The organism is Colwellia sp. SU-HH00943 (assembly GCF_057546125.1).
Map to the genome: position 1 here is coordinate 115,344 of NZ_BAAJLW010000004.1, position 230,686 is coordinate 346,029.

192 protein-coding genes, 1 tRNA gene, 1 other RNA gene and 2 pseudogenes (2 of these 196 only partly in view) are annotated in these 230,686 nt (G+C 38.5%); 81 read left to right on the top strand and 115 right to left on the bottom strand.

The window, feature by feature from the left end; genetic code table 11:
• Window positions 1-585: the 5' portion of a YqiA/YcfP family alpha/beta fold hydrolase gene (locus AC27GZ_RS12150; protein ID WP_487095416.1), read on the bottom strand. Its footprint begins 33 nt before the window's first position; 585 of the gene's 618 nt are visible here — the first part of the coding sequence; its start codon is at window positions 583-585; its stop codon lies beyond the left edge, outside the window.
• Between the two features lie 119 nt (window positions 586-704).
• Here AC27GZ_RS12150 and AC27GZ_RS12155 point away from each other — a divergent pair, with 119 nt between their 5' ends.
• Window positions 705-1,676, top strand: coding sequence for a helix-turn-helix domain-containing protein (locus AC27GZ_RS12155; RefSeq protein WP_487095417.1), 972 nt, complete (start codon window positions 705-707; stop codon window positions 1,674-1,676).
• Window positions 1,677-1,693: 17 nt separating this feature from the next.
• Entirely contained in the window at window positions 1,694-2,047 is a 354-nt protein-coding gene (locus tag AC27GZ_RS12160; RefSeq protein ID WP_487095419.1) for a DnaJ domain-containing protein, read from the top strand.
• Window positions 2,048-2,063: 16 nt separating this feature from the next.
• On the opposite strand, the gene AC27GZ_RS12165 is transcribed toward AC27GZ_RS12160, so the two are convergent.
• Genes AC27GZ_RS12165 through AC27GZ_RS12175 form a run of 3 tightly spaced genes read right to left on the bottom strand, consistent with a single transcriptional unit; the run spans window position 2,064 to window position 4,028 of the window.
• Window positions 2,064-2,843 (bottom strand): metallophosphoesterase, encoded by a 780-nt coding sequence (locus AC27GZ_RS12165; protein ID WP_487095420.1) that lies wholly within the window; start codon window positions 2,841-2,843, stop codon window positions 2,064-2,066.
• Between the two features lie 39 nt (window positions 2,844-2,882).
• A complete protein-coding gene (locus AC27GZ_RS12170; protein WP_487095422.1) occupies window positions 2,883-3,374 on the bottom strand; it encodes a DUF1249 domain-containing protein in 492 nt (163 codons plus the stop codon).
• Window positions 3,375-3,407: 33 nt separating this feature from the next.
• Entirely contained in the window at window positions 3,408-4,028 is a 621-nt protein-coding gene (locus AC27GZ_RS12175) for an NUDIX domain-containing protein (protein WP_487095423.1), read from the bottom strand.
• A gap of 172 nt (window positions 4,029-4,200) precedes the next feature.
• Here AC27GZ_RS12175 and tolC point away from each other — a divergent pair, with 172 nt between their 5' ends.
• Window positions 4,201-5,538: an outer membrane channel protein TolC gene (gene tolC, locus AC27GZ_RS12180; RefSeq protein ID WP_487095425.1), complete on the top strand. Its 1,338-nt coding sequence runs from the start codon at window positions 4,201-4,203 to the stop codon at window positions 5,536-5,538.
• Between the two features lie 92 nt (window positions 5,539-5,630).
• Here tolC and AC27GZ_RS12185 read toward each other — a convergent pair whose 3' ends face one another.
• On the bottom strand, window positions 5,631-6,725 hold the full coding sequence (locus AC27GZ_RS12185) for a glycosyltransferase family 4 protein (protein WP_487095427.1): 1,095 nt from the start codon (window positions 6,723-6,725) through the stop codon (window positions 5,631-5,633).
• Window positions 6,726-6,863: 138 nt separating this feature from the next.
• Here AC27GZ_RS12185 and lpxL point away from each other — a divergent pair, with 138 nt between their 5' ends.
• Window positions 6,864-7,802: an LpxL/LpxP family Kdo(2)-lipid IV(A) lauroyl/palmitoleoyl acyltransferase gene (gene lpxL, locus AC27GZ_RS12190; protein WP_487095429.1), complete on the top strand. Its 939-nt coding sequence runs from the start codon at window positions 6,864-6,866 to the stop codon at window positions 7,800-7,802.
• A 65-nt stretch (window positions 7,803-7,867) separates the two neighbouring features.
• Window positions 7,868-8,536, top strand: coding sequence for a TcpQ domain-containing protein (locus AC27GZ_RS12195; RefSeq protein ID WP_487095431.1), 669 nt, complete (start codon window positions 7,868-7,870; stop codon window positions 8,534-8,536).
• Between the two features lie 31 nt (window positions 8,537-8,567).
• Here the strand turns inward: AC27GZ_RS12195 and glnE are convergent, their stop codons facing one another.
• On the bottom strand, window positions 8,568-11,453 hold the full coding sequence (gene glnE, locus AC27GZ_RS12200) for a bifunctional [glutamate--ammonia ligase]-adenylyl-L-tyrosine phosphorylase/[glutamate--ammonia-ligase] adenylyltransferase (protein WP_487095432.1): 2,886 nt from the start codon (window positions 11,451-11,453) through the stop codon (window positions 8,568-8,570).
• A 192-nt stretch (window positions 11,454-11,645) separates the two neighbouring features.
• Here glnE and AC27GZ_RS12205 point away from each other — a divergent pair, with 192 nt between their 5' ends.
• The 11 genes from AC27GZ_RS12205 (at window position 11,646) to AC27GZ_RS12255 (ending at window position 23,234) form a co-directional block, all read left to right on the top strand.
• A complete protein-coding gene (locus tag AC27GZ_RS12205) occupies window positions 11,646-12,638 on the top strand; it encodes a hypothetical protein (protein WP_487095434.1) in 993 nt (330 codons plus the stop codon).
• Window positions 12,639-12,661: 23 nt separating this feature from the next.
• Window positions 12,662-13,564, top strand: coding sequence for a DUF350 domain-containing protein (locus tag AC27GZ_RS12210; protein ID WP_487095435.1), 903 nt, complete (start codon window positions 12,662-12,664; stop codon window positions 13,562-13,564).
• A 100-nt stretch (window positions 13,565-13,664) separates the two neighbouring features.
• Complete coding sequence (locus tag AC27GZ_RS12215; protein WP_487095437.1) at window positions 13,665-15,377, top strand: polyamine aminopropyltransferase; 1,713 nt, start codon at window positions 13,665-13,667, stop codon at window positions 15,375-15,377.
• Between the two features lie 129 nt (window positions 15,378-15,506).
• Window positions 15,507-15,920 (top strand): YjfI family protein, encoded by a 414-nt coding sequence (locus AC27GZ_RS12220; protein ID WP_487095439.1) that lies wholly within the window; start codon window positions 15,507-15,509, stop codon window positions 15,918-15,920.
• Window positions 15,921-15,962: 42 nt separating this feature from the next.
• Window positions 15,963-16,652, top strand: a complete 690-nt coding sequence (locus AC27GZ_RS12225) for a PspA/IM30 family protein (RefSeq protein WP_487095441.1) — start codon at window positions 15,963-15,965, stop codon at window positions 16,650-16,652.
• A gap of 60 nt (window positions 16,653-16,712) precedes the next feature.
• On the top strand, window positions 16,713-17,354 hold the full coding sequence (locus tag AC27GZ_RS12230) for a hypothetical protein (RefSeq protein ID WP_487095442.1): 642 nt from the start codon (window positions 16,713-16,715) through the stop codon (window positions 17,352-17,354).
• A gap of 24 nt (window positions 17,355-17,378) precedes the next feature.
• Entirely contained in the window at window positions 17,379-17,696 is a 318-nt protein-coding gene (locus tag AC27GZ_RS12235; RefSeq protein ID WP_487095444.1) for a hypothetical protein, read from the top strand.
• A 124-nt stretch (window positions 17,697-17,820) separates the two neighbouring features.
• On the top strand, window positions 17,821-18,114 hold the full coding sequence (locus tag AC27GZ_RS12240) for an Lpp/OprI family alanine-zipper lipoprotein (RefSeq protein ID WP_487095446.1): 294 nt from the start codon (window positions 17,821-17,823) through the stop codon (window positions 18,112-18,114).
• Window positions 18,115-18,412: 298 nt separating this feature from the next.
• Window positions 18,413-20,179, top strand: coding sequence for an NAD(P)/FAD-dependent oxidoreductase (locus AC27GZ_RS12245; RefSeq protein WP_487095448.1), 1,767 nt, complete (start codon window positions 18,413-18,415; stop codon window positions 20,177-20,179).
• 135 nt (window positions 20,180-20,314) lie between these two features.
• Window positions 20,315-20,860 (top strand): PEP-CTERM sorting domain-containing protein, encoded by a 546-nt coding sequence (locus AC27GZ_RS12250; protein WP_487095449.1) that lies wholly within the window; start codon window positions 20,315-20,317, stop codon window positions 20,858-20,860.
• A 271-nt stretch (window positions 20,861-21,131) separates the two neighbouring features.
• Window positions 21,132-23,234, top strand: coding sequence for a protein kinase domain-containing protein (locus tag AC27GZ_RS12255; RefSeq protein WP_487095451.1), 2,103 nt, complete (start codon window positions 21,132-21,134; stop codon window positions 23,232-23,234).
• A gap of 231 nt (window positions 23,235-23,465) precedes the next feature.
• Here the strand turns inward: AC27GZ_RS12255 and AC27GZ_RS12260 are convergent.
• The 6 genes from AC27GZ_RS12260 to rpsU form a co-directional block, all read right to left on the bottom strand.
• Window positions 23,466-23,542: transfer RNA gene (locus tag AC27GZ_RS12260), tRNA-Ile, on the bottom strand.
• Window positions 23,543-23,743: 201 nt separating this feature from the next.
• The gene (locus AC27GZ_RS12265) at window positions 23,744-24,385 is read right to left on the bottom strand and encodes an outer membrane beta-barrel protein (protein WP_487095452.1); all 642 of its coding nucleotides are present in this window, start codon (window positions 24,383-24,385) and stop codon (window positions 23,744-23,746) included.
• A 96-nt stretch (window positions 24,386-24,481) separates the two neighbouring features.
• Window positions 24,482-26,323: an RNA polymerase sigma factor RpoD gene (gene rpoD, locus AC27GZ_RS12270; protein WP_487095454.1), complete on the bottom strand. Its 1,842-nt coding sequence runs from the start codon at window positions 26,321-26,323 to the stop codon at window positions 24,482-24,484.
• A gap of 171 nt (window positions 26,324-26,494) precedes the next feature.
• On the bottom strand, window positions 26,495-28,255 hold the full coding sequence (dnaG, locus tag AC27GZ_RS12275; RefSeq protein ID WP_487095455.1) for a DNA primase: 1,761 nt from the start codon (window positions 28,253-28,255) through the stop codon (window positions 26,495-26,497).
• 146 nt (window positions 28,256-28,401) lie between these two features.
• Window positions 28,402-28,848 carry a GatB/YqeY domain-containing protein gene (locus AC27GZ_RS12280; RefSeq protein ID WP_487095456.1) on the bottom strand — a complete coding sequence of 149 codons (447 nt, stop codon included), beginning with the start codon at window positions 28,846-28,848 and terminating at the stop codon, window positions 28,402-28,404.
• Window positions 28,849-28,891: 43 nt separating this feature from the next.
• Window positions 28,892-29,107 (bottom strand): 30S ribosomal protein S21, encoded by a 216-nt coding sequence (gene rpsU, locus AC27GZ_RS12285; protein WP_487052425.1) that lies wholly within the window; start codon window positions 29,105-29,107, stop codon window positions 28,892-28,894.
• 234 nt (window positions 29,108-29,341) lie between these two features.
• Here rpsU and tsaD point away from each other — a divergent pair, with 234 nt between their 5' ends.
• Window positions 29,342-30,403, top strand: coding sequence for a tRNA (adenosine(37)-N6)-threonylcarbamoyltransferase complex transferase subunit TsaD (gene tsaD, locus AC27GZ_RS12290; RefSeq protein WP_487095458.1), 1,062 nt, complete (start codon window positions 29,342-29,344; stop codon window positions 30,401-30,403).
• 118 nt (window positions 30,404-30,521) lie between these two features.
• Here the strand turns inward: tsaD and AC27GZ_RS12295 are convergent, their stop codons facing one another.
• From AC27GZ_RS12295 to plsY, 3 genes are read right to left on the bottom strand one after another with little or no spacing between them, the layout of a single operon-like run.
• Window positions 30,522-33,587 carry an efflux RND transporter permease subunit gene (locus AC27GZ_RS12295; protein ID WP_487095459.1) on the bottom strand — a complete coding sequence of 1,022 codons (3,066 nt, stop codon included), beginning with the start codon at window positions 33,585-33,587 and terminating at the stop codon, window positions 30,522-30,524.
• Window positions 33,587-34,714, bottom strand: coding sequence for an efflux RND transporter periplasmic adaptor subunit (locus AC27GZ_RS12300; protein ID WP_487095460.1), 1,128 nt, complete (start codon window positions 34,712-34,714; stop codon window positions 33,587-33,589). Before AC27GZ_RS12300 ends, AC27GZ_RS12295 begins: the two co-directional genes overlap by 1 nt.
• Window positions 34,715-34,734: 20 nt before the next feature.
• On the bottom strand, window positions 34,735-35,352 hold the full coding sequence (plsY, locus tag AC27GZ_RS12305; protein ID WP_487095846.1) for a glycerol-3-phosphate 1-O-acyltransferase PlsY: 618 nt from the start codon (window positions 35,350-35,352) through the stop codon (window positions 34,735-34,737).
• Window positions 35,353-35,476: 124 nt separating this feature from the next.
• On the opposite strand from plsY, the gene folB reads away from it, so the two are divergent.
• From folB to AC27GZ_RS12325, 4 genes are all read left to right on the top strand, one after another.
• Window positions 35,477-35,848 carry a dihydroneopterin aldolase gene (gene folB, locus AC27GZ_RS12310; RefSeq protein WP_487095462.1) on the top strand — a complete coding sequence of 124 codons (372 nt, stop codon included), beginning with the start codon at window positions 35,477-35,479 and terminating at the stop codon, window positions 35,846-35,848.
• Window positions 35,848-36,345: a 2-amino-4-hydroxy-6-hydroxymethyldihydropteridine diphosphokinase gene (gene folK, locus AC27GZ_RS12315; RefSeq protein WP_487095464.1), complete on the top strand. Its 498-nt coding sequence runs from the start codon at window positions 35,848-35,850 to the stop codon at window positions 36,343-36,345. The genes folB and folK (AC27GZ_RS12315) overlap by 1 nt, the downstream gene beginning before the upstream one ends.
• A gap of 64 nt (window positions 36,346-36,409) precedes the next feature.
• Window positions 36,410-37,243 carry an undecaprenyl-diphosphate phosphatase gene (locus tag AC27GZ_RS12320; protein ID WP_487095466.1) on the top strand — a complete coding sequence of 278 codons (834 nt, stop codon included), beginning with the start codon at window positions 36,410-36,412 and terminating at the stop codon, window positions 37,241-37,243.
• A 35-nt stretch (window positions 37,244-37,278) separates the two neighbouring features.
• Window positions 37,279-38,121 carry a tetratricopeptide repeat protein gene (locus AC27GZ_RS12325; RefSeq protein WP_487095468.1) on the top strand — a complete coding sequence of 281 codons (843 nt, stop codon included), beginning with the start codon at window positions 37,279-37,281 and terminating at the stop codon, window positions 38,119-38,121.
• 103 nt (window positions 38,122-38,224) lie between these two features.
• On the opposite strand, the gene zapE is transcribed toward AC27GZ_RS12325, so the two are convergent.
• On the bottom strand, window positions 38,225-39,340 hold the full coding sequence (gene zapE / locus AC27GZ_RS12330) for a cell division protein ZapE (protein WP_487095469.1): 1,116 nt from the start codon (window positions 39,338-39,340) through the stop codon (window positions 38,225-38,227).
• A gap of 168 nt (window positions 39,341-39,508) precedes the next feature.
• Between zapE and AC27GZ_RS12335 the strand changes: the two genes are divergently transcribed.
• The 3 genes from AC27GZ_RS12335 to AC27GZ_RS12345 all read left to right on the top strand — a co-directional run bounded on the left by AC27GZ_RS12335 (window position 39,509) and on the right by AC27GZ_RS12345 (window position 42,767).
• A complete protein-coding gene (locus AC27GZ_RS12335) occupies window positions 39,509-39,961 on the top strand; it encodes a Z-ring associated ZapG family protein (RefSeq protein ID WP_487095470.1) in 453 nt (150 codons plus the stop codon).
• Window positions 39,962-40,155: 194 nt separating this feature from the next.
• Window positions 40,156-41,511: a Do family serine endopeptidase gene (locus AC27GZ_RS12340; protein WP_487095471.1), complete on the top strand. Its 1,356-nt coding sequence runs from the start codon at window positions 40,156-40,158 to the stop codon at window positions 41,509-41,511.
• A gap of 371 nt (window positions 41,512-41,882) precedes the next feature.
• Window positions 41,883-42,767 carry a trypsin-like peptidase domain-containing protein gene (locus AC27GZ_RS12345; RefSeq protein WP_487095472.1) on the top strand — a complete coding sequence of 295 codons (885 nt, stop codon included), beginning with the start codon at window positions 41,883-41,885 and terminating at the stop codon, window positions 42,765-42,767.
• A gap of 22 nt (window positions 42,768-42,789) precedes the next feature.
• On the opposite strand, the gene AC27GZ_RS12350 is transcribed toward AC27GZ_RS12345, so the two are convergent.
• Together AC27GZ_RS12350 and AC27GZ_RS12355 are read right to left on the bottom strand one after the other, a co-directional pair.
• A complete protein-coding gene (locus AC27GZ_RS12350; protein ID WP_487095473.1) occupies window positions 42,790-45,351 on the bottom strand; it encodes a sensor domain-containing phosphodiesterase in 2,562 nt (853 codons plus the stop codon).
• 165 nt (window positions 45,352-45,516) lie between these two features.
• Window positions 45,517-45,819: a hypothetical protein gene (locus AC27GZ_RS12355; RefSeq protein WP_487095475.1), complete on the bottom strand. Its 303-nt coding sequence runs from the start codon at window positions 45,817-45,819 to the stop codon at window positions 45,517-45,519.
• 128 nt (window positions 45,820-45,947) lie between these two features.
• On the opposite strand from AC27GZ_RS12355, the gene AC27GZ_RS12360 reads away from it, so the two are divergent.
• Window positions 45,948-46,787 (top strand): isopenicillin N synthase family dioxygenase, encoded by an 840-nt coding sequence (locus AC27GZ_RS12360; RefSeq protein ID WP_487095476.1) that lies wholly within the window; start codon window positions 45,948-45,950, stop codon window positions 46,785-46,787.
• A gap of 11 nt (window positions 46,788-46,798) precedes the next feature.
• On the opposite strand, the gene AC27GZ_RS12365 is transcribed toward AC27GZ_RS12360, so the two are convergent.
• Together AC27GZ_RS12365 and AC27GZ_RS12370 are read right to left on the bottom strand one after the other, a co-directional pair.
• Entirely contained in the window at window positions 46,799-47,515 is a 717-nt protein-coding gene (locus tag AC27GZ_RS12365) for a pseudouridine synthase (protein WP_487095478.1), read from the bottom strand.
• 12 nt (window positions 47,516-47,527) lie between these two features.
• On the bottom strand, window positions 47,528-48,028 hold the full coding sequence (locus tag AC27GZ_RS12370; RefSeq protein WP_487095479.1) for a hypothetical protein: 501 nt from the start codon (window positions 48,026-48,028) through the stop codon (window positions 47,528-47,530).
• Window positions 48,029-48,159: 131 nt separating this feature from the next.
• Between AC27GZ_RS12370 and AC27GZ_RS12375 the strand changes: the two genes are divergently transcribed.
• The 3 genes from AC27GZ_RS12375 to AC27GZ_RS12385 are packed head-to-tail and all read left to right on the top strand — an operon-like array spanning window position 48,160 to window position 51,038.
• Window positions 48,160-48,558: a hypothetical protein gene (locus tag AC27GZ_RS12375; RefSeq protein WP_487095480.1), complete on the top strand. Its 399-nt coding sequence runs from the start codon at window positions 48,160-48,162 to the stop codon at window positions 48,556-48,558.
• Window positions 48,559-48,569: 11 nt separating this feature from the next.
• A complete protein-coding gene (locus tag AC27GZ_RS12380; RefSeq protein ID WP_487095481.1) occupies window positions 48,570-49,445 on the top strand; it encodes a hypothetical protein in 876 nt (291 codons plus the stop codon).
• 48 nt (window positions 49,446-49,493) lie between these two features.
• Window positions 49,494-51,038: a caspase family protein gene (locus tag AC27GZ_RS12385; protein ID WP_487095483.1), complete on the top strand. Its 1,545-nt coding sequence runs from the start codon at window positions 49,494-49,496 to the stop codon at window positions 51,036-51,038.
• A gap of 24 nt (window positions 51,039-51,062) precedes the next feature.
• Here the strand turns inward: AC27GZ_RS12385 and AC27GZ_RS12390 are convergent, their stop codons facing one another.
• From AC27GZ_RS12390 to AC27GZ_RS12400, 3 genes are all read right to left on the bottom strand, one after another.
• Complete coding sequence (locus AC27GZ_RS12390) at window positions 51,063-52,148, bottom strand: efflux RND transporter periplasmic adaptor subunit (RefSeq protein WP_487095484.1); 1,086 nt, start codon at window positions 52,146-52,148, stop codon at window positions 51,063-51,065.
• 29 nt (window positions 52,149-52,177) lie between these two features.
• Complete coding sequence (locus AC27GZ_RS12395) at window positions 52,178-55,306, bottom strand: efflux RND transporter permease subunit (RefSeq protein WP_487095486.1); 3,129 nt, start codon at window positions 55,304-55,306, stop codon at window positions 52,178-52,180.
• A 256-nt stretch (window positions 55,307-55,562) separates the two neighbouring features.
• Window positions 55,563-56,570, bottom strand: a complete 1,008-nt coding sequence (locus tag AC27GZ_RS12400) for a LacI family DNA-binding transcriptional regulator (protein ID WP_487095487.1) — start codon at window positions 56,568-56,570, stop codon at window positions 55,563-55,565.
• A gap of 204 nt (window positions 56,571-56,774) precedes the next feature.
• On the opposite strand from AC27GZ_RS12400, the gene manD reads away from it, so the two are divergent.
• The 4 genes from manD to AC27GZ_RS12420 all read left to right on the top strand — a co-directional run bounded on the left by manD (window position 56,775) and on the right by AC27GZ_RS12420 (window position 61,875).
• Window positions 56,775-57,992, top strand: coding sequence for a D-mannonate dehydratase ManD (manD, locus tag AC27GZ_RS12405; protein ID WP_487095489.1), 1,218 nt, complete (start codon window positions 56,775-56,777; stop codon window positions 57,990-57,992).
• A 66-nt stretch (window positions 57,993-58,058) separates the two neighbouring features.
• Entirely contained in the window at window positions 58,059-59,198 is a 1,140-nt protein-coding gene (locus AC27GZ_RS12410) for a Gfo/Idh/MocA family protein (RefSeq protein ID WP_487095490.1), read from the top strand.
• Window positions 59,199-59,221: 23 nt separating this feature from the next.
• Complete coding sequence (locus tag AC27GZ_RS12415) at window positions 59,222-60,979, top strand: sodium:solute symporter family transporter (RefSeq protein ID WP_487095491.1); 1,758 nt, start codon at window positions 59,222-59,224, stop codon at window positions 60,977-60,979.
• Window positions 60,979-61,875: a hypothetical protein gene (locus tag AC27GZ_RS12420; RefSeq protein WP_487095493.1), complete on the top strand. Its 897-nt coding sequence runs from the start codon at window positions 60,979-60,981 to the stop codon at window positions 61,873-61,875. The genes AC27GZ_RS12415 and AC27GZ_RS12420 overlap by 1 nt, the downstream gene beginning before the upstream one ends.
• Here the strand turns inward: AC27GZ_RS12420 and AC27GZ_RS12425 are convergent.
• From AC27GZ_RS12425 to rsmI, 6 genes are all read right to left on the bottom strand, one after another.
• Entirely contained in the window at window positions 61,868-63,223 is a 1,356-nt protein-coding gene (locus AC27GZ_RS12425; RefSeq protein ID WP_487095494.1) for an MATE family efflux transporter, read from the bottom strand. The two genes, AC27GZ_RS12420 and AC27GZ_RS12425, sit on opposite strands and share 8 nt — an antisense overlap.
• A 232-nt stretch (window positions 63,224-63,455) precedes the next feature.
• An RNA gene (gene rnpB, locus AC27GZ_RS12430) (RNase P RNA component class A) lies at window positions 63,456-63,868 on the bottom strand.
• 79 nt (window positions 63,869-63,947) lie between these two features.
• Window positions 63,948-64,847: a hypothetical protein gene (locus AC27GZ_RS12435; RefSeq protein ID WP_487095495.1), complete on the bottom strand. Its 900-nt coding sequence runs from the start codon at window positions 64,845-64,847 to the stop codon at window positions 63,948-63,950.
• Window positions 64,837-65,364, bottom strand: coding sequence for a sigma-70 family RNA polymerase sigma factor (locus AC27GZ_RS12440; RefSeq protein ID WP_487095496.1), 528 nt, complete (start codon window positions 65,362-65,364; stop codon window positions 64,837-64,839). The genes AC27GZ_RS12435 and AC27GZ_RS12440 overlap by 11 nt, the downstream gene beginning before the upstream one ends.
• A gap of 84 nt (window positions 65,365-65,448) precedes the next feature.
• Window positions 65,449-67,143, bottom strand: coding sequence for a vWA domain-containing protein (locus AC27GZ_RS12445; RefSeq protein WP_487095497.1), 1,695 nt, complete (start codon window positions 67,141-67,143; stop codon window positions 65,449-65,451).
• Window positions 67,144-67,278: 135 nt separating this feature from the next.
• Window positions 67,279-68,127: a 16S rRNA (cytidine(1402)-2'-O)-methyltransferase gene (rsmI, locus tag AC27GZ_RS12450; RefSeq protein ID WP_487095498.1), complete on the bottom strand. Its 849-nt coding sequence runs from the start codon at window positions 68,125-68,127 to the stop codon at window positions 67,279-67,281.
• A gap of 91 nt (window positions 68,128-68,218) precedes the next feature.
• Between rsmI and AC27GZ_RS12455 the strand changes: the two genes are divergently transcribed.
• From AC27GZ_RS12455 to dolP, 4 genes are read left to right on the top strand one after another with little or no spacing between them, the layout of a single operon-like run.
• Window positions 68,219-70,183, top strand: a complete 1,965-nt coding sequence (locus AC27GZ_RS12455; protein WP_487095500.1) for a penicillin-binding protein activator — start codon at window positions 68,219-68,221, stop codon at window positions 70,181-70,183.
• Window positions 70,170-70,544 carry a YraN family protein gene (locus tag AC27GZ_RS12460; protein ID WP_487095501.1) on the top strand — a complete coding sequence of 125 codons (375 nt, stop codon included), beginning with the start codon at window positions 70,170-70,172 and terminating at the stop codon, window positions 70,542-70,544. Before AC27GZ_RS12455 ends, AC27GZ_RS12460 begins: the two co-directional genes overlap by 14 nt.
• A 40-nt stretch (window positions 70,545-70,584) precedes the next feature.
• Window positions 70,585-71,175, top strand: coding sequence for a D-sedoheptulose-7-phosphate isomerase (locus AC27GZ_RS12465; protein WP_487095502.1), 591 nt, complete (start codon window positions 70,585-70,587; stop codon window positions 71,173-71,175).
• A gap of 5 nt (window positions 71,176-71,180) precedes the next feature.
• Window positions 71,181-71,786, top strand: coding sequence for a division/outer membrane stress-associated lipid-binding lipoprotein (gene dolP, locus AC27GZ_RS12470; RefSeq protein ID WP_487095503.1), 606 nt, complete (start codon window positions 71,181-71,183; stop codon window positions 71,784-71,786).
• Window positions 71,787-71,873: 87 nt separating this feature from the next.
• On the opposite strand, the gene AC27GZ_RS12475 is transcribed toward dolP, so the two are convergent.
• From AC27GZ_RS12475 to rplM, 7 genes are all read right to left on the bottom strand, one after another.
• The gene (locus AC27GZ_RS12475) at window positions 71,874-72,347 is read right to left on the bottom strand and encodes a ClpXP protease specificity-enhancing factor (RefSeq protein ID WP_487095505.1); all 474 of its coding nucleotides are present in this window, start codon (window positions 72,345-72,347) and stop codon (window positions 71,874-71,876) included.
• Window positions 72,347-72,988, bottom strand: coding sequence for a stringent starvation protein SspA (gene sspA, locus AC27GZ_RS12480; protein WP_487095507.1), 642 nt, complete (start codon window positions 72,986-72,988; stop codon window positions 72,347-72,349). The genes AC27GZ_RS12475 and sspA overlap by 1 nt, the downstream gene beginning before the upstream one ends.
• Before the next feature lie 115 nt (window positions 72,989-73,103).
• Window positions 73,104-73,802: a cytochrome c1 gene (locus tag AC27GZ_RS12485; RefSeq protein ID WP_487095509.1), complete on the bottom strand. Its 699-nt coding sequence runs from the start codon at window positions 73,800-73,802 to the stop codon at window positions 73,104-73,106.
• The gene (locus AC27GZ_RS12490) at window positions 73,802-75,067 is read right to left on the bottom strand and encodes a cytochrome b (protein ID WP_487095510.1); all 1,266 of its coding nucleotides are present in this window, start codon (window positions 75,065-75,067) and stop codon (window positions 73,802-73,804) included. Before AC27GZ_RS12490 ends, AC27GZ_RS12485 begins: the two co-directional genes overlap by 1 nt.
• Window positions 75,067-75,669: a ubiquinol-cytochrome c reductase iron-sulfur subunit gene (gene petA, locus AC27GZ_RS12495; RefSeq protein ID WP_487095511.1), complete on the bottom strand. Its 603-nt coding sequence runs from the start codon at window positions 75,667-75,669 to the stop codon at window positions 75,067-75,069. Before petA ends, AC27GZ_RS12490 begins: the two co-directional genes overlap by 1 nt.
• Window positions 75,670-76,194: 525 nt before the next feature.
• Window positions 76,195-76,587 carry a 30S ribosomal protein S9 gene (gene rpsI / locus AC27GZ_RS12500; protein ID WP_487095512.1) on the bottom strand — a complete coding sequence of 131 codons (393 nt, stop codon included), beginning with the start codon at window positions 76,585-76,587 and terminating at the stop codon, window positions 76,195-76,197.
• A 3-nt stretch (window positions 76,588-76,590) separates the two neighbouring features.
• Window positions 76,591-77,019, bottom strand: a complete 429-nt coding sequence (gene rplM / locus AC27GZ_RS12505; protein ID WP_487095513.1) for a 50S ribosomal protein L13 — start codon at window positions 77,017-77,019, stop codon at window positions 76,591-76,593.
• 879 nt (window positions 77,020-77,898) lie between these two features.
• Between rplM and AC27GZ_RS12510 the strand changes: the two genes are divergently transcribed.
• The 7 genes from AC27GZ_RS12510 to yacG all read left to right on the top strand — a co-directional run bounded on the left by AC27GZ_RS12510 (window position 77,899) and on the right by yacG (window position 84,703).
• On the top strand, window positions 77,899-78,309 hold the full coding sequence (locus tag AC27GZ_RS12510; protein WP_487095847.1) for a pilin: 411 nt from the start codon (window positions 77,899-77,901) through the stop codon (window positions 78,307-78,309).
• Window positions 78,310-78,478: 169 nt separating this feature from the next.
• The gene (gene pilB / locus AC27GZ_RS12515; protein ID WP_487095514.1) at window positions 78,479-80,182 is read left to right on the top strand and encodes a type IV-A pilus assembly ATPase PilB; all 1,704 of its coding nucleotides are present in this window, start codon (window positions 78,479-78,481) and stop codon (window positions 80,180-80,182) included.
• Between the two features lie 214 nt (window positions 80,183-80,396).
• The gene (locus tag AC27GZ_RS12520) at window positions 80,397-81,644 is read left to right on the top strand and encodes a type II secretion system F family protein (protein ID WP_487095516.1); all 1,248 of its coding nucleotides are present in this window, start codon (window positions 80,397-80,399) and stop codon (window positions 81,642-81,644) included.
• 217 nt (window positions 81,645-81,861) lie between these two features.
• Window positions 81,862-82,746 carry a prepilin peptidase gene (locus tag AC27GZ_RS12525; protein WP_487095517.1) on the top strand — a complete coding sequence of 295 codons (885 nt, stop codon included), beginning with the start codon at window positions 81,862-81,864 and terminating at the stop codon, window positions 82,744-82,746.
• Between the two features lie 101 nt (window positions 82,747-82,847).
• Window positions 82,848-83,468: a dephospho-CoA kinase gene (coaE, locus tag AC27GZ_RS12530; RefSeq protein ID WP_487095518.1), complete on the top strand. Its 621-nt coding sequence runs from the start codon at window positions 82,848-82,850 to the stop codon at window positions 83,466-83,468.
• Window positions 83,469-83,557: 89 nt separating this feature from the next.
• Window positions 83,558-84,319 carry a cell division protein ZapD gene (zapD, locus tag AC27GZ_RS12535; protein WP_487095519.1) on the top strand — a complete coding sequence of 254 codons (762 nt, stop codon included), beginning with the start codon at window positions 83,558-83,560 and terminating at the stop codon, window positions 84,317-84,319.
• Window positions 84,320-84,466: 147 nt separating this feature from the next.
• A complete protein-coding gene (gene yacG / locus AC27GZ_RS12540) occupies window positions 84,467-84,703 on the top strand; it encodes a DNA gyrase inhibitor YacG (RefSeq protein WP_487095520.1) in 237 nt (78 codons plus the stop codon).
• Window positions 84,704-84,723: 20 nt separating this feature from the next.
• Here yacG and mutT read toward each other — a convergent pair whose 3' ends face one another.
• From mutT to AC27GZ_RS12555, 3 genes are all read right to left on the bottom strand, one after another.
• Entirely contained in the window at window positions 84,724-85,131 is a 408-nt protein-coding gene (mutT, locus tag AC27GZ_RS12545; RefSeq protein ID WP_487095521.1) for an 8-oxo-dGTP diphosphatase MutT, read from the bottom strand.
• Window positions 85,132-85,224: 93 nt separating this feature from the next.
• Window positions 85,225-87,921, bottom strand: a complete 2,697-nt coding sequence (secA, locus tag AC27GZ_RS12550; RefSeq protein ID WP_487095522.1) for a preprotein translocase subunit SecA — start codon at window positions 87,919-87,921, stop codon at window positions 85,225-85,227.
• Between the two features lie 58 nt (window positions 87,922-87,979).
• The gene (locus AC27GZ_RS12555) at window positions 87,980-88,915 is read right to left on the bottom strand and encodes a peptidoglycan DD-metalloendopeptidase family protein (protein ID WP_487095523.1); all 936 of its coding nucleotides are present in this window, start codon (window positions 88,913-88,915) and stop codon (window positions 87,980-87,982) included.
• Between the two features lie 78 nt (window positions 88,916-88,993).
• Between AC27GZ_RS12555 and AC27GZ_RS12560 the strand changes: the two genes are divergently transcribed.
• Window positions 88,994-89,473: a DUF721 domain-containing protein gene (locus AC27GZ_RS12560; protein WP_487095524.1), complete on the top strand. Its 480-nt coding sequence runs from the start codon at window positions 88,994-88,996 to the stop codon at window positions 89,471-89,473.
• A 137-nt stretch (window positions 89,474-89,610) separates the two neighbouring features.
• On the opposite strand, the gene lpxC is transcribed toward AC27GZ_RS12560, so the two are convergent.
• The 17 genes from lpxC to AC27GZ_RS12645 all read right to left on the bottom strand — a co-directional run bounded on the left by lpxC (window position 89,611) and on the right by AC27GZ_RS12645 (window position 110,601).
• Window positions 89,611-90,531 (bottom strand): UDP-3-O-acyl-N-acetylglucosamine deacetylase, encoded by a 921-nt coding sequence (gene lpxC / locus AC27GZ_RS12565; RefSeq protein ID WP_487095526.1) that lies wholly within the window; start codon window positions 90,529-90,531, stop codon window positions 89,611-89,613.
• A gap of 263 nt (window positions 90,532-90,794) precedes the next feature.
• The gene (gene ftsZ / locus AC27GZ_RS12570) at window positions 90,795-91,958 is read right to left on the bottom strand and encodes a cell division protein FtsZ (RefSeq protein WP_487095527.1); all 1,164 of its coding nucleotides are present in this window, start codon (window positions 91,956-91,958) and stop codon (window positions 90,795-90,797) included.
• A 93-nt stretch (window positions 91,959-92,051) separates the two neighbouring features.
• Entirely contained in the window at window positions 92,052-93,287 is a 1,236-nt protein-coding gene (gene ftsA / locus AC27GZ_RS12575) for a cell division protein FtsA (RefSeq protein ID WP_487095529.1), read from the bottom strand.
• Window positions 93,280-94,167, bottom strand: a complete 888-nt coding sequence (locus AC27GZ_RS12580; RefSeq protein ID WP_487095530.1) for a cell division protein FtsQ/DivIB — start codon at window positions 94,165-94,167, stop codon at window positions 93,280-93,282. The genes ftsA and AC27GZ_RS12580 overlap by 8 nt, the downstream gene beginning before the upstream one ends.
• Before the next feature lie 9 nt (window positions 94,168-94,176).
• Window positions 94,177-95,115 carry a D-alanine--D-alanine ligase gene (locus tag AC27GZ_RS12585; RefSeq protein WP_487095531.1) on the bottom strand — a complete coding sequence of 313 codons (939 nt, stop codon included), beginning with the start codon at window positions 95,113-95,115 and terminating at the stop codon, window positions 94,177-94,179.
• 2 nt (window positions 95,116-95,117) lie between these two features.
• Window positions 95,118-96,563 (bottom strand): UDP-N-acetylmuramate--L-alanine ligase, encoded by a 1,446-nt coding sequence (gene murC, locus AC27GZ_RS12590; RefSeq protein WP_487095533.1) that lies wholly within the window; start codon window positions 96,561-96,563, stop codon window positions 95,118-95,120.
• 14 nt (window positions 96,564-96,577) lie between these two features.
• Entirely contained in the window at window positions 96,578-97,726 is a 1,149-nt protein-coding gene (gene murG, locus AC27GZ_RS12595; protein ID WP_487095535.1) for an undecaprenyldiphospho-muramoylpentapeptide beta-N-acetylglucosaminyltransferase, read from the bottom strand.
• Window positions 97,723-98,925: a cell division protein FtsW gene (ftsW, locus tag AC27GZ_RS12600; RefSeq protein ID WP_487095848.1), complete on the bottom strand. Its 1,203-nt coding sequence runs from the start codon at window positions 98,923-98,925 to the stop codon at window positions 97,723-97,725. Before ftsW ends, murG begins: the two co-directional genes overlap by 4 nt.
• 37 nt (window positions 98,926-98,962) lie before the next feature.
• Window positions 98,963-100,423 carry a UDP-N-acetylmuramoyl-L-alanine--D-glutamate ligase gene (murD, locus tag AC27GZ_RS12605; protein WP_487095536.1) on the bottom strand — a complete coding sequence of 487 codons (1,461 nt, stop codon included), beginning with the start codon at window positions 100,421-100,423 and terminating at the stop codon, window positions 98,963-98,965.
• A 36-nt stretch (window positions 100,424-100,459) separates the two neighbouring features.
• Window positions 100,460-101,539: a phospho-N-acetylmuramoyl-pentapeptide-transferase gene (gene mraY, locus AC27GZ_RS12610; protein ID WP_487095538.1), complete on the bottom strand. Its 1,080-nt coding sequence runs from the start codon at window positions 101,537-101,539 to the stop codon at window positions 100,460-100,462.
• On the bottom strand, window positions 101,539-103,044 hold the full coding sequence (locus tag AC27GZ_RS12615) for a UDP-N-acetylmuramoyl-tripeptide--D-alanyl-D-alanine ligase (RefSeq protein ID WP_487095540.1): 1,506 nt from the start codon (window positions 103,042-103,044) through the stop codon (window positions 101,539-101,541). Before AC27GZ_RS12615 ends, mraY begins: the two co-directional genes overlap by 1 nt.
• Window positions 103,041-104,636, bottom strand: coding sequence for a UDP-N-acetylmuramoyl-L-alanyl-D-glutamate--2,6-diaminopimelate ligase (locus AC27GZ_RS12620; RefSeq protein WP_487095542.1), 1,596 nt, complete (start codon window positions 104,634-104,636; stop codon window positions 103,041-103,043). The genes AC27GZ_RS12615 and AC27GZ_RS12620 overlap by 4 nt, the downstream gene beginning before the upstream one ends.
• Entirely contained in the window at window positions 104,629-106,392 is a 1,764-nt protein-coding gene (locus tag AC27GZ_RS12625) for a peptidoglycan D,D-transpeptidase FtsI family protein (RefSeq protein WP_487095543.1), read from the bottom strand. The genes AC27GZ_RS12620 and AC27GZ_RS12625 overlap by 8 nt, the downstream gene beginning before the upstream one ends.
• 61 nt (window positions 106,393-106,453) lie before the next feature.
• The gene (gene ftsL, locus AC27GZ_RS12630; RefSeq protein WP_487095544.1) at window positions 106,454-106,783 is read right to left on the bottom strand and encodes a cell division protein FtsL; all 330 of its coding nucleotides are present in this window, start codon (window positions 106,781-106,783) and stop codon (window positions 106,454-106,456) included.
• A 2-nt stretch (window positions 106,784-106,785) separates the two neighbouring features.
• Window positions 106,786-107,736 carry a 16S rRNA (cytosine(1402)-N(4))-methyltransferase RsmH gene (rsmH, locus tag AC27GZ_RS12635; protein WP_487095546.1) on the bottom strand — a complete coding sequence of 317 codons (951 nt, stop codon included), beginning with the start codon at window positions 107,734-107,736 and terminating at the stop codon, window positions 106,786-106,788.
• Window positions 107,737-107,779: 43 nt separating this feature from the next.
• Entirely contained in the window at window positions 107,780-108,238 is a 459-nt protein-coding gene (gene mraZ / locus AC27GZ_RS12640; protein WP_487095547.1) for a division/cell wall cluster transcriptional repressor MraZ, read from the bottom strand.
• 566 nt (window positions 108,239-108,804) lie between these two features.
• Entirely contained in the window at window positions 108,805-110,601 is a 1,797-nt protein-coding gene (locus AC27GZ_RS12645) for an acyl-CoA dehydrogenase C-terminal domain-containing protein (RefSeq protein ID WP_487095548.1), read from the bottom strand.
• 278 nt (window positions 110,602-110,879) lie between these two features.
• Between AC27GZ_RS12645 and AC27GZ_RS12650 the strand changes: the two genes are divergently transcribed.
• Entirely contained in the window at window positions 110,880-111,842 is a 963-nt protein-coding gene (locus AC27GZ_RS12650; RefSeq protein WP_487095549.1) for a hypothetical protein, read from the top strand.
• A 31-nt stretch (window positions 111,843-111,873) separates the two neighbouring features.
• On the opposite strand, the gene AC27GZ_RS12655 is transcribed toward AC27GZ_RS12650, so the two are convergent.
• From AC27GZ_RS12655 to AC27GZ_RS12665, 3 genes are all read right to left on the bottom strand, one after another.
• Entirely contained in the window at window positions 111,874-112,809 is a 936-nt protein-coding gene (locus tag AC27GZ_RS12655; protein WP_487095550.1) for a Dyp-type peroxidase, read from the bottom strand.
• Between the two features lie 79 nt (window positions 112,810-112,888).
• Window positions 112,889-113,602, bottom strand: a complete 714-nt coding sequence (locus AC27GZ_RS12660) for a 2OG-Fe(II) oxygenase (protein WP_487095551.1) — start codon at window positions 113,600-113,602, stop codon at window positions 112,889-112,891.
• A gap of 130 nt (window positions 113,603-113,732) precedes the next feature.
• Window positions 113,733-116,567 (bottom strand): response regulator, encoded by a 2,835-nt coding sequence (locus AC27GZ_RS12665; protein WP_487095553.1) that lies wholly within the window; start codon window positions 116,565-116,567, stop codon window positions 113,733-113,735.
• 150 nt (window positions 116,568-116,717) lie between these two features.
• Here AC27GZ_RS12665 and AC27GZ_RS12670 point away from each other — a divergent pair, with 150 nt between their 5' ends.
• Entirely contained in the window at window positions 116,718-117,602 is an 885-nt protein-coding gene (locus AC27GZ_RS12670; RefSeq protein ID WP_487095555.1) for a glucosaminidase domain-containing protein, read from the top strand.
• A 143-nt stretch (window positions 117,603-117,745) separates the two neighbouring features.
• Complete coding sequence (locus AC27GZ_RS12675) at window positions 117,746-118,525, top strand: peptidylprolyl isomerase (RefSeq protein WP_487095556.1); 780 nt, start codon at window positions 117,746-117,748, stop codon at window positions 118,523-118,525.
• 96 nt (window positions 118,526-118,621) lie between these two features.
• Here AC27GZ_RS12675 and AC27GZ_RS12680 read toward each other — a convergent pair whose 3' ends face one another.
• The 15 genes from AC27GZ_RS12680 to AC27GZ_RS12750 all read right to left on the bottom strand — a co-directional run bounded on the left by AC27GZ_RS12680 (window position 118,622) and on the right by AC27GZ_RS12750 (window position 141,036).
• The gene (locus AC27GZ_RS12680) at window positions 118,622-119,902 is read right to left on the bottom strand and encodes an ammonium transporter (protein ID WP_487095558.1); all 1,281 of its coding nucleotides are present in this window, start codon (window positions 119,900-119,902) and stop codon (window positions 118,622-118,624) included.
• Between the two features lie 12 nt (window positions 119,903-119,914).
• A complete protein-coding gene (locus tag AC27GZ_RS12685) occupies window positions 119,915-120,253 on the bottom strand; it encodes a P-II family nitrogen regulator (protein ID WP_487095560.1) in 339 nt (112 codons plus the stop codon).
• A 544-nt stretch (window positions 120,254-120,797) separates the two neighbouring features.
• Window positions 120,798-124,259, bottom strand: a complete 3,462-nt coding sequence (locus AC27GZ_RS12690; RefSeq protein WP_487095561.1) for a CHAT domain-containing protein — start codon at window positions 124,257-124,259, stop codon at window positions 120,798-120,800.
• Between the two features lie 98 nt (window positions 124,260-124,357).
• Entirely contained in the window at window positions 124,358-126,505 is a 2,148-nt protein-coding gene (gene ovoA, locus AC27GZ_RS12695; protein WP_487095562.1) for a 5-histidylcysteine sulfoxide synthase, read from the bottom strand.
• Window positions 126,506-126,532: 27 nt separating this feature from the next.
• Window positions 126,533-127,720 (bottom strand): hypothetical protein, encoded by a 1,188-nt coding sequence (locus tag AC27GZ_RS12700; RefSeq protein ID WP_487095563.1) that lies wholly within the window; start codon window positions 127,718-127,720, stop codon window positions 126,533-126,535.
• A 38-nt stretch (window positions 127,721-127,758) separates the two neighbouring features.
• Entirely contained in the window at window positions 127,759-129,642 is a 1,884-nt protein-coding gene (locus tag AC27GZ_RS12705) for a tetratricopeptide repeat-containing diguanylate cyclase (protein ID WP_487095565.1), read from the bottom strand.
• 109 nt (window positions 129,643-129,751) lie between these two features.
• Window positions 129,752-129,979, bottom strand: a complete 228-nt coding sequence (locus tag AC27GZ_RS12710) for a glutaredoxin family protein (RefSeq protein ID WP_487095566.1) — start codon at window positions 129,977-129,979, stop codon at window positions 129,752-129,754.
• A gap of 72 nt (window positions 129,980-130,051) precedes the next feature.
• Complete coding sequence (locus tag AC27GZ_RS12715; RefSeq protein ID WP_487095567.1) at window positions 130,052-131,569, bottom strand: S10 family peptidase; 1,518 nt, start codon at window positions 131,567-131,569, stop codon at window positions 130,052-130,054.
• A gap of 154 nt (window positions 131,570-131,723) precedes the next feature.
• Complete coding sequence (locus tag AC27GZ_RS12720; protein ID WP_487095568.1) at window positions 131,724-133,763, bottom strand: methyl-accepting chemotaxis protein; 2,040 nt, start codon at window positions 133,761-133,763, stop codon at window positions 131,724-131,726.
• 223 nt (window positions 133,764-133,986) lie between these two features.
• Window positions 133,987-135,375: a cbb3-type cytochrome c oxidase subunit I gene (locus tag AC27GZ_RS12725; RefSeq protein ID WP_487095569.1), complete on the bottom strand. Its 1,389-nt coding sequence runs from the start codon at window positions 135,373-135,375 to the stop codon at window positions 133,987-133,989.
• Window positions 135,376-135,379: 4 nt separating this feature from the next.
• The gene (locus AC27GZ_RS12730; protein WP_487095571.1) at window positions 135,380-135,820 is read right to left on the bottom strand and encodes a c-type cytochrome; all 441 of its coding nucleotides are present in this window, start codon (window positions 135,818-135,820) and stop codon (window positions 135,380-135,382) included.
• Window positions 135,821-136,116: 296 nt separating this feature from the next.
• Window positions 136,117-136,437, bottom strand: coding sequence for a cupredoxin domain-containing protein (locus AC27GZ_RS12735; RefSeq protein ID WP_487095572.1), 321 nt, complete (start codon window positions 136,435-136,437; stop codon window positions 136,117-136,119).
• 54 nt (window positions 136,438-136,491) lie between these two features.
• On the bottom strand, window positions 136,492-137,415 hold the full coding sequence (locus tag AC27GZ_RS12740) for a 4Fe-4S binding protein (RefSeq protein WP_487095573.1): 924 nt from the start codon (window positions 137,413-137,415) through the stop codon (window positions 136,492-136,494).
• A gap of 96 nt (window positions 137,416-137,511) precedes the next feature.
• Window positions 137,512-138,861 carry a BamA/TamA family outer membrane protein gene (locus tag AC27GZ_RS12745; protein ID WP_487095574.1) on the bottom strand — a complete coding sequence of 450 codons (1,350 nt, stop codon included), beginning with the start codon at window positions 138,859-138,861 and terminating at the stop codon, window positions 137,512-137,514.
• A gap of 24 nt (window positions 138,862-138,885) precedes the next feature.
• Window positions 138,886-141,036: a carbohydrate-binding family V/XII gene (locus tag AC27GZ_RS12750; RefSeq protein ID WP_487095576.1), complete on the bottom strand. Its 2,151-nt coding sequence runs from the start codon at window positions 141,034-141,036 to the stop codon at window positions 138,886-138,888.
• Window positions 141,037-141,517: 481 nt separating this feature from the next.
• On the opposite strand from AC27GZ_RS12750, the gene AC27GZ_RS12755 reads away from it, so the two are divergent.
• Window positions 141,518-143,446: a TonB-dependent receptor plug domain-containing protein gene (locus AC27GZ_RS12755; RefSeq protein ID WP_487095578.1), complete on the top strand. Its 1,929-nt coding sequence runs from the start codon at window positions 141,518-141,520 to the stop codon at window positions 143,444-143,446.
• Window positions 143,447-143,477: 31 nt separating this feature from the next.
• Here AC27GZ_RS12755 and AC27GZ_RS12760 read toward each other — a convergent pair whose 3' ends face one another.
• A complete protein-coding gene (locus AC27GZ_RS12760) occupies window positions 143,478-144,086 on the bottom strand; it encodes an alpha-ketoglutarate-dependent dioxygenase AlkB family protein (RefSeq protein ID WP_487095579.1) in 609 nt (202 codons plus the stop codon).
• A 201-nt stretch (window positions 144,087-144,287) separates the two neighbouring features.
• Here AC27GZ_RS12760 and AC27GZ_RS12765 point away from each other — a divergent pair, with 201 nt between their 5' ends.
• The gene (locus AC27GZ_RS12765) at window positions 144,288-145,505 is read left to right on the top strand and encodes a M24 family metallopeptidase (protein ID WP_487095580.1); all 1,218 of its coding nucleotides are present in this window, start codon (window positions 144,288-144,290) and stop codon (window positions 145,503-145,505) included.
• Window positions 145,506-145,563: 58 nt separating this feature from the next.
• Here AC27GZ_RS12765 and AC27GZ_RS12770 read toward each other — a convergent pair whose 3' ends face one another.
• Complete coding sequence (locus AC27GZ_RS12770) at window positions 145,564-146,949, bottom strand: NAD(P)/FAD-dependent oxidoreductase (protein ID WP_487095582.1); 1,386 nt, start codon at window positions 146,947-146,949, stop codon at window positions 145,564-145,566.
• 219 nt (window positions 146,950-147,168) lie between these two features.
• Between AC27GZ_RS12770 and AC27GZ_RS12775 the strand changes: the two genes are divergently transcribed.
• The gene (locus AC27GZ_RS12775) at window positions 147,169-148,197 is read left to right on the top strand and encodes a 4-hydroxyproline epimerase (protein WP_487095583.1); all 1,029 of its coding nucleotides are present in this window, start codon (window positions 147,169-147,171) and stop codon (window positions 148,195-148,197) included.
• A gap of 43 nt (window positions 148,198-148,240) precedes the next feature.
• Window positions 148,241-149,779 carry an aldehyde dehydrogenase (NADP(+)) gene (locus AC27GZ_RS12780; protein ID WP_487095585.1) on the top strand — a complete coding sequence of 513 codons (1,539 nt, stop codon included), beginning with the start codon at window positions 148,241-148,243 and terminating at the stop codon, window positions 149,777-149,779.
• 198 nt (window positions 149,780-149,977) lie between these two features.
• Here AC27GZ_RS12780 and AC27GZ_RS12785 read toward each other — a convergent pair whose 3' ends face one another.
• Window positions 149,978-150,946 (bottom strand): dihydrodipicolinate synthase family protein, encoded by a 969-nt coding sequence (locus tag AC27GZ_RS12785; RefSeq protein ID WP_487095586.1) that lies wholly within the window; start codon window positions 150,944-150,946, stop codon window positions 149,978-149,980.
• 284 nt (window positions 150,947-151,230) lie between these two features.
• Between AC27GZ_RS12785 and AC27GZ_RS12790 the strand changes: the two genes are divergently transcribed.
• Window positions 151,231-151,899, top strand: a complete 669-nt coding sequence (locus AC27GZ_RS12790) for a GntR family transcriptional regulator (RefSeq protein ID WP_487095587.1) — start codon at window positions 151,231-151,233, stop codon at window positions 151,897-151,899.
• 130 nt (window positions 151,900-152,029) lie between these two features.
• Here the strand turns inward: AC27GZ_RS12790 and AC27GZ_RS12795 are convergent, their stop codons facing one another.
• The 3 genes and pseudogenes from AC27GZ_RS12795 to AC27GZ_RS12805 form a co-directional block, all read right to left on the bottom strand.
• Window positions 152,030-153,070: an ethylbenzene dehydrogenase-related protein gene (locus AC27GZ_RS12795; protein WP_487095849.1), complete on the bottom strand. Its 1,041-nt coding sequence runs from the start codon at window positions 153,068-153,070 to the stop codon at window positions 152,030-152,032.
• A gap of 207 nt (window positions 153,071-153,277) precedes the next feature.
• Window positions 153,278-153,829 (bottom strand): annotated as a pseudogene (locus tag AC27GZ_RS12800) (NapC/NirT family cytochrome c); the annotation flags it as partial.
• A 196-nt stretch (window positions 153,830-154,025) separates the two neighbouring features.
• Window positions 154,026-155,654, bottom strand: coding sequence for a cytochrome D1 domain-containing protein (locus AC27GZ_RS12805; RefSeq protein WP_487095588.1), 1,629 nt, complete (start codon window positions 155,652-155,654; stop codon window positions 154,026-154,028).
• 301 nt (window positions 155,655-155,955) lie between these two features.
• Here AC27GZ_RS12805 and AC27GZ_RS12810 point away from each other — a divergent pair, with 301 nt between their 5' ends.
• Entirely contained in the window at window positions 155,956-156,522 is a 567-nt protein-coding gene (locus tag AC27GZ_RS12810) for a bacteriohemerythrin (RefSeq protein ID WP_487095589.1), read from the top strand.
• 48 nt (window positions 156,523-156,570) lie between these two features.
• On the opposite strand, the gene AC27GZ_RS12815 is transcribed toward AC27GZ_RS12810, so the two are convergent.
• Window positions 156,571-157,443: a hypothetical protein gene (locus AC27GZ_RS12815; protein ID WP_487095590.1), complete on the bottom strand. Its 873-nt coding sequence runs from the start codon at window positions 157,441-157,443 to the stop codon at window positions 156,571-156,573.
• 276 nt (window positions 157,444-157,719) lie between these two features.
• On the opposite strand from AC27GZ_RS12815, the gene AC27GZ_RS12820 reads away from it, so the two are divergent.
• The 9 genes from AC27GZ_RS12820 to AC27GZ_RS12860 all read left to right on the top strand — a co-directional run bounded on the left by AC27GZ_RS12820 (window position 157,720) and on the right by AC27GZ_RS12860 (window position 166,068).
• Window positions 157,720-158,109 (top strand): c-type cytochrome, encoded by a 390-nt coding sequence (locus AC27GZ_RS12820; protein ID WP_487095592.1) that lies wholly within the window; start codon window positions 157,720-157,722, stop codon window positions 158,107-158,109.
• Between the two features lie 13 nt (window positions 158,110-158,122).
• Complete coding sequence (locus AC27GZ_RS12825; protein WP_487095593.1) at window positions 158,123-159,370, top strand: cytochrome D1 domain-containing protein; 1,248 nt, start codon at window positions 158,123-158,125, stop codon at window positions 159,368-159,370.
• Between the two features lie 2 nt (window positions 159,371-159,372).
• The gene (gene ahbB / locus AC27GZ_RS12830) at window positions 159,373-160,413 is read left to right on the top strand and encodes a siroheme decarboxylase subunit beta (protein ID WP_487095594.1); all 1,041 of its coding nucleotides are present in this window, start codon (window positions 159,373-159,375) and stop codon (window positions 160,411-160,413) included.
• Entirely contained in the window at window positions 160,406-160,897 is a 492-nt protein-coding gene (locus AC27GZ_RS12835) for an Lrp/AsnC family transcriptional regulator (RefSeq protein WP_487095596.1), read from the top strand. The genes ahbB (AC27GZ_RS12830) and AC27GZ_RS12835 overlap by 8 nt, the downstream gene beginning before the upstream one ends.
• Window positions 160,872-161,414: a siroheme decarboxylase subunit beta gene (ahbB, locus tag AC27GZ_RS12840; protein ID WP_487095597.1), complete on the top strand. Its 543-nt coding sequence runs from the start codon at window positions 160,872-160,874 to the stop codon at window positions 161,412-161,414. The genes AC27GZ_RS12835 and ahbB (AC27GZ_RS12840) overlap by 26 nt, the downstream gene beginning before the upstream one ends.
• A 31-nt stretch (window positions 161,415-161,445) precedes the next feature.
• Entirely contained in the window at window positions 161,446-162,651 is a 1,206-nt protein-coding gene (gene nirJ / locus AC27GZ_RS12845) for a heme d1 biosynthesis radical SAM protein NirJ (protein ID WP_487095599.1), read from the top strand.
• A gap of 50 nt (window positions 162,652-162,701) precedes the next feature.
• Window positions 162,702-163,577: a uroporphyrinogen-III C-methyltransferase gene (gene cobA, locus AC27GZ_RS12850; RefSeq protein ID WP_487095601.1), complete on the top strand. Its 876-nt coding sequence runs from the start codon at window positions 162,702-162,704 to the stop codon at window positions 163,575-163,577.
• Between the two features lie 17 nt (window positions 163,578-163,594).
• A complete protein-coding gene (locus AC27GZ_RS12855) occupies window positions 163,595-165,199 on the top strand; it encodes a cytochrome D1 domain-containing protein (RefSeq protein ID WP_487095602.1) in 1,605 nt (534 codons plus the stop codon).
• A gap of 80 nt (window positions 165,200-165,279) precedes the next feature.
• Window positions 165,280-166,068, top strand: a complete 789-nt coding sequence (locus AC27GZ_RS12860; protein ID WP_487095603.1) for a substrate-binding periplasmic protein — start codon at window positions 165,280-165,282, stop codon at window positions 166,066-166,068.
• A 10-nt stretch (window positions 166,069-166,078) separates the two neighbouring features.
• Here the strand turns inward: AC27GZ_RS12860 and AC27GZ_RS12865 are convergent.
• From AC27GZ_RS12865 to AC27GZ_RS12895, 7 genes and pseudogenes are all read right to left on the bottom strand, one after another.
• Window positions 166,079-168,030 (bottom strand): annotated as a pseudogene (locus AC27GZ_RS12865) (RecQ family ATP-dependent DNA helicase).
• 45 nt (window positions 168,031-168,075) lie between these two features.
• Window positions 168,076-168,426 (bottom strand): RidA family protein, encoded by a 351-nt coding sequence (locus AC27GZ_RS12870; RefSeq protein WP_487095605.1) that lies wholly within the window; start codon window positions 168,424-168,426, stop codon window positions 168,076-168,078.
• A 456-nt stretch (window positions 168,427-168,882) separates the two neighbouring features.
• Window positions 168,883-170,460: a glutamine-hydrolyzing GMP synthase gene (gene guaA, locus AC27GZ_RS12875; RefSeq protein WP_487095606.1), complete on the bottom strand. Its 1,578-nt coding sequence runs from the start codon at window positions 170,458-170,460 to the stop codon at window positions 168,883-168,885.
• A 251-nt stretch (window positions 170,461-170,711) separates the two neighbouring features.
• Window positions 170,712-172,184, bottom strand: coding sequence for an IMP dehydrogenase (gene guaB / locus AC27GZ_RS12880; protein WP_487095607.1), 1,473 nt, complete (start codon window positions 172,182-172,184; stop codon window positions 170,712-170,714).
• Between the two features lie 182 nt (window positions 172,185-172,366).
• Window positions 172,367-173,350 (bottom strand): HupE/UreJ family protein, encoded by a 984-nt coding sequence (locus AC27GZ_RS12885; RefSeq protein ID WP_487095608.1) that lies wholly within the window; start codon window positions 173,348-173,350, stop codon window positions 172,367-172,369.
• Window positions 173,350-174,210: a peptidyl-prolyl cis-trans isomerase gene (locus AC27GZ_RS12890; protein ID WP_487095609.1), complete on the bottom strand. Its 861-nt coding sequence runs from the start codon at window positions 174,208-174,210 to the stop codon at window positions 173,350-173,352. Before AC27GZ_RS12890 ends, AC27GZ_RS12885 begins: the two co-directional genes overlap by 1 nt.
• A gap of 95 nt (window positions 174,211-174,305) precedes the next feature.
• The gene (locus AC27GZ_RS12895) at window positions 174,306-176,210 is read right to left on the bottom strand and encodes a DUF3604 domain-containing protein (protein ID WP_487095610.1); all 1,905 of its coding nucleotides are present in this window, start codon (window positions 176,208-176,210) and stop codon (window positions 174,306-174,308) included.
• 230 nt (window positions 176,211-176,440) lie between these two features.
• On the opposite strand from AC27GZ_RS12895, the gene xseA reads away from it, so the two are divergent.
• Window positions 176,441-177,784: an exodeoxyribonuclease VII large subunit gene (xseA, locus tag AC27GZ_RS12900; protein WP_487095611.1), complete on the top strand. Its 1,344-nt coding sequence runs from the start codon at window positions 176,441-176,443 to the stop codon at window positions 177,782-177,784.
• Here the strand turns inward: xseA and AC27GZ_RS12905 are convergent.
• From AC27GZ_RS12905 to AC27GZ_RS12975, 15 genes are all read right to left on the bottom strand, one after another.
• Complete coding sequence (locus tag AC27GZ_RS12905; protein ID WP_487095612.1) at window positions 177,781-178,464, bottom strand: PilZ domain-containing protein; 684 nt, start codon at window positions 178,462-178,464, stop codon at window positions 177,781-177,783. The genes xseA and AC27GZ_RS12905 overlap by 4 nt on opposite strands.
• A gap of 156 nt (window positions 178,465-178,620) precedes the next feature.
• Entirely contained in the window at window positions 178,621-180,102 is a 1,482-nt protein-coding gene (der, locus tag AC27GZ_RS12910; RefSeq protein ID WP_487095850.1) for a ribosome biogenesis GTPase Der, read from the bottom strand.
• A 150-nt stretch (window positions 180,103-180,252) separates the two neighbouring features.
• Entirely contained in the window at window positions 180,253-181,503 is a 1,251-nt protein-coding gene (gene bamB / locus AC27GZ_RS12915) for an outer membrane protein assembly factor BamB (protein ID WP_487095613.1), read from the bottom strand.
• Window positions 181,504-181,512: 9 nt separating this feature from the next.
• Window positions 181,513-182,178, bottom strand: coding sequence for a YfgM family protein (locus AC27GZ_RS12920; protein WP_487095614.1), 666 nt, complete (start codon window positions 182,176-182,178; stop codon window positions 181,513-181,515).
• 23 nt (window positions 182,179-182,201) lie between these two features.
• Window positions 182,202-183,482 carry a histidine--tRNA ligase gene (gene hisS / locus AC27GZ_RS12925; RefSeq protein ID WP_487095615.1) on the bottom strand — a complete coding sequence of 427 codons (1,281 nt, stop codon included), beginning with the start codon at window positions 183,480-183,482 and terminating at the stop codon, window positions 182,202-182,204.
• Window positions 183,483-183,596: 114 nt separating this feature from the next.
• Window positions 183,597-184,730, bottom strand: a complete 1,134-nt coding sequence (ispG, locus tag AC27GZ_RS12930; protein ID WP_487095616.1) for a flavodoxin-dependent (E)-4-hydroxy-3-methylbut-2-enyl-diphosphate synthase — start codon at window positions 184,728-184,730, stop codon at window positions 183,597-183,599.
• 45 nt (window positions 184,731-184,775) lie between these two features.
• Entirely contained in the window at window positions 184,776-185,747 is a 972-nt protein-coding gene (locus AC27GZ_RS12935) for a RodZ domain-containing protein (RefSeq protein WP_487095617.1), read from the bottom strand.
• Entirely contained in the window at window positions 185,747-187,810 is a 2,064-nt protein-coding gene (pilW, locus tag AC27GZ_RS12940; protein ID WP_487095618.1) for a type IV pilus biogenesis/stability protein PilW, read from the bottom strand. The genes AC27GZ_RS12935 and pilW overlap by 1 nt, the downstream gene beginning before the upstream one ends.
• 65 nt (window positions 187,811-187,875) lie before the next feature.
• On the bottom strand, window positions 187,876-189,048 hold the full coding sequence (gene rlmN / locus AC27GZ_RS12945) for a dual-specificity RNA methyltransferase RlmN (protein ID WP_487095851.1): 1,173 nt from the start codon (window positions 189,046-189,048) through the stop codon (window positions 187,876-187,878).
• Between the two features lie 269 nt (window positions 189,049-189,317).
• Entirely contained in the window at window positions 189,318-189,749 is a 432-nt protein-coding gene (gene ndk, locus AC27GZ_RS12950; RefSeq protein WP_487095620.1) for a nucleoside-diphosphate kinase, read from the bottom strand.
• 158 nt (window positions 189,750-189,907) lie between these two features.
• A complete protein-coding gene (locus tag AC27GZ_RS12955) occupies window positions 189,908-190,150 on the bottom strand; it encodes a hypothetical protein (protein WP_487095621.1) in 243 nt (80 codons plus the stop codon).
• 28 nt (window positions 190,151-190,178) lie between these two features.
• Entirely contained in the window at window positions 190,179-191,867 is a 1,689-nt protein-coding gene (locus tag AC27GZ_RS12960; protein WP_487095622.1) for an NAD-dependent malic enzyme, read from the bottom strand.
• Between the two features lie 238 nt (window positions 191,868-192,105).
• Window positions 192,106-192,309: a Fe-S cluster assembly protein IscX gene (iscX, locus tag AC27GZ_RS12965; RefSeq protein ID WP_487095623.1), complete on the bottom strand. Its 204-nt coding sequence runs from the start codon at window positions 192,307-192,309 to the stop codon at window positions 192,106-192,108.
• Window positions 192,310-192,470: 161 nt separating this feature from the next.
• Window positions 192,471-194,018 (bottom strand): aminotransferase class V-fold PLP-dependent enzyme, encoded by a 1,548-nt coding sequence (locus AC27GZ_RS12970; protein ID WP_487095624.1) that lies wholly within the window; start codon window positions 194,016-194,018, stop codon window positions 192,471-192,473.
• 50 nt (window positions 194,019-194,068) lie between these two features.
• The gene (locus tag AC27GZ_RS12975; RefSeq protein WP_487095625.1) at window positions 194,069-194,554 is read right to left on the bottom strand and encodes an Lrp/AsnC family transcriptional regulator; all 486 of its coding nucleotides are present in this window, start codon (window positions 194,552-194,554) and stop codon (window positions 194,069-194,071) included.
• A 262-nt stretch (window positions 194,555-194,816) separates the two neighbouring features.
• On the opposite strand from AC27GZ_RS12975, the gene AC27GZ_RS12980 reads away from it, so the two are divergent.
• On the top strand, window positions 194,817-196,865 hold the full coding sequence (locus AC27GZ_RS12980) for a caspase family protein (RefSeq protein ID WP_487095626.1): 2,049 nt from the start codon (window positions 194,817-194,819) through the stop codon (window positions 196,863-196,865).
• Between the two features lie 69 nt (window positions 196,866-196,934).
• On the opposite strand, the gene AC27GZ_RS12985 is transcribed toward AC27GZ_RS12980, so the two are convergent.
• Window positions 196,935-199,133 (bottom strand): M3 family metallopeptidase, encoded by a 2,199-nt coding sequence (locus tag AC27GZ_RS12985; protein ID WP_487095627.1) that lies wholly within the window; start codon window positions 199,131-199,133, stop codon window positions 196,935-196,937.
• Between the two features lie 191 nt (window positions 199,134-199,324).
• Window positions 199,325-200,248, bottom strand: a complete 924-nt coding sequence (locus tag AC27GZ_RS12990; protein WP_487095629.1) for a tetratricopeptide repeat protein — start codon at window positions 200,246-200,248, stop codon at window positions 199,325-199,327.
• A gap of 229 nt (window positions 200,249-200,477) precedes the next feature.
• On the opposite strand from AC27GZ_RS12990, the gene AC27GZ_RS12995 reads away from it, so the two are divergent.
• Window positions 200,478-201,683 (top strand): NnrS family protein, encoded by a 1,206-nt coding sequence (locus AC27GZ_RS12995; protein ID WP_487095630.1) that lies wholly within the window; start codon window positions 200,478-200,480, stop codon window positions 201,681-201,683.
• Between the two features lie 4 nt (window positions 201,684-201,687).
• A complete protein-coding gene (locus tag AC27GZ_RS13000; protein ID WP_487095631.1) occupies window positions 201,688-202,650 on the top strand; it encodes a D-2-hydroxyacid dehydrogenase in 963 nt (320 codons plus the stop codon).
• A gap of 49 nt (window positions 202,651-202,699) precedes the next feature.
• On the opposite strand, the gene AC27GZ_RS13005 is transcribed toward AC27GZ_RS13000, so the two are convergent.
• Window positions 202,700-204,064: an NAD(P)/FAD-dependent oxidoreductase gene (locus tag AC27GZ_RS13005; RefSeq protein WP_487095632.1), complete on the bottom strand. Its 1,365-nt coding sequence runs from the start codon at window positions 204,062-204,064 to the stop codon at window positions 202,700-202,702.
• Between the two features lie 95 nt (window positions 204,065-204,159).
• Between AC27GZ_RS13005 and AC27GZ_RS13010 the strand changes: the two genes are divergently transcribed.
• Window positions 204,160-204,747 (top strand): GNAT family N-acetyltransferase, encoded by a 588-nt coding sequence (locus tag AC27GZ_RS13010; RefSeq protein WP_487095633.1) that lies wholly within the window; start codon window positions 204,160-204,162, stop codon window positions 204,745-204,747.
• 11 nt (window positions 204,748-204,758) lie between these two features.
• Here the strand turns inward: AC27GZ_RS13010 and AC27GZ_RS13015 are convergent, their stop codons facing one another.
• The 7 genes from AC27GZ_RS13015 to AC27GZ_RS13045 form a co-directional block, all read right to left on the bottom strand.
• The gene (locus AC27GZ_RS13015) at window positions 204,759-205,178 is read right to left on the bottom strand and encodes a hypothetical protein (protein ID WP_487095634.1); all 420 of its coding nucleotides are present in this window, start codon (window positions 205,176-205,178) and stop codon (window positions 204,759-204,761) included.
• Window positions 205,172-205,843 (bottom strand): uracil-DNA glycosylase, encoded by a 672-nt coding sequence (gene ung, locus AC27GZ_RS13020; protein ID WP_487095636.1) that lies wholly within the window; start codon window positions 205,841-205,843, stop codon window positions 205,172-205,174. Before ung ends, AC27GZ_RS13015 begins: the two co-directional genes overlap by 7 nt.
• Before the next feature lie 13 nt (window positions 205,844-205,856).
• Window positions 205,857-207,161 (bottom strand): threonine synthase, encoded by a 1,305-nt coding sequence (thrC, locus tag AC27GZ_RS13025; RefSeq protein ID WP_487095638.1) that lies wholly within the window; start codon window positions 207,159-207,161, stop codon window positions 205,857-205,859.
• A gap of 60 nt (window positions 207,162-207,221) precedes the next feature.
• Complete coding sequence (thrB, locus tag AC27GZ_RS13030) at window positions 207,222-208,199, bottom strand: homoserine kinase (RefSeq protein ID WP_487095639.1); 978 nt, start codon at window positions 208,197-208,199, stop codon at window positions 207,222-207,224.
• Entirely contained in the window at window positions 208,199-210,685 is a 2,487-nt protein-coding gene (thrA, locus tag AC27GZ_RS13035) for a bifunctional aspartate kinase/homoserine dehydrogenase I (RefSeq protein WP_487095640.1), read from the bottom strand. The genes thrB and thrA overlap by 1 nt, the downstream gene beginning before the upstream one ends.
• Window positions 210,686-211,313: 628 nt before the next feature.
• Entirely contained in the window at window positions 211,314-212,036 is a 723-nt protein-coding gene (locus tag AC27GZ_RS13040) for a M48 family metallopeptidase (RefSeq protein WP_487095641.1), read from the bottom strand.
• A gap of 25 nt (window positions 212,037-212,061) precedes the next feature.
• A complete protein-coding gene (locus tag AC27GZ_RS13045; protein ID WP_487095642.1) occupies window positions 212,062-212,409 on the bottom strand; it encodes a YebG family protein in 348 nt (115 codons plus the stop codon).
• Between the two features lie 402 nt (window positions 212,410-212,811).
• Here AC27GZ_RS13045 and AC27GZ_RS13050 point away from each other — a divergent pair, with 402 nt between their 5' ends.
• A complete protein-coding gene (locus AC27GZ_RS13050) occupies window positions 212,812-213,162 on the top strand; it encodes a DUF3718 domain-containing protein (RefSeq protein ID WP_487095643.1) in 351 nt (116 codons plus the stop codon).
• Between the two features lie 119 nt (window positions 213,163-213,281).
• Here the strand turns inward: AC27GZ_RS13050 and mrcB are convergent, their stop codons facing one another.
• Together mrcB and hrpB are read right to left on the bottom strand one after the other, a co-directional pair.
• Window positions 213,282-215,603 carry a penicillin-binding protein 1B gene (gene mrcB / locus AC27GZ_RS13055; protein ID WP_487095644.1) on the bottom strand — a complete coding sequence of 774 codons (2,322 nt, stop codon included), beginning with the start codon at window positions 215,601-215,603 and terminating at the stop codon, window positions 213,282-213,284.
• Window positions 215,604-215,623: 20 nt separating this feature from the next.
• A complete protein-coding gene (gene hrpB / locus AC27GZ_RS13060; protein ID WP_487095645.1) occupies window positions 215,624-218,173 on the bottom strand; it encodes an ATP-dependent helicase HrpB in 2,550 nt (849 codons plus the stop codon).
• A 196-nt stretch (window positions 218,174-218,369) separates the two neighbouring features.
• Here hrpB and AC27GZ_RS13065 point away from each other — a divergent pair, with 196 nt between their 5' ends.
• From AC27GZ_RS13065 to AC27GZ_RS13125, 13 genes are all read left to right on the top strand, one after another.
• Entirely contained in the window at window positions 218,370-218,855 is a 486-nt protein-coding gene (locus tag AC27GZ_RS13065; RefSeq protein ID WP_487095646.1) for an acyl-CoA thioesterase, read from the top strand.
• 76 nt (window positions 218,856-218,931) lie between these two features.
• On the top strand, window positions 218,932-219,426 hold the full coding sequence (locus tag AC27GZ_RS13070; RefSeq protein WP_487095648.1) for a hypothetical protein: 495 nt from the start codon (window positions 218,932-218,934) through the stop codon (window positions 219,424-219,426).
• Window positions 219,427-219,503: 77 nt separating this feature from the next.
• Window positions 219,504-220,220: a DNA/RNA nuclease SfsA gene (gene sfsA / locus AC27GZ_RS13075; RefSeq protein ID WP_487095649.1), complete on the top strand. Its 717-nt coding sequence runs from the start codon at window positions 219,504-219,506 to the stop codon at window positions 220,218-220,220.
• Between the two features lie 304 nt (window positions 220,221-220,524).
• Window positions 220,525-220,971, top strand: a complete 447-nt coding sequence (gene dksA / locus AC27GZ_RS13080; RefSeq protein WP_487095650.1) for an RNA polymerase-binding protein DksA — start codon at window positions 220,525-220,527, stop codon at window positions 220,969-220,971.
• 4 nt (window positions 220,972-220,975) lie between these two features.
• The gene (gene gluQRS, locus AC27GZ_RS13085; protein WP_487095652.1) at window positions 220,976-221,932 is read left to right on the top strand and encodes a tRNA glutamyl-Q(34) synthetase GluQRS; all 957 of its coding nucleotides are present in this window, start codon (window positions 220,976-220,978) and stop codon (window positions 221,930-221,932) included.
• Window positions 221,933-222,004: 72 nt separating this feature from the next.
• Window positions 222,005-222,619, top strand: a complete 615-nt coding sequence (locus AC27GZ_RS13090) for a flavin reductase family protein (RefSeq protein ID WP_487095653.1) — start codon at window positions 222,005-222,007, stop codon at window positions 222,617-222,619.
• Between the two features lie 41 nt (window positions 222,620-222,660).
• A complete protein-coding gene (locus AC27GZ_RS13095) occupies window positions 222,661-223,341 on the top strand; it encodes an SDR family oxidoreductase (protein WP_487095654.1) in 681 nt (226 codons plus the stop codon).
• A 226-nt stretch (window positions 223,342-223,567) separates the two neighbouring features.
• Complete coding sequence (gene pcnB, locus AC27GZ_RS13100) at window positions 223,568-224,875, top strand: polynucleotide adenylyltransferase PcnB (protein ID WP_487095655.1); 1,308 nt, start codon at window positions 223,568-223,570, stop codon at window positions 224,873-224,875.
• An 18-nt stretch (window positions 224,876-224,893) separates the two neighbouring features.
• Entirely contained in the window at window positions 224,894-225,388 is a 495-nt protein-coding gene (gene folK, locus AC27GZ_RS13105; protein ID WP_487095657.1) for a 2-amino-4-hydroxy-6-hydroxymethyldihydropteridine diphosphokinase, read from the top strand.
• 77 nt (window positions 225,389-225,465) lie between these two features.
• Window positions 225,466-226,260 (top strand): 3-methyl-2-oxobutanoate hydroxymethyltransferase, encoded by a 795-nt coding sequence (panB, locus tag AC27GZ_RS13110; protein WP_487095658.1) that lies wholly within the window; start codon window positions 225,466-225,468, stop codon window positions 226,258-226,260.
• 76 nt (window positions 226,261-226,336) lie between these two features.
• Window positions 226,337-227,191 carry a pantoate--beta-alanine ligase gene (panC, locus tag AC27GZ_RS13115; protein WP_487095659.1) on the top strand — a complete coding sequence of 285 codons (855 nt, stop codon included), beginning with the start codon at window positions 226,337-226,339 and terminating at the stop codon, window positions 227,189-227,191.
• Window positions 227,192-227,387: 196 nt separating this feature from the next.
• On the top strand, window positions 227,388-229,280 hold the full coding sequence (locus tag AC27GZ_RS13120; RefSeq protein WP_487095660.1) for a sensor histidine kinase: 1,893 nt from the start codon (window positions 227,388-227,390) through the stop codon (window positions 229,278-229,280).
• A gap of 199 nt (window positions 229,281-229,479) precedes the next feature.
• A protein-coding gene (locus tag AC27GZ_RS13125; protein ID WP_487095661.1) for a DUF885 domain-containing protein crosses the window boundary here: on the top strand, window positions 229,480-230,686 show its 5' portion. It continues 611 nt past the right edge of the window; 1,207 of the gene's 1,818 nt are visible here — the first part of the coding sequence; it begins with the start codon at window positions 229,480-229,482; its stop codon lies beyond the right edge, outside the window.

Genomic DNA, 230,686 nt, shown 5'->3' on the forward strand with positions numbered 1-230,686 from the left:
TTGGAAAAATTCAGCAATTATGGGTAGTTTACTGTCGAAGTCGATAAAACTATGATCGCCTCCCTGCTCTACAACAAGCTGACAGTGCTGGTACTTTTCAACAGCTTGTTGATAATCTAACACTTCATCACCTGTTTGTACCATAACTAGGTAATTATTTTTTTCTCTGCTATCAATTTTTGGTGCCTTGACCTCAATCTCCCTTAGATCATCCATGTAACTTGAGGTGACTTGATACGTAATTCCAGTGTAAGGGTTTTCCTGTTGGCCAATATAATCTTCTAGCAATTCATAAGGCTTAACAGCAGGGTTTACCAACACCGCCAAAGCTTGATATTTATTGGCAAGATAATGCGAAAAATAGCCACCTAGTGATGACCCTATTAACAACCAAATGCTGTCAGCGCTTTTACTTTCAATAATAGCTTCTAATTGTGAAATAGCCGCTTTAGGGGAGTTCTCAAGCTGCGGGCAATAAAAATTTATTTCAGGGTATTTTGATGCGATAAATGCTTTTGTTTGCTCTGCTTTAACAGATAAAGGAGATGAGTTAAATCCATGAATATATAATATATTTACTGACATTTTACCGAGAATAATTGTGATAGCACTTAGCTAGAGTTTATCACTATTGAGACAAAAACAACCATTAAAATATTTAGGTCAGGTCTTGTATTCAATGTTAAAGCTGATATGGTTAATTTATGAGCAGACCATTAAGAATTGAAGAAGCTGATAATTATTACTACGTAAGAAATTACGGTAGGAAAGGCGTTAATGTCTTTAAGGATACTTCAGATAAAACACTGTTTCTCCAGTTATTAATAGAGAACTGCCAAAGATATTCTATTGATTGTCATAGCTACACTTTGTTATCGGGTGAATTTCACCTCTTACTACATATTAGCCAAACAAATTTAGCGCGTTTTATGCGACAGCTCAGTGGCATTTACACCCAAAGCTATAACAAAAAATATCAACTTAACGGCTCGTTATTTAAAGGGCGTTATCAATCAAGTTTGCTTGAGCCAACAAACATTCCCTTGTGGGTGTCTTTATTTATTCATCAGTTATTTAAACTTAACTCGCTTGAACACCAACCAATTGTCAGTTCAAGTTACGAACATTATTGCCAACACACTGATGAAAAATTTCCAGTAACTCATCAGCTATATCAACAATTAGACATTTTACACCCCAATATATCTTACCCAGAATTTCTACAAACACGGATTCCAAGTTCAGTTGCAACATTAGTAAACAAACAACACTTACCCGCCATTATTGGTAGCTATGCTTTTAGGCGACAATATCAACATTTACTTGAAAATAGTTCAGTGGAATGCTGTGCGTTTTCTAGGTTAAAGCTCAACGAAAGTATCAACGAAATTGTTAACTGCACCGCCAAAGCTTTTCAGCTACCTAAATCACGAATACTAAAAGCGCAATACGGGCACGCCAACGATAGCAATGCTAGAAACATGGCAATGTTTTTATGTCAGCTGCATACCAATATGACCTTAAAGGAAATCGCTAAAGCTTTCAGTATTGGTCATTATGCCTCTGTTTCTAATAGAATTTCTCACTTTAAAAAAACGCTAAAAAGACAAGTATCACTTCAACAAAGTGTGGAACAAGTGAGCAAAACAATACTAGATAAACTAACAACACAATAAATAGCTAAGGGGTCATTATGAACAGCTTAACCAACGCTAAAACTGTCGCAGAACTTAAAGGGAATTACCGTAAACTTGCTAATCGCTATCACCCTGATAGAGGGGGAAATACTATGATTATGCAAAAAATCAACACCCTCTATAAAGAGTTACTGTCATCTTTAAAAGCAACTCATTATGATGATTTTACTGATGTGAAAGTTGGTATGACTGTCTATGTTAACGGGACAGAATGTGAGGTGTTAGCAACCTATAAAGATACCTTCAGAGTGATTGCCGTGGGAAGAACACGACAAGCTCAATTTTACAAAGACACAGGTATTGGTCGTTTTAACCCTAAGTTTGTGGCGAGATATAACAAACCGCATTAATTGTTTAGGTTATCAGTTAAATTGTCACTATTTCACTATCAAGTTTACCGTCAGCAAACAGCTGAAATAACCGGTAGCTAGGTGGCACATTTAATGAGCTAACAGTGGATTTACTTGGGTCAAAAGCGATAGAAGTGGCTGGACAAGTATATAAATCAACACTTTGCTCTGCTCGTGAAGAAAATTTAGCAATAAATTTACCTTGATGAACATGACCGCATGCAAGTGCATTAATGTGAAAATCAGCTTGTTGTAATTCGTTGATAGCTTGCCAAAATTCGTCTTGATTTGTTAAACCATGCCTATCAATAAAATAACCGACATCAATAGGGTGATGATGCATCATCAGCAGTTGATATTTGTTTTTATCCATAGTGTTTTTGAGCGTTGCAAGCTCCTCAGCCCTCACCTGCCCCGCTGGCGTGTCACTTTTGCTATTGAGTAAATGTATTTGCCATTCGGTAGTATCAATCACTTTAGCAGAGTTAAATAAAGGAGACGTTAAGTACTTGGTCAGTAATTGCGGCTCATCATGGTTTCCCGCTAAAAAGAAAACTGCTTTTTTCAGCTTTGCTTGTTGAATAAGCTGAGCAAAATGACGATAAGACTGTTCAGAATGATCTTGGCTTAAGTCACCAGTAAAAATAACAACATCTATCTCTGGTTTGCCAGCTATGCTAGTTAATACCTGTTGTAAGTGCTGATAAACATTCGCACCATGATGCAAGCCATCTACATCAGAAAACAAGTGGCAGTCACTGAATTGAGCTACCACTAATGGCTTAGCAATATTCATGGTTTTCTTCATTTGGTTTTTATTTAAGTCTTGTTTTAGTTAATTATTTATGGATAAAGGCACTTTTACTTGCCCCATATCCAAACATAAGTGTAGCCACTCGTTAAGAAACTGATTTATTTGCTGCTTTTCGTCTTGTTGGTGCATTTTTTTATTCGGGTAATCGTAACGGGGTTTTACTTGGTGGATATCTTGACTGCTGATAACTTCCGCCATTCGTGCATCATGATACAAGCGAATAATCATACGAGGATGGAATACGCTAGATAACCTAGCCGTATTTGAGCACGTTGTTTTAACAGACTCCTGCTCAAAGGTAATCAGTGATGTGTATCGGGTCACTTCATTCACTGTTACTTTATAAGCTAAATGTTCATTGATAAAAAATCGACGCTGTTCGCCTAATTGAGTTTGCTCTGCCTGTACTTTTAGTAGTAAAAAGTAATTATTCGCACACAAAGACATCAAACTAACCAGGTTAGGTTGATAGCCTTTTTTACGCTTTACTTTACTATCAGGAAAAAAGCTCACTATTTAACGGCCTTATATGGTTGATTAAACAAACTACAAATGTTGATAATTTAATGCTAACCATTGTAAGCCAATTATCGTTGAAGCGTTACTAATTTTACCTTCCGCTAATAATGCCAACGCCTCTTTACGTGAAACCAAGTGTAACAAAATATCTTCATTTTCCTCTACTAAACCAAAGACACTACCGCTAACAACCTGATTACTATCAAATTTAGCCAAATACAAATGAATGCACTCACTCATACCGCCAGGGCTAGAAAGGTACTTCATCACAGGCGATAAAGATTCTGCCGTAATATCAATATTGGCTTCTTCTTTCGTTTCACGAATAGCAACCTCTATTGGGGTTTCATCTTCATCAAACATACCTGCAACAAACTCTAACATCCAAGGAGTGTCACCTGCTCTAATAGCGCCTGCTCTAAATTGCTCCAATAATAAAACTTTATCTTTTTCGGCATCATAAAGGATCACAACCACAGCATCGCCCCGCTCAAAAACTTCGCGAGTAAACACTTGGCTTGAGCCACCAGAATATAGCTTATGACTGACTTTATATTCGTTTAATTTAAAAAAGCCTTGATACTTATTTTCCAATGCCAAAATATGGGTATCAGTTTTTGAAAATTGTAATATTTCAGTATTCTTCATAAATACTCTCTTTTTAAAAATAATTTGTTACACTAGTAAACACTTATTTTATTTGGTTAATTTAAAAATCGATGTAGGATGTTGCATTAAAATAGCAATAATAGATTTTAATAACCATTTTATAATAAAAATGCGCAACACCTGAACATTAGTACCAAGGAATACCTTACTCATGAAAAAAACATTAAGCACTCTACTTATAGCAATAGCAAGTACAGTAAGTGTAAATGCACAAGCAGATGATTTACTCACGGTTTATCAACAAGCATTGTTAAGCGATACTGTCGTTTTAAAAGCACAAGCGCAATATAAAATTGTTGAAGAAGATATAGAACAAGCTCGCGCAGTGTTATTACCACAAATAAATGCAAGCGCAAGTTACACCGACGGGGAAAGAGAAGCCTATACATTAGGACAAACTACCACCACTGAGTTTAACAATTTAGGGTATGGCGCCAGTTTAAATATGCAGCTTTATCATCACGATAGCTGGTTAACCTTAGATATTGCCAAGAAATCAGCGCACCAAAGCGACTTAGTTTATCAAGTAGCGAAACAAGATCTGATTGTTCGAGTAACACAAGCCTATTTTGCGTTATTAAGTGCTAAAGATGATCTTGTGTTTGCAAAAGCTGAAAAAGCAGCGATAGCACGTCAACTTGAACAAACTAAACAACGCTTTTCAGTTGGTTTAACAGCCATCACTGATGTACATGAAGCTCAAGCACAATATGATAATGCCGTAACAGAACAAATTCGTTCTGAAAATGCTATTTTTAACGCCGAAGAAGAATTACGTGTTATCACCAATGTCTACCCTAAAAATGTTTTTGTACTTAACACTGACAGATTTAGTACAACTAGTCCTAATCCAAATAGCGCTGATGAATGGCAAAAAGCCGCTGAAGCTAAAAATTTAGATTTAATCGCTGCAAAAGTTGGTATTGAAGTGGCACAACAAACCATTAAAGCTGCTAGAGCTGGACATTACCCTACATTAGACTTCGGCGCTTCATACAATAGCAGTGATGGTGAAACTGACGGGCCACTTGGCAATGTTGATGCACCAGCATTAAATGACTACTCAGTGGGTATCACTTTAAATGTACCTCTTTACTCAGGTGGTGCAACACAAAGTAGCGTGCGTCAAGCACAAAATCGCTTTGTTTTGGCAAGCCAAGACTTAATGCAAACACACCGTACCGTAGTACGTACTACACGTAATGCATACAATACGGTTGTTGCTACAATTTCAGGTATTAAAGCCTTTGAACAATCAGTTTTAAGTGCGGAAAAAGCATTAGAAGCCACAGAAGCTGGTTTTGAAGTAGGTACACGTACTATTGTTGATGTTCTTGATAGCACACGAAACTTATACAATGCTAAACGTAACTTATCATCAACCCGCTATGCATACATACAAAATGTATTATTGTTAAAACGCGCAGGTGGGACGATTACCGATGAAGATATTACTGCTATCAATGCAGGTTTAATGCCCGCTAATTAACGATTACCGATAGAGTTAAAAAACATAGCTAAAAATAAGAAAGGCACCTAATCAGGTGCCTTTCTTTATAATCATTTATAGTTATTAACGGGTTACATTAAGGTTTGATAAAACTCAACCAGTTGTTTAGCTTCTCGCTGTACCGAGTAATGCTGTAATACATGCTCTCTGCCTTTCACGCCCATTTGGGCAAGTTTTTGAGGGTCACTCAACAATAAATCCATTTTTTCAATAACAGCAGGCAAATCATTCACTGGAACGACGTAACCATGCTCACCTTCTTGCACCACTTCTGGCCACGCCCCAGCCTCACTAGCAAGTACGGCTGCGCCACTGCTCATTGCTTCTAAAACAGTTAACCCAAAACCTTCATTGTCACTTAGCGCAACAACAAGCGATAAAGCGCTAAATATTTTAGGAATATCAGCAAAGTCTTGCTCTCCAGCGAAAATAATACGATCGGTTAAATTAGCTTGAGCAACTTTATCTTGCAGCTCTTTTACAAAACTTTCATTACTGCTACTAATCGCGCCAACAACAACGGCAGTAAAATCAGGATGCTTATCGAGTATTTCTATGCAGGACTCAACGAAAAGGTGAACCCCTTTTTGTTTTCTAACACGTCCTAAAATAGCAATACCGTATTGTTGAGGATTAACTGACTCTGGTAATAAAGACAAAGCTTGCCATGCTGTATTTTTATCTTCAGGTGGCACATAAACATCTGTTTTAACACCATGATAAATAATAGCGTCAGGTGCTTTATGTAAATAACTAGCTGAGGCATTACACATAGCTAATACCGCATCCATTTTATCCGTTAACCATTTAGTTGATCCTGAACGCTTTCGCTGAGCAGCAGAGCTGAAAATAATTTTAATTTTTGCGCCAAAAACATACCTTAGTATTAACGCTTGGATCATTTCATCAACACGACGAGCATGAAAAATACGAAAACGGCCATCTGACAATGGTTTACGACACATTTTAACCACTTGCCAAAAGCTAATATTAAGTGACTGATCGGGCAAATGATGTTTTCCCATCACCCGTAAATTGATAAGCTTTTGTTGCTCAGACAATACCTGCAACATAGTAGAAGTAACACCTGAAAAATTTGAATTAGAATTGCCGATAATTAATTCAACTTCTTCATTTTTCAGTGTTGTTGCATTGCTACTTGTCATTTTATAAACACACCCTCATAAAAATCTGGCGTTATTCTACGTCAAACTTAGCTTTGTTAACACAAGTTATACTAATTAAAGGCAACTTAGGTATAATCAGCCCCAGCCTAATCTTTCGATATCATTTGAGAAGCAATAGTGAGCAGAAATAAAGTTTTACAACCCAACTTTAAATTGTCATTTTTATTACCTAAGTATTGGCTTACTTGGCTTGGCGTTTTAATTCTCTACAGTATTTCTTGGTTACCTTATAAGTGGCAATTAATGTTAGGACGTATCATTGGCCGACTACTGTTTAAAATAGGTTCAAAAAGAAAACATGTGGCTGATACTAATCTAAAACTTTGCTTTCCAGAGATGAGTGTGGAAGAGCGTCAACGCATTCTGAAAAAAAACTTCGAAAATACCGGCATTGCCTTACTTGAAACAGGCATGGGCTGGTGGTGGCCAAACTGGCGTGTAAAGCGCAAAGTTAAAGTGCTCGGTGTTGAGCATGTTGAAAAGGCACAAGCGCAAGGCAAAGGTGTTTTGTTACTTGCCATGCATTATTTAAGTGTTGAAATGAATGCGCGTGGTGTTGGTTACGGCCATCCTATGGTGGTTTTTTATCGCCCTCATAACAATCCTTTAATGGAGTACTTTCAATTTAGAGGCCGAGGAAGATCTAATAAATACATGTTAGGAAAACGTGATGTAAAAGGACTCATTCAAGCACTAAAAGACGGCGAAGCCTGTATTTATTTACCTGATCAAGATTACGGCAGAAACCGAAGTTTGTTTGTTCCCTTTTTTGGTGTAAAAGATGCTGCAACAACAACTGGCACACTCATTTTCGCCCGACAGAAAAATGTAGACACTATGGTGATCATCCCAACCAGAAATGATGATGACAGCGGTTATACACTGGAAATACTACCTCCTTTAGAAAACTTCCCTACGAAAGATGATGAAGCCGATTTAATTCGTGTTAACCAAGAACTAGAAAAAGCCATTGCTCAAAAACCAGAGCAATATATGTGGCTGCATAGACGGTTTAAAACACGTCCTGATCCTGATGCACCATCATTGTATAAATAAAAAAATATGATATAACTAAGCTAACGGGCGAGAAAATATAAATTTTATAGGTTATATAGAACATTATGGGTTTTTGGATTCGAAATATTATTTTAGCAATTTTCTTGATTGGCTTAGCATGGGCTTTTTTTGCTAATCAAGATTATTTACTGTCATTAGATAATTCATCAAACACTCAACCTGCGCCTGCTCCAGCTGAAACAAGCAGTAAGCCAGAACTCAAATATCAGCAAGGTAGAAAATTAGACAATGCTGCCGCTGAAGGCTTGTCAAATTTTTACGCTAAGATCTATGGTAGCGGTATGGATGATGACGGCCCCAAAATACGCAATAACATTATTTTCTTACCCGAGCCTGAAGGCGATTTAGTCAAAATTTTACAAGCGAGAGAAATGGTTGTCCGCCCCTACCGTAAAACTTGGCATGGTACGACAGCTTCACGTCCTTTTAGAAAAAAAGAAACCCTTTATCAAAAGTTAGCCGAATATGCGGCTGAAGATGGTTTAGAAGTTATTTGGTGGCTAAACAGAGATTTTATTGTGAAAGACCCCTTCCGTATCGAAAAAGATATCCTCAAAACAGCTTATCAAGTAGGAGAAGCTGTTTCAGGACACTTTTCTGAAGGCATAGTCAGCTATTTTTGTTATCGCCAACGCACCTTAGTGTTTATCAATGAAGCACCTACTTACCTTGACGAGGAATGTATTCCTTTAGCTCCAAAAGCAAGATATTAATAGCATTCAAAATAAGTAAGCACCAACAAATCTAGCCTAAGTTTTGTCGCCAAAGTGAGATGATATTATCTCGAGTCGCCAGTGATGTCTTTGATATCAACAAGTCTTCAGCTTGTAAGGTAGCTTGATGAGAAAAGCTTCTCAGTTGTTGATAACTTGTAGTTAACATTGCTTGCTCATCTGTTGATATAATCTCTAACGAGCTAAGCTGTTTAAGAATTCCTATATTGTCACTGTATTTTGCGAGTGCTTTATCTTTATAGCTATGAGATAACACCCAATATTGGACTAAAAACTCAATATCAACTAAGCCTCCCTGTCCTTGCTTTATATCCATGAGTTCATTCGTCGACTTATCAAGATGATTACGCATTTTTTCTCGCATTTTAGCTACGTCAACCTTAAGCTGTTCTACGTCTCTTTCTTGTTGTAAAACCTGCAAACGTATCGCGGAAAATTCCTGTCTTAGTGTGTCATTTCCAAAAATAAGACGAGCTCGAACGAGGGCTTGATGTTCCCATGTCCAAGCATCTTGTTGTTGGTATTCCCCGAAGGTATTAATATGGGTAACAAGCACTCCCGAATTACCCGAAGGTCTAAGCCTCATATCCAACTCATACAAAATACCACTGTTCATGCGCGTATTAAAAATATGCATAATACGTTGCGCTAACTTAATATAAAACTGAGTTGCCGATACAGACTTATCGCCATTGGCCAAGCCTGTTGTCATATCATCTTGTGTACTATGATGAACAAAAACCAAATCAAGATCTGAGCCATAGCTGAGCTCACTTCCACCAGTTTTTCCGTAAGCTATAACCCCAAAACCTTTATCATCACCACCTAAAGTTGATGTTGGTACGCCAAAGCGAGCACTGACCTGTTGCCAAGCTAAGTTGATGACTTCAGCAACTATCGCTTCCGCCAAAGCAGTTAAATGATTACTGACTTGATCAACATCAAGTACCTGAGCAATTTCAGCGGCGGCAATACGTAATTGTTGCGCTTGCTTAAATAATCGCAAAGCATCCATTTGCGCTTCTAAGTCCTCTTCAGGTATACGCAACATATTTTCACGTAATTCAACAGCATAACTAGATAGTTTAGGGGAATTTCGTAATAGTTTAGGATCAATTAACTCGTCTAAAAGTATTGGATATTTGGCAATGTATTCGGTTACCCAGCGACTAGCTTGGCATAATTGAATAAGCTGTTTTAATGCGCCATCATTTTCAAATAACAGCTCTAAATAAGCAGTGCGCGTGACGATTTTTTTAAAAACATGGAGTACTCGCTCAAGTACAAATTCAGCTTGCTTCGCTTTCTGAATATGACAAATCAGCTGAGGAATAAGTTTGTCTAGTACTTGGCGACCTCGGTTACCAATACTACGTTTTGTGACATCCGCTCGAAAATCAGCCAACAAGTGCCATACTTTTTCACTGTTCCAGCTATGAACGCCGTGATCATCTTGTTCAAGCCAAGCAATAGACTCTTCATCACTCCAACGACTGTGCCATAAAGTACTCCAATGCTCATCGACTGCTTGATGATTAGGAGACTCTGCACCAATAAGTTGCTCAAATTGCATGTGAACACTGTTCATGTGATCTTCTAACACTTGCATAAACTCAGACCAGCTATCAAAACCAAGTACATAGAGAATACGCTGCTTATCGAGTTCATCATCTGGTAAGGTTTGCGTTTGCTGATCCGCCAAGGCTTGGATGATATTTTCCACTCGACGTAGAAAACGATAGGCGTTTTCCAGTATCTGCTTGGTATGCTCTTGAATTTCTCCTGCAATAACCAGCTCTGGCAATACGGTTAATAAACTTCGCTGTTGTAATGCTTTAACTCGACCACCACGAATAAGCTGAAAAACCTGAACAATAAACTCAATTTCACGGATACCGCCAGCGCCAAGTTTAATGTTATTCACCAGCTGCTTACGTCTGACTTCTTGTGAAATCATCATTTTCATTCGGCGTAAACTATCAATAGCACTAAAATCGATATAACGACGATAAACAAAAGGTCTCAATAACGTGGACAGTTTTTGGTGATATTTCCCCTCACCAATTAAACGTGCCTTTAACATAGCATAGCGTTCCCAATCACGACCTTGCTCTTGGTAATAATCCTCCATGGCATTAAAGGTTAAGACGAGTGGACCACTTTCACCAAAGGGCCTCAAACGCATATCAACACGATAAACAAAACCATCAGCAGTATGTTGGTGCAGTGAAGTAATGAGCTTTTGCGCTAAACGAGTAAAATATTGTTGATTATCAAGGCTTCGTCGACAACCTTGCGTTTCACCACTTTCAGGATAGACAAAAATTAGATCTATGTCTGATGAAAAGTTAAGTTCTTTGCCGCCAAGCTTGCCCATACCATAAACCAATAATGGTTGAACCTCGCCTTCTGCATTGGTGGGTACACCCCATTTATTTTCACAAAACTGGCTAAGCCAGGATAAACTCGCCAATATTAAAGCATCAGCCAGTGCTGACAATCGCGCCAAGGAAGCGTCTAACTCTATATCCAACACCAAATCAGCAATAGCAATATTGACCATGTGCTGCAATCTAAAACGTCGTAATAGTCGGTGTAATTGTACCTCATCGTGACACGCTGCTAACTGCTCGCTGAGCAATTTATAGTAATTAGGAAGAGATTGTTGATAAACAAGATTACTTTCAAATAATTCAACTACTAAATCAGGCGCTTGTAAAGCACTTTGTAAAATAAAATCACTTAAACAGACAGCAAGTTTAAAATGTGCTAATTGCTGACTACTAAGTTGTTGATAACTTTCAGGGTGTTGTTGGGAAAATTGCTGCCAATTTTTTAATTGCTGTTGTTTTAGTAAGTCATTATCATCTAAACGAGACAGAGGTGAAGAAGACACAAGCGATCCTTTTACTTAGTTAACCAAGTGTTTATCTAAAACAGCATTTGATGCGCCAATATTTATAGCTTGGGACTAAACAGCTACATCAATGCTACCAATAACCATTAGACATAATATGTCATTAATGCTATTAATATCAATTAAGCATGTTAACTGTTAATTTAGCACCTTCAGGAGATGATAGCAGCAATGCAAAAGCTAAAAACCCCTTTTTATCGCCGATTTATGAATTGGTTTGCTGTTTTCTCCTTACTAGTCCTTGTTGGCTGTGGCGACCCTGTTAAAGAGCAAGTACAGCAGCAATTACCGCTAACTGAGCAAAGAGTAAACCAGCTTGGTAATGCTTTATCCTCAGGGCAAGTTCGCAATGCCAATTTAATTCAGCAATATGCCGATAAAGTAGCGAATAAAAAACCTGAGTTGGCGCCTTTAATCAACGAATTTAGAAAAGATGCCAGTATTAATGGCCCTATGTATTTAGCCTTGTTAGATCGTGTAAATACCGCTAAAACCCAGCCACAAATGTTCTCTTCTTCTCAAGCGTTATATGATGAATTACTAAATATTTATCAAGCGGCTGATCCGGTTTTATATTCCGATGCCTTAAGCGACCCGTTAAATGTCCTCGCAGATATGTCAGAGGGTGAACTACCTCGCATCAATGCCCTTTCAAAAGAACAAAGCCAAAGAGCAAATAATGCGCAAGATTTTGGTACGGGTGAGCAACTCATTGGTAACCCAAGTTATGGTCAATGGCAAACCGGTAGCAACGGTATGTCTTTTTGGGCATGGTACGGCATGTATTCTATGATGGGTGATTTGTTCGGTCGACGTACTTATTACAACGACTGGAGCAGGGGCAGAAATTATAGTTATTACAATGATTATGGCAGAACTCGCTATAGCTCACCTAACCAGCTAAAAAAACAAACAGCACTAGATACTCGCACTAAAAAGTCATTTGCTAGTCGCGGGCAAAAATTTACCAGCCCGTATAGTAAAAATCGTGCAGGCTCTTCAAGTTTATCGGGTCAGAGTAAAACAGCTCAAACTAGCGCTAATCGTTTTCGAAGTAACAATATTCAAAAAAGCAGTTATGCCAATAAATCAAAATTTAGCAAAACATCTAGTTTTAGAAATTCTAACACCAATACCTCACGCAGCTTTCGTCGCGGCAAGTAACAAGAGATAGGAAAAAAGTAAATATGAACACATTAATTGAACTCGTCGGTGTTAATCAGGAGTTACTTATTTTTTTAGCGATTGATGTCACTATTGCCATCATACTATTGGGTGCTATGCGATATTTTATCGGGGTCAGTAGCCAAGTTAATAGTACTGAAGAATTAGCCCACAAAGATAACTTCGCTTTTGGAGTTAGCGTTGCAGGCAGTATTTTAGCGCTAGGTATCGTATTAACAGGTGCCATTACCGGTGAAAATGCCCAAAGCTACCAAATGGAAATTATAGGTATGTTAGCTTACGGGGTTTACGGCTTATTACTGATTAAAGTTGGTCGTATTATTCATGATAAAATTGCCTTACAACATTTAGATAAAAATGCCTTGATCAAAAATCAAAACCTTACCATAGGTATTGTTGATGCTGCTGGAGCCATCGCCACTGCCATAATCATTCGTGCGGTTTTACTTTGGGTAGACGGTTTAGACCTCGCCACCTTTATCGCTATTACTAGTGGCTTTGTTGTTGCACAAGCAGTATTAGTGATTGTGACACGTATTCGTGAAAAAATTTATGCCAAAAATAACCAAGAAGACTGCTTACAAGAAGCATTAAGTAATGGTCAACTTGCTCTCGCTATTCGTTATAGCGGCCAAGTCATTAGTACGGCACTGGCGGTTACTGCTGCTAGTTACTTTTTAGTGTATAGCCCTGAAACCTTAGTAATGAATCTTATTGGTTGGCTAGTGTTTGGCGTTATTATGACTTTATTAGTTGCCATTCTCACCGCGCTAGCTAAACGCATTGTATTATGGGGTATCAACTTGGTAGAAGAAGTGGACCAACAACATAATATTGGGGTTGCCAGTATTGAAATGGCTACCAGTATTGCTATTGCGCTGATTTTGACAGCGCTAATGGCCTAAAATAACTAGAGAATTTTTACATGCATTTGTGTGCAATATTTAAAAGCACACAAATGCATGCTCGTCTATTATCATCACGCATAAACAGTAGCCAAATCTATTGAACACTTCACTTGCCAAAAAAAATCATCTGCTCGATGATAGCTTATTAATTCTCACCATGGCGGTTTTGGCTGGCTGTGGATTAATCTACGAATACTTACTATCCCATTATGCTGGCCGTGTGTTAGGCGTTATGGAAAGCACTATCTACACTATGATTGGCTTAATGATAGTATCGATGGGCCTTGGGGCATTTGCAGCACGCAAAGTACGTTGTGCTTATAATGGTTTTGTCTATTTAGAGCTCATTATTGCCCTGCTTGGCTCGTGTGCCATTTTAATTATTGGTGCGTTGATCGCTTTTACTCAACTATTACCCACGATTGTTGCTGACACGTTTGCTTTACCTCCCGATGTTCTGCCACGTGGTGGCATATTCAAACAATTAAGCTGGTTAGCCTTCAATAGTCCTTACTTTTTTGGTGTAGTGCTTGGCTTTTTTATCGGTATGGAAATTCCGTTAATCGCTCGAATTAGAGAAGAAGTTCACGGTAAGCACTTAGCCAACAATTTAGGCACTATTTATGGCGCTGATTATATTGGTGCAGGCATAGGCGCTGCTATCTGGGTTATTTTCTTATTAAGTATCGATATTTCAAAAGCAGCGGCTTTAACCGCTAGCCTTAACTTAGTGGCAGGTAGCTTTTTCATTATGCGCTACTGGCATAAGCTTAACTTTCGCAAAACCTTTTTGAGTTTACATATAGTACTTGCAGTGGTTGTTGTCATTATATTCAATCACGGCAATCAATGGCTAAACCAAATGAATAGCTTGCTGTATTTAGATAAAGTGGTTTATAGCGACAAAACACGCTACCAGCAGCTAACCTTTACCGAAAGACACATGGGAGTGACTTCAGGTATACCACAAGCCAGTATAATTAACTTTTACCTTAACGGCCGGTTACAGTTTTCGTCATTAGATGAACATATTTATCATGACTACTTAGTGGCGCCGGCAATGGCTGGCTCAGCTCGTCAAGACAACATTTTAATTATTGGTGGTGGAGATGGTTTAGCACTAAGAGACATACTTATGTATGATCCAAAAAATGTTACCTTAATTGATTTAGACAGTGAATTAATTGATATTTTTCAATTTCCTAAAGATCACTTACCGCCAAGACTTGCCGCGCAAATATTAGGGATTAACCAACAAAGCTTGCAAGATAAGCGCGTTAACATCATCCGGGAAGATGCCTTTATCGCCATTAATGAACTACTAAAAACAGGGAAAGTTTTCGATGCGATCATTGTCGATTTACCAGACCCTAGCCACCCTGATTTAAACAAACTTTATTCTGTAAATTTTTATGCTCGATTAAATCAACTCTTGTCAGGTGATGGCTTAATAGCTATACAATCAACCAGTCCTTATCACGCTAAACCCTCTTTTATTTCTATAGGCAAAACGCTTAGCGCAGCTAATTTTGCTCACGTTGAACAATACCATGATAATGTGCCAAGCTTTGGAGAGTGGGGCTGGACAATTGCCGCAAAAATGGGTTTAAGCCCTTTAAATAGGTTAAAGCAGTTGGATAAATTGCCGGTAAAACATCAATGGCTAAATTTAGATATTCTTAAAGCTTCTTTTGTTTTCCCTAACAATTTTTATGACGATGCAAAAAATATAAACATAAATATTTTAGGCAGCCATACTATCTATCAGCTCCATCAAAAAGCTTGGCAAGATCAACAAGGGCTAAACTAGCTATAAACCTTGTAAAAATAACTAACAAATAAAAGCTTGACATAATATGTCAAGCTGCTAAATTGAACCTAGAAGACATAATATGTCATCTAAAATACTTTTCGTTTAGAAATAAAGGATAGGAAATACATGAATATTCATACTATAGCCGATCACTTAAATAGCTTGGCTGACAATTCAGACACAGGAATGAGCTTTGATTGCCAACCAATATCAGGCGAAGTTGACGTACTGCAAATTACTATTTTAGGTCGTGAAGAGCTACCAGTATTTGTTTCGGTAACCGAAGATCAAATACTTTGTATTAGCTACCTTTGGGGAAGCGATGAAGTTAAACCTGACAGCATAAGTGCTATGCACGAAAGCATGTTAGAGATGAACATCCCAATGCCACTATCATCTTTTTCAAAGATTGGCGATAAATACGTTATTTTTGGTGCACTCTCTATCAACTCCAGTTTTAGTGATATTGAACATGAATTAGCCGTATTAAGTAACAATGCCCTTGAAGTAATTGATGATATGAGTGACTACCTAGTTTAAGCCAACACACTAGCCACAATGTCACCTTATTAGGAGAAAAAAATGAGTATATTTAAAAAAATTATGACAGCAATTCGCGGCGGTGCCTCTGAAGCAGGCGAAGCTATTATTGACGCCAATGCCACCCGTATTTTTGAACAAGAAATTCGCGATGCTGAAAATCACTTAACTAAAGCCAAACGTGATTTAACAGGTGTAATGGCAGAGCAAATGTCTGCACAACGTGAAGTTGATCGCTTACAACGCGAAATTACTGAGCATGAAGGTTATGCCGGACAAGCATTAGAAAAAGGTGACGAAACACTCGCCTTAGCTGTCGCAGAAAAAATTGCTAGCCTTGAAAGTGAACTAGCAACCCAACAAGATGCGCTTGCTAGCTATACCGGCAATGCTGACCGATTAAAAGAATTGGTGAAGAAAAGCGAACGACAGGTTGCTGAACATAAACGCCAATTATCTATGGTAAAAACCACAGAAAGCGTACAAAAGGCAACATCAGCAATTACTGATAACTTCTCATCAAGTAACTCTAAACTTTTAAACGCTAAAGATTCACTAGAGCGTATAAAAGCTAAGCAGCAAAAATTTGATGATAAAATGAAAGCTGCTGAAGTATTAGAATCTGAAAATTCAGATTCTTCACTAGCCGCTCAGTTAAAAGCTGCTGGCATTGGCTCACAAGACAACTCTGCCAACTCAGTATTAGAGAGAATTAAAGCAAAACAAAAGTAAATATTATTAAAGGTGGTTAGCAAGCGCTAGTCACCTTTTTACTATAGAGCGGTATCAACAATGAGCTTTTTCAAAAAGATATTTTCCAAAACTGAACAACCTCAGCGCACCTTAACTCAAGTTAATGAGTTACTTGCAGGTGATATTATTGTCTTAACTGATAGTTTTGCATTACCTGAACATCTCAGAAATCAACAGCTGCAAATAACGGCTGTAAACACCTATGAATTCGAACAAAGCAATCAAATCGAATGGACACTTCAAGGGGCGAGTGATCGTATACTCTTTTTATCACTCGAAGTTGACGATACCACAGAGCTTAAATTTTCAATCAAACTTGAGCATGAAGATATAGAAACCTTGCTTGATCTAGAAGCCTTCTCACAAGTTTTCGACGAACCAGGCCAAGCTTTCTTAACACGCCAACAAGACAACTCACACACTAACATGTGGAGTGATGAAGAGTACCAACAAAGCACCTTTGCTAAAGTGGGCTACTTCCACCGAAAAGATCACCGCAGCGAGAATTTATCCTCTTATGAAGGTAAAGACAGTGGCGAACCTTTTGAGCTTTATCAGCTTTATAACCAAGATCAGAGTAAAGGGATTGATGTTGAAGTATGGCAAGATGGCGATACTGAAGTGTTTTTAACGTTATTTAGACCCTCATCTGACATTATTGATATGTACCCAGCAAGCTAAGCATTCGACCATAGAGAGAAGACTATGACTAAAAAAATGCCTGACAAGTGGCAATCGTCGGTAAAAGCCATGAAAGCTGTACAAGTAGCTTTTGATATGGACGAAAAAATTCAGTTATCTATTCGAAAAGAAGCTTTGGAAGCTGGGTTAAGCCCATCAGATCAAATTCGTGACATTTTAGGCTTACCCATCAACAAACGCCCTAAACGACCTCGCTTAACAGTTAGTTTAGCACCTGACGATTATCAAGTATTAGCACTGAAGTATGATTTACAACCTGAACAACAGCTTGAAATTAAAAGAAAATTAATGGAAGAACTCGTCGAACACGTTAATAAATAAAATGACCAAAACGCAACGCTTTAGACGAAATTTAACCAAAGTACTAACAAATATGTAACAACTTTGTCAAAAGTGCATTATCTGTGTCATAATCTCGGTGAACCACAACACTAGGGATATCATTATGTTAAATAAAAACTTACTCAACAAATCACTTATTATTACTTTAGCGCTTGGATTAACCGCTTGTGCTAATACAGATGAATTAGAAGGAAACATTACTAGCCTAACTAACAAAGTAGACTCGTTATCTTCTAAAGTAGATTCATTAAATACTGATATTGCTGACTTACAGTCTCAGCATAAAGAGATAACAGAAGATGTAAAAGCCGCTAAAATGGCTGCTGAGCAAGCTGCTGAAGATGCTCAAAAAGCAAATGAACGTGTTGAAAACGTTGTAGCGACTTATAAAAAGTAGTTAGTAAACCAATATAAAGCTCACTCCTTAGTCATCCTGATTGGTTTTAGGGGTGAGCTGAATAATTTCTTTTTAATTGTTCTACAACCTTCTAGCTTCTACCTGTGCAATTCTAACCCACAATATAGCAACACCAATCAAGAACTAAACTCTTCACCAAAAACTTGATTAAAACCAAACAAAAAACTCACAAGCAATTGAAAAATAATATAATTTATTTATGGTATTAATGGCAATCATCCTATAGTAAGCTATAGAAAACGCGCTAAAATAACCTTTAAATTTAATGGAAGACTCAATGCTTGATGTCATTATTATAGGTGGTGGTCCTGCTGGAACTACTGTTGCTTCATTATTAAAAAAATATAAACCAGAACTATCAGTAACAATATTTGAAAGAGACACCTTTCCTCGAGATCACGTAGGAGAAAGTCAATTACCCTCAATTAGTCCCATATTGGATGAAATGGGCGTTTGGGAAAAGGTTGAAGCGGCAAATTTTCCTATAAAAATTGGTGCGTCCTACACTTGGGGGAAGGACAATGAAAAATGGGATTTTGATTTTTATCCTGTTGAAGATTGGCAAGATGAGCCACGCCCATCAACTTATGAAGGGCAACGTAAATATACCGCATTCCAAGTAGATCGTGCTATCTACGATAATATCTTATTACGTCACAGTGAATCATTAGGTACTGAGGTACACGAAAATACGCGCATAAAAAACATACTCCGCGATGGCGATAGTATTACTGGAGTACAGCTCAATGACGACAGTATTGTAAAAGCAAAATATTATGTTGATGCGACAGGTGTCTCAGGGTTGTTTAGACGAACTTTTGATATTGAAAGTTGGGCACCTAATGAATTACGTAATATTGCCGTATGGGATTATTGGGAAAATGCAGATTGGGCCTTAGAAATAGGACAAGGCGCAACACGAGTTCAAGTAAGAAGTTTACCTTATGGCTGGATTTGGTTTATACCATTAGGGGAGACTCGCACATCAATTGGATTAATTTGCCCAGCAAGCTATTTAAAAGAAACAGGCAAGTCGGCAAAATCTCTTTACTTAGAAGCAATTAAAGAACAAAAAGATATTGCCAGTTTATTGGATAATGCTAAGCCAGAAGGCAATATTGGCATCACAAAAGATTGGTCTCATTTATCAGATAGGTTAACAGGCGATAATTGGTTTATTTGTGGCGAAGCCGCGGGATTTGCAGACCCCATATTAGCCGCAGGAATGAGTCTAGCTCATAGTTCTGCAAAAGAAGTCGCCTACACAATATTAGAGTTAGAGCATGGTTCACTTGATAAACAATGGCTTACTGAGCGGTACAATGATAAAACGCGGGATAATATTCAACAACATATCAAGTTTGCTCAATATTGGTATGCAGCCAATGGTTGCTTTACAGACTTAAAAGAAAACTGTGTTGCTATAGCAAAAGAAGCTGGCTTGCAACTAAGCCCTGAAAAGGCATGGCAATGGCTAAGTCAGGGGGGCTTTACTACAGAGCAATTAGGCTTAGCAACATTTGGCTCTTTTGATATCACCTCAACGCGACAGTTACTTACTAAATTTGATCGACATGATCGCTCAACCCAAATGAAGATTTCTGGTTTTAACAAGTTTAAGCTAAACACCAAAGGTGCGAAATCAACAATGGCAGGAAACCTTGTCAATGGCAGGATCATCCAAGTTCCCTGTATTAAGCGCGGTACAAATGTACTTCCCCAAGTTGGTTATTATCAAACCATAATCCAAATTTTAAAACAAACTTCCGATATCTCTGTTATTTTAAATGCACTGAAAACTAAAATAGCAAAAGAAATTCCGCCTGCTCGCCAGAGTTTAACATTTAGCGCTTGTATTCAAGCTTTAGAGGCTATGGCACAACAAAATTGGGTAGAGTGTAAAATCAATAAGAAAAAGCCAATAATCAATATTAACACGCAAGATTCTCGGCATATTAGAAGCAGTAAGCAAGCCGAAGAGGCAATTAAACAATCAAACAATTCAGATATCATTAAATCAAACATAACAACCCAACAAATATAGATATTAGTTGTCTGACTTTTTTACACTCACATTAAGGTATAACACGTAACTAGCTGAAAACAAAGACCTTTAAAGTGTGGCTTGAATATTGCTTGTTTAAAAGAAGATATGTAACCCATCTTAGGAAGTACAATTATGATCAAACAGAAGTTTTTAAAAACCTTATTACCTAGCTTGTTACTAACAGCAGGGTGTTATACAAATTTAGCCCACGCTGGGGTAATTGACATTACTGGTGAAGACTCAAATGGCATAGTAAATGAAATAAGCTACAACGAATCAGATACTGGTGCATTAGACTCTATTTCTTTTGATCTTAATGTCGAACACTTCAATGCATCATGGGGTAGCGAAACTGAAATATCACTGACGCATGTCGATTCAGGTTTTAGTAAATTATTTACTGGTGTAGATTTTGGTTGGGCAAATTCATCGGGAACCTATTCATATGTTGGTACTTTCGATGTATTAGATGGTCCTAGTAATATTGCAGGCGCATGGACTATAGGTTTGTCTGAAAGCTTTAATGATTACATTTTTGATGGTGATGACTATGTGGATTCAACCTTTAGGCAATCAACTATTACCCTCAACTCTACCCCTATTCCTGAGCCTACAACAACCGCCATATTTGCTTTAGGATTAGCTGGCTTAGGCTTTAGACAGCTAAGAAAAAAATAACCTGAGTACAAATATTAATTTTTGAAACGCACCAAACTAATACTTTGGTGCGTTTTTGTTTTAAGTCTTAAAAATCCGGCTTTTCACTTCACTACTCCAACCACAACTAAACATAAATCATTGATAAATTAGCTTTATCAATTTTAAAACGCTGTTAATATATTATTTTCAATTGATACAAAGATGTAAAAGGCTTCAGTTTTTCCTTTCACATGACTTCTTGTTATCAGCTACTTAAATTTCCGAAAAAACGTATAAAAGAGGCACATCAATGCAAGAAGTAAATTATCAATTACCTCCTGGGCATGAAATTGCTGAATTTAGAGTAATAGAGGTACTTGGCGAAGGCGGGTTTGGTATCACCTATAAAGCTGAAGATACTCGTTTACATCGTTTAGTTGCTATTAAAGAGTTTTTACCCGTCGACTTAGCGGCGCGTGCTCAAGACAGCAAAACAGTTATGCCGCGCACAAATGTGAGTGAAGATTATCAATATGGTTTAACAAAGTTTTTAGAGGAAGCGAGAACCTTAGCGACATTTAGCCACCCTAATATCGTCAGAATACATACCTTTATCGAGCTTAATGGCACAGCCTATTTAGTAATGGAATATGTTGAAGGTGAAGCACTCGATGAACACCTGAAAAAGATCCATTTCAATGGCAATATGAGTGAAGGGCGAATTCGAGAAATAATAGAACCTCTACTTGATGGTTTAGCAGAAGTACACAAGTCAGGCTTACTACATCGAGATATAAAGCCTGGTAACATTTATTTAAAAGCTAATGGCCAACCTATGCTGATAGATTTTGGTGCCGCGCGCCAAAGTATAGGTGAAAAATCTAAAAGCATGAGTGCTATCGTCAGTGATGGCTATGCACCTACAGAGCAATACAACACAAAAAGTAGACAAGGTGCATGGACTGATTTATACGCTATTGGTGCAGTTATGTACCATCTTATTGTGGGAGAAAAACCTGAAACCAGTAGTCATCGTCAGCATGAAATAAATGAAGATGAACCAGATCCTATTAAACCTTTACCAACTAACAACTACAGTCAATCCCTTATCAACACTATACAGGCTTGTTTAACCTTAAAAGCAAAACAGCGTCCTCAATCAGTCGTAGCTGTTCAACAACTACTCCGCCAACAAGATTCGCCTAAAACAAGCTTTGATACACCACCTGAAACAAAACCTGAGCCTGCTCCAGATCATGATGGTACCCGTAAAATAAACCGTGAGCCAAACAATGCTCACAGTAATGCAAACAACACATCAGTTGCGATTAAAAAATCAAAAACCGGCTTAATTAGCCTTTTAATAACCTTAACTGTCATCATTGCAGCAAGTATTTATGGTTTTACTCAAGGCTGGTTTACCAGTAGCCAAGAGCCACCCAAAGTAAAAATGGTGCCAATGCATCCACTTACGATAACCACCTCACCTAGTGATGCTTTAATTACTATCGATGGCATTGGTGATATAAAACAAGGGCAAGCAACCAAACTTAAATATGGCACTTACCAGGTCCATGTCAAAAAAGAAGGCTATGAATCAATCACTGAAAGTGTATTAGTAAACCAAGTTAACGGGCAAACAACCCATATTGATCTTATTAAAAAACCCATACCTGTTGGTCAACTAACCATTAACACAATTCCCGAAAACGCTAAAATAACCTTATTAGGTATTAAACCGAGCTATCAAGCTGGTATCGCTTTACCTATTGGTCAGCAACAAATAACCGTTAATGCAGAAGGCTATAAAAAAGTCACTCAAACACTCAACATTATCCAAGGTGAGAATACCGTAGATATAAAGTTAACCCCTCAAACGATACAAGAGCGCGTTGTTGGCTATTGGCAAGCCGATGCTTATTGGCTTTGGAATGACGAAATTGACGATGAAACAAAATATCCCATTGAAAACGCCCTTTTTTCATTCCCAATGGGAAGAGACGTACTTGAAATTAAAAATCTAGTGCTAAAAATATCAGCCAATAGTGAAATTATGTTATCTGCCAGTGCTACTAATGGCAAAGAATACTTTTACATTCCACAAAGTATTGCGGATGAAAGTGGAGATAATGATATAAAAACTAAAGGAATAAACCCCTTAGTTGATCACGGAAAATATACAGTTATAGTAGGAACTTTTGAATATGAAGGTGAAACTTATCCAGTAAATGAAGTGGAAATAACTGGTGCAGGTGAAAAGTTAAAGCTTCAATTCGAGTTTAAAGATAACCTGTTATTAGTTTATCTAGACGATAATGTATCTATTGGTTTTGCGAGAACAACTAAAGCGCGTTTTGTTTCTGCTGCCAATCAAAACACTCAAGAATATTTACAATCAAAATTAGCTCAGTAAATATTTTAATGAAGTAAAGCTGTTGATATAAAAGACTGATTCACTATGACTAAAGCGTATGGAGTACACATGCGCTTATACTACCTTCATGCGAAGTACCGCTATTTCTTAGAGCAATTACTAACAGCTACAATGTATTAGCAGCATTTACTTTACTAATTTAGAACTTAAGTTATTTTTAATAATAGGTTAACAGACGTTAGAAATGCTTTAGCGATGAATGAGTGAAAATGGTGGCCCCTCTGTGATTTGAACACAGGACCTACCGATTATGAGTCGGGCGCTCTAACCAACTGAGCTAAGGGGCCAAATTTTCTATTATATCGCGCGGCGCTCTAACCTCTAATACAAACGAAGCTAAGGGGCCATTTATAGAGTGTTTTACAAAGCTATTGTAAAACGGCGAGCAGTATAAGCATTTTTTATTTTATTGTCACCTTCTGAATATTATTATTTGCGTATTATTTGCTATTCGATTATTTCTTAGTCAATTTAAACGACTAAGGCAATCAGAAAACGAAGGTTACGCCAGCATTTACCTCGCTTTGTACCCACAAATCGCTAGAAATTGCTATATCACACCTTTCTTCATCACAAAATATACGACTGTTTGAATTAAAGAATGTTGCGTAAATTCGACCACCAAATCTAAAGCTTATATTCTCTGTAACAGGTATCTTGGTGGCAAGCCCTACATTCATTGAAAAACGCGTCTCTGTATCTAACAAAGCATCATCTGGTGATAAATGAGTTAAGCCTAAACCACCGGTTATATACAAAGGTACAGTACCTTTTGAAATAGGTACATTCCCCCCTATATGAGCATAAGTAACTGAGACATTATTATTGCTAATTGTACTACTATCAAATTGTGAGAATTCAGCACTATTATGTGTTACTAAAAATTCACCTTGACGCTTTTTATCAACGTTCCACGCAAATAGCACCCCATAATTAACTTCTTCTGTTAATTTAATAGTCGAGGTTATACCCGCTTCATCATCAGTTTTCGCATCAAAATTCCCACCAAATCGGTAACCTGCAAGCGGGGTAATCTCAAAACTACTGTCTTGTACTGCATAACTGTAATCAGCAGTAAAAGCTAACGTTCCTAATAATAGCAGTGTAAATATGCGTGATGTAAATGACATAAATGTCCTTTGAGTTTTAAAAATAAAAAAGAGTAAATTAGTTCAACTAACTTACTCTTTTTTGGGTTTATTTTAAATAGCTTTTAAGCGAATTTTTTACTCGCCATCTAAAAAGCTTTTTAGTTGCTCAGAACGAGATGGATGACGTAATTTACGCAGTGCTTTCGCTTCTATTTGACGAATACGCTCACGAGTAACATCAAACTGCTTACCAACCTCTTCCAAAGTATGGTCTGTATTCATATCAATACCAAAGCGCATTCTTAACACTTTAGCTTCACGAGCCGTTAAACCTGCAAGTACTTCATGAGTAGCACCTTTAAGGTTTTCTGAAGTAGCTGAATCAACCGGTAGCTCACCACTACCATCTTCAATAAAGTCACCTAAATGCGAATCTTCATCATCACCAATAGGCGTTTCCATTGAAATAGGCTCTTTAGCTATTTTCAATACCTTGCGAATTTTATCTTCTGGCATAATCATACGCTCAGCTAATTCTTCAGGTGTTGGCTCACGCCCCATTTCTTGTAACATTTGACGTGAAACACGGTTTAACTTATTGATGGTTTCAATCATATGAACAGGGATACGAATAGTACGTGCTTGGTCTGCAATAGAACGGGTAATTGCTTGACGAATCCACCATGTTGCATAAGTTGAGAACTTATAACCACGACGGTATTCAAACTTATCTACCGCTTTCATTAGACCGATATTACCTTCTTGGATTAAATCTAAGAACTGTAAACCACGGTTGGTATATTTTTTCGCAATTGAGATAACTAAACGTAAGTTAGCTTCAACCATTTCTTTTTTAGCGCGACGAGCTTTCGCTTCACCGATAGACATACGACGGTTAATATCTTTAATACCGTGAATGTTTAAATGAGTTTCTTCCTCAATTTGATTAAGTTTAAGAATACAGCGTTCAACGTCAAACTCTATGTCAGCTAATTTACTTGAGTAAGGATGACCCGCAGCTTTTTCAGCTTCAAACCAATCTTTAGAGGTTTCATTACCTGGGAATATTTTAATAAAAGTGGTTTTTGGCATGCCAGCACCCATAACACAGTGCTTCATGATCAAGCGCTCTTGCACGCGTAATCTATCCATCATGCCACGCATGTTTTTCACTAATTTATCAAATAACTTAGGAATTAAACGGAATTCTTTAAATACTTCAGCAACAGCATCAATCGCAGCTTCAGCATCTTTATGGCCTCGACCTTTAGCTTCAATTATTTTGTTTGCATTTTCATAAGCTTCACGTAAAGCAGTGAACTTTTCACGTGCTAGCTCTGGATCAACACCTGTATCTTCTTCTTCTTCATCTTCGTCATCTGAATCAGTGCTGTCTTCGTCATCAAGCTCTTCTTTTGATAACTCAGAGCCAACATGGGTTGCTGCAGCCGCAACATCTTCATCTTCAGCATCTGGGTCTAAAAAGCCAACGACAATATCAGACAATCGTAATTCTTCGGCTTCATAGTTATCCCACATTTCAAGTAAATAATTTATCGCGGGTGGGTATTCTGAAACACTTCGTTGTACTTCTTTAATACCTTCTTCAATACGCTTGGCGATTACGATTTCGCCTTTACGCGTTAATAACTCAACCGTGCCCATTTCACGCATATACATACGTACAGGATCGGTTGTACGACCAATTTCACTTTCTACTGTTGCAAGCGCCTGCGCCGCAGCTTCAGCCGCATCTTCATCTGTATTGGCCTCACTCATCATCAAAGTATCAGCATCAGGTGCATTTTCAAATACCTGAATACCCATATCATTGATCATACGAACAATGTCTTCTACTTGATCTGAGTCGATAATATCTTGTGGAAGATGATCGTTAACTTCTGCAAACGTTAAATAACCTTGCTCTTTACCTTTGGTTATTAACTCTTTAAGTCTTGATTGAGGAGCTTGTTCCATTGACGAGTGTCCACCTGTATATAATAAATAAGGGTAGCAATGCTAAGCACTAGTGCCGCATAACAAAGCCGCGAATTATAGCTAAATTTTTACGCTATTTCCAGTAATTAAAAAGTCTTCTTCGTCCTAATTGGAGGCTATTGTTTCATTCAAGTATAGCGGTTATTTTCACTAAGAGGCATTGAGTATAATTTGTAACTCTTGCTTCTCTTGTTGAGTCATTTTCCCTGTACGGGCTTTTTGAAGTAAAAACTCTGCTCGTTGTTCAACAAAATTATTGAGCAACTTTTCAATACTATCTAAAAAAACCTCTTCAGCGGCGTCAGCCTCAATGTGATGCTGCCAACACATTAGCTTGGCTAATTGTGTGCCTTGCTCTGTACCTCGAAAATATTCGAGTAACTGTGGTGTTTTAATTTCTGGATTATGCTTACACAAACTCAACAATTGATTTAATAGCGCAACACCAGGAATATCTAAAGGCTGTAATACTGAAATATCGGCTAGCGAATTGACTATATGGGGATGTTCTAACAATAATGCAATAGCTAATCTAACCGGTGTTACTTTAGTGTTCTTTTTAACCGCTTGCTTACTTGGGCTACTGGCATTCATTTTTTGTAATTCGCGCAGCCGCTTTTCACTGGTGACACTAAAACGAGATGCCATTTCATCAATAATTGCATTTTTTAAAATACTTTCTGGCATTTTCAATAAATAAGGCTGAAGTTTATCAATTAATGCCACCTTTTCTTCGGTGCTATTAACGGGGTTATCTTCTAAAAATTTATCAAAAATAAACTGAGAAAGTGGTGTTGCTTGCGCTAGGATATTTTCAAAAGCTTGCTGCCCTTTAGAGCGAATGAGCGAATCAGGATCTTCGCCATCAGGCACAAAAACAAACTTTAATGAAAAGCCATCGCGCATATAAGGTAAGGCATTTTCCATTGCCCGCCATGCTGCATCTCGCCCTGCTCTGTCGCCATCGTAACAACAAATAACTTCTTTGACGGTACGAAATAGAGTTTGCAGTTGCTCAGATGTTGTTGCTGTACCTAGAGAGGCTACGGCATACTCTACGCCATGTTGAGCTAAAGCAACTACATCCATATAGCCTTCTACAACGACTAAGCGTTCAAGACTTTTATTGGCTTGTTTTGCTTCATAAAGGCCATATAATTCTTGCCCTTTATGGTAAATTCGTGTTTCTGGCGAGTTCAAATATTTAGGCTTTTCATCGCCTAACACCCTGCCACCAAAACCGATCACCCGTCCACGCTTATCGCGTATTGGAAACATGATTCGGCCTCGAAATCTATCATATGGCCTATTTTTATCTCCTTGAATAGCCATCCCTAAATCAACTAATTGTTGATTCGCTTGGCCATTAGCAGAAAATACTTTCATCATGCCATCCCAAGCATCACTGACATAGCCCATACCAAAGCGTTTAACCACTTCACCACTTAAGCCGCGACCTTTTAAGTAATTAACAGCAACATCTTTATCTTGTGCTACTTTTAGCTGTTGTTGGTAAAATCGACTGATTTGACTCATCAGATCATAGTCGTTTTGCTTTTGCTGATAAATTTGTTGTTGTCGGCGCTGCTCTGCCGGGCTAGCAGTATTTTCCTCACGTACCACTTCTATACCGCAGTGGCTTGCAAGCTCTTCTATAGCATCGACAAAATCTAAACGATCAAATTCCATTAAAAATGAAATAGCGTTACCGTGCTCGCCACAACCAAAGCAGTGATAAAATTGCTTATCTTGGCTTACCGTAAAAGATGGGGATTTTTCATTATGAAAGGGACAACAGGCTTGGTAATTTTTACCTGCTTTTTTTAAAGGCACTCGGGCATCAACAAGTTCAACAATATCAGCACGAGCTAATAAATCATCAATAAATTGTCGAGAAATGCGTCCGGCCATAAAATTAATAATTACCTGTGATAAAAAAGAAAGTATTTATTGTACACAAAATAAATTGCAACGCTTAAGAATGTCAATTTTTAGAGAATAAAAAACCGTAATAACTGAAGTTATTACGGTTTTATCGAAATCACATTGACAACTATCTATGCGTTTAAGCTTGCTCTAACTTGGGTGCTTACTGCGCCCATGTCTGCTTTACCTTGCATTAATGGTTTTAATACTGCCATTACTTTACCCATGTCAGCCATTGAAGCGGCACCAGTATCTGTAATCGCATTATTTATGAGTTCTTTAATTTCTGTTTCGTTAAGTGGCTGAGGAAGAAAAGACTCTAATACCTTAACCTCTTCAGCTTCTTTCACTGCTAATTCTTCACGGCCACCTTCACTAAACATTTTGATAGACTCTTTACGTTGCTTAACCATTTTGGTTAATACCGCAAGAATATTCTCATCTGTTGCTTCGGTGTTATGATCAATCTCAGCTTGTTTAACTGCAGATAATGCCATACGAATAACCCCAAGACGTAATTTGTCTTTGGCGCGCATGGCATTTTTCATTTCATCTTTGAGTTGAATTAGAAGTGACATCTAATAGGCTCGAAGGTTACTAAGGGAATTCTAAAAAGAATTCTTAGTACATGCGAATGCGACGTGCATTCTCACGAGAAACTTTTTTAGCAGCACGTTTAACAGCAGCTGCTTTTTTACGCTTACGTTCCCAAGTCGGCTTTTCATAACATTCGCGACGACGAACTTCTGAAAGGATTCCTGCTTTTTCACATGAACGTTTAAAACGACGTAATGCTACGTCAAATGGTTCATTTTCTCTTACTTTAATTACTGGCATGTACTTTTTTACCTTAGTCTATATCTATATAAATCGGCGTTGGACTTCAGTTTTACTGACTTTCTTGCTAAATAAAACCTTATCTACACCCGCTCTATTAAAAATGGGTGACGTATTCTACTGCTAAGCACTTAACGATGTAAAGGTTAATTTCATCGACTAAGTAAATAAACTAGCGAAATACGCATAGTACAGGTAAAATCGCCCCACTTTTTAATTGATACTTTACAACTTATGCGAATTTTAGGTATTGAAACCTCATGTGATGAAACAGGTATTGCTATTTATGATGATGGCGAAGGCGATCTCCCCAAAGGGATAGTATCGCATCGATTATATAGTCAAATAGCCGTTCATGCCGATTATGGTGGAGTTGTTCCAGAACTTGCCTCTCGAGATCACGTTCGCAAAACGATCCCATTAATTAAAGAAGTGTTAGCGGATGCCAACCTGACGCCACAAGATTTAGATGGCGTAGCTTACACTGCTGGCCCAGGCTTAGTCGGAGCATTATTAGTAGGCTGTTCTATTGGTCGAAGCTTAGCTTATGGTTGGGATTTACCTGCCGTACCAGTACATCATATGGAAGGCCATTTGTTAGCTCCTATGCTAGAAGATGATGTGCCTGACTTTCCTTTTGTCGCCTTATTAGTATCAGGCGGACACACTATGTTAGTGCGGGTTGATGCAATTGGAGAGTATAAGTTACTTGGAGAGTCGGTTGATGATGCAGCTGGAGAAGCATTTGATAAAACGGCAAAACTGCTTGGTTTAGATTACCCTGGCGGTCCTGTACTCGCAAAAATGGCTGAGTCTGGTGTGCCAAATCGTTTTAAACTGCCACGCCCTATGACCGACAGACCCGGCTTAGATTTTAGCTTTAGTGGTTTAAAAACTGCCGCTGGAACTTTAGTAAGACAAGAGTGTGGGACGGTTGATGAACAAAAGCTATCTGATGTTGAGCTTAAACAAACGCATGCAGATATCGCCCTAGCCTTTCAACAAGCAGTAGTTGATACGCTGGCAATAAAATGTAAACGGGCATTAAAACAAGAGAACTTAAATCGTTTAGTCATTGCTGGCGGGGTAAGTGCTAATACTTCGTTGCGTGAAAAATTAGCCGAAACTACCAAAAAGTTAGGTGGCAGTGTTTTTTATCCTAGACCAGAGTTTTGTACTGATAATGGTGCCATGATTGCTTATGCAGGTTTACAGCGTTTAAAAGCGGGGACCGATGCCGATTTAATGTTCAAAGCCAAACCTCGTTGGTCGTTAGACTCTCTTCCTGCAGTGTAAGCAAAAGAGCTGTACTCTATCTGCTCTTAAGATTTAATCAAACATTACCATTAACAATTGCTGACTAGTAACTAAGTATCTCGATAATTCAGTAACTAGTCAGCGTTTACGCTAATCCTTAAGCGACTTCTTTACGCCCTAACTGCAGTAAACTCGGTAAGAAAATCAAAGTAAAAATTGTACTAACACTCATGCCACCAACAATAACAGCTGCAATGCCGCGATATAATTCAGCACCGGCACCGGGTACCAACAATAAAGGTAACATGCCACAGATACTGGTTAACGTGCTCATCAGGATAGGTCTTAGTCTTAATCTTACCGCTTGCTCAACTGAGTCATGACGAGATAAACCGTCCTTCTCACCTAACCGTGTTTGATATACCAATAAAATCGCATTATTCACAACAAGGCCAAGTAAAATAACAAACCCTATCATGGTCAGTAAATCTAATGGCTGAAAAATTATAAGGTTAGTTAACTGTAAAAAGCCAAGACCACCAATAGTCGCCAGTGGAATGGTTAACACAACCAGCAAGCTATCTTTAAACGATTGAAATAATGCTGACATTAACAGATAGAGAATAACCAAAGCTAAAACAAAACTTTGACTCATGCTTGTTAAAGCTTCCGTTAACGCTTCAGCACTACCTCGATAATTAACAGTAGAAGTATCTGCACCATCTCCCATAGAGTCTGCAGATAAAGCTTCCATAATAGCTGGCTCAGCATTTGTTTTAATTTGTGCTATCGCTTCTTCTAAACTTAAGTTGTCAGGTGGTGTCACTTGTAAGGTAATTGTACGCTGCCTGTTAACACGTCGAATAGAACTAGGCCCAGCGGTTCTCTCAATATTAACTAACTCGCCAACTTGTTGAATGCCCGCATTAGGGGTATATAAAGGAATTGCGGCTAATTCTTCTGGTGTTTGCCAATCAGTGGCGCGAAGAAAAACATCAAGACGTTTTTGACCATTAAAATAATCTCCCACATATAAACCCGTTCCTAAAGACCGTGAAATGGCAGAAACTTCAGAACGAGTCCAGCCCGCTTCAGCCATACGCCTTTCATTAGGGATCATTCTTAACTCTGGCTCAGCAAGCGTTAAACTAGGTGATGGCTGAATTTGTGCACCGGGTAGCGTTTGGCTAATCATACCGTAGCCCATTCGAGCAGCTTTAAGTAAAACATCAACATCATTACCTTGGATATCAACATCTATGCGCCTGCCACCACCCAAGTTTTGAAATATCTGTGCTTGTGAGGCAAAGGCCATAGTATCAGGAAAGCCTCGCAGAAATTCTGTATTAATAATTTGTATTATCTTGCCAATATCATCTGCATCTTCAGCATGACCGCCCATAAAACCAAAGCTGCCAAAAAAGCCCATCCAAGTGTGGGCAATTTTAGGCTCTTTTTCACCACTTAAGTATGGTTCTATTCTACGGTTAATCTCATCACTCATTTCAAAACGCGCAGCAGGATAACTTAACCCTGGTGGTGGCATAATAAAAGCTTGAAATTGGTTTTGATTGCCTTTAGGTAAATAGTCAATTTCAGGAAAAAGTAACCAACTACCACTAAAAGAAATAAACATTAAACCAAAGATCCAACTAAAGCGTTTTGCTGGCGAACTAGTAATACGCATTATGCCTTTGGTTATGTTGCGCCACCAATGAGCATGTGGGTCAACTTCATTTACTTGTGTTAATAATTTGCGCGCAGCGGTAGGTAAAACGGTTACCGCAATGATCAATGACGCCACAATAGCTACCGCAATAGTAATAGCTAAATCAGCAAATAATTGCCCTGACACGGCTTCTAAAAATGCAATAGGTAAGAAAATTGCCACGGTAGTAACGGTAGAAGCAATGAGAGCTCCCCAAACCTGTGTAGCCCCTTTTAACGACGCATTTTCGGGCGCTTCTCCTTTTTCTCTTAGCCGAACAATATTTTCTAACACCACAATAGCCGCATCAAGTACCATCCCCACCGCAAAAGCTAAGCCAGCCATAGAGATAATGTTGAGCGTTCTACCCGTGATATACATCACCACTAAGGTGACAATTAACGAAATAGGTATAGCAATAGCTACAATTAACGTTGCTCTAAACTTTCTTAAAAACCACCAGAGAACAATGATAGCTAAAGCGATCCCCATCAATAAATTGTTTCGCACTAGATTCATTGAGCGGTTTATGTAAATCGTTTCATCTGACATCTGGATCATTTGCAAGCCTGCACGCTTTAAAGGCCCTTCATTGAGCTCTTTCATCGCCGCTTTCAGGTCTGTCATTACATCTATGACATTCACCCCTATCTCTGCCCTTGCGTTCATTGCAATAGCAGGCTCACCATCAAGTGTTAAAATACCCGTTCTATCCTGTAACGCTTGTTCAACAATCGCTACATCGCGCAAAAGTACTGGTTCACCATCTCGCCACTCTAAAACCATTTCCGCCAATTGCTCGGCATCGTATTTACCCGAAAACCTTAAGGTATATTTTCTTCGCCCAACCTCATTAAAGCCACCAGAGCTATCACTATTATTAGCTAAGGTACTTGCCAGCTCAGGAATATTTAATCCTAACGCGGCAGCTCGATATGGATCAAAGGTGATCCTTAATTCTGAAGATAAACCACCAAAGGCATTGGTTTTTGCAATGCCTTTAACACGTTCCATACGTGTTTGAATAACCTCTTCGACATAATCTTGATAACTAACAATGTCACGCTCATTATCTGGCAAAGGTTTTAATGCGAACCATGCAATGGCATCAAATGTTCTATCGCCACCAACAGAGATTACTGGCTCTGTTGCATCAGCAGGATAATTAGGCACCTGATTAAGCGCATTCATGGCATCAATTAAAGCTCGATCTAAATTGACCCCTGATTTATAACGCAGGGTTATATTGCCAGAGCCTTGACTAGAGTTTGATGTAAGTAAATCTAAACCTTGCAAACCTTTGAGCACATCTTCTTGTCGCTCAATGATTTCCGCTTCCATTTCTTCTGGTGCTGCAGATCGCCAAAACGTTGAGATACTAATTTCTGGCTTACTGATATCAGGCGTTAGCTGTACGGGTAATTTCGATAAGCTAATAACACCAAATAACGCAACCATTAAGACAGCAACGATAACTGCTGTAGGGTTTTTTAGCGCTGGTGATGTTAAATTCATTATTTACCACCTGGCTGTTTACTTCCAGGCTGATTACTACCTGAGATCAGCTCATGATTATTTTCTTTGATAGCGACCCCTTGACCACTTTGTAAACGCTCTGCACCGCGAATAACAATCAAGTCACCTTCATTAAGTTCTGTTGTCGATGAAGCACTAGAGATAGCAACAAAGCCATCCATGCCCACACCTACCTTCACAGGTACCTGCTCTGCTGTAGCTTGCTCAGCCGTTTTATTTATTCGGAAAATACTGGCGCCTGAACGGCGCAGCACTAACGCATCACGAGGCACAGCTAATGAGACTGTACTTGGGCCATTAGCAACTTTAGCTTTAATGTTTAACCCAATTGGCCAGTCAAAAGTAGACATATCCAAACGAACTTCCATCAAATGAGAGCGAGCATTAGCAACAGGCACTAAGGTTTTGATATCAGCAAAACCAGAGCCTAGCGGTGATTCAACCGCAAGTTGTTTTGCTTCTTTTAAAAATTGATAAGCAACAATAGGCGCAAACACAGTGGCTTCACTGTTAAGGGTTTCAACAAGGCGCACTATGGCACTACCGTTGTTCACATACTCACCTAAGCTCGCAATGCGCTGTGCGACTATGCCTGAAAATGGCGCTTTTAGTTGTGTGTAGGCTAAATCTTGTTGTGTTCTTGCTAATCGTGCCTGAGCGGCAACCACTTCACCTTTAGCAATATCTCTCTCAGAAATAGTTTTATCAAGTTCTGTTGCCGGCGATAATTTTTGTTCAAAAAGTTTCGTTTTGCGTATAACCTCTGCTTCTAAATAACGTAAATGGGCTTGGCTATTTAACACATTAGCCTGTTCTTCTTTAAATTGAATTTGCAACTGTTTATCGTCAATGCGGGCGATAATATCACCTTTGTTAACACGAGCACCGATAGCAGCTAAGCTAATTAATCGCCCAGAAATTTCAGCCGCAATACTGGAGTCATTTTGACTTACCACAGTACCTGATACCCACACAACAGGAGCAAGAGACATTTTTTTCGCCACCTCCACATTTACACTTGCAGGTGGAAACTGTTGCGCAAGCAGCAATTGCGAGTAAGAAAATGTCAGTATAAAAAATAACAAGGCTTGAGTGATTGTTTTCATAAAATCCCTATGAAAGTACATTACTTTTTAAATTTAATGTTAGTTGAAATTTTGCTTTCTGTGCCTTTAAGTAGGCGAAAAATATTATCTTTATGTCTAAATATAATTAAACCTGACAACATCAGTGTTGGATAGACGTAAATTGGCTTAAGTAAAAAAACATAAAACGGCGCCAAAGATACAGTCACAATAGCCGCAAGGCTTGAGTATTTTGTTATTTTAGCCACACTGATCCAAGTTAAAATTAATAAAGCCCCTAAGCCTAATCCTATAGGTAACAATGTTCCTAAAGCAGTAGCAACTGCTTTACCCCCTTGGAAGTTAAAAAATACTGGGTACATGTGGCCTAAACAAGCAGCTACACCAATAAACCCAAGGTATAACGGCTCTTTTTCACCCAAATAAGCGTATAGAAAATAACTTCCCCACACTGGAACAGTACCTTTTAAAATATCTAAAAATAATACTACCGCGGCAGTAAGCTTGTTACTCATTCTCAACACATTTGTTGCACCGGGGTTATTAGAACCTGTCGTTCTAGGATCAGGTAAGCCTAATAACCGACATATTAAAATGGCACTAGAAATTGAACCTATTAAATAGGCAACAACAATCATGGCAAAGGTTAATAGCAGCATAGAGAAAGAAATTTTCAAATATTTAACAATATTATTCATTCTATCTTGTTAACTGCTAGTTTTTCTACTGTCACGCAGGTAAACTCGCATTTTATTTTGTAATAATTGTTAATAGCAGACAGAAATGGATAAAGTTTTTATTAAAGGGTTGCATATTCAAACCACCATAGGTTTTTTTCAATGGGAAAAAGAAATAAAACAAACACTTGTTATTGATGTTGCTATGGCATGGGATACTGCTCAAGCAGCAGAAAATGATGAATTAGCAAAAACATTAGATTATGCAGAAATTTCAACTGCTATTGAAAAGTTTGCTAATGAAAACCCTGTCGATTTATTAGAAACCCTTGCTGAACGTATGGCAACTTTTTTAATGACTGATTACCATATTCCGTGGTTGCAACTTAGCATTGGCAAACCCGGCGCTGTTCATAATGCTGACACCGTTGGTGTTGAAATTGAACGTGGTCAGTTACCTCAAGTTCAATCAAACTAATGACAGACATATACATATCATTAGGCAGTAATGTCGACCGCGAATACCATATAAAGTGTGCCCTTGAATCACTCGCCAATGATTTTAATATCCCATTTACATCACTGAAACTATCATCACTTTTTGAAAGCGAAGCCATTGGCTTTAGCGGTAAACCTTTTTACAATATGGTAGTTGCCTTTAAATGCCAACATAATCTTGCACAAGCTGCAATGATGTTACGTGATATCGAGTACCGCTATGGACGCAGTGTTAATGCCAAAAAATTTAGCCCTCGTACTTTAGACCTTGATATTTTACTCTTTGGCGATTTAATTACTGACACGCCAGCACAACTGCCAAGAGATGAAATTGATAAAAATGCTTTTGTATTATTGCCATTAAGCGAATTAGCACCTGAGTTACACCACCCAGTGCTTAATAAAAGCTATCAAGAGTTATGGCAAGATTATGATAAAAGCACACAAAAATTAAACATTGTTGAAAACTGTTGGTAACAAAACACTTTCAGACAATTTAAAATAAGTTTATATAACTAATTTAACGAAAACAAAGGATGACATGAGTACTTTAGAAATTATTATTTTGGCGTTACTGCAAGGATTAACAGAGTTTTTACCTATTTCAAGCTCTGCGCATTTAATACTGCCATCACAACTTTTAGGTTGGCAAGATCAAGGACTTGGCTTTGATGTTGCCGTACACGTAGGTACATTATTAGCGGTAATGATGTATTTTCGAAAAGAGCTCGGTGCTATGGCTGTTGCTTGGTTAGGTACTCTCAACATTGGTCCTGCTAAAAGTAGCCAAAATGAACAAACACTATTTGAAGGCAAATTAGCCTGGTGGATAATTTTCGCGACAATTCCTGCTGGCCTTTTTGGCTTATTTGGTAAAGACTTTATTGAAATGCATTTGCGCTCCGCTTTAGTCATAGCAGCAACTACTATTTTATTTGGTTTTTTATTAGGTTTTGCCGATGTTAAAGCAGGCCATCGAGTCACTCATAAGCCCATTGAAAAATTAGGCTTTAAAGGAGCAATGTTAATTGGCTTAGCACAAGCGATAGCCTTGATACCTGGCACATCTCGTTCAGGTATCACCATGACTATCGGCCTAATGTTAGGTTTATCTCGCGATAATGCCGCACGCTTTTCTTTTTTACTATCAATACCAGCTATTGCGATGGCAGGCAGCTATTTAACTTTAAAATTGGTTTTATCCGCTGAAGGTGTTGACTGGCAGGCCATAGGTTTAGGCAGCTTGGTTGCCTTTATAAGTGCTTATGCCTGTATTCATTACTTCCTTATTCTCTTGAATAAATTAGGTATGATGCCTTTTGTTATTTACCGACTCGTTTTGGGTTTTGGTTTATTATGGTTCATTCTTGGCTAATTACCGTTTATAAAGGCACATAAAGTAAATAAATTATGATTTCAATAACGCTAGAAAACTTTCAGCAGGTAGTACTGGAAGAGTCAAAAAACAAATTAGTCTTAGTTGCTTTCTGGGCTGAACAAATCCCCGAGAGTGTTGAGTTAAGGGATAAATTAGCCGCTAAAGTGGCACCTTTTGAAGCACAGATGCTAATGGCCACTGTTGATTGTCAAACACAGCAGCAAATCGCTCAGCAATTTGGTATTCAGGGTTTACCAACCGCTGTATTGGTAAAAGATGGTCAACCGATTGATGGTGTATCTGGGCCACAAACCGATGAGACCATTGCCACTTTTTTAGATAAACATTTACCGAAACAAGAAGATATTCTGTTTAGCCAAGCCCAAAGTTTATTAGCAGAAAGCAATTTTAGCGAAGCACTTAACGTTATTAAGCAAGCTTATGCACTTGATAATGAGCGTGCTGATATTAAATTGCTAATGGCTGATGTAAATATTCAGCTTGGTAAAATTGAGGATGCACAAGATCTCATTGACAGCATAAAAATGGTAGATCAAGACAGTTATTATCACGCATTACTTGCTAAACTTGAACTTGCTAGCCAAGCTGCTAATTCTCCAGAAATTCAAGCTTTAGAAGCAAAACTTGCCAATAATCCAGATGATATAGAAATAAAGCATCAACTCGCCGCGCAATATAGCCAAGTGAATCGTCATGAGGATGCTTTAAAAATATTATTTCGATTAGTTCAAGCAGGTAATACTGAAACAAAAGAAGAAAGTAAAAGGCTGCTGTTAGATGTGCTAAAAGCTTTACCTGATGGAGATCCTATCGCCACTCAGTATCGCCGTAAGCTTTATACATTAATGTATTAAAACTTTTTAACGCTAGTGCACACTCCTTTCATTGTCTATGTTAAATATTAACTGTTGGGCTTATTGTCATTGGTAAGCTCAACATTGAACTTAATGAAAACCTTTAAGGTAAGTGCTCACTCGCTAAATAATCATGAGATTGCATTTCTTGTAAACGACTTAAACAACGTTTAAATTCAAAAGCTAAATTACCGCCGCTGTACAAATCTTCAAGCGCCGTTTCAGCAGAAATAATCAGTTTCACGTTTCGTTCATAAAACTCATCAACCATGGCAATAAAGCGTCTGGTGCTATCATCACTCTCTCTGCCCATTTGCTTAACATTGGCTAAAAGTACGGTGTTAAATAATTGGCTAATTTCCATATAATCACTTTGACTACGTGCACTTTCACACAACACAGAGAAATCGAAATACACCACACCATCAGAAACTAAAACAGTTTCTAACTGTCGATTATTAATTTCAATCGAAGTGCCCGCTTTACCTACTTCGCAGGCAAGCTGTTTAAAATAGTGATGCAGATTATCATTGGCCTCCTGATCGAGAGGGTAATGATATATTTCAGCCTGCTCTAAGGTACGCAAACGATAATCAACCCCACTGTCAACATTCACAATCTCAGTATGCTCATTGATCAATTTAATCGCAGGTAAAAAACGTTCTCGCTGCAAACCATTACGGTACAATTCATCAGGAATAATATTAGATGTAGCGACTAGAGTTACGTTGTGAGCAAACAGTTCTTCAAACAAAGTACCTAGAATCATCGCATCGGTAATATCGGAAACAAAGAACTCATCGAAGCAAATAATACGCGTTTCTTGGGCAAACTTTTTCGCAATAATTTTTAGTGGATCTGATTGCCCAGTTAATAACTTCAATTCTTGATGAACACGATGCATAAAACGATGAAAGTGAACACGCATTTTATTTTCAAACGGTAGGCAATCATAAAAGGTATCAACTAAATACGTCTTACCTCGACCAACTCCCCCCCAAAAATACAAGCCCTTAACCGGCTTGATTTCAGGTTTGGCGTAAACTTTTTTCCAGCGATTTAACACCTTCTTAAACGTCGAGACTTCAACAGGTTTATATTGAAGATCTTCATAAAGTCGTTGCAAGTGTTTCACGGCGTTTTCCTGTGCCGCATCAAAAAGAAAGTCTTCTCGAGTCAAATCTTGTTTATACTTAGCGATAGGAGAAAGTTTTATCATGAAAGAACCATATTTTTTGGTATTTATATCTATTAGCTGCTTGAAAAAGAAAATATTACTAACATATTCTTTATATAGGTGTGTTAAAACTATATTATTGTAAACTATAACATCGTTATATTTAACACATAGCCATTATTATATTTCCAATTGATCAAAGGTAAACTTATGACCCTAGTAACCGCTTTAATTATTTTCATTATTGGTACCATTGTTGGCTTCTTAGCTAATCATTTTTTAGCCTCTTCAAATCAAGAGCAACGTAAATTAGCTGAACAAGTTAGTAAAAGTGAAGCTGCTTTAGCGCAATATAAATTAGATGTTGCTGATCATTTAGAGAGCTCAGCCAACCTACTTGATCAAATGAACTCAACTTGCCAAACAGCAATGAAACAAATGGAGGAAAGTACACAATTGCTGCAGCGCGCAACACATACTGATGCTGAAGGCATGCCTTTCTTCTCGCAAGAGACCCAGCAACAATTAGCGCAAACAGCAGGTTTACGTCATCAAAAACGTGCATCAAAAGAAGTACAAATGGCGACTGAAGCTCCGTTAGATTATTCAGGAGAAGCAAGTGGTTTATTCATTGATGAAAAAAAAGCATCAAATGCTGAGTGATATTTAACGTAACCGTAAAAACCTTTCCGAAATAAAGTGTTACAAATAGCAAGCTAGCAAAGAGGAACTTAGTTAGTTTGCTTATGTCTATTTTCAAGTCTGTTTATCTTCACTTTTGTGCCAATGACGCATTGTTGAATAATTGAATTTAGTGAAGATAAAAATCTTTTAACATTTTAGGAGAACGCTTTCATATGAAAAAAGTATCTTTTGCTCTTAATGCAGTAATCCTTTCCGCAACATTATCATTAATCAGTGCCCCCGCTATGGCTGTTTGGCCTAGCTCAGTGGACGGACAAACAATGCCTAGTCTGGCACCTATGCTTGAAAAATCTACGCCGGCAGTCGTGAGTATCGCGGTAAAAGGTACCCATGAAGTAAAACAAAACGTCCCAAATATTTTTAGATTTTTCGGTAACCCTAATCAGGGGCAAAGCCCTTCACAACAGCGTCCTTTTCGAGGTTTAGGCTCAGGTGTCATTATTGATGCTAAAGAAGGTTATATAGTGACTAATAACCATGTTATTGAAAAAGCCGATCAAATTACCATTACGTTAAAAGATGGTCGTCAATTAGAAGCTAAAAAAATTGGCTCTGATGCTGATAGTGATATTGCGCTACTACAAATTGACGCTGACAATCTAACAGAAATTAAAATTGCCGATTCTGATAAATTACGTGTTGGTGATTTTGCTGTCGCAATCGGTAGCCCTTTCGGTTTAGGACAAACAGTTACCTCAGGTATTGTCAGTGCCCTTGGTAGAAGTGGTTTAGATATTGAAAATTATGAAGATTTCATTCAAACAGATGCCGCAATTAATAGTGGTAATTCAGGTGGCGCTTTAGTTAATTTACGCGGAGAGTTAATTGGTATCAATACAGCCATTTTAGGACCTAATGGCGGCAATATAGGTATCGGTTTTGCTATTCCAAGTAACATGATGCATAACCTAGTTAAACAAATCATTGAATTTGGTGAAGTTCACCGTGGTGTTCTAGGTGTTTCCGGTCGTAGTGTGAATAGTGAAATAGCTAAAGCAATGGAGCTTGAAACAAACCAAGGTGGCTTTATAGAACAAGTCGTTCCTGATTCTGCCGCCGATGAAGCAGGTATCAAACCTGGCGATGTGATTGTCAAAGTAAACGGGAAGAAAGTTAAAACGTTTAACGAACTGCGTGGAAAAATTGGTTCAATTGGCGCAGGTAAAGAGGTTGATTTAACGATTATTCGTGATGGCGATGAAAAAGAACTTACTGCCAAATTAAAGCAGTCACAAGTTAGCAATGTTGCCTCAAAAACAATTCACCGTATGTTTGAAGGTAGTAAGTTAGAAAATAGTAGCCAAACTAAAGGCGTCAGTATTAGTGACGTTGCAGATGGCTCTCCTGCACAAATGGCAGGCTTTCAATCTGGTGACCTAATTATTGGCGTTAATAGAACGCGTATTAGCAATATTGCTGAGTTACGCAGTTACTTTAAAGACCGAAAAGGGCTTTTCATCGTCAACATTATTCGAGATAACACTCCACAGTATTTATCCATTCAGTAGATATTACAAGGTTACTCTTATACCAAGTTGATTAAGTTCTTTCCCACTCAGCGAGAATTAAAAGGCTTAGAGGCAAAGCATTGATTGAAGGCTAGTACAAAACTAGCCTTTTTTATTTCCGTAAATTTCTTACAGTTCATTATTTTATGTTAAACTGAGTTTATAATAAAAAATCATGATGAATTGAGATCTCCCTTTTGAAACTAAAACCAGTATTAAAATATGTTTTAAACGCGATTAGTTATGGAATACTTTTTGCCATTGCTTTTTTATTACTCGTACCAAATTCAAACACCAACTCATTCTTACAAAGATTATTAAACCAAGAAGAACAAACGCCGGCCCCACTGTCATATGCGAGGGCTGTAAGTATGGCCTCTCCCGCCGTTGTAAATATTTATTCAGAAGAAATTCAATCAAACCCACGCTATGGAAGAAACGCCCGTAAATCCACTCGTTTAGGCTCAGGCGTAGTGATGGATAGCAATGGTTATATTTTGACTAACTTTCACGTTATTCAAAATGCTGATTTAATACAGGTACTACTACAAACAGGCCAATTTTTTCCCGCTGAGTTAATTGGTTTTGACCAAGTCACTGATTTAGCGGTGTTGAAGGTTAATGCAAGTAACTTGCCTGTTATTCCTCAAAAGATCGATCAACAATCACTCGCTGGAGATATTGTACTAGCCATTGGTAACCCTCTAAATTTAGGACAAACGGTTACTCAAGGTATTATTAGTGCTACAGGTCGAAGTGGCTTAAGTAATACTAGTTATTTAGATTTCCTCCAAATGGATGCTGCCATAAATGAAGGCAACTCTGGTGGCGCGTTAATTAACACCAATGGCGTGTTAGTTGGCATCAACACCCTTAAATTTACCCAATCTAACCCAAGGCTAGATATTCAAGGGATTTTCTTTGCAATTCCTTATCAGCTAGCAGATAAAGTTATGCGCGAAATTATTGAAAATGGTCGTGTTGTTCGTGGCTGGCTTGGTATTTCAGCAGAACGCTATTTAACGGATGTAAAAGGCTTTATTGTACAAGCGGTTAGCCCCAATAGCCCAGCCTTTGCAGCAGGCATTCAAGGTGGTGATGTTATTTACCAAATAGGCGAACACGCTATCCAAAGCATCACTCAAGCACTAGATATAGTTGCTGAAACTAAACCGAATACTGCCTTATTATTTAAGTTTTATCGTCAAGGAAAAAGCCTTGAAACAACCGTTGTAATCAAAGAATTTAACCATTAGTGCCAAGAGTTAAAGAGCTAGTTTACTGATCTAACTTTTGAAGAATATAGTGTTCCATTTCGTTTGCTGGCAACGGCCTAGAAAAATAAAACCCTTGTCCGTATAAACAATCCATCTGTTGTAATAACTTGGCGTCTGCAGCGCTTTCTATACCTTCACCAACGGTTGCCATGCGCAAATTCGTTGCTAAATCTATAATGGTTTTAATAATCGCTCGGTTGTTTTCATGTTCATTAACATTGGTAATAAATGAGCGATCTATTTTTAACACATCAATAGGGAAGCGGTGTAAATAACTCAAACTAGAGTACCCTGTACCAAAATCATCCAGTAAGATTTTCACTCCGAGTTGTTTTAATGCTTTCATGTTCGCTAATACAACTTCAGTATTTTCCAGTAAAGCTCGCTCAGTTAACTCAACCCTTAAATTCTCCGGCTTCAAACCCGTTTTTAATAATATTTTATTAATTTCATCAGGTAATGTTGGGCTAAAAAATTGCTGGCAAAACAAGTTACAACTGATGTAAAGATCTTCTCGCAAAAGTGTATTTTGCCACTGTTTTAATTGCTGGCACGATTTATACAAAATTTGCATATCTATTGCTTGTATTAACTGTGTTTCTTCTGCTAACGAAATAAAGTCGTTAGGTAAAACAAAGCCACGCTTGGTACTTTCCCAACGAACTAAAGCTTCAAAGCCTTTTAGTGCTTCATTATCTAATTTTAAAATGGGTTGGAAATAAGGCGTAAACTCTTGCCACTCTATAGCTTCTCTAATATCCGCTTCAAGTGTTAAGGCATTTTGTACCCTTTGATGCATACTTGCATCAAACACTTCATAACGTCCTTTTCCATTATCTTTAGCGTGATACATAGCAGTATCAGCATCACGAAGCATGGTATCCGCACTATCATAACGCTTATCGCTGAACAAAATCCCGATACTTGTGCCGGTAAAAACAAGCTGATTTTCAATAGTGAAAGGTTGCTGTAAAAATTCTGTGATCCGTTGCGCTATTTCAAATGCTTCATTGTCTGAATCAAGATCTTCGATCAGGATAACAAATTCATCGCCTCCTAATCTTGCTACAGTATCTTTTCCTCGCACAATGGCTGATAACTCACGGGCAATTAGTTTCAACAACACATCACCTGCATGATGACCTAAGCTATCATTGACAACTTTAAAGCGATCTAAATCTAGAAACAGTACAGCAAAAGCGAGATCAGGTTTTCGTTTGTTACAGGCAATAGCATGATTAAGTAAATCGATAAAAATTGCCCTATTTGGTAAGCCAGTCAAGCTGTCATGCGTAGCTGTATGTTTTAGCCTTTTTTCCGCTTGTTTACGGTGTAAAATTTCTTCTTCAAGCGCCAAAGTTCTTAACTTGACTTGTTGTTCTAATAGTTCATGATTTTCTCGTTTAATATCAGAGGCTTCACGACGTTTAATAGCGCCAGAAACATGATTTGAAACGAAATTTAGTAATTCAGCATCTTGTTGAGTATAAGTGGTATCTATTCGATAACTTTGAATAGCCATAACGCCCAATAATTCACCAGAATATATCAAGGGAACACCTAACCAAGAATGTATATTACTTTCAGGTTTTTTGGTGACCCCTTGCTCATACAATACAAGCATATCCTGATAAGAGAGCAATACAATTTCTTGACGTTTAATCACAAGTTCTGAAAAGTGATTTGATAACTTTCTAGGACGGTAATCCCGTTGATTTTCTTCTTTTTCATCAACAAAGTAACAAAAATCCAAGGTATCAAATTCTGGTTCATAACGGGCGATAAAAAAGTTAGTCGCATTGATTAATTGGCCAACAATATTATGTACCTGGGCGTAAAAGTCATTGATCGCGATGCTTTCATCACTGGTTAATTCAGAAATTCTATAAAATGATTCTTGTAAAAGTTCAGACTTTTCCCTGTCTCTAATTTGCGCCATTAACTCACGGGTTCTGGCATTAACTGCATTCGTCAAACGTTCTTTGTCTTGTAGGCGCATCATAGCACCAACAACATGCTGTGCCGCAAACGTTAACATATTTAAATCTTGTTCTGTGTAGCGAACTTTTTCAGTATAACTTTGCACCACCATCACACCAATAACTAAGTCATTATGTAATAATGGTACACCTAACCAGTCAGTTGATGCAGCACCATAGTCTTTAATTTTACCATTGTCTCTTAATTGCTGCTCCAGCTCTGGCGTGACTAATAACGGTTGCATAGACTCAATAACTAGGTGCGTAAATGAGCCTGAAAAATCTTCATAGTCTACAGCGCCTTTTGGCAAACTATCTTTTTCATCAACATGATAAACAAACTCCATTGTAGAAAAAGTTTGCTCATAGTTAACAATATAAAAGTTTTTTGCGACCATTAAAGAGGCAATAGTACTGTGAACTTTCGGGTAAAAGTCTTCTAAATCACTACATTCTTGAGATAGCTGGTTTAAATGAAATAAGGCGGTATAACGCATTTGCAGGTCATTATGAGCCGTTTGCAATGACTGCAACTGCATCGATAAATCTGCTTTACTACTGTTCTTAGCGTCAGGATTTGCCATAAATTTAAATAACCACCTTTGATCAGTTTTATAACTCAGAATAGCTTAATAGGTATACATTATTAAGCTTTTAGCGGTTGGCAATCTTGCCAACAATAACCATTGCTATGTTTAACATTTAATGCAAAAAAGCGATTAAAGCAATGGAAAATGAATAAAGTTAACCTACTGATTAGCTTCTTTTTGTGCTGTTTCTCTAATTTTATCGATATTTTGTTTATTGCCACAAATTGCCGACTGCTTTTCATCACGATAATATCTAATATCAATACAATCTTGTTGATACCTTCGTTCTAGTTCAGTGCGAATAAGCGGCTTCCCTTTAGTATTCACAATTTGGCGATGTAAAGCTTGGCATTGCTGAATTTGCTCAGATGCTAAAGTAATATCTTCGCAAGTATTATCATTACTTGAGCAGCCAGCAATAGCAAAAACAACTAAGCTGGTAAAGAATAATGGTAGTTTCATGTTTTGGTTCACTTAAATAGGTGATTGTAAATATTATTTTTTAAACATTATATACCGCTTCGACTTGAAGATATAGATTTAAGCAGTACACTTCATTGATTAAGAAAATAAATTAAGTGAGAGTTATTATGTCGTTATCTGTTGTTGATTATACCGCTCAAGATGCAGCACAACAATTTGTAAAAAGTTTACGAGAAACAGGCTTTGGCGTACTCACTAACCACCCTATTCCACAATCGTTAGTGCAATCTATTTACCAGCACTGGCAAACGTTTTTTAATAGTGAAGACAAACACAACTTCACCTTTGATGTAGAAAAACAAGATGGTTATTTCGCCCCTGAAATATCAGAAACAGCAAAAGGTCATCAGCATAAAGATATTAAAGAGTATTACCATGTTTACCCTTGGGGACGTATTCCTGAAGCATTAAAAACAGAGATACTGACTTATTATCAACTGGCTTCTGAACTTGCCAGTGAATTATTAACTTGGGTAGAAAAGTACAGCCCAAATGATGTTGCCGAACATTATTCTCAACCACTCGCAGACATGATCACCGACACGCCAAACACCTTGTTAAGAGTACTACATTATCCACCGTTAACGGGTAATGAAGAACAAGGTGCCATTCGTGCTGCAGCCCATGAAGACATTAACTTACTGACGATTTTACCCGCAGCCAATGAACCCGGCTTACAAGTAAAATTACAAAATGGCCAATGGTTAGATGTCCCTAGCGATTTCGGTAATCTCATTATTAATATTGGTGATATGCTGCAAGAAGCTTCTCAAGGTTACTTTCCCTCGACAACGCACCGAGTTATCAACCCTGAAGGTAGCCAAAGTGATAAATCGAGAATATCGCTACCCTTATTTCTCCATCCACGCAGTGAAGTGAAACTTTCAGAAAAACATACACAAGCAAGTTACTTATTGGAGCGTTTAAAAGAGTTAGGGGTTAAATAACCCCTAACTCTTTAACTTATATCTTCTTGGTTAATTTGAATAAGCCTACTTTCACCTACTGTGAGGTTATCGTCTAATTCAAAACGTCCAATAGTGGTTCGATGTAAACCAATAACCGGATTATTAAAGCGGCCAAACATTCGCTTTATTTGATGATATCGTCCTTCGGTTAAAATCACTTCTGCTTGAAATTTAGTAAGAATTTTTAGTGTCACTGGCTTAGTCGTTATGTTTTCATACTTAAAATACATACCTTGTTCAAACGCTGAAATATATTCATCAGTTAACGGGTTTTGTAAAGTGACTAAATAGTGCTTATTTACTTTATTTGTTGGTAAAGTGAGTTTCTCAGACCAGCGACTATCATTTGTTAGCAAGACTAAACCTGAGGTATTTAGATCTAAGCGTCCAACAATATGCAAGCTTGCTTTTTGCTCTTCGCTTAGCAAACCACCTAAAACATCAATAACCGTTCTATGTTTATCATCTTTAGTTGCACAAACAACTCCCACAGGTTTGTGCAACATGACATATAAAGCTTGGTGTTGCTGAATAATTTCATCATCAAGCATCACCACAGAAAACTTATTGATTTGTTGTGCAACCTCACTGGCAATTTGACCATCAACTTTGACACGTTTTTGAGCTACTAAGATACGCACTTGTTTGCGGCTAATTTGGCAAGAGTCACTGAGTAAGCGATCAAGGCGAGAACGGCTAATTGACATAGAAAAACTAATTTAAATCGTCGAAAGTGATAGTTTATCAGCAATCAGGTTAAGTACTTTTTTTAACTTCATTTCTAATAAAGGCGCTAATAACTTGGTTGGTTGTTGTGATAATAATGCTATTTCTGAATCAGTTATAGCAATATGGCAAATCAATTGCCCTAGTGCGCTTGCATCTGAATAGCAACTAAACACATCATCAGAAAAACAAGTTAAGTCATAAGTTTTATGTGCCTCTTTTTGCGCAACAAAAGATGATGGGGTATTGAGGTGTAACTGTACAAAGAGGATGTTGTCTTCATCGCCATACCAGTTAGCTGTCATGGTATGAAAATTAAACTGCGCTTCAAGTTTATTGGTAATACTGGAGATTTTACCAAATTGGTGGGTTAATGCCTGACAAGGAATAATACTAATCGGAAGTTGCTCTGACATATCAATTGTTTGCACAGTTGGGACGATAAAGACTATGTTAAAGTATAAAACTAAATAGGCAAGTCGATTGTTCACCATACGCCTTTCGTATTAGCAACACGTTAACGCTCAGTAACGCTAAAAACACTAACACTAAAACAGTATTACTTGTAAATAAAACACATTGTTTGTTATCTTAGCTCATTATTTTTAAGTAAGTTAGGTTTGCAATGACATATACAGAACACGTTAGGGAATTAACATTAGTTGACTGTGCTATCGATGCATTATGGTCTGCATATAGATGGTTATTTGGTCTACTATTTATCTATGCTGGTATTTTAATTTACGGATATTTTACTGCTGCTGATCAAGCAATATGGGCAGAAAACAACCTTAATATACCTGATAATCTTTCACTCGCTATTTTAGTATATATGGCCTTAACCGCTTGGCACTTTTTCTGGAATGTAAAATCTGAAATTAGACAATCTGCTCGAAAAAGCTTTTTTAAAAGCCTTTTAAAAGTATTTTTAGGCATGTTTCTAAGCATGTTTGCCATGATCCCATTAGCAATAGTTTATCTATTTTTCCAAGAATTAATAAGTACTTATATTATCACTTTGTAAGGAAGTAACAGATGTCTAAAACATTAAAAATTGATGGTAACGTTTGGAAGCCTGTTACTTGTGAACACTGTAATGAACAGTTCGTTTACAAAATGAATAGAGCAGCTAATGTAGAAATTAAAGACGATGAAGATCAAGAACAAAAAAAGGCAGCAGGCGAACAAGCTAAAGCGATTTTAAAATACAAATTCAAAGAAGAGTTTGATGAAGTACCTTGTCCAAGTTGTGGTCGCTTTCAAAAAAATATGGTGTGGGCAAAACGATATCGAGTGCTACCTATCGTTGAAGGGCTTGCCTACGCACTTATTTTATTTAGTCTTATATTTATGCTGCTTACAGGAATTTTAAGCCTTACTGGTGAGAGCAGCAGTGATATTGATAGCATCAAAGAAGATGTGGTGTTTATCTCAACACTGTTAGTGCCACTGATCCCTACCATGTTGGTCACTATCCTATTTTGTTATTTCATTCGCTTAATGAAAAACCCCAATAGAAAACCACAAACCGAAACGGCGGCGAAACTTGTTAACGATGGCAAAGTACTCGATAAAAATAGTTTTACCGCTTCAGCTTCAAAAAATAGTGGTAATACCGCAATGGTTTTAGGGGCCTCAGCTTTATTGGCTTATAGTGCCTTTAAAATTAACTCAAGCTTTGCAGGCGAAAGTACACCTGAGGTCGCTGGTGCAGACTCAGATACACTTGCCGATGATATGATTGCCGCAGAAGAAGGCGCAGAAGCAACAGAAATAGATGAAATTAATGAGCTTAATGAAATGGATATCAATATGGATGATCTTGATGCCCAAATTGATAGCTCATTAGATGAAATGGATTTTGAGATATCTGACGATGGCGACTTACTTGATGAGCTACTCGATCAGTAAATTATCATCTACATTTTCATTTTATTTCATGAAATAAGGCATATTTTTTTGTTCAATAAATTTATAAAATGGTTAAGTCTGAGTAGTATTTTACTACTCAGCGCCCATATACACGCAAGCCAAGCTCACCGAAAAGCCTTAGTTATTGGTAATGCAAATTATCAAGTAGGTGCGCTTGATAACTCGGTTAATGATGCCAACGATCTAGCAAAAAGCCTAACGAGGCTTGGATTTGAAGTCACGAAAGTACTCGACGGCGATAAAAGAAAAATGCGCGAAGCTGTAAAGGCTTACGGTAAAAACTTAACTGCAACCGATGTCAGTGTCTTTTTTTATGCCGGTCATGCCGTTCAAATTGAAAACAACAACTTTTTACTGCCCCTTAATGCCGATATTGAAAGTGAAACAGATTTTGAATACGAAGCCCTTAACTTATCCTTTATTTTAGACACACTAAAAGCAGCCAAGAATAGACAAAACATTGTGATTTTAGATGCATGTCGCAATAACCCTTTCAAAGCACAAACGCGCGGTTTAGTGCGAGGTTTAGCCCAAACAGATGGTCCGAAAGGAACACTTATCGCTTACTCCACAGCCCCTGGAGCTGTCGCATTAGATGGCACTGGCCGAAACGGCGTTTTTACCGCCGCACTACTCAATAATATTGAGGTCAGTGGCCTGACTCTTGAGCAGGTATTTAAACGCACGTTGGCACAAGTTAATAAAGAGACTCGTGGCAGACAAGTTCCTTGGATTTCATCTTCCTTTTACCAAGACTTTTACTTTAGTGGCAAAAAACAAGCAACGATACCTGCGCCTATAGAGTCAAGCAGACAGGAAAAATCACCTGAAACACTGGCTAAGTTAACCATGCGCTCAAATATCTACTTTGACCAAGTGACTATTAATAACAAATCTTATGGCGAAACCCCTTTAAAATTATCGCTACCTGCAGGCAAGCATAATATTCAAGTCACTAGAGCCGGATACAAAACTTGGCAGCAAAATGTGAACTTAAAACAAGGGGAACAAATACTTTGGGCACAATTAAAGAAAGAAATTAAAGTCACCTCCTACAAAAATGGTGATCGCTTTATCGGCGCACTAGTGGATAAGAAAAAGAATGGTAAGGGCATTTACCTATATAGCACTAAAGGAAAAAATGCCGGTGATAAGTTTTATGGTGAATATAAAAACGATGTGAAACATGGCTTTGGTACGTATATCTATCAAAACGGCACTCGATTTACCGGCCAATATAAAAATGGCAAACGTACCGGTAAAGGAACCATAAATTTCGCTAACGGTAGTCAATACTACGGTGACTTTAAAAATGGTAAACAAACAGGCTCAGGCTCAATTATTTATGCCAACAATAAATCAAGTGCAAGCACAGACAAGGCTAAACAAAGTTCATACAACGGCGAATTTTTAAATGGCCGTCGACACGGTAAAGGTATTTATTATTTTGCTGACGGGAAAAGCTTTGAGGGGCAATTTATCAACGGGAAACGCGAAGGTAAAGGCCTGTGCACTGACATCAATAACATCACAAGCGAATGCCATTATAAAAACGACATTCGTCTACCCTAACGTTATTCCTTAATTATGTTTTTATTACTGAACGACAACACTTTGCCCTTCTCGCAAGCGTTCGGCGCCGCGAATGGCAATTTTGTCACCTCGGTTAATTGCCCCTTCAATACTGACCCGATCAAAGGTGCCTTTACCCACTTTCACCAGTAAACGGTGTGCTTTATTCTCGGCATCAATCTTAACCACATAGGTACCATCTTTGCGTAAAATTAAAGCGTCTCGATGAATGGTTAAACTAGGATGCGCCCGCTGTGTTGGCACAGTTACTTTCACTAACTGCCCTGCGGTCCAAAACTCATTTAAATGTTCAGGTATTTGAATACGTACTTCAAAGGTTTGTGAAAGTGGATCTGTACTCGGGATCACTGCGGTCACTGGTGTTGATATAGAGTGCCCTATTGCTTGTAAATTCAGCTCTAGCCCTTTTCTTACAAACGCTAAGTATTTTACCGGCACAAATAAGCGCACCTCTAAATGCTCAGTATCGAGTAACTTCAATAACACATCACTACGATTGATATCGGTTCCTGCACGTACAATACGCTCAGTTACTACACCATCAAAAGGCGCTTTTACCGTTGCACGTTGAAGTTCATCTTCAATCTGTTTTAGTTTTAATGTGGCAATTTCACTGTCTGTTTGCGCTAATTCATATTGAGATTTAGTTTGATCTAATTGAAATTGCGACGTGGAATTTGTGGCTTTTAACTTTTGTAAACGTGAAAGTTCATTTTGAAAGTAACGGGCATTAATCGTTGCTCGCTTGATTTGTGCTTTTTGCTCAGCCTGTTTTAATTGCAAAGGCAGTAAATCCATTTTCGCTAACACATCACCTTGTTGCACCATAACACCTGGCTCTTGTAACCACTCTAATCGGCCACTGACACCCGCTGTAATATTGACATAAGAGCGACTATGTAATGTGCCCATTAAATCAGCCGTTGCGGCTAAAGTGACTTCAGTTACAGTATCAACTTCCACAGGACTTGGTGGTACTTCAGCTGCCATAACATTTTGGCTAACAAGCAGCATGCCCACAAATACACTACCCCATAAATTTTTCAATTTAACTTTCTCTGCTACTTTTATGTTAATTATTTTTAACATCATTCTCTCCCAGCTACTATTGAGCTATTTTAGCTAGCTTGAACATGATACGAAGGGCTTGAGTCATTTTCGACATGCAAATCTTCAACACTGTTACCTTGGTTATTATCTCGCTGCTTTTCACCTAGCCTTAATAAACTAGGGAATAACACGAGCGTAAAAATAGCGCTGACAAACATACCGCCGACAATAACCGTTGCAAGCCCTCTATAAATTTCACTCCCCACACCAGGCATCACCATTAATGGCAACATACCAAATAAACTGGTGAGTGTACTCATGTATACAGGTCTTGCTCTAATTCTAATTGCTTGAGCTACAGCACGCCTTCTTGTTAACCCTTCTCTTTCTGCTTGACGAGTTTGATCAACAATTAAAATGGCATTATTCACTACCAAGCCAAGCAATATAATAAAACCAATCATGGTTAATAAATCTAAAGACTGATAAGCCACCATGTTCAATAAGTTCAGCCCGATAACACCTCCAGCAACCGCAACCGGCATCACAAGTAATACTAACAAGCTATCTTTAGGTGATTTAAACAAAGCTGTCATCAATAAAAATAAGATGATTAACGCTAAAACAAAGTTTTTAATCATGTCATTAATTGCTGCTGCCATTTTGTTAGCATTACCACTAAGCTGTATCGAGGCTTCAGCTGGTAAATTGGCTTTCATTCTAGGAATAACTTTTTGGTTAATCGCCACTAGCGCCTCTTCTAATGACATAGTCGCTGGTGGTGAAACTTGAATACTAATTGTGCGTTTGCCATCAACACGTCTTAAGCTTGTCGGCCCTGCTGTGCGCGATAATTCAGTTAACTCACCAATAGTTTGAATACCCGCCAATGGCGAGTGAATAGGTAATGCCGCCAATTCATCAGGCGTTTGCCATTGTTCACCACGCAAAATAACATTTACCCTTTCATTGCCATCAAAGTATTCACCGATAAACAAACCACTCGTATAAGCTCTGATAGCGTTCGCAACATCTCGCCTCGTCAGGCCAGCTTGGGTGATTCGTTGATCTTTTGGCGTTAATTTCAACTCGGGTTCAGACAAACTTAAGCCCGGATTAGGGAATGCTGTGGTGCCAGTCATGTTTTCATTAATCGCATCAATCCCTTCTTGTGCCACTGACATCAAGCTTTCAATATCAGGCCCTTGAACATTAATTTCTACCGTTCGGCCATTTCCTCCACCAGACACATTAATCATCGAGCCCCTAAATAGGAAAACCTGAGTATCAGGTAAACCACCTAAAACTTCTGTACGAATAACATTCATCAGCTCTTCTACCCGCGTAGGATCTGCTGAATAAATAAAACCGCCTGTTGCTCCTGAGCCAAATGAATAGAAATTATAGCTTTTGATTTTTGGAGATTTTTCTCCTGATAAATAAGGCGCTAATCGAGATTTGACTAAGGAAGCCATTTCCTCCTCAATAAACTCAACATTGCCACCCGGTGGCATATTCAAACTAAAGAAGAACCCATCGATAGGAGCTCTTGGCATAAAATCAGTTTTAGGCATAAGTAACACTATCACTAACACAGAGCCGCCCAGTAAAAATGAAATCCAACTTAATCGCTTGGTTTTAGTGTTGGTTAAGCGCATTACTAAACTCGTCAACTTCTCCCAATAGTGTGCAAAAGGGTCATTATCTTGTTGCGATTTTAGCCAATAACGACTGGCAATCGGCAAAATGGTAATGGCGGTAACTAGCGAGGCAATCACTGCTATGGAAAGGGTTAACGCCAAATCGGAAAACAGTTGCCCTTCAATGCCTGCCATAAATAAAATGGGTAAAAAGATAGCCACACTGGTGGCTGTTGAAGCAAATAGTGCTCCTGTTACTTGCAATGCCCCTCGCATCACAGCTTTGTTGGCTTCCATTCCGAGACCTCGTACCCTGACAATATTTTCTTGTACGATAATGGCGGCATCTAAAACTAAGCCAACAGAGAAAGCCAGCCCTGCAAGTGAAATAACATTTAAGCTACGATCAAAAATACTTAGTGCGACAAAAGCAACCATTAAGGAGATAGGAATAGTAATGGCGATAATAACTATATTTCGCCAGCCACGTAAAAATAACCACAAAATAATTAACGCTAAAGCAATACCTAAGCCCAAGTTATTTTGCACTAATTTCAAGGCATTACGAATATGCACTGAAGAGTCAAAGCTCAATTCAATCACTAAACCCGCTTCTTTCATCGGCCCTTCATTGAGCTCTTTAACGGCGATATTTATTTCATCAAGTAGTGCAACGGTATTGGCATCATTTTGTCGCTTCAAAGTAAAATAATAAGAAGGCTGGCCACTTCGCATATTAAAACCAAATCGGTCAACAAGCGTGTTTTCTACAGTCGCAACATCTTTTAAATAAATTGGTCGCTCACCGCTATAGCCAATAATCATTTCAGTTAAGTTTGAAACGTCATATTGCCCAGAAAACCTCACTGTATATTGTCGACGCCCAACATTAGCTACTCCTGCTGATACGTCGCTAGCCCTTGCAATAGTTGAACTGATATCAGAGAGAGATAAGCCTAAAGCAGCCGTTCTTAAGGGATCAAAAGTGATCCTTAACTCACGTGGACGGTGACTTTGCAAATTGACCTGCCCCATGCCTTGAATACGTGAAAAGCGAGGGCGTACAACATCTTCTATCAGCTTTTGATACTGACCTAAATCTTGAGATGGATTATCGGGTAGCGTTTTAATCATTAACGACGCGGTATTTGGCCCACCTCTACCACCACCAGCTGAGACAACTGGATCCATGGCATCTAAAGGGATAGGCGGTGCTTGATTAAGGTTGTTAATCACGTCCAGCATCGCTTTTTGCATATCAGCACCAACATCAAATGTTAGGGTGATATTACCAAAGCCACGGCGAATATCCGTAGTAACCTTAGTCACACCTTGAGTATTTTTCACCACATTTTCAATCGGCTCAATTATGACAGACTCCATTTCAGAAGGAGCTGCGCTTCGCCAACCTGTAGAAATAGTAATTTGTGGCTGTTCAATATCAGGTGTTAGTTGAATAGGTAGTTTAAAAACACTGAGCAAGCCAAAGACCATGACTAAGGCAACAATAACAATAATAGCCGCAGGGTTTTTTAAAGCTGCACGGGTTAAATTCATAATCCCATCCTATTGATTATAATTTGAATAATTAAACCATTATAGACCTAGAGGTATAATCACTAGGTAAAGAAAAAGTTAATTTACACTTAATTTACGATGAATGGGGAGTTTGAAATAAATCATTACAAATAGAGACACTTTGCTTACACTTCAATGGTTTTTACCTTCAAACATACAAGTCTCGTTACCCTTAACAAAATATTTACTTTAACCTAGTATCGTCGATAATAGCAGAGCAGAGCCTAGTTTCCGCCTATAAAAGTTGACAAGACGCTCTTTCGATTAACGTGCAAGGCACCATCAGTCGATGTTTATCAGTCGTTTTTTCCTGAATACATTGCAATAATAACTTGGCTGCTTCATTACCTATTTTATATGGTTCTTGACTCACGACAGTAATGGGCACCTGAAAGAATTCAGCCATCGGAATATCATCAAAACCTAACAAAGACACATCGTTAGGAATTAAAATACCCTCTTGATTAAACGCCGTCAAAAGATCGGTAGTTACTGCTAAATGCTGAGTGAAAAAAGCGGTAGCGGGGTTATCCATAGACAATATTTTTATAGGATTGTTTTGAAAGCCCGTATCACGATGCCAATATTGAACTAAGCTGTTATCAACAGCGATATTATTCTGTTGTAAAGCCTCAACATAACCTTGGTAGCGCTCTTCCCTCGATTTTACGCCTTGATATTCTTGCGTTAAAAAACAAATACGCTTATGCCCTAAATCAATCAGGTACTGTGTTGCCTCAAAAGCCGCTTTTCGATAATCCGACACAATACTGTTTTGTTCATTACCATCATGTTCAATTTGAAAGTGAACAATAGGCAAACCTCGTTTAATGTAACCATTAATAAGATCGGTGTTTTTACCTGATGAGGCAATAATAATACCGTCAACACGCAATTGATATAGTGCTTCTAACGAGCTAGCTTCTGTCGTTGGATCAAAGTCACTGTTATAAATTAAGACTTTATAACCACTGTTTTTACAAAAATCATCAATACCACGAATAGTTCGGCTAGTATAAAAACCCGTAATATCACGAACGATAACGCCAATAGTTTTGGTTTTGTCCGTTTTTAAACTTCTGGCAATAGGATTCGGCACATAATCAAGCTCAATAACGGCCTGTCTAACACGCTCTTTGGTTTTTTCTGACATGTAATCAAAACGCCCGTTAAGGTATTGAGACACGGTACTTTTTGAAACGCCAGCTTTATTCGCTACATCAATTAACTTAGGTTTTGGCATGTATGCTTTTTCAATTTTTGCATTAATCTATCTGCATATTCTGAAGTAATAGCAAGGTACATTCAACTAAATCGTTTTAGTCTTGCAACATCTTGGCTATTGACAACATTTTTCAAACAAGATACTTTACTAAAACGATTTAGTAAATCGTTTTATAATAGCAAATATTAGTCATATTACTCGCTACAAAAGCCGGAGAAAAAAGTGAAAATTAAAGAAATAAAAGTTTTTGTCAGCTGTCCAGGCAGAAACTTTGTTACTGTCAAAGTCATTACCGAAAACGGAATTTATGGGTTAGGTGACGCGACGGTAAATGGTAGAGAACTGGCCGTAGTCACTTTTTTAGAAGAGCATGTTATTCCTTGTTTGATAGGGCGAAACGCGGGTGATATAGAAGACATTTGGCAATACTTATACAAAGGTGTTTATTGGCGTAAAGGGCCGATAAATATGGCGGCAATTGCTGCTATTGATATGGCATTATGGGATATTAAGGGAAAAGAAGCAGGTTTGCCTGTTTATCAATTATTGGGCGGAAAAAGCCGTAAAGGTGTCACTCTATATGCACATGCAAATGGTGAGAATATTGATGATACGCTTGATAAAACCCAAACGTTAATTGAACAGGGTTTTAAAGTTATCCGCTTACAGTCTGCTATTCCTGGTTTGAAAGTAACCTATGGTGTACTGGGCGATAAAAAAGATTATTTTGAACTGCAAGGTAACAGGCCTTTACCTCCAGAAGAAGAGTGGTCAACGCAAAAGTATTTCAATATGGTGGTAGATTTGTTTCGACAAGCCCGTGAACGCTTTGGTTATGAAGTTGATTTTGTCCATGATGTGCATAGTCGATTAACGCCAGTTGAATCAGCAAAACTAGGCAAATTATTAGAACCGTATAATCTATTGTTTCTTGAAGATGCTTCTATGGCTGAAAATCAAGATAACTATAAATTGATCAGGCAACATACCACTACTCCCTTAGCTATTGGCGAAACGTATAACACCATTTGGGACTGCAAAGATCTCATTCAAAACCAATTAATTGACTATATACGTGTGGCAGCAACACATGCCGGTGGCATAACTTCATTAAGAAGAATCGCCGACTTTGCCAGCCTTTATAATGTTAAAACTGCGCCACATGGTGCGCCTGACTTATCGCCTGTGTGTTTTGCCGCACATATGCATTTAAATATTTGGGCACCCAATTTTGGCATCCAAGAGTTTGTCGGCTTTGGTAATGATGAATTAAAGCAAATTTTCAAACACGATTACACCGTAGAAAATGGCATGGCTTTTATGAGTGAGGCGCCCGGCCTTGGCATCGAATTTGATGAAACAGCCGCAATGAAGTTTCCATATAAACGCTCTTACTTACCAGTAAGTAGATTAGAAGATGGTACGCTTTGGAACTGGTAAGCTAAGATTATTGAGCGTATTTACCTTACAAAGTTAACCTTTGAAGTTTAATGATAGGATAGAAGAATGAGTGAAAAAATTAAAGTATTAGTACACGGTACAGGTTTTGCTGGCCAAGGCCACGCCGAAGCATTTAAATACGCAGGTGCTGACATTGTCGGCATTGTTGGCAGAACAGAAAGCGTCGTAAAAGACGTCGCAGCCAAGATGAATATTCCTTATGCTGGTACTAACTGGCAGCAAGCACTCAAAGACTGTCAACCTGACGTAGTATCTATAGCAACTCCTGGTGGTGCTCATCTTGAGCCGATTAAACAAGCAATTGACTTCGGGTGTCATATATTCTGTGATAAACCTTTAACTACAGACGGTGAAACTTCAAAAGAACTTTACGAGTTAGCAGAAGCTAAAGGTATAAAAACCGCTTTTGCCTCGAGTTTTCGTTATATGCCTGAAATTTTGCATGCCAAAAGGCTAGTCGCCGAAGGCGCTATTGGTGAGCCTTTAGAAGTAGAGTGTGTTTCTCATTTTAATTTAGAGCGTGATATTCCTTTTGGCTGGTCACATAGAAAAGAAGACGGCGGTGGCCGCTTGAATAATAACTTTACTCATATGATGTCGATCGTTACTTCTGTCGTTGGCGAAAAGATATTATCCATTATGGGTGAAGTACGAGATGACTTAGGCAAAGCACCAATTGTTGAAGGTGTACATAACTTTAAAACTCGACGTGAACATATTCCAAAAGATATTAATGATCCTGCCCTGAAGTGGGGGGAATCAAACGTTGAATGGTCTTATAACGTGTTAGCTCAACTCGAAAGTCCATTTGCCCAAAAGCCTGTTTCTGTTATGTTTAAACATGGTGGTTTACACCCAAGGTTCCACGAAGATCATCTTGTATTTTATGGCAGTAAAGGGGCTATTTATATTAAAGGCCATTATGGCGCTGGTCCACTTTATGTGTACGGGGACAACAACACATGGCAAGAAAAAAAATTACCTGCAGACATTGCCGCTGACGTGCCTGATATTGAAGGTGATACTGAAAGAAATTGGCAATATTTAATTCGTGAATTTGTTAAAGATCTACAAGGTGAGCAAGTGCCACCTTACCAAACGTTTAAAGCAGGTAGCCTTTACCAGCAACTTATTGACTTAATTCGCAAAAATAATAATTGGGTCGATGTAAGTCATCTATCATAATTTACCAACAAACAGGCGCTGCTATGTTGTATGAATACTTGGTTATTGCTGGTTACTTTATTTTAATTGTAAGCATTGGCTTTACCTTTAAAAGTATGGCTAAAAACTCCACCAGTGATTATTTCCGTGGCGGCGGTAGAATGCTGTGGTGGATGGTTGGCTCCACCGCCTTTATGGCACAGTTTTCAGCGTGGACATTTACCGGTGCTGCAGGTAAGGCTTTTAGTGATGGTTTTGCCGTTAGCTTAGTATTCTTTGCCAATACCTTCGCTTATTTTTGTGGTTGGGCGTACTTTTCTCACCGTTTTCGTCAAATGCGTGTAGACACCCCAACCGAAGGGATAAAACGCCGCTTCGGTAGCCAAAATGAAAGGTTCTTTTCATGGGCATTAATTGTTTTTAGTTTAATTAATGCCGGTGTATGGCTAAACGCTTTAGGCGTATTTGCTAGTGCTGCTTTTAACGCTGATATCACACTTACCATTATTGTTACCGGTTTAACGGTTTTATTTGTCTCTGTTCTTTCAGGCGCTTGGGGCGTTGTTGCTTCCGATTTTGTTCAAACTCTCGTCGTTGCCGTTGTATCGGTTTCCTGTGCTGTTGTCGCCTTAGTTATGGTGGGTGGCCCCTCTGAACTTGTAACCAACTTCCCTTCAGACTTTATGATGGGACCAGACATGAATTACGGCTTGTTATTAGTGGGAACCTTTATCTTTTTCTTAGCAAAGCAGATGATCACCATCATGAATTTGAATGACTCATTTCGCTTTTTAAATGCTAAAGATACTGAAAATGCCAGAAAAGCATCATTACTTGCTATGGTATTAATGGGTTTAGGCAGTATTATTTGGTTTATACCTCCATGGGCATCAGCCATTTTATATCCGGATGCAGCCGCTCAATTTCCTGAGTTGGGCAATAAAGCCGGTGATGCTGTGTATTTAGTCTTTACGCGAAATGCCATGCCAATAGGTACCGTCGGGTTATTATTAGCAGGTTTGTTCGCCGCCACTATGTCATCCATGGATTCATCACTGAATAAAAATGCCGGCATTTTCGTGCGAAGCATTTATCAACCATGGATAACAAAACACAATAAACAAGTTGATGATAAACGGTTATTGCTGGTGAGCCGAGTGGTCAGTTTTGCCTGTGGTATTTTGGTCATTGCTGTCGCCTTATTTTTCAAATCACTCAAAGAATTAAGTTTATTCGAATTGATGATGTCATTATCAACTATGGTGCAAGTGCCCTTACTCATCCCTTTAATTTTTGGTTTATTTATCAAGAAAACCCCTAACTGGGCACCTTGGGTTACTGTCGCATTAGGTTTATTTGTGTCCTGGTTCTTAATGAATGTATTCACACCACAAGTATTTGCTCAATGGCTTGGTTTACCTGAGCTAACACGTCGAGAAGCTGTCGATATGAACCTGATGATGACAATTGCTGGTCAACTTGTTATCACCGCTGGTTTTTTCTGTGCAACGCCTTTATTTTATAAAGCTTCGAAAGATGAGCACAAACAAGAAAGGGAAGCCTTTTTTGTTGATATTGAAACACCGGTTATTGCTGATAATGTGCAGGATGATTATGATCAACAACAGCGCAACAAGCTTGGCTCGATGATTATTTTAATGGGTGGGGGCATGCTGTTAATGACCTTAATTCCTAACCCGCTTTGGGGAAGAGTGTTATTTATTTGCTGTGCATTGGTAGTGTTAGCGGTTGGCGTTTTATTGAAAAAAAGTGCTCAACCGATTCATAAGGTCTCAAAATAATGACGCTTTTATTGGCAATATTGAAAAACAAAATACTTAGCCGTTTGGGAATGACGATGCTCTATTTTTGTGCCAATTGCAGCTTAAGTATTGCCTCACCAGTAGAAACTTCTCAACAAGAATTAACTAGTTCGGTTAATAATCAGGTGAGCTTAAGTCACGGAACTGATCACTCAGCAGGTGGCGGTGAAACTTATATCATCTCAACCAGTAACGCCATCTATTACCTTGAGAAAACAGGCGGTGGCTTATCTAGCATGCTCGATATTGATGGTGTCGATTGGCTTGGCTTTCACAATGAACCAGGCAGTGGCCACAAAGGTGAATACCGAGGTTTCCCAAATGCTATTCACAAACAGGATGGTAGTTATTTTCATGCCATGAATAGTAGCACTGAGCCTTCAACCTCAACCATTGCCATAAACTCACCTTCACATGTACGTATTATTTTTATATCTGCTAACAAACAATGGCAAGGTCAATGGGATTTTTACCCCGACAGGCTGGATTTTACCATGAGCAAAGTAAGTGCAGGCTTTCATTACTGGATTCAATATGAAGGTGTGCCCAATGGCAAAATGAATGAAACTGACTTTTGGATGGCCTCAATTGATACTAAAAAACACAAAATTAACGAGCCATTTTTAGGTGATTTACCTGCGCCAGAGTGGATAGCTTTCGGTGATCAAGCAAGCCCAAGAGTACTTTATATGTACCACCATCAAGATGATAACCATCCAGATAATTATGTAAGCCGACCTGATATGACTGTATTTGCTTTTGGGCGAAGTAATAAAAATAAATATCTAAACACACCACAAACTTTTTCTATTGGTTTTATTGAATCAACCGATTATCAGCAGATACAAAACACCATAAACAGCATACTTAATTAGCGACTTGGGTTCGGTGTTTTGCTTTTTTTATCATGATATAAAAAGGGATCGCCTTTAAAGCTTCTTCAATAGGTAATAAAGCGAACACCCAAAATAATGAGGCCTCAAAATATAAGATCAATACCGAGCACAAGGGTAAGGCAATCAACCACTGAGTGACAAAATGCACATTTAAAACTTGAACCGTTAACCCCATGGCTCGCAGAATATTACCGGCAATAGTGTTGTAAGTTCTAATAAGAGGCAAAGCCACGTAAAGCGGCATAATAATGGCTAACGCCTCAAGTGTTTGCTGCTCTATTTTAGGATATATCAATTCAACACAAAAACTGAAAGCATATAAAGCAAAAGCCACTAGACAAGATAAAGCCAGCCCAATTTTGATACAAGAATCAATAATAACGTTTAAATGAGAAGCTTTCTTTTGCCCAATTGCTTGAGTAATACTAATAGCATTAGCTTGCGCCCAAGCGACAATAAATTGTGTGGCAATACGAAGCCATGGAAAAACCAAGGTAATTGCAACATAGGAATAAAGATTTAACTGCGAGAACAGTAATTGATAAACAGTATTACCTACAGACAAAATTAAAAAATTAGTCGCAATAGGCAAAATTTCATAAAAGTGCTTAACCACTTCAGCTAACTGAGTATGCTGAATAAATTGGAACTCCTTTAACTCGGCCATTTTTTTACAGTAATTAAGTAAATAGCAACATCGTAAAACCACTGACGCTAAACTGCCTAATGCAGCCCCTTGAACACCTAGTCCTTCAAATCCGAGACTTGCTATGCCATAAATTAACAAATAACTCACCGCAGCATTAAATGGCAACTCAATTAAATAAGCTTGAAAAGGAGTTTTGGTATTTCCCTGACCATTTAAAAAAACAATGATTACTTGTGAAAGAGCATTTACTATCAAAATATATTGCGAAATAGCTAAGTAGTTTGCGACTTGTTCCGCCAAGGTATAATCAGCCGTTAATAGCAAAATAAAATCATTACCCCAAGCCAATAAAATACCTATAAATAGAACAACGCTAATAAGGTTTATCACTAAAGCACTGGCTAATGTTGTTAACAAACCATGCTGATCTTTAGCACCAAACATACGGCCAATAACTAGTTGAGTACCGTTACAGAGCGCCGTTTGCAAACCAAGAAAAAAAGCAATGATTGTTGTTGCTATCCCCATTGCCGCAACAGAAATTTCTCCCAAAGGAGAAACCAGTAAAATGTCGATAATTAGCATCGACTGCATTAACAAGGCATTGAGGGCTAAAGGCCAAGCTAAAGAAAGGTTTTTTCTTACATAAAAACTGCTTAATGCCTTTTCTTTAACCATTAAAAGTAGACCTTAAATGAAAAATTAATTCATTATGCTATGTGAGATGACAATTTGATAAATTCCATTAGTATTATACATGGATACAAAAAATGAGGATTAAATTAGAAAAGCGAAGCGTTAATCTAGAATAACTACTTTGATATGAGGCATAGTTGAACATAATTTTTTTAGAAACCGCTTGAGTTATTTCAGAAAAATCAAGTTTAAGAAAAATCAAGCGGCACTAAAATGAGTGAGTTAACACATAAGCCGGGTTTTGTATCTTCCAAAGGAAGTGACAATCATTCGTCTAGGCCTTAAATCGCTCTAAGGCTCAAGCAACCTACCCGGTTTCCACGCGAGCCACGCTTATATTATCTACTCAGTAAATAATCATGAAACCCTATTTGGTCTTGCTCCAGGTGGAGTTTACCCTGCAATTACTGTTACCAGCAATCCGGTGCGCTCTTACCGCACCCTTTCAGCCTTACCTGTTCCTTTACTTATAAATAAGTATCGGTCATCGGCGGTCTTCTCTCTGCTGCACTTGTCGTCGGCTTGCGCCGCCCAGGTGTTACCTGGCACCCTGCTCATTGGAGCCCGGACTTTCCTCCCGCTAGAAATACACAAGGTAAACTAGCCAGCGATTGTCTCGTTAACTCGGGGCGCATTCTACCTCATTGAAAGAGTAGAACCAATGCTTATTTCAGTTAACCGTGGCAATATAATCACTCACTTCACTTTACTGCTTAGCGATGTTCTCAATCTCTTTAAAAGTATATTGACTGGTTTTGTTAATGGAGAAACTTTTAATTTTAAATAGTTTTTTTGATAGCTTATATTGCTGCTTTTGCCCTTCAGGGTTTAAGACATTAATGACATAAAAGCGCTCGTTTTCTACAATTACTGACCATAACCGGCCCTGCTCAACAAAGGTTTGATATATTGAGGTGGTCATGGTTATTATTGCCGGTTTACTCGGAGCCTGTTTACTTGGAGCCTGTTTACTTGGAGCCTGTTTAGCTGCAGTCGCTCGTAACGTCATTGCTCTTGCCGCACTTTTTTTCGCCTCAAAAGCATATTGTTCTTTTGATTCAGCTTGGCGTGCTGAAGCTTGGCGTGATTTTGCAGCCTGTACTTGTTGTTTTTTAGCTAACATTGCCGTCGTATCACTGTTGATTGCCGTCTCATTAGCGACAGCAGTTTCAGCTACAACACGACTATCAGCCAGAACACTTTTTTCAGGCGAGTAAGCTACTTCAGGACTTGGCACTGATCTTGGTTGAGTATGAACCATCACTTCATCGTTTTGGTTTACCACCAATGAAACCGCTAATAAAGTTGAAGCTGCAAGGCTTACTGGTACGTACCAAGCTTTAGTTTTTTTAACTTCAGTATTTGTAGAATTGTTTTCTTTCTTGCGCGCCAAGTCAACCACACGAGTAGAGGCCATAACCGACTGATGAGCTGACGCTATTATTTTTTCATCAAGTTCAGCGCTAGGAGATTCATCTAAGCTACCTTCTACGCCTGTACTTAATTGCGCATAAAGATCGTCAATAAATTTTTCATCATCTAATGGTGTCTGATTTAATGTCGCTTTGTTTAAAGTAATTTGGTTTTTATCTTGTTCAGTTGACATAACTACTTAACCCCTCACGCATTTTTTTAAGTGCATAACGCCAACGACTTTTCACTTTTTCCTTATTCTCTTGAGTGATATCGGCAATATCTTCAATACTAAATCCTGCTTCTTGCTTTAATAAAAAAACTTCTCTTTGATGCCAAGGTAACAAGGCAATTTGTTGTTGTAATGCCTTTGCTAATGTCTGCTGGCTGTGCTGTTCATGGCTATGTTTATGTGTTTCATCTGTGGCTATTAACTCTCCTTCTTCTGTTACCACTTCACAGGTGTTACTTTTTTTGTGATGAAAGTCGCTTGCTAAACGCCTAGCGACAGTAAATAAGTATGTCGTAAATTTAGCATTGACTTGATAGCTTTCCTTGGCATTAATAATTTTCAGCCAAGTGTCATGACAAAGTTCTTCAGCTATAGCATTAGTAACGTTTTGTCTGATAAAAAAACGATAAATGACCACTTTATGGCGATGATATAGCCGCTCAAAAGCTGAAGCATCACCTTGTACAAAGGCTAGCATCAACTTTTCATCAGTGTCTAAATCGTCTAACGTTTCTGTTATCAGTGCTCTTTCCTCTCAAGCTTATACAAGCAAAACTCTACATTAATTACTCAATGCTTGCGCCAGTTTTACCATGTTAATAAATTCACTTTTATAACCGTATTTATCAACGCCTTTGGCATTTTGAGCTAACTCAACCACCTGTTCAAGCTTCATTGTTGACAAGTTTTTCCCTCCACGTAACCACTGACCAAAACCTGCAACTGCCGCAGAGAATCGATAGCTTTCACTCGTTTCTGATAATTCCTGAGTGACTGAATTAAGTAAAATAGGTGACTCAATAAGTTGGCTTTGTGCTTGCTCTGGCAATTTATAACGTAAACGAAGAAAGGCAATTTCTTCATTGTTCATGGCCGTTTGCTTATCTGCTCGGGATATTACTTTTGCTTTTTGATAACGTAGTGGATCCATGGCTTGATTATCCTGTCCGACAAAGCTCACCTCATATAATGCTGTCACTGAATGACCCGCACCTATTTCACCAGCATCAACCTTATCATTATTGAAATCTTCACGTTTCAAGGCTCTGGTTTCATAACCAATTAATCGATATTCACTGACTACATTCGGGTTAAATTCCACTTGAATTTTTACGTCTTTGGCAATAATCATCAGTGTTGAAGACAATTCCTCTACCAGCACTTTTCTGGCTTCATTTAAGCTATCAATATAATAAGCGTTGCCATTACCATTCTGCGCAAGCTCTTGCATTAACGCATCATTGTAGTTACCTTGGCCAAAACCTAAAACACTCAGTGCTACGCCTGTTTTTCGTTTTTTCGCAATTAAATCTGTTAAGGCGCGTTGATTAACAGTGCCAACATTAAAGTCGCCATCGGTGGCTAAAATCACACGATTGATGCCCCCGTCAATAAAAGATTGTTCAGCTAATCGATAGGCGGCCTGAATTCCCTCACCACCATTAGTTGAGCCACCTACATTAAGGCTTTCGAGGGCATTGATAATTGCATGGCGATTATCACCAGCAGTAGGTTCAAGTACCACACCAGCAGCGCCAGCATAAACAACAATGGCCACCTTATCTTGAGCGGTTAATTGCTTAGTCAACATTTTTAATGCATTTTTAAGTAAGCCTATTTTATTAGCTCGATTCATTGAGCCTGAAACATCAAGCAGAAAAACTAAATTACTTGCCGGTCTGTTAGCCTTTGCTACTTTTTTTCCTTGAATACCGATATGAATTAGCTGTTTATGCGCATTATAAGGACTAGGGGCTACTTCGGTGTACACAGAAAAAGGCTGCGTATTACCCGACCCCTTTGAAGAAGGTGTTGGATAATCATATGAAAAATAGTTGATTAACTCCTCAACTCTTACCGCATCATGTTGGGGTAAACTGCCATTGTTTATCATACGGCGCACATTAGCATATGAGGCGGTATCTACATCAATTGAAAAGGTTGAGACTGGCTGTGACTCCACACGCTGAATAGCATTGTCATCAATCTCGGTATATTTCTCTAAATTAGTCGTTTGCCAATGAGCTGGGGATGGCTGAAAAGCTTGTTGCGCGTGCATTAAGCTTGCTTTCATTTGACGCTTGCTAAGTTTTGCTGCATGCATAGATCTTTCTTTATCTGCTCTAGCCGACATTTCAGCCGCTTGCTTAGATTCTATCGTTTGCTCTTGTTTTGGTTCTTCTAGTAAGGGTTCTTGTGCGCAAGAAGCGAGTACAAAAACGCCGGTAAAGATAAGCCCTAGATTTTGTTTATTCATTATCATTCTCCTGTATTGATAACTATATAAACGCGTGAAGTTTGAAAAGGGGTTAATGACGATTCAATAAATTTAAACTTTTTCTTTTAAACGTTCTATTTCAATAACTTATTTAAATTACTTTATCTAAATGATTTACTTTAGTGATAAGGCAACATCATATAAGGCATTTTTTTTCACTCCGTGAATTTCAGCCGTTATGGCGCAGGCTTTTTTCGGTTTCATTTCAGCCAGTAATAACTTTAATGTGCTAATTGCTTCAGGTGAAATAGCATCGGGATCAACATGATGTCCTTCAATAATTAACACCATTTCCCCTTTTAATTGGTTGGGATCTTGTTCAAGCCAAGTAAGTAGGTTTTCAGCACTATCAGAATGAATAGTTTCAAAGGTTTTCGTTAACTCACGAGCAATTACCACATAACGATTACCCCCTAGGGTGGTAACTATATCTTTTATTGTGTCGATGGCACGCCGTGGTGCATCATAAAAAACCATGGTTCTTGACTCATTGGCTAACGCTAATAACGTGCTTTGTCTTGCCCCTGATTTTGAAGGCAAAAAACCTTCAAAAGAAAATCTATCTGTAGCTAACCCTGCCACACTAAGCGCAGAAATAGCTGCACAAGCACCCGGTACAGGCGAAACCGCTAAGCCTAAACTGCGACAATGGCGCACTAAATGAAAGCCAGGATCACTAATTAACGGAGTTCCCGCATCAGAAACTAAAGCAATACTGTTACCGTCTTGCAATAATGTTGCTATGTAGTCTTGTCGTTGTCGCTCGTTATGGTCATGCATTGACAAGGTTTTATTTTTAATTGCAAAGGCGGATAATAATTTTTGGGTATGACGAGTATCTTCACAGGCAATCACATCAACTTGCCTTAACACATCTAGTGCCCTTGCGCTTATATCGCCTAAATTGCCAATTGGGGTGGCAACAATATACAAAGTGCCTTTCTCAATGCTGGTTTCATTCATTTTTAATTACTTAACGTGAATAGTTGAGACAATACTCGATGACGTTTATTATAACCCCACATCAAGATAAAAATGCACGGATTTCTATACTTTGAGCCAAACTAATTTTTCAGCCTCTGTATTACTGGAGTTATGCTTTATCAAGCAACTTACGCAAAAGCGCGCAGCTATTTTCCCTTTCCTAGCAATTTTACTTACCATGTTAGTCAGTGCTTGTAGTACGCCACCCCCTGTAAAAAAAGTTAAGACACCGTCAAATGAAATAAGCAAAGAGGTTGAAGATACAATACAACCACTGACAGCTGACAATCAATTGCGTCTAGCTGAATCTCTCAATAAGCAAGATAACACTCCACAGCAACAGCAAGAAATTAATAGCTTATTAGTTAACGCTTGTGAGTTATATTTGCAAGAGCAAAACTTCATTAAAGCACTTTGGCTAGCAAATGAAGTGAGTACTTTAACGACTAACAAAGAGACAATTTATCAATTACTGATAGTTAAAGCAGCAAGTTTGCATGCATTAAACTATCCAGAGCAAGCTTTTTCACAGTTACAACTCGCTAAAGATCTAGTACAACGCAGTCAAAACCAAGATAACAATAATCCGCCTTTATCACTAAGCTTTAAGTATTATCAAACATTAAGCGAAGTCTTGTTTATCAAGGGGCAGCTAACCGACTCTGTATCAGCGCAACTATTTGCCTTTTCATTGAATACACAAGCGACAGAGCAAGATATTTGGCTAATATGGCAACGATTAAACGCATTAAACACATGGCAATTAAAACAAGTAGCTAATACTCAACCGCCTGAATATTTAGGTTGGCAACAACTGTTAAACTATGCCCATAAGTTTGGTGCTAATCACGCACAGTTTTCGCGCTATTTATCACAATGGCAAAGAAAATACCCTACTCATCCTGCAACGCTCATTGTTGAGAGCTTAACTAATTCATCACTGGAAATAGAAACTATTGAAAATATTGCTGTTCTTTTACCGTTAAGTGGCACGCAAGAAAATGCAGGTTTAGCCGCTCAACAAGGCATTTTAGCCGCCTATAACAACAATGATTCGGTAAACCTGCACTTTATTGATACCAATAAAGTGGATTGGAACACTATCGCAACACAATTTACAGAGTCAGCCATTGATCACGTCATCGGCCCTTTACTGAAAAATCATGTTGATAATTACTTGGCACAAAGTAAGGAAAATAGTGAATTACACGTACCGACATTATTGCTGAATTTACCTCAACAACAAGCATTAACAGCTTATCAAAGTGCACTTTCAATGCGCCCAGAAAACGAAGCACAACAAGCTGCTGCAACGCTAAGCCAAAAGAATTATCATTCACCCATAATTTTAAGTCATCAAGATAGAACATCAAAACGCATCGCCCAAGCATTTAGCGAAGAATGGCAAAAAAACACAGGTAACGCCGTCGATATAGTTTACTTTAATCAAAGTCAAATGCAGGCTAATTTAAAAGAAAGTCTTGATGTCGATGCTAGTCAAACACGTATAAAGCAATTAACCAGTCGTCTTAAGCAAACCATTAAAACAGAAACAAGAAATCGTCGAGATATTGATATGATCTATCTGGTGGGATCGGTTTCACAAACCCGGTTAATTAAACCTTATATTGATGTCAATATCAGCCCTTTTGCTAAAGTAATTCCGGTTTATGCCAGCTCACGAAGTCATAGCTATTTTAATGATCGTAATAATGAAAGCAGTGCTACTGATTTACAAAATTTAACTTTCACCCAAATCCCATGGCTGTTAACGTCGACACAGCAAAATAAGCCGTTAGCACAATTAAGCGATACCTTATGGCCTAGACGCACAGATAGTTTGTCACGCATTTTTGCGATGGGTTTTGACAGTTATAATTTACTGCCAAAAATATCGTTAATGAAGCAAGTGCCTTATATTGTTCACTTCGGTCAAACGGGGACATTACAACTTAATGAAGACAACATTTTAATCCGTAGTCTTATTTGGGGAAAATATGACAATAATAAGGTAACCGAAATTGTCATGGATTAAAAAAAGCACCAATAAAAAGATAGGTACAACGGCAGAGCAGTTAGCTAAACAATACCTTATAGAACAAGGCTTGCAGTTCATAGAAGGAAATATTCACTGTCGACAAGGTGAGGTTGATCTTATTATGAAAGACGGTGAGACATTAGTGTTTGTTGAAGTTAAATATCGTAAAAGCAACAATTACGGAGGCGCTATTTATGCTGTATCCAAAAGCAAACAAAATAAAATTACTTTTTGCGCCACTTTTTATCTCCATAAAATGCAATTAAATGAATATAATACCCCGTGCCGATTTGATGTTGTTGCCTTAGAAGGCAATATGACCCAACCACAAATTACTTGGCTTAAAAATGCCTTTTAAATTTTACAAAAAACAATAACACCGGAGCTATTGCCCCCTAATGTTAGAACAAATTCAAAACAACTTTACCGAAAGCATTCAAACTCAAATAGCAGCTACTGAAGAACTCTCTCCTGCTATTGAGCATGCAGGTTTAACTATGGTGCAAAGCCTACTCGCTGGCAATAAAATACTGACCTGTGGTAATAGTGGCTCTGCTGCGCTAGCACAACACTTTTGTAGCCAATTACTACACCGTTTTGAAACAGAGCGCCCAAGCCTTCCAGCCATTAGTCTCATTGCTAACGCTCCAACGTTAACATCCATAGCCAACGATTCACAATTTGATGAAGTATTTTCAAAACAAATTCGAGCCTTAGGACAAAATGGCGATATATTGTTAGCAATTTCTCCAACCGGTAATGATCAAAGTGTTATCAAAGCGATTGAAAGTGCAGTATCCAGAGATATGCCTATTATTGCATTAACAGGCCATGATGGCGGTGATATTTCAGGTTTACTAGGTGAAAATGACGTTGAAATTCGCGTCCCTTCAGCCCGAGTCGCTCGCATCAACGAAGTACACTTAATCGTATTACACTGTTTATGTGAAATTATAGACAGCACTTTATTTCCTCAGTCGGAGTCTTAAGCATCATGTTTTCCACTTTCCAAATAGCTAAACAAAAATCAACACGGTTAATTGCATTAGCAAGCCTGGTCGCTATTTTACAAGGTTGCGCCGCGGCTACGGTAGTTGCCATCACTACAGGCGCTTCGATGGCGACGGATAGGCGCAGTATTGGTAGTCAAATTGATGATCAAGGGATTGAATTAAAAGCCTACAACGAAATAACAAAAAACGAGTCACTTAATGATAATACAAACATACATGTTATCAGTGTGAATGGGGCAGTATTACTTATAGGTCAAGCACCAAATACCTACTTACGCGATCAGGTAATAAAAATAATCAATGACATTGATGGTGTAGTTAAAATTCATAATCAAATAAGAGTAGGTAACGTTACTTCCCTCACTACTCAAACCAATGATGTTTGGCTAACCTCAAAAGTCAAAGCAGCATTGTTTTCAAGTGACGATGTCAGCGGTAATGACATTAAAGTCATAACTGAAAATGCAGAGGTATTTTTAATGGGGCTAGTCTCGAAAAAAGAAGCTGATGCGGCTGTGGAAGTCACGCGTAATATCAGTGGCGTAACTAGAGTTTTTAAAGCATTTGAATATTTACAAAACGATTAGTTATTGAAATGGCATTATAGGTTAGGCTTACTTTCTAGTTAGAAACCTACTAGCAATACATATGCTAGAAGTTCTTGCGTTATAAAGCTATTTTATAACTTTTAAAGAAGCCTTACCTTTCGCTGATTTTTTAGGTTCAGAGTCTTTAGTTGAGGAGGAAACACTACTTAAGCTTGGTTTCGCTTTGCTTTCTGTGGGCTCTTCAACAAGCAGCTCTTCTTCAGGCGGGTGCTCTATAGGCAATGATGTACCAGCACCGTTTTCTTTCGCATAAATAGCGCCAATAGCACCGTATGGCACAGTAATATGTTCAAGCTTACCACCAAATCGAGCACTAAATTCAATAGCATGAGCGCCCAGTGCAATAGTACCTACTGCCGATGAAGCAATATTTAATACTATTTGGCCATCATTAACATACGCCATTGGTACCAAAACACCGTACACATTAACATCTACCATAATGTAAGGTGTTAAGTCATTATCAGAAATCCACTCATAAAAAGCCCTAACTAAGTAGGGCTTATTAGAAGTCATTTTCTCAGGTGTTACGTCAACCATTAAGCTGGGTGACCAAAGCGTAATTCACGCTCTGCTTCTGTTAAAGAGGCTTGGAAAGATTCACGCTCAAACAAACGTAACATGTAAGTTTTCAACTCTTTAGAGCCTTGACCTACTAACTCAATACCGAAAGCAGGTAAACGCCATAATAACGGCGCTAAATAACAATCAACTAAGCTATATTCTTCACTCATAAAATAAGGTGCTTCATTTAGAATTGGCGCAACACTTAACAAGCTTTCTTTTAACTCTTGACGTGCTTTTTCCGCTTCTTCTGCCGTACCAGTTTGAATTTTAGCAGCTAAGCTATACCAGTCATTTTCAATTCTGTGCATCATTAAACGGCTACGACCACGAGATACAGGATAAACAGGCATTAGTGGTGGATGAGGAAAACGCTCATCTAAATATTCAATGATAATTTTAGCTTCATAAAGGGCTAATTCACGATCAATTAAAGTAGGAACGGTTCCATATGGATTAAGATCGATTAAATCTTCTGGCAAATTAGCTAGATCAACCAAAGTGATATCAACACCAACGCCTTTTTCTGCCAATACTATACGAGTTTGATGACTATACATATCATCAGCATGCGAGAATAACGTCATTACAGAACGTTTATTTGCTGCTACGGCCATAGGGCCTCCTAACTTTTTTATAAAACAAAAGCGCGAGGTAAATTCCGAAGGCGGAATTCATTCGCGCTATAAATTCAATTTCTAACTTAGCAAAGTAACCTTGCTAAGTTAGCGATTAATGTACGTCTTTCCAGTATTCTTTCTTCAGTAAGTAAGAAATTATAAAGAAGACAAACAAGAAGATAAGTACTTTGTAACCCATTGATTTACGCTCAAGTTTACTTGGCTCACCAACATACTCTAAGAAGTTGGTTAAATCTCGAACGACAACATCGTATTCTTCTTCAGTCAAACTGCCACCCATCGCAGGGCTTAAGTTGCCTTGCTCATCAAGTGTGCTAACACCTTGTAGATCTTGCAAGACATGCGGCATACCAACATCTTTAAATACTGTGTTGTTAACGCCAAATGGACGCGACTCATCAATATAAAAAGAACGTAAATAAGTATAAATCCAGTCAGGATTACGCAATCTTGCTTCAAGGGTTAAATCAGGTGGCGCAGTACCAAACCATTTAGCCGCCTCTTTAGCAGGCATGGTATTAGTAATATGATCACCTGCTTTTTCACCAGTATACATATAATTAGCTACACCATCTGCTTCTTCGATACCCAAATCAGCAAAGGTACGGTTGTAACGTTGATACTGTAATTGGTGGCAACCTAAACAATAGTTGATATAGGTTTTAAAACCATTTTTTAATGACTCTTTATCAGTTAAATCATTATTGGCTTTGTCGAGTGGTACACTTGGACCAGCAGCAATAGCAAATAAGGGAACAAGCGCACATAAAGTTAAAAGTAATTTTTTCATTAGTGTGAAACCCTCTCTGGAACTGGCTTACATTTTTCATTCTTAGAATAAAACCATAGTGCTACAAAGAAACCAAAGTAACCAAAGGCAGCAACAATCCCTATCATGTTAGCAGTTGGTGTTGCTGGCATAGTACCTAAAACACCTAGCACAATAAAACTGATCGAGAATTGGATTAAGTTTAATAAATGTAATTTAGAGCGGAAACGAACCGACTTAACCACACCTCTATCAAACCAAGGTAGTAAGAACAACACAGCAATTGCAGAGAACATTGCAATGGTACCCAGTAACGGATCAGGTACGATACGTAATATGGTAAAGAATGGACCAAAATACCAAACTGGCACGATATGCTCAGGTGTTTTCAAACCATTTGCTGGTTCAAAGTTTGGCGCTTCAATAAAGTAACCACCACCATCAGGTGCAAAGAACATTACCCAACAGAATAAAATTAAGAAACCAGCTACACCCATAATATCTTTTACTGAGTAATAAGGATGGAAAGGTACGGCATCAACAATATCGTATTTACCTGAATACTGTTCATGGAATTTAAACTTACTTTGATCTTCAGGCTTAACAGAACCTTTTTTCTTCTTCACTTCAATACCATCTGGGTTATTTGAACCCACTTCATGTAAGGCAAGAATGTGTAAGAAAACTAATATTACTAGCACTAATGGTAAGGCTATAACATGTAAAGCGAAGAAACGGTTTAACGTAGCACCAGAAATAACATAATCACCACGAATCCATAATGTTAAATCATCACCAATAATCGGAATTGTTCCAAACAAGGAGATGATAACCTGAGCACCCCAATAGGACATATTACCCCAAGGTAATAAGTAACCCATAAATGCTTCAGCCATCAATACTAAGAAGATCAACATACCGAAGATCCATAGTAATTCACGTGGTTTTTGATACGAACCGTACATAAGGCCACGCATCATATGTAAATAAACTACAATGAAGAATGCTGACGCTCCAGTAGAGTGCATATAACGCAACAACCAGCCGTAATCGACATCACGCATAATATATTCAACACTAGCAAAAGCACCATCACCTGATGGTTCATAGCTCATGGTTAACCATACGCCAGTTAAAATTTGATTAACTAAAACCAACATGGCTAAAGAGCCAAAGAAGTACCAAAAGTTGAAGTTTTTAGGTGCTGGATACTGTGCCAAATGCTTATTCCAAGCATCGGTCAAAGGAAGACGCTTGTCCATCCAAGCCATAAAATTAGCAAACATTATGCATCTCCTTTACTGTCATCAGGAGCAACACCAACTAACAATGTGTTCTCGTCAGTAAATGAATGTTCAGGAACCACTAGGTTTAATGGTGCAGGAACCCCTTGAAACACTCGACCAGCCATATCAAATTTACTACCGTGACATGGGCAGAAGAAACCGTCAGTAACACCTTCAACAAATTGTTCGAAATCACCAACATGAGGAGTAGGAGCACAACCTAAATGAGTACAAACCCCTAACGCTACCATAAATTCAGGTTTTATAGAGCGATACTTATTTGATGCATAACTCGGTTGTTGTGCCATTTCAGAATTAGGATCACGCAATTGATCGTCATGTTTAGCTAAGTTATTAACTATTGCTTCTGTACGACGAACAACATAGATAGGTTTTCCACGCCACTCTGCACGGATTAATTGACCAGGCTCAATTTTACCTACATTGATTTCAACTGGAGCACCCGCCGCTTTCGCACGAGCACTAGGGTTCCAGGAACCAATGAAAGGCACAGCCACACCGACCACACCTGCACCACCAACAACGGCAGTAGCCGCAGTCAAGAAGCGTCGGCGGCCGTTATTTACAGGCACATCGCTCATTCACACTCTCCATATCACATTTATGATCAACAACTATTATTAACCCAACTAATCATAGCTTTAAGCAAGTTAGAATTAGCTTAGCCTTTATTTTTGTTTGATCAAATTTATGCCAAACGGCATATAGAAAAAAAATTTTTATGATCATAAAGAAGTAGGCCGTTTTTTACAAGGTAAAAAGCGGGTTAAGCACTGTAAAAACTGAAATATTTTAATATTTACTACAATACTAAAAAAAGCCTGATTAAAATCTTGTCAACACGCTCAGGTAGATAATATTTAAATCACGCTTGATGCATAGCAGCCAATAGAAATTAAAGCCAATTGCCACGAAAAAAAGACATAAAAAAAACCGACACAAGGTCGGTTTTTTGAAATCGTAAAAATACGAATTGTTGAATTCTATTTTCTAAATAATCGGCTTTTAGGCAAGGCGTTGAATTATGAGTCCCTGAATTTAGATTAACTAAATGACTGGGACGAATAATGATAACAACGCAGCATAAATGCTGAGTATAACGAAAATTAACGTTTTGAGAACTGTGGCTTCTTACGTGCTTTATGTAAGCCCACTTTCTTACGTTCAACTTTACGCGCATCACGAGTAACGAAACCAGCTTTACGTAAATCGCTACGTAAAGTTTCATCGAACTCCATTAATGCACGAGTAATACCGTGACGAATTGCACCAGCTTGACCAGAAATACCACCACCAGTTACCGTGATGTTAAAGTCAAACTTTTCTAACATTTCAACTAATTCTAATGGTTGACGAACAACCATACGAGCCGTTGGACGACTAAAGAATTCAGAAATATCACGTTTGTTAATTGTGATTGCACCGTTACCAGCTTTCATGAACACACGAGCAGTTGAGCTCTTGCGACGACCAGTACCGTAATATTGATTATCAGCCATTGCTTACAGCTCCAAAAGTTGTGGTTGTTGTGCTGCATGCTGGTGTTCAGCACCGGCATACACTTTTAATTTGCGGAACATTTCGCGACCTAAAGGACCTTTAGGTAACATGCCTTTCACTGCAAATTCAAGAACACGTTCTGGTGCTTTTTCAATTAGTTTTTCAAAACTAATTTGCTTAAGTCCACCAGGGAATTCAGTATGCGAATAGTAAATTTTACCTTTCGCTTTGTTACCAGTTACACGTACTTTCTCAGCATTAATAACAACGATATAATCGCCAGTATCAACATGAGGAGTATATTCTGCTTTATGCTTACCACGTAAACGGCTTGCAATTTCAGTAGCGATACGACCTAAAGTTTTATCTTCGGCGTCCACTAAGAACCATTCGCGTTCTACGCTTGCTGGTTTAGCTACAAAAGTTTTCATTAAAAAACCCAATTTTAAAAATGTTACTTAAATAACAAGTCAAACTTTACTCACTTCACTTAAAACAAAGCAGTTAAGTCTTTCCTGTCGGTTAATATATAGACCACGCAATTACCCCTTCGAGTATCGAGCCTAATGTCTTTTACTACCCACAAGTGAACAATAAAAAGACAGTTTGTAACGTAGGGAGCGCGGATTATACAGAACAAGAAACAAAAAATCACCTGTTTTTTTATATAATGACTTTACTATTATTCACTTAAAAGTGTGTTTTAAGTAAATAAGCCAAAGCTAGTTACCTGTTTAGCTATAAAGAACTGTTTCTATATTCTATATATTGTACTGTTACCTTTATACTGTACGTTTAATTAGTGAAAAATATTCAGCAAGTGTTAGTTCATATTCTCGTAATCATCCATGCATGTCTTTCATCTAATTGTTCTCAGCAGAAATATCGTAAAAAAATCTAAAAGCAAATAGAAAAATACTCATTAATAAAACAAAACCGTAAAGTACGAAACGCCACGTTGTTTGTTTTTGATGCAAATACTTTGTAAAAATCATCAATTCATTAATTTTTAAGGCAATATATGAATTTTTTTTATCTTTTGTCTTTACAAGTCATATAAGTTGTTTATATTAAAAAAGCTTCTAGTGAACATTAGAGTCTGGCTAGAGCTATTATATAAACGTTAATTAGGTGTTAACTATGCGAACTAATGATTAATAACTTTTAGCCGCTTAGTAAAAAACCGATTAAAAACCAAAAAAAGCGCAACATTATTTTACATTTGTAAACTTATGGCGCATATTTAACTACAGCCCCCGTAGAAATTGATGGAAACTATGACTATGAAAACTATTAAAAACTTAAACGCCATGAAAAAAGCCCAAAAGGGTTTTACGCTTATTGAATTAATGATCGTTGTTGCTATTATCGGTATTCTAGCGGCTGTAGCTCTGCCTGCTTATCAAACTTATACTCAAAAAGCACGTTTTTCTGAAGTTACAACTGCAGTGGGTGCTGTAGTTACTGCAATGGAAGTATGTTATCAAACAGGCGAAACTGCTTGTATTACTGCTGGTGATAACGGTATTCCAGCTGCTCCAGCGGCTTCTGATAATTTAGCTAGCGTTGTAATTTCAGGTGGTGCCGCAGCTCCAGTTATCACTGGTACTGGTACTGCAGCAGCTGGCGGATATACTTACATTATGACAGGTGCAGTAGCAAATAGCCAAATCACCTGGACTAGAACAGGTACTTGTGCTGCCGAAGGCGCATGTGATTAATACATAAATTATCATATGTTAAGAAAGCTCCTTAGGGGGCTTTTTTTGTGCTGAAAAATCTAATAACTCCACAGCTTTTAAAGAAACTTTTGTGCTTTTAACCTAAATTACGTTACACTGGATTTGATATGTTTCATTGAGCTTATTCAAAAGGTTACCTGCAAAAGTTATGAAAGGAAATCACCAACAATCCAGTATCTTATCGGCACTCTCAAAAGAGCAATTAGTACCTGTTAGCAGTATTGATGAACTTTGTGCCGATTATAGCGGGAAAAATACCCCTTTTATTCGTTATTTGGTAGAAGATAAAAACTTTGACGGTAAAAAAATAGCTGAAATCCTTTCCAATAAATTTGGTTACCCCCTGATTCAACTGTCTAATTTTGATACCACCTTAGTACCTGAAGGTATCAGAAACGAAAAGCTGATTTCTAAACATAATGCCCTGCCATTATTTCTACGCGGCAAAGTGCTCTTTGTTGCCATGTCTGATCCAACTAACTTGGATGCCTTAGAAGAGATTCAATTTAATACTGGCTATAGCACTGAGCTGGTATTAACTGACGAGCACGGCCTACAAGCTTGCATTGAAAAAGTGCTAGAAGATGAAAATGATGCCCTAGATATTACCGATATTGATTCAGAAGAGCTTTCAGGGTTAGAAGTTCAGGAAGAAAAAAGTGAAGACGATAATACTGGAAGCGGCGAAGATGACGCGCCCATTGTTGTTTTTATCAATAAAATTTTACTTGATGCCATTAAGAAAGGTGCCTCAGATTTACACTTTGAACCGTACGAAAAAGCCTTTCGAATTCGATTTCGTATTGATGGTATCCTAACCGAAATAGCCCGTCCGCCAGTCACCTTATCTTCACGTATGGCAGCTCGTCTTAAAGTCATGTCAAAACTCGATATCGCTGAGCGACGTGTGCCGCAAGATGGCCGGATCAAACTTGCTTTATCGAAGAAAAAATCTATCGACTTTCGTGTCAGCACCCTGCCCACCATGTGGGGTGAAAAAATTGTTATGCGTATCCTTGACTCTTCAAGTGCCATGTTAGGTATTGATATGCTAGGTTATGAGGCTGATCAAAAGAAAATTTATACTGATGCACTTGATCAACCCCAAGGTATGATTTTGGTAACAGGGCCTACCGGCTCAGGTAAAACCGTTTCCTTATATACGGGTTTAAATATTCTTAATACCGCTGAAAGAAACATATCTACCGCCGAAGACCCAGTGGAAATTAACTTAGAAGGGATCAATCAAGTTCAAATTAATAACCGGGCCGGGTTAACTTTCCCAAGTGCGTTACGCTCGTTTTTACGTCAAGATCCTGATATTGTCATGGTTGGTGAGATTCGTGATTTAGAAACTGCAGAAATAGCTATTAAAGCTGCACAAACTGGTCACTTAGTATTATCCACCTTACATACCAACTCTGCTGCAGAAACACTCACCCGCTTACTGAATATGGGGGTGCCTGCCTATAACGTTGCCAGCTCTGTGAGTATAATTATCGCTCAGCGTCTAGCAAGGCGTTTATGCCCACAATGTAAAGCACCTGAAGAATTATCTGAAATTCAATTAGCCGAGCAAGGCTTCCCTGCAGACCAGCTCAGTGAAATTAAATTATTTAAAGCGGTCGGCTGTGAGCAATGTACCGGTGGTTATAAAGGTCGCGTTGGTATTTATGAAGTAATAAAAATTAGTAGTGAAATTTCATCTATTATTATGGAAGGGGGTAACTCCCTTGATATTGCTAATCAGTGCCAAAAAGAAGGCTATAATAATTTACGACAATCAGGGTTAGTCAAAGCGATGAAAGGCATGACAAGTTTAGAAGAAATAAATCGTGTCACCAGTGCCTAAGCTAAATAAAAAATTTTAATTGAGTTAAGCCAAGGTAAGTAAGATAACTCAATTTGCCTGGTACTTCGACTGCTTCGCACTCAGCACAAACGGTAGATTTCCCGTACATCCTGAGCCTGTTGAAGGAAGGGTGTACATATGAAGAATGATAAACATATAATAACGATATACCATTTTAATAGCCCCCATATAACATAAATAACAGGTAACACTTATGGCCACAGCAGTCGCAAAGAAAAACACTCCTAAGGTAAAGCCTTTAGATGTCTTTACTTGGCAAGGGGTGAATAGAAAAGGTAAAAAAATTAGTGGTGAGCTTTCCGCCAATAATATTATTGAATTAAAAGCCCAACTGCGCAAACAAGGTATCACACCAAGTAAGGTAAAGAAAAAGGCCAAACCTCTGTTTGGTATGGGCGGAGATAAAGCTATAACCCCAGCTGATATCGCCGTAATTTCAAGGCAAATGGCTACCATGCTAGGAGCTGGCGTACCTTTAGTTCAAACTATTGAAATGATCGGTAAAGGTCATAGCAATGGCAATATGCAAAAGCTGTTAGGTGAAATAGGTAATAAGCTTGCTTCAGGTATTCCATTATCCGACTGTTTACGTGACCACCCTCGCTACTTTGATGATTTATACTGTGACTTAGTTGCTTCAGGTGAACAATCTGGCTCCCTTGAAACGATTTATGACCGAATAGCCACCTACAAAGAAAAGGCCGAAGCCCTAAAAGCCAAAATTAAAAAAGCTTTAACTTACCCAATAGCCGTTTTAGTTATTGCCTTTGTAGTAACCGCTGTACTTTTGATTTTTGTTGTTCCTGTTTTCCAAGATATTTTTGCCAGCTTTGGTGCTGAACTTCCTGGGTTTACACTTTTGGTAATTGCGATATCTGAATTTATGCAAGCCTATTGGTATTTAGGGCTTGGGGCTATATTTGCAGGCATGTTTTTATTTAAACGTGCCCATCGAAATAGTCAAAAATTTCGCGATCAGGTGGATAAGCAAATATTAAAGTTACCTGTTATTGGTGATTTATTAGAAAAAGCCGCTGTTGCCCGTTATGCCCGCACCCTATCAACCACCTTTGCTGCTGGTGTTCCACTCATTGATGCGCTTGAATCTGCCGCTGGCGCCTCTGGTAATGCGGTTTTTCGTGATGCCATTTTGGAAGTTCGCGCTGAAGTTGTTTCTGGTATGCAAATGAACTTAGCCATGCGTAATGTCAGTATTTTCCCTGATATGGTAATTCAAATGGTTGCCATAGGTGAAGAATCTGGCGCTGTTGATGATATGCTCGCCAAAGTTGCCAATGTTTATGAAGCGGAAGTGGATAATGCTGTTGATAATTTAACTGCGCTATTAGAGCCAATGATTATGGCTGTGTTAGGTGTTGTTATTGGTGGTTTAATAATTGCGATGTATTTACCTATTTTCCAAATTGGCATGGTTGTTTAACCTTAAAACTGCTTCGCGCTCAGGGCTAACGGAAAGAACACCACATAACCCACCATGTATACTGAAATTGGTGAGAAATACCGTCTACCCTGAGCTCATATTACTTCGACAGCCTCCATGAATCCTGAGCCTGTCGAAGGCAGTATGAACGGCAGATAAAAATAAACACTAGCCAAAGCATTCACAAAACTGTCAATTTCAATTTTTAGAGTTATTTATGTTTGAGCAAACCCTAAGTTATTTCCAATATCAGCCTGTTGCTTTCTACTGTTTCATCACTATTTTTTCCTTAATGGTAGGCAGTTTTTTAAATGTTGTTGTTTACCGTTTACCTAAAATGATGCATAACGGCTGGTACCAAGAATGCCGTGAGTTCTTAGCAGAGGAAGTAAAAGATATTCCTCCGCAAAAATTGACTCACATGACATTATCCAAACCAAATTCCACCTGCCCTAACTGTGGGCACGGTATTCGTTTCTACGAAAATATTCCTGTCGTGAGTTGGCTATTTCTTAAAGGTAAATGTAGCCAATGCCAAAATCCAATTTCTATTCGCTATCCATTGGTAGAGGCTGCGACAGCATTGCTCAGTTTAGTCGTCGCGCAACACTTTGGCGTTACAATGCAAACCTTGCTAGTAGTCATATTAACTTGGGGGTTAATTAGTTTAACCTTAATCGACCTTGATCACATGTTATTGCCAGACCAAATAGTAATGCCGCTACTTTGGCTTGGTTTGTTGGTTAATATTAATGGTACATTCGTTCCTTTATCTGATGCTGTCATAGGTGCTGCTGTCGGTTACATTAGTCTTTTTAGTGTCTTTTGGCTATTTAAACTACTAACAGGCAAAGAGGGTATGGGTCACGGAGACTTTAAACTGTTTGCGTTATTTGGCGCTTGGATTGGATGGCAATTATTACCGATACTGATTTTAATGGCCTCAGTCGTTGGCGCTATTATTGGCATCAGTTTGATGATATTTAAAAATCATCAACGTGAACAAGCGATCCCATTTGGCCCCTACTTAGCCATTGCAGGTTGGATTACTTTTTTATGGGGCGAAAGTATCTGGGCTTGGTATCTTGCCCAACTAAGTTAATGCAAAGCTAATGATTAGCTAAGTAAAAACGTCGTGCACACAGGCTTTACCGACAGCACAAATATTAATAAGCAAGTATTAAAGTAGGTTTATAAAGAAATATGTCTGATTTCATTGTCGGCCTTACAGGAGGGATTGGTAGCGGTAAAACTACTGTCGCTAACCTTTTTGCTAAACTAGATATTGACATTGTTGATGCTGATATTATTGCTAGAGAAGTGGTAGCTAAAGGCAGCTGCGCTCTTAAGGCAATAACCGAATATTTTGGTGAAGCTGTTATTCAAGTGAATGGCGAATTAAATAGAGCAATGCTGCGTGAGCTAGTCTTTAGTGATATCAACAACAAGCAATGGCTCAATAACTTATTGCACCCACTAATTCGCAAGCAACTACTAACTCAAGCAAAAACTGCTGCAAGCCCTTATTGCTTATTAGTGGTACCGCTATTGATTGAAAATAACTTAACTAGCTTAGTTGATAGAGTACTGGTAGTAGATGTCAAAGAAACTACCCAACTCAATAGAGCGACTAAACGCGATCAAAATTCAACAGAGCAAATTCAAGCGATCATAAACAGCCAGATAGATAGAAAAACAAGACAAGCTAAAGCTGATGACATATTGAACAATGACGATAATTCACTGTCCAAATTAACTAACTCTGTAAATGAGTTACACAAGAGGTACTTAGAATTATCAAAAAATAACGAGTATAAATTTTAACCGAGGAAATTAAGTTAATTTAATTCGCCATTTCTTATTTCTCTGGTTAATATACAAAAACCTGTAGTTTTTTAACAACGAACCATTGCATGACCACGATTTTATATGAACACCCGCTCAATGAGCGAATTCGTAATTATCTAAAACTTGAGCAACTTATTACTCAAGCCTATAGTTGTGCAAGTGATGATAACAATTGTAACAATATTCAACAAAGTTACCTCGTTTTTTTTAATGCCTTATTTACAATTATTGATACGCTTGAGCGTGGTGATATTCGAGGGGTATTAATAAAAGATTTAGAAAAATTACAACAAAACTTAGTTATTTGGTCACAAGCGCCTGATATTGATACTAGCGCCTTAGAGAAAAACTTACGAGAAACAGTTGCCCTAACCAGCCATTTAAAATCAGCATCGCAAACTTGGTGTCAACTTAAAGAACATAAATTACTTTCAAGTTTAAAACAACGCTTTGCTATTCAAGGTGGTAGCTCTAGTTTTGATTTACCTCAGCTGCAGTTTTGGCTGCACCAAAGTAGCGAGCAAATTCAATCTGACATTAACCACTGGTTATCATTATTAGATGATATAAAGTGCTCTTTAGCTCTAGTACTCAAATTTATTCGTCAACGCTCTGAATTTGAAACCATAGAAACTGAAAGTGGTTTTTATCAAGATAATGGTGAAGGTTTACTGTTATTACGCATTAAAGTGGCTAAAACTGCTCAATATTACCCTACGGTGAGTGGTAATAAGTTTCGCTATTCTATTCGGTTTATGTTGCCCTGTGAAAAAAATGGCCGCCGTTACTCAAATCAAGCAACCCAGTTTGAATTAGCGCGTTGTTAAACCTCTAGTTGTTAGCCTCCAATTAACACTCTATTGTCTCAACACAATCAAAATGAATATATGATCAATTGGTATAATTTGAATAAATGCACGTCTTCTTGAATAAAGCTATAATATCGAAATCCTAAATAAATTTTTGTAATAATTATGAGTTTAAAAGTTTCTTGCCCTACCTGTGATAAAGACGTTGTTTGGCAAAGCAGTAGTGAATTTAGACCATTTTGCAGTAAACGCTGCCAGTTAATTGATCTAGGCGAATGGGCTGATGAAGGCCATAAAATCAGCCAACCAGTTCAAGGAAAGACACCATTAACAGAAGAAATGCTTGACGCCTTAGAAGATGAATTTTTAATGAATAATAAGTTTTTTGTTGAGCCTGAATAGTTTTAAAGTTACTTATATAATTATACAGACTTTAACTTATCAAGAATCGCATCATTAGCTTTAGGGAGATCTAACGCTTGAAGCTGTTGAAATGAAAACCAGCCTTCTTGCTGCTGTTCTTCTTGTGCACTAGGTTCGCCATGATAATTATCAACTATAAAAACCTCTAAACACACTTTTTTATCGCCATAATCATGGTTTATAGTAATTAAGGGAACACATGAAAGTATGTCAATACTGACCTCTTCCTTAAGCTCTCTAGCAAGCGCCTGAGCGACCGTTTCACCTTTTTCTACCTTGCCACCAGGGAATTCCCATTTGCCACCTTGATGACTACTCTCTAGTCTCTTAGTTAGGAAATAGTTAGTTTCAAGCTGTTCATTAGTGCTAACAATAACACCCACAGCAACATGAACGGATTTAGACATAAGAGGATTTCAATAAAGTATTCATAGGAGAGGTTTCAGCCCACCAATGGAATTTTCACTGGTGGGCAATCAAGGGTAAGAAAAGCTAAAAAATTAACTTAGCTTACCGTGACATTGTTTGTATTTTTTACCTGAGCCACAAGGACATGGCTCATTACGACCAACACGAGGTACTTGTGGTTTTTCTTCCATTCCACCAGCACTTTGGTGTTGAAACTCTTTCGCTGTTTCTGTTTTTCTATGTTGCTCTTCAACCGCTTCAACATCAGATTCAGCCTGAATTTGTACTTTTGATAAAATACCCACCACATCAAGCTTTAAGTTATCAAGCATTTGGGTAAATAGTTCAAACGATTCACGCTTATATTCTTGTTTAGGGTTTTTCTGAGCGTGCGCACGTAAACCAATACCTTGACGTAAGTGGTCCATCGCCGCTAAATGTTCTTTCCAGTGTGAATCTAAGCTTTGCAACATAACCGCTTTTTCGAATTGACGTAATACGTCTGCGCCAACAACAGTCTCTTTATGCTTATAAACTTGTTCAAATTCACTGATAATTTTTTCACGTAAACTTTCTTCGTGCAGTGTTTTATCTTCTTCTAACCACTGTTTAATTGGTAAAGCGGTATTAAATTCACCTTTTAGTTGCTCTTCAAGGCCATTAACATCCCACATTTCATCTAATGACTGAGGAGGGATATGCGTATCAATAACACTGTTAATTACATCACCACGTATATTATCGATAACATCAGCAATATCTGATTCATCAAGCAATTCATTGCGTTGCTCATAAATAACACCACGTTGATCATTGGCGACATCATCATACTCTAGTAGCTGCTTACGCATATCAAAGTTACGACCTTCCACTTTACGCTGTGCATTTTCAATACTGCGTGTTACCCAAGGATGTTCAATAGCTTCACCACGTTCCATCCCCAACTTACGCATCATATTAGAAATACGCTCTGAGGCAAAAATGCGCATTAATGAATCTTCCATTGAAAGGTAGAAGCGCGTAGCACCTGCATCACCTTGACGACCTGAGCGACCACGCAACTGGTTATCAATTCGACGTGATTCATGACGTTCAGTTGCAACAATCTTTAAACCACCTAGCTCTAATACGCGTTCGTGATCAATTTTCCATTGTGCTTTTACTTTTTCAATTTGCTCTTCATTAGGGTTCTTTAATTTGGCGATAGCGGCATCTAGGTTACCACCTAACACAATATCAGTACCACGACCCGCCATATTCGTTGCTATGGTTACAGCGCCTTCTTTACCAGCATCAGCAACAATTTCAGCCTCCTGAGCATGGAACTTAGCATTAAGTACTTTGTGCTTAATTTTTGATTTCTTTAACAGGTTAGATAAAAACTCTGAAGTTTCAATAGAAATGGTACCCACTAACACTGGCTGACCACGTTTAACGCAATCTTTAATGTCTTCTAAGATAGCTTCAAACTTTTCTTCTTCAGTAAGGTAAATTAAATCCGACATATCGTCACGCACCATAGGGCGATGCGTTGGGATAATAACAGTCTCTAAACCGTAAATATGCTGGAATTCAAATGCTTCAGTATCAGCTGTACCTGTCATACCTGATAGTTTTTGATAAATTCTAAAGAAATTTTGGAAAGTAATTGACGCTAAAGTTTGGTTTTCATTTTGAATATTAACGCCTTCTTTAGCTTCTACGGCTTGGTGCAAACCTTCAGACCAACGACGACCTTCCATTGTACGGCCGGTATGTTCGTCAACAATGACAATTTCGCCATCTTTAACGATATAATCAACATCTTTTTGGAACAGTTTGTGCGCACGTAGCGCTGCCATAACATGATGCAATAACGTGATATTTGAGGCTGAAAATAAGGTATCTCCAGATTCCAGAAGCCCCTTTTCAGTCATAATTTCTTCTATACGTATCTGACCACGCTCAGTTAAATAAATTTGCTTGGCTTTTTCATCAATGGTGAAATCACCTTCAACAAAATCTTCAGATTGACCTGTTTCTTCGTCCTTATCTTCTTCATTTTGTACTTCAAGCGTTGGCACTATGGTATTAATGCTTTTATATAACTCTGAACTATCTTCTGCTTGACCTGAAATAACTAGCGGCGTTCGTGCTTCATCAATTAATATTGAGTCAACCTCATCGACAATTGCAAAGTTTAATTTCTTCTGTGAGCGCTCTTCTGGTGAAAAAACCATATTATCGCGTAAATAATCGAAACCAAACTCATTGTTTGTGCCGTAGGTAATATCTGCCTGATAGGCTGCTTGCTTATCTTGTGGCGACATACCTGCGATATTACAACCTACGGTTAAACCTAAGAATTCAAATAATGGCCTACTCCAGTCCGCATCACGAGTCGCTAAGTAGTCATTCACTGTGATGACATGCACACCTTCACCTGTTAGTGCATTAAGGTAAGATGGCAAAGTAGCGGTTAGGGTTTTACCTTCACCAGTACGCATTTCTGCAATTTTTCCATCATTAAGTACCATGCCACCAATCATTTGCACATCAAAATGGCGCATTGAAAAAACACGTTTACTCGCTTCACGAACTACTGCAAATGCTTCAGGTAAAATTTGCTCTAAGGTTTCATTACTGGCAAGACGTTCTTTAAATTCAGCTGTTTTGGCTTTTAATTCTTCGTCACTTAACTCTTCAAGAATTGGCTCTAGGGCATTTATTTTTTTTACTTCTTTGCGCATTTGTTTGATTAATCTGTCATTACGACTACCAAACATTTTTGTTAACAACTTTACAAACATCTTATTTAAACCATTTTTTGAAATTATTAGTGCAAATCATCTTGCACTCTGGGTGAATTTATTTTGCTTTACGATAAACAAACTTAAGCGGATTAATTTGTTTATTATTATGCAGTATCTCATAGTGTACGTGTGGCCCTGTCGAGCGGCCTGTGCTACCCATGCGTGCAATGATTTGTCCTTTAGTAACAACATCTCCCACATTAACCAGTAGCATTTTGTTATGTCCATATCGTGTCTTTAAGCCATCGCCATGATTGATTTCTATTAATTGACCATAGCCATATCGTTCATCTGCCCAACTCACAACACCGGATGCAGTGGCAATAATTTCACCATCTTCTTTACCCGCAAAATCAATACCTTTATGCATTGCTGGTCGACCGTGAAAAGGGTCTTTGCGCATACCATAATAAGACGATAACCAACCTTTAGTGATTGGGCGGCCCGATAAATAGCGCGTATTCTCTATATGGTGACCTAAGTTTAAAGATTCAAGCATTTGCAACTGATTTTCTTCGTGTTTCAAAGAAGCTTCTAAATTTGAAATTTCACTTAACAATTGAGCAAATGATTTTTGTGCTGTTTCACTTGTTATGGCAGAAGGGCCACCACTTGGTGGTGCCTGTTGAAAATTAAATTCTTGTTCAGGAATATTCGCGTTATCTGCTAATCGCTCACCCAATGCGTTAAGGCGCAATACTTGTGATTGTAATTCAGCAAGCTTAACAGTTAGTGCTGTTAGTTGTTGTTTTTTTAAAGCAAGTAATTCATCTGAAGACGGTTCGCTTTCATCAAAAACTATGCTTTTATCAGTCATTGCTTGGGTTGATAAATAATCACTTTCTATTGGTTGCTCACCCGATGATAGCATCAAGTGTACAACAACACCGGAAATTAGGGCGAAAGCCAATATAGCAGACAGCCAATAAAGCTTATCTAAGCGCATTGAAAATCTAACGTTTTTTCCGCGGTATAGTAATGTTAAACTCATAATGTGTTACTTTGAGTGAGATAACTCTCACAATGTTTAATGTTTAGGTTAACTAAATCTCTAGTTCAGGCTCTATGTATGGCTCGTAAACCCAAAGCTCCAAAAGATATGTCAACGCTATTTAATTCGACGTCAGGCACTTTGGCACAAATCAAGGCAAAAACCAACTCTTTGAGTCAATTGTACGACATTGTACGACAAATATGCCCTGACCTGCCAGAAGATGCGATCAATATTAGTAATTTCACTAATAATACGCTAGTTATCGAAGTAAAGTCACCTGTTTGGGGGCAACGTTTACAGTTCGAACGTAATAATATTTGCCGTTTTTTATCAGATAAAACGCAAGGGAAATATAATCAGATTGACATAAAAGTAAATCCTTACGGGCACCAACAAGCCGCTAAAAAAGCCAGTTATGCTAAAAAGCCAACAAGTAACACTTCCAAAAGTATTTCTGAAAATACGGCAAAACACTTACTTGAGGTCGCGGAAAATGCTCCCAAAGGATTAAAAGAGAAATTAGAAAAATTGGCGAGTATTGCCAACAAGCCATAGAGTCAGGTGAAATAATATCAAGTTGAGTTTTACCAAATAAAATATTAGGTCATATTAAACTTAGCGTTTTTCTATCTTTATAAATCAAAAAACCGAGTCGCGACTCGGTTTTTTTATCATATTCATTATAGTGGTAATTAAAAAGCAGTTGCACCAACTTCTTGGTATTCAATTGGTGCGGGGGCATTTTCTTCTTCAAATGTAACCCATTCCCACGCATCCTGCTGCTTGAATACTTCCCTTAACAGCATGTTATTTAAACCATGACCCGATTTAAATGCATTTAATTCACCTAAAATACTAGCACTACCCATATAAAGATCACCTATAGCGTCTAATATTTTATGCTTAACAAACTCATCGTCATACCGTAATTCACTTTTATTAAGCATACGGTAATCATCAAGGACAATTGCATTTTCTAAACTGCCACCTAAAGCAAGATTATGAGAACGGAGAAACTCAATATCTTTCATGAAGCCGAACGTACGAGCACGACTTATTTCTTTGATGAACGAGCAACTAGAAAAGTCCATAGACATGGTTTGACAAGTGGTTGCAATAACAGGGTGTTCAAATTCAATTGCAAAATTAACTCTAAAACCATCATAAGGAACAAGCTCGGCCCACTTGTCACCTTCTTCTACACGGATGGCTTTCTTAATGCGAATAAAACGTTTTGCAGCATTTTGAGTTTCAATACCAACTGATTGAATTAAGTAGACAAACGGAAGTGCGCTACCATCCATAATGGGTACTTCTGGCGCGTCAACATCAATAATTAGATTATCTATGCCTAAGCCTGAAACGGCTGATAGCAAGTGCTCAACTGTTGATATTTTTACTTGTTGCTCATTAACCAAACAGGTACACAATGTTGTTTCACCCACAGCCTCAGGTGTGGCTTTAATATCAACCACAGGATCGAGATCAACGCGGCGGAATACAATACCAGTGTTTGCAGGCGCAGGTCGGAGAGTAACCTGCACTTTTTCACCTTTATGTAATCCAACACCAACGGTTGAAACGCTTGTTTTTAGTGTACGTTGCTTAATCATATTAGCCTCGCTTCTTCGCTATTGCCCACTACTGCTTGTTTTTCTCTATTTATCTAGGCGTAATTCCTAGTAATCAGAGTGAACAAATCAGACCACCTAAATTCGGCGGGCGCACAATGTAACAAAAATAATGAATAAAATCAAAATATCGGCTTTATTTTCTATTCATTGTGCAGCTAAGTGGTAAAGGAGTTACCTTTAGCATACGCTGACAATTAATAGCAAACTAGTGTCAATATGTAATTTTATTACTGTATTTTGTACTAATCAGCCTGTTTACGTAAAAATGCTGGAATATCTAAATAATTATCTAAATCAGCATGAGCAACTTTTTGAACATTGCTATCTGTCATTGTAACTGGCTCTGCACTAGTTTCAGTTTGAGGTGCTGCTGCAGGGGTATAATCTGCTCCAACAACCTTAGGTTCAACCATAGGTACAGGGTTAACCAGTGTTATATCTGGCTTACTTTCTGCGCCAATACCTGTTGCTACAACAGTGACTCTTAATTCTTCTGTCATTTCAGGGTCAATAACCGCACCCACGACTACTGTTGCGTTTTCACTAGCAAAAGCTTTTACAGCATTACCTACTGTTTCAAACTCATCAATGCTGATATCCATACCGGCTGTGATATTAACTAAAATACCGCGAGCACCCGCTAAATCAACATCTTCAAGTAATGGACTTGAGATTGCCGCTTCCGCTGCTTCTTCAGCTCTATCTTCACCTGATGCAATACCTGAACCCATCATCGCTGTTCCCATTTCTGACATCACAGTACGTACATCAGCAAAATCCACATTAATTAAGCCTGGACGAGTGATCAACTCCGCAATACCTTGAACAGCACCTAATAAAACATTATTCGCTGCTTTAAAAGCATCTAACAAGCTTGTACCTGGGCCTAAAACTTTTAACAGTTTTTCATTAGGAATAGTGATTAATGAATCGACACTTTTAGCTAAAGCTTCAATACCTTGATCAGCGTAGCTCATGCGTTTTTTCCCTTCAAATGGGAAAGGTTTAGTCACTACGGCTACTGTCAGTATACCCATTTCTTTTGCTACTTCTGCAACGACAGGCGCTGCACCAGTACCTGTACCGCCACCCATGCCAGCAGCAATAAAGATCATATCGGCGCCTTGTAAGGTTTGCGCGATAGTTTCTCTATCTTCTTCTGCAGCTTGTCGGCCAATGTTAGGGTTTGCTCCTGCACCAAGGCCTTTAGTTACGTCAGATCCTAGTTGCAAAGTTACATTAGCAGATGAATTACGTAGCGCCTGCGAGTCAGTATTTGCCGTGGTAAACTCAACACCTTCAATGGTTTGACTTACCATGTGCTCAACTGCGTTTCCGCCGCCGCCACCGACACCAATGACCTTTATAACTGCTTCTTCGTTATGGTCTTCCATCAGTTCAAACATTTTCTCTCTCCGTTTTTTACTAAAATTGTCAGGCAAAAACCCAACTTAAAAATTTCTTTATTAATTAATACGCTTTTTATCAATAAACGCTTACTAAAACTCACCTTTAAACCAAGCATGAAGTCGAGACCATAAACCTGTCACGCCTTCTGAGTTATGTTGTTCTTGTACACCTGATTCATGTGCTTGTAATCCATAGTGCAATAGACCAACCACTGTTGCATAACTTGGATCATCGATATATTCTTTTAACCCTTGCACCGCAAGCGGTTTAGCAAGACGTACTGGCATCTGAAAAACTTCTTCTGCAAATTCAACTACACCTTCCATTTTCGCCGTACCACCTGTAAGTACATAACCTGCGGCAATTTGATCTTCAAGACCTGCTTCTCGTACTTCTTCTTGTATCAGTTCAAATAATTCATGATACCTTGGCTCAACAACTTCCGATAAAGTATGTCGAGACATGCTTCGTGCTGGGCGACCACCCACACTCGGTACTTCTATACTTTCTTCCATACTCACTAAGTGTTTTAACGCGCAAGCATATTGCACTTTAATTTCTTCAGCGTGACTCAGTGGCGTTCTAAAGATCTTCGCTATATCACTGGTTACCTGATTACCCGCAACAGGTATCACCGCAGTATGCCGTAATGCTCCACCAGTAAATACCGAAATATCCATAGTGCCTGCGCCCATATCCACCACACAAATTCCTAACTCTTTTTCATCATCTGTTAACACGGCATAACTAGAAGCAAGTGCTGAAAAAATCAATTGATCAGCCGTTAGGTTGCAACGCTCAACACACTTGACTAAATTTTTTGCCATGTCATTGGCACAAGTCACAATATGAACCTTAGCTTCCATACGCACACCTGACATGCCAATAGGGCTTTTAATACCATCTTGACAGTCAATACTATATTCTTGCGGTAGTACGTGTAACATACGACGCTCTGCAGAAATTGGTACAGAACGCGCGGTATGAATAACATTATCTACATCTTCTTGTATCACTTCTTTGTCATTAATTGGCACCATGCCATTTTCATTTTGACAACTAATATGCTTACCAGAAATACCTAAATAGATTGAGCTAATTTGACAATCAGCCATCAATTCTGCTTCATTAATTGCACGCTGAATTGATTGAATAACTAAATTAAGATCGTTAACGCCACCTTTATCCATGCCTCGCGCTGGTTGATTACCAACACCAACAATACTTAGTTGATGGTCAGGAGTGATTTCTCCAACCGCCACGGAAATTTTGGATGTACCAATATCTAATCCAACCACTAAATTTCTTTCAGTAACTTTAGGCATTTAAGTTAAGCTCTTTTTTCGTTATGTTAATTTTTACAGCTTTTTGGCTTTCACTATGGTGATATTTCCAACCATCTGTTTGTTTTTTATACGTTATATCAGGTATAGACTTCCAACCAACCGCCAACCCAGTATCATAACGCAAATCAATATAATCCACTGCTTGTTTTAGTGGTTTTTTGTTATTATTTTTTACATTAGCGTTTTGCTTAATATGTGACTGTATTAATGGGTAAACATCCATAAATCTTTGAATGCGCTCAACACGCTCTTCACGCCCTAAATTAAGCATCACACCATCATTTAAAGTGAGTTGCCAAGAAAAGCGCTCACTGAGCACTAACTCATCAATAGCAAGGTCACTATACTCAAGTAACTCATTTAAATGACCATAGTTTTCTAAAGCAAGTATTTCACTTCCTTCTGGGCCAAAAAATTGCGGTAATGGGTTTACCAACTTCTCGGTATCCGCTTGGAAAGCTTTACCAAATTGATTCAACAAAAAATCCCCATTCCACAGCGCTACAGGTGTTTGGTCTACCACATATATTTTCACTTCATCAGGCCACTGCTTTCTAACAGCAACAGAGTAAACCCAAGGTAGTGCGGCAACTTTTGCTTGAATGTCATTCACATCCACTTCAAAGAAATTGCCAAGGTCAATATTACTCATTGACGCGATAACTTCGGCTTCTCGGGTATATGGCATTTCACCACTGATATTAATACTGTTAACAGGTGAATTTTCTTGACCAAATATTTGCTGAGATAACCACCACGCAGCACTAACCAAACTAATAAGTACGACAACAAAAAAAGCCAAGCCAAGGCCAAACGCCAATGCTTGTTGATTTTGTGCTGTTGAATGCTTATTAGTCATTTAATTCTCTTAACCGTTTTCTACACTTAATAAAACAATACGTTCAACTAAATCGTTAAACGTTAAGCCATGTACCTTGGCCGCTTTCGGCACAAGGGATGTTTGTGTCATGCCTGGGACAGTGTTCACTTCTAAGATCTGCCACTCTCCTTGCTGATTCTGCATAATATCTACACGACCCCAACCACTAGCGCCAGTTGCTTTAAAAGCTTGTAGCGATAATCCTTTAATTTCAGCTTCTTGCTCTGCTGGTAATCCACATGGGCAATGATATTGAGTACTATTGGATTGATATTTAGCCTCATAATCATAAAACTCTCTTGGCGTTTCCATATGAATAGCTGGTAACGCTTCGTCCCCTAAAATAGCAACGGTATACTCGGGACCATCTATCCAAGCCTCTAATAAAACATCACCATCAAAACCAAAAGCTTCAATCAGTGCATTTCGCAACTTTTCACTGCTATCTGCCATTGCCATGCCAATACTTGAGCCTTCATGAGCCGGCTTAACCATGACTTTTCCACCGAGCTCATTCAATACTGCAGCCACATCAAGTTGCTCAAAATCTGCTTTAGTCACAATGGCAAAAGGGGCTGTTGGCAAATTACATGCTTTAAATATTTGCTTACTTCTCACTTTATCCATCGACAAAGCTGAGCCCAAAACGTTTGAACCGGTATAAGCAATACCTAATGATTCAAGCGCCCCTTGTAAGCAACCATCTTCGCCACCCCGACCATGAAGAGCAATAAACACTCGCTTTATGTTGTGTTTAAGTAGATCAGTTAATGGCTGCTCTTTAGTATCCATCAATAAAACATTAAAACCGGCTTGCTCTAAACCTTGTGCAACCGCTTCTCCTGATTTAAGTGACACATCACGCTCTGCAGAATTACCACCATATAAAACCGCTATCGGTTGTTTTTTAATCTCTGCAACATTCATTTCTAAACCTTTTTCACTTGCAATAAGCTATTACTTGATAACGTTCTGGCTACCGCACCGATATTGCCAGCGCCTTGGGTAATCACCATATCGTTATCTTGTAATTGTGCTGCTAATAATTCCGGAAGTTTTTCAACATCGCTCACATATATCGGCTCAACTTGACCTCGTTGGCGTATAGAACGCGCTAAACTTTTACTATCAGCTGAAGCAACAGGCGCTTCTCCTGCAGCATAAACATCCAGTAATAACAAACAATCAACTTCTGATAAAACTTCGACAAAATCTTCATATAAGTCACGGGTTCGTGAGTAGCGATGAGGTTGAAATACCATCACTAAACGCTTATCAGGCCAACCGGTACGCATAGCTAAAATAGTGGCTTTAACTTCGCTTGGATGATGACCATAATCATCCACCAACACCATTTCTCCAGCCGGTGTACTTAAGTCAGCTAACTGCTCAAAACGACGTCCAATACCAGCAAACTCAGTTAATGCCTGACAAATGGCTTCATCTGAAATACCTTCATCTTTCGCCACAGCAACCCCAGCTAGGGCATTTAATACATTATGTTGCCCTGGTAAATTAACACTCATATCCAGCGGAGGTTGACCATCAATTTCAACGGTGAAATAACTCACACCACCATCTTGCTGATAATTTACGGCGCGTATATCCGCATCTTCTGAAAAACCATAGGTAATGACCTGGCGGCTGATACGTGGTAATAACTCACGTACAACTGGATTATCAATACAAACCACAGCCAAACCGTAGAAAGGTAAATTGTGTAAAAACTCAATATAAGTATCTTTTAGCTTTTCAAAATCACCTTGGTAAGTTTCCATATGATCAGCATCGATATTCGTGATGACTGACACCATTGGCTGAAGGTGTAAAAATGACGCATCACTTTCATCAGCTTCTGCTACCAAGTAACGACTACTTCCTAAACGCGCATTCGTACCTGCACTGTTAAGTAAACCACCAATCACAAAAGTAGGGTCTAATTGCCCTTGTGCGAATATACTGGCAATTAAGCTAGTGGTTGTAGTTTTTCCATGCGTACCCGCGATAGCAATACCGTGGCGAAAACGCATCAGCTCAGCTAACATTTCAGCACGACGCACAACTGGAATACGGGCAGACTTTGCCGCCAATAACTCAGGATTATTTTTATCAATGGCAGTTGAAACCACGATAACGCTAGCACCGTCAATATTTTCAGTAGCATGACCAATGTGTACTTGAGCGCCAAGTGATAACAACCTCTTAACCACTTGGTTTTCACCAATATCTGAGCCTGAAATTTGATACCCTTCATTAAGTAACACTTCAGCAATACCACCCATGCCCGCACCACCAATACCAACAAAATGAATACGTTTAACACGACGCATTTCGGGTATTTTTGTTAAGCTATTTTTTGTTGCTATTACACTCATAGTATTACTCTGTATTAACTCGATATTTCATTGTATTTGTTAGCAGAAACAAACTGCTGACAAATTTGGGCAACTTTACTTGTTGCATCTACATCTGCTGCCGCCAAAGCAGCTTTTGCCATAGTGCTTAAGGTTTGTTTATCTTGAAACAAACCTAATAATACGCTTGCTAAACCTTTGCTCGTCAATTCACTTTGCTTTATCAAGGTAGCACCACCTCGCGAAACCAAATATTGAGCATTTTTCGTTTGGTGATCATCTACTGCATGCGGTAATGGGATAAAAACAGCTGGTTTTCCCGCCATTGCCAACTCAGATACAGTTAGTGCGCCGGCACGACATATCACCACATCAGCCCATTGATAAGCACTAGCAATATCTTTGATAAATTCCGTCACCTTTACTGTTTCGGCTGAGTAATGATGCTGCTTATAAGCTGCCACTACTTGCGCTTGTTTATCTTTTCCTGTTTGATGCCAAATATTAAAAGAGGTTTTAGTTTGCTGATCTGTTAATGCAGCAAAACTCTCCGGCACCACTTGGTTTAATATTTGAGCTCCTAAACTGCCACCAACCACTAAAATATTTTGGCATGTTTTTTCAGTGGGGCTATCGTCAATTTCATCTGTTTTTGCTGAGGCAATACTCCCCCTTAGCGGGTTACCGACAACTTCAACAGCCATTTTTCTTCCTGAAGCTTTTGGAAAGGCGTCAGGAAAAGCACTGCATACTTTACTGGCGATTTTACTCAACAAACGATTAGTTAAACCTGCCGCAGCATTTTGCTCATGAACCACTAAAGGCTTCTTCATTAACCAAGCTGCCAAGCCACCCGGCGCACTAGCATATCCACCCATGCCCAGCACAACATCAGGTTTGATTGCTTTTATAACTTGTATGCCTTGCCATAGTGAATTCATTAATTTAAAGGGTAATGTTAACCATGACATTAAGCCTTTATTACGCAAACCACTGATGTTGATAAATGAAATTTCATAACCATGCTCAGGAACAATATTCGCTTCCATACGATCCGGCGTACCTAACCAATGAATCTGCCAACCCTGCGCTTTTAGCATATCGGCAACGGCAAGACCTGGGAAAATATGACCGCCAGTTCCCCCTGCCATCACAAGTAGTTTTGGTGCTTGAGCTATGGTCATGACTTATCTCCTCTAGTATTAGAAGAGGTTGCCTGAATACTTTGCATACGCAACTCATGATCAATACGAATCAGTACCACAACGGCAATGGTCATGATAATCATTGAGCTACCACCATAACTAATCAATGGCATAGTCAAGCCCTTCGTCGGCACAATTCCTGCACTCGCGCCAACATTTACTGCCGCTTGAAAGCACATCCAAATACCAATAGCGTAAGCAAAAAAACCTTCAAAAAACTTTTCTTTGGCTAGCGCTTTTCTACCTAAAATAAGCGCTTTATACACGAGCACCATACTCAACACTAAAATGACTGCAACACCAATAAAACCAAATTCTTCTGCCAAAACCGCCATAACAAAGTCAGTATGCGCTTCTGGTAAGTATTCTAACTTTTGAATACTATTTCCTAGCCCTTGACCAAAGATTTCTCCTCGACCATAAGCCATTAATGATTGTGTTAACTGATAACCACTGCCAAACGGATCTTGCCATGGATCTAAAAAACTCGTGATTCGGCGCCAGCGATACGGCTCAAATATAGCTAATAAAGAAAGCAGCAAAACACCAACAGAAGCCAAACTGATAAATTGCCATAACTTTGCACCGGCTAAAAATAGCAAGCCAAAGGTAGTGACAAACATCACTATGATGGTTCCTAAGTCAGGTTGTCTCAGTAACAAACCAGCTAGTAGTGCAAACACAACCAAGGGTTTTGCAAAACCTTTCCAGTCTTCCATCACCTGATCACGTCTACGCACTAAGTAAGCAGCTAAATAACAGAAGAAGAATAATTTGGCTGGCTCTGCTGCTTGCACCGTAATAGGGCCTAAAACAATCCAACGGGTTGAGCCATTAACTGAACGGCCAATTAGTAATACAGTTACTAATAGCAAAATACCGAAAATAAGCAGATAACTACTATTTTTTTGCCACCATGACATTGGCACTTGTAATGCAACACCTGCAATTCCCATACTTAAAACAATATATATGGCATGGCGAATAACAAAGTGGAACGGGTTATTAAATAAGCGCTCTGCTACTGGCATGGACGAGCTAGCCACCATAATAAGTCCGATCATATACATGCTTAATGCGATAACCACAAAGCTTCGATCAAAAATAGCATTACTGTGATTAACCTGCTTTTTCTGAGCATTAAAGACACTGGCTAAATGGCCACTCATAGTCATCATAAGTGACTTAATAAAGCTAATAGGCGCTTTCATTTGGTTAGTTGAGGCTGTCATGACTAACCTCACTTACTTTTTGTATCGCAACTTTTTGTACCGCAGCAACAAATTGCTCACCACGTTCAACAAAGTTTTTAAACATGTCGATGCTAGCGCAAGCTGGCGATAGTAAAACAATATCACCCGAATTTGCTATTCTCTGTGCTCCCTCGACAGCTGCGTTCAAATCGCTAACTTGTGATGACTGCGTCACCTTACGGGCTAATTGGTTAATCGTGCCACCATCTTTTCCCAGAGTGAACACCTGACTGACATGTTGAGATAAAGGTGTAATTAATGGCGAAAAATCTGCACCTTTGCCATCTCCACCCGCAATCAATAATAAACGTTGGCTATCAGTTAGTGTTTGAGCTAAACCATTAATTGCGGCTAAGGTAGCGCCTACATTCGTCGCTTTTGAATCATTTATCCAAGTGATACCATCATTGCTATCAATACGTTGGCAACGATGTGCTAAACCAGTAAAGCCTGCTAGATTTTCCACCATGTCCTGTAACGGCCAACCAGCACTATAGGCTAAGGCTAATGCAGCTAGGTAATTCAACGCATTGTGCATACCAGCTAAAGGTAATTTGTTAACGGCAATTAAGTTTTGTTCACCAAAGGCTAGATAGGCAGTTTTTTCCTGATTTTTTTCACTTACTAAACGAACACCAAAGTGTCCTTGTGTAGGCTCATCACTGCCAAAAGAAGTGGTAGTGATTGCATTATTCATGTTATTGATTACAGATGTAGCTTCATCATCACGATTGCTAATTGCTACAAGGCCTTGCGGATAAATACCTTGTTTGATTGCTTGATAATTTGCCATGGTTAGATGACGATCTAAATGGTCATCGCTAACATTTAATACCGTTGTGGCCATCGCTTGCATGCTTTTCAACGTTTCTAATTGAAAGCTTGATAATTCAAGTATTAATAACTCAGGTAATTGCTCAGTACTAGATTGCGTTAAAATATCTAAAACAGGCTCACCGATATTGCCGCCTAACTTGGCATTAATGCCAAGCTTTTTAGCGAGATAATACAGTAAAGACACAACGGTAGATTTACCGTTAGAGCCTGTCACAGCTATCATCTCAATTGGGTTGTCACTTTGGTTATTCAGTTGGCAAAATAACTCAACATCTCCAATCACTTGGCAATCAGAACTCACAAAATTTGCAATATCAGCAGTCGCGGCATCAATACCTGGGCTAATTAAAATAATGTCAGCGCTGGCAATCAACTCAGCATCCCACTTTCCTAATGATAATTTTGCTTGTGAAAATTCATCAATGAATGCTTGTTCACTGTAGTTGCCAGCAAAAGGGGTTTTACGTGAATCGTTAATAGCAAAACACAAACCTTGTGATGCTAAAAAGCGCGCACAGGACATGCCTGTAAGCCCAGCGCCTAGCACAAGTATTTGTTTATGTTTAAATGCCGATAACAATGTCATTTTTTCTCTTTACTACCCTTTTATGCACAAATGCGCTTATCTTAATTTCAGTGTCGCTAAACCAATCAAGACTAAAATTAATGAAATAATCCAGAAACGAACAATCACTCTTGGCTCTGGCCAACCTTTTAACTCATAGTGATGGTGTATGGGTGCCATTCGGAAGATGCGTTGGCCGCGCATTTTGTATGAGCCAACTTGCAAAATAACCGAGACGGTTTCTATCACAAAAACGCCCCCCATAATAAACAGAACTAATTCTTGTCTTACTAATACGGCTATCACACCAAGCGCAGCGCCTAAAGCTAATGAACCTACATCACCCATAAATACTTGCGCAGGATAAGTGTTAAACCATAAAAAGCCTAAGCCACCACCAACAATAGCAGTACAAACAATCACTAACTCACTGGTCATACTGATATAAGGAATATTCAAATAACTTGAAAAGTTGACATTACCGGTAACGTAAGCAAAAAGAGCAAAAGCGCCAGCAACCATAATAGTTGGCACAATGGCTAAACCGTCTAAACCATCAGTTAAATTAACTGCGTTACTGGTTCCAACGATCACAAAGTAAGTCATGACAATATAAAACACGCCTAATTGCGGCATCACATCTTTAATAAACGGTATCAGCAAAAAGGTTTGATCAGGGTGTGAAATTTGATACAAAAAGATCGCGGTCGCTAGGCCTGCAACGGTTTGCCAAAAATACTTCCACTTGGCAATTAGCCCGTTTGAGTCTTTACGAATAACTTTACGGTAGTCATCAACAAAACCGATTAAGCCAAAACTCACCACAACAAATAACACTACCCAAACGTAGGTATTACCTAAATCGCCCCACAATAAAACACTAAAAACAATGGAGGCTAAAATAAGTAGCCCGCCCATTGTTGGCGTACCTGATTTTGATAAATGACTTTCTGGGCCATCATCACGTACGGTTTGACCGATTTGCATTTTTTGCAAATAACGAATCAACTTGGGGCCAAAATATAGTGAAATAAATAACGCCGTTAACGTACTAACAATGGCGCGAAACGTTAAGTAAGAAAATACGTTAAACGCCGTATAGTATTGGGTTAAATATTCCGCTAACCAATGTAACATTATGAGTTGTCCTGCTTATTAGAGTTGTTAAGTTGGCTTGATTTTTCTTCTTCAAAGTTTTTGTGCCAACGAATAATATCTTCAACGACATACTCCATATGCGCGCTACGTGAACCTTTTACCAAAATTTGGCAGCTGTTATTTTCTATTTGAGTTTGACTTAATTGCGCATCTAATAAGGTGTAAAGCTTGGCAGAAAGAGCTGTCTTATCGCTGAAGTGTTCACTAATAGCGGTATTATTTCGCGCAAAACCATCACTGGTGTTTTGACTTAATACACCTAAGGTAAAGAGCACATCAATACCTTTTTCTTTCGCATACTCACCCACTTCTTGGTGATAGCTTCTAGCATCACTGCCTAATTCCGCCATATCACCTAACACTAAAAAACGTTGGCCTGCATAATTTGCTAATAAAGCAATAGCCGCTTTAATCGACTCAACATTGGCATTATAGGTATCATCAATTAAGCGTAAATTTCCACCTAATTGATGTATATTTAAACGTCCTTTTACCGGTGCCATTTCAGCTAAACCAAGGCGAATATCAGCTAAACTTGCACCACATTCAATCGCAGCAGAAGCTGCTGCAACAGCATTACAGACATTGTGCTGACCCGGAACAGGTAACTTAATGTCACATGCTCCAATCGGGGTTTGTAGATTGAAACTGGCACAGCCATTTCCGTCTAATCTCACATTGCTACTATGTACATCAGCATTACTGCCCTTTAAACATGAAAAGGTACCAACTTTTTTGTCGGTTAAACGCCACTGCCATTTGCTCGTGTATTGGGTATCTTTATTGTACAAAGCAATACCACCATCACCTAAGCCTGAAAAGATTTCTCCTTTAGCACGGGCAACACCACATAAATCACCAAAACCTTCTAAATGTGCGGCGGCAATATTGTTAATCATGGCAACATCTGGTTTTACTAATTCCGTGGTATACGCAATTTCACCAATATGGTTAGCGCCCATTTCAATCACGGCAAAATCATCATCATGAGATAAACGCAATAATGTCAGTGGCACACCAATATCGTTATTAAAGTTACCGTCTGTTGCTAATACCTTTCCTAAGCGAGATAAAATAGCGGCGAGCATTTCTTTTACGGTTGTTTTACCACTACTACCGGTAATGCCAACCGTTTTTGGTGCAACCTGAGCTTTAACATACGCACCGATTTTTCCTAGTGCGATACGCGTATCATCAACAACTATTTGAGCAACTTTACTGGTATCAACATCGGAAACTTGATGATCAACAATCAGTACTTGGCACCCCTCAGCAATGACTTGCTCAGCAAAACGGTGACCATCAAAGTTGGGCCCCTTTAACGCTAAAAATGCCGTCGTTGCTTCATTGCCTGAAGTTGTATTAGCACTAAGCGCACGAGAATCAGTGACAATATTATTCACTGATAATGTTGTTAAACATTGATCACAAACTAACTGACCCTTTGCCGCTGAGGCTAAGCTTGTTAAATCAAGTTCTATCATGCTTGTTCACCTAGTTGCGTAATCGACTGTTGCGCTCTCATATCAGTAAAAAATTTCTTCACAACTTCTCGCTCGTTATAAGCAATTTTTTCTTGGCCGATGATGAGATAATCTTCATGACCTTTTCCTGCAAGCAATACCACATCATTTTTTTGAGCTTTCGCTAACGTTGTTAGCACTGCTTGTTGTCTGTTTTCTATCACAGTTGCATTTTCGGCGGCTTTATTCGACAGACCTGCAACAATGTCTTCAATAATACTCATCGGCGCTTCAGTGCGAGGATTATCACTGGTAACTACCAAATAATCTGCATGTGCTTCTGCCGCTTGAGCCATTAAAGGTCGCTTACCTTTGTCTCTGTCGCCACCACAACCAAAAACCACATAAAGTTTGCCCTGACAATGTTGACGACAAGCGATTAGTGCTTTTTCTAATGCATCGGGCGTATGGGCATAATCGACAACAGCTGTTGCTTTGGTGCTATTTATCGCTGACTCAGAGAAGCTTTCCATGCGTCCGGAAACCGCTTTTAGCTGCTTAATTTTCTCGGCAATCACAGTTAATGAGAATTGCTCAATCAATAAAACACTTATCACCGCGAGTAAGTTATCAATATTGAAATCACCCAGTAATGAGCTTTCGATGTCAACATTGCCTAAGTGAGTTTCAAGAGTAAATTCCACGCCCTGACTGTGGTGACGTACTTGTTGGCAGGTTACAAATTTGTGGTGTTGGCAAATATGTTTACCTCTGCCATAAAGCCAAAGATTTTCAGGGTTAGGCCAATTTTTTAACCATGCTTGTGCTTGGCTGTCATCACCATTTAAAACGGCAATTTGTTGTTCTGAATGCGTGAATAGTTGCCTTTTTGCTTTGGCATAATCAGCCATAGAGCCATGATAATCTAGATGATCTCGACTTAAATTGGTGAAGACCGCAATATCAAACACATCACCATTAATACGCTTTTGTTCAAGTGCGTGAGAAGAAACTTCCATGACAAGATGAGTTGCACCTTGTTCATTAAAATCATAAAAAAACTGCATTAAATCAGTCGCACTGGGTGTTGTGTTTGCAAGCTCTGTCAAACAAAGCTCATTTTGATTAGCAATAATACCTGCACCGTTAGTGCCGATAATGGCACAAGGTTGCTGACACTGAGTTAACACCTGACCTAGCAACTGGCTAGTACTCGTTTTACCATTAGTTCCTGTAATGCCTATCATGGTCATTTTAGTTTGTGGTGCTTGATAAAAATCACTAGTAAGCTCAAAAAGCTTATTATTTAGTTGATAAAAGCTAACTACAGCCACCTGATTCTTTGCAGAATCAACAACACTAATTTTGCCATGTTGATCTTGCTGTTCACACTCACTTATAACTAAACTTGCACCTTGCTCAATAGCCGTTTCGATATATTGACGACCGTCTTGCGCTTGGCCAATAATGGCGCAAAATATATCTCCGTTCTCAATTAAACGGCTGTCATTAGTTAACTTTCCATAAGGCTCGATAAAGCTAAGCTCTGTTGGCAAACTTATATCAAACTTACTTAATACTTGTATTAATGAGGCGACAAGAGGCTTAGACATTATTCGCCTCCTTGATTATCGCTTTAGGCTTCATTAGGTTTTGTGTATCTTTACCTTGCACTAACCTTTCGCCATCATCAGGGGCAACATTAAGCACGCGTAAAGCGCCTTTCATCACCCGTGAAAATACGGGCGCAGCTACTTCACCACCATGATACAGGTCGCCACCGGGATCATTTATCACCACAACCACAACCACTTTCGGATCTGAAATTGGCGCAACGCCAGCGAAAAGCCCTACATAATCATTACCATAACCACCTGCAACAGCTTTAAAAGAAGTACCCGTTTTACCGCCAACACGATAACCATCAACTTTAGCTTTTTGAACTTGATCTTCAACAACCGCTTCTAACATATGTGTGATAGCTTGAGAGTTTTCTTCAGAGAATACGCGCTCACCTTCAGGTGACTTATCTCTTTTGACAATAGTTAATTCTCTTTTAATACCGCCATTTGCTAACGTGGCATAAAATCTAGCTAATTGCATAGGTGTAATTGCTAAGCCATAACCCCATGAAAGTGTCGCCAATTCAAACTTTGACCAACGCTGTCTGTCATGCATCATACCTGAGCTTTCGCCAATTAAATCTGTGCCAGTACTATCAGCAAACCCAGCATCAAAGAATTTATCAAGTAAGAATGTTTTTGGAACTGACAAAGCAAGTTTTGTAGTACCCATGTTTGAAGAAGTCACTAAGATATCTTCTATCGATAATTTTCCGCGATTAATCGGATCGTTCACACGTCTGCCACCCAAACGCATCCAGCCGGGGTTCGTATCAATAACAGTATTGGTTTGAGCCGAGCCAAATTCTAACGCCGTTAACGCGGTTAAGGGTTTCATGGTAGAACCGGGTTCATAAATATCGGTAATTGCACGATTTCTAAAACGATGAATAGCAGTGTTACTGCGATTATTCGGGTTATATGATGGGCTATTGGTCATCGCCAAAATTTCACCGGTATGAATATCAGCCACTACCACTGAGCCAGAGGTTGCTTTAAATGCTTGAACCGCACCTTTTAATTCTTTATAAGCAATGGCTTGAATACGTTGATCAATAGTCAGTGTCACATCTTGAGCTGCTTGAGCAACTTCTTCAGATAAGATTTCAATTTTTCGACCTTTCGCATCTTTTCTAAAACGCTTCGCACCGCCTTTGCCGGTAAGCAGTTGATCATAAACCCGTTCAACACCTTCAATGCCTTTATCATCAACATTGGTAAAACCCACTACATGCGCACTGATTTCACCCGTTGGATAAAAGCGTTTAGACTCTTTACGAAGGTGTATACCCGGAATTTTTAATTCACGAATATAGTTAGCCATCGCAGGGGATATTTTACGTTCAAGGTAGGTAAAACGTTTTCTAGGATTACGTACTACACGCGTTGTTAATTTATTAACATCTTGTCCTAATACATCTGCTAAGGCTTTCCAATGTTCCGTCATAGCAAGAGCATTGTTATCCATGATTACTTTCGGATCAGCCCAAACCGTTTCAACCGGTACGCTAATGGCAAGTTCGTCACCATTTCTATCAACAATAGAACCACGTTGTACGGTTTTAGCCGCCGTTCTTAATGAGCGCATATCCCCTTGTTTTTTCAACATGTCAGGTTCAATAATTTGAATATAAGCACTGCGTGCTAAAAGCCCAGCATAAATCAAGGCAACAATAACCAGCACTACATAGTAACGCCATGCGGTTGTTGTTTGTTGACTACTGCGGTTGCTTGCTTTTTTGCTCACGCTTTTACTCACTTACGACTCATTGTATTTTTGTTTTTCTACTTAACAGTCTTTTTTGATGCTACTTCAAGGTAATAATTATTTCTGAACTAGCGTCTGGCCTTTTCATATTCAGTAATTTTTTTGCTTTACTCTCTATCGCGCTATGTTCTGCCAAAGAGTTCTGTTCTAACAACAGGTTTCGCCATTCAATATCTAACTCATCTCGCTCAGTTAATAACAACTCCAACTCACTGGTAGTTTGTCTATTCAAATGCGTGTAATAAATTACTGAAAACGCAGAAACAACAACCATTACAAGTAATACATAACTGACAAAATAGCGTAAAATGTCATGCCATATATCAACGGCTAACACCTTTTTACGTGATGGTACTGTTTGCCTTGGCATCACTAATCAGCACGTTTTTCTAATCGCTGCGCAATACGTAACACTGAGCTACGTGAGCGTATATTTTCTGCTACTTCAGTTTTACTAGGTTTTAATTTTTTACCTATTAACTGTAATTTCTTACCTTTATTTAACTCTGCTTCACTCACTGGCAAACCACGAGGCACTTTTTTTCCTTGTGAATGCTTTTTCATAAATTGTTTTACTAGGCGATCTTCAAGCGAATGAAAACTAATCACAACTAACCGGCCACCTTCATTTAATACTTCTAGTGATGCGGCTAATGCTTTCTCTATTTGCTCTAATTCACTGTTGATGTACATGCGAATCGCTTGAAAACTGCGCGTAGCAGGATGTTTTTTGATTTCGCGCTGTGGCGCAGTTGTTTTAATTAGTTTCGCAAGCTGACTAGTACGAGTGAAAGGCGTTTCCTCACGTGCATCAACAATCGCATTGGCAATGCGCCATGCATGTTTTTCTTCACCGAAGGTTCTTAAAACCCAGGTAATGTCTTCTACATCTGCAACGGCAATCCACTCAGCTGCGGTTTGTCCACGCGTGGTGTCCATACGCATATCTAATGGGCCATCATTCATAAAGCTAAAACCACGTTCAGCTTCGTCCAACTGAGGTGAAGATACGCCTAAATCCAGTAGAATACCGTCAACTTTGCCGGTTAATTCGTGGTTTTGAGCAATATCAGCTAAATGCGCAAAACCTTGATGTTCAATATGAAAACGTGGGTCATTACTAAATTTTTCCGCCGCGGCTATAGCAGTAGGATCACGATCAATCGCTATTAATCGCCCTTTGGCTGATAAGTTAGATAGAATTAGACTCGAGTGACCGCCGCGACCAAAAGTACAGTCGATATAAATGCCGTCGGGGTTGATATTTAAACCAGCCACTGCCTCATTTAATAAAACAGAGATGTGTGTTTTATCTAATTCCATATTGTTATTTTAATACTCTTAATTTTCAGTACTTTATTTATATTTATAGAGATAAATCTAATAATCGATCTGTCAATTCAATTTCGCCTGATTGAATCTTATTAATGCCTTGCTGCATTTGAGCTTTCCATGCCGATTCGCTCCAAATTTCAAATTTTTTCAGTTGGCCTACCAACATGATGGATTTTTCTAAATTGGCATGTTCTCTTAACGGACCGTTTATCAGTAAACGACCATTTTTATCCATGTCACATTCTGTTGCGTTACCCAACAATACTTGCTGTAACAAACGTTCTTGAGGGTTCATGCTAGATAAATTACATAGTTTAAGTTCTATTTCTTCCCACTCAGGCAAGGGATACAACAATAGACACGCATGTTGAATATCAACTGTGCAAATCATTTTCCCTTGGCAATCAGCAAACAGCTCTTCACGATACCGGGTTGGTATTGTGATTCTATTTTTGCTGTCAAGCGTGATTGCGCTAGCGCCTCTAAACATGTCGTTAAATCAACCCTAATTGGTTTACAAAATTATCATTATTTAAATTAAGTAATGTGCAATGATCCACAATTACCCACTTTTTACCACATTGATACAGTTTAGTGACTAATGCAAACTTATGTCAAGCAAATAATCGGTAAAAAGATCGATATATACACTGGTCAAAACACCAGTAAAATTAAGGGCTACATAAGTTTTTTAAGGAAGTTAATGAAATTGTGGACTTTTGTGGATCATACACCCCAAAAGAGGTGAAAATATGGCAAAAAAATTATCAAAAAAAATGTTATTGAAAGTATTTAGGGGAGTAAAGTGGTTAATCAAAGCCACAACACTATAAGTAGATTTCTATTTTAACTTAAATCAACCAGCTTAATGGTAACATCAATATAAACTATTTTTAGCACTATGTTTAGCGCAACTAAATGATGATGCTAATTACTAACGGATATTGTTTATTAAGCTGAAAACCGTTAATAGCTAAGAATAAAAAGCAAAGCTAATAGAGTATTTATTAGCTCAAAAATAAGCCACACAACACTTGTGTGGCTTATAAAGTTAAACTAAAAGAGCTCATCATCTATATCAAACAAACAATCACAACCTGAATTAGCACTGGCTATTAATGAAATCCGACGCGGTAATAAACGGGTAAAATAATAGCGTGCGGTGTGTAATTTAGCTTGATAAAAATCAGTGCCACTTTCACCGTTATTAGCCAAACCTGAATAAGATACTTGCGCCATTCTCGACCAAACATAGGCCATTGCGGTATAACCAAATACATGTAAATAATCATTAGCTGATGCGCCAAGCTCATTGATATTTGTTTGTGATTTACTTAATAAATCATCTGTTAAATCGGTTAAATCCTTAAGCGCCTCTTTTAATGGCGTAATGAATTCAGCCATATTGTTATCGGACTTATTCTCGCTGATGTAAGTGTTTACTTCTTCGTAAAACACTTTAAATAACTGCCCTTTAGATCCTGCTATTTTTCGCATTAATAAATCCATGGCTTGAATACCATTCGTTCCTTCGTAGATTTGAGTGATTCTGGCATCTCTTACTAATTGCTCTTGTCCCCATTCACGAATAAAACCATGTCCCCCAAAAACTTGCTGACCTGCGACAGTACTTTCAAAACCTAAATCGGTAAAAAATGCTTTGGCAACAGGTGTCATTAATGCTGCTAGTGCTTCACCTTTCGCTTGGAGTTCCCCTTCTGCGTAGGTAGCATAATCTAGCTGCATAGCAATGTAGGACGACAAGGCTCTAGAGCCTTCATTCAACGCCTTCATATTTAATAACATACGGCGAACATCGCCATGTACCATAATAGAATCTGCTACTTGATCAGGTGATTTTGCCCCTGTTAATGCTCTGCCTTGCATTCTATCTTTGGCATATTCAAGTGCATTTTGGTATGAGCGTACTGCAGCGCCTAGCCCTTGAATACCGACACCAATACGTTCAAAATTCATCATAGTGAACATACAAGCTAGGCCTTTATTTAGCTCTCCAATTAAATAACCTTTCGCGCCATCGAAGTTCATGACACAAGTCGCTGATGCATGAATACCCATTTTATGTTCAATAGAGCCACAACTCACTTGGTTTCGCTCACCAATACTTTCATCTTCATTGACGTGAAACTTAGGCACTAAGAATAGTGAAATTCCTCGTGGTCCTGCAGGCGCATCAGGAAGCTTTGCCAGCACTAAATGAATGATATTTTCTGTGAGATCATGCTCGCCACCAGTAATAAAAATTTTATTACCGGTAATGCTATAACTACCATCATCTTGTGGTATTGCTTTGGTACGAATAATGCCGAGATCGGAGCCGGAATGCGCTTCGGTTAAACACATTGAGGCAGACCATTCGCCAGAATACATTCGAGTCAGATAGCGCTGTTTTAATGATTCACTACCATGCTTAGCTAAAGATAACGCAGCTCCCGCGGTTAAAACCGGATATAAAGCAAATGAAATGTCAGCACTACAAAGCATTTCTTCATGCATCGCGGTGAGCATTTTTGGCATACCCATGCCGCCATATTCAACATCACCGCCAAGTGCTGTCCACCCTCCTTCAACATAAGTATTAAAGGCTTCTTTATAACCGGGTGCTGTAGTAACCACTCCGTCATTAAAACTTACCCCTATTTCATCACCTTGGCGTGCAATAGGGTCGAGCTCTTGTTCTGCGATTTTGGCACATTCTTGCAAAATAGCTTGTGCAGTATCTTTATCAACTTGCTCAGCAAGAGAAGGTAATTGTTGCCACATTTCATCGGCTTTAAATACTTCATGAAGTAAAAAACTCATATCTTTTAATGGAACTTTATATTCAGCCACAATAACCCCTTAATAATTTAAAGCTAAGTGATAGCACTTAGCTGCAAACAGTCACGAACAAATAATTCGAACAAACAATTAAAACACTTGTTTGAATATACCTTAAAAGCAGAAAAAGTAAAGCACGTGAAAATTAAAAAAGTGCAAAACTTGCCGTTCAGTCATAGATTGCGTTAGTGTTATATAAACATTCGCTAATAACTGTTTAAAAATCAGCTATATTAGTTCTAACTAGGTAAAGTATAGAAAATTTGCGAGTATCTGCTGTGAAAAGAATAATGGTTGTATTTTTAACTTGTTTATTTTGTATTGCTTCAGTGCACGCTAAACAAGTCAGCTTTTCAAAGCAAGCTCAAGAAACAGAGCATACATTTAATTACCAGTGGCTCGATTATAAAAACAGACCCCAACATATAAGTTTCACTTTATCTAAGGCTGCACTTTTTGAACGCTTTAGAATGTTGAAAAGTTATAAAAGTGAATTTGCACAAAAATCAATTTTACGGTCAATCAAGAAACAATTAGTGAAACACCCCTTGGATGGAGCACAAGCTTTTATTAAACAGCGCCAAGGAAACATGATAATAGAAGTAAAAGGGCTAGATGATGAAAAAGTCTCGAAAGCCTATCAAGCCGTAAAAGTATTAGAGCGGCAAGAAACAGCGAAATACTTCAAGAAAAACTATTACCAAACATTTACGGATCATGATAATCAAACGGGTGTAAAAGTTAACCATGTTGATGTTGCCAATCACTCTGTTGCTGACTTTAAATCGCTAAAAGCAATCATTCTTAAAAAGTTTTCTATTCAAAATATTAGGGAAGTAACTAACTTTGTCCTTGGTTTTGTTCAAAGCATTCCTTACTCAACATTAGAGTCACGAATAAGCTCATCGGGTGCGGGGTTTAATCCTCCAGCAAAGTTGTTATGGGAAAACCAAGGGGACTGTGACAGTAAAATGACATTAACAGCCACTTTACTGCGTGCATTGATGCCACGCATTGAAATGGCAATGGTTTATATTGATCAACATGCTTTTATTGGTATTGCTATCCCTGCAAACCCTGATGATATTACTGTTGACTACCAAGGGATACAATACGTGCTAGCAGAGCCTACAGGACCAGCAGTCTATCCACTGGGCAGTGTGGCGCCAGAATCAGAGTTAGCGATTAATCAAGGACGTTATGTCATTGAAGAATACCACTCTGATGGCTCTATCGAATTACCAACCGAATAAACTTATCCTAAAGCTATTAAAGCTAGTAATCCTAATGAGATTCGTCTTCGCTAAGCTCTGTGAGAAAGTCTAAGCTTGGCGCAAAAAATGCGGCGCCGGTTTCTGCCTGAGTATATTTAAGTAAGTGGTCTACATTGCCATGTCCATCTCCATGAATCATGCTTTTCAACATGGTTTCAAAAGGTTTAGGAGAATAACAGTAGGAGACAAAAAATAGACCTTGGCGCTTCATATCACCATAAGGCATGCTCTGTCTGAGAATTTCAATGGAGTTGCCGTCATCATCTTTTAAGCTTGTACGCTTAGTATGTGCTGTTAACGGTTTGTCATCACTTTCGTATTCGATATTATCAAGCTTAGTTCGGCCGTAAACATCTTCTTGTTCTTTACTTTGTAAAGTATTCCATAGTGTTAAGTTATGTTGATAACGCTGGGTATGTAAGTAACTTCCCCCCGAAAAACTCGCATCATCTTCTTCTTTCACTAATGCCACTTCACGTCGGTGCATACCTTGAGGGTTTTCTGTACCGTCAACAAAACCAGTTAGATCTCTGCCATCTAAAAAGCGGAATGCTTGTATGTGCTCTATCAATTCAACACTGTCGGCAAGTAATTGACAGACTTTAGAGCTAACAATGTGATTAACATCAGCGCGATCGCTGCGTATTTCAATATACAAGTCATTACTCGTTGCTGGTGCGATACGATCATCACTGTCCATACTTGGAAATGGTGATAAATATTTGGGACGTGCTTGCGGATAAAACTCATCCCAATAATTAGCACCTATCGCAATAACGGCGGTTAAATTTGCTTCAGAAAATTGGTCAGCATAATCTTCAAATAATGCCGGTAAGCGAGATATCGCTGTACGTATAAATGCATTTTTGTCATCTAAGGCGTTAAATAATAAATAACTGCCGTGTATATTAGGCTCAGCGCAAATACCAAATTGTTCTCTAGCCACTTCAAATTCCTATAAAGTTTGTCTTTTTAATAATGAGATTATACTTATTGTTGATAAAAATCTCTCATTTTTTTTAACACTATCGGTGTAACCAGCTTAATAAACTATAACGTTTTTCTGCCGCAAATGAAGTTACTTGCTGAACCGCATGATTTTGGGGTATCGATAGAATATTCAAGGTGTTAAAAGTTGGAATAAAAGCTTGCTCTATATTGCCATTATCATCAAAGAAGGCTAAATGACCTCCCCAGTTTTTATCCCATCGGTCAGTGAAACTAAACACACATGCTGCTACGCGATCATGCTTAGTGTGAAGATCATCATGCTCAGTTAAGAAGTGCTCTTTTTCATACATCGAAGCATAACTGTCTGCGCTTTTTATTGACAAATCACCAGTTAATTCTCGCATAAAGTCTAAGTAATAATTACTATTTACAAACTTTTCTACTTGGTGCAAAGGGTGTCCAATATCTTCTTTTAACTTAATAGCTTGAGAAATATAATATTGAAAAAAAACATATTGAAATTGATTACTTGCATTAGCAAATATTTGTTTCATAAAATTTTGCTTTTGTTCAGCGCTTAATTTTTCTAATTCGCTTATAGGGCTCTCATAGAAGTTATTGCCATTATTGTACGCTAAGTTCCAATTTTTATTTTCAAGTAGCAAGTTCGATAAATACTTTGCCGTTTCTGGCGTAAAAAAGTTATGAACTTGTAATCTACCTTTCTCTTGATAAATCTTATTAAGCTCTTTGGGTTTCAAGTTTGGGTTAATGGTAATGTTATGCATAACGAGCTCTAATAATTAAACGTTAAAAATTTTTTAATAAAAAGATGATACAAAAATCTAATAAATGAATCGACCACCATCTGCACACCTAGCCTGAATGGTTTACAACATTGTTAAAAATTAAGCAGTATTAACGCTGAATTGAAACTAACTTTATCTCATCCAATAAACAGTGGCTTAAATCAGCAATATGTTCACTTTGTTGCTTTTTAATAGCTGTATCTAGTTCTTGAGCAATTTGCGATAGCTCAGTATAACCAAACATTTGCGCAGCACCTGATAACTTATGAACTACGTTAGCCAGGTTAGCGAAATCAGCTTGTTCACTGTAAGTAAGAATTGCTTCACTGTCATTGATCAGGTTATACCTAAACTTCTCTTTCAAATCGGTAATATCTACATCCGAGAACCCTGCTTGCATTTGCTGCTCTGACTGGCTTATGCTTGGATAATGCTTAGCAATTATGGCAACAAATTTATCCCTTTCAATCGGTTTCTTTAAGTGGCCATCAAAACCAAATGATAAATACTGTCTTATTTCGTGTGCCATAGCATTGGCGGTCAAAGCATAAATAGGTTGCGTACAACCAAACTCTCTGATTTTTCCTAGCGCTTCTATACCATCCATTTCAGGCATTTGAATATCTAATAACGTTAAGCTTGGTTGATGTTGCATACATTGCTCAACAGCTTCTTTGCCATTTCTAGCTTCGATAACCTCTAGCCCTAAACTTGATAATAATCGTGCAATCAGTCGACGATTATCATCATGATCGTCTGCAAGTAAAATTTTGCCTACAAAACTTGTTTCTTGAGTGATTAAAACGTCAGACAGTGCTTCATCTTGCGTACTGTCTGAATTAAAGACATCACCATATGGAAGCTTTAATATAAAGGTACTACCCTGACCTAACTGACTAGATACACTAATGTCTCCAGACATAACATGCGCTAATTGCTGTGAAAGGAACAAACCTAAGCCCGAGCCAGAAAAGCGCCTACTAATACTATTATCTGCTTGCGTAAAGCTATCAAATATCTTCTCCATTTGTTCTTTTGTCATACCAATACCTGTATCGGTTATGGTAAAAAACAGCACTTTATCAACAATAGAAACATCTAGACTGACCCAACCTTCTTTGGTGAATTTTATCGCGTTAGAGCACAAATTAATTAAAATTTGTTTCAGGCGCAAACCATCAATATTAATAATAAATGGTGTGGATAGTTGATGGCTCACCGTAAAAGCTAGGTTTTTTCTACCAGCTTGTTTAGTGAACATATCGGCTAATTCGTGAATCACAACATGCAAATCTTGTTGCCGTAACTCTAATTCAAATTTATCAGCTTCTATTTTACTAATATCTAAAATATCATTAATTAATTGCAATAAATGCAAACTATTACTGTGAATAATTTCCACTTCTTTTGTCAGAGACTCATGATCAAAGTCACCATGTATAATGGCTTCTGCCTGCCCGATCACTGCCGTTAGGGGCGTTCTAATCTCATGACTCATATTGGCCAGAAATTGACTTTTAATTTGATTAGCTTGTTGTAATTCTTGTGTTAAAAACTCTAAGGCTTCTGTACGTTGTTTAACACCAGCTTCTAAGTTTTTTGTTAACTGACTTTCTAAAAAGCGTCGATAAACGAGAAAAATAACAATTAAAATAAAAATTACGACGAAAATAATAAAAGTACGTTGTTGTTCCGCTTTAATAATTTCTAATTGCTGTAACTTTCTGTTTTGCTCTAGGCTGGCAATTTTTTGTGTTAATTGGTCCGATTCAAAGCGAGCCAATTGCTCATTCAAGGTTTCATTTACTTGTTGCAAACGCTTGTTCTGATTAAACAAATGTAGATTCATTGCTTGAACATGTTGCCCTTTCGCTGCGTAAATTAACATTTGGATTTCTGAGCTCTCATTAAGCAGCTTTTGATAATCCATTTTTTCGGCAACCGTATTCGATTGAGAAAGATAATCTAACGCGCCCTCAACTTCGCCTTGGTAAAATAATGTTTTAGCTAAAGTATGATAACTGCCCGCTAACGCTCTTTGATTACTGACCTCTTTACTGACTTTAACCGCTTGATTGGCATAAATTAACGCTTTATCTATTTGCGCTGATTCATAATAAATTTCAGCAATATTATGTAATTGAGACGCGATATCATATTGATGATTATGCTGTTGAAAATAATGTAAGGCAGAAAGGTTATATTGTTTTGCTTGTTCATAATTACCTGCATATTTGTAAGCTACTCCTAAATCTGCAGTTGCCGTAGCTACGCCATAATCATCATTTAAACCTTTACGCTTCTCAATCACCTCTTTAAGCATCGATATAGCCAGATCAGTTCGGCGTATACTAATATACAAGGTCGCTATATTGTACCTAACATCCGTTTTGTCTATCTCGTCACCATAACGTTGATAAAGAGGCTCTGCTTGTTGATAACTTTTTAGTGCTTCAAATGAATTTCCCTGCGAGGTTTGAACTAACGCGATATTGTTTAACAAATTAGCCTGATTAATGGCCGCTTCACCTTGCTCGGCAGTTTCCAACTTGTCAGTCAATCCTTGATAATAATTAAGCGATTGTCGATAAAATACTATCGCGTCTTTATATCGACCTTGATAATAGGCAATAATGCCTTGTAATTTATTTACCTTCGCTTGCAAAGGACGTAAATTCGCCTGCTCAGCAATGGCGCTTGCTTGTTCACTACTGTTGATCGCTTGGGTAAAGTTATTTAACCCTAAGTAGCTTTTACTCTGTAGAAGCAATGCCTCAATTTTTTGTGCGTGGGTTAACGGTTGATTAAGTAATTGGGATAATTGTTCAACTACTTTGGTTTTATCTTGCTGCTGCTCAAGCTTGGAAATTTGTTGTGCAAAATCATCTGACTGAGCCATTAACTCTACAGATAACAATAACAACAATAGCAATAAGTGAGGCATATTCGACCTTAATGACACTTAGATAATGATGAGCCTAAGATAAATAACAATTAACCTTTGCTAAATTTTCAAGGCAAAAGTAAGGTAGTAATTTATACCATCTAATAACACTAAAAAGAACAAATATTCTACAAATACGAAAAGGATATCATGACTAAAATAATACTATTCATTAAGGTCTTCATACTTGGCGTTTTTTCTATTAATACTTGCATCGCCAAGGATTATGTAAATGTTGAGATTAATTCACTTGATGAGCTAATGGCGCTTTTTAGTAAACATCATTACACCAGCAAAGATTGGCAATCAGGAAACAGAGAAGTTCCTCGACTCACTTTTAGCGCGGTAAGTGAACGCTGGAAAAAAACATCAAGCAATATCCCCGTACAACAAAAAAAGCAGGTGTTTTTCCGTTTAATGGCTCCCTTAGTGTTAATGTCTAATGAAAATATTTTAAAAGAACGAGAAATCATTCAGTCTTACGCATTAGATTCACCTGAACTGATAGCCATTGCGATTAAATACAAACAAATAAAACAGGGGGTTTCTGCAATATCTCAAGCTCAAAGAGAAGCCTTATTATCACAAGTTGATATTATGCCGCCTTCTCTTGCTTTGGCTCAAGCCGCTGAAGAAAGTGGATGGGCAACGTCTCGTTTTACTGAAGAAGGTAATGCATTTTTTGGACAATGGGATTTTTCAGGCAATGGCATGATACCTAAACAACAACGCAAAGAACTAGGTAATTATGGATTGGCTAGATTTGACAGCCCACTGGCTTCCGTTGAAGGCTACATGCTAAATATTAACATTACCTCAGCCTATAAAGAATTACGTGCATTACGCGCTAAACTACGTAAAGAAAATAAAGATATCACTGGAATAGAATTAGCAGGAACGTTAGGAAAATACTCTGAACGAGGCCAAGCCTATATCGATGGGTTACGCTCTATGATTCGTTATAATAAATTACAAGATGTAGACAAAGCTTATTTGTCTGATGATATTCTTATTAAGTTAATTACCCCAGAGTAACCTTAACCCTTTTTACACAATAACCGTAAAGTTAACACAACTTCATTAAATTGTTACTGTTTAGTAATTCCTCACTATCATTGTTGAATTAGTCACTTAAGCAATTTATGATGCCGCATCATTTTAAACAGGTGTCATAAATAATGCTAAATAAAACCCTTTGCTCTATTCTACTTTTATTCACTGTTACAAACGTTGCTAACGCCACTATTGTTGAGTTTCAAACCAACCAAGGTAACATTCAAGTTAACTTATTCGATCAAACAACGCCTAAAACCGTCGAGAATTTCCTTAATTATGTGGGTGAAGCACACTATACAGATACCGTTATCCACCGTGTTGTACCTGACTTTATTATCCAAGGCGGTGGGTTTACTTTTGAAGGGGAACTTCCGCTAACCGCTAAAGTAGCAAATACCTCAGTCATTAATGAGCCTGTTTACTCTAATGTTGCTGGCACTATTGCGATGGCAAAACTAGCTAATCAACCTAACAGTGCCACTAACCAATGGTTTTTTAATCTTGTCGATAATTCGAGTAATTTAGATGTTCAAAATGGTGGCTTCACTGTTTTTGGCCAAGTTGTTGAGGGTATGGATGTTTTAGAATCAATAGCAGAGCTAACATTATGTAGCACAAGCCAATTCAGTGATCTACCAATTCTTATGGATGCTGGTCAGCAGTGTAGTGATATTAGCTCACCTAGCATAGAAAACTTTGTTGTGATTGAAGCAATAACCATTATCGATTCATCTGAAGTAACAGATGCAGATTTAAATCCTGCAGAAAATACTTTAATTGACTCAACACCCACTGAACCAGAGCCAGAGCCTGAAACTAAAAGCAGCGGCGGTACCTTTTTCTGGCTTTCAGCTTTAGCTTTATTACTGCTTTCAATACGAAAGCCAATCATTAGCAAATAATAATTTTAAGTAAAAAAAAGCCATAAAAAAAGCTGCCTAAGCAGCTTTTTTTTATGGTGTAACCAAGTTAACTTGGTGTTATTAGTTTAATAACTATTAACCTCTTGTGAACTCAGGGTAAGCTTCCATACCACAGTCAGCTTTATCAACACCTTCATATTCTTCTTCAGCACTAACACGAATACCAATAACTTTCTTCAGCGCATACCATACTACAAAACTAGTACAGAATACCCAAACAAAGATTGTTGCAGCACCGATTAATTGACCACTAAACGTTGAACCAGAGTTTGTAATTGGAACAATTAGTAGACCAAATAAACCAACAACACCATGTACTGAAATAGCACCTACTGGGTCATCAATTTTTACTTTATCTAAAGCTAAGATTGAAAGCACAACGATTACACCCGCAATAGCACCAAAAATAGTTGCTTGAATTGGAGAAGGTGTAGAAGGCTCAGCAGTAATAGCAACAAGACCTGCTAATGCACCATTTAATGTCATGGTTAAATCAGCTTTCTTGAATAAGATTTTAGCGAATACTAATGCGGCAATTGCACCAGCGGCAGCAGCAGCGTTAGTGTTCAAAAATACCATAGCAACTGAGTTTGCGCTGTTGATATCACCAAGCTTCAATACAGAACCACCGTTAAAACCAAACCAACCCATCCATAAAATGAATGTACCTAACGTTGCTAATGGTAAGTTAGCACCAGGAATCGCGTTTACTTTACCGTCTTTAGTATATTTACCTTTACGAGCACCAAGTAATAACACACCAGCTAAAGCGGCAGAAGCACCAGCCATGTGAACAATACCTGAACCAGCAAAATCAGAGAAACCAAGGTCGCCTAGTGTATAAAGGCCGAATACAGAATCACCGTTCCAAGTCCAAGCACCTTCCATAGGGTAGATAAAACCAGTTAATACTACTGTGAAAGCTAAGAAAGCCCAAAGTTTCATACGCTCAGCAACCGCACCTGAAACAATTGACATAGCAGTTGCTACGAATACTACTTGGAAGAAGAAGTCAGAAGCGTTTGCATATACTGCATCACCACCAAAACCAGCTTCAGCAGATTCAGCTAATACTGTAGCAGTTAAGGCATCAGCATCAGCTGCACCATCTAAAGCAATACCATTTAAGAATACGCCGCCACCATACATAATGTCATAACCAATCACTAAGTACATGATACAAGCGATAGCATATAACGCGACATTCTTTGTTAAAATTTCTGTAGTATTCTTAGCACGAACAAGACCTGCTTCTAACATTGAGAAGCCAGCAGCCATCCACATTACTAATGCGCCACAAACAAGAAAATAGAAAGTATCTATTGCATATTGAAGTTGAAAAATATTTTGTTCCATAGTGTCTATCCCTTATAGTGCTTCTGAATCTGATTCGCTAGTACGAATACGTACTGCTTGTTCAAGGTTATAAACAAAAATCTTACCGTCACCAATTTTGCCTGTGTAAGCAGCTTTAGTAATAGTCTCGACTAGACGTTCAACAATATCGTCGTTTACAGCAATTTCTAACTTCACTTTCGGTAAAAAATCTACCTGATACTCTGCACCACGGTATAATTCTGTGTGACCTTTTTGACGGCCAAACCCCTTCACTTCGCTTACGGTGATACCTTCAACACCAATATCTGAAATGGCTTCACGAACATCATCAAGCTTGAATGGTTTAATGATTGCGTTAACTATTTTCATTATGAACCTCTACTTTATAGTTATATTTAAAAAACATAGCTTATATTACAATTCATATGCCAAGATATTTAAATCATATTTTTCAACAAGTTGAGAAACAAAATATATAATAACAACTCAATATTGCACCAAAATAACACATCCAAATAGCAATACGGTTTTATTTGGTGCATACGTTAAACAGAGCAACATATACAAACCATAAAAATAATATAAGTGATTAAAACCACTTAAATTAAATAATTGATCATTCAGGAACTCTTTGACTTATCTGGTAATAAAAATGACATAAGCAAGACTATCGTCAGGTGCAGGGACTTATAGCTGCCTATAAATTTCAGGTATACGTCTCAAACTTATTTGCACAAAATCAAGACATGCTGAATCAAAAGGAAAAACCGAAAAAAGGAGATTTCTAAAAAACCTGTAAGACGATAAGCGCCGAGAGAAAGCAGCGCTTAAGTAATTGACGATTAAAGTCTATGGCAAAAGCTATCGTTCACGTTAATAAAACATACAACAGCTTTTGCTCGACTACTAGCAACTAACCTGCGCCATACAGTTGAAATGCCGCCCAATAATAAGGATGTTGATACTGAGATTGTTCAGTTAATAAATTTAATTGTGCACGGCGTAGAGATTGTCGCTCACTCTGCCCTTGGTCAATATATTCTTGATAAAAGCTATTCATTAATTGATAAGTAGCGTCGTCATCCACACTCCATAAACTCGCTAATACATTACGCGCACCACTATAAAAGAATGGACGAATAAGGCCGATAACTTCGCTACCGCCGGATAGTTTTCCTTGTGCCGACTCGCAAGCAGAAAGCACCACGAGTTGTGTATTATTTAGCTTCAACCAATACAGCTCATGGCTGCGGATTTTTCCATCTTGATTATTGCCAGCACTTAAATCTAAATAAGACATTTGCGGAGCATCTGGCGTGAATACACCATGGCCAGCATAATGTAATAATGAAGGCGAATCTAATTGCTTGAACGCATATTCACTGGCTTGTTCACCAATGAATACTTGAGCATTATCACTGATAGCGGCTAAGTTTTTCACTTCTTTTCTAGCGCCTTCCAGCGCACCTAAACTTCCGTTTGGATCACCAAAAGCAACAACATGACTAATTTTCTTTTTATTTCTTTGATTAAGGGTTAGGTATATTGAGCTACTGGAAACTAAGCTAATATCATACTGCTGTAAAAGAAACTTATCTCCATTAAATAAAGTAGCAAAAGGTAAATAGTTTAACTGTTGATGAGGAATAACAATGATATTTTTGGTCGTCAATTTATTCTCAAGAGGTGCAATTAACTGCTGATATAATCGTTGCGACTCTTGCTTAAGCTGTACTAAGTTTGAATCAGCATCTTGGATATCAGCCACATAATTCATCAGTTGTTGATCAAAATTAGTCGTTAACTCAAGTTCGTGCCAATTAACCGCGTTTTTAGTTAAGGTAAAGGCTAACCAACGACTCACGGTACGCTTACCCGGCTGCTGCTCAACCAGTTGATAATATTCTAGCATCACCTCATCAGTCGTTAACGCCTGTTGAATGTCAGCTACTTTTAATGTTGAGCTTTCAACTAAGTTAATCAAACTTGGGTTTAAATTGCGTAGTTGTTTCACTTTATTATGCCAATCTTTATCGATCGCTTGATATTCTTTAACGCGAGTTAACCCTCGTTGATTGGTATCTTTAGCTGCGGTTTCATCAAGTAAAGCCTTACGACTTTCTAAAGTAAATAGTTCAGCAACCAGTGCTTGCTCTTTGGTTTGGTTTCTTTTTACATTTTTACTTTGTAATAAATCACTTAAAGATTTCGCTTTTGAACGGGCAATAGTTTCAATGGCAAGCGCAGGGTTATTTTGCTTTAAGGCAACAGAAATTAAACCGTCATAAGCTCCTTTTAGCGAATCTAAATATGCCCTTCTATCACCATCATTTCGAAAATCTTGTCGTTGTGCTTCAAAAATGGTTAACGCTTGCTGCCAAAAGCTTTCACTTTCACCATATTGCTGTTGTTTACTCGCCAACATCGCTTTACCAGCAATAATATTAGCGAGCGATGTATTACTTTGACCTACCGTATCAATCGCTTGTTGTTCAGCAATATCAAGGTACTGCTTCGCCTTGGTAAAATTATCGAGTGCTAGCTGAATATAGCCCATTTGCATATTGGCAATAAATCGATAAGAGAATTGATTATTGCTAGCGATCTTTAACGCTTCAGAAACAAACTGCTCAGCTTTATTGATTTGTTGGTTTTTTAAATGCGCTCCGCCAAGTTGTAGCAACATAAAAGCATATCTGTCATGTTGTTCACCCCACTGCAATTTAATCAATTCACTCGCCAAGCTATATTGCTTAACGGCAGGTTTAAATTCATCTAGCTGTAAATGAATTGTGCCTAAATTGCCACGAATCAAAGCCATTTGATCGGAATTTTCATAACCTAAAACACTTAAACGATTGATCAGATCAATATACAAGTTTTTAGCATTATCATACTGACCACTAGTGCTATACCATTCGGCCACTTTTATATCTTGTTCGATAGACAGTGTTGGTTGATAAAGCTGATTGATAAGTTTTTCACTGCGTTGAAAAACTTGCCAAGCTTGCTCAAACTCACCCGTGATTACATAAGAGCTTGCCAAAATAAAATAACTTTTAGGAAGCTGTGCCATTAAAGGCGAAAGGCGCTTTTGCCACTTACCTTCATTGTTCAAAACTTCTTGTACAGTTTGCAAGTTATCGGAAAGTTTTTGACGATAAATAGCCAGCTTATCGATATCTGCGGTTAAGCTATATAAATTTGTTAATCCTTGATAAGGAAGCCAGAGGTAATATTCATTATCTGTTGGCCCTTGCTTAATCGCTTCTAAATATGCCTGCTCAGCTTGCTCAAAATCACCTGCGGCTAAATTGACATTACCCCACAAATTATAAATGGTTAAGACTTTATAAGAGGGTTTAGAAGGCTTTTGTTCTGCCTGAGCCATCAAACCACTCATTAACAATTGCGAAGATTGATAAAAACCCGCCATTAGTGTTTTAGTTGCTGCAGTGAGGACGCCTCGTCCTTTAAGCTTTGTGCGGTTTCTCATCTTACCTATCTGCCAAACAGTATGGTTTTTCGTTGGATGAAAATACACGCTACGAAGATCCCCTAATGGAAAATCCAACCAAATACGCTCAATACTTTCAAACGAGACTCCAGCAAGACTTTTCACTGGTTTACCATCAACAGTAAAGCCAATCTTCGGCATAATAGAGCCTTTGATATCAGGATCACCTAAAAGCTCTGGATATCGTAGTGCTTGTTCAATCTGTAATTTGGTAAAAGCTAATAATGGCGCAAGTTTAAGTTGAAAAACTTCAGAATCGACAAAAGCACGTATTTTCTCTCGTTCAGTGCTAAATTGAGTGTATTCTTGCAAAAAATATTCTTTCCCTTCTGTTAGAAAATATTCAGCAACAAACTGTTCTTTATGAACATCATTTAAAATTGCGACCATTTTTTTCAAGGATTTCACAAATGCAGGTGGCAATTCGGTTATCTGTTGTTGATCTTTAGGTAATAGGCTTTTCAACAGTTTAATAACTTCTAAATGATTACGATCTCCGCGCATTTGTGCTAAGCGATATCTATCACGGTTTCTATCATTTTTAATGCCTTTTAATGCATGTTCGAGGGCCGTTCTCTCATCTATTACCAAGTTGGGATTGCCACCTAAAGCAATGAGCTCTTTGACAGCGGGAAAATTACCTGAGCTAGCAGCAATAGCCAATAAGTAATCGAGTTCTTGTTGAGTAAAGCTTTGTTCGGCAAGCACCGCTAAAGCCTCTTTAGTACGAAATTTTTCAATGCTTCGCTCTAGTTGATCTATTTGGGGAGAGGTTTCCATCGCTATAGCAACCTTCATTGAGCTCAGTAAAGTAAAAAATAGGATGCCAGTAAAAATAGAGAAAAAACTACGTTGCATTATATCCACCTTGATATGATTAACATTCTAAAAATAATAACTAAAACAATAAATTAAATCAATTTACGTAAAGCCTATTCCTTAAATTAAAGGTAGCCTTACGTTAACTGCCAAACGGTAAGATGCGGAAAAGATAACGCAAAGTGGCGACGATTTTCTTTTAATGCTCGCGTTAATTGATGCTGTTCTAATAAGCTAAAACGAGGAGCTAGTTGTGCTGATAAACCATCAAAGCCTGTGACATTTTCACCATTTATTTTAACTCCGCCAAGTTTACTAACACCGTCTTGTTGTTTATCAAACTGGTAAGTAGAAATAACAACCAATAGACCGTTAGGATTAAGGCGCTGATGGACATTTTGTAAAAATAAATGAGGATCATAAGTTTGCTCCAAAACATGTTGTGCAACAATCACATCATACCCTGTAAAAATGCTTTTTAGATTACTGGCATCCCCTTGACTAAAGTGAATATTATCGCTGCTTGGTAAATCAACGTCTTCAAGTTTAACTTCATAAAAATCAACGATATCACCTTCATTCTCAATGGTGTAACGTACTGACTTACCTTGTTGAAGGTTGACTCCATGTTTAATATAAGCCGCTGAAAAATCAACCGCGTCTATCTGGGTAAAATACTGGGCCAAGATAAAACTTGCTCTGCCAACACTACAGCCTAAATCAAGACATTTACGCTTTGAAATATTATATTTATCAGTACAAGCTAATACATGATCAGCAACTTGCTGGCTGTAGTTTTTAGCCACTAATGGCATAGCCGATCTTGCTGCACCATAATGCGCATGTAACTGGCGAGCAATGTCTGCGTTAGTTTCATAATGATTAGCAGGCAAATTTGGAATACTTTGTTGGTGACTTTTGATATACCTAAAACCAGCATGTTGAAAAAAGTGACGCCTAAACGCATAACGAGAAGACTTAATAACCTCATTACCGGTAGAAATCCATGAGCCCCCTTTAATTAAGTTGTGCTTGCCATCAAAGGTGGGGGTAGAAAAATCATCGTATAGTGGATGTACTTCAAAGCCTTGAAAGCCATCGATAGTAGACTCAGTCCATTGCCAAACATTGCCAACAATATCGAAAAAACCATCACCTTGAGCAAATTTATCAACTGGACATGATGAGGCATATACAGCTGAATTAATATTACCCGGTAATTCCTGCCAATCACTTAAATCCCCTGCAACTTGATGCCGTAAAATCAGCCACTCACCTTCAGTAGGTAAGCGAATATTCCCTTGCTGTTCTTGCTCACTTTTCCAATTGCAAAACGCTTTAGCTTCGAGATAATTAACTTCTGCCGGCCAGTTCAATGGTAATAACATTTCATTTAACAAGTTACGTTGATAATAAACTTTATTGCCATCAGCATCTGTTTTTTCATACCAAAAATGAGGCATTTTTGCTTTTGAAAAGGCTAGCCACTGCTGTCCTTCCTCAGTCCAATATTGTTTTTTTTGATAACCTGCCGCTTCGACAAAATTCAAATACTCTTGGTTTGATACTAAATATTGACTTGCCGCAAAGCGCTCTATCTTGATTTCATCAAAGCCGTACTCGTTATCCCAACCAAAAGTAGTGTCACTTTCTGGTTTACCAAAAGTGATTGTTTTTCCCGCGACTTCAATAAACTTATTTTCGGGTGCCTGATCAACTTCATCACAAGCCGTCCAAGATTCAGTAGCCGTTAAATAGGTTAGCGGCAACATTCGCATGATTACCGAAGAGGTCTCTATATGAATACGTTCATGCTCGCAGCCCATTAAAATCAGCCATGCTAATGAATTTTGTTTGATTGGTAGAGTTAAGTCCATGGTCTCAATCAGCGATTCAATTAATGCAGAGACTTTATTTCTATAGTTTCTAACTTCATCAACACTCGGCCAATCATAATGGTCACTGTTAAGATCATCCCAACTCATTTCATCAACACCAACAGCGCAAATAGCTTCTAAGCGACTGTTGATGCGTTGTTCGATGAATTTCCCTAATATTAATTTGTTAATATAAAAAGTCGCTGTATGGCCATAGTAAAAGATCAATGGATGGCGCAGGGGCTCAGGCTTTAAGTAATAAGCTTTATCATCATTAATCAACGAAAATAATGACTCATATTCAGACCATGTTTGCTGAAAGTAGCGTTTTAATTCCTGCCTTTTATCCTTAACGCTTTTACCATTAAGGCTAGGTGGCCTAATTATGTTTTTATTTCTGACATCCATAAATCAATTACTTTCAATGTACGGGTTCTATCTTACGATGACCACTTGATAATTAGCGAGTATTGCTCGTTTTATGTTATCACCTAACTGTCTTGGGCAGTCAAGCCTTGGTAAAGATTTCAAACGATTATATTTATACTGTATTGCATTTAAGCTATCACTGAACCATTCACTTTGCAGAAAAAGCTCTATTGCCCCTGTGTCATGCTCACTGGTATATAAACTTTTTGGTAAAGCAACGGGCTCAAATGCCTTATCTAAGGCCATATTATCTTGCTCATACGCATGCACCATATCAACAATGTTTAACAAACCGTAAATAATATTAATGTAAGGGTTATAATGTATGCTTGATGCACCTAGCCTATGTTCTATGCGAGCCGTTTTTTGCCAATGATGTTGCGAAGACAGTACGTTATTATGCTGATCGTACAACAACGGCTCTTCACCCATTTTTTGATTATGCTTACCCAAAGTTTTATATAAGGCAACACTGCCCTGGTGTCCTCCAGAAATATCTACAGGTGAACATAACTCTTGTGCTAAGCCGTAGCGTGTTTTAAGTGCTAGGCGTTCAAAAGCCGATTCTTCGGGTAAATACAACAAGCTACAGGCTAAACTAGTTTTCAAGAAACATTGTTGTAAATACTCCCCGACTCCCTGTTTTGCAATTAGATTTTCACCCTGTTCATTTAAAACACTAACGTTTAGCTGTACGGCATTAGGAATATGTACTGCGCGCGTATCATGACTAAAAATCTCGCCCGATCCTTGCGCTAACTTACCGTTATCGCCACACCAAATAACCGGTTGAATTAATGCACCTACTACACCTTCTTGGGCATATAACTTAGGAAATAATATCGGAATTCTTTTAATAGCCTCAGCAAGATTAGCAGCTTCTTTCAGGGGTGACTGACCATTAAATAACGATACATATTCCCACTGATTTCGCCAATACTCATTGACAATTTCACCATCAATATTCAACTGCTGTAACTGTTGGTTAATCCGCTTGAAGTTAAGTACATGTTTTTCATGAACTGACTTTTTGTCACTTAATTTATCATCAATTTGAACACAGCCTTCAAGCTCAAAATGCATTTGTGGCTGATAACCTAAACATTGAAGATAATTTTGCAAGAGAGTAATTGCGCATTCAAACAATGGCGTTGACTGAGAAAAAGGTGGGATAGACAGAGGAGTTGTCTTCATGCTTTCACTTTATGATATCATCATGAGTTTTATACATATTAACCGTATCTTTCAACACAGTTCTTACCATGCTCTTTAGCTTGATATAAAGCTTTATCTGCCTGTACATATAGTTCATTAGCATCGGTTACTTCTGCAGAAGTCGTAGCGACGCCAATACTGATGGTGATATCAACTCGTTGCTTTTCACCCGGCTCATAAGCAATACAAAATTCATGATTGTGAACATTTCTAACTAACCGACGAGCAATTTGCATACATTGCACTGAATCAATCCGAGGCAACACGCATAAGAACTCTTCACCACCTACTCGGCCCATAACATCCTCAACACGGAGGGTATCTTGCCCTATTTTAGCGATTTCACGAATAACGTGATCTCCAAATGGATGACCATACGTATCATTAATTTCTTTAAAGTTATCAATATCAATCACCATAATAGACACTTGGCTTTTATCGACATCAACAGAGTTAACAAGTTTTTTAAAAAAATTAAAAATATAACGGCGATTATAAAGCTCTGATAAGGGATCGCGAATAGATAAAGCTAATAGTTTTTTATTTTGCTGACGTTGATAATAGACAAACACTAGCACCATAAAAGTTAACAACACTGTAAAAACTATCACATAACTTTGAAGGCTATTTTCTTGCTGTTGCTGTTCAAATTGCAATGTTTGTACTTTTGAACGTTGTTGCAATAACGCTATCTCTGCATTTTGTTTATCTTGCTCTAATACAGCTCGAACACGAAGTAATCTATTAGAAGAATTTTTTTGAATTAATGCCACTTCTGTTTGATTAAACTCTTTCAACAATTGAAAAGCTTGGCTCATTTTGCCACTTGCATACAATAAATCTGCACGAATTTTCATGACTTCAATTTGCCAGCGCGTGCCAACTAACTCGGGAATACCTGAAAAAATATTATCCGCATGATCTAAGGCAACACCTGCCTCAACCAACTGATTTAATTTAATTAAACAGTCAGCCTTACGCTTATATAATTCTGCTTTATAATCAATCAAACTATCTAAGGCCAAAGCTTTTTCAATTGATATTAACGCTTTAACACATTGCCCTTGTCCCGCTTGACTCATGGCAATGCCATAAGCTCCATAAAACTTACCATCAATATTTTCAGGACTAAATTCTATTGCTTTGATATATCGCTGATAATACTCAATAGCAAGATCATACTTTTTCCAATAGCGGTACGTGGCAGATAAGCCACTTAACGCTTCAGCAATATCTGATGGATAACCTAACTGCTCATAACCTTTTAAGGCTTTTTGATAATATTCAATAGACTTTTCATAATCATGCATATAACCATATATGGCGCCATAAACTTCATTAATTTTGGCAATCATATAATCATCAGATAAAGCAAAAGCTTCAACATAGGCTTGTTGCAATTCAACCAAAGATAACTCATAAAGCTCAATTAAGCTTTGAGTATAGGCAAGCTCTTGTTTTGCTTGCACAACAAGCAGAGTAAAGTTGTGCCTTTCGGCAATATTTTTTGCTGTTGTAAGTAGTTGTTGTGCTTGTTTGTATTCACCATTACGTTGGCTAACCATCCCCGCAAAAATGGAAAAATGGCTCACCAATTGAGCTGAAGTCTTTTGATCAATAAATTGCTGCGCTGTTTCAACAGAGTGTTGAAAGTCTTTAAGGAGAAAGAGTAGGTTTTCCGCTTGGGCTTTACGTAGTAACCACCAAAGCTTATATTCAATAGACATGTTGTCTATTTCTTTTGCTTGCAGAGAAAGCTGCTGGTAGGTTTGCCACGGTTGTTGATTTAAAGCATGGCTCATGTTTTTAAGCGCGGTAAAGTCATTCAGTGTTTGAGCACTAACAACAGAATTTGCGCTAATAATAGTAAATAAAAGTATCGCCCTAAAAGCAAACAACAAAGCTAATCTTCCCTAAAACAATGCCAACTTTAACTACATGAAGAGATTATTCTAGCATAGATAAATAGTTTTACGATGCTAAGTGTAAGTTTTTTGTCCAGCGAAGCGACTAATTTTTAAATAGTTTATTAAAGCCCTTTATGGAGAAACCGTTAAGCAATTTATCTCCAATTTTCAATACTGGCACAGCTCTCATTCCTGTGGCAGCAAACTCTTTGCTTCCTTTTGGTGTCTGCACATTACATAAACGATATGGAATATTATGCTGTTCTAAATACTGTTTTGCAGTTTGGCAATGAGTGCATTTATTCATACTGTACAGTACAACACGTTTCATAATATTCCTTATTTCAGTGTTTTATCACAGGAAATGTGTAGCAATGAAAGTACTGCTACACAAAACACTTAACTAATACTTTGCTGGTTGAGTTTTTGCCGGCAAAGTATTAGTGATAAAGTCTCTAATATCTTGATTAGATTGTTTTAAGTCTTCACGACGTAAATACATCATGTGCCCTGAACGATAACCTTTAAATGATAAACGTTCACGCATTTGTCCACTAGGATCAAGCTGCCACATAGTATATTTGGCATCAAAATAATTGGTCGCGCCATCATAATAGCCAGCCTGAATCATCACATTCAAATATGGGTTTTGTGCCATCGCCAAACGTAAATTTTCGCCTGTTTCGTTATTACTTCTATCCCAAGGATGAACGTTACCAAACATATTGTATTTTATGTCCGTTTTATAGGATAACTCTTCTCGTAAATAGTAATTTATTGCTGGAGTAAAGCTGTGCAACCAAGAGGTTAATTCAGCCCAATAATCAGGTTTAGAGCCAGCAACTTTTTTATCAATCCCTAAATAACGAGAATCTAAACGACCAATGGTTTGTTTACGTGATCTTAATAACTCTTTCCAGAAAAAGTTATTATTGATATCAAGGTTATTTGCTAATACAGCCTCAACAGACAAACCTGAATATTTAGCGACTTGTTTTGCCACCGCCTGCTTTTCTTCATCACTAATAAAACCGCCTTTAGCTAAAGCAGGTATGTAGGTACTGATGGTAAACGCTTCAATTTCAGGTAAGATTTCAGCTAAATCTTGCTGCTGTAAATCACTAGATAAGGCTTTATGATACCAAGCTGCAGCAGCAAAATAAGGTAAACGGTTAGCCGCTTTTACGGGGCCATCTCGCTTGATACCAATATCTGTTGGTGACACTAAGATCACACCATTAATATACATCCATTGTCTTTGCTGTAAGGCTAAAGCTAAGCCTGAAACTCGCGTGGTACCGTAGCTTTCTCCAATTAAATATTTAGGAGAACGCCAGCGATTATTTCTCGACACAAAAGTGGTGATCCAATCAGCTAAATAACTTACATCAGCATTAACCCCAAAGAACATTTTTTTCTGCTGTTCTTTGCTTGGCATCTCACCATTTTTGTCAGGTAAAACGCGAGAATAACCGGTATTTACAGGGTTGACAAAAACAATGTCTGCTTTGTCTAATATTGAATAAGGATTGGTTTTTACACCGTACGGTTGTAGCGGATAACCTTCATCATCTACATTCAATACACGAGGACCTGTATACGCCACATGCATCCAAACCGAAGCTGAACCAGGGCCGCCATTAAATGATATCAATAATGGTCGCTCAGCCTGATTATCAATATCGGTACGTTGATAATAAGTATAAAATAAGCTCGCGGTCGCATTGCCTTCCTTATCCCAAACAGGTTGTGTACCGGTCGTTGCCGTGTACTTAACTTTTTCACCGTTAATCTTTGTAGTGTGTTTTGTGGTATTTTTTTCATCAACCACAAGTTTTCGTTCGTTTTCTGCTTGTACAACACCCGATAATAAAACAGTCGCGGTAAGCAGCGTAAAGCAAATTTTCTTAACAATATTCATTTGTTAGCCCTAAAATATTTTGATCCTTGTTAAACCTAGCACGAGTTTCATCATTAATCAGAAAATTTAGACTAAGCTACTGAATAACTCGATGAATTACCTGTGATAATAATACTAAGTGCTAATTTTCAACTAAGTGTTAATAGCTGTAAATTTAAGACACTTTAAAGGTGCCAATTGCATCATCTAACTTAGCAGCAAATTCTGCTACTTGATTGCTATAAGTTAATGTTGAAGACGATTTAGTACTACTTTCTTGACTTAAATTAACCACTTCCTGAATACTGTTATTCATGTCATTACTTAAACTATTTTGTTGCATAGCCGACTGTGAAATATCACTACTCATTTCATGCATTTCTTCAATAGCACGTGTAATCAGTAATAACGTCTGTAGAAGTTGGTTAGTATGACTTTGACAGTTATTCGCTTCGTTTTTACCTTCTGTGATATCTAATACCGCTTTTTCAGTTTGACGTTGCAATGATTCAATCATGGTCTGGATTTCGGTAGCTGATTCTTGGGTTCTACTTGCCAGCAAACGTACTTCATCTGCAACAACAGCAAAACCTCGACCCGTTTCACCGGCTCGCGCAGCTTCTATCGCAGCATTAAGTGCTAATAAATTAGTTTGCTCTGAAATTCCACGAATTGTTTCTAATATGCCACTTATATTTGTCGACTCTTGCTGTAATACATTCATTACCTCTGAAGTACTATCTAACATGGCAGCTAAATTTTGCATACGCTCATTAGTAATATTTGCCGTATCTTCAAGCTCACCACTTTGACTTAAGGCACTCGACATTTTTTGTTCAGCATTATTAGCTTTTTCTAAGATATGATCAGCGCTTTCACCAAGCTCACTCGTTTTAACCGTCACCTGTTCAATTGTTTGCTTTTGTGTTGCGAGTGAATCAGTCACTTGGGCAATTTTTTCACTCGACTGTTCAGCGGCATAATTGAGTAAACCAGTGTTTTCTGAAATATTACCAATAAGATCTCTCAAATCAGCAACAACTAAATTAACATTTTTAGACAGTTCACCATATTCATCTTCAGAGCGAACTTCTAACTGACGAGACAAGTCACCTTTGGCAATTTGTGATAACACTTTATTGATGCCTTGTAATGGGCCTATCATTGCACGAATGGTTGTCATTGCAATCAACACACCGGCAGCAAATAACATCACAAATATCACTAAAGTTTCTAAGTTACCTTGTTTTACATTGTCAAAAACGTCAACCTGTAATCTTGATAGATTTTGATCTACCGCTTGTAGAAAAATGTCTACTGCCGCTATTGAAGCATTAATATGCTGCTCAGAGCTTTCAAAGGCCTCATTAAGTGAATTTCTTTGTCGTAGCTGAGATATTTTGAGTAAAAATAAATTGTTGTCGCCGCGCAACATTCTTTTTGCTTTATCAAACTCTTCAATAAATTGTTCGATCAAGCCATCAGTGTTATATTCTTTACCTAAGTTAATCAAAAAAGCAGAATACTGCTCAACATTGCTTATCGCAAACTCAATGGTTTGCTGTGATTCTTCAACTTCAGCAATAGAATTAATGGATAAAATAGTTTTAGTCGCATCTGTTAAATTAAAAATAAAACCTTCAACTTGGCTTGCTGAGCCAACAATGCGATCAATTTGGGCTTGATTATCTGGATCTTCCAAATAAGTTAAATCACCTAGAAAAGCGCCAGCTTCATACAAAGTATCATCCAGTTTTTTTTGCTGCTCAATGAAGGCTTTCGTTTCAGTGATTTCTGCTGTGCGATACTTGAACATATCATTCACAGATTCAGTGTATTGTTGATAGGCTTTATCAAAAGCATTTAAATTTTTAATATTAGGAAAAACATATAACATCTTTTCAATCAGTTTTTTTTGTTCAGCCAACAACTTTCCCTGACTAGTGTAAACAGACTTTAACTGTTCAATATCCGCAAGGGTTGTAGAAGTCTTAATAAAAGAAGAGGATTTTGCTTGCTTTAATAGCTGTATTTGCACGGAGTTAGCATGTTTTTGAATGGGCAAAGCAAAATCGTCCACCTTAGCCGTAGCCTCTTCAATGTCTTTTAAAATTCCTACAGAGCTAATACTAGAAAACAGTAATAATAATAGTATTATCGCAAAGCCGATAACTACCTTGTGAGTTACTTTTAACGCTTTAAATTTGAATTGCATATATATACTTAAAAGGTTTATGAATAAGGAATATTCGGTCAGCCGTTGATTTTAATAAAAAGTTTATCGACGAATCAAGGCGGTATAAAATTAAATATGGCTAACAATTTAACTTTACGCAAACTAGTATATAAAAGATAAAAAAACCGCGACATTAATATGCGCGGTTTTTAATTGCTTTGCTTGGTAATAAGTTAGTGTTAACTCATTACGGGCATATTAGTTATGCCAATTGCTTTCTATCAGTAAAGAAGCTAGCTAAGTAGGCTATTAAACCAACTAAGAAGAATACACCTGCAATTTCACGTAACCAGTAGAAAATAGCAAGCTTATCTTGTGTAGCCATAAAGCCAAGCGCTTCACCTGATTCAGGGATACGTTGTAGCCATACTTGTAAGATACCTGCACCCGTTAAGAATAAAGTAATGAATACCATAGACACTGTCATTAACCAGAAGCCCCACATTTCCATCACTTGTGCTTTATTAGAGTTTGCTTCTCCAATGCCACGGATCTTAGGCATAGCATAAGAAATAATCGTCATCACTATCATGGCATATGCGCCGTAAAAAGCCATGTGACCATGTGCTGCGGTAATTTGTGAACCGTGCGTGTAGTAATTTACAAAAGATAACGTATGTAAGAAACCCCAAACACCTGCACCTAAGAATGACATAACTGCTGTGCCTAAAGCCCATAATGTTGCAGCCTTGTTAGGGTGTTCACGACGACGACGATTAACCATATTAAAGGCGTATAACACCATAGCAAAGAATGGAAGCGGCTCTAGTGCTGAGAAAATTGAACCAACCCACTGCCAGTATTCAGGTGTCATTAACCAATAGAAGTGATGACCTGTACCTAAAATACCTGTGATTAATGCCATAGCAATAATTACATATAACCACTTTTCAATAACTTCACGGTCAACACCCGTTACCTTAATTAATACATAAGCTAGAATTGCACCCATGATTAATTCCCATACACCTTCTACCCATAAATGAACAACGAACCACCAGAAATATTTATCTAGCGCTAAGTTAGTTGGGTTATAAAAAGCGAATAAGAAAAATACGGCTAAGCCGATAAGACCTGTTAACAGCACCATATTGATGGCAGTTTTACGACCTTTCAGAATTGTCATTCCTAAGTTAAATAAGAAACCTAAGGCCACGACAACAATGCCTATTTTAATTATGGTAGGTTGTTCAAGGAATTCTCGTCCCATTGTTGGCCATAACTCATTCATTGTGAAATGCGCTAGGGTTGAATAAGGAACCAATAAGTAACCTAAAATGGTTGCAACACCGGCGGCAGCAAATATCCAAAATAATGCTATTGCCAGTTTAGGGCTATAAAGCTCAGTTTCTGCTTCTTCGGGCACTAAATAATAGGCTGCCCCCATAAAACCAAATAATAACCAAACTATCAGTAAGTTAGTATGTACCATGCGGGCAACGTTAAACGGTATTAAACCGCCAACAATATCACCAACAACGTATTGTAGCCCCATTAATAAACCAAAAAGTATTTGGCCTACAAACAAGATCAGCGCAAAAACAAAATAAGGTTTTGCTACTGCTTGTGATTGATATTTTAAAGTATTCACAGCTTTATCCTTCTATGTTCGGTGGCCAGTTATTATCATCAAGCTCAGATGTCCACTTTAAGAACTCAGCAAGATCATCGATTTCTTGATCTGTTAAGTTAAAGTTAGGCATTTGACGACGACCAGGAATGTTTAATGGTTGAGCTTTCATCCAGCCACTGAAAAAAGCCTTAAACCCAGCTGCACCGCCTCGACGGTCATATACGTTTGCTAGTTCTGGAGCGAAGTAGGCGCCTTCACCAATCAAGGTATGACAGCCAATACAGTTATTTACTTCCCAAAGCTCTTTGCCCCGCTCTACTGCTTCGGTAATATTATGTCGATGATCCCGTTTAGGCATCTCTTTAGTTGTGTGAAAAGTCAAAGCTAAGAATATTAAAAAGAAGAACACTGCTCCCCCATAATAAATATTCCTTGCCATGCCTTTTGTAAAGCTCTCTGACATGGTGTTTTCCCTTAATGAATTTTATAAATTCATACGTTAGTTACATTTACAATATTAAGTGTTTGCATTAGCCACATGTGTTAGTTAGCTCTGAAATAATAGCCTAGGTAACAACGTCGGGAGCTTGATAGAAATCAAGTTTTCAAAGAGTTGTAAAAAAATGTATCGAAAAGTTAAATATTGTTGCGCCACATCAATAAAAGGTAATTTAAATAGCACTGAAGTGGGTTATTTAAAATCAATAACCCTATATAAATTAAGGATATAGAGAAGAGAAAGAAAGGTATTTATAAGGGCTATTTCGTTTTTTCAACGACGGTTATAACACCTTTCATACGAGGATGTGGCCCACATTCATAAGGGAAAACCCCTAGCTCTGTAAAGCGACGTTGATAGCTTTCATCTGGAAAAAAATAGTCAGGCTCTTCTTTTTGAAATTGTTTGAACCAAACATTATGGTACTGCCGTTTTTCTACATTCTTCCATACAACTGTATCCCCTTGCTCAATAGTTACTTCTGCTGGGATATATTGCATCTTAAATATTTCAACCACCACTTCTTTAGAAAACGCATCACTGGCAAAAATACATAGTAAAAAAATTAACACTAAACGCATAGTTATCACCTTCTTAAACCAATTGAATTAATAAATCTTACTTTCAGGGGTTCTTTACTTTTCCTGTTTAGGTGTATAGAGACGAGCTGGCCTATCAACTTCTATAGCATCGCTTCCATCAACCCATTTCAACAAACCACCTTCAGGGTTATTTTTTTGTGTGGCATTGCAAGCAGACACACATTGTACGCATTGCGTACACGTGAACTTAGCCCGCTTCATATTACGCGTAGGTAAACGCATAGGGCAAGCTTGATCACAGGGTTTATGTTGATGATAAGACTCACAGGCTCGGCATGCTTTTGCACGTGCCCTATCAAACTTTATCACCATGGCTTTCTTATTAGCCATCCAAATTAAACTTTGAAATAAGCCTAACGCACAGCCATATTTACAAAATACATGACGTGCAAAAATAAAATCAACAGTAAACACCAACGTCGCTACATAAATAAACAGACTCGCTCCAAAGCCTAAATTAAATGTAACCAAGTCATTAAGTAACTTAGTTGGCTCAAGCAAGTAACTGAGTAAACCGACTGCCCAAACAAATGCCATTGTCACAGCGGCCATAAAAACAATAACTTTAGGCAACCAACCTTTGCTGTGTTTACTTGCCTTTTCCCAAATCGTCACGCGATTAAGCTGTCTGAGCATTAAGGCGTTAATAAGTTCTACCACTGAAAAATGGGGGCATAACCAGCCACAGTATATTCGACCATATTTCCAAATGAGTAGCCCTGTTATAACAACAAAAGCTACCCCTGGTAGTAATACCCGAGAAAATATTTTAATGGCAGCATCAAGACTATCACCATCACCGTAGAGGATTGAATCAATATTAATTGTCCATGCTTGACCAAAAATAATGAAGTGACCTAACGCCAAATCGAAGCGAAAAATATCTAACAAAGGCGCAAACAAAAACAAAGCAAAGAAAGCAACTTTTGCCATTATTCTTGATTGTTGAAGTGTCATATTCATCTATATTAGTTTACAGAATATAGCGTTTGGATCTTTAATCTAGATCAGTCTTTACCTGATCAGTAGCGCTTTCGGCGCAGTGTTAACACACTAAAAGGGGTGACCCACCATTAGCCAACTAACAACACCCTCGTTAGACTTTGTGACATCAAACCGCACCACTACCCCAGCCGTTAATGCACGTAATGAAACACCGACATCAGTTTTCCAATCGCTTAACAAAGTACTCGCTTTAAAGGTTGGCGCCACTCTTCCCCCTTCAACATAAAAGACGGTTTGAAACCAATCTAAATTTAGAAACCTTAACCATTTAACATTGGCAATAGGGTTATAATCAAGCGTCATGCGATATTCTGCAGTGGCATAAATTGCCGCTTTATCGTGAAAACGATTCTGTCTGAAACCACGAAGTCGATACATTCCCCCTAACGTTGCCCCCTCTAAAAAAGGCGCATTATCGGTTACTTGGCTATTACCTTGCTCATCTTGGATCACTGTCCAGCTCGGTGAATACCCTCCCCACATATTTAGGGCTAATATATTTTGTTTCGCGAAGGATGTTTTACCAAAAGAAAAGTACTTACTCGCTTCCAACTCTAAAAAAGTCCAATTTTGATTCGACTCTAGCCATTTAGGGTTATAAGTAAAAGCAATATATTGTGAGCTTCCTTGGCTAGGATTGGTTGGGAAGTCGGTATTATTATAATAGAAGCCTAATTCTAACGCATGCACGGCACCAGAAAGCACCTCTTGGGAATCACCATTATAACCACGATACTCCTGATAACGATTAAACTGTCGAGCTACTAAAATACTAGTTCCTGTTTTTAATGGGTTCCAACTAGGCACTTCGGGGTTATTAACCAGTAAACCACCCGATAATTGATAACGAGCCATACTTTGATCTTTTGCAGCTCCCCAAGGCAAAACATACTCTAAACTAAGGTCCCACCAATTACTGGTCCCTTCACTTTCAATAAAGTCATCATAGTGTGAATCATTATCTCCTGGTCTAGCTTGATTTGGCGGTGTTACCTCATCAGGTAAAGGTGAATAGGCCCTCAGTAATGGGAACTCCCCTACCATACCTGTCATACTAATAAAGAAGCGTTTACTATCAAAGGCTCGGTAATTCCAAATACCCAGGGCAGCACCTTTTGTTTCTCCACCACCGTAGACGGTGCCACCTGCAGATAATTGTTTTTGGTGTAAGCCTGTTACCATACCACCAACACCAAAAACCAAACCAAGATCATCAGTACTAAAAGCATAAGGAAGCACCAGTGTTTCCCTGATTTTAGTGTTTTCACTGCGTTCAACACTTAATTTAACAGTTGCGGGTGGCTTAGCATGAGTAAAAAAAACGCATAGCAAAAGCGGCAAAAAAAAGTAAGATTTTTTTGTTTCACCGCGACCGTTTGAACATGAAGATAAAAACATAAAACTAATATTAACTAATGGTAACTAGCGTTTAAATCCACCACGACGATTGCCACCGCCACCACCCATACTTCGGGCATGTCTAGCTTGATTCATCCCTGAGCGATCAAAGCCGCCACTACGGTTTACTTTTGGCGCATTATTCATGTTCGGTCTTGTAGATATATTATTGCCGCGCTGTGGTGAATTGCCTATTGAATGATTTCTTTGCTGAGGCACATTCTTCCAACCATTATTATTTCGGTTTTGCCATTGGCCATTTTGGTGCCTAACTACATTACCTTTTCTGTCGGCATAAACATTATTTGCTCGGTTATTTGATGTGCGCGCTTGTTTAATATTGCGATTAACAACCTCTCTGCTCGCATTTCGTTTTACATTAGCAGGTTTGTTATAAATATTATGATTTTTCGCATTGCGTAACGCTGGCTTAGCACTAGCAGCGCCAACTTTATTATTAATATTGATTCTAGCATTAATATTAATATGGGTGTGATGCCCACCGCGATAGCCACCTCCATAATAACCACCACAACAAGGTCGGTAACCAGGCGGATAGCCTCCTCGCCAACTAACACCCACTCTAAAGAATGGACTTCCCCAACTAACACCTACGCGCCAACCTCCCCATGGATTGTAGCCAATATGCATTCCCCACGTGGGTGGACGTGGATAATACCAACGACCATAGTAAGGCGGGTAATACCAACCAGTGCCATAAATAGGCACACCATAATAATAATAAGACCACATATAGCCCGGCGTGTAGCCAACATAAACCACTTCTGGGGTTGAATCATAAACTTTCACATACGTTGTGTTATACACAGGAGAACTAGGTGGAATTTGTGCAATTGCAGCAGTTGGAATAGTATCAGCAACTATCCAAGGGCCTTTGGCTGTATCAGCTACAAACCACACGCCATTATCAACCGCATAATACTTATCGGCAACTTTCAATACTTGCGCACTAGTATTAACCGCATACGCAACTTCAGTATCTTCTATCTGTTTAAATTGAGGTTCGCCGTCATAGTAAACGGTTAATGTTGCTTCACTACGTTTAATTGCTGCTGTTTGTGGAATTTGTGCATCTAACACAGCCTGTTCAGCTTCATCAGTGCCCGCCACTGAGCTTCTCAAACCGCCAATATCTGACTCAGGGGGGATATCTTTGAAGCTAGTAGGTAGTTTATCTCCTCGAACAAAAGTCCATGGTCCCTGCTGCGATTGACTTTTAAACCATCGGCCTGATAACAATAAATACATATCACCATCAGCAATTTCTCTTATCCAAGGGGTTTCAGTATTTTTTACATATAATAACTTGCCACCAAGTAAACTTACCCACTCAGGCTCTCCATCAGAAACAATTAACTCTGTCGGCTTTGTAGCAGTAATGACTTCTGGAACTTTACTTGGTTTCTTTTCAGCCGACGCCTCACTAGCTTTTTCAATCATAGCCACTAAATCAGCAGGTGCACTAGTGGTAGCTTGCCAAGGGCCAAGCTCATTATTTGACTGATACCATAAACTGCCACTGGTTAAGTAATATTGTTTTTTGTTTTTTACTTTAATGACCGCAAACGGGGTATTTAATGCACGTTGATAAGGACTGTCTTCAATATCTTGAAAAATAGGTTGGCCATCATAGCTTAACAACACGGCTAGCTCATCTTTGAACAGAATCACAGGAGGATCATTTTTAATCAAGTCTAAGCTTTGTTGCTCTTTTTCTGATGTAGCTAGCGTGGCAGTTAATTGCGATAAAGAGCCAGCAAAACTCGCATGAGTTAACTCTTTCTCTACAAACTGACTGAACTTTTCCTCGTCACTCTCTTTTGAGTCTGGCCACCCTACTTTCAGCACTTTAATGTTTTCAAAAGCAACTGAGTTAGTATCGCGATCTGTTTGTATGCTTGAAGAAAACCAAAACACACCAAAAATAGGTGCTTCACTACCAGTTAATTCTAATTGTATTGCTGCTCGACCAGTAAGAATATTACCTTGTAGCTTTTCAGGTTGTGGCTGATAAATAATAATAGTGCCTTTTTCTCCACTAAGCTCTTGTGGCCAATTACTGGCCGAAAGTGATAATGAATAAAAAGCAAAGTAAACAACGACTAAATAGCTTGTTAAGTACTGATAGCCGCGAGTAATGGCATTATTTTTCATCTTACTGTCCTTGGTAATTAACATTTAAAGTAACCGTTAGTTAGTATCATTATACTGACTCTTTATCGTTACAGTATCTGTATTTGGTATTGCATGATTGTTCTAATGGGTAGTAAAAGTAGTTAACAAAACTTCAATTACTGCTTAATTTTATAACCGGCATAATGAAGGAAATAAACGCCGTACTAAAAGAATGCTTTGGCATGTAAAAAAGGGATATAGACTTGGCCATCGCGTTCAGATCCGTTAATGATATTAAAGATGTAAAAAATAAGTTAATATCTAAAACTAATTGTATTCTCTATCAAGCGTTTACGATCTGCAAGTAACTGGTACTTTTATCTCGAGAACGCTAAGCACTAAAATGTAATTGCAATGGAAATCTTTTGGAAAAAATATCAAAAAATTAAGTGTTTTCGACTTATAGTTTTAGCTTGTTTTGACCTACAATTAAGTTGAGTTAAGACAGGGGGTGTTCTACATGATAAAACCAAAAATAATCACCTTGTTATTACTTTTTTTGTGTCAAGCATGCTTGGCTTTTGACGACGAAGTAGATCTATTTGAATTATCACTTGAAGACTTAATGAATATTGAGGTTTCTAGTGGCCAAGCGACAAGCACTAAAGTAATAAATTCTTTTTCAACAATAGGCAAAGTGACCTCTTTTCAGTGGAACCTGTACAACGCTGAGAACACTTTTGACGCCTTACTTTACGAGCCATCTTTTAATGCCCATTCCTCAATAGGTGGTTCAACAACACTCAGTATTCGCGGTTATACAGGCAATACTTCTTCTGCTCGCGGCAAAGCTTTTTTATTTGATGATATTCCTCTCAATGGCTATGCATTTGGCACTGCTTTATACAGCAAAAGTTTTTTACCACTCGAGCTATTCAACAGTATTGAAATGGTGCGAGGGCCAATCTCTAGTTTCTATGGCCCAGATGCATTTCATGGCGCCATAGCCGTTATTCCCTGGACAAAGGACGAAGACGTTGTGTCAGTATACTTGTCCACTGATAGTTACGCTGAGCAAGAAGCCGGATTTAATAGCCAACAAAGTTGGCAACAAGGAAAGATAAAAAATAGTACCGCTTTTCACAGCCAAAAAATGGACGATACACTATCGCCACCTAATTTAACTAATCCGCTAAATTATCAAACAGAAAGTGTCTCTTTTTATAATAAATTCACCTGGGATAATCAGCAGTTTGGCATTTTACTTAATCGAGCAAACAGCGAAGGTTTTTACGATATTTTTTCCAATAGTACATCAAGTGGTGCTGATAAAGTTGAAACCTCATTGCTGTATTACAAAGGTGAATTCCAATTAGGTGATTGGCAAATTATGCCTTCACTATGGTATCACGATAGCCTTTTTGATTTACGATACCGTGACGAAAGCCGCATTCAATTTTGGCATGACCGCCAACAGGGCTTCAAAGCAACCGCCTTAAATAATGACTTTTTAGGAGGCGTGTTTAATGTCGGTAGCGAAGTGATTTATTCAGAGGTAAAAGAAGCAAGAGCACATGATGTTGGCGCACCTTCAGAATCTATCGGTGGTGATGGGTTAGATAAAACCGTTACCGCTTTGTTTAGTCAATATAGCACCGAGCTTACCGATTCATTTTCAACCGAATTAGGCATTCGCTTAGATCACTTTTCTACCAATAAAAACATTGAAGTATCGCCAAAATTGGGCTTGATTTATCACCAAGATGATAATACTAATTGGAAGCTTATTTTCGCGCAAGGATACAGAGCACCAGCCGCTGGTGAAGTTGATGGAACTGGTGCTTTTATTGGTAATGAGTCTCTAAAAGGAGAAACATTAACCACCATTGAAGCAAGCTATAACCTGTACATAAATTCTCTGCACTTCATTGCAACCGTCTTTAAATCAAAATGGCAAGATGCTATTACCACAGTTCAGGTTCAAGACGACATCACTCAAGAATTTGTTTTGGAGTTTGCTAATTCAGGTGAGAACTCAGCTAAAGGTGTCGAACTCGAAGGGCGTTATCATTTTCCTGAACATAATCTATATATTCAGTCTGCTTATAGTTATGTCACCTCTAAAAATGACGAGACAAATGAAACCTATAATGCCTTCCCTGAGCATAAGTTTTCTATCGGCCTGATCCATCAAGTAGATACCATCAATTATTCAATTAACTACCTCTATAAATCTGACTATGTTGCAATGCTAGGTTCAACAGAAACCCTACCTGATTATCACGATATTCAAGCGGCGATATCGTGGCAGGTAGAGCAGTTTAATATTGTATTAAAGGCCGCTAACCTGCTTGACAGAGATAACATTGAATCGAGTATTTGGAATGTTGAGCAAGGAATCTATGATCGAGGTAGAAAGTTTGAAGCAACGTTCACTTATTCTTTCTAATCAACACTACGGCCTCAGCAGTTTAATGTTATTATGTTTCTATCGTTCTAAAGGTTAAATTAATTCTCGCTTCATAAACCTTTTTGGTTGGTGGTAGTCTGTGTAACCAAAACTGTTGCGTTTGTTCCTTCATCACTAATAAACTTCCTGCTTTTAAATCAAGTGAGACAACTTGTTTAGACTGTTTATGTTTAAATGAAAATTTACGTGTGGCGCCAAAACTTAACGAGGCAATAGCCCCATTTTTCTTTAAATCTTTTTCGCCATCACTATGCCAAGCCATCCCCTCACTACCGTCCTGATATAAGTTCGCTAAACAAGCGTTATAAGTTTCTCCAGTATGCTCTTCAACTATCGCTTTTAATGCATATAAGTTTTCTGTCCAAGGAAGTGCCAACTTAGTGATGTGTGAGTAAGTGTATTTAAAGGCTTGATCCGCATACCAAGCAACTTTACGTTTAGTCTCAATGTGCTTACCCATAATAATGGCTTGATCACGGCGCCAAGCAAGTTCTTTTAACAGGGTATTAAAGTAAATATTAGCCTGTTCAACGTTTATCACTTCACCGTAATAATGCACTAAACCGTCTTGAGGTAATATATTAATTGGCTCTTCTAAGTACTGCTCAAATAAATCCATCGCAAGTTACAGTCAAAAAATACAGGTTAATTATTTGGCTATATTAGCTTTAGTACATCATTAAACATAGTAATTAAATTATAATTTCTAAACCTTGCTCTTGTCTCTGATACAGAAACAACTGACAGAAAAACAGAGTTTGTACAAACTAAATAGCTTTGCTACCATGCATTTTATACTGTATACAATTAAAGGTTTATTATGACTATTGGTGTTGGTGGCTCAACGATAGAAGCTGAGCTAAAGAAATTATCGGATATGACATTAGACGTGAAACCAATCAATAAAACTGAGTTTCAAGCGCGTATTCATAATGCTCAACAATTAATGCGTGAACAAAACATTGATGCACTCTATTTAGATGCGGGTACTAATCTTTATTATTTTACCGGTTTAAACTGGTATAAATCTGAACGTTTAGTAGGCGCAATATTACCCGCCAATGGTATGTTAGAGTTCATCGCGCCGCATTTTGAAGAAGGCTCTTTACGTGAAAACATGCTTATACAAGGAAACTATAATGGCTGGCATGAAGACGAAAGCCCTTATGAGTTATTTGCAAACATCATTAGTAAATTAGCGCTTTCTCAACAAAGAATTGCCATTGATGAGTCCGCTTCATTCTTCGTATTTGATGGTTTACGCAAGGCTTTACCTAACACTGAATTTATTAATGGTGCCAATATTACTGCTGCTTGCAGACAAATTAAATCCTTATCTGAAATTGCGCTATTACAAAGAGCAAAAGCAATGACCTTAGCAGTTCATAAAGCTGCAGCGCGCATTTTACGCCCCGGTATCAGTACCACAGAAGTGAGTGATTTTATCAATGAAGCACATAAACGCGTTGGCGCCTCAGGATCATCTTTTTGTATCGTATTATTTGGCCTAGCCACCTCCTTTCCGCATGGGGTAAAAGAACCTCAAATTTTACAAGAGAATGATTGGGTGTTAATTGATACAGGCTGTTTGTTAATGGGTTATAACTCAGATATTACCCGTACTTACGCATACGGTTGTGCAACTGACGAACAACGTAATGCATGGCAAGTTGAAAAAGATGCGCAACTCGCAGCCTTTGCTGCCGCACAATTAGGTGTTCCTTGTGGGGCCGTTGATGATGCCGCTAGAACTGTTATTTCACAAAATGGATACGGGCCTGATTACCAACTACCTGGCCTACCTCATCGAACAGGTCATGGCTGCGGATTAGACATTCACGAGTGGCCTTATTTAGTCCGCGGCACACCAACTCCTTTAGCTGCAGGTATGGTCTTTAGTAATGAGCCTATGCTGGTATTACCGGGGAAATTTGGAGTACGTTTAGAGGATCATTTCTATATGGCTAGCCATGGACCAGTATGGTTCACTGAACCTTCTCATTCTGTAGATGATCCCTTTGGTTTAAATGCTAGTTAATAACAATAAACACCTGCTATGGCTAATTTGACTTAAGTAGCCATAGTAGGAGGAAAATTTATGTTTTTTGAAAACGACTTACACAGTAAGGAGTCAAATCAATATCCGTTTTTTGACCGGCTACTAGCTGTGCAATCAGCTTACCTGTAATTGCCCCTTGCGTTAGGCCAAGATGTTGATGCCCTAATGCAAAATAAATTTTATCATGCTGTGGCGCTTGGCAGATTACGGGTAAAGAGTCAGGTAATGAAGGCCTACAGCCCATCCAATGCTCTCCCTTATTTTGCTCTTTTGATGAGTAAGGCTGTAATGATTTGTGGCTAGATGAGTTCTGCATAGATGAGTTCTGCCTAGATAAATCCGGCTTAGAGCTTATTTTCGCAGGCAATGTTGCTAACACAAATTCGGCATTTTTTACTAGCATAGATGAGCGCTGATAATTAGGCTTAGTCTCCAAACCTGCGTATTCTACCGTGCCAGAAAATCGCAACATATTATGCATTGGAGTGATGATAAATTTTCGTTCTGCTGAAGCAACGGGCCTTGATAATAAAGGCTGCTCTCCTTGGACTAAACTCAGACTTAAACTATAACCTCGCTCTGCTTCTATAGGTAAATGATAATTCAACTTCGACAATAATGATTTAGACCAAGCACCTGTTGCGAGCACACAAGCATCAAAATTGAGTTCTCCGTTCTCTGCATGTATCACTACCCCACCAGTGGTATGCCTTACATCAATCACCTTTGTTTGCTTAAAAGTCATGCCTAATTGCATAGCGAAATCAGCCAGAGCTAAACAAATAGCGAAAGGATCACCTGTATGCGCAACATCAGTAAAAAATAATGCGTATTGAACACTGTCACTTAAGTTTGGTTCAAGTGCTAAAGCTTGCGCTTTATTAAGCAGCTCAACCTCAACACCAGCTTGCTGGTAATGTGTCTGCATTGCTAACACTTCGCTATACGCTGTATTTTCAAAAACTAATAAAGAACCGTTATTTATCAAGAGGTGTTCTGCATTCGCTGCTTTTAACAGTGGTAAGTAATAATCAATTGCGTGTTGATTTAACGCCTTAATAGCCTCACAATTTTTTGCTCTTTTTTTTGTGCGCATATTATTCAAAAAGGCCATAAACCAAGGGATTGATTTAATCAAATGTTTAGGCGAAAGCGAAACTGGTCCTAAAGGGTCAAGCAACATTTTAGGTAATTGCCAAAGTAAAGATGCCTCTGCTAATGGAAAAACTTGCTCGGTAGCAAAATGACCAGCATTGCCTTTAGAGCAACCTTCGCCAATACCTTGCTTATCAAGCAAGGTAACTTGATAGCCCTCCATTTGTAGTGCCAACGCACAATTAATTCCAACTATTCCTGCGCCAATAACAGCAATACTGTGCTTAGTCCCTGAGGCTTCATTTTCGACAGAATTTGGCGTGTTCAATTTTAATCCTTACCGTAAATCATATTTATACTTGCAATGCATTTAACATTGTATACAATATATTATGATTTGACTAGTCAATAAAAAACGAGTCACATTTAGCCGCTATCAGGCGATGAATGCGCTAATGTTAGCCAGATTTTTACAGAAGCAAACTGTAAATGCATTGACTTAAATAAATTCAATCTTGATTAACTCATAACCGTCGAATTCATTATTATGATTAAAGAAACATTTGTATGTATAGATGCTCATACTTGTGGCAATCCTGTTAGGTTGGTCACCAGTGGCCACCCTAATTTAAAAGGGGCAACGATGAGTGAAAAGCGTCTCGATTTTATGGAAAATTACGACTGGATCCGTCAGGGACTTATGTTCGAGCCTCGTGGGCATGACATCATGTCTGGCTCATTTTTATATCCACCTTGTAGTGATAATGCCGATGCTTCAATTTTGTTTATTGAAACATCAGGCTGTCTCCCTATGTGCGGTCATGGCACTATAGGCACAATAACAGCGGCAATAGAAAAGGGTTTATTAACCCCTAAAAACAAAGCAGCCGATGGAAAAAACATGCTCACCATTGATGTGCCTGCGGGTCAAATTCAAGTGGAATATCACCAAGAAGCAGATAAAGTCACCTCGGTAAAACTTTTCAACGTGGCTTCTTATTTAGCGCATAAGGATGTCACGCTAACTATTCCCAATTTAGGCAAACTAAACATTGATGTTGCTTATGGCGGCAATTTCTATGTGATTGTGGAACCACAAGAAAACTTCCCTGGTATTGACCAATGGAGTGCTGAGCAAATAATCCAATGGAGCTCAATTGTACGGAAAATTGCAAACCAAGCTTTAACTTGTATTCACCCTGAAGATGCCAGTGTTCAAGGCATTTCTCACGTACTTTGGACTGGCGCTGTTCAAACTCAAGGCTCTGATGCCGCTAATGCCGTATTTTATGGCGATAAAGCAATTGATAGATCGCCTTGCGGCACAGGTACTAGCGCTAGAATGGCGCAACTATTTACTAAAGGGCAACTGCACCTTGGTGATAACTTTGTACACGAAAGTTACATAGGTAGCCAATTCATAGGAAAGATAGAGCAAGTGGTTAGTCTCAAAGCGGATAACGAAGATATACCTGCCATTATCCCTAGTATTGAAGGCTGGGCACGTGTCTATGGTAAAAATACCATTACTATCGATGAAGAAGATCCCTACGCCTTTGGCTTTATAGTGAAATAAACACTGTGATCTATTAACCCTATTTATCTATTAGGAAAAACTTATGACTATTACCGGTAAAAATTTAATCGCAGGACAATGGTCTGGCGATACCAATAACGGATTCTCAGCATTTAACGCAACAACTCATGAGAAACTGCCAGCAAAGTTTGCCGATGCCACTGAAGAAGAAGTGAACCAAGCAATCAGCCAAGCACATCAAACTTTTTTTTCGTATAGCCAACTTGATCCTGAAGTTAGAGCACACTTTTTACGTACTATTGGTGAGCAAATCATTGCCTTAGGTGATGAACTCATCACAACCGCTAGCACAGAAACAGGCTTACCAGTGATGCGAATTCAAGGTGAACGCGGCCGTACTGTTGGTCAATTAAATTTATTCGCGGATCTTCTAGAAAAAGGTGAATACCAAGGCATTATTGATTTAGCAGAGCCTGCTCGTCAACCGCTTCCCAAACCTGATACCCGCTTAGGTTATTTACCTTTAGGCGTTGTGGCTGTTTTTGGCGCGAGCAATTTTCCATTAGCCTTCTCAACCGCCGGTGGCGATACTGCTTCAGCTCTAGCCGCTGGTTGCCCTGTTATCATGAAAGCACATACCGCTCATCCTGCCACTGCTGAATTAGTAGCACAAGCCATATTATCTGCCATTGAAATTTGCCAAATAGACAAAGGCGTATTCTCACTTATCCAAGGAGAAAGCTACGAAATTTCAACTCAAATTGTTACACACCCACAAATCAAAGCCGTTGGTTTCACTGGCTCTGAACGTGTCGGTATGATTTTACAGCAACAAGTCAATCAACGTGATGAGCCAATTCCTTTTTATGGTGAGCTTGGCAGTATTAACCCTCAATATGTTATGCCAGAAAAATTAGCACAAGATAACCAGGCTATAGCTCAAGGGTTAGTTGGCTCGTTAGTGATGGGGCAAGGACAATTTTGTACAAGCCCCGGAGTTTGGCTTGTTATTGGTCAAGAAACTGATGCTCATTATAAGGCGTTTATTGATGCGGCAGCACAATCACTGAGTGAACAAGCCGCTGGTGTCATGCTCACGCCAGCCATGTGTAATGCTTACGATAATGCTGTAGCTGAACGTCAAACATTTTCAGGCGTAAAACTGTTAGCCAGAGGATTATCAGGTAGAGAGCAAGATTGCTCAGCGTCATTATTTACCACTGATTTTAATCACTACCAAAGTACTCCAGCCTTACATGAAGAGTTGTTTGGTTTTAGTGCCTTAATTGTACGTTGTGATGATTTTGAGCAAGTCATGCAATTTACTTCGCAACTTAGTGGCAACTTAACCGCCAGTATTCATGCCTTAGAGGCTGATATCCCCTTGGCAAAAACTCTATCGCAAACCCTAGTTCATAAAGTTGGTCGTCTGATTTACAATCAAATGCCTACAGGAGTAGAAGTGTGCGCTTCAATGAATCATGGTGGGCCATTTCCGGCATCAACTAATATCAGATCAACTTCGGTTGGTAGTGAAGCAATTAAGCGTTTTCAACGTCCTATTTGCTATCAAAATATGCCTGATGCCTTATTACCAAAAGCCTTGTTAACAACGCATTAATACATTAATTAAAAAGTTACAGCGTTTTAGTGAGCACTTGCCCATAATATTGAGGACGCAAAATACCGAGCTAATAATTAGAAAATAAAAAATTAAGCTCTACCTAAAAACGGTGACAAAAAAGCCCCATTGAATAGGGGCTTTCTTTTTTGAACTTTTAACCTTTTAAATTTTTAAATCAATGACCATTTAAAAAGATCAATCTAATAAATCTAAAAATCCAAGTCTTTCCTTAGCTAGCGTATATCGTGTGTGTACATCATCAATTTGCTGCTGAGTTAATTTTCTACCTAAGGTACGAAGTCCTCCAACAGCATCATTGTGATGAATGCCAAAAGCATACTTAAGATACTCTAGCAGTAACGGCTGAGCATCAAGGTATGATATGGAATTCATAGCCTGAGCAATTTTGTTTGCCTCAGCCCATTGCCCGTTATTAACTAACTCCTGCATGGTGACACTCGCTTTGGGGAATATACAACCTACACCTGTAATCCCACCACATGCTCCAGCAAGTCCTGCATGTATAGTGACTGTGTCAACACCTGCCAAAATTTTTAAATCTTTATTCTCTAACATCAACGTTTCAATAATTGACACATCTGCAGTCGATATTTTAAGCGCAGTGACTTCAGGTAGAGCAGCAAGTCTTTTAAGTAGAGCAGTTGACAGTGCATGATAACCCGCTGCATCAGGGTTGTTATAAGGCATAATTGTAATGCCTGCCTCTTTTGCGGCTTTTGCAGAAAGCGCATAGTACGCATACATATCTTCTTCTGAAGGTACTTCCTGAGTTTTTGGTGGCATCACCATGACGGTATCCACACCCACAGCCGCTAATTCTTTTACTATTTTAGCAAGTGCTTCTTTAGTTTCTGCTGCAGCACCACTAATTAATGGCACATTGTATTCTTTAGCAACTTCAGAAAGGGCTTGAAGTAAAGCAAGGCGCTGGTTAGAACTTAAGTAGCTATTTTCACCTAGCGTGCCTGAGCCAACAAGTCCTCCCATTCTGGTTCCACCTTTTCCTTGAACTTCTAAAATATCTGCGGCGTATTTTTTTGTTGCCTCAAAATCAATTTCTAAGGCACCAGACTCTGACTCTTTTAGCCAGGTAAACACAGCCGGCATTACCGTATATCGCCAATCTGAATTATTTGCTCCCATCTTACTTCCTCTTGTCTAACTCTTGCTGAAAACTAAATTGTATACATTATACCGCATAAGTTTTATCAATTAAATACCTTCTATAAAACCTGTGTCTTAATAATTTACCCTTCCTAGCATTAAAGTAATATTCTCAATTAATTTATGTCAGTTTTTATTTCGTAATAAAGGCTATTCGATGATCACTTGTCTAATAAGCAAGCTCCTTTCTTACCTTTCATTCAGTATTAATTTCTATATAATAAATTGTATAAAATAAGCAATGAAAAAAATAAGCTAAAAAAATGACCATTGAATACAAAACAAGAACGCAATTAGTTGTTGAAATTCTTAGAGAAAAAATACTTAGTGGTGAGATTGTTGCCGGACAACCATTACGTCAAGCTGCATTAGCAGAAGAGTTAAATGTCAGCCGAATTCCTGTTCGAGAGGCCTTATTGCAACTTGAAGCTGAAGGACTTGTAACTTTTGAACCACATAAAGGTGCTAGTGCAACAGAATTAAACTTAGATCAAGTCGATGAGTTATTCGAACTAAGAGCCATGATTGAGGGTGACTTACTAAAAGCATCTTTAGCCAGTATTACGGATGAAGCTTTGGAAGAAGCTGATGAAATTCTTACCAAGCTTGACAGAGCACTCGGTAAAGAAAATGCGGCCAATACCTGGAGCGAATTAAACTCTACCTTTCATAACTGTTTGTACTCAGGCGCTAACCGACCACAAACTGCTGATTTAGTAAATATTTTAAATAAAAATGCTGATCGTTATATTCGTATGCATTTATTGTGGGCTGGCGGTATATCAAAAGCAGGCCCAGAACATGCTGAGCTATTAGCATTTTGTAAAGCCAGAGATATTGACAATGCTGTTGAAAAACTTAAGCAGCACATTCTTAGCTCTCGTGATGAAATCAAAGCTTTCTTATTACAACGTGAAGCTGCTAATACCTAATCATAGTAAGTGAAAATAGTACTTGCTCAAATGATGCCACTAGGCAATAAAAAACGCCTTGATTCGAGTAAACAAATCAAGGCGAGTATATTAAGTTCATAAAAGCGGTAACCAGTGCTATGTCATGCTCTTACTGTTTGACAGCATTTATCTCCGCTTCATCATTATCAAGAGCAAGTTTATAACCAAATGATACATGATGGTAACGAGCACTTGAGTAGTCATCATGGATAGCGAAACCAAAATTATACACTTTACCTGCTTCAATACTAACGTCACCAACCTTATCTGATTGCAGCTTACGCTTAACTACCACAGACCAAGTACCATTTTTCAGTGCTGCTTCTACTTCAGCACCTTGTCCGCCATGCATATCACGTGAAGCTAAAATATGTCCGTCTTCAACGTCTGCTGAGCCAGATTTATAGCGAACTAAATCCATATATTGACCCGCCTCTTGAAGAGATTGAATCTCAGCATCATCTTTAAGTTGATCCCAGCCTCCTAAAGCTTTACCGCGACGGCCTTTTAACTCAATCTTGGTGCGTGTTTCTTTAAGGTATTTTGTAACACCTACACCAGTACCTGTGTCTAAATTCAGGCGCTTAGCTAAGTCACTACCTTTTAACACATCTTGCTCTGGCGCAAATGGCATAGAGTTAGCGTCAGCATGACACGTGCCCCAACAGCCAGCACGATCGGCATATTCAACATCATCGGTAGCAATCATAAAGGCAAGTTTCATTGGATTTTCAGGGTCCATTTTACCCCCTTCAACAAATGGTACTGGCGCATGTTCACCATCACTCCAACTAAACCTTAGGTAAAGATTTTCATCGTCATGTGTGGCATCAATTGTCACATCAATGCTACCACGCTTACCCGGTATCACCTGATCTTCAACCACTTTTTCACTTTCACCGCTGACAATATTTTGACCAATATCAGCGATTTCTTCTCCGTGACATTCTGTACAACGATCCCCTTTAGTAAAGGCGCGTTTACCACCGTGTTGACGACCTAAAATCCATTCAATTGAGGCTGTTCCTGGATAGAAAACACCAATATCTGTTGATTTAGCTTTGTTCCAATCAACGTCAATATTACTTGCTTGGGCCGATGGCTTTTTGCTTGCTGAGCTAGCTTGAGCACTAACAGGGTTTTCCGCCAAAGCTTTTGCTACTGCTGCCGCAATTTGTTCTTCTACTTTTACTTGTTCAGCGGCTTTTTCTGCTTTGAGTTGCGCTTTTTCAGCCGCCTCTTTTGCTTCAATTCTCGCTAGGCCATCCTTATATTCTTTCGGAATTTCACGAATATAGTCAGGATTTGGCGCTTCTAGTTTTTCAAGTTCTTCATCAGATAATTTATCTCTAACATCATGATGAGCAATACCTTTGTGACAATCTATACAGGTTTGTCCTGTTTCAAAAGCATTTAAATGTTGCTTACGCGCTCTAGGCTTTTGATGTTCAGGATTCATTGATTCAAAGTTATGACAGTTTCGACATTCTCTTGAATCTGTATCCTTCATCGCTTGCCAAACACGTTTTGCTAAATCAAAGCGATGTTCTTCAAACTTTTCTTTAGTGTCTATTTTTCCAGTCAACCAATAAAGCACCTCACGCGAAGCTTGAATTTTGCGAACCACTTTATGAATCCAAGGACGTGGAACATGGCAATCAGGACAGCCAGCTCGTACGCCAGTACGGTTCGAGTAATGAATAGTCGGTGTATATTCTTGGTAAACATTGGCTTCCATTTCGTGGCAACCAATACAGAATTCGGTAGTGTTTGTTGCTTCCATTGCCGTGTTGAAGCCACCCCAAAAGATAATACCAACAACAAAAAAGATGACGGCACCGGAAACAGTTGTACCCAGTATCAGGCGTCTTGACCAGAAACTCGGTTGTGTAAATGTGTTATTAGCCATAATTAGCTCTCATTGGGTAATTCGCTTAAAAATTTTTTATTATTTAACAGTAAAAAGGCATGGCACATGCCATGCCTTTAGGTAACCATTTTGTAGGCTCAACCTACAATTTTTAAACTAGGATTCAGATTGAAGCCACTTCGTTCAAACTTTCAACAACGAAGTTGAGCGAAATGGCAAAAAGGTGTTCCTTGTTTTAGGTTTTGTGATTGATACGGTTATAAACGTTAAACTTACCTGTTGGGGTAGTTAAACCTTTAATACGCGCTTTCTCTTTAAGCGTTTTTGCATCATAAACCACAATTTCACCTGTTGGGTTCTTGTTATCTTTACGGTTCCAAACTGAAACCCAAACTTCTGAACCATCAGCGTTAAATTCCATGTGAAGTGCTGCTTTACCTGGCTCTTCAGTGACACGAATAGTTTTCACAATTTCACGCGTTTTCTTATCAAAAACTTGTACAGATTGTTGAATTTCTGGCTCAGGGTGCTTAAGTTGGTCAGCCCATACGTAGTCTGAAGTTTCGTGAGTACGGATGAATACACCTGCACCGTCGGTTTCAACTTCGTAACAAAGCTTCCAAGCTTGGTCTGGGCGACCGATAGGATCGTTACCCCACACAGAAACAAGACCTACACCTAAGTGAGTAGTACCACCTACTGGACCACACTCTTTATCAACCCAGTTTGCACCTGGTCCTGGATGCGGTAGTGAATCTACTTCAATCATTTTTTCTAGCTTGCCGTCTTTAGTATCAACAACAACCATTTTATTAGATGCGTTTGCAGCAATTTGGAAGTAACGTCCTGATGGGTCGAAGAATCCATCATGTAAGAATTCAGCTGATTCAATAGCAGTGATATTTAAGTTATCTAAATCTGTGTAATCAACTTGCAGCATTTTACCAGTTTCTTTAACAGCAACGATAAATGCAGACTCGTTTGGCGCTGTATAGATTGCAGCTACACGTGCTTCGTTAATGAATTCACCTTTCGTGTTGTAACCACGTGTTGACACTACTTTAAGTGGGTTTAAGGTATCAGCGTCCATAATAACGAAATGCGCAGGCCAGTAACCACCAGCAATTACGTATTTACCGTCACCTGAAACAGCGATATCACGTGCGTCATATGCCATTTTAGTTTCAGCCACTAACATTTTTTCAGGTTTTTGCCATAAATCGATTTTGTTAACTTTACCGTCACGACCAATGGTGTACCAAAAACGACCTACATCTTTCGCATGATCTTTCTTATGATGCTCAGTACCTTTGATTACGTGTACCGCATAACCAGTATCGATATGGGTAACAATTTTCTTAGTATCACCATCTACTATTGCTGCTTTACCTGCATCACGCTCGATAACTACAAAGAAGTTTTTCCAGTTTAAGCCATGCATTGGCTTAGTTGGGTAGTCTTTCAATGCGACATATTCTTTAGTGTGAGAGCGCATTTGCTCTAAAGACATTTCCGGTGGAACTGGTGGTGTCATTTGAATGAAAGTTGCTAAGTTGGCAATTTCTTTTTCGTTAAACAAATCATCAAAGTTATTCATACCACCTTCGGTACCTAAAGCAATGATTTTTTCTAAACGCTTTTGACCTTTCTTAAGCATATTTTTAGGCTCTAGGCTTTTACCTGTTGCGCCTTTACGTAAAACCCCGTGACAACCAGCACAGCGTTGAAAGTAGTGTAATTGTGCTTTTTCAAAATCAGCTTCAGATAATGTAGGCTCAGCAGCAGTTACCGACATGCTGATACCACCAGCTGCCATACCTATAGCCAAACCAAGTGCTGAAAAACTATGTTTTATATTTTTCATTAGTTACTCTCCAGATATTATTGTATTTACTTGTTCGTACCGTGAACCATGAAGTTTCATTTGAAGTACAGGCACTAAATGTTTCTAAATGTAACTATCTGCCTATTTGAACTATAGTTATGTGATTCAGATCAAGTTTTTTTAGTTATGGTATTGAAGGGAGTCTTTTAATTGATCGAGGTCAACAAATAGCCAGTCATTTGTCTTCAACAGTTAAATAAACACTGATAATTACGTATTATTCACTTTAACAAGAGTCACATAACCCTATTATTTTTAAGGTTTTTGCCGAGGGAAGATTATGAACAGTCGCAATAAATCGTTTATCTATGCCGCCATAATAGCTTTAGTCATTGTCGTTATATTTCTTGGTTTCCTGTCAAGTTTAACGAATCCAGTTTCATGGTTACTTATTATTGGCTTGTTACTCATACCGGTTTTTTACAAAAAAACTGCACCGTCAAATATAGTCAAATGGAAAGATGAATACAGCGTAGGTATAGCGCATATAGATCAAGATCATAAAAAGTTAATTAGCTTATTAAATGAGTTCACAGTTGCCTATGATCATGCGATGAGTGAGGAGTTTGAGAAAAAAGCACTTGAAGAGCTAATAAATTATACTGTTTATCATTTTGAACGAGAAGAAAAGCTTATGCAGGAACATGACTATCCTGACTTTATTGCCCATAAAGCTAAGCACCAAGAAATGATTGCGCAAGTAAAAGAGTTTGTAACCCTCTACAATGAAAAGGGTCACGATTCGTTAAACGAAATCAGTGACTACCTATCGGCATGGTTAATTAACCATATTAATGGCACAGATAAAGAGTACAGTCATTACCTGCAAAATAAAGGTGTTCATTAACATTATTATTCGCTAAGAAGCGATGGTTAATTGCCCATGACAACCCTACTATTGATGCCAAAGCTGCAGATCTTTTAATATTTCTTTGTCATTAAAGTAGGGGTTGTCAATGTTAATAATTCGACGATTTTTCAAGTCACCTTGCTCGATATCTTCTTTATAATACTTATGTAATATATCGTTCATTTCATTGGTCGCGATCAGCTTTTTCAAGCCTGCTTCAATTCTAGCCGCAATACGTGGCTCATTTGGAGAAACATAAACATAGGTTGCCATAGGTAAATATAAGGCAAGGGTTGGCTCAATAACGACATTTTCTAAGTTATCTTTTCTACTGCTATATTCATCGTACACTTCATAAATAGCTCGCGGTATATAGTTAAACCTGTGCTTGTTTAACATCAAGAATAAGCCTTCAAAATTGTGGCCTGTAATAATATTCATGCCTAGGTATTCAAAAATATCTGTAGTAACCCAGCCGCTTTGTAAGCCTGCGGTTAACTGTTTTAAATCTTCGAACGTTTTCACCGCTGCAAATTTAGGTAAGTCTTGTTTATTAACTAACAATAAACGATAGCTAAGTAAACCTTGCCTAATAGGGATTTTGATTGGAATGGTGTTATCTTCCCAAGCTTGACTACTTGGGGCAATGAATACATTAATTAGATCGCCTGAACGCATCGACGAAAAGGCTCTACTCGTGGTCATATCAACATTAACAATATCTAAGGTAAATGCGCCATATTCAGCTTCAGTAACCTCTAAAGCTCTCAGTATTACTTCATCCTTATGTGCTGCTCTTTTATCTAATGCCAATACGGGCTTAAGTACTTTAATCGTATCTATAGCTTTTACCGACGCAGCAAAGCTACTCGCGATAACGATAGAGCATAGTATATTTAATGAAATTTTTTTTAGCACAAAAATACAACCTCAAGTTAAATTCATTAATTAAAGTAACATTAAAAATGATCATACATCAACTAAAGCTAGTTAAAGTTAGTATAGACCTTTTCTAATATTCTGTTTCATGCTCCTCTCTTTGTCAGACAAGATCTTATGATTTGCTGATTTAAATCAATAAATGACATGCTTTGTTTTGGTTTTCTGCTTAAAAATATGATCTTGGGCAACAAATAAAATCCTCATGCTGTGTAGACTTTAAACAAAGTAAAAAGTCATGTTTGGATAATTATTATGAGTTTACCAATCGCACAAGGTATTTGCTTTATCGCTTCACTAGCCATAAGCGCATCTGTTATCGCCGCTAAAGATCATACCGATGAATCATCGTTATCTGATGCGCGCAAAATAGCGTTAACTCATATCGTAAAGCAAGATTGTGGTTCATGCCACGGCATGACACTTAAAGGAGGGTTAGGCCCTGCTTTACTGGTAGATAATTTACAAGATAAACCCATTCCTTTTATCCAAAACGCTATTTTATATGGTCGCCCGGGCACCGCTATGCCGCCATGGAAAAACCTTCTGACAGAACAAGAAGCTTTATGGATAGCCGAGCAATTAAAACGGGGCAAAATAACTGAGCACAACGCAAGTCACACTCAAACTATTACTCAGAAATAATAAGGGCTTTCACATGAGAAAAAAATTATTTCAAATAGCTAGCATAAGTTTAATCAGCTTTGCATTAATGGCATGTCAAACAACAACACAAAAAGCTGACAAGTCAGTTCACCATGAGCTACGAGCTACGGGTGATATGGGAGTTATTATTGAACGTGCCACAGGGCAAGTTCAAATTGTTGATCACACGGAGCAAAAAATTGTCAGTGAAGTGGATGGTTTAGGCGACTTATCTCATGCATCAATTGTCTATTCAAGAGACCAACGATACGCCTATGTATTTGGCAGGGATGGTGGTTTAACTAAGGTTGACCTGCTTAAAGATAAAATAGATAAAAGAGTGATCCAATCAGGCAACAGTATCGGTGGCGCCATCAGCCAAGATGGTAAATTAGTCGCCGTATCAAATTACAGTCCTGGCGGTGTGAAAGTGTTTGATAGTGAAACCTTAGCATTAGTCGCCAATATCGACAGTTCAATATTAACCACAAAGCCCAAAAATAAAGACGGTAGCCCAGCCCGATCAAAAGTAGTTGGCTTAGTTGATGCCCCAAATAACAAATTTGTTTTTAGCTTATTTGATAGCCATGAAATATGGATAGCAGACTTTTCAGGTATTGAAGCGGGTAAAGCAATGGAGTTAACCAAGTTTACAGACATTGGTTTATTTCCCTATGACGCTCTGATCAGTGGTGATGGCCGTTATTATATTGCAGGCTTGTTTGGCGAAGATGGAATGGCCTTACTTGACTTATGGCATTTAGATAAAGGCGTTACACGCATCTTAAAAAATTATGGCAAAGGCGAACAAAAATTACCTGTTTATAAAATGCCACACCTTGAGGGGTGGGCCATCGCTGGAGATCATGCCTTTGTACCTGCTGTAGGGCAACATAAGGTATTGGTTGTCAGTACTAAAACATGGCAACAAGTAGCAGAAATCCCCGCTCACAGCCAACCTATTTTTGTCATGGCTCAGCCAGATAACAGACAAATTTGGGTGAACTTTGCGTACCCTGACAACAATACCATTCAAGTATTTAATACTGAAAGTTTCGAGCTGGTTAACACCCTAACTCCTGGGCCGGCAGTACTGCATATGGAATTTACACCACGAGGCGAGAAAGTGTGGATGTCAGTGCGGGATAACAATGAAATTCAGATATACGACACACAAACTCAAACTTTGCAAAAAACCTTACCGTCAAAAAGTCCTAGCGGAATATTTTTCACAAATCGTGCCCATCAAATAGGCTTATAGTTATGAAAATTACGCAACTTCAGCAAGATATCATTAATAATTTTCAAAAAGGTTTTCCTTTATGCAATCGCCCTTATGATGATATGGCTAAAAAATTGACAACCAAAGAGAGACTTATCACTGAGCAAGCGGTATTTTCTGCCTTAAAACAGTTAGATAATGAGGGTATAACCTCAAGAATAGGCCCTGTTTTTGATCATAAAAAAGCCGGTGCTAGCACCTTAGCCGCACTTGCCGTTGAGCCAAAACATCTCGATAAAGTTGCCAGTATTGTTAATCAGTTTGAGCAGGTAAATCATAATTATGCTCGCAGCTCTCATTTTAACAAAACAAATTACAACCTTTGGTTTGTGGTAACCGCCAGCGACCCTGTCGCTTTAAATGACACGCTCACACATATTGAGCTATTAACTGGCTTGCCTGTGCTCGTACTGCCAATGGAAGCCTCTTATCATTTAGATTTAGCCTTTTCGATTAACAGTACCGGTGAAAGTAGCCCTATTGTTAACGAAGAAAGTTTAAATAAAAACCACCACAAACAAACGCCACTTACCAATATACAACAAGGGCAATTGAGATCATTAATTGAAACAGGCTTGCCTACAAGCTTTCAGCCTTATGCAAATATTGCCCAAGCCATTAATGCCAATGAACAACAGGTATTAGCGCAAATTGCCACTTGGCAACAAACAGGGTTAATCCGCCGTTTTGGCTTAGTGATCAAACATCGAAAACTCGGCTTTAACGCCAATGCGATGGTGGTGTGGAATATTAACAATGAACAAGTTGACGCAATTGCCGCCAAACTCGCAAAACGCCATGAAGTTTCTTTGTGCTATCGCCGACCAAGACGCTTACCTGATTGGCCATATAATTTATTTTGCATGATACACGGCAAAGATAAAGATTTTGTATTACAACAAATTAGTGAGCTCACCCAGCAGTTATCTTTAACTAATGTTGAAAAAGACATTCTCTTTAGCTTCAAGGCATACAAACAAAAAGGCGCAAATTACAGTCAAGGTAAACGAGCCCATGGATAAAGCAGCAACCACTCAAGTAAGTGATTTATCGCCGTTAGATAAAGCGCTCATTAATATGCTCCAAAAAGGCTTGCCCGTGTGTGAACGCCCTTTTGCTGAAATAGCTAAAACACTTAGCCAACAAGGCATACAAACCAACGAGCAAGAGGTGATAAGCCACCTACAGGAGCTACGAGCACAAAAAGTATTAACGCGATTTGGCCCTATGTTTGATGCCGCTTGTCTTGGTGGCGCCTTTACTTTAGCTGCCCTTGCAGTACCTGAAGACGATTTTGACCAAGTGACAGAGCAAGTGAATAGCTTTGAGCAAATTGCCCACAATTATCGCCGTGATCATGTCTTTAATATGTGGTTTGTCATTGCCACAGAATCACAAGCTGAAATCGATCAAGTAATTTCAGCAATAGAAGAAAAAACACAATTACCTGTGCTAAACACCCCAAAATTGGAAGAATTCTATGTCGGTCTCTACCTGCCAATCTAATGAACTTACTGCTTTAGAAAGACAATACATTCTAGCAACACAAAAAGGGTTGCCGATTGTTGAACGCCCCTATGATGTAATTGCAAAACAGTTAAATATCAGTGTTGAGCAAGTGTTAGCCTTAACCAAAGACTTACAAGCACGCGGCATTATTCGCCGTATTGCGGCGGTACCTAATCATTACAAGATTGGCTATAAGTTTAATGGCATGACGGTTTGGGATATTGAAGATGACAAAATTCAAGAAGTTGGACAACGTATAGGTAAACTGCCTTTTGTCAGCCATTGTTACCAAAGACCACGTCATTTACCTCATTGGAATTACAACTTATTCGCTATGGTACACGGTAAAAATCAACAAGAAATACAAAAATACCGAAACCAGATCAAAGAATTGTTAAATGATGTCTTAGTAAAGCGCAACCATGATTCAGGTCAAAGTACCCCTACCAAAAGTAATGATATGTTAACCAGCACACAAATATTGAAAAAAACTGGCTTGCGATTAAAAAAATAGACCTTTATCGCAGGTAAGTAGGTAAACAATTATGTTTAGAATATCGCAATTACTCACCACGCTACATAATGATTTAACCACATTAACACCCGTGAAAGCAGTAAGAAAAATGCCTGGACCTGTGGTTATTTGGAACCTTATTCGCCGTTGTAACTTACGTTGCAAACATTGTTACTCTACGTCTTTAGATATCGACTTTAAAGATGAACTCACTACAGAGCAAATAAAAGCCACAATTGATGATTTAAAAGTTGCGCACGTGCCTGTACTGATTTTATCAGGGGGGGAGCCATTACTACGCCCTGATATTTTTGAAATTACCGCTTACGCTAAATCCAAAGGCTTTTATGTGGCTTTATCCACCAATGGCACCTTAATTAACGAAAGCAATATCGATAAAATTAAAGCGGCTGATTATCAGTATGTGGGTATTAGTATCGATGGTTTAGAAGCATTCCATGATGAATTTAGACGCCAACAAGGCAGTTTTAAAACGTCAATGCATGCTATCAAGTTATGTAAAGAAGCGGGTATAAAAATAGGTATGCGTCTTTGCTTAACGAAAGAAAACTTTAATGACATTCCCGCCATGCTGGATTTAATGGAAGAGAATAAAGTTGATAAGTTTTATTTATCACATCTCAATTACTCTGGTCGCGGAAAACGTAACGCCGAAAATGATGCCATGTTTAAAATGACTAAAGATGCGATGGAATTACTCTTTGAACGCGCTTGGTCACATATTAATCAAGGCATAGTCACTGATTTTGTTACGGGAAACAATGACGCTGACGGCCCATTTTTATTACAGTGGGCAACGAAAAAATTTGGCGACACGCACCCTGAAGCAATAGCTAACTTAAAGCAACGTCTTATCAATTGGGGCGGAAACGCCAGTGGTGTTAATGTTGCCAATATAGATAATACTGGCACCATTCACCCTGATACTTACTGGTGGAACCATCCGATAGGCAATGTTAAAAGCGACAAGTTTTCTGATATTTGGCGCAATACACAAGATCCTCTCATGCTAGGATTTAGAGAAACCCCACGCCCGGTTAAAGGCCGCTGCGCTCAATGCAACTATCTCAGTATATGTGGCGGAAACACCCGTACTCGTGCTTTTGCTCAATCAGGTGATGCATGGGCAGAAGATCCTGGCTGTTATCTTAACGACTCTGAAATAGGCATTTCATCAAAAAATACGCAAACAACAATTCCTGTGGTAGAGGTTTAACCACCTACCAATACTTCACTAACATAGCTGAAGCAAGAGAGAGTAGAAACATGACAACAACAAATATAACAACAGCATCAACAACGAATATTCAAATCAAGGGAAAATCACAGCTTAATAGTGGCGAAGTGGCTTTGGTTGGCTCAGGTCCTGGTGATGCAGAATTACTAACCATTCGCGCAATGCGCTTTATTCAACAAGCCGAAATTGCCATTTACGATCGTTTAGTCAGTGAAGAAATATTGGCTTTGCTCCCAGCAAGTTGTGAACGCTTTTACGTGGGTAAAGAGCAAGCAAAGCACTGCGTCCCCCAAGATAAAATAAACCAGCTTTTAGTCGATCAAGCGAAGTTAGGTAAACGTGTATTGCGTTTAAAAGGTGGTGACCCATTTATATTTGGGCGTGGCGGAGAAGAAGCAGAGTTTATTCTTAAGCGTGGAGTCAGTTGTCATATTTGTCCCGGCATCACCGCAGCATCAGGCTGTACCACGTATGCAGGTATTCCGCTTACTCATCGCGGTGTAGCGCAAGGTTGTACTTTTATCACGGGTCATATTCAAAATAATGGTCAGTTAAACTTACCTTGGTCTAGTTTAAGTTGTGCGACACAAACAGTTGTCTTTTATATGGGCATCAATACCTTAGATAAAATAGCTACTCAGCTTATTAGCCATGGTAGAGACGCTAATACACCCGCAGCCTTGATTCGAAAAGGAACCCAGCCTGAGCAAAAAACTTATCGTGGCACTATTGGTAATTTAGCTGAGCTAGTAGAAAAACATAACATCACCCCACCAACATTAATTGTTATTGGTGATGTGGTGAATCAATTGACCACCAAACAGTTAACCACGCCAGGTTTCTTAGATGCGAGCGATTATGAGCAAATTTCTTTACTTGATGAGCAAGCTGTACAAACTGCATAAGTCATTAGGATTGAGCAATGAAAATAACACTATGGGTAAGTAAAGTTATCGCCTTAACGTTCGCGGTGACTACGTTAACAGCCTCCGCTATTGAAGCAAAAGACAATACGGTAGATAAAAGCCAAGATAACGCTGAAAAACTTTATATAGAACACTGTCAATCGTGTCATGGTATCGATCGTTTAGGCGCTATGGGACCAGCATTACTGCCAGAAAATCTTGCTCGATTTAGAAAGAACAAAGCAATAAAAGTCATATCAAAAGGTCGTGCAGCCACACAAATGCCAGCCTTTAATCACACTTTAACAGCGGCTGAAATAGCCCGCTTGGCTGAATATATTTATACGCCTTCACAAGCTTCATTAACGTGGAACCTTGCTGATATCAACAATTCAAAAGTTGAGCATTTTAAGCAAAGCACATTACCTAATAAACCTCAGTTTGATGCCGATTTGATGAATCTGTTCATTGTAGTTGAGTTAGGTGATCATAGTGCCACTTTACTTAATGGCGATACATTCGAATCATTGGATCGTTTCAAAACACGCTTCGCCTTACATGGCGGTCCTAAGTATTCTCCTGACGGTCGTTTCGTTTTTTTCGCTTCTCGCGACGGCTGGATAAGTAAATATGATATTTATAATCGTAAAACTGTCAGTGAAATAAGAGCGGCTATCAATACCCGTAATATCGCCATTTCCAGTGATGGTAAGTATTTAATTGTTGGTAATTACCTACCAAACAACGTTGTTATTCTTAACACCAGTGACTTATCTCCTCTGAAAGTCATTGATGCTAAAGACAGTGATGGAACTAGCTCACGTGTTAGTGCAGTATACAATGCCCCACCTCGCCACAGTTTTATTGTCGCACTAAAAGATGTCAAAGAAGTATGGGAAATTCCATACAGTGATAAAGGCGGCGTAGAAGTATACAAAGGTTGGGCACATGATTATAAAAATGAAGCAAAAGCTGAAGGCTGGAAAGTTAAAGAACAATTTCCTGTTAGGCGCATTAAAACTGATGATTATTTAAATGATTTCTTTTTTGATCCAGACTATGTCAACCTTATAGGCACCGCACGCAATAGTCATAATGGTCAAGTTATCAATCTAGACACGAAAAAGAAAGTCGCCTCAATTGCACTAACAGGTATGCCACACTTAGGCTCAGGGATTACTTGGGATTACCAGGATAAAGAGGTCTTTGCATCACCAAACATTAAGGAAGGAAAAATCACCGTTATTGATATGAAGAACTGGGAAGTTATCAAAGAGATAGAAACTCAAGGTCCGGGATTTTTTATGCGTAGCCACAGTAATTCCCCTTATGCTTGGACCGATGTATTCTTTGGTCCCAATAACGATAAAGTCCATGTGATTGATAAGAGTACACTAGAAATAGTCAAAACCTTAGCACCTATGCCGGGTAAAAATGCTGCCCATGTAGAATTTACCAAAGACGGACAATATGTACTGTTAAGTGTCTGGGATAACGAAGGTGCACTTATTGTTTATGACGCTAACACACTAGAAGAAATTAAACATATACCCATGAAAAAACCTTCAGGCAAATACAATGTTTTTAATAAAATTAACTATGAGCGAGGAACCAGCCACTAAAGTAAACTAAAAACCTTGTTGATGAAAGCGGTAAAATCAGATATAAGTACAAGATATGTATAACTTTTAGGTACGAAGTAATGCGTTTAAAATATTGTTTAGCGATGACTGTATACCTACTAATATGCTCTCATCAATTTAGTTTTGCCGCACAAAAGACAAAAGTTATCAACGTTAATGATGTTGATTGGCCTCCGTACTTTTTTATCGATAACACCACAAAAAAGTACAATTTAGGCATTGCTAAAGAAATCTTAAACCATTGCCTAGCTAACTCTGGCTATGCCATCAACTATATTCGTTTACCTATCCAACGCACGTTCGACTATATGGAGCAGGGTGTGCTGGATCTTACCGTTTATTCTTATAAAAAAAGCCGAGAATCAGCATTAGTTTACGCCAGTGAACCTGTGTTTAGAACAGAGTATGGCTTTATGGTTAGATCAAACAGTGACATTAACATTACCCAACTAGATGATGTCAAAGAGTATCAGATAGGTCACTTAAAAGGTTTAAGTTATACACCTGAATACATGCGCATCATTGAAGAAAAAACGCTTCTTAAACAGGTCACAGAAAGTAATAATTTAGAGACTATGTTCGCTCAGTTATTAGCCACTAATCCAAGGTTTGAGATTATGGCTGATGCAAAAGCAACCTTGCATTGGATTGCAAAGAAAAATGGCATCACAGATCAAGTTAAAGTGCTAGATTACACCATTAAGCATAAAGACTATTATATTACTATTTCAAAGCGTTCTAAAAATATTCACGACCCTGTCGCCCTACTAAGTGAAATGGATAGTTGTATAACACAATTAAAACAAAGTGATAAATATCGAACTATTTTAGCCAAATATGGACAATAACGGTTTGCACTTATGTGCTGACAATTTGTAGTGTTGTCAGTTTGTTTCTTATATCTTGATAACCTTGCTGCTCACATGAGCCAAACCCTGACAACTGCTTGACTTTATTACGAGTAAAAAAGGGCACTGTCATACCGGCAAAAAAACGGCAGTAACTTTCTAGCGATAAAGGTTGAGAGATCTTTGCAGACAAATGCTGCTTTAGACCTGCCGCATCTTTTATTAATGCTTCGTTAGTTGGCCAAGTTGTCTGTTGAGAATAACTGAGTTTAGCCACTTCTCCTCGACAAACACTGCAATGACCACACTGAAGAGGTGCTTCATGATCATCAAAATAAGCCGATAAATTATGACTTAAACAGCTATCTAACTGAAAAAAGCGCACTAACGCAGCAATACGTTGTATTTCTTTTTTTTCTTTATCAACAAAGTATTGATATAAGTGATTCGCCAACATAGGGTCACTAAGCTCATGGTCATTCACTTTAAATACTTCGGTCATACGAGATGTTTCAACAATAATCATCTGCTGCGCTTGTAAATACTCAAGTGCAGCAATAACACGATTTCTATCAATTGACTTATCTTGCAATAAATCATCAAAACTTAAACTACCCCAAACTTTTTTAAAGGCCGTCGCTTTAAAAATTGCTGATAAAAACACCTGCCTTTGTTCATCAAAGTTTGACAATATTTGCTCTTGTGACGCTAGTAGCTTTATTTTAAAGTCGGCAAAATAGGCATACATGGGTTCAATTACACCGTAAAGCTCTAATTGCACTAACAAGGTTTTAAGGGGTAATTGCTTAATATTGCAGGCATTGGAAAGTTGCAGCACTTGTAACTCCCATTTCCCCTGCTCGGTATCTGTTTTAATATTATCTAAAACAAATTCAATACCGCTAAGTTCTGGTGTGTCACCGTAAACAAAATTTTCTACTGTATTAATACCATCTAAATTCGCTAAGGTAACACAGTAAGACTGCTCGCCATCTCGCCCTGCTCTGCCCACTTCTTGAGAGAAATTTTCAATGGATTTTGGCAAGTCATAATGAAAAACAAAACGAATATTACTTTTGTCTATCCCCATACCAAAGGCAATGGTGGCAACAATAACTTGAATATTGCCCAGCATAAAATCCTGCTGTATTTGACTGCGTTTATCGCTGTCAAAACCGGCATGATAAGCGCTTGCATTAATGCCTGCCCTTTGTAAATAGTCAGCTACTTGCTCGGCGCTATGTTGTAACGTGACATAGACAATGCCTGAGCCAGTATGGTCTTTTATCTTCTCAACTAAGTATTCATTTTTATCCGCACTAGTCAGTGGCACAACAGATAAATCTAGATTGCTGCGGTAAAACCCCGTTTGCACAATATGTTGCTCAGCTATAGCAAATTTCTCCGCCATATCTTGTTTGACTTTTTTGTCGCTGTTGCGGTTAATAGCAAAGTTAAAGGAATATTGAGTGCTTGACGATAGCTTGGCAACTTCAAGTAATCGGGTCTGAAGTTATGTCCCCATTCAGATATACAATGCGCTTCATCTACCACCAACATAGAAACAGGCACGCTTTGAATAAACTGGCGAAAACGTTCATTTTTAAAACGCTCCACTGACACCATCAATATTTTAATGTCGCCGCTGCGCACACCACTCATCACCGTCTGGACTTCATCACCTTTCAAGGTCGAATCTATACTGGCAGCATGAATACCTTTATTCGCTAAAAACGCCAGCTGATCTTTCATTAACGCCAATAGAGGTGAAACTACTAGCGTTAAATGAGGTAAATGCAAAGCTGTTAATTGATAACACAAGGATTTCCCAGAGCCAGTAGGAAAAATAGATAAGCTTGATTGCCCAGCTAATAATTGCTCAATCGTTTGTGCTTGCCCTGGCCTAAAGTCATTAAAGCCAAAAACTTGCTGTAACGATTGAGTAATTAACTGACTATCCATGATATTCCTACCTAAAAGGGAATAATAAACCTGAACTCGGCTTAATTAAATTTCAGCGGCAATGACAGAAATTTCAACCAACAGCGCTTCTCGTGCCATTTTAGCGGCAACACAAGCACGGGCAGGTGCATGCCCTTCAGGTATCCAAGCATCCCATACGGCATTCATTTGTGCAAAATAACTCATGTCTTTGACATAAATGGTGGCTGACAAAATATGCTCTCTATCACTACCCGCTTGTAATAATAGGGTGTCCACTTTATCAAGCATGGTTTGTGTTTGTTCAGTGATATCTTTTGTGGCATCCGCCGCTACTTGACCACATAAATAAATAGTACCGTTATGTTTAACTATACGGCTCATTCGTTGTTTGGTTTCTAATCTTTCTATAGTCATTTTCATTTCCGCTCCTCCTAGTAGAAATTTTATCGGCATTGTTTTCACATTTTCTTTAATCACGTATAGTCATACGCTCAAAAAGAAAACATTCAACAGCTTTGCTAAAATTCCAACTAGAATGAGCTTTCCTTGTTCATTAAAAAATAAAACCCCAATGCTTTTAAACAGTGGGGCTCTTTATAAAATATCGCTTGTAAATCTCTTCACTGAGTTTTTATTGAAAGCGGAGATAGAACATTCAAATTCAAGGCGGAAGCACGGAGCCTATGACAACAGGTGAGTACTTCCAACACAGAAGTTGAGTGTTATAGCATGCTTACAAAAAAACTATTCCAAATCTCTAACTAAAGTGCAGGTAAATCATTTTATTTCTAGGAGATAGCGCGGAGCGTAGTTTACTACGTGAGCACTTTCGACAACGAAACAAGATGATTTAACCAACTTAAGTAGAGATTATTCCCATTCGATAGTCGCAGGCGGTTTACCACTAATATCGTAAACCACGCGAGAAATACCATCAATTTCATTAATAATACGATTTGAGACTAACCCTAGGAAATCATAAGGTAAGTGTGACCAACGCGCTGTCATAAAGTCGATAGTTTCTACACAGCGTAAGCTCACTACCCAATCATATTTACGCGCATCACCCATTACGCCCACAGAGCGAACAGGCAAGAAGACGGTAAATGCTTGGCTTACTTTATGATAAAGCTCGGCTTTATGTAATTCTTCAATAAAAATGGCATCAGCACGACGAAGTAAATCAGCATATTCTTTCTTCACTTCACCTAAAATACGTACTCCTAAACCCGGTCCTGGGAATGGGTGGCGGTAAAGCATGTCATATGGAAGACCTAGCTCTAAACCAATTTTACGCACTTCATCTTTAAATAACTCACGTAATGGCTCAACTAAACCTAATGCCATATCATCAGGTAAACCACCAACATTGTGGTGTGACTTAATGACGTGCGCTTTACCTGTTGCTGACGCAGCAGATTCAATTACATCTGGGTAAATAGTCCCTTGTGCTAACCATTTCGCGTTTTCAAGTTTCTTAGACTCTTCATCAAATACTTCAACGAAAACGTTACCGATAATTTTGCGCTTAGCCTCTGGCTCATCTTCGCCCGCTAAACGATCTAAAAAGCGCTGCTCAGCATTTACATGAACAATATTTAAACCGAAATGATCACCAAACATGTCCATAACTTGCTTGCCTTCGTTTAAACGAAGTAAACCATTATCAACAAAAACACAGGTCAACTTATCACCAATAGCTCGCTGCAATAACATCGCTACTACAGATGAGTCGACACCACCGGATAAACCTAAAATAACTTCATCATCACCTACTTGTGCTTTCATTTTGGCAACCGCATCTTCAATAATTGATGCTGATGTCCAAAGTTTTTCACACTGACAAATATCAACAACAAAGTGCTCTAAAATACGCATACCTTGTTTTGTGTGAGTCACTTCTGGGTGGAACTGAACGCCGTAAAATTGTTTATCTTCATTTGCCATGGCTGCATAAGCACAGCTATCAGTTTTAGCAACGGTGGTAAAACCTTCTGGAATATTAGACACTTTGTCGCCGTGGCTCATCCATACATCTAATAATGCATTACCATTACCACCAATATGATCTTCGATATTTTTAAATAAAGCTGATTGCGCAACCACTTCTACAGCAGCATAACCAAACTCTTTATGTTCACTACTTTCAACGCCACCACCAAGCTGTTCTGCCATAGTTTGCATACCGTAACATATACCTAATACAGGTACGTTAGCGTTAAATACATATTCAGGCGCACGTGGTGAATTTTCTTCTGTAACTGATTCAGGGCCACCAGCAAGAATAATCCCAGTAGGATTAAATTCTTTTATCTGTGTTTCACTAACATCCCATGACCAAAGTTCACAGTAAACGCCAATTTCACGAACACGACGAGCAATAAGCTGCGTGTACTGTGAACCAAAATCTAAAATCAGTATGCGGTGATCATGAATGTCTTTACTCATGTTATCTCTCATCTTTACGGCTCTATTAACAATGCATAGAGCAATTTATTAAGTGAAACAGGCTGAGTTATATTATTAATAACTCAGCCTGTTGGAATTTTTTGTCCTTAACTTTCAAACGTAAACTCAAAAATAGTTTAGTTTGAAGGCTAGCTAATTCAAGTACAAAGAAGAAACACGGAGCTGACGAGAGTCAGTGAGTATTTCTGATGCCGTAATTGAATTAACTAGCAAAGAAATAAGCTATTCGACTAGCCCATTCTATAATTCGGGGCTTCTTTGGTTATGGTGACATCATGTACATGTGACTCGCCCATACCCGCAGAAGTTATTTTCATAAACTCAGGCTTAGTACGCATTACTTCAATAGTTTCACAACCCGTTAATCCCATTGATGAACGTAAACCGCCCATTTGCTGGTGAATAATTGCTGCAACAGGGCCTTTATAAGCAACACGACCTTCAATACCTTCTGGCACTAATTTATCCGCTTCACCATCAGTTTTCTGAAAGTAACGATCACTTGAGCCTTCTTTTTGATCCATCGCACCTAAAGAACCCATACCACGGTATGACTTATAGTAACGGCCTTGATAAAGTTCAACTTCGCCTGGCGATTCTTCTGTACCGGCTAACATGCTGCCAACCATCACACAATGTGCGCCGGCAACAAGCGCTTTTGCAATATCACCTGAAAAACGAATACCACCATCGGCAATGACAGGGATATCTGTACCTTTTAAGGCTTCAACCGCGTTAGATATGGCTGAGAGTTGTGGTACACCAACCCCTGTAACAATTCGTGTAGTACAAATTGAACCTGGGCCAATACCCACTTTCACTGCATCAACACCTACATCAGCTAATGCTTTAGCACCAGCACCGGTAGCTACATTACCCGCTACAATTTGCAAATCAGGGTATTTGTCACGTGTCTCTTTCACTCTATCTAATACACCTTGAGAGTGACCGTGTGAAGTATCAATTAATAAAACATCAACACCAGCAGCGACTAAAGCATCAATACGCTCATCAGTTCCAGCGCCAACACCAACCGCAGCGCCAACACGTAACCTACCAAATTCATCTTTACAAGCATTAGGCTTGTTTTCAGCCTTTTGATAATCTTTCGCGGTAATCAAACCAACTAACTTGAAAGCATCGTCAACAACAAGAATTTTTTCGATACGGTTTTCATGCATTAATTCTAAAATGTCTTCACGAGCTGCACCTTCTTTTACAGTGACAAGCTTTTCTTTAGGTGTCATTAGCGCAGAAGCTTGCTTAGTTAAATCCGTTTCAAAGCGTAAATCACGACCAGTGATAATACCCACTAAGTTATTTTCTTCATCAACAACAGGAAAACCAGAAAACCCTAATTCATCGGCTTTTCGCATAATTTGCTCAATAGTTGCCGTCGATTTTACAGTTTTAGGGTTAGAAACAATACCGCTTTCGTATTTCTTAACTTGTTTAACGTTACTCGCTTGCTCTGCGATAGTCATATTTTTATGAATAAAACCTAAACCCCCCTCTTGAGCTAAGGTTATTGCCAAACGTGCTTCAGTCACTGTATCCATCGACGCAGAAACCATAGGAACATTTAAGCTAATTTTTCGAGTTAATCGGGTTTTTAGATCGGCTGTATGAGGGAGTACCGTTGAATGGGCAGGTACTAATAAAACATCATCAAAAGTTAACGCTTCTTGGGCAATTCGTAACATCGCAATATCACCAGAGTTAAGAGTAGAGTGGACACCAAATTAATTATAGTTGGTGTCAAATATTGCGGCAGAATTTTAACCGTTTTCTCTAGTTAGGTAAACATAAATTTTCTATTGAGGTGTAAATTTTTGTCATTATTTTTCTTCTGTTGGATTAGTGTTTAACGCGCTTTATCTACTCACTAAAAAGCAGTCAAACGATTAAAAAGCCAGATCATGGCAATTGTGCCGGAAAAATAACTCACTAACTTATAAAAGCTTTGTATTTTTATATCTTTTTTCAATGTTTTTATTAAAGAGAAAACCAAAAACAGCGCTAAAATAAAAAGCAACTGACCAACTTCAACACCTAAATTGAAATACAGCAAGGCAGCTATTTTTTCATCTTCAGGTAAACCTATATCTGATAATACCGACGCAAACCCAAAACCGTGTAACAAACCAAAAGTAGAAGAAACAACCACAGGGTATTTAAAGGTTAAACTTGCTTTATTTTGTTTAGCTATTTCAATAGCTAAGAAAATAATGCTCAAAGCAATTACCGCTTCAACAGGTGCAATAGCAACACTGGCAATACCCATAGTTGCCATAATTAACGTCACAGAATGTGCGAGAGTAAAACCTGTGATGGTGTAAAAAAGTTTTCTCGGCGAGTTAGCAATAAACACTAAACAAGCGACAAAAAGCAAATGATCAAAACCAATAAGAATATGCTCTATACCAATAATAATATAGGTAAATAATGTGTTAGCCGCTTTATCGCTTGGCTGATAATAAAAATTTGGCGTATCGGTATTTAATACCGCAGTTACCAATGTACTATCTTGCTTAACTATTCTTATCAACACATCCGTTGCCGTATTTTCTATCCCGTCAATCGACAGTGCAAAGTCACCATTAGCTTGTGTCGACTGTACTGTCCATGTTTCTACGTAGGCATTATTGATAAATTGTGCTTTTTTAGGTGATATGGCCGTTAACTGTTCATCAAAATTAACTGCTAAACTAAATCGCTTGTCGCCTTTTGCAGGCACTTTCCAGATGATGTCAAAACTTTGATCCGCGATTTCTGTCATGGTTAGTGATGCAGGCCTCATATCATCAGCTATAACCATAGCTGGCAATCCCATAACGAATAAAAAGCAGCTAAGAATAAAAGCTTTCATCACTTGTTATTCACCTCAGGTGCTACTGCTAATTTGGCATTAGTATTCACTACATTAATACGGTACTTTGCCAATAGATCTTGCTCAAAACTTTGTTGATATAACTTACTTTGTTGATACTTCCAATCAACAATTAATTGCTTGCGAACCGCTTCGAAGGTTTTTGGCTGATTAATTGAACGAGCTGATAATTTGATCAAGTGATGCCCTAAGCCTGACGAAATAGGTTGCGACCACTTTGCTAACTCAACATTATTTAACTTAGTTGAGAAGCCTTTACCAAATTGTCGGTCAACTTGAAAAGCAGTATTATTAAGCACTTGCGTAGCCAACAAGCTACTATCTCCTTTCGGCATTTCTCCTTGTGAGATAGCCATGAATAAAGCATCTACAGTGTCTTGAAATGCTTTTTTATTCTTTTTAGGCGCAATATATATTTGCTCAAAGCTATAGTTTGCTTCATCAATATAATTGTTTTGATGAGCTTGATAGAAGGACTTTAACGCTGCTTCACTAGGATCTTGCAAAGATGACACATCTTGAAGCATGAACTCCATTTTTTGGCGTAAACGCTTACGCACCACAGCATCATTATCAGCCAAACCAAGTAATTTAGCTTCACGGGCATAGATTTCATCAAGTACATAATCATTGATAAGTTTCTTCATTTCTTTTTGATCTGGAGCTCTAGTCCAAGTCTTTTCGAAACCTTTTTTCAGTTGCTCAACCCTTAAATCTGAGATTTGAATATTGTATTGTGCTTGCTCATCACTATCACCTATAGCGGCATCGATAATAAAAAAGACTATGGCAAGTAACACGAAATGGAGCAGAGGCTCTGAGAATATTTTTTTTAACATGTACAGCTTCTATGAAAACATCATTTAATAAATAAAACCGCTATTGAAAAGTATGTTCAACAGCGGTTTAGTTAGTGGTTATCAGATTACCAATATTAGTGGTTGTACCAAATTGGCGATGTATAAGCTCTATCTTGAATAGTGGCAGGGACATCTGTTGGTAAATCAATGTTATAACGAACTGCGTCATAGGTTGTCCAACGCGGTGTTGGAATAGCTAAAACACGCACATAATAAAATGCATTTTGACTGGCATCAAACTCAGGATCTTGCCAAATTGCTTTTAAATTAGCCGCACCTATATCATTGCTATACGAGGCTGTAGTGACATCAACACTATTGCCAACAGCTTTGTCACAACGACGTTCAACAATGCTTCGGTTATCACTACAGGCAATATCAAAAATTTTCTCATGGGTATTACCATCTGCATCCATCCAGCCTTTAATCACTTGCATGCGATCTAGATTAGCGGCATCAGGATCTTTCATGCCAACCACCATTAATTTAGGCGATTTACCGTTGGCAGCAACTAATTGCCCTCCCATAGGAACACCATTTTCATAACCTCTAGCAACAAAATCATCACTCATTAAATCAGCTTCAGTAAAATCCCAACCTGCAAAAACTCGGACCTGTATACGCTGGCCGGTTGTCGCATAAGTTTCTCTTCGCTCCATAGATTCAAATAAAGCTTCGCGAGTATTTTCTTTCGCCCAAACACCTGCTAAACCTGCCGCTACTGACTCGCGGTAATAGATAGTTTCATCACCACCTTCCATTAACGGTTTTGTCATACGTGCTTTTCCAGGCTCCATGGTGGACATTTTACCGAAGAAATTATCCGCTTCTGTGGTTGCTAAACCGGTATGACTATCTGTTGCACCGATCAAGCCAAACTTATACGGGTTAGTTCCTAATTTTTTCTCTAGCACTAATCCCCTTTTAAGGGCTTCTCGACCATACTCGCCCGCTAACATTTCGTCAGTTTTGGGCACAGAAAGATCTAAATTACCAAAAGCCCAATTTTCAAAATCTGCAAACTCATCATTTGGAGACAACACGGGATGAGCTTCGCCATCACCTTTCATTTGCGTTATTTCATAAAGCGGTTCCCAGCGGGCGCGTGTTTCAACATATTCTTTATCTAAAGTTTTACCATCAAATTGCGCTTCTAGAGGAAACATGATGCCATTAGCTAAATTACCATTATGAGCTATAGCTAAGACTTCACCTTGAGTATTCTCTTCATAAGATTGCATCCACTTCCACAAATCTCGCGGGTTGATACTGCCATAAGGTGGTGTAGCAGTATAAGGCACCATTTTACTGGCTTTACTGGCACCATCTTTATAAATAACCACGCGGTGCATATTGTTACCTTTAATCAGTGATGTCCACTCATAACCAATAAAGGCGGTAAACTTACCCGGCTCATTATATTTTTCTGCCGATTCAATAATACGATTCCAAACATCTTTATAGCCTTTAGATTCAGGATCATAATTTAAGGCATCAGGTAATTCACCTTGAGAAAACAACTTAATCAGCTCAATGGCGACTTCATGATTCTTTCCTGCTTTTAGATCTTCATAAAACTGCTTACCTTTAGGGTCACTGACTAAAGCATCTTTTCCGGCATATAAATCAGGGATCATGCCCATATTATCGGAATGGTCAGAAACAACGAGGAAATCCAACGGTTTGACTAGCTGGGTTTTTAAGCCCATCGAGGCGGTTATTTGCTTACCACGCGCATATTCATAGGCGTCATCAGGAGATAATGTATTACCAAAGGCACCAGCATCGAACGAGTTGCCAGTATGTAGGTGAGTATCACCAAAATAAACTTGTTGTGGATATTTAGGCGTTGTGGCATTTGAATTTGGAGCAACAGCTGTTTTTGTTTCGACAGTGGCGGTTTCAGTTTTTGTACTTTGCTCACCACAAGCCTGTAATAAAAGCGCACTTACAATGCACGATAAATATCTTAATTTCATTTTCCCTGTCCTATTTTTATTGTTACTTGATGATTAACAAACATTTTTACAACGCAATAAAATGATATAACTAATCTAGTTCAGTTACTGTTCATTTACAATACTCAATAACTAGTAATATAGATCATTTCATTTTTGAGAAAATTAAAATAGTTAGCCTTAGGGATCATAGTGAAGATATAATAATGACATGAACCCCTCCACCTTTTAACGAACACAACACGGCACTTATGACAGCGCAACACATTCTCCAAGTAAGTGAGTTAACGAAAAAAGTACGCTTTATTTTAGAAAGTGAATTAAATACGGTTTGGCTTACGGGTGAAATTTCCAATTTTGTTGCTGCTAGCTCAGGTCATTGGTATTTATCACTAAAAGACACTAAGTCTCAAGTGCGCTGCGCTATGTTCAAAGGCAACAATCGAAGCGTTAGGTTATCACCTCGAAATGGCCAACAAGTGTTAGTACGAGCCAGAGTCTCTTTATATGAGCCAAGAGGCGACTTTCAGTTGATTATTGAGCAAATGGAAGATGCTGGTGAAGGCTTGTTACGCCAACAATACGAAAAATTAAAAACCAAACTAGCCGCCCAAGGCGTTTTTTCATCCACTCATAAAAAAGCGATACCTGAGCATATAAAAACCCTTGGTATCGTTACTTCTCCTACAGGTGCAGCAGTAAAAGATATTTTAACTGTACTCAAACGCCGCAACCCGAGTATTAAAGCAATTATTTATCCGGCACTTGTACAAGGAGAGTTTGCCAGTAATGACATTTGTCATGCTATTGCACTAGCCAATAGCCGCAAAGAATGTGATGTACTTATTGTTGGTCGTGGTGGAGGTTCCTTAGAAGACCTTTGGTCTTTCAATGAAGAAAGTGTTGTACAAGCCATTTATCATTCTGCTATTCCCATCATTAGTGCCGTAGGCCATGAAATAGATACCACGTTAAGCGATTTTGTTGCCGATTTACGTGCTCCAACCCCTTCAGCTGCTGCCGAAGTTGTCGCTAGCGATAGTGCTGAGTTATTAGCAAAAATAGCGGTTTATAAGCAACGTTTACACAATGCAATTATCAAAAATATGCAATCTGTTAACCAGCAGTACCAACACTTGCAACACAGATTAAAACAAGTACACCCTGAGCAAAAGCTACTTGTACAACAACAAAAAGCTGATGAATTAAACACTCGACTTATTGTTGCCGGCAAGCGTTTGTTACAGACTAAAGCTCAACAACCAAAACAATTACAACAACGGCTAAATCAATTAGCGCCAAATAAGCAAATTGCGAATAAACAAATACAAGTTAAACAACTAGAACAAAGATTAACCTATGCCATTCAACAAAACATGCAACATAAACAAGAATCTTTTGTCCATCTTATTGAACAATTACAGTTAGTTAGCCCATTAGCTACGATTGCACGTGGTTATAGTGTTACCCGTAATGAACAAAACAAGGTGGTTAGTTCAATTTCGCAAGTCTCTGTGGGAGATGAGGTGAATATTCAAGTTGCTGATGGTTCAGTAAATGCCGTGGTTAACGAAGTTAGCAACGATGTTGGCTAATTTTCTAGACTGATAGCATCGAGCAATAATTGGTTGACCGAGTCATTACTTTGTTTATCAAATTGCACGCCAAATGACATACCATCAGTTTGCTGTTTTAAATTACAAACTGCACCGTTTAACTTAATGTTATTACCACCTTGTTTATCTTCAATAATGATCTCAATGGATTTTTTTTCAGATAACACCAGCTTTTCGCCATTAACAATATTTAGCTGACAACCACTCACCGATAAATTAATGATTGTGGTTTGCCAGTAATTATCATCTATCTTTACTTTCGCCGTGATATTGGTATCAATGCGAATAGCTGAGCGTAAATTTTGCAGACTAACGGTTCGAGGAAAATCTAACACCATGATACGCGATGGCAATTGTACAGTTTGTTTGATTAAGCTAAGAAAAGCGACGACACTACCCTCATGCCCTTCAATCAAGCCACGCACAGTAACCGCAGTACCTTGTTTAATATGTTGTGAGAATTGTCCTAATTTGCTGGAATCAGGATACTGAATTAAGACATATTGTTTTGGTAAATAACCTATAAACGTAGTGCGAAATTTAGCTTTTTGCCCTGCCGGTGTTGCAATATCAATGGTGACTTGTGAGCCAGCATGAAACAAACCTAAGTTACGACTAAGGCGAGTGGCAGTGTCAATTTTAATTGGTTTTTCAGCCATAAGCGATTCATGTTGAACAAAAAATTATTTATCCACATTAGCCAAAGATCACCTTAAAAGCAATACATATAGCCAATCTAGGCATAGATCAAATCAAGGCTAACTTACCTATAAACGCTTAGTCCATGAGATAGAATAAACAATTTATGCGTATCACTACTTGTTATCTTTATTATAACCTTGAGTTGCTCTCGCGATCTTTTTCTGTTCGGTATAAGTAAGCTTTTTCTTACCCGCAAAAGGATTCGAAGTTTCTTTAAATTCGATACGAATCGGCGTACCCATAATTTTTAATGACTTACGGTAGTAATTCATTAAGTAGCGTTTATAAGAACTTGGTAGCTTTTTCGCTAAGTTGCCATGTATAACAATAATAGGTGGGTTATACCCTCCAGCATGCGCATATTTAAGTTTGATACGACGACCTTGGTGCATAGGAGGTTGGTGATCAAATACCGCCATATCAAGAATTTTTGTCACCATCGCAGTAGAAATACGCTTAGTAGCACTAATAAATGCTTCTTCTACTGATTCATATAAATGACCAACACCCGTGCCATGTAATGCTGAGATAAAGTGAATTTTCGCAAAATCAATAAAGCCTAAACGTCGATCTAATTCAGATTTAATGCGATCTTTTACATGATCATCTAGACCGTCCCACTTATTGACGGCCAACACTAGTGAACGTCCAGACTCTAAAATAAAGCCAAGTAAACTTAAATCTTGATCGGTAATTCCTTCACGGGCATCTATTACTAACAAACAAACATTTGCATCTTCAATGGCGCGTAGGGTTTTTATTACTGAAAACTTTTCAACAACATCAGTCACATTTTTGCGACGACGAATACCCGCTGTATCAATTAAGGTGTAACTGCGACCATTATGCTCCATTGGAATATAAACACTATCGCGTGTAGTGCCTGGCATATCATAAACAACAACTCGTTCTTCACCCAAGATGCGGTTAGTCAGTGTTGATTTACCGACATTAGGTTTTCCAATAATGGCTAACTTTATTGTGTCATTTTCATTTGGTGCTTGCTCAATTTGCGCTTCAAGTTCGGCCTCTGAAAGCTCGGTTTCATAGTCGCCATCAAACTCATTATTCTCACCATCAACTTTAGGCTGGCCTAACGCTTCAATGTGTGGCGATAATGCCAAGGTCAATAATTGCGTAACTCCGCGCCCGTGCGCTGCAGCAATTTGATGAACATCTTCACCTAAACTTAGCGCATAAAATTCAGCAACGGCCGAGTCAGCATCAATACCATCTACTTTGTTCGCCACTAAAAAGACTTTTTTATTTTGTTTACGTAGGTAATCGGCAATACCATAATCGGCAGCAGTGAGACCATCACGTGCATCTACCAAAAATAATACCGCATCAGCTTCTTCAACCGCCATTAACGACTGCTCTGCCATCAAGGTATCTATACCTTCTTCATCACCTTGAATACCACCAGTGTCGATAACAATAAAAGGATGTTCTTCAACTTCTGCTTTGCCGTATTGGCGATCACGAGTTAACCCTGGATAATCAGCAACCAAAGCATTTCTAGAACGTGTTAAGCGGTTGAACAACGTTGATTTACCAACATTGGGACGGCCCACTAGGGCAACAACAGGAAGCATGAAAACCTCAATATTCAATAAAAACTATTCGCTTTAACTGTCCATTTAGTGAATGAAAAGCAAGCGTTTAAAAACAAGTAACGGCCCCACATGCTAATGCATTGGAGCCGTATACAATTTTAGTACAAAAACTAGCTAAAAGCTGTGAGCTTATTGCTCAGCTTCTATTATTTTAGGCGTTTCGATAACTTCCAAATCACCATCGCGTGATTGGCTATAAATAAGGTTATCGACAACCGTTGGTGTTGAGTGAATACCACTACCATCCACCTCATGTCGAGCCACAATTTCACCAGTTTCTATATTTAACCAGTGCAAATACCCTTCAAAGTCACCGACAACAACGTAGCCGTCAATTACAGCTGGGCCTGTCACACCGCGATTTGTTAGGGCTAAATTACTCCAGCGCTCAATACCATTAACACGATCAATGGCATAAACATGGCCACGAGTATTAGTTAAAAAGATAGTATTACGGTAAACAGCTATCTGACGGTATGATGAGTATTGGCGCTTCCATAAAATACGACCACTTTTAAGCTCTATCGCAGCTAAATTACCACGAGAAGATATCGCGTAAACTTTATCACCGAAAGCAACAGGGGCGGCATCAACATCAATCACTCGTTCAAGCTCAGTTGAACCGGTAGGCTCACCGATTTCAGAAGACCAACCTTGCTGACCTTTTTCTAACAGATAAACATTAACACTACCTTTGCCTGTGCCAACTAAAACACCACCGGAGGCGATAACTGGAGCACTAATACCACGTAAGGTTAAAGCAGGAACATCTTGGTCTACTTCCCAAAGCTCTTCACCATTGGTGGCATTAAACGCTTTCATGACACCTGATGCAGAGTTGACAACTAACACACCTGAATCCATCGCTGGTGCATTAATCACTTCACCTTTAATATCCGCTTGCCAGGCTAGTTCGCCCGTTTCTGCCTCTAGTGCGAACACTTTACCGTTTTCACTACCAATATATATCTTATTCAAACCGGCAACAGGTCCACCAGCAAGTAACGCTGATAATCGACTATCCCAAAAGCTGCGTTCACCTTTAATATCACTTAAATCAGCTTTCCATAATCGCTTCCCTGTTTTTTCATCAAAAGCAATCACATCACCAGCTCGGCTTGCACTAAACACTTTACCGTAAGCAACAATCGGTTTTAAGCGTGAGAAATAATCTTCACTACCATCGCCAACACTTGCATCCCATAACACTTTAGGCTCAAACTTTTGCTCAATGTCAGTTAATTCAGCGACTAAATTCTCTGTATCTTCATCTTCAGTAGAAGAACAACTAAATAACAATCCTGAAAATAACACGACAGCAAGTAACTTTTTTGATGTACTCAACAAGTCTGCAGTAAATTTTTTATTAGAAAAAATCATTCAAAAACCTTACTTAGTTGCTGGTTCAGCAGGTAGGTTTACAGGTAAAGCAGTAACGGTTGCTAAGTCATCTAATTTCATTTGTAAGGCAGGGTTTGTTGCCAGTCCATCAGCAGCTATTGCTGCTTGATATGCAGTGCGTGCAAGCTCTTTTTTATCTTGTAATAAATAAGTATCACCTTTAATTTCTTCAACACTTGCGGTAAAAGAAGCAGGTAATGGGCTTGCCAATGTAGCTAATGCTTGTTCATATTCTTCTAACTGCACTTGCACACGTGCTAAACGTAAGCTGGCAATAGCTTTAATACCTTCGGTAGGCGCACTGCTTATTGCGGTATTTAGTTGTGTTTTTACTTCCGCCCAGTCTTTTGAGTCAGCAGCTACTTTTGCTAACGATAATGCAGTCAGTGAAGCATAACTCGTTTGACCATGCTCGCTGATAAATTTAGCAGCATTTTCATTAAAAGCAGTTTCATCAATAGCAGCGCTTTCAACTAATGTTTGATAGCTGTCAGAAACGGCTAACTCATTTTCTAACTTATTATCTTTATAAAGATTAAAACCAATAAAGCCTGCAAAACCTAAAACGATACCAGCAATAATCATATTGCCATTTTCTTGCCAGTACCCTTTAATTGCTTCTACTTGTTGTTCTTCTGTTTGATAAATTTCCACTTCTTCACCTTCGACTCAAAGTCTTAAATTAATGACGCTAATAAGTTTGGTATTTGTTCAAAAGCCAAACTTTGCTGTTCTTGTTGTCCACGTAAATATTTCACCATAACTTTTTGCTCTGCAATTTCGTTATCGCCAAGTATTAACGCAATTTGTGCGCCTGATTTATCAGCTCGCTTTAATTGTTTTTTCATATTGCCGCCACCACAATGGCACTGCAATCGAATATTCGGTACTTGATCACGCCACTGTTCAGCTAATTTATTCGCTGAAATTTGTGCATCATCACCTAAGATAACAACGTAAGCATCAACCTGTGGGCGAACGTTTGCTACTTTTTCTAAACTGGTGAGCATTAAAACTAAACGTTCAATGCCTAATGCAAAACCAAACGCTGGTGTTGCTTTTCCGCCTAACTGCTCAACTAAACCGTCATAACGGCCGCCAGCACATACAGTACCCTGCGCTCCTAAGCTGTCAGTAACCCATTCAAATACAGTGCGATTATAATAATCTAATCCACGTACTAAACGCTCATTTAATACATAGTTAATTCCAGCAGCATCTAAACGCTGACAAAGGCTAGCAAAGTGAGCTTTTGTTTCTTCGCCAAAATAATCTGATAATTTTGGCGCATCAGTTAGAGCTTCTTGAACTTGCGGGTTTTTACTGTCTAATACGCGTAAAGGGTTCGTATGCATTCGACGCTTAGAGTCTTCGTCTAATAACTCCTCACGCTCCATCAAATAAGCGACTAACGCATCACGGTAACTCGCTCTTTCTTCATTACTACCTAATGAGTTCAACTCTAATGTGACAAATTCATTGATGCCAAGTTCCCGCCATAAACGAGAAGTTAATAAAATAATTTCTGCATCAATATCAGGTGTTGCAATACCAAAGGCTTCTAAGCCAAATTGATGAAATTGACGATAGCGACCTTTTTGTGGTCTTTCATGGCGAAACATTGGCCCCATATACCAAAGGCGTTGTTCTTGATTATATAAAAGTCCGTGTTGATTGCCTGCACGCACACAACTTGCCGTGCCTTCCGGACGTAAAGTTAAACTATCACCATTTCGATCATCAAACGTGTACATCTCTTTTTCAACAATATCGGTAACTTCGCCGATAGAGCGTTTAAAGAGTGCCGTTGATTCAACAATAGGCATACGAATTTCTGCAAAACCATAATTACTAGCGACACGGCGCAATACAGATTCTACCATTTGCCAAACATTTGTTTCGCTTGGCAAGCAATCGTTCATTCCGCGAATTGCTTGTAATGTCTTGTTTTTTGACACTTAATTTTCTCTTCTTTCTTTTTTAACTGAGTGCGAAAAAGTTCTCGCCTAGACGCCATATCAATAATGAACGCGCATTGTACCTAATTAAGAACCGCTAATAAACAAGCAGATTTACTCGTCTATTTTTTTTATCTCGATTTGATTTGATTTATCTAACCGCTCACTCATCACTTTGGCTTTAGCGCGAATTTTTTGCTCAAGTTGGTCGACTAAATCGTTATTATCAAAACGCTCTTTTTGGCGTACTCCATCAAGATAAAAACCACTTTTTTTACTACTACCTGTTAAGCCTAAATCAGAGACCATTGCCTCACCTGGACCATTCACAATACAGCCAATTATTGACACATCCATCGGCGTCATAATATCTTCAATACGTTGCTCTAACGCATTAACAGTAGCGACTACATCAAACTCTTGACGAGAACAGCTAGGACAAGCAATCAGGTTAATACCTCGGCTACGTAGCTTTAACGATTTTAAAATATCAAAACCCACTTTCACTTCTTCAACTGGGTCGGCAGCCAATGAAATACGTAATGTATCACCAATACCTTGGGACAATAACATACCTAACCCCACTGAAGATTTCACAGCACCAGCACGTAAACCACCTGCTTCCGTAATACCAAGGTGTAGAGGGTTATCAATTTGTTTCGCTAATAATTTGTATGACTCTACGGCAAGAAATACGTCAGAGGCTTTGACACTCACTTTGAATTGATCAAAGTTGAGTCTATCTAAAATATCAACATGACGCATGGCTGATTCTAGTAATGCTTCTGGCGTAGGTTCAGTATACTTTTCTTGAATATCTTTTTCTAAAGAGCCGCCATTAACACCAATGCGAATAGGAATATTTTTATCGCGCGCGCACTCAACAACACTGCGCACTCTATCTTCACGACCAATATTACCTGGATTAATACGCAAACAATCTGCACCATATTCAGCCACTTTAAGGGCAATACGGTAATCAAAATGAATATCGGTAACAAGAGGAACATTCACTTGTTGTTTTATTTCTCGAAAAGCTTCGGCGGCATCCATCGTTGGTACACTCACACGAACAATATCAGCACCTACGGCTTCTAATGACTTTATTTGTGCAACAGTAGCGGCAACATCCGTTGTTTGAGTGTTAGTCATTGACTGTACAGATATGGGAGCACCACCACCAACAGGCACATTACCCACCATAATTTGACGAGATTTGCGACGAATAATAGGAGATTCTTTAAACATAACTTTTCTTTAATACTTAATTAATTAGTTGAGTATACATACTCATTATGGCGCTAGCGGCAAGGTAAACTTAGCGATATTGCCAACATTGAATGAAGACATATCAATAGCTTGATCATTAAAAACAATAGAAGCTAGCTCTGGCTTTCCTAAAGTAACTTTTAGCGGCGCCTGACCTGACACTGTCATAACATAGCCTGATTTTTTGACGCCCCATGCGATACGCTCCCCTGTGGCATCATATATATTCACCCAGCAATCACCAGAAAAAGTGAACACTGCCGTACTAACACTAGGCACTTGTTCTATTGCTTCATTCGTGTCTAGCTGAGATGACTCAGTATTCACGAGCACTGTTGGCTCAGCACTATTCTCTTGCGTGTTCGCTTCTACAACAACATTTACTGGAGTACTTGCTTGAGCAGTCGTTATTTCTTCAGAGCTTACAGACTCTTCTTCAATTTTTGGCGTTTCATGTTGCTGCTCAGAGTCACTCACTTGGCTATCAGTCTTATTAGCTAGTTGCTCTGTTTCTGACTTCACACTATCAACTACAATAGACTCTGTATTGCCAGCATCAGGAGTTTGTAACCACCATAACACCATAAGACCGAATAAGGTGGCAGCAATTAAATAACTAAACCACATGAGGCGACTATGCTCAGCTTGCTTCTCTGTTAAATTTGAAAAGCTTTGCATTTCACTACGCTGTACTTCAGCAATACCCAGCATGTCATAAGCACTAAGTACTTCATCAACATCTACGTTGACAAGTTTGGCATAACTGCGTAAATAGCCTCGGTTAAAGGTTGCTGGCAATTTGTTATCAAAAACATCTTGCTCAATATCTGCTACTAAACATTTTTTAAAGTTTAACTTGTCAGCAATATCCTCAATGGTTAATGATAGCTTTTTTCGAGCATCACTTAACATTTGCCCAGGGCCAACCACAATCATATCTTCACAAAGTTCATCAACTTGTGTGTCGGGATTGGCTGTTAATACGTCTTTATTCATTAATCTGAGCTACCACCCTTTGGGTTTTCGACAAACAATTTATCATTTATACGGATTTTCTTTTTCGTTGAAAGATTGTTCCAACTACGTAATGCTTTAATTTTAACATTATATTTTATCGAGATACCGTACAAAGTATCACCTTTAGCAACAATATGTACTGCAGGTTGCGGCTTACTTACCACTTTGGTTGCTTGCTCACTTTCTTTTAATTCAGTTGATTCACTGGTTGATAGTTTTTCTTGCGCTTTTACTGCAACCACTTCTTCTACTGTATCTTCAACAATAGGCTCAGGCTTTTTAGCAACATGAAATATTTCCCTATCTTCAGGTGGAATATGTGCTTGTGCTGCTTGCTCAGGCGCTTGAGCAATACTGGTATTTTCACTTACAGCCTCAATTTCTTTTGCATGGCTTTGTGTTAAATCCGTCGTTACTTTATCCGCAATAACAAGCGACTCTTCAACTATTGGCGCTTGAGCAATATCTTCTGCCGTAGTTTGCACAGCCTTTTCTATAGTTTCTTCAGTTGCACTATTAGTTGAGGTAGTTGGAGCAGTTAAGACAACAACGGGCTTTTCTTTAGCACCAACAGAAACAGAGTTATTAGTAGCAGCTTCCTTGATAACCGTGTCCGTATCCGCTGTCATTGCAGCTGCTGCTGTGATTTCAGCTGCAGGTTTATCCACAGTATTAGCTAATGCTGTGTTTACTGAACTTTCTACATTTTCTGTATTTTTAGCATTTTCTCCAGCACTTTTATTCGTTAGGTTTGTTGTAGTTTGCCCATCTGAGAGTGCGTTTTCTGTTATTTCACTTTGGGTTGTCGCAACTTCAGATACTTTACCTTCGGTCACAGTGTTGGTAGAAACAGGCATTTCATTAGTGACATTTTGCTCAGCTACGCCCTCGGCTGCCATTCCCGTTGTAGCTGGTGCCATAGAAAGTACTGAGTTAATTGATTGACTAGTAGCAATGGCGCCTCCAGCAACAGCACCAGCACTAGGCACTAATGTTTTAGTGGTTTTTGTTGTAGTCACACCTTGGCTAGTTAAAGTTTTGGTTGGCTTCTGGCTAGTATTTGCAACTAGCTCATCATTAGCTACCATAGTACTTTGACCAGCCGCTTCACTGTTTACTGTAGACTTATTAGTGTTCGTTGTTATCGCAGTTTTTTTGTTTGGTGATAACTTAACTATACGCTTTTTCGGTTTAGCATCTTGTGCTTTTATTTGGGTTAACTGATACCTTTTCGCTAAATTATCTGCATCAATCAATTCCAACTCATTCAATAAATACTGTTGAGCTTCCCATGACTGCGGGTACATTTTTACCAGCATAGCGCCATAATTTTTTGCCGTGCGCTTTTGATCTAATTTCAAATAGACTTTATAAGCCAATGCCAATGATTGTGAAGTAAAGCGTCGGGTCACTTTCTCAAAACGCTGCTGAAAGCTTTTCGCAGCTTGATATTCACCCATTGCATATTGTAAGCGCACCATTTGAAATAAAATAGACGAATTACTTGGGCTATGCATGATTGCTTTATTTAAATAACTTTCTGCTTTTTCAAAATCATCTGTTTGTAAAAAACATGACGCTAAGTTTTCATAACTTTTCGAAACAAGCAAATAGGTAGGGACAGCTATCGCTTTTAAAAATTGCTCTTCAGCTGCTTCAACTTGATCTTGTCGGCACAGGTATACACCATAGTTGTTGAGTGTGTCTGCATCATCACTTTTTATTGATAACGCTGTTTCATATGAGTCTATGGTAAGTTTATGCTCACCAACCGTTTCATAGTAATGGGCAAATGCCGTATAAACTTGTACCATTTGCGGGGCGAATTTTTTGGCTTTTTCTAAGTTTTGCTTGGCTTGGGGCATATTGCCCATTTTTAAATAACCGAGTCCTAAAGATATGCGTGTTGCTGCCATATCATCTCTATTAGACTGATTATTAACAACAGGTGTTTCACCGTTTTCAAAATTTTGTGTTACACAAGCCGAAAGGGCAAAAGACACGGCTAATGCAAGTACAGTAGTAAATTGATGCTTAATCAAAAAAAATTTCCCCTAAATTTGCCTGATTTATCTATTTAGCGCTAACGAGTCAGGTATTTATTATCTCAAACCATTTTTACTGAAATTTCATCAGCTTTCACCTGTTTTTTTGCACTATTTTCTGATGACTTAGAATCTGACTGTATTTGAGTACGTTTAGTTCTATCTAAAACATCACCCGCCAACTGCCCACATGCGGCGTCAATATCATCACCACGCGTTCTACGAGTAATCACAGTTAAGCCATAGCTTTGTAGTACTTTATCAAAACGATCAATACGTGAATTACTTGGGCGCTTGTAAGGCGAACCTGGATAAGGATTGAATGGAATTAAGTTAATTTTACTGGGTAAATCTTTTAGTGCATGGGCTAAAGCGTGTGCTTGCTCAGTTGAATCATTGACACGATCAAGCATGACATATTCTATAGTAGCCTGTTTGTTTGCTTTTGAACCATCGATATAACGGCCTGCTGCAGCTAAAAATTCCTCTAAAGGATATTTTTTATTAATCGGCACTAAAACATCACGCAAGGCATTGTCTGGCGCATGAACAGAGATAGCCAGAGCGCAATCAATTTTTTCTTTTAACATATCAAGTGCTGGGACAACACCTGAAGTACTTACTGTTACACGCCGTTTTGATAAACCATAACCTAAGTCGTTAAGCATGGTATCAAGTGCTGGAATAAGGTTTTTCATATTCAGTAACGGCTCACCCATGCCCATCATCACAATATTAGTGATTGGACGTTTGCCCGTAATGCGCGTAGCACCAATATCATTGGCCACTCGCCAAACCTGACCAATAATTTCAGCCATAGATAAGTTACGGTTAAAGCCTTGTTGTGCTGTGGAACAAAATGTACATTCAAGAGCACAACCTACTTGTGAAGAAACACATAAAGTTGCGCGATCATTTTCAGGTATCCAAACCGTTTCAACTTCTTGACCACCTTCTAATACAAGCGCGTATTTAATTGTGCCATCATTAGAAACTTGTTTCTGTGAGATTTCAGGCGCTTTAATTTCACAATTACGTTGTAGTTTTTCTCTAAGCTTTTTGTTCAAGTTAGTCATTTGCTCGAAATCAGAATAACCAAAGTGATAAATCCACTTCATTATTTGATCTGCTCGAAATGGTTTCTCGCCTATTTCAGCAAAGTACTCACGCATGCCTTTATGGTCAAAATTCAATAAATTAACTTTAACGCGCTCTTTGGCAACTTCTTTAACCATTACTTCGCTCATACAACAAACTCTCAAAAACTAACAGGAAAACATAAATCAGGGTCGCGAATTGTACGCTTTTTAAGCAAAATTCGCAATTTTACCGCTAAGGTAAAAACACAAAAGGATTTTACTGACTATTCAGTAAAATCCTTTGTTTATTAATTCAATCATCAATCAAAGCAGACGATGTATGTGCTAGTAAGTTTTAAACAATGTATTTCGACACCTATATAAAACGAAGCTAAAGCGACAGTGCTGCAAAGATTAAATCTGAATTAACGAGTACGTGGACAGATCTCTTCGTCTGAGAAGAAATAAGCAATTTCACGTGCTGCAGACTCAAGTGCATCACTACCGTGAGCCGCATTTTCATCTATTGAATTAGCAAGATCAGCACGGATAGTACCGGCTAATGCTTCAGCTGGGTTAGTAGCACCCATGATTTCACGATTTTTAAGAACAGCGTTTTCGCCTTCTAATACTTGCACCATTACTGGGCCAGAAGTCATAAATTCAACTAAAGCACCAAAGAAAGGACGTTCGCTATGCTCAGCATAAAATCCTTCTGCTTTTTCTTTACTTAAGTGAAGCATTTTTGCAGCAACGATCTTAAGACCAGCAGTTTCAAAACGGTTGTAGATTTGACCAATAACATTTTTTGCTACTGCATCAGGTTTTACGATAGAAAAAGTACGTTCGATAGCCATGTGAAGCCCTCATTAAAATAAACTAAAAATTAAAATTTATTGCGCTTTATCCCTTAAATACATGTAAAGGGATAAATTTTGGCGCGATTATAGACGAATATGAACTAAAAGACTAATACTATCCAACGTGCAGGGATTAGTTTAACGAGGGGTTACTATTACATCTCTTTTTTTAGTTTAATAATCAAATCGATATGAGGGATTAAGCCTTCAATTTCTTCTAGGTGTTTTCTTAACGATTGCCACTGGTGTAACTCCAGTTTACCTGAGTCTAAAATAGCGTGTTTTAACTCTTCCACTAGCGAGTTCTTATCATCATTTTCAATAAACTCATCGATGCGCAATAAGCTATCAATATCATCTTGACTGATAATCTCGTCAGAATTACTCGACTTAACCATGGCAATTTACCTCTATTGGTGTCAATGCTTACAAACTAACACGACGGTACTGTCGATATTCAGCCTGCCAGTAATTTCGCTCTATTTTGGCTTTAAGTTCTTCATCTGATATTGGCAAAGCAAGCTTTTCTTCATAGGCCACTTTAGCAATAGCAAAAGCTATATCTTTACTTAACTGCGCAATGCCAGTTAATGGCGGTAATAACTCTCCTTCGCCAGTATTGGCTAACGGCGATGCCGCAGCTAATGTTTCGCTAGCAACCTGCAACATTCTATCGGTAATACGATTAATATTTGCGGCAATAACTCCCAAACCTATACCTGGGAAAATATAACTATTATTACATTGCGCAATAGGGAAAACTTTGCCTTGGTATTCAACAGCATCAAATGGGCTCCCTGTTGCTATAATCACCTTACCTTCCGTCCAATGAATAACTTGACTTGGGGTTGCTTCTACTTGTCTTGATGGATTACTTAATGGAAAAACAATCGGTGTCGCGCAATGTTGCTTCATTGCTTTAATGACATCTTCGGTAAATAAGCCCGCTTGCCCTGAAACACCGATTAATACATCAGGTTTAGCGTTATTAACCACTTCAAGTAGTGAGGCATAGTCCCCTTCTATTTGCCATTGTTTAAGCGCCATTTTATTTTGTGTTAATTGTGCTTGAAAATCCCTTAAATCATCCATTCCTTCGGTTAGTAAACCATAACGGTCAACCATGAATACTTGGCTTCGCGCTTGTGCTGGAGAAATACCTTCGCTTATCATTTGCGTGATTATTTGTTCCGCAATACCACAACCTGCAGAACCAGAGCCCACAAAGGCTACTTTCAGTTGAGACAATTTAACATTTACACTGCGACAGGCTGCCAGTAAAGTCCCGACAGTCACAGATGCGGTTCCTTGGATATCATCATTAAAACAGCAAATTTTATCCCTGTAGCGTTTTAATAACGGCATTGCATTAGGTTGTGCAAAGTCTTCAAACTGCAACATAACGTGAGGCCAACGTCGTTTAATGGCGCTGATGAATAGTTCTAAAAACTCATCGTATTCTGCTTGCCCTATCCGCTTATGACGAGCTCCCATGTACATAGGATCATCAAGTAATTTTTGGTTATTCGTACCGACATCTAACATTACAGGTAAAGTATAAGCTGGGCTTATTCCACCACAGGCTGTGTATAAAGAGAGTTTACCAATTGGGATACCCATACCGCCTATGCCTTGATCTCCTAACCCTAAAATACGCTCGCCATCAGTAACAACAATCACTTTCACTTTGTTTTTAGTGGCATTTCGCAAAATATCATCTATTTGATATCTGTCTTCATAAGCAATGAATAAACCACGTGAGCTACGGTAAATATCAGAAAATTGCTCACAAGCATCACCGACAGTTGGCGTGTAAATAATAGGCATCATTTCAGCTAAATGACTTTGCACCAGCTTAAAAAATAAGGTTTCATTATTGTCATGAATAGCACGTAAATAAATATGTTTATTAATATTGCTATGAAAGCTACTAAACTGACGGTAAGCACGTGCTACTTGCTCATCAATAGACTCAAATCTAGGGGGGAGTAAACCTGTTAAATTGAAACTAATACGCTCTTGCTCTGTAAAAGCGCTACCTTTATTAAGTAAAGGCGTTTCAAGTAAAGTTGGGCCAGCGTATGGTATATATAGAGGACGTTTGCTTTGAGTCATTTGTATTTAATGCTTATGTCAATCAATATTCTCGATATGAATAACGAAAATAGACGTGGTTAATATTTAGATGAAGTATAGATGATATTAACGGGTCAGCAAAGGTTAATTATGCTAAGTGAATTAAGTATTTGATCAATTCAGAGCTGAATGATCCATTACTTAATTAAATTTATATTATTCAGCGTGCATAAAACGGGGTAGCGATATGTAAACGCTTAACATTATTACGATTAAGTTAATCTGCTTCACTGATCCAAGCTAATTGAATGGCTTCTAAGACCCGCTCACCACAATGATTAGGATCATCATCAAAGCGCTCCAAGTTAAGCACCCACTCTCTTAGTTCAGTAAAGTGTAGTTTTAGGGGGTCTACATCAGGGTGTTCTTCAATTAAATCTAGTGCTATTTCTAATGAATCAATCCATTTCAATCCAGCCATAATATGTTCACTCGTTATTTAAATAAAAGATGAAACCAAAAATAATCTACTACTAACATTAGTATAAGCCACAGCAATAGCAACCGAGCCCTTTTACAAAAAGCACAATCAGTTTGCCACCACTGTTTTAGCTGAGTAGCTAGGCTCACTCTTTTCATTTATTAACTGAATAATTTCTTAAGCATAGATTTATTTTCTACCGCTTTTAATGGCTTTGCAACTGCCGGCGAAGAAACTAAAGGATTAAAACCATCAATGCTTACATAAGAGATAGGCTTTTCATCTGGAGATAGGTGTTTTTCAAAATCTCCTGTGGCTGGGTTAAATCGATACTCTTTCGACCAAACGTGAATATTTTCAGTTAAGGTATTGATCGCATTAACCACCGACTTTACTTCAGCATCAGTCGTTGTTGGGTGAAAAGAAGCTCTTATCCAACCGGGTTTTTCGCAATAGTCACCTTCGTCAATTTGCTGGGTAATTTGTTGCGATTTATCCTGATCAACATTTAATAAAATATGTCCATAAGTACCCGCACATGAGCAACCGCCACGTGTTTGAATACCAAATTTATCATTAAGTAGACGTACGACTAAATTATAGTGAACATTGGTGACATAAAAAGACACAATAGCTAATCGATCAGTCACACTTGGCTCAAGCATTATTACGCGATCATTTTTGTTTAACTCAGCCATCACATAATCAGTTATCTCTTGTTCACGAGCAGCGATTTTATCTGTGCCCATAGCCTCTTTCACCTTAATTGCTAAGGCAGTACGGATACATTGTAGGAAACCGGGCGTACCACCATCTTCACGTACTTCAATATTATTGAAAAAACTGTGCTCTCCCCATGGGTTAGTCCAAGTTACTGTGCCACCACCAGGGTGATCGGGAACTTTATTTTTATAAAGACTTTTATTAAATATCAGCACGCCTGAGCTGCCAGGACCACCCAAAAATTTATGAGGAGAAAAGAAAATAGCATCTAAAGCTTGTGCTTTATTCACCGGATGCATATCAATATCAACATAAGGCGCAGAGCAAGCGAAATCGACAAAACATAAACCACCATGCTCATGCATAATCTCAGCAAGGTGGTGATAAGGTGTTTTTATACCCGTAACATTAGAACAGGCTGTAAATGATCCTATTTTCACTTTTCGATCTTTATATTTCGCCAATAATTGTGCCAAGCTCGATAGTGACGGGAGTCCTTGTTCATCACTGTCAATTATTTCTAGAGTGACATCGCATTCATACCAAGTAGTTTGATTAGAGTGATGCTCCATGTGAGTAATAAATACGACCGGCTTTTCTTCCTCACTAAAACTCACTTGCTCTGCCATTCGCTCAGGAATACGCAAACCGAGAATACGCTGAAATTTATTTACCACATCAGTCATACCTGCGCCTGAGGTAATTAAAATATCATTATCACAAGCATTAACATGGCGTTTAATGACCTTTTGCGCATCATGATAAGCATGGGTCATGGTACTGCCAGTTAAGTTAGTTTCTGTATGGGTATTGGCAACATAAGGACCTAAGGTATCATTAATATAAGCTTCGATTGGCTGATATAAGCGACCACTAGCTGTCCAATCAGCATAAATAATGGCTTGTTCTTTACCGTTAATTTCGTGCGTTAAATTTTGACCAATAATATATTGGCGAAATTTGGAAAAATGTTGCTCTAACGACATGTATTATCCTCTTTTAAATCGACTACATTGAAAGAGGAGTTGTTCGCTGATTACTCTGACTGAGGCTTAGGTTTAGGCACAATCAAAGGCAATTCAGTTGAACATTTAATCTCTTCCATGGCAAAACTAGACGTTACATCGGTTAAACTTGTGGCTTGTATAAAACGCTGATAGAAATTGTCATAGCTCGCAATATCCTTTACAACAACACGGAGCAAATAATCATATTCACCACTCATGCGATAAAAGTCGACCACTTCTGGGAAGGCCGACACCGTTGTAGAAAATTTTGTTAGCCAATCACTGTCATGTTTACTGGTTTTAACTTGCACAAACACAGAAACGCTTAAATCTAATAACTGAGCATCAAGTAAAGCAACCTTGCCTTTAATTACACCGCTTTTTTCTAGTTTTTGTAAACGACGCCAGCAAGGTGTTTTAGTTAAACCAACTCGCTTTGCTAACTCGTCGACTGAAATACTAGCATCGCTTTGTAAAATAGCAATAAGTTGCATATCAGTGTCACTTAAGTGCATTTCGTTCTCTTTTTTAGCTTAATTTAGAATAAAATACTAAAACACTAAAAGATATTCAAGTGCAATGAAAAGTTATCCCTTAGAAATATCAATCAGTGAAATTTAATTTTTTGAAAAAGGCTGAAAAAAAATTAAAAAAAGTTGAAAAAATTGCTAGAAGAGCAAATAAACAAGAATTTAAGGCGTTTTCATTTGTTAATAAATCGTGTAACACTATAACCATCTTAATACTGACAATAACGTTAACGAGAGCAATATTTCCATGACAAAAACTTATTTTATGCTTGCCTTATTCATCAGTTTATTTTTAGCAAGTTTAACAAGTCAAGCGATGGAATATCGAGGCTTAACACTACAAAAAATCACCCTCGATAGTGGTAAAGAAATTCCCTTATACGGCAATAGTCACGCATTAATTATTGGTAGCAGCGCTTATAAAAATGGTTGGACACCTTTACCTGGTGTACTTAGTGATATTGAGGCCATAAAAGAAGTTCTAGAATTACACAGCTTCACAACGACCATGGTCATTGATCCTACAAGAGATCAACTCCTTGACGCCTTCGATAAATTTAAACGTACCTATGGCAAAAAGTCGAATGCGAGGTTAGTTATTTATTATGCTGGTCACGGCCATTCGCTTTCAGATCCATTAATGGGCGAGTCTGGCTATATCGTTCCTGTCGAAGCACCACTACCAAGTCAAGATCTTGATGGTTTTCTAGATAGTGCTATTGATATGGAAGAAATAAAAACCTTAGCAAAACGTTTTCGTAGTAAGCATGCTTATTTTGTTTTCGACTCTTGTTTCGCTGGTACTATTTTTCGATCAAGAGCGGCCAGTACTCCCGGACATATAACTGACATGGTTGCTCACCCGGTACGTCAATTTCAAACGGCGGGCGATGCCAATGAAATAGTGCCAGACATCAGTATATTTCGCCGATATTTTGTCCGCGCTTTACAAGGTGCTGCAGATGTCGATGGTGATGGCTATATCCTTGCTTCAGAAATAGATAACTATTTAAAACGCTTTGTCATTGGCGATACCAATGGTTTACAACATCCCCGTGGTGGTAAAATGATGGATCCTCGCTTTAATGAAGGGGATGTAGTATTTGCAGTGCCTGAGCGTTCTTCTATTAAGCAAGAGCCGAAAGTGGCACAAGTCATTCATCAAACAAACAGCATCAAGCAAGCTACACAGCAGCAGGTGAGCAACAACACAATTAGCAACTCCGTCATTATTGTTAATAACAATGAAGAGTTAGCAAATAAACATTATCAACAAGGTATGAATGCTTTATTAGGTATTAATGGTCATTACGATATGGCCCTCGCCAGTCGTGCATTTACACGTGGAGCAGAGGCCGGCCATCAACGTTCTGCAGCACTCCTTGCTGATATGTATTATTCCGGCGCAGATGGTAGCGGTATCGATTTTGAAAAAGCTTGGCAATTACTCGATGAGCCAGTCAAGTCAGGGGACTTATATGCGCGTTATTTAAAAGCAAAAATACAACAACGCGGTCTTCCTGTTGCTGGTGGAAGTGAAGCCATTAAAACAGGCATAGCTGAATTTAAAGCGATAATACCACAATTAAGAAATGATGCTTTTGAAGGTGATGTAATGCTTTCAAGCGCATTGGGCTATATCTACGTTGCACTCAAAGAGAATAACAAAAGTGCCATGTGGCTTAAAAGAGGTGTAAAAGGAGGAGACTTACTAGCCATAAATAATCTCGCCACCTCTTATATCCATGGTACAGGCGTTAAAGTCAATATATCAAAAGCGATAGCAATGTTTGAACAAGCTGCTAATGCGGGTAATGCTGTCGCTATGCGAAATTTAGCTTCGCAATATTTTTATGGCGAGCATGTTAACCGTGATTTTAAAGAAGCCCTACACTGGTATAAAAGGGCTATCGAGTTAGGAGACAGCAATGCGATGGCCAATTTAGGGACAATGTACAGTAAAGGTTATGGTGTTGAAAAAGATCTAGCCAAAGCGATTGACTGGTATAAAAAAGCTGCACAACTTGGAGACTCTGTAGCAATGAGAAATTTAGGCCTTTCTTATATCCAAGGGTTAGGTGTCGACATTGATTACAATGAAAGTCTTAAGTGGACACAAAAATCTATCGCTTTAGGGAATAGCACAGCTATGTTTGATCTTGCGCTTTTCTATAAGAAAGGCTTGGGTGGAGAAGTCGATCACCAAAAAGCATTATATTGGGCAGAAAAATCAGCTGAATCAGGCAACCCTCATGTATTGCAATACTTACCCTTGTTTGAGCAGCAAGCGAAATAACAAATAACATAAAAAAACCCGCTATAGCTTTTGGTTATAGCGGGTTTTTGGCATTTAATAGTTGATTCGCTACTCAGTTACTGGGAAGCCTCTATCACGCATTAACGCTTTAACATCAGCGTCGCGTCCTCTAAAAGCACGGTATGCATCACTAGGGTCTACCGCATTACGTACGCTAAATAAATGCTCTACTAACTTAGCTGCTACATCAGCATCGTAAAAACCGCCCGGCGCTTCAGCAAATGCTTCTGCGGCATCTGCCGTTAGTACTTCTGCCCACATATAACCATAATAACTTGCAGAATACCCTTCACCACTAAATACATGACCAAAATGTGTTGAGCGATGACGCATAACTATCTGCTCAGGCATGTTTAACGACGATAATGTTTCGCGCTCAAATTTTTGTGCATCAATACCTGTAGGATCAACGGTATGGAATTTCATATCAACCAAAGCTGATGCTAAATATTCCGTCGTTTTAAAACCTTGATTAAACGTCGCCGCTTGCTTGATTTTAGCAATCAAATCTTCTGGCATTGGCTCACCTGTTTTATAGTGAACAAGATAATTATCAATTACGTCATCCGTTGCTAACCAATGCTCAAGTAATTGAGATTGAAACTCAGTGTAATCACGTACACCACTGTTTAATGTTGGGTAGGCAACTTTAGACGCTAAGAAGTGTAATGCGTGGCCAAATTCGTGGAAATACGTTTCAGCATCAGCCCATGAAATTAAAGTAGGTTGACCATCAACACCTTTACTAAAGTTTGAATTGTTCGATGAAAGTACATTTTTCTTACCTTCAAAAGTGGTATAGCTACGGTAAGTGGTTGCCCATGCACCTGAGCGTTTACCTTTGCGTGCAAAGGGATCTAAATACCATAAACCAATGTGTTCTTTACTGGTTTTATCTTTTACTTCCCAAACACGTACATCGGCATTAAATACCGGTACAGAGCCATCGGTAATTTCACTGAACTCAAAATTAAATAATCGCCCAGCCACATAAAACATAGCTTCACGTAATTTATTTAATTGTAAATACTGTTTTACTTCATCTGAATCTAAATTGTATTTATCTTTACGCACTTTTTCAGCATAAAAACGGTAATCCCAAGGCTCAATTTTCTCAATACCATCTTGGGCTTTACCAATGGCGAGCATATCAGCGACTTCTTCATCTACACGAGCAATGGCAGCTGGCCAAACTTTTTCCATCAATTCAATGGCATTGTTTGGCGATTTAGCCATGCGATCTTCCAAGCGCCATGAAGCATAATTTTTATAACCTAATAGGCCAACACGTTCATGACGAAGTTGTAAAATTTCAGCAATAATAGCATTGTTGTCAAATTCATCACCGTTGTTACCACGGTTATAATAGCTATTCCATACTTGTTTACGAAGCTCTCGCTCAGTTGAGTAAGTTAAGAAAGGGTCCATTGATGAACGTGTGTTAGTAATTGCATACTTACCGGCTTGATCACGCTCTTTTGCCGCTGCTGCCGCAACATCAATAATAGATTGTGGTAAACCACCTAATTGTGCTTCGGTTAAGTACAGTACGTAGCCTTCTTCATCTGCTAAAACATTATTACTAAATTGCGTATGTAAGCCAGCAAGTTTTTCATTAATTTCAGCGTAACGTTTTTTAGCATCGCCTTCTAACGTCGCACCATTACGCGCAAAGCCATTGTAGGTTAAATACACTAAACGTTGCTGTTCTGGCGTAAGGGTTTTCATTTCTTCGCCGTTATAAACCGCTTGTACACGAGCAAATAACTTTTCATTTTGATTTATTTTTGAAAAAAACGTTGAAAGTTTAGGTGCCATTTTCGCTTGAATTTCGCGAAACTCCGGCGTTGATTCATTTGAACGCCAAATACCATAATAGGTAAATATACGACTTAACACTTTACCTGTTTTTTCTAACGCCACTATGGTGTTATCAAATGTTGGTGGCTCAGCATTATTAGCGATAACATCCACTTCACTCAAGTTAATCGCCATGCCTTCTTCCATCGCAGGAATTAACCCAGCAAGTGACACTTTGTCAAAAGCAGGAACGCCTTGAAAAGGCCCCTGCCATTCGGCTAATAATAATGCTTTAGATTTTTCTACTTCAGCATTCATAGCTTGGCTTTCAGCTGCTACCGACGCTTTAGCACTAGTATCAGTTGCTTCATTTTTGGTGGTATTATTGTCTGCACAAGCCATTAAAAGACTTGATAATAAACATGTTGATATAAGAGTTTTTTTCATTAGATATCTCTGACTAAAATGGGCTCTTTCAATAGTAGTGATTTCAATATTTAATCACTTTGACAACTATTGATGTTACTAAAACATTATCAAGGTTTGAGTCATAATGAAATGGCTAGTCATGACGTTCACCTTAAATTGTATACAATTAAGCGTATTTACCTTGTATCTGTATAAAATTGCTTACAAATTTAGTGATGACTGTTAGATAACTTTATATCCATTGACCTTACTTTGATGTTAACCCCTGCCGATATTAACTCTTGGTAGAAAGCAGCGACATCGCATGATTGAAGCTGTTCGCAAACAATTACGTATTTCAAAACGCCTGGCTTATAACTTTGTAGTGCAGCTTTTTTAAACCAAAATAAAGCTTGTTGTAGATCCCTTTCTACATACTGACCTTTTAAATACATTTGCGCTAAATTAACCTGACCTTCATCAAAGCCTAACCGAGCAGATTGCTGCAATAACTTAAAAGCTTGGCTTACGTTATCTTCAATATAATTTGATTTAAGTAACGAGACTGCAGATATGTTTTCTCGCTTTCCTGGGATAAATAAACCAGAGTGACGAGACTTCTTTTCTGGGCTAACAAAATTGCCAAACAATTTATTTAATACCGGTCGCTTTACCAAATAAATTGCGCCTATTTGCCACATGTCTTTTATTTGAGTTTTGCTAAAGTTATAGCGCTTAGGCTCAAAATATTTTTGATACCTTAACTGTCCATATCGAATGCTATCTTTAAGTGATTTCTGCCTTAGGTAAAACATATTACCGTACCGCAGAGTAATTACATCGCCAGTTATATCTACAACCTTGGCCAAACGGTATTTCTCAGTGGGTCTAAGCGAGTCACTCAAAAGTCGAAAATCTAGAAAATATATATCATTAATTCTAGGTGCCTGAATATAGGCTGAGCTCTCATGCTCAAGCTGGGTTTCTTGATTAAAATAATGATTTATGAAGAATAATAAAGTCACTAAAACACATAACTTAAATAGTATTAAACGCTTATTCTCTAACAGATTTAACGCCGTTAAAGTTTTACTGAGCTTATATTTACTGAGCTCAGTGATATCTTCCCTGACGGTATTATTCTTAATATCCATATATAGCTCTACTAAGTGTCACTCAAATTTGTTGATATTTAGAATATACAGTAACTTTCGTAGATTACAATCCACCATATAGATTGCAGGTCAAAGTGCAATCCAAAACGAACAAGTTGAAAAGCATAAGTTACGTATACGTTTTTATTGATCTAATTCGAACAAATAAAAGATGGTTTCATTACAATTATAAGGGTAGATTATTCAAGTACTTTTATAGGGCAGAGCAATGATGCAAATTACCGACTTGCAAAAAGAAGAAAAAATTACCCCATTACTTCGTTTAGGGTTTCGGCCTTTTTTCCTTGGTGGTGCCATTTTCAGCGTTATTGCCATTTTACTTTGGTTATTAATGTATAAGGGTACTATCACTATTTCTCCTTTAGGTGGTGGCTACTGGTGGCATACTCATGAAATGGTTTTTGGCTTTGGCTGCGCTATTGTCGCAGGCTTTCTTCTAACCGCTGTTCAAAACTGGACAGGAGTTAGAGGAGCGCAAGGAAAGACCTTATTAGTACTATCACTACTTTGGATAGCCGGTAGAATAACTGTACTAGTACCAAGCCTATTGGGCGAAACGTTATCAACCATAATCGACTTAAGTTTCTTACCCGCGGTCGCTTATGTGTTAGCAAAACCTATTATTGCGATAAAGCAATATCGAAATTTATTTTTTGTACCTCTATTGCTGTTATTTACCTTAGCCAATTTAGAAATGCACTTGGCTTTGTATTACCCACAAACATTTTCCATCACTTTCTCAGCTTATGCTGGTGTTATGTTGGTAACATTTTTGATGTCAGTGATGGCGGGGCGAGTAACGCCTATGTTTACCGCAAACGGCACACAAACGCCAAAAGCCACACCGCTACCTTGGCTAGATAAAGTTACTAATGGCTGTTTGGCAATAGCGATGTTGTATTTACTCTTTCAACCTCTTGTTGGTTTTTCTACTACATTTTTTGGTGCTTTACTCGTTGTGGCAGGTATCTTTCAAGCAATACGTTGGTTAAGATGGCGACCTTGGATCACCCTTGGTGTCCCCTTATTATGGTCACTGCATATTTCAATTAAATTTATTGCTTATGGTTTAATTATTTTAGGTGCTAGTTACTTAGTTGTCGAAATACCCAGTAATCATATATGGCACTTACTTACCGTTGGTGGCATGGGCGGTTTAATACTTGCGATGATATCACGCGTTTCATTAGGACATACTGGTAGAGCATTATCACCACCGAAAGCCATGACTTATGCTTATGCATTTATCGCTATTGCAGCACTCATACGCGCATTTGGTCCATGGGCTTTGCCAGAGAAAACCTTAATATTTATTGATATCAGTGGTACCTTTTGGTTACTGGCATTTATTATTTTTATAATAGTTTATGCTCCTATGTTAGTGACCCCTAGACAAGACGGCAGACCAGGATAAAACTATGCATGCAGTATTTTTAGATAGTCAAACTTTTAGCTCACATATCGCATTAGGTGAAATAGAAAAACAAGTTACGCAGTTAACCTGTTTTGCTACCACCAAAAATGAAGAGATAGTTGAACGCTGTAAGTCAGCTGATATAGTGATTACAAATAAGGTTGTGCTTAGTGCTAATATTTTGTCACAGCTTCCTCAGCTAAAACTTATTTGTATTGCAGCAACTGGTTATAACAATATTGATATTGAAGCGGCAGCAAAACAACAAATTGCCGTCACTAATGTTACGGGTTATGCAGGCAACTCCGTTGCTCAATATGTAATGGCGCAAATGCTTGAGTACTATCAACAAACAAGTCATCACAATAACAATACTAAACAAGGGCACTGGCAAAAAAGCGATACTTTTTGCTACCACGGCAATGCAATTACCGAGCTTGCCGGTAAAACATTAAGCATTATCGGTTATGGAAGTTTAGGACAAGCGGTTTCTAAATTAGCAATCGCCTTTGGCATGAAAGTGTTATTCAGTGAAAGAATTGATGCGACAGAGATTCGACCGGGGCGAGTTAGTTTTGAGCAAGCCATTAAAGAGGCGGATGTACTCAGCTTACACTGCCCACAAACCCCCAGCACAGAAGGCCTCATTAATAGTGAAACACTAGCTAAATTAAAACCCAGCGCCATGTTAATTAACACTGCTCGCGGTGCATTGATCAACAGTGAAGATTTACTCCACGCGTTGAAAAATAAAGAGATTGCCTATGCTGTGCTCGACGTACTGGAGCAAGAACCGCCACCTGCTGATCATCCTTTACTGAACGCAGATTTAGATAACTTAAAAATTACCGCCCATATTGCTTGGGCAAGTAGTGAAGCACAGCAAAGGTTGATTAATTTACTCAGTGTTAATATTGCGGCCTTTAAACGTGGCGATATCTTAAATCGCTTAGAGTTGCACGATTAAACCTGCAAGTTTTCTTGTTTCGTAGAGCTGCTCTACTTAGGTGTAACGGCTAAAAATAGTTATCTTTAATTTTTCCATAGTGGAAATATCCCCACTGCCCTGCACGACGCAAAGGTGCAAAAGGGAATTTAGGTAAGGCTTGGTTATATAAAGGTAAATCGGGTGTTTTTTTACCCGCCACTTTTTCTGCTAACCGCTTACCTGCTTGTACTGAAAATGAAACACCACTACCACAATATCCCATGGCATAAAAAATATTGTCATAGCCACTGCCTTTTTCGCCTTGATAAATATGCGGGAGATCATCCAACGCCATACAAATCCAACCCGACCAAGCGTAATCATATTTCAATGTTTGCAATGCAGGAAAGCTGGTTTTTAACACAGATAATAAGCGTTGCGCATAATAAGGATCATCAGCATTTTTTCCAGTAATCGCCCCGCGCCCACCAAACAGAATTCGATTATCGGGTAGCTTTCGGTAATAGTATTTTAGCGCCCGAGTATCCATCACCACATTAGCACTTAAAAAGTTACAAGCACTCAGTTGCTCAATGGTTAGTGGCTCTGTCACTATTATTTGCGAAAGCACAGGTAAAGTTCTATTGGTGACGAGAGGGTGAAAACCTTTAGGGGTATAACCGTTCGTGGCAATAACCACTTTCTTTGCCTTGATATACCCTTTTGGCGTTGACAACAAAGTTCCCTTGCCTTGTTGATGCTCTACAAAACTCACAGGGGTTGAGGTATATACTTTCGCTCCAGCTTGCCTAGCGAGCTTTTGATAACCCCAAGCTAGTTTTAGTGGATTGAGGCCAAAACCATCTTGATAGCGTATAGCGCCATACGCATTTTCATCCGCCATATAACCTTGGTGTAACCCTTGACGAGACAAAACTTGCACATCATAGCCAAATATTTGCTGCTGTAATTTGGCTTGTGTTTGTAAAAATTTGAACATACTGGCTTTATGGGCAACTTTGATATAACCCGCTTCTTGCTTATCGCAATCAATACCTTCACTAATCAAGGCATTGACAGTATCGACACCTGAACACATTTCATTATAGATACCACGCATAACCGTCTCACCCCATTGGTTTTGCATGCTGGTATAAGGCTTTCGTCCTGAAGATTTCAAAATAAAACCTGCATTTCTACCGCTGCAGCCCCAAGCCGTTTGGTTAGCTTCAAAAACATGGGCATTTATCCCCTGCTCTCGAGCTAAATGCAATGCGCATGAAAGCCCAGTATATCCAGCACCTATAATGGCGACATCAACATCTATATCTTCTTGTAACGTACCATCGTCTTCTGGTGAATGGTGACTATGTCCCCCTGAGACATCAGCCCAATAACTTGTCGGATATTTATTGCCACAACCGGGTGACTTATCCACTAGAGGATCATACATACAGGTTTCTTCTCTATTACCTTTTAGTTTTGAGTTATAATACTGGCAAGCAGCTCATTCAACAAATGTTCAACAAATGCTCGAGAGAAAAAGTAGTGATAACATCGGCTAATATTATTTACAAACCGCTCACAGAAGATTATTTTCAACAAATCATAACACTTGCTAATCATGTTCATGGTGACGGTTACTTGTGTTTGAAGAAATTAACAAACTGGGTTGCTCGTGGTATTAGCAACAATATAAACAATAGCTATATTGCTCTACTTGAAGAGAACTCTCAGCAGAAACTAGTTGGCTTTCGTATCACATACGCTGCTGAGCACTGGCAAGCAGATCAATGGTGTAGCCCAAATTTATGGCAAGTTGAAAAATCACATTGCTGTTATTTTAAATGCAATACCGTTGATGAAAACTACCGAGGGTTAGGGATAGGTAAACAATTACTACAACTCTCTGTGGCTGCGGCCAAAAAACAAGGCGCAAAAGCTGGCGTCGCACATTTATGGAAACAAAGCCCAAATAATAGTGCCGTTGCTTATTTTACACGTTGTGGTGGTGAGTTAGTAAAATCTCATCCTGATAAATGGCATGAGGAAAGCAAGCAAGGATATAACTGTATTTTGTGTGGTTATGATTGTCACTGTGAAGCTGCAGAAATGATTATTTACTTCAACAAGTAATAGATAATGAATTAATCAAGGTTTACTTTTGCTGATAACCTAATCACCTGCTGTAATTCATGCTCAGATAACGCGCCATAAGCTCTAGGGTAACTCCAACCATAACCCCATCTAAAACTGGTCGGTAAATACGGTGTTCCACCCACGCGTACTCCGGCCAGCATCAAAGCTGCAATTGTCGGCTCACCTACTTTTGAGACACACATTTTTAAGCGCTTATCAGAGGCTAATCGTTGCTGGTAAGTTCCACCTTGCCAATAATCAAAGTCATGACGACGACAACAATCTAGCCATAAATGTTTTTGCTCAAAAGTACCATCTGGAAAGGCGCTACAACCGTCACTAGCAAATGGCTTTAATGAATTATCTTTTGCTAAAAGCACGGCGAAAATCAAACATACACTAATAATCGCTACGGCATATTTCAACATGGTAACAGCCAGTCGATAGCTTGTTTATGGTTAGCCAAAAGCCAAGAGTTAGCTTTTGAGAAGTGCTGACAACCAAAAAATCCGCGATAGGCAGATAATGGCGAAGGATGAGGGCCATTTAACACTAAATGTTTATCTGTATTAATATTACGGCCTTTCTTTTGTGCATGTGCCCCCCACAAAATAAAAACACAGCCATTATTATGCGCATTGAGTTGTTCAATAACCTGATCAGTAAAGGTTTCCCAGCCCAACTTTGCATGCGAATGTGCTTGTCCTTGCTTTACCGTTAAAACCGTATTAAGCAGTAATACGCCTTGCTGGGCCCATGACGTTAAATCACCATGATTTGGAGTCACAAAATCTTCTATATCGGTTGTCAGTTCTTTGTAAATATTAACTAATGAGGGAGGGACTTTAACGCCCTTTTGCACAGAAAAAGCTAAGCCATGAGCTTGATGCTCGCCGTGATAAGGATCTTGACCTAAAATAACCACTTTAGTGTCAGGTAAATCACTAAATTCAAAGGCACGAAATACAGATTCCTCGTCAGGGTAAATCTGCACTCCTTGTGCTCTTTGTTTTGCAATTTCAGCTTGTAACTGGCAAAAGTAATCTTGAGATTGCGCTTGAGCAATAACTTTTTGCCAGTGAGGTTTAATCACAATGCTTTATCAGCTACTTTAAAAGGTACGCACGTAACTGAGCAAAATCGCTACTCATGTCTTCTGACAAAATTGGCTCGCCAGCACAGTCAGCTAACTCTTTAGGTAGGCCAAGAGGTTGTCCTAAAATACTTTCAACAACTTCTTTGAACTTAGCAGGGTGCGCTGTTCCTAAAAAGACGCCAAATTCATTTTCTTGAGCACTGTACTGTAAGGCTTTATAAGCAACAGCAGCATGAGGTTCACTAATGTAACCAAGCTTACTCAATTGTATAACTGTTGATTGTGTTTGCTCTTCATCAATTGATACTGAACTTACACAGTCGTTCTCAACAATGCCTGATTTAAGCATATGTTCTACACGCGGCCAGTTGTTTGGATTACTAACATCCATCGCATTAGAAATAGTAGCAACCGTATTATTTGGTGACCATTCACCCGTTTCTAAATAACGAGGCACAGTATCATTAGCATTAGTTGCCGCAATAAAGCGCTTAATAGGCAGCCCCATCGCTTTAGCAAACAAGCCTGCAGTTAAGTTACCAAAGTTGCCTGATGGCACTGAGAAAACAATGTCACCCAAATCACTTTTAGCGCGAGAAAGCTGTGCTACCGCTTCAAAGTAATAACAAATTTGCGCTAATAAACGGCTAATATTAATAGAGTTTGCAGAGTTTAAGCCGATAGTTGTTGCCAGTTCATTGTCATCAAAAGACTGCTTCACTAATGCTTGGCAATCATCAAAGTCGCCATCAACACAAAGCGTTTCAATGTTATCTCCTAGCGTAGTAAACATCTTCTCTTGTAATAAAGATATTTTGCCTTTTGGATACATAATAACAACGCGAATATTATCGATACCATGAAAGGCATGCGCTACTGCAGCGCCAGTATCACCTGACGTTGCTGTTAAAATGGTTAATGGCTTTTCTTGACCTGTGGCTTTCGCGTCTTTAGCCACAAATGCTTGTAAACATTTCGCCATAAAGCGAGCGCCAAAATCTTTAAAAGCTAACGTTGGGCCATGGAATAATTCTAAAATAGCGCGATCATTGCTAATCGGTTGTAAAACTGCAGGGAAGTTAAAAGCATCGGTTACGATTTCTGTAAGCTCAAGCTCAGTTAAGTCTTCTTCAACAAACGGTAATAATATTTTCACACTACGCTCAACAAGCGGTAGCGCTAATAATTCATCAATATTGTCGAATTTAGGCATCGTCTTTGGAAAGAATAAACCTTGGTTTTTACCTAACCCTTGTTTAACCGCTTCAGCGTAGCTAACTTGCTGGTCATTCTCTTTTAAGTTATAAAATTTCACTGTCTGTTCCTGATAAATCTGTATTTTGTTCTATTAAGCGCGAATCACTCCCGCTTAGGATTATATGTCTACTGCGCCGGCTTCATCCACTTGACAAATATGAACAAAACCTAGTGCCGTTTGTAAGTAGTTTTCTTTCAGCCATTGTGCAAAATTTTCTGCATGCTGTGCGCTATCACAAACACAAAATAAAGTTGGTCCTGAGCCAGAAATCCCCACAGCAAGTGCACCTTGTGCTTTTAAATGATCATGTGCTTGTTGATATTTTGGTAATAACTCTGTTCTATAAGGCTCTGCTACCACATCCGTTAACACAGAGAATGCTTGCTCTTTATCTTGTCGATGACACGCATCTACAAAAGTCGCTAAATTTTGACCATACTTTATCACATCCGCGCGACTATAACTTGTTGGTAATACATCGCGAGCGGCTTTTGTTGATACTTCAATACCTGGGTAGGCCATCACATAATAACAATCACTAAAATCTGGTAAAACGCGACTTATAATGTCGCTATCAGGCACCATCAATTGCAAACCGCCCAAATAACAAGGAGCAACATTATCATAATGCAAGCTACCACTAATTTTCGCTTCCATTTCGCCAGTCATTTTTAGCAAAGTCTTTTCATCAAAACTAAAGTTTTCAAACTTAGCATAATAACTATTTAGCCCTGCTAATGCTGCTACTACAGAACACGCACTTGATCCTAAACCGCTACCAACTGGCATTTTTTTATCAAGTGTTAACAACAACTTAACTGGCGCTTTATCATTTACTGTTAATGCTTGATTAAACAATTGCAGGCAAGACCAAACAATATTGTCTTCTTTTGATTTTGGTAATTTATCTGCAAAAGAGCCAACAACAATAAGGTTGTCTTCCGACGCGGCTTCAACCGTTACCACATCCCCTAATAATGTGCCGTCAACAGGTTTAACAGCCAAACCTAACACATCAAAACCAACGCTAACATTACCGATAGAAGCTGGTGCAAATACAGAGACGCGCTGCTGAGATTTTACTGCATTACTCATTAGTGCTGTTGCTCCCAAGCAAGTGTTCTTAATAAATCACCAAACACACCTGCTGCTGTCACAGCTGCACCTGCTCCATAACCACGTAATACGAACGGTAATGGTTGATAATAACGACTATGAATGGCTAGGGCATTCTCACCATCTTTGATGCTATAAAGAGGATGATTTACATCAACAGCTTCAATAGAGACTTGACACTTTCCATCAACAATATTGCCTATATAACGTAACACTTTACCTTCACTTTTAGCCGCTTCAGAACGAGCACTAACGTCTTCGTCTAATTTTGATAGGTTATTCATGAACTCAGCTACATCGCCACTATCATCAAAATCAGCTGGTAAAACCGACTCAATATGAATATCTGATAACTCTAATTGCATACCAGATTCACGCGCCATAATAAGTAATTTACGGGCAACATCCATACCGCTTAAGTCATCACGCGGATCGGGCTCAGTAAAACCATTTTCTTTGGCTATAGCCGTCGCTTCTGATAGCGACATGCCCTCATCTAATTTACCAAAAATATAGGATAACGATCCTGATAATATACCTTCAAATCGTTGTAACTCATCACCTGCTTTGATCAGGCTTTGTAATGTATCAATAACAGGTAAGCCAGCACCAACAGTTGTTTCATATAAGAAACGGCGGTTAGTTTTTTGTGCTGCAGAACGAAGCGCCTGATAATATTGCCACGAGTCTGTGTTGGCCTTTTTATTTGGCGTAACAACATGGAAACCTTCAGCTAAGTAATCAACATAACTCATAGCCAATGCTTCGTTTGAGGTTGAATCCACTAAGACAGGGTTTATTAAATGATTATCTCGGACAAAAGATTTAATATTTTCAACATTCACTTCAAGCGAATTACCTGATTCTTGCCCTTGTTTAATTGCTGTCTGCCAGTTATCTAAATCAATACCTTCTTGATCAAAAACCATGCCTTTTGAATTTGCAATACCATACACTTTCAAGGCAATATTTTGTGCTTTTAAGCTAGCTTGTTGACGTGATATTTGCGCGATTAACTCACTACCAACAACCCCACAACCCACTAAGAACACATCAATAGTTGGTTTATGAGAGAAAAAGTTTTGGTGACTAACTTTCATGGCATCTGTACATTTGCGCTGTTCAACGACAACAGAAATACTACGCTCAGATGAGTCTTGTGCAATCGCAACCACATTCACTCGCGCTTGAGCAAGCGAGCTAAAGAATTTAGCCGCAACACCTTGTTGATGATGCATACCATCACCTACAAGTGAGACAATAGATAATTCGCCTTTTAGTGCTACAGGCTCAAGTAAACCATTTAATAATTCCAGTTCAAACTCTTCTTTTAAACTTTGTTCTGCACGTTGTGCATCCACGGAGTAAATACAAAAACTAATGCAATATTCACTTGATGACTGGCTAATTAACACTAAAGAAATATTTTCACGGCTCATGGTAGCAAACACTCGACTTGCCATACCAACCATGCCTTTCATGCCAGGCCCTGAGACATTAACCATAGTTAAATCATCAAGGTTGGAAATAGCTTTCACTTGTTTTTTCTGATCATTCTCATTGGAAATTAAAGTACCTGGTGCCGCAGGATTGCTAGTATTCTTAATTAAACAAGGGATATGATATTGCGCAATTGGACCAATAGTTTTTGGGTGCAGTACGCTGGCACCAAAGTAAGATAATTCCATCGCTTCTTGGTACGATAAATAATCAAGTAGCTTAGCTTCTTTAATCATGCGTGGATCGGCATTATAAACACCATCAACATCCGTCCATATCTCACAGCACTCTGCTTGCATACAGACAGCTAATACAGCTGCTGAATAATCAGAGCCATTGCGACCTAACGTAGTAATATTGCCTTCAATACCATCTTTATTAACACTCATGCCAATAAAGCCCGGCATTAATGAAATAGGATTTAAATTGTCGTAACAAGCGGCAAACTTTTCTTTTGATAAGACCAAATCTGCCACAGCATTAAGTGATGATTCACTAGTAAATAAAAACTTTTCAGGTGATAACAGCGATACTTGTAAGCCTGATGATTGTAATACCGAATCTAATATAGCAACACTTAAGCGTTCACCCGTACTAATGACACGTGCGCGGATATGATCTGGGCAATAAGTCAACATAGTAGCGCCTTGCATATAACGCTGAAGTTGATGCTCGTAATTGATTAATGCTTGCTCACAATGTTGTGAATTAAAGTCAGGTAAGCTTGCTGATAAGTCTTCAATAATGGTAGTAATTGCGCGTTTAAAATGACCTAAATCAGTAACTAACTTTGCTTCGTCAGTAATATTTTCTGCCATAGCCACCAAATGATTGGTTACACCTTGGGGCGCAGAAACAACAACAGCAACTTTCGACTCTTTACTTTTATCTCTGACGATATCAGCAACTTGACGAAAACGTTCTGCTGAAGCCAGCGATGAACCACCAAATTTAAGTACACGCATGATTTTTCCCTTTCTAAAAACAAAAAGCCCGCAACTTTTCAGGTCACGGGCTTGGATAAAATTTGTATTTTTTACACGTTAGCCAGCGACCGCCATCCCAATTCGGGTGGTGGTTGTAATAATGGTAATGCGGCTAGTAGTAATATTCATGGCTGATAAAATGCCTGATTTGTGGCTAGGTGTCAACCTTTAATGGCATAGTCAAATCAGAATAAAAAGTTATAGGCTATGAATAATTAATCAAAAATAAATAGATAGTTATTCACTTTATTAAAGCGACCCATGAAAAGCTAGGCCGCTTTCTAGGGCAATAAGACAGATATTAACTTGCTAATATATAATAAAAGCTGGCAACAGACATTACTGTTGATACTGTGTATATGAGCGCTGTACTTATACTATGAGTATTAAATTTCATCACGATTTCCTCTGCACGATTTCTCTGCACTTTGTCAGTGAGTGTCAATAAATTGTGCTTTATACTTCAAAGCATTGAAAAACTAAGAAATAAGCTAATTTCATGCCACTATGTTTTTGGATGAGGTGATGATAAAACAATCACAACTAGCTAACTGTAATTAAGCGTTAACCTGAAGTGACAGTTTGTATGAGGGTTGCACTAGATGTCTTAGGGTAATTGCCAAACTAATTGCGGCTGATAATCTTTAAGCCATTGCTTAGCATGTCTGTAATCAGGGCAGTGTTTAGCAACTAGCTGCCAAAAATTGGCTGAGTGATTAAGATGACGTAAATGGCATAACTCGTGAATAACCACATAATTAATCACATGCTCAGGCAACATCATCAATAAATAATTAAAGCTGAGTTCGCCTTTATTGTTACAACTCCCCCAACGAGCGCTATATTGACGTAATTTGATATGTGACGGTTTTAGCTGAGTTAGCTCACTATAATAATTCACCTTTGAGGTAATAAGCGCTTGCATTTCTTGCTTAAAATAACGCTCTAGATGTTTTTTAACCGCAACACGTAAAAGCGCCTGATCACGAAACTTTTCAACATAACGCTTGGCAAGAATAACATGCAGCTCTGATTGTTTTTCATGGTGTTCAATAAGGCAAGTCTTTGCGCTGCTAGCAAAAGAAACTTTTAATCGTACTAACTTACCCAACAGGAACAATTGATCGCCATGATTAAAACAAAAACGTTGTTTAACTCGTTGCGATTGTTCTCGTACTTTAGCTTTTAACCAAGTTAACTTTTCTTGAATTAACTCATCGATAAATTTGCTATCGACAAAATGAGGCGCACGGACCAACACTTTACCTTGTTGCACTTGTAAAGAAAGTGTTTTGCGTCGTCCACTTCGAACAACTTTATAGTCAATCATGCTTAGTATTTAGCTTGCTTCACTTTTAGCTTGCCTCACTAAGCTTTGGCTTTTCTGTGGCTTTTTTTCTTGGTTTAGCTTTTACTTCAGCAACAGGTTTTTCTTCTGCGCTTTCAGTTGCAGGGGGTACCGGCTTTTTGGCTGGCTTTTTCGCAAGTAAGGCAACCAATACTTCTTCTCTGTGTTGTGCTAAATAAATACTAAGCTCTTCACTCACTGAATCTGTCATTTCTATCGGCGCATTTGCAAAGACATCAGCCAAATTATCAGCCATATCCAACATTTTATCGTATTCATCTGCTGATTTCTTATCCATAAATGTTTTTGCCTCCACCCCGTGTCTAATGACGACAAATCTACTTTCAACTGCCATTGTTATTCCTTAGTCATGTTAAAAGAAAAAGTTAAAATTACTTTAAAGAGCATATCACAAACCGCTCAAAACTGTACATAAAAACAGTGTTCATTTGAATTAAATCAAAAAATAATTATAAAACAATCAAAATAGACTGCGTTTCATCTCACGTTAAATTACAACTACAAAGCTTTTCGTATGTCAAATTATTTACAAATGTAAAATCTTTGAAACAACTACACAATTGATTTTAAACGATTGAACAAACTATCAACAACTTAGCAAATTACACCGTAAAATTAATGTTTTTTTACTTACATCCACAAGCAAAGCGTTAACAACTTTTTTTCAAAAATATTCCACTATTATATTGCGTGTTGCATTTGGGTAACACATTGATTAAATATTACGGAGCATATCATGAGAACATTAAAAACAACGCTTATTGCACTGGCCACAGCGATTCCAGCTTTAACATTCAGCTTATCAAGCCAAGCCGCTATGAGCCCTTATATGAAAACAGCGCTTGTTGATGTATGTAAAGCAGCAATGAGCAATAAAGTTCATCGCCTAAATCGCACAACTGATTCATATCATTTAAAAGACAAAACAGTTGCTTTAAAAGTAATGTGTAATGGTGAAGACATTATTAGTTTTGCTGAAAACCGTGGCGCAACTAAAACAGCAGCTAAATTACAAAAAAGTATTGGTAACGTTAGTATTATTGATACTGCTGCCACGGCTAAACTAAACGTTAGTTTCACAGAGTAAAGTATAGAGAGTTGGGGCATGAGTTATTAAACAAGAGCACTCTACTAAGTGACTGAACATTAGTGGTAGTGGGTGCTCCGTTTAATGGTATTTACTGATAACAAAAGCCGATAACAAACCTAATCTCCAAATATTTTTTCAAACCAAGAGCGGTTATCTACTTTCTCTTTTAAACACTTATTAGTTATTTGAATACCTAAAGAGATTGCAGGATAATTAACCATATCTTCGCATTCAGCTGCTACAGCATTACCTGTTTGTAACTCAAATTGCGTCATAGCAATTGTTGCTGGTTTCACCCTAACTTTATTAACGACACCCTGCTTTTTCATATAATCGGCAAATAACACTAAAGCGCCTGAACTACCGGTTAATTGCGTTGATCTATTATCATCATGGCCGAGCCATGTTGTAACCAAATGCTTATTATCATAACCAACAAACCAACTATCTCTGAGATCGTTACTTGTACCTGTCTTCCCAGCAAGTTCTCCGCCTTTAACCCGCCAAGATAACGACCTTGCAGTTCCGGCTTTAGTCACTTGTGTTAAAGCGTAATCAATCAAATAAGCGGCATTAGTTGATAAAATTTGTTCTGGTTGTTCTTCAAAACGCCAAAGTGTTACACCATTGTTAGTCACAATGGTGTTTATCGCGTGTGCTTTTAACGATCGCCCTCGATTCGCTAATGGTAAAAATAATTGATTTATTTGCCATGGGGACATATTAATTGCCCCAAGCAACATGGATGGCCTAACTACAATATTTTCAGTGTTACCTAAAGAATCCATCATATTCACAATATTGTTTAAACCTAACTCCATACCTAAATTGACGGTAGGAATATTTAATGATTTCACTAAACCATCAATAAGCGGTACTTGACCACGGTATTCACCATCATAGTTTTTAGGTTGCCATTTTTGTCCTTTTTCACTACTTAAGGTAATAGGCTTATCTTCTAATACAGTGGCTAAATTATAGTGCTCATAGCGCTCGAGTGCGGCTGAATAAATAATGGGTTTTATTAAAGATCCTATGGGACGATCTACATGCAAAGCGCGATTAAAACCTGCATAACCACTTTGTTTATCTGCTACTAAGGCACGAATTTCTGCAGTTTCGATATCTGTTACTATCATGGCTGCTTGTAAGGCACTTTGCTGATATTGCTTTTCTAATACATTTAATTGTTCTGCAACGGTTTGCTCTAATAATTGCTGACTCAAATGTGAAAAACCCGTGAAGACACGAAGGCCTGACTTTTGCTGACTCTCAGTTAATTGCTGATTCAACTCTTTTTTAACCAATTGCAGATAAGCTGGGTAATTTTGGTTTTTAAAACGGCGTTGTTTGCGAATGTTTAATGGCGATGAAACCGCTTGTTCAAATTCAGCTACCGATAAAAAGTTTTGCTCAAGCATCAGACGTAAAATTAAATCACGTCTCGCTTTGGCTCTATCAGCTCTCTTCCAAGGATCATAATAACTGGGCCCTTTTACTTGGGCGATTAACAATGCTGTTTGCGCATTCGTCAGTTCTTCGATTGGCTTACCAAAATAAAACTTAGCCGCCAAACCAAAACCATAAATACCATGAGCATAATGTTGCCCTAAATAAACTTCGTTTATATAAGCCTCAAGTAATTGATCTTTGCTGTAGCGCACTTCAATAATCAATGCCATCAGCGCTTCTTTAAATTTTCTCGTTAACGTTCGCTCCCGCGTTAAAAACATATTTTTAACAAGCTGTTGGGTAAGCGTACTGCCTCCTTGAACTGTGCGACCAGCCGCTAAATTACTATATAAAGCGCGCAGTATGCCTAGAGGAGAAATGCCTTGATGATGATAAAAATCACGATCTTCAACTAAAAGCAAAGTATCAAGCAATAACGTGGGTACATTTTCAAGTTCAACTAAAACACGATCTTCTTTGTTGTCGGGCACTAAACGGGCTAATAAAATAGGCTCAAGTTTTACGGAATCTACCGCAGCATTATCGATAAAAAGTTGACTGATCCTGCCCTGTTCAACATCAATGATGAGCTGTAATGCTTCGTTGCTTTCCCCTACATTCGCATGAGGAAAGTCAAAGGCTCGACGGTAGATAATTAACCGGTTATCAGACTGTGTAAACTGACCGGGAATACTTACTTTAGCTACCTTTTGATAACCGTTAAGTTTCAATGTTTCTGCAAGTTGATTGATACTCGCTGGAGTGCCTATATATAACTGCTCTATTTGACCATAAATTTGTGCGGGAATTTGCCAACGTTGGCCTTCAAATTTCTTTTGTACTTTCGCGTCTAGATATATAGTGAAGAAAAAGACAATAAAAATAATCGCGACGATAAGCTTTGCACTCGTACTTAATAGCCAGCTTACCCAAGATTTATTACTTACTTGAACTGCAGGTTTACTGTTTTTTTTCTTTGTTACCATTAATTTGTTAAGTCCTAATCTTATCTTGCTGGGTTATTCTCAATATGACGCTTGGTTTTATTGGTTGCTTTTGCATTAGCAGGATCATCAGGCCAGTAGTGTTTGGGGTAACGACTTTTCATCTCTTTTTGTACAGCTTTATAGCTGCCCGCCCAAAACTGCTCAAGATCTTGTGTGACTTGAATAGGCCGTTGTGCGGGCGATAATAACTCTAAAACAAGCGCTACACCACCCTTGTTATTCATCCGGTTATTATTAGTTAGCCCGACTTGAGGTGTGTGCTGTAAACCATATACTTCTTGCATGGGTAGTGATACTTTCGGGGACTTTTCTTTTCCGTAAGTGATTGGACACTGCCGCCCAGTAGGGCCAGTATAATGTGTCGGCGCAGCTTGCGATAATATTTGTTGTTGTTGATAGTCTAATTGAGACAATAACATGTTAGATAAATCAAGTTTAGCCAACTTAGCTTTGGATCGTATTTCACCAACAAACGGTGCAAACCAGGTCGATAAATTGTCAAGGAGAAACTGCTCGGAGATAAGCGGTAAATTATATTCTGGGAAGAAGCTTACCAACCACTGCCAGCGTGCTTTTAGGGCAATATCTTTAGGTTGCCAAGATAATACTTTTAAGCCCTTTTGACGCACATAATCGCACCACATCTGAATGATAGTTTCTGTATCAATTGTTTTATTTGAGATAGTTTCAGATAAAACCAGTGCCGCAAGTTTCACTTGTTTTCTGACAAGAATCTTGCCGCTAACATCATCAAACAGTGCTAACTCTTGCTCAACAATATCTTTAGTAAACACTTGCTCAATTTGAGCTAACTCAATCCTTGCAGCCAAACGAACCCGTAAAACATTTTGAACTTTCATTAAATCTGCAACAAGAATAAAAGGCTCAGCCGCCATCATATCTTGCTCATCAATGCGAACACCTTTACCGTTAGCACACACATAGTCTCCAGACGAATTTCTTGTTATTGCAACTCGCTCTGGGTAAGCATACGCCAGTAATAACCCCGTCATTTCAACGGGTAATTGCCTAAGCAAAGCACTAATTTTATGTTGACTGAGTTTTACACTTTTCGCTAATGCGTTCACTTGCTTAACAATATTACTCACAACACCATAGGGCTTATGCCAAGAAGCGATTAATTGCTCAATACGGTGACTGATATCACAATCACATTGCGCTTTGTCTTTCGATAAAATATCTCGCTCTTCCAAAAGTGCCGTGAGCATACAAGCCAGTAACGCACTCTTGTCATCTATATTTTTGGCTTGAATCAGCATATGCGCAAAACGAGGATGACAAGGCAGTTTTGCAACTTGTTGGCCATGCTCTGTTAACCTGTGTTGCTTATCAACGATCGCCAAGCTTTGTAATTCTTGCCATGCTTGTTGTTCTTTAGTTTCACTAGGGAATTCTAAAAAAGGGAGCTCTGCTAGACGACTCACACCCCAACGAGCAACCTCAATCAATGTTGGTAATAAATCGGCTTGTTGAATATCATGGCGACTTTGCTCAGGCCTGCGCTGAAAATCATCTTTTGAATATAAACGAATACAGCGTCCTGCCATTAAACGACCTGCACGACCTGCCCTTTGTATGGCTGATGCCTTTGAAATTTGTTGCTGGTTCAATTTATTCATTAAGCTAGCCGGGTCATAAATAGCCAGCTTTTCAAAGCCACTATCTATAACCATATTCACCCCTTCAATCGTTAAAGAGGTTTCTGCGATATTGGTGGCAAGTACTAATTTTCGCTGCCCTAAGTCACAGGGTTTTATCGCTTGTTGCTGTTGTTGTAAGCTAAGGTCACCAAATAACGGGCATAAAAGTAAATCGTCAGGACAATACTGCTCAAGAGCTTGACTAATAAAACGAATATCACCAACACCGGGTAAAAAAACCAAGATAGAGCCTTGGTGCTCAATCATTTGCTGCTTAATCACGCTTATTGTATGGTCACGCCAGCGTTGTATATTGGCAGGTGCTTGATAACTGTACTCAATAGGAAAGTTTCGACCGTCGCTTCTTAAAATTTTGGCATCAGGTAAAGCGTCAGTTAAATATTCAATATCTAAAGTCGCTGACATCAACAGTATTTTTAACTCTTCACGTAATCCCTGCTGAATATCGCGTGCTAATGCAAAAGCAAGATCGCCATGCAAAGAACGTTCATGAAATTCATCAAAAATCACTAATGCACACTCACTAAGCTCGGCATCGCGTTGAATTATTTGCGTTAATATACCTTCTGTAATTACTTCCAATCGTGTTTTTTCGGAAACTTTGGTTTCATTTCTTAACCGATAACCTATGGTATTTCCTACCGGCTCATTCAGTTGATTGGCTAAATAGGTAGCAATATTTTTCACCGCCAATCTTCGCGGCTGTAGCAAGTAAATCTTTTGTTGAGAAAATTCTGTAAGTGTCAACAGCCATAAAGGTAAGCATGTCGATTTACCAGCGCCCGGCGGCGCCGATAATATCACCATATTATCAGTGGTGATGGTCTGACAAAATTGAGATTGAATAGCGTTTATAGGTAAAGACACGGTACTTGACAAAAACACAGCAAAAAAGTGACTTTATAATAACAATTTTTAATAGCTATTACTGCGCTACGTATCAGTTTTTCACTGTTAAAAAAATTTGCCTCCACCATTTTAAGTATTTATTCACCTTCAATAGCTAAGCCTTTTATCTTGACTATACTGATAGCTGAACGACTACAAAATAGGCTTATGAGTGATGAGTAATAACAATGATAACAGTGTCGAGTTTTGTTTTCTTGCAGAGCCAACCGATGTGAATTTTGGCGGTAAGGTGCACGGTGGCATGGTCATGAAGTGGATAGATCAAGCTTCATATGCCTGTGCAGCAAAATGGAGTAAGCGTTATAGTGTAACGGTTTCAGCGAATGGCATCCGCTTTATTCGCCCCATTCTTGTTGGACAAATGGTGTCTGTAACCGCTCAAATAGTACATACCGGCCAATCTAGCATGCATATTTATGTTGTCATTCGAGCGAGAGATCCAAAAGGTAGCAATACCGTTATTACCAATCGCTGTTTTATCAGCTTTATGGCGATCGATGAAAGCGGCTACCCAGTAAAAGTACCTAAGTTTATCCCTGAATCAGAAGAAGAAAAAATGTTAGAGCAAGTGGCTATGCATGCTAAAGACTTTGCTAAACAATTAGATCAAGATTTTGAAGAAAAGTTAGGCTGGAAGTAATTATTATTAAAAACAGCTGACCAGTTATACTTATTTGAAAAACAAATAGAATATAAACTTGCAAAGAAAATAAATTATGCTTACTTGGCAAGCAATGGAAAACTTGCTATCAATCATGTCCAGAAAATTTTTATCTATTGGGGGGAACATGCAAAATTTCAGGCAAGGAAGTTATAGTATCGAACAAGAAAACAACATTTTATTAGTAGATGCTCAGGGACCGTTCGATGAAGATATCGCCAGAATGTACCAACAAGACATTGAAAGATACACTCAAAAAATGAGTGGCAACCCGTGGGCTTCGCTAATTTCTTACCGAGGCAATAGTGTTTTCACCCCAGATGCAGAACAATCTTTAATAGAAACCACCCACTATAGAATTGAGCATGGCATGATAGCCATAGCAGCAGTCATTAATGACACCACCCATGCTGATACGTTACAAATGCAGTTACAACGTATTTACCAAAACTGCCCTATTCAATTTCACTTTTTCAGTGACTCTGTCAATGCCAAAGCTTGGCTAAACAGCTTTATAAATAATCAGAACAGCGCCGTGGCAAATTTATAAAAAAATAGTGATAAATTGACCCACACAAGATACCATTTTGCTTATACGATACCTCTGCTCTCACAGGTCTAAAGCAAATGCTGTTTACCCCACCGCTTCAAAAAGCCACCCTAATTAAACGCTATAAACGTTTTCTTGCTGATGTAATATTAGCTGATAATACGGACACCACGTTGCATGTTGCTAACACTGGCGCGATGTCTGGCTGTGCAGAGCCAAACGATATTGTCTGGTATAGCACCTCTGATAATCCTAAACGTAAATACCCTTTTAGTTGGGAGATCACCCAAACCGCAAATAACCATTATATTTGTGTTAATACCATCAGGGCAAATCAGTTAGTTGAAGAAGCAATATCTAATCAATTAATCACACAACTTACCGACTACCCTCGCATACAAAGGGAAGTAAAGTATGGCAGTGAAAACAGTAAAATTGACTTTTTGTTATCTGGCTCAACCAAACCTGATGTATACATTGAAGTTAAAAGTGTCACCTTATTAGAAGGTGAACAAGGCTATTTTCCCGATGCTGTGACCACTCGTGGACAAAAACACTTACGAGAGCTGATCGAAGTCGCTCAACAAGGCCAACGTGCAGTATTGCTTTTTGCGGTATTACACTCAGGCATTAATTGTGTGAAAATAGCCAAACATATAGATAAAAAGTACAACGAATTAATCATTGAAGCAAAATCTGCAGGCGTAGAAATAATCGCCTACAAAGCCGAAATAGAATTAAATAGTGCGTTCACTAAAATGGAAATAACAACAGAAATAAACACCGTTATTTAAACTATTTTATAAAGATAATGATTGACGAACCCTAGCAAAAATTGCTAAAAAAGCTTGCCCTTAAAAAAAACAATAAAAATAATTTAAAACCACAGGTTAGCAACAAAAACTAACCCACTGATTACGCTAAAGTTATTTTTTATTTCCCGATTAATTTATCGGAAGCCTTGTTTTTTCTTTAAGGCGGTACAATATAAACCTGATATTTTAGGTCTATTATCAATAGTATTGGCACTTACAACCAAAAAGCGTTGTGTGATAACCATCTAGCAACCTTGGTCTTTGTAGCATTAGGAGATAAAGCATGCCAACGAGTAAAAATAAAGCATTAGGTGTAATGGCATTAGCTGGTGTTGAACCTTACGTTGAAAAAGCTGATGAAGAATACATGGGTGCTCCACAACAAGAGCACTTCAAAAAAATCTTAGACGCTTGGCGTGTACAACTTCGTGAAGAAGTTGACCGTACCGTAACTCATATGCAAGATGAAGCAGCAAATTTCCCAGATCCAGTTGATAGAGCGGCGCAAGAAGAAGAGTTCAGCCTTGAACTTCGTACTCGAGATCGTGAGCGTAAACTCATTAAGAAAATTGAAAAAACTCTCCAATTAATTGAAGAAGATGAATTTGGTTTCTGTAAGTCTTGTGGTATTGAAATTGGTATTCGTCGATTAGAAGCGCGACCTACAGCCGATTTATGCATTGAATGTAAAACATTAGCTGAAATTAAAGAGCGTCAAATGGCTGGCTAAGCCATTGAATACGCTTAACGTTAAACAAACCACTCAGCAAAATAAGCGACCAAACACCTTAGTTAATCAAAGGTATCGAGGTCGCTTTGCTCCATCCCCATCTGGCCTTCTTCATTTTGGTTCTTTAATTGCTGCATTCGCCAGTTTTTTAGATGCAAAATCGCATATCAATTCATCTGGAGAACAAGGGCAATGGTTAGTCAGAATTGAAGATATTGATCCGCCAAGAGAGCAAGCAGGTGCAAGCGCTGACATTTTATCTACATTAGAAGCGTTTGGTTTATACTGGGATGAACAAGTGCTTTATCAAAGCCAACAGTTTGAACGCTATCAAGCCCTTCTCAACGACATTCAGCAACAAAAATTAAGTTATTATTGTCAATGTACACGTGCTGAAATTAAAGCACTTGGTGGCATATACCAAGGACATTGCCGACAACTAAACCATCCTCAACATCACAGTGCTACACGCCTTATTAATCAACAAGGCATTAGTCATTTTACTGATATTTTTCAGGGTGACGTTCAATGTAATCAAGCATTAGCCGAAGAGGACTTCATCATTCATCGTAAAGACGGGCTTTTTGCCTACCAATTAGCCGTAGTGCATGATGATATTTATCAAGGCATTAATCATGTAATTCGTGGTTGTGATTTACTTGAGCCAACAGCAAGGCAATTAAGTTTATTTGCTACACTCAATAAACAAGCACCACAATATGGGCATATTCCTTTAGCGATCACTGACCAAGGATATAAACTGAGTAAGCAAAATAAAGCGCCAGCAATTAATAATGATCATCCACAACCTGCCTTAATTGCAGCCCTAACGTTTTTAGGACATGAAACGCCGCCTGATTTAGCCCACGAAAGAGTAAGTGATATTATTGATTGGGCGATACAACATTGGTCTAGAGACAAAGTGCCAACAGTAAAAGAGATAAATATAGAACAACATTAAGCTATCAACGTGGGCACCTATCAATGCCCTAAAGAAGCAATTGAATATAAACCTAATAAGTAGACTTTAGCCATGAATTTAACCTTTTCTGACTTTTCCGCCAACCAACGTTATCACTTGATGACACAAACCATTATTCCTCGCCCTATCGCATGGGCGTTAACCGACTCTAATAATGGTAGTTATAATTTAGCACCGTTTTCTTATTTTACTGCCGTTTCTAGTGAGCCAGCCATACTTATGCTATCTGTAGGAAAAAAGCCCAGTGGCGATAGCAAAGATACTTTAGTCAATATGCTTAACAATAAAAAAATAGTCATTCATATTGCCTCAGAAAAAGACGCTAAAATTGTCACACAAACAGCGCAAACACTTGAACACGGAGAGTCAGAACTTAGCCAGGCTAACCTTGAAACTGTAGACTTTGATGGCTTCTCTTTACCTAGACTCAAGTGCTGTGATATTGCCTATGGTTGTGAGCTTTACGAAATTAAAGAGCTCGGTGAAATACCACAAACGTTAATTTTTGTTGAAGTAAAACAAGTCTATCTAAACGATGAAGTTATTGAGCTAGATAGTAAAGAGCGCATCAAAGTACATGCAGATAAAGTAGCCCCTTTAGCTCGCCTTGGTGGTGGAGAATATGCAGCGATTACCAAGCCATTCACTTTGACACGACCAGCTTAAAGCAGTCAGTCAAAAAGTATCTATTCAAACGAGGATAAATTATGTCTAAAACAATTGTAATTACCGGCGCCAATAGAGGCATAGGTTTAGCGATGGCTAAAATTTGCCAACAAAATGGAGATAAGGTTTATGCATTATGCAGACAAAGCTCACCGCAACTTGACGCCCTTGGTGCCACTGTGATCGACCAAGTTGATATCTCTACCAACGAAGGGATTTCTAAAGCAAAAGAGGCACTAAGTAACATTGAAATAGATTTACTGATTAATAATGCGGGCATCTTACGCAATGAAAACTTAACTGACTTCAATAAAGATACCATTGTTGAGCAATTTAATGTCAATGCTCTTGCACCATTAGCATTAACGCAACAATTACTGACTAATTTTAGTGCCGGTAGTAAAGTCGCCTTCATTACTTCGAGAATGGGCTCTATCACAGATAACACCTCTGGCGGGCGTTATGGCTATAGAATGTCTAAAGCCGCCCTCAATATTGGCGCCATGTCACTAGCCCAAGACTTAGCACCTCAGCAAATAGCAGTGGGTATTTATCATCCCGGTTACGTACAAACTGACATGGTAAACGCCCCAGGAGATACCAGTAATGGGGATATTAGTGCCCAAGTATCCGCTCAGCGATTATTAACATTAATGGACAACTTAACCATGGCCGAAACAGGTGTATTTAAACACTCAAATGGTGAAGTGTTACCTTGGTAAAGCAAATGGCTTAATCAAATATTTTTAATGCGGTGATAAACAAATATCGCTGCATTTTCATTCTCTTTCGGGCATGATTACTGTATGATTGCGCCATTATTTTTTAGACAATTTTTTATTCAAAAAGGTTTGCATCATCAAAAGCGTAATCAACCTATGCAAAAAGGTTTTAGGCTCAAAAGCAACTAAAGCCAAGCAAACAGAAGCAATACTTAATAACCCTATTGTGCTATCGCGTGATCAGCACCCTGTTTCTCGCCAATTTATCAGTGATAGTGCTCTAAAAGTACTGTATCGTCTCAATAAAGGAGGCTATGACGCTTACTTGGTAGGTGGTGGTGTTCGCGATATTTTACTTGGCCTTAAGCCAAAAGATTTTGATATTGCCACCAATGCAACCCCAGAACAAATCAAAGCCTTGTTTCGTAATTGCCGCTTAATAGGCCGTAGATTTCGCTTAGCTCATATTGTCTTTGGCCGAGAAATTATCGAGGTAGCAACCTTTCGTGGTCACCACGATGAAAAAGATAAACAAGATAAAAAAACTTCAAAACAAAGTGAACATGGCATGCTGTTACGTGACAATATTTACGGCACCATTGACGAAGATGCTCAACGACGAGACTTCACCATTAACGCACTTTATTACTCAACAAAAGATTTTAAAGTGTATGACTTTGCCAACGGCGTTAAAGATATTGAAAATAAAGTTGTACGCTTAATTGGTGATGTCGAGACTCGTTACCGTGAAGATCCTGTTCGAATGCTTAGAGCAATACGTTTTGCCACCAAGCTAGATATGGAGATAGAAGCAAAAACCAAAGCGCCTATCAAAGAACTTGCACCTTTAATGGCAAATATTCCAGCGGCGAGAATGTTTGAAGAGTTTTTAAAATTATTTTTGTCAGGCAAAGCGATTGAAAACTTTGAACAATTACGCCATTACCATTTGTTTAAGTTCTTTTTCCCTGCTGTTGATCAAGCATTAGATAATAATGATGAGCAACTTAAGCGCTTTATCATGCTCGCCATGAGCAATACTGATAAGCGAATTAACAATGATCAACGTGTTACGCCAGCATTCCTTTTTGCTGCCATGCTTTGGTACCCGCTCAGACACTACATTGACCAGCTTAATATGAATAATTCATTATCTCCTCAAGATGCTTTTTTTGCTGCCCTTAATGAAATAATGCCTGAACAACAACGCAGCATCGCAATCCCTAAACGCTTTCAAGGGGTAATGAAAGATATTTGGATATTACAAGACAAACTTGTCCGCCGAGAAGGGAAAAAAGCGTTTAAAGTTTTTGAGCACCCTAAATTTCGCGCCGGCTACGACTTCTTATTACTGCGTAGTGAGATTGAATCCAACAATAGTCAACTAGCTGAGCTAGCTAAATGGTGGACAGATTTTCAAAATGTATCCCCTGAGGCCAAACTGCAAATGGTTAAAGGTATTAAAGGCATTCCAAAACGTCGACGTACGCCAAGAAAACGTAGAAAGCCTTCAACCAATTTTACTAAAGAATAGGTTACTGAAACTCACGTTATGACCGTTTCTCGTACCACAGCTTATATTGGCTTAGGGAGTAATTTATCTAAGCCAATTGAACAAGTTCACAAAGCAATTGCTGAGATAAAGCATATTCCGCAAAGTTTGGTAACCGAAGTATCTTCTCTTTACCTCAGTAAACCCATGGGGCCACAAGATCAAGATGACTATATTAATGCAGTGCTTGCTTTAGAAACATCACTAAGTCCCATTGCACTACTTGATGCCTTACAAACTATCGAAAACAAAGCAGGAAGAGTAAGAAAAGAAAATCGCTGGGGCGCTCGTATTTTAGATCTCGATATTATTCTATTTGGTGATCAAGTCATCAACAATGAACGTCTTACTGTACCGCACTATGGCATGCACGTACGTGAATTTGTATTATTACCTTTGTTTGAAATAGCACCTGATCTAGCCTTACCTAATGGTGAAAGTGTAAAACTATTGAGCCAAAATATTGCTAACAATGGCATAACAAGGCTAAGCTAAGCTATTGCGCTAGAATTTCAATTATGCGAAAGTAGCGAAAATTGAGCAATTACTCAAACTAACTTTTTGAGAACTATATGGCTAAAATAACGACCTCAACCTTGTTAAAAATGAAACAGCAAGGGGAAAAAATTTCAACCATTACGGCATACGATGCAAGCTTTGCCAAGTTATTCGATCAAGCTGGTATTCACGCCATATTAATTGGTGACTCTCTTGGCATGGTACTTCAAGGCCAAGACGATACGCTGCCTGTATCAATTGATGATATGGCTTATCATACTCAATGCGTGAAACGTGGTGTTGAAGACACCCTTATCATTGGCGATATGCCTTTTATGACTTATGCCACAACCGAGCAAGCACTCACTAACGCCACTAAACTAATGCAAGCAGGTGCTAGCATGGTCAAAATGGAAGGCGGCTCGTGGTTAGTTGACACCATTAAATCTTTAGTTGAACGCGGCATCCCAGTTTGTGCGCATTTAGGGTTAACGCCGCAATCAGTCAATGTCTTTGGTGGCTTTAAAGTGCAAGGTCGAGAAGACGATAAAGCCCAACAAATGATTAAAGATGCCCAAGCACTCGAAGCTGCTGGTGCTCAACTTTTAGTACTAGAATGTATTCCAGAACCTCTTGGTAAAGCGATTTCTGAAGCTATTTCAATTCCTACTATTGGTATTGGTGCGGGTAAATACACAGATGGCCAAATACTGGTTATGCATGACGCTTTAGGGATATCTTGTAGTTACATGCCTAAGTTTTCACGTAACTTTATCAAGGAAACGGGTGATATTAAAAAAGCCATCGAGCTTTATATCAGTGAAGTTTCACTCGGTAACTTCCCCGGAGATGAGCACATATTTAAGTAACTTTTCGAGGCTCTCTCATTGAAAGGTTAAGTAAGCTCCTTTGGGCAAAAAGATAAATAAACAGATAAACAAAACTATGAACACAATTGAAAATATCGACGAGTTACGTGCACAAGTAAAAGCTTGGAAAATGGCAGGTTTAACCATCGCTTTTGTACCGACAATGGGTAATTTGCATAATGGCCACTTAGCGTTAGTAAAAGCGGCTCACAAACATGCCGACAAAGTTATTGTTAGTATCTTTGTAAACCCTATGCAATTTGGCCTTAACGAAGATATAGACAATTACCCACGTACGCTAGCGCAAGATAAAGCAAGTTTAACGTCGGTAGATACCGATTTACTTTTCACGCCCACAGCAAGCACCATTTACCCTAAAGGTGTGGGTGAGAATAGTTTTGTTGAAGTACCAAATATTTCAGATTTACATTGTGGTGCTAGCCGTCCTGGACACTTTCGAGGTGTTGCCACGGTAGTGTGTAAATTATTTAACTTAGTACAACCCGATGTAGCATGTTTTGGCTCAAAAGATTATCAACAACTACAAGTGATCAAAACCATGGTTGAAGATTTATCTATGCCGGTTGAAATTATTCCTGTGGAAATAATCCGTGAAGCTTCAGGGCTTGCCATGAGTTCACGTAATGGCTATTTAACGCCTGAAGAAATGGCTGTAGCGCCAACCCTCTTCCAGACATTACAGTGGTTAAGTGACCAATTACGTACCAACCAACAACCTAGAGATTATGCCGCTCTTGTGATGCAAGCTAGCGAAAAACTAGAGCAAGCCGGCTTAAAAACCGATTACATTAATTTATGTCATGCACAGACGCTAGCACCAGCACTACCAGGTGATAAAGAAATCGTCATTCTTGCAGCTGCTTACTTAGGTAAAGCTAGATTAATTGATAACCTACCCGTTAGTTTATAACCAAAAAACCCGTATCACTAACAAGCCATACTTTTATTGCTGTAACACATCAAATTATGTCTGTTACAGCTTTTAAGCTAATTCAAACAAAGTCCAAAAAAAACTAGAAAAAACATAGACCAAAGTGGCATAAAAGTCTTTCCCGTCTACAATTATACTAAAAATAATTTCTTTAAAAGTTTTCGGGACTCATAATGTGCAAAACATATTAAAAAGCTTTAAGTCCCGTGTTTTTACTTTAGTACTCTTAATCGCCATTTTTCCCGCTATCATTCAAGTGTATTTTGTTTATACTCGAATGTCCGACCAACTACTAAACCTAGCCAGTGAAGAGCTGCTAGAAAGCACTTACTTACTGGCCAGAGATTTAGATAGAGTACTACAACAACGAAAAAGTGAAATTAAAGTACTCAGTCAAGCAAATGTTTTTGAAACCGATAACCTAGATGACATTTCCCAATACTTAAAAGAAATTAACAAAGAAAGTCGATTTATAAAACGCATTGATGTTTTTGATTTAAACTTAAAAGTTATTGCCAGCAGCGAAGCTGCTTTGCTTCATAATGACGCCGAACACTGGCCAGAAAGTGCTAAACAACTGCTAAGTCAGGTTAAAGACTTACGCCAAGGACAAGTGTTTTTCACCAATGCTCACCAATTTGAACAACAACATACAGTAAAGTTATTAACACCAATCACTGATGAGTCGAATACCCAAGTAATTAAAATTTTAGTGTCCACCATAGCTTTCGAAGAACTTGAAAAAATCATTAGGCAATTTGACAGCCGCACCAAAGGTGATATAGCAATACAAATTATTGATAATGATGGTGTTATTGTACTTTCAAGTAAGCTGAATATGGTAGGAAAAACCTTTGCTGATTTATCTGTGGATGAGAGTCTTTTAGAAGAATTATATTTACCACAACAAAACAGTAGTAAACGTTATAAAAATGCTCTAGGAATCAATGTAATATCTGGCTTTGCTGATATGGATGAGTTTGGCGAAAATGAAGCGCTCGATTGGAGTATTTACGCCGCAATTCCTGAGTCCTTAGCCAAAGAATCATTAGAGTCCATCCTCATTCTAGTGATTGTGATTACCGCTAGTTCAACCATTATTATTTTATTCGTTGGTTTATATTTAGTACACAAGCTTAGCAAACCCTTAGAGTTATTAAGCCGTTACTCGAAAGACCCTAGTATTGATGTCAGTAAAATAGACAGCGCTACTGAAATCACCCAATTACGCGATCATATGGTTCATGCGACGGAGATGACACAAGCATTAAATGCAAATTTAGAGGAAAAAGTAACTAAGCGTACTCAGCAACTTGAAAGAACAAGAGAAAAGTTTGTTGAACAAGAGAAAATGGCAGCAATAGGAAGATTAGTAGCAGGTATTGCGCATGAAATTAATACCCCTGTTGGCATCAGTATAACCGCAATAAGCCACCTACAAGAAGCGCATCAAAAACTCAGTAAAAGCTATGAAGCTCAAACCTTGAAAGCGAGCGAATTAAAATCCTATTTGAGCACCGCCGCTGACTCCATAAACATCATAGAACACTCATCAAACCGGGCAGCAACACTGATTAGAAGCTTTAAACAAGTAGCTGTTGATCAATCTCTCGATAATGCTCGTGACATTCAGGTGAATGTATTTATTGAAGAGGTATTAACAACACTCAAACCAAGATTAAAAGAGTTCAACCACAAACTGCATATAGATAGCTGTCAGGATCAGATAAATATTGACGCGGGTTCATTGTACCAAATCATCAGTAACCTGCTCCTAAACACATTAATCCATGCTTTTGACTCCAATGAAACTGGTAATATTTACTTAACCGTAAAGGTCGATGATGCCACATTACATATAGACTATAAAGATGATGGCAAGGGTATGTCGAAAGAGAATTTAAAGAAAATATTTGAACCCTTTTTTACCACTAAACGTGAGAATGGTGGTACAGGTTTAGGCACTCACATCATTTATAATTTAGTGGTACAACATTTTGGTGGCTCAATCGAAGCACAGAGCGAGTTAAATCAAGGTTTAACTTTTACTATCAAATTACCTCTATAAGTACTACTGTACATAAACAACTGTTATTTTCTGCTTAACGGGTAACAGTTAAGGCTAATCTGTTAAGACCTATTTTTTAAGACCTATTTCTTAAGACTTAGTAATACTACTTTTGCTAAGTCATTGCTGTAATACATATTCACTGCTACGTTTTTAATTGCATTTGGATTTAAAGCGCTCCACTAACAAAAAGGACAACATGATGAAAAGTTTAAGGCATGTTAATACTGGCTTAGCATTAATTGGCAAAGCTTGTATCACATTGATAACAATATTCGCCATAATAAGCTGCACAGCCCCTCAAGAAAATGCCACTGCAAATCAAGCATCGGCAACTGAGCAATTAAACGAGTTACTTGCTAAAGATTGGCAACGGTATTTAAAAGACAACCCAGAAATGGCTTCTTATTTAGGTGATACGCGATTTAACGATCAATGGAGCGACCTTTCTTTAACGGCACAATTAGCAATACAGGAGCAAAATAAAACCGTTTTAACAGAGTTAGCACAGATTGATTATCAGTCATTAAATAAAATGGACAAAATCAATTACGATTTATTTAAATGGCAAACTCAATCAAAAATTAACGCCTTTAAATACGCTCGTCATTTAATGCCCGTAAATCAGCTTGAAGGCGTTCAAATGATAGACCAATACGCAAGCTTCTTTCCTTTTAATGACGTGCAAGATTATGAGAATTGGTTAGTCCGACTTAAAAAATTACCAACATTAATTACCCAAACAACTGCCTTGATGAAACAAGGTATTAAGCAAGGCATTGTGCCACCTAAAATCACAATCTCTCGAGTTCCCGCACAAGTAAAGCAACATTTAGTCACCGATCCTCAAGACAGTTTGTTTTTCAGCAAGTTTAAAGATTACCCGAAAACAATTAGCCAAAGCCAGCAACAAGAATTAACTAATCAAGCGCTCTCCGTAATCAAAGATCATGTTATTCCTGCCTATCAAGAAATGTATAATTTTCTAAACGATGAATATTTACCTGCTTGTCGTGATACGTCGGGTGTATGGGATCTAACAAACGGCAAAGCCCATTATCAAGATTTAATTCATTATTATACCACCACAGATTTAACTGCAGATGAAATCCATCAAATCGGCTTAGAGGAAGTCGCTCGCAATAGAGCTGAAATGGAGCAAGTAATTAAAGAGGTAAAATTTGAAGGTAGCTTTAGTGAATTCTTAACGTTTTTACGTACTGATCCACAATTTTATTACGATACTCCAGAAGCACTACTTGAAGGTTATCAAGCCATATCAAAACGCCTAGACCCACAATTAGTAAATCTTTTTGGAAAACTACCTCGCATGCCTTATGGGGTTATTCCTATTCCTGACTCAAGCGCTCCAGATACAACAACCGCATACTATTTTCCTCCAGCAG

Coding starts and splice junctions, on each gene's coding strand:
- AC27GZ_RS12155 (WP_487095417.1), top strand. CDS start 705: ATGAGCAGACCATTAAGAATTGAAGAAGCTGATAATTATTACTACGTA.
- AC27GZ_RS12160 (WP_487095419.1), top strand. CDS start 1,694: ATGAACAGCTTAACCAACGCTAAAACTGTCGCAGAACTTAAAGGGAAT.
- AC27GZ_RS12165 (WP_487095420.1), bottom strand. CDS start 2,843: ATGAATATTGCTAAGCCATTAGTGGTAGCTCAATTCAGTGACTGCCAC.
- AC27GZ_RS12175 (WP_487095423.1), bottom strand. CDS start 4,028: ATGAAGAATACTGAAATATTACAATTTTCAAAAACTGATACCCATATT.
- tolC (WP_487095425.1), top strand. CDS start 4,201: ATGAAAAAAACATTAAGCACTCTACTTATAGCAATAGCAAGTACAGTA.
- AC27GZ_RS12185 (WP_487095427.1), bottom strand. CDS start 6,725: ATGACAAGTAGCAATGCAACAACACTGAAAAATGAAGAAGTTGAATTA.
- AC27GZ_RS12195 (WP_487095431.1), top strand. CDS start 7,868: ATGGGTTTTTGGATTCGAAATATTATTTTAGCAATTTTCTTGATTGGC.
- AC27GZ_RS12205 (WP_487095434.1), top strand. CDS start 11,646: ATGCAAAAGCTAAAAACCCCTTTTTATCGCCGATTTATGAATTGGTTT.
- AC27GZ_RS12210 (WP_487095435.1), top strand. CDS start 12,662: ATGAACACATTAATTGAACTCGTCGGTGTTAATCAGGAGTTACTTATT.
- AC27GZ_RS12220 (WP_487095439.1), top strand. CDS start 15,507: ATGAATATTCATACTATAGCCGATCACTTAAATAGCTTGGCTGACAAT.
- AC27GZ_RS12225 (WP_487095441.1), top strand. CDS start 15,963: ATGAGTATATTTAAAAAAATTATGACAGCAATTCGCGGCGGTGCCTCT.
- AC27GZ_RS12230 (WP_487095442.1), top strand. CDS start 16,713: ATGAGCTTTTTCAAAAAGATATTTTCCAAAACTGAACAACCTCAGCGC.
- AC27GZ_RS12235 (WP_487095444.1), top strand. CDS start 17,379: ATGACTAAAAAAATGCCTGACAAGTGGCAATCGTCGGTAAAAGCCATG.
- AC27GZ_RS12240 (WP_487095446.1), top strand. CDS start 17,821: ATGTTAAATAAAAACTTACTCAACAAATCACTTATTATTACTTTAGCG.
- AC27GZ_RS12245 (WP_487095448.1), top strand. CDS start 18,413: ATGCTTGATGTCATTATTATAGGTGGTGGTCCTGCTGGAACTACTGTT.
- AC27GZ_RS12250 (WP_487095449.1), top strand. CDS start 20,315: ATGATCAAACAGAAGTTTTTAAAAACCTTATTACCTAGCTTGTTACTA.
- AC27GZ_RS12255 (WP_487095451.1), top strand. CDS start 21,132: ATGCAAGAAGTAAATTATCAATTACCTCCTGGGCATGAAATTGCTGAA.
- AC27GZ_RS12265 (WP_487095452.1), bottom strand. CDS start 24,385: ATGTCATTTACATCACGCATATTTACACTGCTATTATTAGGAACGTTA.
- rpoD (WP_487095454.1), bottom strand. CDS start 26,323: ATGGAACAAGCTCCTCAATCAAGACTTAAAGAGTTAATAACCAAAGGT.
- dnaG (WP_487095455.1), bottom strand. CDS start 28,255: ATGGCCGGACGCATTTCTCGACAATTTATTGATGATTTATTAGCTCGT.
- AC27GZ_RS12280 (WP_487095456.1), bottom strand. CDS start 28,848: ATGTCACTTCTAATTCAACTCAAAGATGAAATGAAAAATGCCATGCGC.
- rpsU (WP_487052425.1), bottom strand. CDS start 29,107: ATGCCAGTAATTAAAGTAAGAGAAAATGAACCATTTGACGTAGCATTA.
- tsaD (WP_487095458.1), top strand. CDS start 29,342: ATGCGAATTTTAGGTATTGAAACCTCATGTGATGAAACAGGTATTGCT.
- AC27GZ_RS12295 (WP_487095459.1), bottom strand. CDS start 33,587: ATGAATTTAACATCACCAGCGCTAAAAAACCCTACAGCAGTTATCGTT.
- AC27GZ_RS12300 (WP_487095460.1), bottom strand. CDS start 34,714: ATGAAAACAATCACTCAAGCCTTGTTATTTTTTATACTGACATTTTCT.
- plsY (WP_487095846.1), bottom strand. CDS start 35,352: ATGCTGCTATTAACCTTTGCCATGATTGTTGTTGCCTATTTAATAGGT.
- folB (WP_487095462.1), top strand. CDS start 35,477: ATGGATAAAGTTTTTATTAAAGGGTTGCATATTCAAACCACCATAGGT.
- folK (WP_487095464.1), top strand. CDS start 35,848: ATGACAGACATATACATATCATTAGGCAGTAATGTCGACCGCGAATAC.
- AC27GZ_RS12320 (WP_487095466.1), top strand. CDS start 36,410: ATGAGTACTTTAGAAATTATTATTTTGGCGTTACTGCAAGGATTAACA.
- AC27GZ_RS12325 (WP_487095468.1), top strand. CDS start 37,279: ATGATTTCAATAACGCTAGAAAACTTTCAGCAGGTAGTACTGGAAGAG.
- zapE (WP_487095469.1), bottom strand. CDS start 39,340: ATGATAAAACTTTCTCCTATCGCTAAGTATAAACAAGATTTGACTCGA.
- AC27GZ_RS12335 (WP_487095470.1), top strand. CDS start 39,509: ATGACCCTAGTAACCGCTTTAATTATTTTCATTATTGGTACCATTGTT.
- AC27GZ_RS12340 (WP_487095471.1), top strand. CDS start 40,156: ATGAAAAAAGTATCTTTTGCTCTTAATGCAGTAATCCTTTCCGCAACA.
- AC27GZ_RS12345 (WP_487095472.1), top strand. CDS start 41,883: ATGGCCTCTCCCGCCGTTGTAAATATTTATTCAGAAGAAATTCAATCA.
- AC27GZ_RS12350 (WP_487095473.1), bottom strand. CDS start 45,351: ATGGCAAATCCTGACGCTAAGAACAGTAGTAAAGCAGATTTATCGATG.
- AC27GZ_RS12355 (WP_487095475.1), bottom strand. CDS start 45,819: ATGAAACTACCATTATTCTTTACCAGCTTAGTTGTTTTTGCTATTGCT.
- AC27GZ_RS12360 (WP_487095476.1), top strand. CDS start 45,948: ATGTCGTTATCTGTTGTTGATTATACCGCTCAAGATGCAGCACAACAA.
- AC27GZ_RS12365 (WP_487095478.1), bottom strand. CDS start 47,515: ATGTCAATTAGCCGTTCTCGCCTTGATCGCTTACTCAGTGACTCTTGC.
- AC27GZ_RS12370 (WP_487095479.1), bottom strand. CDS start 48,028: ATGGTGAACAATCGACTTGCCTATTTAGTTTTATACTTTAACATAGTC.
- AC27GZ_RS12375 (WP_487095480.1), top strand. CDS start 48,160: ATGACATATACAGAACACGTTAGGGAATTAACATTAGTTGACTGTGCT.
- AC27GZ_RS12380 (WP_487095481.1), top strand. CDS start 48,570: ATGTCTAAAACATTAAAAATTGATGGTAACGTTTGGAAGCCTGTTACT.
- AC27GZ_RS12390 (WP_487095484.1), bottom strand. CDS start 52,148: ATGTTAAAAATAATTAACATAAAAGTAGCAGAGAAAGTTAAATTGAAA.
- AC27GZ_RS12395 (WP_487095486.1), bottom strand. CDS start 55,306: ATGAATTTAACCCGTGCAGCTTTAAAAAACCCTGCGGCTATTATTGTT.
- AC27GZ_RS12400 (WP_487095487.1), bottom strand. CDS start 56,570: ATGCCAAAACCTAAGTTAATTGATGTAGCGAATAAAGCTGGCGTTTCA.
- AC27GZ_RS12410 (WP_487095490.1), top strand. CDS start 58,059: ATGAGTGAAAAAATTAAAGTATTAGTACACGGTACAGGTTTTGCTGGC.
- AC27GZ_RS12415 (WP_487095491.1), top strand. CDS start 59,222: ATGTTGTATGAATACTTGGTTATTGCTGGTTACTTTATTTTAATTGTA.
- AC27GZ_RS12420 (WP_487095493.1), top strand. CDS start 60,979: ATGACGCTTTTATTGGCAATATTGAAAAACAAAATACTTAGCCGTTTG.
- AC27GZ_RS12425 (WP_487095494.1), bottom strand. CDS start 63,223: ATGGTTAAAGAAAAGGCATTAAGCAGTTTTTATGTAAGAAAAAACCTT.
- AC27GZ_RS12435 (WP_487095495.1), bottom strand. CDS start 64,847: ATGTCAACTGAACAAGATAAAAACCAAATTACTTTAAACAAAGCGACA.
- AC27GZ_RS12440 (WP_487095496.1), bottom strand. CDS start 65,364: ATGCTAGCCTTTGTACAAGGTGATGCTTCAGCTTTTGAGCGGCTATAT.
- AC27GZ_RS12445 (WP_487095497.1), bottom strand. CDS start 67,143: ATGAATAAACAAAATCTAGGGCTTATCTTTACCGGCGTTTTTGTACTC.
- rsmI (WP_487095498.1), bottom strand. CDS start 68,127: ATGAATGAAACCAGCATTGAGAAAGGCACTTTGTATATTGTTGCCACC.
- AC27GZ_RS12465 (WP_487095502.1), top strand. CDS start 70,585: ATGTTAGAACAAATTCAAAACAACTTTACCGAAAGCATTCAAACTCAA.
- dolP (WP_487095503.1), top strand. CDS start 71,181: ATGTTTTCCACTTTCCAAATAGCTAAACAAAAATCAACACGGTTAATT.
- AC27GZ_RS12475 (WP_487095505.1), bottom strand. CDS start 72,347: ATGGTTGACGTAACACCTGAGAAAATGACTTCTAATAAGCCCTACTTA.
- sspA (WP_487095507.1), bottom strand. CDS start 72,988: ATGGCCGTAGCAGCAAATAAACGTTCTGTAATGACGTTATTCTCGCAT.
- AC27GZ_RS12485 (WP_487095509.1), bottom strand. CDS start 73,802: ATGAAAAAATTACTTTTAACTTTATGTGCGCTTGTTCCCTTATTTGCT.
- AC27GZ_RS12490 (WP_487095510.1), bottom strand. CDS start 75,067: ATGTTTGCTAATTTTATGGCTTGGATGGACAAGCGTCTTCCTTTGACC.
- petA (WP_487095511.1), bottom strand. CDS start 75,669: ATGAGCGATGTGCCTGTAAATAACGGCCGCCGACGCTTCTTGACTGCG.
- rpsI (WP_487095512.1), bottom strand. CDS start 76,587: ATGGCTGATAATCAATATTACGGTACTGGTCGTCGCAAGAGCTCAACT.
- rplM (WP_487095513.1), bottom strand. CDS start 77,019: ATGAAAACTTTTGTAGCTAAACCAGCAAGCGTAGAACGCGAATGGTTC.
- AC27GZ_RS12510 (WP_487095847.1), top strand. CDS start 77,899: ATGAAAAAAGCCCAAAAGGGTTTTACGCTTATTGAATTAATGATCGTT.
- pilB (WP_487095514.1), top strand. CDS start 78,479: ATGAAAGGAAATCACCAACAATCCAGTATCTTATCGGCACTCTCAAAA.
- AC27GZ_RS12520 (WP_487095516.1), top strand. CDS start 80,397: ATGGCCACAGCAGTCGCAAAGAAAAACACTCCTAAGGTAAAGCCTTTA.
- AC27GZ_RS12525 (WP_487095517.1), top strand. CDS start 81,862: ATGTTTGAGCAAACCCTAAGTTATTTCCAATATCAGCCTGTTGCTTTC.
- coaE (WP_487095518.1), top strand. CDS start 82,848: ATGTCTGATTTCATTGTCGGCCTTACAGGAGGGATTGGTAGCGGTAAA.
- zapD (WP_487095519.1), top strand. CDS start 83,558: ATGACCACGATTTTATATGAACACCCGCTCAATGAGCGAATTCGTAAT.
- yacG (WP_487095520.1), top strand. CDS start 84,467: ATGAGTTTAAAAGTTTCTTGCCCTACCTGTGATAAAGACGTTGTTTGG.
- mutT (WP_487095521.1), bottom strand. CDS start 85,131: ATGTCTAAATCCGTTCATGTTGCTGTGGGTGTTATTGTTAGCACTAAT.
- secA (WP_487095522.1), bottom strand. CDS start 87,921: ATGTTTGTAAAGTTGTTAACAAAAATGTTTGGTAGTCGTAATGACAGA.
- AC27GZ_RS12555 (WP_487095523.1), bottom strand. CDS start 88,915: ATGAGTTTAACATTACTATACCGCGGAAAAAACGTTAGATTTTCAATG.
- AC27GZ_RS12560 (WP_487095524.1), top strand. CDS start 88,994: ATGGCTCGTAAACCCAAAGCTCCAAAAGATATGTCAACGCTATTTAAT.
- lpxC (WP_487095526.1), bottom strand. CDS start 90,531: ATGATTAAGCAACGTACACTAAAAACAAGCGTTTCAACCGTTGGTGTT.
- ftsZ (WP_487095527.1), bottom strand. CDS start 91,958: ATGTTTGAACTGATGGAAGACCATAACGAAGAAGCAGTTATAAAGGTC.
- ftsA (WP_487095529.1), bottom strand. CDS start 93,287: ATGCCTAAAGTTACTGAAAGAAATTTAGTGGTTGGATTAGATATTGGT.
- AC27GZ_RS12580 (WP_487095530.1), bottom strand. CDS start 94,167: ATGACTAATAAGCATTCAACAGCACAAAATCAACAAGCATTGGCGTTT.
- AC27GZ_RS12585 (WP_487095531.1), bottom strand. CDS start 95,115: ATGAATGTTGCAGAGATTAAAAAACAACCGATAGCGGTTTTATATGGT.
- murC (WP_487095533.1), bottom strand. CDS start 96,563: ATGAGTGTAATAGCAACAAAAAATAGCTTAACAAAAATACCCGAAATG.
- murG (WP_487095535.1), bottom strand. CDS start 97,726: ATGACCATAGCTCAAGCACCAAAACTACTTGTGATGGCAGGGGGAACT.
- ftsW (WP_487095848.1), bottom strand. CDS start 98,925: ATGATGACTATGAGTGGCCATTTAGCCAGTGTCTTTAATGCTCAGAAA.
- murD (WP_487095536.1), bottom strand. CDS start 100,423: ATGACATTGTTATCGGCATTTAAACATAAACAAATACTTGTGCTAGGC.
- mraY (WP_487095538.1), bottom strand. CDS start 101,539: ATGTTACATTGGTTAGCGGAATATTTAACCCAATACTATACGGCGTTT.
- AC27GZ_RS12615 (WP_487095540.1), bottom strand. CDS start 103,044: ATGATAGAACTTGATTTAACAAGCTTAGCCTCAGCGGCAAAGGGTCAG.
- AC27GZ_RS12620 (WP_487095542.1), bottom strand. CDS start 104,636: ATGTCTAAGCCTCTTGTCGCCTCATTAATACAAGTATTAAGTAAGTTT.
- ftsL (WP_487095544.1), bottom strand. CDS start 106,783: ATGCCAAGGCAAACAGTACCATCACGTAAAAAGGTGTTAGCCGTTGAT.
- rsmH (WP_487095546.1), bottom strand. CDS start 107,736: ATGGAATTAGATAAAACACACATCTCTGTTTTATTAAATGAGGCAGTG.
- mraZ (WP_487095547.1), bottom strand. CDS start 108,238: ATGTTTAGAGGCGCTAGCGCAATCACGCTTGACAGCAAAAATAGAATC.
- AC27GZ_RS12650 (WP_487095549.1), top strand. CDS start 110,880: ATGGTTGTATTTTTAACTTGTTTATTTTGTATTGCTTCAGTGCACGCT.
- AC27GZ_RS12660 (WP_487095551.1), bottom strand. CDS start 113,602: ATGCATAACATTACCATTAACCCAAACTTGAAACCCAAAGAGCTTAAT.
- AC27GZ_RS12665 (WP_487095553.1), bottom strand. CDS start 116,567: ATGCCTCACTTATTGCTATTGTTGTTATTGTTATCTGTAGAGTTAATG.
- AC27GZ_RS12670 (WP_487095555.1), top strand. CDS start 116,718: ATGACTAAAATAATACTATTCATTAAGGTCTTCATACTTGGCGTTTTT.
- AC27GZ_RS12675 (WP_487095556.1), top strand. CDS start 117,746: ATGCTAAATAAAACCCTTTGCTCTATTCTACTTTTATTCACTGTTACA.
- AC27GZ_RS12680 (WP_487095558.1), bottom strand. CDS start 119,902: ATGGAACAAAATATTTTTCAACTTCAATATGCAATAGATACTTTCTAT.
- AC27GZ_RS12685 (WP_487095560.1), bottom strand. CDS start 120,253: ATGAAAATAGTTAACGCAATCATTAAACCATTCAAGCTTGATGATGTT.
- AC27GZ_RS12690 (WP_487095561.1), bottom strand. CDS start 124,259: ATGCAACGTAGTTTTTTCTCTATTTTTACTGGCATCCTATTTTTTACT.
- ovoA (WP_487095562.1), bottom strand. CDS start 126,505: ATGGATGTCAGAAATAAAAACATAATTAGGCCACCTAGCCTTAATGGT.
- AC27GZ_RS12700 (WP_487095563.1), bottom strand. CDS start 127,720: ATGAAGACAACTCCTCTGTCTATCCCACCTTTTTCTCAGTCAACGCCA.
- AC27GZ_RS12710 (WP_487095566.1), bottom strand. CDS start 129,979: ATGAAACGTGTTGTACTGTACAGTATGAATAAATGCACTCATTGCCAA.
- AC27GZ_RS12715 (WP_487095567.1), bottom strand. CDS start 131,569: ATGAATATTGTTAAGAAAATTTGCTTTACGCTGCTTACCGCGACTGTT.
- AC27GZ_RS12720 (WP_487095568.1), bottom strand. CDS start 133,763: ATGCAATTCAAATTTAAAGCGTTAAAAGTAACTCACAAGGTAGTTATC.
- AC27GZ_RS12730 (WP_487095571.1), bottom strand. CDS start 135,820: ATGTCAGAGAGCTTTACAAAAGGCATGGCAAGGAATATTTATTATGGG.
- AC27GZ_RS12735 (WP_487095572.1), bottom strand. CDS start 136,437: ATGCGTTTAGTGTTAATTTTTTTACTATGTATTTTTGCCAGTGATGCG.
- AC27GZ_RS12740 (WP_487095573.1), bottom strand. CDS start 137,415: ATGACACTTCAACAATCAAGAATAATGGCAAAAGTTGCTTTCTTTGCT.
- AC27GZ_RS12745 (WP_487095574.1), bottom strand. CDS start 138,861: ATGTTTTTATCTTCATGTTCAAACGGTCGCGGTGAAACAAAAAAATCT.
- AC27GZ_RS12750 (WP_487095576.1), bottom strand. CDS start 141,036: ATGAAAAATAATGCCATTACTCGCGGCTATCAGTACTTAACAAGCTAT.
- AC27GZ_RS12755 (WP_487095578.1), top strand. CDS start 141,518: ATGATAAAACCAAAAATAATCACCTTGTTATTACTTTTTTTGTGTCAA.
- AC27GZ_RS12760 (WP_487095579.1), bottom strand. CDS start 144,086: ATGGATTTATTTGAGCAGTACTTAGAAGAGCCAATTAATATATTACCT.
- AC27GZ_RS12765 (WP_487095580.1), top strand. CDS start 144,288: ATGACTATTGGTGTTGGTGGCTCAACGATAGAAGCTGAGCTAAAGAAA.
- AC27GZ_RS12775 (WP_487095583.1), top strand. CDS start 147,169: ATGATTAAAGAAACATTTGTATGTATAGATGCTCATACTTGTGGCAAT.
- AC27GZ_RS12780 (WP_487095585.1), top strand. CDS start 148,241: ATGACTATTACCGGTAAAAATTTAATCGCAGGACAATGGTCTGGCGAT.
- AC27GZ_RS12785 (WP_487095586.1), bottom strand. CDS start 150,946: ATGGGAGCAAATAATTCAGATTGGCGATATACGGTAATGCCGGCTGTG.
- AC27GZ_RS12790 (WP_487095587.1), top strand. CDS start 151,231: ATGACCATTGAATACAAAACAAGAACGCAATTAGTTGTTGAAATTCTT.
- AC27GZ_RS12805 (WP_487095588.1), bottom strand. CDS start 155,654: ATGAAAAATATAAAACATAGTTTTTCAGCACTTGGTTTGGCTATAGGT.
- AC27GZ_RS12810 (WP_487095589.1), top strand. CDS start 155,956: ATGAACAGTCGCAATAAATCGTTTATCTATGCCGCCATAATAGCTTTA.
- AC27GZ_RS12820 (WP_487095592.1), top strand. CDS start 157,720: ATGAGTTTACCAATCGCACAAGGTATTTGCTTTATCGCTTCACTAGCC.
- AC27GZ_RS12825 (WP_487095593.1), top strand. CDS start 158,123: ATGAGAAAAAAATTATTTCAAATAGCTAGCATAAGTTTAATCAGCTTT.
- ahbB (WP_487095594.1), top strand. CDS start 159,373: ATGAAAATTACGCAACTTCAGCAAGATATCATTAATAATTTTCAAAAA.
- AC27GZ_RS12835 (WP_487095596.1), top strand. CDS start 160,406: ATGGATAAAGCAGCAACCACTCAAGTAAGTGATTTATCGCCGTTAGAT.
- ahbB (WP_487095597.1), top strand. CDS start 160,872: ATGTCGGTCTCTACCTGCCAATCTAATGAACTTACTGCTTTAGAAAGA.
- nirJ (WP_487095599.1), top strand. CDS start 161,446: ATGTTTAGAATATCGCAATTACTCACCACGCTACATAATGATTTAACC.
- cobA (WP_487095601.1), top strand. CDS start 162,702: ATGACAACAACAAATATAACAACAGCATCAACAACGAATATTCAAATC.
- AC27GZ_RS12855 (WP_487095602.1), top strand. CDS start 163,595: ATGAAAATAACACTATGGGTAAGTAAAGTTATCGCCTTAACGTTCGCG.
- AC27GZ_RS12860 (WP_487095603.1), top strand. CDS start 165,280: ATGCGTTTAAAATATTGTTTAGCGATGACTGTATACCTACTAATATGC.
- AC27GZ_RS12870 (WP_487095605.1), bottom strand. CDS start 168,426: ATGACTATAGAAAGATTAGAAACCAAACAACGAATGAGCCGTATAGTT.
- guaA (WP_487095606.1), bottom strand. CDS start 170,460: ATGAGTAAAGACATTCATGATCACCGCATACTGATTTTAGATTTTGGT.
- guaB (WP_487095607.1), bottom strand. CDS start 172,184: ATGTTACGAATTGCCCAAGAAGCGTTAACTTTTGATGATGTTTTATTA.
- AC27GZ_RS12885 (WP_487095608.1), bottom strand. CDS start 173,350: ATGAAAGCTTTTATTCTTAGCTGCTTTTTATTCGTTATGGGATTGCCA.
- AC27GZ_RS12890 (WP_487095609.1), bottom strand. CDS start 174,210: ATGTTAAAAAAAATATTCTCAGAGCCTCTGCTCCATTTCGTGTTACTT.
- AC27GZ_RS12895 (WP_487095610.1), bottom strand. CDS start 176,210: ATGAAATTAAGATATTTATCGTGCATTGTAAGTGCGCTTTTATTACAG.
- xseA (WP_487095611.1), top strand. CDS start 176,441: ATGACAGCGCAACACATTCTCCAAGTAAGTGAGTTAACGAAAAAAGTA.
- AC27GZ_RS12905 (WP_487095612.1), bottom strand. CDS start 178,464: ATGGCTGAAAAACCAATTAAAATTGACACTGCCACTCGCCTTAGTCGT.
- der (WP_487095850.1), bottom strand. CDS start 180,102: ATGCTTCCTGTTGTTGCCCTAGTGGGCCGTCCCAATGTTGGTAAATCA.
- bamB (WP_487095613.1), bottom strand. CDS start 181,503: ATGATTTTTTCTAATAAAAAATTTACTGCAGACTTGTTGAGTACATCA.
- ispG (WP_487095616.1), bottom strand. CDS start 184,730: ATGTTTAAAGAATCTCCTATTATTCGTCGCAAATCTCGTCAAATTATG.
- AC27GZ_RS12935 (WP_487095617.1), bottom strand. CDS start 185,747: ATGAATAAAGACGTATTAACAGCCAATCCCGACACACAAGTTGATGAA.
- rlmN (WP_487095851.1), bottom strand. CDS start 189,048: ATGGTTAAAGAAGTTGCCAAAGAGCGCGTTAAAGTTAATTTATTGAAT.
- ndk (WP_487095620.1), bottom strand. CDS start 189,749: ATGGCTATCGAACGTACTTTTTCTATCGTAAAACCTGATGCAGTAGCA.
- AC27GZ_RS12955 (WP_487095621.1), bottom strand. CDS start 190,150: ATGGTTAAGTCGAGTAATTCTGACGAGATTATCAGTCAAGATGATATT.
- AC27GZ_RS12960 (WP_487095622.1), bottom strand. CDS start 191,867: ATGACTCAAAGCAAACGTCCTCTATATATACCATACGCTGGCCCAACT.
- iscX (WP_487095623.1), bottom strand. CDS start 192,309: ATGGCTGGATTGAAATGGATTGATTCATTAGAAATAGCACTAGATTTA.
- AC27GZ_RS12970 (WP_487095624.1), bottom strand. CDS start 194,018: ATGTCGTTAGAGCAACATTTTTCCAAATTTCGCCAATATATTATTGGT.
- AC27GZ_RS12975 (WP_487095625.1), bottom strand. CDS start 194,554: ATGCACTTAAGTGACACTGATATGCAACTTATTGCTATTTTACAAAGC.
- AC27GZ_RS12980 (WP_487095626.1), top strand. CDS start 194,817: ATGACAAAAACTTATTTTATGCTTGCCTTATTCATCAGTTTATTTTTA.
- AC27GZ_RS12985 (WP_487095627.1), bottom strand. CDS start 199,133: ATGAAAAAAACTCTTATATCAACATGTTTATTATCAAGTCTTTTAATG.
- AC27GZ_RS12990 (WP_487095629.1), bottom strand. CDS start 200,248: ATGGATATTAAGAATAATACCGTCAGGGAAGATATCACTGAGCTCAGT.
- AC27GZ_RS12995 (WP_487095630.1), top strand. CDS start 200,478: ATGATGCAAATTACCGACTTGCAAAAAGAAGAAAAAATTACCCCATTA.
- AC27GZ_RS13000 (WP_487095631.1), top strand. CDS start 201,688: ATGCATGCAGTATTTTTAGATAGTCAAACTTTTAGCTCACATATCGCA.
- AC27GZ_RS13005 (WP_487095632.1), bottom strand. CDS start 204,064: ATGTATGATCCTCTAGTGGATAAGTCACCCGGTTGTGGCAATAAATAT.
- AC27GZ_RS13015 (WP_487095634.1), bottom strand. CDS start 205,178: ATGTTGAAATATGCCGTAGCGATTATTAGTGTATGTTTGATTTTCGCC.
- thrB (WP_487095639.1), bottom strand. CDS start 208,199: ATGAGTAATGCAGTAAAATCTCAGCAGCGCGTCTCTGTATTTGCACCA.
- thrA (WP_487095640.1), bottom strand. CDS start 210,685: ATGCGTGTACTTAAATTTGGTGGTTCATCGCTGGCTTCAGCAGAACGT.
- AC27GZ_RS13040 (WP_487095641.1), bottom strand. CDS start 212,036: ATGATTGACTATAAAGTTGTTCGAAGTGGACGACGCAAAACACTTTCT.
- AC27GZ_RS13045 (WP_487095642.1), bottom strand. CDS start 212,409: ATGGCAGTTGAAAGTAGATTTGTCGTCATTAGACACGGGGTGGAGGCA.
- AC27GZ_RS13050 (WP_487095643.1), top strand. CDS start 212,812: ATGAGAACATTAAAAACAACGCTTATTGCACTGGCCACAGCGATTCCA.
- mrcB (WP_487095644.1), bottom strand. CDS start 215,603: ATGGTAACAAAGAAAAAAAACAGTAAACCTGCAGTTCAAGTAAGTAAT.
- AC27GZ_RS13065 (WP_487095646.1), top strand. CDS start 218,370: ATGAGTAATAACAATGATAACAGTGTCGAGTTTTGTTTTCTTGCAGAG.
- AC27GZ_RS13070 (WP_487095648.1), top strand. CDS start 218,932: ATGCTTACTTGGCAAGCAATGGAAAACTTGCTATCAATCATGTCCAGA.
- sfsA (WP_487095649.1), top strand. CDS start 219,504: ATGCTGTTTACCCCACCGCTTCAAAAAGCCACCCTAATTAAACGCTAT.
- dksA (WP_487095650.1), top strand. CDS start 220,525: ATGCCAACGAGTAAAAATAAAGCATTAGGTGTAATGGCATTAGCTGGT.
- AC27GZ_RS13090 (WP_487095653.1), top strand. CDS start 222,005: ATGAATTTAACCTTTTCTGACTTTTCCGCCAACCAACGTTATCACTTG.
- AC27GZ_RS13095 (WP_487095654.1), top strand. CDS start 222,661: ATGTCTAAAACAATTGTAATTACCGGCGCCAATAGAGGCATAGGTTTA.
- folK (WP_487095657.1), top strand. CDS start 224,894: ATGACCGTTTCTCGTACCACAGCTTATATTGGCTTAGGGAGTAATTTA.
- panB (WP_487095658.1), top strand. CDS start 225,466: ATGGCTAAAATAACGACCTCAACCTTGTTAAAAATGAAACAGCAAGGG.
- panC (WP_487095659.1), top strand. CDS start 226,337: ATGAACACAATTGAAAATATCGACGAGTTACGTGCACAAGTAAAAGCT.